242 protein-coding genes, 5 tRNA genes and 1 pseudogene (1 of these 248 cut by a window edge) are annotated in these 217,064 nt (G+C 55.0%); 142 read left to right on the top strand and 106 right to left on the bottom strand.

All coding sequences use genetic code 11. The annotated features are described in order from the left end of the window. The 3 genes in view from lpxA to msrA are tightly spaced (at most 4 nt apart) and all read left to right on the top strand, a layout consistent with a single transcriptional unit that may run on beyond the window. Positions 1 to 398: the 3' portion of an acyl-ACP--UDP-N-acetylglucosamine O-acyltransferase gene (lpxA, locus tag SynPROS91_RS09080; protein ID WP_186516136.1), read on the top strand. The gene continues 454 nt to the left of window position 1, outside the view; only the last 398 of its 852 coding nucleotides appear in the window; its start codon lies off the left edge, out of view; its stop codon occupies positions 396 to 398. Beyond that, on the top strand, positions 398 to 1,582 hold the full coding sequence (gene lpxB, locus SynPROS91_RS09075; RefSeq protein WP_186516135.1) for a lipid-A-disaccharide synthase: 1,185 nt from the start codon (positions 398 to 400) through the stop codon (positions 1,580 to 1,582). Before lpxA ends, lpxB begins: the two co-directional genes overlap by 1 nt. A gap of 4 nt (positions 1,583 to 1,586) precedes the next feature. Next, complete coding sequence (msrA, locus tag SynPROS91_RS09070; protein ID WP_186516134.1) at positions 1,587 to 2,219, top strand: peptide-methionine (S)-S-oxide reductase MsrA; 633 nt, start codon at positions 1,587 to 1,589, stop codon at positions 2,217 to 2,219. A 311-nt stretch (positions 2,220 to 2,530) separates the two neighbouring features. On the opposite strand, the gene SynPROS91_RS09065 is transcribed toward msrA, so the two are convergent. From SynPROS91_RS09065 to SynPROS91_RS09045, 5 genes are read right to left on the bottom strand one after another with little or no spacing between them, the layout of a single operon-like run. Next, positions 2,531 to 2,767 carry a hypothetical protein gene (locus SynPROS91_RS09065; RefSeq protein ID WP_006853577.1) on the bottom strand — a complete coding sequence of 79 codons (237 nt, stop codon included), beginning with the start codon at positions 2,765 to 2,767 and terminating at the stop codon, positions 2,531 to 2,533. Between the two features lie 31 nt (positions 2,768 to 2,798). After that, complete coding sequence (locus tag SynPROS91_RS09060; protein WP_186516133.1) at positions 2,799 to 4,289, bottom strand: leucyl aminopeptidase; 1,491 nt, start codon at positions 4,287 to 4,289, stop codon at positions 2,799 to 2,801. Positions 4,290 to 4,326: 37 nt separating this feature from the next. Continuing rightward, positions 4,327 to 4,941, bottom strand: coding sequence for a GIY-YIG nuclease family protein (locus SynPROS91_RS09055; protein WP_186516132.1), 615 nt, complete (start codon positions 4,939 to 4,941; stop codon positions 4,327 to 4,329). 4 nt (positions 4,942 to 4,945) lie between these two features. Continuing rightward, complete coding sequence (locus SynPROS91_RS09050) at positions 4,946 to 5,521, bottom strand: hypothetical protein (protein ID WP_186519669.1); 576 nt, start codon at positions 5,519 to 5,521, stop codon at positions 4,946 to 4,948. Between the two features lie 54 nt (positions 5,522 to 5,575). Beyond that, complete coding sequence (locus tag SynPROS91_RS09045) at positions 5,576 to 6,304, bottom strand: response regulator transcription factor (RefSeq protein WP_186516131.1); 729 nt, start codon at positions 6,302 to 6,304, stop codon at positions 5,576 to 5,578. Positions 6,305 to 6,410: 106 nt separating this feature from the next. Between SynPROS91_RS09045 and SynPROS91_RS09040 the strand changes: the two genes are divergently transcribed. The 5 genes from SynPROS91_RS09040 (at position 6,411) to pyrF (ending at position 10,132) form a co-directional block, all read left to right on the top strand. Next, positions 6,411 to 6,740: a DUF1825 family protein gene (locus SynPROS91_RS09040; RefSeq protein ID WP_186516130.1), complete on the top strand. Its 330-nt coding sequence runs from the start codon at positions 6,411 to 6,413 to the stop codon at positions 6,738 to 6,740. A gap of 36 nt (positions 6,741 to 6,776) precedes the next feature. After that, positions 6,777 to 8,024, top strand: a complete 1,248-nt coding sequence (gene tyrS / locus SynPROS91_RS09035; protein WP_186516129.1) for a tyrosine--tRNA ligase — start codon at positions 6,777 to 6,779, stop codon at positions 8,022 to 8,024. Positions 8,025 to 8,103: 79 nt separating this feature from the next. Beyond that, positions 8,104 to 8,460, top strand: coding sequence for a hypothetical protein (locus SynPROS91_RS09030; protein WP_255439711.1), 357 nt, complete (start codon positions 8,104 to 8,106; stop codon positions 8,458 to 8,460). Continuing rightward, positions 8,460 to 9,341, top strand: a complete 882-nt coding sequence (locus SynPROS91_RS09025) for an SMP-30/gluconolactonase/LRE family protein (protein ID WP_186516127.1) — start codon at positions 8,460 to 8,462, stop codon at positions 9,339 to 9,341. The genes SynPROS91_RS09030 and SynPROS91_RS09025 overlap by 1 nt, the downstream gene beginning before the upstream one ends. A 35-nt stretch (positions 9,342 to 9,376) precedes the next feature. Beyond that, complete coding sequence (gene pyrF, locus SynPROS91_RS09020; protein WP_370586757.1) at positions 9,377 to 10,132, top strand: orotidine-5'-phosphate decarboxylase; 756 nt, start codon at positions 9,377 to 9,379, stop codon at positions 10,130 to 10,132. 46 nt (positions 10,133 to 10,178) lie between these two features. On the opposite strand, the gene plsY is transcribed toward pyrF, so the two are convergent. The 5 genes from plsY to SynPROS91_RS08995 form a co-directional block, all read right to left on the bottom strand. Next, positions 10,179 to 10,766 carry a glycerol-3-phosphate 1-O-acyltransferase PlsY gene (plsY, locus tag SynPROS91_RS09015; protein WP_186516125.1) on the bottom strand — a complete coding sequence of 196 codons (588 nt, stop codon included), beginning with the start codon at positions 10,764 to 10,766 and terminating at the stop codon, positions 10,179 to 10,181. Then, entirely contained in the window at positions 10,766 to 11,758 is a 993-nt protein-coding gene (locus tag SynPROS91_RS09010; protein ID WP_186516124.1) for a DUF3086 domain-containing protein, read from the bottom strand. The genes plsY and SynPROS91_RS09010 overlap by 1 nt, the downstream gene beginning before the upstream one ends. Before the next feature lie 126 nt (positions 11,759 to 11,884). Beyond that, positions 11,885 to 12,283, bottom strand: coding sequence for a DUF3119 family protein (locus SynPROS91_RS09005; protein WP_186516123.1), 399 nt, complete (start codon positions 12,281 to 12,283; stop codon positions 11,885 to 11,887). 12 nt (positions 12,284 to 12,295) lie between these two features. Next, on the bottom strand, positions 12,296 to 13,057 hold the full coding sequence (locus SynPROS91_RS09000) for an ABC transporter permease (protein WP_255439994.1): 762 nt from the start codon (positions 13,055 to 13,057) through the stop codon (positions 12,296 to 12,298). Between the two features lie 9 nt (positions 13,058 to 13,066). Beyond that, the gene (locus SynPROS91_RS08995; protein ID WP_186519668.1) at positions 13,067 to 14,380 is read right to left on the bottom strand and encodes an MFS transporter; all 1,314 of its coding nucleotides are present in this window, start codon (positions 14,378 to 14,380) and stop codon (positions 13,067 to 13,069) included. Between the two features lie 135 nt (positions 14,381 to 14,515). On the opposite strand from SynPROS91_RS08995, the gene SynPROS91_RS08990 reads away from it, so the two are divergent. Continuing rightward, positions 14,516 to 14,586, top strand: a tRNA-Gly gene (locus SynPROS91_RS08990). A gap of 4 nt (positions 14,587 to 14,590) precedes the next feature. On the opposite strand, the gene SynPROS91_RS08985 is transcribed toward SynPROS91_RS08990, so the two are convergent. After that, positions 14,591 to 16,666 carry a glycogen-debranching protein gene (locus tag SynPROS91_RS08985; RefSeq protein ID WP_186516121.1) on the bottom strand — a complete coding sequence of 692 codons (2,076 nt, stop codon included), beginning with the start codon at positions 16,664 to 16,666 and terminating at the stop codon, positions 14,591 to 14,593. 66 nt (positions 16,667 to 16,732) lie between these two features. On the opposite strand from SynPROS91_RS08985, the gene SynPROS91_RS08980 reads away from it, so the two are divergent. The 5 genes from SynPROS91_RS08980 to SynPROS91_RS08960 all read left to right on the top strand — a co-directional run bounded on the left by SynPROS91_RS08980 (position 16,733) and on the right by SynPROS91_RS08960 (position 19,834). Next, a complete protein-coding gene (locus SynPROS91_RS08980; protein WP_186516120.1) occupies positions 16,733 to 17,404 on the top strand; it encodes an MBL fold metallo-hydrolase in 672 nt (223 codons plus the stop codon). Between the two features lie 142 nt (positions 17,405 to 17,546). After that, entirely contained in the window at positions 17,547 to 17,822 is a 276-nt protein-coding gene (locus tag SynPROS91_RS08975; protein WP_011620102.1) for an HU family DNA-binding protein, read from the top strand. An 82-nt stretch (positions 17,823 to 17,904) separates the two neighbouring features. Further along, a complete protein-coding gene (gene gluQRS / locus SynPROS91_RS08970) occupies positions 17,905 to 18,843 on the top strand; it encodes a tRNA glutamyl-Q(34) synthetase GluQRS (RefSeq protein WP_255439993.1) in 939 nt (312 codons plus the stop codon). A 161-nt stretch (positions 18,844 to 19,004) separates the two neighbouring features. After that, entirely contained in the window at positions 19,005 to 19,511 is a 507-nt protein-coding gene (locus SynPROS91_RS08965; protein ID WP_186516118.1) for a hypothetical protein, read from the top strand. A 41-nt stretch (positions 19,512 to 19,552) separates the two neighbouring features. Next, positions 19,553 to 19,834: a hypothetical protein gene (locus SynPROS91_RS08960; protein WP_186516117.1), complete on the top strand. Its 282-nt coding sequence runs from the start codon at positions 19,553 to 19,555 to the stop codon at positions 19,832 to 19,834. Between the two features lie 668 nt (positions 19,835 to 20,502). On the opposite strand, the gene SynPROS91_RS08955 is transcribed toward SynPROS91_RS08960, so the two are convergent. After that, a complete protein-coding gene (locus tag SynPROS91_RS08955; protein ID WP_186516116.1) occupies positions 20,503 to 20,952 on the bottom strand; it encodes a GNAT family N-acetyltransferase in 450 nt (149 codons plus the stop codon). A 58-nt stretch (positions 20,953 to 21,010) separates the two neighbouring features. Between SynPROS91_RS08955 and SynPROS91_RS08950 the strand changes: the two genes are divergently transcribed. Next, a complete protein-coding gene (locus SynPROS91_RS08950) occupies positions 21,011 to 21,211 on the top strand; it encodes a chlorophyll a/b-binding protein (protein ID WP_186516115.1) in 201 nt (66 codons plus the stop codon). A gap of 584 nt (positions 21,212 to 21,795) precedes the next feature. On the opposite strand, the gene SynPROS91_RS08945 is transcribed toward SynPROS91_RS08950, so the two are convergent. Both SynPROS91_RS08945 and SynPROS91_RS08940 read right to left on the bottom strand, forming a co-directional pair. Then, complete coding sequence (locus tag SynPROS91_RS08945; RefSeq protein ID WP_186516114.1) at positions 21,796 to 22,056, bottom strand: hypothetical protein; 261 nt, start codon at positions 22,054 to 22,056, stop codon at positions 21,796 to 21,798. Between the two features lie 471 nt (positions 22,057 to 22,527). Further along, positions 22,528 to 22,689, bottom strand: a complete 162-nt coding sequence (locus SynPROS91_RS08940) for a hypothetical protein (RefSeq protein ID WP_006853551.1) — start codon at positions 22,687 to 22,689, stop codon at positions 22,528 to 22,530. Positions 22,690 to 23,127: 438 nt separating this feature from the next. Between SynPROS91_RS08940 and SynPROS91_RS08935 the strand changes: the two genes are divergently transcribed. After that, positions 23,128 to 23,445: a DUF3288 family protein gene (locus SynPROS91_RS08935; RefSeq protein WP_186516113.1), complete on the top strand. Its 318-nt coding sequence runs from the start codon at positions 23,128 to 23,130 to the stop codon at positions 23,443 to 23,445. A 430-nt stretch (positions 23,446 to 23,875) separates the two neighbouring features. Continuing rightward, the gene (locus SynPROS91_RS08930) at positions 23,876 to 24,331 is read left to right on the top strand and encodes an MAPEG family protein (protein ID WP_186516112.1); all 456 of its coding nucleotides are present in this window, start codon (positions 23,876 to 23,878) and stop codon (positions 24,329 to 24,331) included. Positions 24,332 to 24,527: 196 nt separating this feature from the next. On the opposite strand, the gene SynPROS91_RS08925 is transcribed toward SynPROS91_RS08930, so the two are convergent. Both SynPROS91_RS08925 and SynPROS91_RS08920 read right to left on the bottom strand, forming a co-directional pair. Beyond that, a complete protein-coding gene (locus tag SynPROS91_RS08925) occupies positions 24,528 to 25,046 on the bottom strand; it encodes a DNA recombination-mediator protein A (protein WP_186516111.1) in 519 nt (172 codons plus the stop codon). Positions 25,047 to 25,117: 71 nt separating this feature from the next. After that, positions 25,118 to 26,200, bottom strand: a complete 1,083-nt coding sequence (locus SynPROS91_RS08920; RefSeq protein ID WP_186516110.1) for a phosphotransacetylase family protein — start codon at positions 26,198 to 26,200, stop codon at positions 25,118 to 25,120. Between the two features lie 121 nt (positions 26,201 to 26,321). Here SynPROS91_RS08920 and SynPROS91_RS08915 point away from each other — a divergent pair, with 121 nt between their 5' ends. After that, positions 26,322 to 27,089, top strand: coding sequence for an SDR family oxidoreductase (locus SynPROS91_RS08915; RefSeq protein ID WP_186516109.1), 768 nt, complete (start codon positions 26,322 to 26,324; stop codon positions 27,087 to 27,089). Here SynPROS91_RS08915 and map read toward each other — a convergent pair. Continuing rightward, positions 27,070 to 27,909, bottom strand: a complete 840-nt coding sequence (gene map / locus SynPROS91_RS08910; RefSeq protein WP_186516108.1) for a type I methionyl aminopeptidase — start codon at positions 27,907 to 27,909, stop codon at positions 27,070 to 27,072. The two genes, SynPROS91_RS08915 and map, sit on opposite strands and share 20 nt — an antisense overlap. Before the next feature lie 91 nt (positions 27,910 to 28,000). Between map and SynPROS91_RS08905 the strand changes: the two genes are divergently transcribed. The 6 genes from SynPROS91_RS08905 (at position 28,001) to gltX (ending at position 31,059) form a co-directional block, all read left to right on the top strand. Beyond that, the gene (locus SynPROS91_RS08905; protein WP_186519666.1) at positions 28,001 to 28,327 is read left to right on the top strand and encodes a PepSY domain-containing protein; all 327 of its coding nucleotides are present in this window, start codon (positions 28,001 to 28,003) and stop codon (positions 28,325 to 28,327) included. Positions 28,328 to 28,359: 32 nt separating this feature from the next. Next, the gene (gene rplS / locus SynPROS91_RS08900) at positions 28,360 to 28,818 is read left to right on the top strand and encodes a 50S ribosomal protein L19 (RefSeq protein ID WP_186516107.1); all 459 of its coding nucleotides are present in this window, start codon (positions 28,360 to 28,362) and stop codon (positions 28,816 to 28,818) included. Between the two features lie 60 nt (positions 28,819 to 28,878). Next, positions 28,879 to 28,951: transfer RNA gene (locus SynPROS91_RS08895), tRNA-Trp, on the top strand. A 39-nt stretch (positions 28,952 to 28,990) separates the two neighbouring features. Continuing rightward, positions 28,991 to 29,182, top strand: coding sequence for a hypothetical protein (locus tag SynPROS91_RS08890; RefSeq protein WP_186516106.1), 192 nt, complete (start codon positions 28,991 to 28,993; stop codon positions 29,180 to 29,182). A 353-nt stretch (positions 29,183 to 29,535) separates the two neighbouring features. After that, positions 29,536 to 29,609, top strand: a tRNA-Asp gene (locus SynPROS91_RS08885). A gap of 19 nt (positions 29,610 to 29,628) precedes the next feature. After that, positions 29,629 to 31,059, top strand: a complete 1,431-nt coding sequence (gltX, locus tag SynPROS91_RS08880) for a glutamate--tRNA ligase (RefSeq protein ID WP_186516105.1) — start codon at positions 29,629 to 29,631, stop codon at positions 31,057 to 31,059. Here gltX and SynPROS91_RS08875 read toward each other — a convergent pair. From SynPROS91_RS08875 to wecB, 4 genes are read right to left on the bottom strand one after another with little or no spacing between them, the layout of a single operon-like run. Then, positions 31,009 to 32,286: a sodium:proton antiporter gene (locus SynPROS91_RS08875; RefSeq protein ID WP_186516104.1), complete on the bottom strand. Its 1,278-nt coding sequence runs from the start codon at positions 32,284 to 32,286 to the stop codon at positions 31,009 to 31,011. The genes gltX and SynPROS91_RS08875 overlap by 51 nt on opposite strands. After that, positions 32,276 to 32,521 (bottom strand): hypothetical protein, encoded by a 246-nt coding sequence (locus tag SynPROS91_RS08870; protein ID WP_186516103.1) that lies wholly within the window; start codon positions 32,519 to 32,521, stop codon positions 32,276 to 32,278. The genes SynPROS91_RS08875 and SynPROS91_RS08870 overlap by 11 nt, the downstream gene beginning before the upstream one ends. Further along, positions 32,439 to 33,068 carry a DUF1643 domain-containing protein gene (locus SynPROS91_RS08865; RefSeq protein WP_255439709.1) on the bottom strand — a complete coding sequence of 210 codons (630 nt, stop codon included), beginning with the start codon at positions 33,066 to 33,068 and terminating at the stop codon, positions 32,439 to 32,441. The genes SynPROS91_RS08870 and SynPROS91_RS08865 overlap by 83 nt, the downstream gene beginning before the upstream one ends. Further along, positions 33,049 to 34,161, bottom strand: a complete 1,113-nt coding sequence (wecB, locus tag SynPROS91_RS08860; RefSeq protein WP_186516101.1) for a non-hydrolyzing UDP-N-acetylglucosamine 2-epimerase — start codon at positions 34,159 to 34,161, stop codon at positions 33,049 to 33,051. Before wecB ends, SynPROS91_RS08865 begins: the two co-directional genes overlap by 20 nt. A 110-nt stretch (positions 34,162 to 34,271) precedes the next feature. On the opposite strand from wecB, the gene SynPROS91_RS08855 reads away from it, so the two are divergent. After that, a complete protein-coding gene (locus tag SynPROS91_RS08855) occupies positions 34,272 to 35,414 on the top strand; it encodes a type IV pilus twitching motility protein PilT (protein WP_186516100.1) in 1,143 nt (380 codons plus the stop codon). A gap of 6 nt (positions 35,415 to 35,420) precedes the next feature. Here SynPROS91_RS08855 and SynPROS91_RS08850 read toward each other — a convergent pair whose 3' ends face one another. Both SynPROS91_RS08850 and tsaD read right to left on the bottom strand, forming a co-directional pair. After that, positions 35,421 to 35,606: a high light inducible protein gene (locus SynPROS91_RS08850; protein WP_186519664.1), complete on the bottom strand. Its 186-nt coding sequence runs from the start codon at positions 35,604 to 35,606 to the stop codon at positions 35,421 to 35,423. 39 nt (positions 35,607 to 35,645) lie between these two features. After that, positions 35,646 to 36,716, bottom strand: coding sequence for a tRNA (adenosine(37)-N6)-threonylcarbamoyltransferase complex transferase subunit TsaD (gene tsaD, locus SynPROS91_RS08845; protein WP_186516099.1), 1,071 nt, complete (start codon positions 36,714 to 36,716; stop codon positions 35,646 to 35,648). Between the two features lie 76 nt (positions 36,717 to 36,792). On the opposite strand from tsaD, the gene SynPROS91_RS08840 reads away from it, so the two are divergent. Both SynPROS91_RS08840 and psaJ read left to right on the top strand, forming a co-directional pair. Beyond that, entirely contained in the window at positions 36,793 to 37,272 is a 480-nt protein-coding gene (locus tag SynPROS91_RS08840) for a Photosystem I reaction center subunit III (RefSeq protein ID WP_186519662.1), read from the top strand. 32 nt (positions 37,273 to 37,304) lie between these two features. Further along, complete coding sequence (gene psaJ, locus SynPROS91_RS08835) at positions 37,305 to 37,424, top strand: photosystem I reaction center subunit IX (RefSeq protein WP_011620067.1); 120 nt, start codon at positions 37,305 to 37,307, stop codon at positions 37,422 to 37,424. A gap of 52 nt (positions 37,425 to 37,476) precedes the next feature. Here psaJ and gmk read toward each other — a convergent pair whose 3' ends face one another. Continuing rightward, the gene (gene gmk, locus SynPROS91_RS08830; protein WP_186516098.1) at positions 37,477 to 38,049 is read right to left on the bottom strand and encodes a guanylate kinase; all 573 of its coding nucleotides are present in this window, start codon (positions 38,047 to 38,049) and stop codon (positions 37,477 to 37,479) included. Positions 38,050 to 38,114: 65 nt separating this feature from the next. On the opposite strand from gmk, the gene SynPROS91_RS08825 reads away from it, so the two are divergent. Beyond that, positions 38,115 to 39,884 carry an NFACT family protein gene (locus tag SynPROS91_RS08825; RefSeq protein ID WP_186516097.1) on the top strand — a complete coding sequence of 590 codons (1,770 nt, stop codon included), beginning with the start codon at positions 38,115 to 38,117 and terminating at the stop codon, positions 39,882 to 39,884. Between the two features lie 120 nt (positions 39,885 to 40,004). Further along, positions 40,005 to 40,739 carry a twin-arginine translocase subunit TatC gene (gene tatC / locus SynPROS91_RS08820; protein ID WP_186519660.1) on the top strand — a complete coding sequence of 245 codons (735 nt, stop codon included), beginning with the start codon at positions 40,005 to 40,007 and terminating at the stop codon, positions 40,737 to 40,739. Here the strand turns inward: tatC and SynPROS91_RS08815 are convergent. Further along, complete coding sequence (locus SynPROS91_RS08815) at positions 40,690 to 41,058, bottom strand: DUF3067 family protein (RefSeq protein ID WP_186516096.1); 369 nt, start codon at positions 41,056 to 41,058, stop codon at positions 40,690 to 40,692. The genes tatC and SynPROS91_RS08815 overlap by 50 nt on opposite strands. 82 nt (positions 41,059 to 41,140) lie before the next feature. Here SynPROS91_RS08815 and petC point away from each other — a divergent pair, with 82 nt between their 5' ends. The 6 genes from petC (at position 41,141) to SynPROS91_RS08785 (ending at position 45,308) form a co-directional block, all read left to right on the top strand. Then, positions 41,141 to 41,677 (top strand): cytochrome b6-f complex iron-sulfur subunit, encoded by a 537-nt coding sequence (petC, locus tag SynPROS91_RS08810; RefSeq protein ID WP_186516095.1) that lies wholly within the window; start codon positions 41,141 to 41,143, stop codon positions 41,675 to 41,677. Between the two features lie 43 nt (positions 41,678 to 41,720). Beyond that, positions 41,721 to 42,653 (top strand): cytochrome f, encoded by a 933-nt coding sequence (gene petA, locus SynPROS91_RS08805; RefSeq protein ID WP_186516094.1) that lies wholly within the window; start codon positions 41,721 to 41,723, stop codon positions 42,651 to 42,653. 5 nt (positions 42,654 to 42,658) lie between these two features. Further along, the gene (gene lgt / locus SynPROS91_RS08800; RefSeq protein WP_186516093.1) at positions 42,659 to 43,525 is read left to right on the top strand and encodes a prolipoprotein diacylglyceryl transferase; all 867 of its coding nucleotides are present in this window, start codon (positions 42,659 to 42,661) and stop codon (positions 43,523 to 43,525) included. Next, positions 43,522 to 44,277 (top strand): precorrin-4 C(11)-methyltransferase, encoded by a 756-nt coding sequence (gene cobM / locus SynPROS91_RS08795; protein WP_186516092.1) that lies wholly within the window; start codon positions 43,522 to 43,524, stop codon positions 44,275 to 44,277. The genes lgt and cobM overlap by 4 nt, the downstream gene beginning before the upstream one ends. Before the next feature lie 39 nt (positions 44,278 to 44,316). Continuing rightward, a tRNA-Val gene (locus tag SynPROS91_RS08790) sits at positions 44,317 to 44,388 on the top strand. 110 nt (positions 44,389 to 44,498) lie between these two features. Next, a complete protein-coding gene (locus tag SynPROS91_RS08785) occupies positions 44,499 to 45,308 on the top strand; it encodes a helix-turn-helix domain-containing protein (RefSeq protein WP_186516091.1) in 810 nt (269 codons plus the stop codon). Here SynPROS91_RS08785 and SynPROS91_RS08780 read toward each other — a convergent pair. Continuing rightward, the gene (locus SynPROS91_RS08780) at positions 45,292 to 46,875 is read right to left on the bottom strand and encodes a Ppx/GppA phosphatase family protein (protein WP_255439708.1); all 1,584 of its coding nucleotides are present in this window, start codon (positions 46,873 to 46,875) and stop codon (positions 45,292 to 45,294) included. The two genes, SynPROS91_RS08785 and SynPROS91_RS08780, sit on opposite strands and share 17 nt — an antisense overlap. Positions 46,876 to 47,003: 128 nt before the next feature. Here SynPROS91_RS08780 and SynPROS91_RS08775 point away from each other — a divergent pair, with 128 nt between their 5' ends. Both SynPROS91_RS08775 and SynPROS91_RS08770 read left to right on the top strand, forming a co-directional pair. Further along, positions 47,004 to 47,891: a 4-hydroxybenzoate polyprenyltransferase gene (locus SynPROS91_RS08775; RefSeq protein ID WP_186519658.1), complete on the top strand. Its 888-nt coding sequence runs from the start codon at positions 47,004 to 47,006 to the stop codon at positions 47,889 to 47,891. Next, positions 47,891 to 48,823: an LD-carboxypeptidase gene (locus tag SynPROS91_RS08770; protein WP_186516089.1), complete on the top strand. Its 933-nt coding sequence runs from the start codon at positions 47,891 to 47,893 to the stop codon at positions 48,821 to 48,823. Before SynPROS91_RS08775 ends, SynPROS91_RS08770 begins: the two co-directional genes overlap by 1 nt. Here the strand turns inward: SynPROS91_RS08770 and ispD are convergent. Beyond that, a complete protein-coding gene (gene ispD, locus SynPROS91_RS08765; RefSeq protein ID WP_186516088.1) occupies positions 48,783 to 49,460 on the bottom strand; it encodes a 2-C-methyl-D-erythritol 4-phosphate cytidylyltransferase in 678 nt (225 codons plus the stop codon). The two genes, SynPROS91_RS08770 and ispD, sit on opposite strands and share 41 nt — an antisense overlap. Before the next feature lie 72 nt (positions 49,461 to 49,532). Between ispD and SynPROS91_RS08760 the strand changes: the two genes are divergently transcribed. From SynPROS91_RS08760 to fabG, 3 genes and pseudogenes are all read left to right on the top strand, one after another. Continuing rightward, positions 49,533 to 50,363: a glycosyltransferase family 9 protein gene (locus SynPROS91_RS08760; RefSeq protein ID WP_186516087.1), complete on the top strand. Its 831-nt coding sequence runs from the start codon at positions 49,533 to 49,535 to the stop codon at positions 50,361 to 50,363. Continuing rightward, a pseudogene (locus tag SynPROS91_RS08755) lies at positions 50,363 to 51,480 on the top strand (TrkA family potassium uptake protein). Before SynPROS91_RS08760 ends, SynPROS91_RS08755 begins: the two are co-directional and overlap by 1 nt. Positions 51,481 to 51,544: 64 nt before the next feature. Then, on the top strand, positions 51,545 to 52,297 hold the full coding sequence (gene fabG, locus SynPROS91_RS08750; RefSeq protein WP_186516086.1) for a 3-oxoacyl-[acyl-carrier-protein] reductase: 753 nt from the start codon (positions 51,545 to 51,547) through the stop codon (positions 52,295 to 52,297). Positions 52,298 to 52,300: 3 nt separating this feature from the next. On the opposite strand, the gene SynPROS91_RS08745 is transcribed toward fabG, so the two are convergent. Continuing rightward, complete coding sequence (locus SynPROS91_RS08745; RefSeq protein ID WP_186516085.1) at positions 52,301 to 52,477, bottom strand: hypothetical protein; 177 nt, start codon at positions 52,475 to 52,477, stop codon at positions 52,301 to 52,303. A gap of 118 nt (positions 52,478 to 52,595) precedes the next feature. Here SynPROS91_RS08745 and groL point away from each other — a divergent pair, with 118 nt between their 5' ends. Next, positions 52,596 to 54,257, top strand: a complete 1,662-nt coding sequence (groL, locus tag SynPROS91_RS08740) for a chaperonin GroEL (protein WP_186516084.1) — start codon at positions 52,596 to 52,598, stop codon at positions 54,255 to 54,257. A 220-nt stretch (positions 54,258 to 54,477) separates the two neighbouring features. Here groL and SynPROS91_RS08735 read toward each other — a convergent pair whose 3' ends face one another. Genes SynPROS91_RS08735 through SynPROS91_RS08710 form a run of 6 tightly spaced genes read right to left on the bottom strand, consistent with a single transcriptional unit; the run spans position 54,478 to position 59,511 of the window. Beyond that, complete coding sequence (locus SynPROS91_RS08735) at positions 54,478 to 55,179, bottom strand: N-acetylmannosamine-6-phosphate 2-epimerase (RefSeq protein ID WP_186516083.1); 702 nt, start codon at positions 55,177 to 55,179, stop codon at positions 54,478 to 54,480. A 5-nt stretch (positions 55,180 to 55,184) separates the two neighbouring features. After that, positions 55,185 to 55,631, bottom strand: a complete 447-nt coding sequence (locus tag SynPROS91_RS08730) for a hypothetical protein (RefSeq protein WP_186516082.1) — start codon at positions 55,629 to 55,631, stop codon at positions 55,185 to 55,187. Between the two features lie 4 nt (positions 55,632 to 55,635). Further along, positions 55,636 to 56,493, bottom strand: coding sequence for an ABC transporter permease (locus SynPROS91_RS08725; protein WP_186516081.1), 858 nt, complete (start codon positions 56,491 to 56,493; stop codon positions 55,636 to 55,638). Positions 56,494 to 56,532: 39 nt separating this feature from the next. Next, positions 56,533 to 57,546 (bottom strand): ATP-binding cassette domain-containing protein, encoded by a 1,014-nt coding sequence (locus SynPROS91_RS08720; RefSeq protein ID WP_186516080.1) that lies wholly within the window; start codon positions 57,544 to 57,546, stop codon positions 56,533 to 56,535. 29 nt (positions 57,547 to 57,575) lie between these two features. Continuing rightward, on the bottom strand, positions 57,576 to 58,559 hold the full coding sequence (locus tag SynPROS91_RS08715) for a heme o synthase (protein ID WP_370586802.1): 984 nt from the start codon (positions 58,557 to 58,559) through the stop codon (positions 57,576 to 57,578). A gap of 19 nt (positions 58,560 to 58,578) precedes the next feature. Continuing rightward, positions 58,579 to 59,511 (bottom strand): heme A synthase, encoded by a 933-nt coding sequence (locus SynPROS91_RS08710; RefSeq protein WP_186516078.1) that lies wholly within the window; start codon positions 59,509 to 59,511, stop codon positions 58,579 to 58,581. Positions 59,512 to 59,740: 229 nt separating this feature from the next. On the opposite strand from SynPROS91_RS08710, the gene SynPROS91_RS08705 reads away from it, so the two are divergent. The 4 genes from SynPROS91_RS08705 to SynPROS91_RS08690 all read left to right on the top strand — a co-directional run bounded on the left by SynPROS91_RS08705 (position 59,741) and on the right by SynPROS91_RS08690 (position 63,331). Then, a complete protein-coding gene (locus SynPROS91_RS08705) occupies positions 59,741 to 60,565 on the top strand; it encodes a cytochrome c oxidase subunit II (RefSeq protein ID WP_186516077.1) in 825 nt (274 codons plus the stop codon). Beyond that, positions 60,562 to 62,226, top strand: coding sequence for a cytochrome c oxidase subunit I (gene ctaD / locus SynPROS91_RS08700; RefSeq protein WP_186516076.1), 1,665 nt, complete (start codon positions 60,562 to 60,564; stop codon positions 62,224 to 62,226). Before SynPROS91_RS08705 ends, ctaD begins: the two co-directional genes overlap by 4 nt. Further along, the gene (locus SynPROS91_RS08695; protein WP_186516075.1) at positions 62,223 to 62,825 is read left to right on the top strand and encodes a cytochrome c oxidase subunit 3; all 603 of its coding nucleotides are present in this window, start codon (positions 62,223 to 62,225) and stop codon (positions 62,823 to 62,825) included. Before ctaD ends, SynPROS91_RS08695 begins: the two co-directional genes overlap by 4 nt. A 95-nt stretch (positions 62,826 to 62,920) precedes the next feature. Further along, complete coding sequence (locus SynPROS91_RS08690; RefSeq protein ID WP_186516074.1) at positions 62,921 to 63,331, top strand: AbrB family transcriptional regulator; 411 nt, start codon at positions 62,921 to 62,923, stop codon at positions 63,329 to 63,331. A gap of 48 nt (positions 63,332 to 63,379) precedes the next feature. Here the strand turns inward: SynPROS91_RS08690 and SynPROS91_RS08685 are convergent, their stop codons facing one another. Then, entirely contained in the window at positions 63,380 to 63,970 is a 591-nt protein-coding gene (locus tag SynPROS91_RS08685) for an HdeD family acid-resistance protein (RefSeq protein ID WP_186516073.1), read from the bottom strand. Between the two features lie 112 nt (positions 63,971 to 64,082). Next, positions 64,083 to 64,745: a riboflavin synthase gene (locus tag SynPROS91_RS08680; protein WP_186516072.1), complete on the bottom strand. Its 663-nt coding sequence runs from the start codon at positions 64,743 to 64,745 to the stop codon at positions 64,083 to 64,085. Positions 64,746 to 64,803: 58 nt separating this feature from the next. Here SynPROS91_RS08680 and SynPROS91_RS08675 point away from each other — a divergent pair, with 58 nt between their 5' ends. Together SynPROS91_RS08675 and SynPROS91_RS08670 are read left to right on the top strand one after the other, a co-directional pair. Next, on the top strand, positions 64,804 to 65,409 hold the full coding sequence (locus SynPROS91_RS08675; RefSeq protein ID WP_186516071.1) for a bifunctional nuclease family protein: 606 nt from the start codon (positions 64,804 to 64,806) through the stop codon (positions 65,407 to 65,409). Beyond that, complete coding sequence (locus SynPROS91_RS08670) at positions 65,406 to 66,563, top strand: aldo/keto reductase (protein WP_186516070.1); 1,158 nt, start codon at positions 65,406 to 65,408, stop codon at positions 66,561 to 66,563. Before SynPROS91_RS08675 ends, SynPROS91_RS08670 begins: the two co-directional genes overlap by 4 nt. Here SynPROS91_RS08670 and SynPROS91_RS08665 read toward each other — a convergent pair. Genes SynPROS91_RS08665 through topA form a run of 5 tightly spaced genes read right to left on the bottom strand, consistent with a single transcriptional unit; the run spans position 66,552 to position 72,648 of the window. Further along, positions 66,552 to 67,565, bottom strand: a complete 1,014-nt coding sequence (locus SynPROS91_RS08665; protein WP_186516069.1) for an ABC transporter substrate-binding protein — start codon at positions 67,563 to 67,565, stop codon at positions 66,552 to 66,554. The two genes, SynPROS91_RS08670 and SynPROS91_RS08665, sit on opposite strands and share 12 nt — an antisense overlap. 2 nt (positions 67,566 to 67,567) lie before the next feature. Beyond that, positions 67,568 to 68,803 (bottom strand): nicotinate-nucleotide--dimethylbenzimidazole phosphoribosyltransferase, encoded by a 1,236-nt coding sequence (locus SynPROS91_RS08660; RefSeq protein WP_186516068.1) that lies wholly within the window; start codon positions 68,801 to 68,803, stop codon positions 67,568 to 67,570. After that, complete coding sequence (locus SynPROS91_RS08655; RefSeq protein ID WP_186516067.1) at positions 68,775 to 69,419, bottom strand: DUF2232 domain-containing protein; 645 nt, start codon at positions 69,417 to 69,419, stop codon at positions 68,775 to 68,777. Before SynPROS91_RS08655 ends, SynPROS91_RS08660 begins: the two co-directional genes overlap by 29 nt. Before the next feature lie 5 nt (positions 69,420 to 69,424). Beyond that, positions 69,425 to 69,901, bottom strand: coding sequence for a hypothetical protein (locus SynPROS91_RS08650; protein WP_186516066.1), 477 nt, complete (start codon positions 69,899 to 69,901; stop codon positions 69,425 to 69,427). After that, entirely contained in the window at positions 69,901 to 72,648 is a 2,748-nt protein-coding gene (gene topA / locus SynPROS91_RS08645) for a type I DNA topoisomerase (RefSeq protein ID WP_186516065.1), read from the bottom strand. The genes SynPROS91_RS08650 and topA overlap by 1 nt, the downstream gene beginning before the upstream one ends. Positions 72,649 to 72,774: 126 nt before the next feature. Between topA and SynPROS91_RS08640 the strand changes: the two genes are divergently transcribed. From SynPROS91_RS08640 to SynPROS91_RS08630, 3 genes are read left to right on the top strand one after another with little or no spacing between them, the layout of a single operon-like run. Continuing rightward, the gene (locus SynPROS91_RS08640; protein WP_186516064.1) at positions 72,775 to 74,346 is read left to right on the top strand and encodes an NAD(P)H-quinone oxidoreductase subunit N; all 1,572 of its coding nucleotides are present in this window, start codon (positions 72,775 to 72,777) and stop codon (positions 74,344 to 74,346) included. Further along, on the top strand, positions 74,339 to 75,082 hold the full coding sequence (locus SynPROS91_RS08635) for an ABC transporter ATP-binding protein (protein WP_186516063.1): 744 nt from the start codon (positions 74,339 to 74,341) through the stop codon (positions 75,080 to 75,082). The genes SynPROS91_RS08640 and SynPROS91_RS08635 overlap by 8 nt, the downstream gene beginning before the upstream one ends. 20 nt (positions 75,083 to 75,102) lie before the next feature. Beyond that, on the top strand, positions 75,103 to 75,855 hold the full coding sequence (locus SynPROS91_RS08630) for a response regulator transcription factor (RefSeq protein WP_186516062.1): 753 nt from the start codon (positions 75,103 to 75,105) through the stop codon (positions 75,853 to 75,855). A gap of 5 nt (positions 75,856 to 75,860) precedes the next feature. Here SynPROS91_RS08630 and SynPROS91_RS08625 read toward each other — a convergent pair whose 3' ends face one another. Genes SynPROS91_RS08625 through SynPROS91_RS08605 form a run of 5 tightly spaced genes read right to left on the bottom strand, consistent with a single transcriptional unit; the run spans position 75,861 to position 79,934 of the window. Next, complete coding sequence (locus SynPROS91_RS08625) at positions 75,861 to 76,808, bottom strand: M23 family metallopeptidase (protein ID WP_186516061.1); 948 nt, start codon at positions 76,806 to 76,808, stop codon at positions 75,861 to 75,863. An 18-nt stretch (positions 76,809 to 76,826) separates the two neighbouring features. Beyond that, the gene (locus SynPROS91_RS08620; protein WP_186516060.1) at positions 76,827 to 77,624 is read right to left on the bottom strand and encodes a biotin--[acetyl-CoA-carboxylase] ligase; all 798 of its coding nucleotides are present in this window, start codon (positions 77,622 to 77,624) and stop codon (positions 76,827 to 76,829) included. Next, on the bottom strand, positions 77,603 to 78,796 hold the full coding sequence (locus SynPROS91_RS08615; RefSeq protein ID WP_186516059.1) for an aminotransferase class I/II-fold pyridoxal phosphate-dependent enzyme: 1,194 nt from the start codon (positions 78,794 to 78,796) through the stop codon (positions 77,603 to 77,605). Before SynPROS91_RS08615 ends, SynPROS91_RS08620 begins: the two co-directional genes overlap by 22 nt. After that, complete coding sequence (gene trxA, locus SynPROS91_RS08610) at positions 78,783 to 79,109, bottom strand: thioredoxin (RefSeq protein ID WP_186516058.1); 327 nt, start codon at positions 79,107 to 79,109, stop codon at positions 78,783 to 78,785. Before trxA ends, SynPROS91_RS08615 begins: the two co-directional genes overlap by 14 nt. 57 nt (positions 79,110 to 79,166) lie before the next feature. Further along, the gene (locus tag SynPROS91_RS08605) at positions 79,167 to 79,934 is read right to left on the bottom strand and encodes a PspA/IM30 family protein (protein ID WP_186516057.1); all 768 of its coding nucleotides are present in this window, start codon (positions 79,932 to 79,934) and stop codon (positions 79,167 to 79,169) included. Between the two features lie 79 nt (positions 79,935 to 80,013). On the opposite strand from SynPROS91_RS08605, the gene SynPROS91_RS08600 reads away from it, so the two are divergent. After that, entirely contained in the window at positions 80,014 to 80,547 is a 534-nt protein-coding gene (locus SynPROS91_RS08600; RefSeq protein ID WP_186516056.1) for a DUF721 domain-containing protein, read from the top strand. A gap of 19 nt (positions 80,548 to 80,566) precedes the next feature. Here the strand turns inward: SynPROS91_RS08600 and SynPROS91_RS08595 are convergent, their stop codons facing one another. The 3 genes from SynPROS91_RS08595 to SynPROS91_RS08585 are packed head-to-tail and all read right to left on the bottom strand — an operon-like array spanning position 80,567 to position 84,482. Continuing rightward, positions 80,567 to 82,420, bottom strand: coding sequence for a glycosyltransferase family 39 protein (locus tag SynPROS91_RS08595; protein WP_186516055.1), 1,854 nt, complete (start codon positions 82,418 to 82,420; stop codon positions 80,567 to 80,569). Beyond that, a complete protein-coding gene (locus tag SynPROS91_RS08590; protein WP_186516054.1) occupies positions 82,411 to 83,523 on the bottom strand; it encodes a glycosyltransferase in 1,113 nt (370 codons plus the stop codon). The genes SynPROS91_RS08595 and SynPROS91_RS08590 overlap by 10 nt, the downstream gene beginning before the upstream one ends. Next, on the bottom strand, positions 83,520 to 84,482 hold the full coding sequence (locus SynPROS91_RS08585) for a DMT family transporter (RefSeq protein ID WP_186516053.1): 963 nt from the start codon (positions 84,480 to 84,482) through the stop codon (positions 83,520 to 83,522). Before SynPROS91_RS08585 ends, SynPROS91_RS08590 begins: the two co-directional genes overlap by 4 nt. 54 nt (positions 84,483 to 84,536) lie before the next feature. Here SynPROS91_RS08585 and sppA point away from each other — a divergent pair, with 54 nt between their 5' ends. The 14 genes from sppA (at position 84,537) to SynPROS91_RS08515 (ending at position 96,117) form a co-directional block, all read left to right on the top strand. Beyond that, positions 84,537 to 85,349, top strand: coding sequence for a signal peptide peptidase SppA (sppA, locus tag SynPROS91_RS08580; RefSeq protein ID WP_186516052.1), 813 nt, complete (start codon positions 84,537 to 84,539; stop codon positions 85,347 to 85,349). A gap of 2 nt (positions 85,350 to 85,351) precedes the next feature. Further along, positions 85,352 to 85,732 (top strand): chorismate mutase, encoded by a 381-nt coding sequence (aroH, locus tag SynPROS91_RS08575; RefSeq protein ID WP_186519656.1) that lies wholly within the window; start codon positions 85,352 to 85,354, stop codon positions 85,730 to 85,732. Positions 85,733 to 85,924: 192 nt separating this feature from the next. Next, positions 85,925 to 86,422 carry a DUF2808 domain-containing protein gene (locus SynPROS91_RS08570; protein ID WP_186519655.1) on the top strand — a complete coding sequence of 166 codons (498 nt, stop codon included), beginning with the start codon at positions 85,925 to 85,927 and terminating at the stop codon, positions 86,420 to 86,422. A gap of 54 nt (positions 86,423 to 86,476) precedes the next feature. After that, a complete protein-coding gene (gene rpmH / locus SynPROS91_RS08565) occupies positions 86,477 to 86,614 on the top strand; it encodes a 50S ribosomal protein L34 (RefSeq protein WP_011620012.1) in 138 nt (45 codons plus the stop codon). Between the two features lie 52 nt (positions 86,615 to 86,666). Continuing rightward, the gene (locus tag SynPROS91_RS08560; RefSeq protein WP_186516051.1) at positions 86,667 to 87,056 is read left to right on the top strand and encodes a ribonuclease P protein component; all 390 of its coding nucleotides are present in this window, start codon (positions 86,667 to 86,669) and stop codon (positions 87,054 to 87,056) included. Positions 87,057 to 87,058: 2 nt separating this feature from the next. After that, positions 87,059 to 87,475 carry a PH domain-containing protein gene (locus SynPROS91_RS08555; protein ID WP_186516050.1) on the top strand — a complete coding sequence of 139 codons (417 nt, stop codon included), beginning with the start codon at positions 87,059 to 87,061 and terminating at the stop codon, positions 87,473 to 87,475. 90 nt (positions 87,476 to 87,565) lie between these two features. Beyond that, entirely contained in the window at positions 87,566 to 88,714 is a 1,149-nt protein-coding gene (gene yidC, locus SynPROS91_RS08550; protein WP_186516049.1) for a membrane protein insertase YidC, read from the top strand. Beyond that, positions 88,711 to 89,262: a DUF177 domain-containing protein gene (locus tag SynPROS91_RS08545; protein ID WP_186516048.1), complete on the top strand. Its 552-nt coding sequence runs from the start codon at positions 88,711 to 88,713 to the stop codon at positions 89,260 to 89,262. Before yidC ends, SynPROS91_RS08545 begins: the two co-directional genes overlap by 4 nt. Then, a complete protein-coding gene (locus tag SynPROS91_RS08540) occupies positions 89,255 to 90,754 on the top strand; it encodes an AAA family ATPase (RefSeq protein WP_186516047.1) in 1,500 nt (499 codons plus the stop codon). Before SynPROS91_RS08545 ends, SynPROS91_RS08540 begins: the two co-directional genes overlap by 8 nt. Before the next feature lie 50 nt (positions 90,755 to 90,804). Beyond that, on the top strand, positions 90,805 to 90,987 hold the full coding sequence (locus SynPROS91_RS08535) for a hypothetical protein (protein WP_186519829.1): 183 nt from the start codon (positions 90,805 to 90,807) through the stop codon (positions 90,985 to 90,987). 64 nt (positions 90,988 to 91,051) lie between these two features. Then, the gene (gene serS / locus SynPROS91_RS08530; protein WP_186516046.1) at positions 91,052 to 92,329 is read left to right on the top strand and encodes a serine--tRNA ligase; all 1,278 of its coding nucleotides are present in this window, start codon (positions 91,052 to 91,054) and stop codon (positions 92,327 to 92,329) included. 19 nt (positions 92,330 to 92,348) lie between these two features. Then, a complete protein-coding gene (rseP, locus tag SynPROS91_RS08525) occupies positions 92,349 to 93,431 on the top strand; it encodes an RIP metalloprotease RseP (RefSeq protein WP_186516045.1) in 1,083 nt (360 codons plus the stop codon). Between the two features lie 43 nt (positions 93,432 to 93,474). After that, entirely contained in the window at positions 93,475 to 93,777 is a 303-nt protein-coding gene (gene rpsN, locus SynPROS91_RS08520; RefSeq protein WP_186516044.1) for a 30S ribosomal protein S14, read from the top strand. Positions 93,778 to 93,951: 174 nt separating this feature from the next. After that, positions 93,952 to 96,117, top strand: coding sequence for a polyribonucleotide nucleotidyltransferase (locus SynPROS91_RS08515; protein ID WP_186516043.1), 2,166 nt, complete (start codon positions 93,952 to 93,954; stop codon positions 96,115 to 96,117). A 17-nt stretch (positions 96,118 to 96,134) separates the two neighbouring features. On the opposite strand, the gene SynPROS91_RS08510 is transcribed toward SynPROS91_RS08515, so the two are convergent. Further along, a complete protein-coding gene (locus SynPROS91_RS08510) occupies positions 96,135 to 97,052 on the bottom strand; it encodes a 3'(2'),5'-bisphosphate nucleotidase CysQ (protein WP_186516042.1) in 918 nt (305 codons plus the stop codon). A gap of 23 nt (positions 97,053 to 97,075) precedes the next feature. Between SynPROS91_RS08510 and rsmI the strand changes: the two genes are divergently transcribed. Together rsmI and SynPROS91_RS08500 are read left to right on the top strand one after the other, a co-directional pair. Then, positions 97,076 to 97,942 carry a 16S rRNA (cytidine(1402)-2'-O)-methyltransferase gene (gene rsmI, locus SynPROS91_RS08505; RefSeq protein ID WP_186516041.1) on the top strand — a complete coding sequence of 289 codons (867 nt, stop codon included), beginning with the start codon at positions 97,076 to 97,078 and terminating at the stop codon, positions 97,940 to 97,942. Positions 97,943 to 97,962: 20 nt separating this feature from the next. After that, positions 97,963 to 98,196 carry a hypothetical protein gene (locus SynPROS91_RS08500; protein WP_186519653.1) on the top strand — a complete coding sequence of 78 codons (234 nt, stop codon included), beginning with the start codon at positions 97,963 to 97,965 and terminating at the stop codon, positions 98,194 to 98,196. 1 nt (position 98,197) lies between these two features. On the opposite strand, the gene SynPROS91_RS08495 is transcribed toward SynPROS91_RS08500, so the two are convergent. Further along, on the bottom strand, positions 98,198 to 98,995 hold the full coding sequence (locus SynPROS91_RS08495) for a helix-turn-helix domain-containing protein (protein ID WP_186516040.1): 798 nt from the start codon (positions 98,993 to 98,995) through the stop codon (positions 98,198 to 98,200). A 66-nt stretch (positions 98,996 to 99,061) separates the two neighbouring features. Here SynPROS91_RS08495 and SynPROS91_RS08490 point away from each other — a divergent pair. After that, a tRNA-Arg gene (locus SynPROS91_RS08490) sits at positions 99,062 to 99,135 on the top strand. A gap of 218 nt (positions 99,136 to 99,353) precedes the next feature. Here the strand turns inward: SynPROS91_RS08490 and SynPROS91_RS08485 are convergent. Beyond that, complete coding sequence (locus tag SynPROS91_RS08485; RefSeq protein ID WP_186516039.1) at positions 99,354 to 99,497, bottom strand: hypothetical protein; 144 nt, start codon at positions 99,495 to 99,497, stop codon at positions 99,354 to 99,356. A 128-nt stretch (positions 99,498 to 99,625) separates the two neighbouring features. On the opposite strand from SynPROS91_RS08485, the gene SynPROS91_RS08480 reads away from it, so the two are divergent. Next, positions 99,626 to 99,952, top strand: a complete 327-nt coding sequence (locus SynPROS91_RS08480; protein WP_186516038.1) for a 4a-hydroxytetrahydrobiopterin dehydratase — start codon at positions 99,626 to 99,628, stop codon at positions 99,950 to 99,952. A gap of 116 nt (positions 99,953 to 100,068) precedes the next feature. On the opposite strand, the gene SynPROS91_RS08475 is transcribed toward SynPROS91_RS08480, so the two are convergent. Beyond that, on the bottom strand, positions 100,069 to 100,266 hold the full coding sequence (locus SynPROS91_RS08475) for a hypothetical protein (RefSeq protein ID WP_186516037.1): 198 nt from the start codon (positions 100,264 to 100,266) through the stop codon (positions 100,069 to 100,071). Between the two features lie 907 nt (positions 100,267 to 101,173). Here SynPROS91_RS08475 and SynPROS91_RS08470 point away from each other — a divergent pair. Together SynPROS91_RS08470 and SynPROS91_RS08465 are read left to right on the top strand one after the other, a co-directional pair. Further along, positions 101,174 to 101,770, top strand: coding sequence for a DUF2808 domain-containing protein (locus SynPROS91_RS08470; RefSeq protein ID WP_186516036.1), 597 nt, complete (start codon positions 101,174 to 101,176; stop codon positions 101,768 to 101,770). A 398-nt stretch (positions 101,771 to 102,168) separates the two neighbouring features. Continuing rightward, positions 102,169 to 102,468 carry a DUF3104 domain-containing protein gene (locus SynPROS91_RS08465; protein ID WP_186516035.1) on the top strand — a complete coding sequence of 100 codons (300 nt, stop codon included), beginning with the start codon at positions 102,169 to 102,171 and terminating at the stop codon, positions 102,466 to 102,468. A gap of 74 nt (positions 102,469 to 102,542) precedes the next feature. Here the strand turns inward: SynPROS91_RS08465 and SynPROS91_RS08460 are convergent, their stop codons facing one another. The 3 genes from SynPROS91_RS08460 to SynPROS91_RS08450 form a co-directional block, all read right to left on the bottom strand. Continuing rightward, positions 102,543 to 102,914 carry a hypothetical protein gene (locus tag SynPROS91_RS08460; RefSeq protein WP_255439706.1) on the bottom strand — a complete coding sequence of 124 codons (372 nt, stop codon included), beginning with the start codon at positions 102,912 to 102,914 and terminating at the stop codon, positions 102,543 to 102,545. A 20-nt stretch (positions 102,915 to 102,934) separates the two neighbouring features. Beyond that, entirely contained in the window at positions 102,935 to 103,096 is a 162-nt protein-coding gene (locus tag SynPROS91_RS08455; protein ID WP_255439705.1) for a hypothetical protein, read from the bottom strand. Positions 103,097 to 103,542: 446 nt separating this feature from the next. Continuing rightward, on the bottom strand, positions 103,543 to 103,767 hold the full coding sequence (locus tag SynPROS91_RS08450; RefSeq protein ID WP_255439704.1) for a hypothetical protein: 225 nt from the start codon (positions 103,765 to 103,767) through the stop codon (positions 103,543 to 103,545). A gap of 201 nt (positions 103,768 to 103,968) precedes the next feature. On the opposite strand from SynPROS91_RS08450, the gene SynPROS91_RS08445 reads away from it, so the two are divergent. From SynPROS91_RS08445 to SynPROS91_RS08425, 5 genes are all read left to right on the top strand, one after another. Then, positions 103,969 to 104,175 (top strand): hypothetical protein, encoded by a 207-nt coding sequence (locus SynPROS91_RS08445; protein ID WP_186516032.1) that lies wholly within the window; start codon positions 103,969 to 103,971, stop codon positions 104,173 to 104,175. Between the two features lie 322 nt (positions 104,176 to 104,497). After that, entirely contained in the window at positions 104,498 to 104,638 is a 141-nt protein-coding gene (locus SynPROS91_RS12080) for a hypothetical protein (RefSeq protein WP_222929389.1), read from the top strand. 705 nt (positions 104,639 to 105,343) lie between these two features. Continuing rightward, the gene (locus SynPROS91_RS08435) at positions 105,344 to 105,580 is read left to right on the top strand and encodes a hypothetical protein (protein WP_186516030.1); all 237 of its coding nucleotides are present in this window, start codon (positions 105,344 to 105,346) and stop codon (positions 105,578 to 105,580) included. Positions 105,581 to 106,131: 551 nt separating this feature from the next. Further along, positions 106,132 to 106,476: a hypothetical protein gene (locus tag SynPROS91_RS08430; protein WP_186516029.1), complete on the top strand. Its 345-nt coding sequence runs from the start codon at positions 106,132 to 106,134 to the stop codon at positions 106,474 to 106,476. Positions 106,477 to 106,889: 413 nt separating this feature from the next. After that, positions 106,890 to 107,075, top strand: coding sequence for a hypothetical protein (locus SynPROS91_RS08425; RefSeq protein WP_255439699.1), 186 nt, complete (start codon positions 106,890 to 106,892; stop codon positions 107,073 to 107,075). A gap of 41 nt (positions 107,076 to 107,116) precedes the next feature. Here the strand turns inward: SynPROS91_RS08425 and SynPROS91_RS08420 are convergent, their stop codons facing one another. Then, complete coding sequence (locus tag SynPROS91_RS08420) at positions 107,117 to 107,359, bottom strand: hypothetical protein (protein WP_186516027.1); 243 nt, start codon at positions 107,357 to 107,359, stop codon at positions 107,117 to 107,119. A gap of 317 nt (positions 107,360 to 107,676) precedes the next feature. Between SynPROS91_RS08420 and SynPROS91_RS08415 the strand changes: the two genes are divergently transcribed. Beyond that, positions 107,677 to 108,171, top strand: coding sequence for a YajQ family cyclic di-GMP-binding protein (locus SynPROS91_RS08415; protein WP_186516026.1), 495 nt, complete (start codon positions 107,677 to 107,679; stop codon positions 108,169 to 108,171). A 321-nt stretch (positions 108,172 to 108,492) separates the two neighbouring features. Then, a complete protein-coding gene (gene ggt / locus SynPROS91_RS08410) occupies positions 108,493 to 110,313 on the top strand; it encodes a gamma-glutamyltransferase (protein ID WP_186516025.1) in 1,821 nt (606 codons plus the stop codon). A gap of 366 nt (positions 110,314 to 110,679) precedes the next feature. On the opposite strand, the gene hemL is transcribed toward ggt, so the two are convergent. Next, a complete protein-coding gene (hemL, locus tag SynPROS91_RS08405; protein WP_186516024.1) occupies positions 110,680 to 111,981 on the bottom strand; it encodes a glutamate-1-semialdehyde 2,1-aminomutase in 1,302 nt (433 codons plus the stop codon). Between the two features lie 136 nt (positions 111,982 to 112,117). Here hemL and SynPROS91_RS08400 point away from each other — a divergent pair, with 136 nt between their 5' ends. Further along, the gene (locus SynPROS91_RS08400; RefSeq protein ID WP_186519649.1) at positions 112,118 to 113,590 is read left to right on the top strand and encodes an FAD-linked oxidase C-terminal domain-containing protein; all 1,473 of its coding nucleotides are present in this window, start codon (positions 112,118 to 112,120) and stop codon (positions 113,588 to 113,590) included. 2 nt (positions 113,591 to 113,592) lie between these two features. Here SynPROS91_RS08400 and xth read toward each other — a convergent pair whose 3' ends face one another. Continuing rightward, complete coding sequence (gene xth, locus SynPROS91_RS08395; protein WP_186516023.1) at positions 113,593 to 114,417, bottom strand: exodeoxyribonuclease III; 825 nt, start codon at positions 114,415 to 114,417, stop codon at positions 113,593 to 113,595. 60 nt (positions 114,418 to 114,477) lie between these two features. Here xth and SynPROS91_RS08390 point away from each other — a divergent pair, with 60 nt between their 5' ends. Next, a complete protein-coding gene (locus tag SynPROS91_RS08390) occupies positions 114,478 to 114,783 on the top strand; it encodes a hypothetical protein (protein ID WP_186516022.1) in 306 nt (101 codons plus the stop codon). Here the strand turns inward: SynPROS91_RS08390 and SynPROS91_RS08385 are convergent. Beyond that, positions 114,749 to 115,558 (bottom strand): lipopolysaccharide assembly protein LapB, encoded by an 810-nt coding sequence (locus SynPROS91_RS08385; protein ID WP_255439697.1) that lies wholly within the window; start codon positions 115,556 to 115,558, stop codon positions 114,749 to 114,751. The genes SynPROS91_RS08390 and SynPROS91_RS08385 overlap by 35 nt on opposite strands. A gap of 87 nt (positions 115,559 to 115,645) precedes the next feature. Here SynPROS91_RS08385 and SynPROS91_RS08380 point away from each other — a divergent pair, with 87 nt between their 5' ends. From SynPROS91_RS08380 to SynPROS91_RS08365, 4 genes are read left to right on the top strand one after another with little or no spacing between them, the layout of a single operon-like run. Continuing rightward, a complete protein-coding gene (locus SynPROS91_RS08380) occupies positions 115,646 to 116,317 on the top strand; it encodes a hypothetical protein (RefSeq protein WP_186516021.1) in 672 nt (223 codons plus the stop codon). Between the two features lie 4 nt (positions 116,318 to 116,321). Then, entirely contained in the window at positions 116,322 to 116,960 is a 639-nt protein-coding gene (locus tag SynPROS91_RS08375; protein ID WP_186516020.1) for a hypothetical protein, read from the top strand. Continuing rightward, a complete protein-coding gene (gene larC / locus SynPROS91_RS08370; RefSeq protein WP_186516019.1) occupies positions 116,957 to 118,168 on the top strand; it encodes a nickel pincer cofactor biosynthesis protein LarC in 1,212 nt (403 codons plus the stop codon). The genes SynPROS91_RS08375 and larC overlap by 4 nt, the downstream gene beginning before the upstream one ends. Next, on the top strand, positions 118,162 to 119,097 hold the full coding sequence (locus SynPROS91_RS08365; protein WP_186516018.1) for a lysylphosphatidylglycerol synthase domain-containing protein: 936 nt from the start codon (positions 118,162 to 118,164) through the stop codon (positions 119,095 to 119,097). The genes larC and SynPROS91_RS08365 overlap by 7 nt, the downstream gene beginning before the upstream one ends. A 249-nt stretch (positions 119,098 to 119,346) precedes the next feature. Here the strand turns inward: SynPROS91_RS08365 and SynPROS91_RS08360 are convergent, their stop codons facing one another. From SynPROS91_RS08360 to SynPROS91_RS08345, 4 genes are all read right to left on the bottom strand, one after another. Further along, positions 119,347 to 120,885 carry an iron ABC transporter permease gene (locus SynPROS91_RS08360; protein WP_186516017.1) on the bottom strand — a complete coding sequence of 513 codons (1,539 nt, stop codon included), beginning with the start codon at positions 120,883 to 120,885 and terminating at the stop codon, positions 119,347 to 119,349. A gap of 193 nt (positions 120,886 to 121,078) precedes the next feature. Further along, entirely contained in the window at positions 121,079 to 121,228 is a 150-nt protein-coding gene (locus SynPROS91_RS08355; protein ID WP_186516016.1) for a hypothetical protein, read from the bottom strand. 89 nt (positions 121,229 to 121,317) lie between these two features. Continuing rightward, a complete protein-coding gene (locus tag SynPROS91_RS08350) occupies positions 121,318 to 122,394 on the bottom strand; it encodes a GTP-binding protein (protein WP_186516015.1) in 1,077 nt (358 codons plus the stop codon). Between the two features lie 8 nt (positions 122,395 to 122,402). After that, positions 122,403 to 122,702 carry a 4a-hydroxytetrahydrobiopterin dehydratase gene (locus SynPROS91_RS08345; protein WP_186516014.1) on the bottom strand — a complete coding sequence of 100 codons (300 nt, stop codon included), beginning with the start codon at positions 122,700 to 122,702 and terminating at the stop codon, positions 122,403 to 122,405. Between the two features lie 93 nt (positions 122,703 to 122,795). Here SynPROS91_RS08345 and SynPROS91_RS08340 point away from each other — a divergent pair, with 93 nt between their 5' ends. The 7 genes from SynPROS91_RS08340 (at position 122,796) to SynPROS91_RS08315 (ending at position 127,480) form a co-directional block, all read left to right on the top strand. After that, complete coding sequence (locus SynPROS91_RS08340; protein WP_186516013.1) at positions 122,796 to 123,083, top strand: hypothetical protein; 288 nt, start codon at positions 122,796 to 122,798, stop codon at positions 123,081 to 123,083. Between the two features lie 61 nt (positions 123,084 to 123,144). Next, complete coding sequence (locus SynPROS91_RS12230; RefSeq protein WP_255439696.1) at positions 123,145 to 123,378, top strand: hypothetical protein; 234 nt, start codon at positions 123,145 to 123,147, stop codon at positions 123,376 to 123,378. An 8-nt stretch (positions 123,379 to 123,386) separates the two neighbouring features. Continuing rightward, positions 123,387 to 123,599: a DUF6737 family protein gene (locus SynPROS91_RS08335; RefSeq protein WP_186516012.1), complete on the top strand. Its 213-nt coding sequence runs from the start codon at positions 123,387 to 123,389 to the stop codon at positions 123,597 to 123,599. A gap of 77 nt (positions 123,600 to 123,676) precedes the next feature. After that, positions 123,677 to 125,212 (top strand): carboxypeptidase M32, encoded by a 1,536-nt coding sequence (locus SynPROS91_RS08330; RefSeq protein WP_186516011.1) that lies wholly within the window; start codon positions 123,677 to 123,679, stop codon positions 125,210 to 125,212. 82 nt (positions 125,213 to 125,294) lie between these two features. After that, positions 125,295 to 125,882: an inorganic diphosphatase gene (locus tag SynPROS91_RS08325; RefSeq protein WP_048346946.1), complete on the top strand. Its 588-nt coding sequence runs from the start codon at positions 125,295 to 125,297 to the stop codon at positions 125,880 to 125,882. 563 nt (positions 125,883 to 126,445) lie between these two features. Continuing rightward, entirely contained in the window at positions 126,446 to 126,625 is a 180-nt protein-coding gene (locus SynPROS91_RS12385) for a PT domain-containing protein (protein WP_186516010.1), read from the top strand. A gap of 327 nt (positions 126,626 to 126,952) precedes the next feature. Further along, the gene (locus tag SynPROS91_RS08315; protein WP_186519645.1) at positions 126,953 to 127,480 is read left to right on the top strand and encodes a L,D-transpeptidase; all 528 of its coding nucleotides are present in this window, start codon (positions 126,953 to 126,955) and stop codon (positions 127,478 to 127,480) included. A gap of 9 nt (positions 127,481 to 127,489) precedes the next feature. On the opposite strand, the gene hemC is transcribed toward SynPROS91_RS08315, so the two are convergent. Further along, entirely contained in the window at positions 127,490 to 128,440 is a 951-nt protein-coding gene (gene hemC, locus SynPROS91_RS08310) for a hydroxymethylbilane synthase (RefSeq protein ID WP_186516009.1), read from the bottom strand. A 164-nt stretch (positions 128,441 to 128,604) separates the two neighbouring features. Here hemC and SynPROS91_RS08305 point away from each other — a divergent pair, with 164 nt between their 5' ends. After that, positions 128,605 to 129,060, top strand: coding sequence for a DUF6561 domain-containing protein (locus SynPROS91_RS08305; protein WP_186516008.1), 456 nt, complete (start codon positions 128,605 to 128,607; stop codon positions 129,058 to 129,060). A gap of 66 nt (positions 129,061 to 129,126) precedes the next feature. Here the strand turns inward: SynPROS91_RS08305 and SynPROS91_RS08300 are convergent, their stop codons facing one another. Both SynPROS91_RS08300 and rpoD read right to left on the bottom strand, forming a co-directional pair. Beyond that, complete coding sequence (locus tag SynPROS91_RS08300; RefSeq protein WP_186516007.1) at positions 129,127 to 129,483, bottom strand: hypothetical protein; 357 nt, start codon at positions 129,481 to 129,483, stop codon at positions 129,127 to 129,129. Between the two features lie 559 nt (positions 129,484 to 130,042). After that, positions 130,043 to 131,335 carry an RNA polymerase sigma factor RpoD gene (gene rpoD, locus SynPROS91_RS08295; RefSeq protein WP_186516006.1) on the bottom strand — a complete coding sequence of 431 codons (1,293 nt, stop codon included), beginning with the start codon at positions 131,333 to 131,335 and terminating at the stop codon, positions 130,043 to 130,045. Positions 131,336 to 131,655: 320 nt separating this feature from the next. Between rpoD and priA the strand changes: the two genes are divergently transcribed. Next, positions 131,656 to 133,935, top strand: a complete 2,280-nt coding sequence (priA, locus tag SynPROS91_RS08290; RefSeq protein WP_186516005.1) for a primosomal protein N' — start codon at positions 131,656 to 131,658, stop codon at positions 133,933 to 133,935. A gap of 2 nt (positions 133,936 to 133,937) precedes the next feature. Here priA and SynPROS91_RS08285 read toward each other — a convergent pair whose 3' ends face one another. The 3 genes from SynPROS91_RS08285 to SynPROS91_RS08275 are packed head-to-tail and all read right to left on the bottom strand — an operon-like array spanning position 133,938 to position 136,471. Then, positions 133,938 to 135,032 (bottom strand): DUF3153 domain-containing protein, encoded by a 1,095-nt coding sequence (locus tag SynPROS91_RS08285; protein WP_186516004.1) that lies wholly within the window; start codon positions 135,030 to 135,032, stop codon positions 133,938 to 133,940. A 3-nt stretch (positions 135,033 to 135,035) separates the two neighbouring features. After that, the gene (gene argB, locus SynPROS91_RS08280; RefSeq protein WP_186516003.1) at positions 135,036 to 135,893 is read right to left on the bottom strand and encodes an acetylglutamate kinase; all 858 of its coding nucleotides are present in this window, start codon (positions 135,891 to 135,893) and stop codon (positions 135,036 to 135,038) included. An 11-nt stretch (positions 135,894 to 135,904) separates the two neighbouring features. Continuing rightward, entirely contained in the window at positions 135,905 to 136,471 is a 567-nt protein-coding gene (locus tag SynPROS91_RS08275) for a DUF2854 domain-containing protein (RefSeq protein ID WP_186516002.1), read from the bottom strand. A gap of 67 nt (positions 136,472 to 136,538) precedes the next feature. On the opposite strand from SynPROS91_RS08275, the gene SynPROS91_RS08270 reads away from it, so the two are divergent. Beyond that, positions 136,539 to 136,733, top strand: a complete 195-nt coding sequence (locus tag SynPROS91_RS08270; RefSeq protein WP_186516001.1) for a hypothetical protein — start codon at positions 136,539 to 136,541, stop codon at positions 136,731 to 136,733. A 21-nt stretch (positions 136,734 to 136,754) separates the two neighbouring features. Here the strand turns inward: SynPROS91_RS08270 and SynPROS91_RS08265 are convergent, their stop codons facing one another. Then, on the bottom strand, positions 136,755 to 137,237 hold the full coding sequence (locus SynPROS91_RS08265; RefSeq protein ID WP_186516000.1) for a single-stranded DNA-binding protein: 483 nt from the start codon (positions 137,235 to 137,237) through the stop codon (positions 136,755 to 136,757). Positions 137,238 to 137,266: 29 nt separating this feature from the next. On the opposite strand from SynPROS91_RS08265, the gene cobK reads away from it, so the two are divergent. Continuing rightward, positions 137,267 to 138,061, top strand: a complete 795-nt coding sequence (gene cobK, locus SynPROS91_RS08260; RefSeq protein ID WP_186519643.1) for a precorrin-6A reductase — start codon at positions 137,267 to 137,269, stop codon at positions 138,059 to 138,061. After that, positions 138,045 to 138,377 carry a divalent-cation tolerance protein CutA gene (gene cutA, locus SynPROS91_RS08255; RefSeq protein ID WP_186515999.1) on the top strand — a complete coding sequence of 111 codons (333 nt, stop codon included), beginning with the start codon at positions 138,045 to 138,047 and terminating at the stop codon, positions 138,375 to 138,377. The genes cobK and cutA overlap by 17 nt, the downstream gene beginning before the upstream one ends. On the opposite strand, the gene SynPROS91_RS08250 is transcribed toward cutA, so the two are convergent. From SynPROS91_RS08250 to SynPROS91_RS08235, 4 genes are all read right to left on the bottom strand, one after another. Continuing rightward, a complete protein-coding gene (locus SynPROS91_RS08250; protein ID WP_186515998.1) occupies positions 138,361 to 139,374 on the bottom strand; it encodes an adenosine kinase in 1,014 nt (337 codons plus the stop codon). The genes cutA and SynPROS91_RS08250 overlap by 17 nt on opposite strands. 74 nt (positions 139,375 to 139,448) lie before the next feature. After that, positions 139,449 to 140,786: an adenylosuccinate synthase gene (locus SynPROS91_RS08245; protein WP_186515997.1), complete on the bottom strand. Its 1,338-nt coding sequence runs from the start codon at positions 140,784 to 140,786 to the stop codon at positions 139,449 to 139,451. A gap of 66 nt (positions 140,787 to 140,852) precedes the next feature. After that, entirely contained in the window at positions 140,853 to 141,275 is a 423-nt protein-coding gene (psb27, locus tag SynPROS91_RS08240; RefSeq protein ID WP_186515996.1) for a photosystem II protein Psb27, read from the bottom strand. Between the two features lie 32 nt (positions 141,276 to 141,307). Next, positions 141,308 to 143,104 (bottom strand): proline--tRNA ligase, encoded by a 1,797-nt coding sequence (locus SynPROS91_RS08235; RefSeq protein ID WP_186515995.1) that lies wholly within the window; start codon positions 143,102 to 143,104, stop codon positions 141,308 to 141,310. 146 nt (positions 143,105 to 143,250) lie between these two features. Here SynPROS91_RS08235 and SynPROS91_RS08230 point away from each other — a divergent pair, with 146 nt between their 5' ends. The 4 genes from SynPROS91_RS08230 to SynPROS91_RS08215 all read left to right on the top strand — a co-directional run bounded on the left by SynPROS91_RS08230 (position 143,251) and on the right by SynPROS91_RS08215 (position 145,362). Further along, positions 143,251 to 143,715 (top strand): resolvase, encoded by a 465-nt coding sequence (locus tag SynPROS91_RS08230; protein WP_186515994.1) that lies wholly within the window; start codon positions 143,251 to 143,253, stop codon positions 143,713 to 143,715. Positions 143,716 to 144,018: 303 nt separating this feature from the next. Next, positions 144,019 to 144,531 carry an inorganic diphosphatase gene (locus SynPROS91_RS08225; RefSeq protein WP_186515993.1) on the top strand — a complete coding sequence of 171 codons (513 nt, stop codon included), beginning with the start codon at positions 144,019 to 144,021 and terminating at the stop codon, positions 144,529 to 144,531. A 106-nt stretch (positions 144,532 to 144,637) separates the two neighbouring features. After that, complete coding sequence (locus tag SynPROS91_RS08220; RefSeq protein WP_186515992.1) at positions 144,638 to 144,997, top strand: 2Fe-2S iron-sulfur cluster-binding protein; 360 nt, start codon at positions 144,638 to 144,640, stop codon at positions 144,995 to 144,997. 2 nt (positions 144,998 to 144,999) lie between these two features. After that, positions 145,000 to 145,362: a Spx/MgsR family RNA polymerase-binding regulatory protein gene (locus tag SynPROS91_RS08215; protein WP_186515991.1), complete on the top strand. Its 363-nt coding sequence runs from the start codon at positions 145,000 to 145,002 to the stop codon at positions 145,360 to 145,362. Here SynPROS91_RS08215 and SynPROS91_RS08210 read toward each other — a convergent pair. Further along, positions 145,325 to 146,830 (bottom strand): hypothetical protein, encoded by a 1,506-nt coding sequence (locus tag SynPROS91_RS08210; RefSeq protein WP_186515990.1) that lies wholly within the window; start codon positions 146,828 to 146,830, stop codon positions 145,325 to 145,327. The genes SynPROS91_RS08215 and SynPROS91_RS08210 overlap by 38 nt on opposite strands. A 51-nt stretch (positions 146,831 to 146,881) precedes the next feature. Here SynPROS91_RS08210 and lepB point away from each other — a divergent pair, with 51 nt between their 5' ends. After that, entirely contained in the window at positions 146,882 to 147,655 is a 774-nt protein-coding gene (lepB, locus tag SynPROS91_RS08205; protein WP_186515989.1) for a signal peptidase I, read from the top strand. Here the strand turns inward: lepB and SynPROS91_RS08200 are convergent. Beyond that, positions 147,627 to 148,904 (bottom strand): dihydroorotase, encoded by a 1,278-nt coding sequence (locus SynPROS91_RS08200; RefSeq protein WP_186515988.1) that lies wholly within the window; start codon positions 148,902 to 148,904, stop codon positions 147,627 to 147,629. The genes lepB and SynPROS91_RS08200 overlap by 29 nt on opposite strands. Positions 148,905 to 148,908: 4 nt before the next feature. After that, positions 148,909 to 150,237 (bottom strand): histidine phosphatase family protein, encoded by a 1,329-nt coding sequence (locus tag SynPROS91_RS08195; RefSeq protein ID WP_222929407.1) that lies wholly within the window; start codon positions 150,235 to 150,237, stop codon positions 148,909 to 148,911. A gap of 124 nt (positions 150,238 to 150,361) precedes the next feature. Between SynPROS91_RS08195 and SynPROS91_RS08190 the strand changes: the two genes are divergently transcribed. From SynPROS91_RS08190 to SynPROS91_RS08170, 5 genes are all read left to right on the top strand, one after another. Further along, on the top strand, positions 150,362 to 151,741 hold the full coding sequence (locus tag SynPROS91_RS08190) for a CPBP family intramembrane glutamic endopeptidase (protein WP_255439690.1): 1,380 nt from the start codon (positions 150,362 to 150,364) through the stop codon (positions 151,739 to 151,741). Between the two features lie 87 nt (positions 151,742 to 151,828). Beyond that, positions 151,829 to 152,284 (top strand): hypothetical protein, encoded by a 456-nt coding sequence (locus SynPROS91_RS08185; RefSeq protein WP_186515986.1) that lies wholly within the window; start codon positions 151,829 to 151,831, stop codon positions 152,282 to 152,284. A gap of 4 nt (positions 152,285 to 152,288) precedes the next feature. Further along, the gene (locus SynPROS91_RS08180; RefSeq protein WP_186515985.1) at positions 152,289 to 154,100 is read left to right on the top strand and encodes a penicillin-binding protein 2; all 1,812 of its coding nucleotides are present in this window, start codon (positions 152,289 to 152,291) and stop codon (positions 154,098 to 154,100) included. Between the two features lie 53 nt (positions 154,101 to 154,153). Then, a complete protein-coding gene (locus SynPROS91_RS08175) occupies positions 154,154 to 155,326 on the top strand; it encodes a transaldolase (protein WP_186515984.1) in 1,173 nt (390 codons plus the stop codon). 147 nt (positions 155,327 to 155,473) lie between these two features. Then, a complete protein-coding gene (locus SynPROS91_RS08170; protein ID WP_186515983.1) occupies positions 155,474 to 156,988 on the top strand; it encodes a deoxyribodipyrimidine photo-lyase in 1,515 nt (504 codons plus the stop codon). On the opposite strand, the gene SynPROS91_RS08165 is transcribed toward SynPROS91_RS08170, so the two are convergent. From SynPROS91_RS08165 to SynPROS91_RS08140, 6 genes are all read right to left on the bottom strand, one after another. Continuing rightward, positions 156,985 to 158,115, bottom strand: coding sequence for an NAD(P)/FAD-dependent oxidoreductase (locus SynPROS91_RS08165; RefSeq protein WP_186515982.1), 1,131 nt, complete (start codon positions 158,113 to 158,115; stop codon positions 156,985 to 156,987). The two genes, SynPROS91_RS08170 and SynPROS91_RS08165, sit on opposite strands and share 4 nt — an antisense overlap. Continuing rightward, entirely contained in the window at positions 158,112 to 158,660 is a 549-nt protein-coding gene (frr, locus tag SynPROS91_RS08160) for a ribosome recycling factor (protein WP_186515981.1), read from the bottom strand. The genes SynPROS91_RS08165 and frr overlap by 4 nt, the downstream gene beginning before the upstream one ends. Positions 158,661 to 158,668: 8 nt before the next feature. Beyond that, on the bottom strand, positions 158,669 to 159,376 hold the full coding sequence (pyrH, locus tag SynPROS91_RS08155; RefSeq protein ID WP_186515980.1) for a UMP kinase: 708 nt from the start codon (positions 159,374 to 159,376) through the stop codon (positions 158,669 to 158,671). 139 nt (positions 159,377 to 159,515) lie between these two features. Further along, positions 159,516 to 160,220: a cob(I)yrinic acid a,c-diamide adenosyltransferase gene (gene cobO, locus SynPROS91_RS08150; RefSeq protein ID WP_186515979.1), complete on the bottom strand. Its 705-nt coding sequence runs from the start codon at positions 160,218 to 160,220 to the stop codon at positions 159,516 to 159,518. Next, positions 160,217 to 160,882, bottom strand: coding sequence for a class I SAM-dependent methyltransferase (locus SynPROS91_RS08145; RefSeq protein ID WP_186515978.1), 666 nt, complete (start codon positions 160,880 to 160,882; stop codon positions 160,217 to 160,219). Before SynPROS91_RS08145 ends, cobO begins: the two co-directional genes overlap by 4 nt. Then, a complete protein-coding gene (locus tag SynPROS91_RS08140; RefSeq protein WP_186515977.1) occupies positions 160,882 to 162,063 on the bottom strand; it encodes a site-specific integrase in 1,182 nt (393 codons plus the stop codon). The genes SynPROS91_RS08145 and SynPROS91_RS08140 overlap by 1 nt, the downstream gene beginning before the upstream one ends. A gap of 72 nt (positions 162,064 to 162,135) precedes the next feature. Between SynPROS91_RS08140 and hemH the strand changes: the two genes are divergently transcribed. From hemH to SynPROS91_RS08115, 5 genes are all read left to right on the top strand, one after another. Beyond that, a complete protein-coding gene (gene hemH, locus SynPROS91_RS08135) occupies positions 162,136 to 163,311 on the top strand; it encodes a ferrochelatase (protein ID WP_186515976.1) in 1,176 nt (391 codons plus the stop codon). Positions 163,312 to 163,371: 60 nt separating this feature from the next. Next, positions 163,372 to 165,153, top strand: a complete 1,782-nt coding sequence (ilvB, locus tag SynPROS91_RS08130) for a biosynthetic-type acetolactate synthase large subunit (protein WP_186515975.1) — start codon at positions 163,372 to 163,374, stop codon at positions 165,151 to 165,153. Beyond that, complete coding sequence (locus SynPROS91_RS08125) at positions 165,150 to 165,578, top strand: thermonuclease (RefSeq protein WP_186515974.1); 429 nt, start codon at positions 165,150 to 165,152, stop codon at positions 165,576 to 165,578. The genes ilvB and SynPROS91_RS08125 overlap by 4 nt, the downstream gene beginning before the upstream one ends. Before the next feature lies 1 nt (position 165,579). Continuing rightward, on the top strand, positions 165,580 to 165,798 hold the full coding sequence (locus tag SynPROS91_RS08120) for a GIVxVP protein (protein WP_186515973.1): 219 nt from the start codon (positions 165,580 to 165,582) through the stop codon (positions 165,796 to 165,798). A gap of 74 nt (positions 165,799 to 165,872) precedes the next feature. Next, a complete protein-coding gene (locus SynPROS91_RS08115; RefSeq protein WP_186515972.1) occupies positions 165,873 to 167,540 on the top strand; it encodes an NAD(P)/FAD-dependent oxidoreductase in 1,668 nt (555 codons plus the stop codon). On the opposite strand, the gene pgeF is transcribed toward SynPROS91_RS08115, so the two are convergent. The 3 genes from pgeF to SynPROS91_RS08100 are packed head-to-tail and all read right to left on the bottom strand — an operon-like array spanning position 167,532 to position 170,547. Then, the gene (gene pgeF / locus SynPROS91_RS08110) at positions 167,532 to 168,350 is read right to left on the bottom strand and encodes a peptidoglycan editing factor PgeF (protein WP_186515971.1); all 819 of its coding nucleotides are present in this window, start codon (positions 168,348 to 168,350) and stop codon (positions 167,532 to 167,534) included. The two genes, SynPROS91_RS08115 and pgeF, sit on opposite strands and share 9 nt — an antisense overlap. Beyond that, complete coding sequence (locus SynPROS91_RS08105; RefSeq protein WP_186515970.1) at positions 168,347 to 169,261, bottom strand: Tab2 family RNA-binding protein; 915 nt, start codon at positions 169,259 to 169,261, stop codon at positions 168,347 to 168,349. Before SynPROS91_RS08105 ends, pgeF begins: the two co-directional genes overlap by 4 nt. Next, on the bottom strand, positions 169,258 to 170,547 hold the full coding sequence (locus SynPROS91_RS08100) for a S1 RNA-binding domain-containing protein (RefSeq protein WP_186515969.1): 1,290 nt from the start codon (positions 170,545 to 170,547) through the stop codon (positions 169,258 to 169,260). Before SynPROS91_RS08100 ends, SynPROS91_RS08105 begins: the two co-directional genes overlap by 4 nt. Positions 170,548 to 170,603: 56 nt before the next feature. Between SynPROS91_RS08100 and SynPROS91_RS08095 the strand changes: the two genes are divergently transcribed. The 6 genes from SynPROS91_RS08095 (at position 170,604) to folE (ending at position 175,948) form a co-directional block, all read left to right on the top strand. Next, positions 170,604 to 171,449, top strand: coding sequence for a creatininase family protein (locus tag SynPROS91_RS08095; RefSeq protein ID WP_186515968.1), 846 nt, complete (start codon positions 170,604 to 170,606; stop codon positions 171,447 to 171,449). A 71-nt stretch (positions 171,450 to 171,520) separates the two neighbouring features. Continuing rightward, complete coding sequence (locus SynPROS91_RS08090; RefSeq protein ID WP_186515967.1) at positions 171,521 to 172,249, top strand: aldehyde oxygenase (deformylating); 729 nt, start codon at positions 171,521 to 171,523, stop codon at positions 172,247 to 172,249. Positions 172,250 to 172,406: 157 nt separating this feature from the next. Next, positions 172,407 to 173,450, top strand: a complete 1,044-nt coding sequence (locus SynPROS91_RS08085) for a long-chain acyl-[acyl-carrier-protein] reductase (RefSeq protein WP_186515966.1) — start codon at positions 172,407 to 172,409, stop codon at positions 173,448 to 173,450. 20 nt (positions 173,451 to 173,470) lie between these two features. Beyond that, positions 173,471 to 174,460 carry an acetyl-CoA carboxylase carboxyltransferase subunit alpha gene (locus SynPROS91_RS08080; RefSeq protein ID WP_186515965.1) on the top strand — a complete coding sequence of 330 codons (990 nt, stop codon included), beginning with the start codon at positions 173,471 to 173,473 and terminating at the stop codon, positions 174,458 to 174,460. 24 nt (positions 174,461 to 174,484) lie between these two features. After that, complete coding sequence (locus SynPROS91_RS08075) at positions 174,485 to 175,192, top strand: SDR family oxidoreductase (protein ID WP_186515964.1); 708 nt, start codon at positions 174,485 to 174,487, stop codon at positions 175,190 to 175,192. A 12-nt stretch (positions 175,193 to 175,204) separates the two neighbouring features. Then, positions 175,205 to 175,948, top strand: coding sequence for a GTP cyclohydrolase I (gene folE, locus SynPROS91_RS08070; RefSeq protein WP_186515963.1), 744 nt, complete (start codon positions 175,205 to 175,207; stop codon positions 175,946 to 175,948). Between the two features lie 43 nt (positions 175,949 to 175,991). On the opposite strand, the gene SynPROS91_RS08065 is transcribed toward folE, so the two are convergent. Next, positions 175,992 to 176,540 carry a hypothetical protein gene (locus SynPROS91_RS08065; RefSeq protein WP_255439689.1) on the bottom strand — a complete coding sequence of 183 codons (549 nt, stop codon included), beginning with the start codon at positions 176,538 to 176,540 and terminating at the stop codon, positions 175,992 to 175,994. Further along, positions 176,515 to 177,198 (bottom strand): phosphoribosylanthranilate isomerase, encoded by a 684-nt coding sequence (locus SynPROS91_RS08060; protein ID WP_186519637.1) that lies wholly within the window; start codon positions 177,196 to 177,198, stop codon positions 176,515 to 176,517. The genes SynPROS91_RS08065 and SynPROS91_RS08060 overlap by 26 nt, the downstream gene beginning before the upstream one ends. Positions 177,199 to 177,272: 74 nt before the next feature. Here SynPROS91_RS08060 and SynPROS91_RS08055 point away from each other — a divergent pair, with 74 nt between their 5' ends. After that, positions 177,273 to 178,538, top strand: a complete 1,266-nt coding sequence (locus tag SynPROS91_RS08055) for a site-2 protease family protein (protein WP_186515962.1) — start codon at positions 177,273 to 177,275, stop codon at positions 178,536 to 178,538. Here the strand turns inward: SynPROS91_RS08055 and SynPROS91_RS08050 are convergent. Further along, positions 178,448 to 179,284 carry a lipoate--protein ligase family protein gene (locus SynPROS91_RS08050; protein ID WP_186515961.1) on the bottom strand — a complete coding sequence of 279 codons (837 nt, stop codon included), beginning with the start codon at positions 179,282 to 179,284 and terminating at the stop codon, positions 178,448 to 178,450. The two genes, SynPROS91_RS08055 and SynPROS91_RS08050, sit on opposite strands and share 91 nt — an antisense overlap. Positions 179,285 to 179,291: 7 nt before the next feature. On the opposite strand from SynPROS91_RS08050, the gene SynPROS91_RS08045 reads away from it, so the two are divergent. Continuing rightward, complete coding sequence (locus SynPROS91_RS08045) at positions 179,292 to 180,059, top strand: sulfite exporter TauE/SafE family protein (RefSeq protein WP_186515960.1); 768 nt, start codon at positions 179,292 to 179,294, stop codon at positions 180,057 to 180,059. 12 nt (positions 180,060 to 180,071) lie between these two features. On the opposite strand, the gene SynPROS91_RS08040 is transcribed toward SynPROS91_RS08045, so the two are convergent. Then, the gene (locus SynPROS91_RS08040) at positions 180,072 to 181,073 is read right to left on the bottom strand and encodes a hypothetical protein (RefSeq protein ID WP_255439688.1); all 1,002 of its coding nucleotides are present in this window, start codon (positions 181,071 to 181,073) and stop codon (positions 180,072 to 180,074) included. Next, complete coding sequence (locus tag SynPROS91_RS08035) at positions 181,073 to 181,564, bottom strand: CRR6 family NdhI maturation factor (RefSeq protein ID WP_186515959.1); 492 nt, start codon at positions 181,562 to 181,564, stop codon at positions 181,073 to 181,075. Before SynPROS91_RS08035 ends, SynPROS91_RS08040 begins: the two co-directional genes overlap by 1 nt. Positions 181,565 to 181,643: 79 nt before the next feature. Here SynPROS91_RS08035 and psaM point away from each other — a divergent pair, with 79 nt between their 5' ends. The 3 genes from psaM (at position 181,644) to SynPROS91_RS08020 (ending at position 183,224) form a co-directional block, all read left to right on the top strand. Next, positions 181,644 to 181,748 (top strand): photosystem I reaction center subunit XII, encoded by a 105-nt coding sequence (psaM, locus tag SynPROS91_RS08030; protein WP_041427056.1) that lies wholly within the window; start codon positions 181,644 to 181,646, stop codon positions 181,746 to 181,748. Between the two features lie 61 nt (positions 181,749 to 181,809). Beyond that, the gene (locus SynPROS91_RS08025) at positions 181,810 to 182,196 is read left to right on the top strand and encodes a hypothetical protein (protein ID WP_186519633.1); all 387 of its coding nucleotides are present in this window, start codon (positions 181,810 to 181,812) and stop codon (positions 182,194 to 182,196) included. Positions 182,197 to 182,273: 77 nt separating this feature from the next. Continuing rightward, positions 182,274 to 183,224: a protochlorophyllide reductase gene (locus tag SynPROS91_RS08020; protein ID WP_186515958.1), complete on the top strand. Its 951-nt coding sequence runs from the start codon at positions 182,274 to 182,276 to the stop codon at positions 183,222 to 183,224. Here the strand turns inward: SynPROS91_RS08020 and bchL are convergent, their stop codons facing one another. The 4 genes from bchL to SynPROS91_RS08000 form a co-directional block, all read right to left on the bottom strand. After that, a complete protein-coding gene (bchL, locus tag SynPROS91_RS08015; protein WP_186515957.1) occupies positions 183,225 to 184,115 on the bottom strand; it encodes a ferredoxin:protochlorophyllide reductase (ATP-dependent) iron-sulfur ATP-binding protein in 891 nt (296 codons plus the stop codon). A gap of 221 nt (positions 184,116 to 184,336) precedes the next feature. Continuing rightward, positions 184,337 to 185,905, bottom strand: a complete 1,569-nt coding sequence (locus tag SynPROS91_RS08010; RefSeq protein WP_186515956.1) for a ferredoxin:protochlorophyllide reductase (ATP-dependent) subunit B — start codon at positions 185,903 to 185,905, stop codon at positions 184,337 to 184,339. Between the two features lie 4 nt (positions 185,906 to 185,909). After that, positions 185,910 to 187,196 carry a ferredoxin:protochlorophyllide reductase (ATP-dependent) subunit N gene (locus tag SynPROS91_RS08005; RefSeq protein ID WP_186515955.1) on the bottom strand — a complete coding sequence of 429 codons (1,287 nt, stop codon included), beginning with the start codon at positions 187,194 to 187,196 and terminating at the stop codon, positions 185,910 to 185,912. Between the two features lie 359 nt (positions 187,197 to 187,555). Continuing rightward, positions 187,556 to 187,960 carry a hypothetical protein gene (locus SynPROS91_RS08000; protein WP_186515954.1) on the bottom strand — a complete coding sequence of 135 codons (405 nt, stop codon included), beginning with the start codon at positions 187,958 to 187,960 and terminating at the stop codon, positions 187,556 to 187,558. 96 nt (positions 187,961 to 188,056) lie between these two features. On the opposite strand from SynPROS91_RS08000, the gene SynPROS91_RS07995 reads away from it, so the two are divergent. Then, positions 188,057 to 188,842 (top strand): BMC domain-containing protein, encoded by a 786-nt coding sequence (locus SynPROS91_RS07995; RefSeq protein ID WP_186515953.1) that lies wholly within the window; start codon positions 188,057 to 188,059, stop codon positions 188,840 to 188,842. A gap of 42 nt (positions 188,843 to 188,884) precedes the next feature. Here SynPROS91_RS07995 and SynPROS91_RS07990 read toward each other — a convergent pair whose 3' ends face one another. Then, entirely contained in the window at positions 188,885 to 189,487 is a 603-nt protein-coding gene (locus SynPROS91_RS07990; RefSeq protein ID WP_186515952.1) for a non-canonical purine NTP pyrophosphatase, read from the bottom strand. A 318-nt stretch (positions 189,488 to 189,805) separates the two neighbouring features. Here SynPROS91_RS07990 and SynPROS91_RS07985 point away from each other — a divergent pair, with 318 nt between their 5' ends. The 13 genes from SynPROS91_RS07985 (at position 189,806) to cbbX (ending at position 203,397) form a co-directional block, all read left to right on the top strand. Then, positions 189,806 to 190,117 (top strand): BMC domain-containing protein, encoded by a 312-nt coding sequence (locus SynPROS91_RS07985; protein ID WP_006169870.1) that lies wholly within the window; start codon positions 189,806 to 189,808, stop codon positions 190,115 to 190,117. A gap of 67 nt (positions 190,118 to 190,184) precedes the next feature. Beyond that, positions 190,185 to 191,597: a form I ribulose bisphosphate carboxylase large subunit gene (locus tag SynPROS91_RS07980; protein WP_186515951.1), complete on the top strand. Its 1,413-nt coding sequence runs from the start codon at positions 190,185 to 190,187 to the stop codon at positions 191,595 to 191,597. A 101-nt stretch (positions 191,598 to 191,698) separates the two neighbouring features. After that, on the top strand, positions 191,699 to 192,040 hold the full coding sequence (locus SynPROS91_RS07975) for a ribulose bisphosphate carboxylase small subunit (RefSeq protein ID WP_006853347.1): 342 nt from the start codon (positions 191,699 to 191,701) through the stop codon (positions 192,038 to 192,040). A 99-nt stretch (positions 192,041 to 192,139) separates the two neighbouring features. Then, positions 192,140 to 194,488 carry a CsoS2 family carboxysome shell protein gene (locus SynPROS91_RS07970; RefSeq protein WP_186515950.1) on the top strand — a complete coding sequence of 783 codons (2,349 nt, stop codon included), beginning with the start codon at positions 192,140 to 192,142 and terminating at the stop codon, positions 194,486 to 194,488. A 7-nt stretch (positions 194,489 to 194,495) separates the two neighbouring features. Beyond that, positions 194,496 to 196,238 carry a carboxysome shell carbonic anhydrase gene (locus tag SynPROS91_RS07965; protein ID WP_186515949.1) on the top strand — a complete coding sequence of 581 codons (1,743 nt, stop codon included), beginning with the start codon at positions 194,496 to 194,498 and terminating at the stop codon, positions 196,236 to 196,238. 2 nt (positions 196,239 to 196,240) lie between these two features. Further along, positions 196,241 to 196,525: a carboxysome peptide A gene (locus SynPROS91_RS07960; RefSeq protein WP_186515948.1), complete on the top strand. Its 285-nt coding sequence runs from the start codon at positions 196,241 to 196,243 to the stop codon at positions 196,523 to 196,525. Next, positions 196,525 to 196,776: a carboxysome peptide B gene (locus SynPROS91_RS07955; protein ID WP_186515947.1), complete on the top strand. Its 252-nt coding sequence runs from the start codon at positions 196,525 to 196,527 to the stop codon at positions 196,774 to 196,776. The genes SynPROS91_RS07960 and SynPROS91_RS07955 overlap by 1 nt, the downstream gene beginning before the upstream one ends. Positions 196,777 to 196,822: 46 nt before the next feature. Further along, positions 196,823 to 197,368, top strand: a complete 546-nt coding sequence (locus tag SynPROS91_RS12320) for a BMC domain-containing protein (protein WP_304623023.1) — start codon at positions 196,823 to 196,825, stop codon at positions 197,366 to 197,368. 79 nt (positions 197,369 to 197,447) lie between these two features. Continuing rightward, complete coding sequence (locus SynPROS91_RS07945; protein WP_186515946.1) at positions 197,448 to 199,292, top strand: NAD(P)H-quinone oxidoreductase subunit F; 1,845 nt, start codon at positions 197,448 to 197,450, stop codon at positions 199,290 to 199,292. Between the two features lie 7 nt (positions 199,293 to 199,299). Beyond that, a complete protein-coding gene (locus tag SynPROS91_RS07940; protein WP_186519631.1) occupies positions 199,300 to 200,805 on the top strand; it encodes an NADH-quinone oxidoreductase subunit M in 1,506 nt (501 codons plus the stop codon). After that, positions 200,802 to 201,944 carry a CO2 hydration protein gene (locus SynPROS91_RS07935; protein ID WP_186515945.1) on the top strand — a complete coding sequence of 381 codons (1,143 nt, stop codon included), beginning with the start codon at positions 200,802 to 200,804 and terminating at the stop codon, positions 201,942 to 201,944. The genes SynPROS91_RS07940 and SynPROS91_RS07935 overlap by 4 nt, the downstream gene beginning before the upstream one ends. Positions 201,945 to 202,238: 294 nt before the next feature. Continuing rightward, on the top strand, positions 202,239 to 202,490 hold the full coding sequence (locus SynPROS91_RS07930) for a 4a-hydroxytetrahydrobiopterin dehydratase (RefSeq protein WP_186515944.1): 252 nt from the start codon (positions 202,239 to 202,241) through the stop codon (positions 202,488 to 202,490). Then, positions 202,474 to 203,397: a CbbX protein gene (gene cbbX, locus SynPROS91_RS07925; protein ID WP_186515943.1), complete on the top strand. Its 924-nt coding sequence runs from the start codon at positions 202,474 to 202,476 to the stop codon at positions 203,395 to 203,397. Before SynPROS91_RS07930 ends, cbbX begins: the two co-directional genes overlap by 17 nt. A gap of 1 nt (position 203,398) precedes the next feature. Here the strand turns inward: cbbX and SynPROS91_RS07920 are convergent, their stop codons facing one another. Then, the gene (locus tag SynPROS91_RS07920; protein WP_186519629.1) at positions 203,399 to 203,626 is read right to left on the bottom strand and encodes a DUF3136 domain-containing protein; all 228 of its coding nucleotides are present in this window, start codon (positions 203,624 to 203,626) and stop codon (positions 203,399 to 203,401) included. Between the two features lie 70 nt (positions 203,627 to 203,696). Beyond that, complete coding sequence (locus tag SynPROS91_RS07915) at positions 203,697 to 204,095, bottom strand: RidA family protein (RefSeq protein ID WP_186515942.1); 399 nt, start codon at positions 204,093 to 204,095, stop codon at positions 203,697 to 203,699. Between SynPROS91_RS07915 and SynPROS91_RS07910 the strand changes: the two genes are divergently transcribed. Further along, complete coding sequence (locus SynPROS91_RS07910) at positions 204,094 to 205,215, top strand: ABC transporter ATP-binding protein (protein ID WP_186515941.1); 1,122 nt, start codon at positions 204,094 to 204,096, stop codon at positions 205,213 to 205,215. The genes SynPROS91_RS07915 and SynPROS91_RS07910 overlap by 2 nt on opposite strands. Before the next feature lie 5 nt (positions 205,216 to 205,220). On the opposite strand, the gene gloB is transcribed toward SynPROS91_RS07910, so the two are convergent. Beyond that, the gene (gene gloB, locus SynPROS91_RS07905) at positions 205,221 to 205,985 is read right to left on the bottom strand and encodes a hydroxyacylglutathione hydrolase (RefSeq protein WP_186515940.1); all 765 of its coding nucleotides are present in this window, start codon (positions 205,983 to 205,985) and stop codon (positions 205,221 to 205,223) included. 29 nt (positions 205,986 to 206,014) lie between these two features. Between gloB and hisG the strand changes: the two genes are divergently transcribed. Together hisG and SynPROS91_RS07895 are read left to right on the top strand one after the other, a co-directional pair. Next, entirely contained in the window at positions 206,015 to 206,668 is a 654-nt protein-coding gene (gene hisG, locus SynPROS91_RS07900) for an ATP phosphoribosyltransferase (RefSeq protein WP_186515939.1), read from the top strand. Further along, positions 206,668 to 208,494 (top strand): ABC transporter ATP-binding protein, encoded by a 1,827-nt coding sequence (locus SynPROS91_RS07895; RefSeq protein WP_186515938.1) that lies wholly within the window; start codon positions 206,668 to 206,670, stop codon positions 208,492 to 208,494. The genes hisG and SynPROS91_RS07895 overlap by 1 nt, the downstream gene beginning before the upstream one ends. On the opposite strand, the gene SynPROS91_RS07890 is transcribed toward SynPROS91_RS07895, so the two are convergent. Next, a complete protein-coding gene (locus SynPROS91_RS07890) occupies positions 208,467 to 209,213 on the bottom strand; it encodes an alpha/beta fold hydrolase (protein ID WP_186515937.1) in 747 nt (248 codons plus the stop codon). The two genes, SynPROS91_RS07895 and SynPROS91_RS07890, sit on opposite strands and share 28 nt — an antisense overlap. A 36-nt stretch (positions 209,214 to 209,249) precedes the next feature. Between SynPROS91_RS07890 and SynPROS91_RS07885 the strand changes: the two genes are divergently transcribed. Then, a complete protein-coding gene (locus SynPROS91_RS07885; protein ID WP_186515936.1) occupies positions 209,250 to 209,753 on the top strand; it encodes a GNAT family N-acetyltransferase in 504 nt (167 codons plus the stop codon). On the opposite strand, the gene SynPROS91_RS07880 is transcribed toward SynPROS91_RS07885, so the two are convergent. Genes SynPROS91_RS07880 through SynPROS91_RS07870 form a run of 3 tightly spaced genes read right to left on the bottom strand, consistent with a single transcriptional unit; the run spans position 209,723 to position 212,267 of the window. Beyond that, the gene (locus SynPROS91_RS07880; protein ID WP_186515935.1) at positions 209,723 to 210,478 is read right to left on the bottom strand and encodes a TIGR04283 family arsenosugar biosynthesis glycosyltransferase; all 756 of its coding nucleotides are present in this window, start codon (positions 210,476 to 210,478) and stop codon (positions 209,723 to 209,725) included. The genes SynPROS91_RS07885 and SynPROS91_RS07880 overlap by 31 nt on opposite strands. Continuing rightward, a complete protein-coding gene (locus tag SynPROS91_RS07875) occupies positions 210,475 to 211,113 on the bottom strand; it encodes a TIGR04282 family arsenosugar biosynthesis glycosyltransferase (protein WP_186515934.1) in 639 nt (212 codons plus the stop codon). The genes SynPROS91_RS07880 and SynPROS91_RS07875 overlap by 4 nt, the downstream gene beginning before the upstream one ends. Next, the gene (locus SynPROS91_RS07870) at positions 211,110 to 212,267 is read right to left on the bottom strand and encodes a trypsin-like peptidase domain-containing protein (protein WP_186515933.1); all 1,158 of its coding nucleotides are present in this window, start codon (positions 212,265 to 212,267) and stop codon (positions 211,110 to 211,112) included. Before SynPROS91_RS07870 ends, SynPROS91_RS07875 begins: the two co-directional genes overlap by 4 nt. An 86-nt stretch (positions 212,268 to 212,353) precedes the next feature. On the opposite strand from SynPROS91_RS07870, the gene dnaA reads away from it, so the two are divergent. Continuing rightward, complete coding sequence (dnaA, locus tag SynPROS91_RS07865) at positions 212,354 to 213,751, top strand: chromosomal replication initiator protein DnaA (protein ID WP_186515932.1); 1,398 nt, start codon at positions 212,354 to 212,356, stop codon at positions 213,749 to 213,751. On the opposite strand, the gene SynPROS91_RS07860 is transcribed toward dnaA, so the two are convergent. Continuing rightward, complete coding sequence (locus tag SynPROS91_RS07860; RefSeq protein ID WP_370586801.1) at positions 213,748 to 214,416, bottom strand: ParB-like protein; 669 nt, start codon at positions 214,414 to 214,416, stop codon at positions 213,748 to 213,750. The two genes, dnaA and SynPROS91_RS07860, sit on opposite strands and share 4 nt — an antisense overlap. A gap of 134 nt (positions 214,417 to 214,550) precedes the next feature. Here SynPROS91_RS07860 and gorA point away from each other — a divergent pair, with 134 nt between their 5' ends. Then, entirely contained in the window at positions 214,551 to 215,912 is a 1,362-nt protein-coding gene (gene gorA / locus SynPROS91_RS07855; protein WP_186515931.1) for a glutathione-disulfide reductase, read from the top strand. 41 nt (positions 215,913 to 215,953) lie between these two features. On the opposite strand, the gene SynPROS91_RS07850 is transcribed toward gorA, so the two are convergent. Beyond that, positions 215,954 to 217,051: a calcium/sodium antiporter gene (locus SynPROS91_RS07850; RefSeq protein WP_186515930.1), complete on the bottom strand. Its 1,098-nt coding sequence runs from the start codon at positions 217,049 to 217,051 to the stop codon at positions 215,954 to 215,956. Positions 217,052 to 217,064: the final 13 nt, after the last annotated feature.

Here is a 217,064-nt window from a genome sequence, read left to right as displayed (position 1 = left end):
GCCACGTGTTGATTGAAGATCGGGCAGTGATCGGTGGTTGTTTAGGGATTCATCAATTCGTTCACATCGGCGGCATGGCCATGGTTGGCGGCATGACACGTGTGGATCGTGATGTTCCTCCGTACTGTCTTGTTGAAGGTCATCCAGGCAGGGTGCGGGGGCTTAATCGTGTTGGCTTGAAACGTCAGGGCCTGCATCGCCTTGAGGGGGGGAAGGAATTCAAACAGCTGCAGGAGATTTGGTCATTGCTTTATCGCTCTGATCACGTCATTTCTGATGGCTTAAACCTTGCGAGGCAGCAGGCGTTGCTGCCTGCCGCTAACCATCTCTGTACATTTTTGGAGGGTTCCTTGTCGACAGGTCGACGGGGCCCCATGCCTCCTCCATCGAGTCGCTGATGGTGCGTCTGCTCATCAGCACCGGCGAGGTGTCAGGAGATTTGCAGGGAAGCCTGTTGATTCAGGCTCTTTGGCGTGTCGCGAAGCGTCGGGGACTTGATTTAGAAGTCCTCGCTCTGGGGGGTGAGCGGATGCAGGCTGCTGGAGCTGAGTTGCTTGCTGATACCTCTCCGATGGGCGCGATTGGTCTGTGGGAAGCCCTCCCTTTGGTTGTGCCCACGATTCGATTGCAAGCCAGAGTCGACAGGGTGTTGAAGCAGCGCCCCCCCGATGGTGTGGTGTTGATCGATTACATGGGCGCCAACGTGCGTTTGGGCCACAGCCTCAGATCCCGTCTGCCGCATGTGCCAATTACTTATTACATCGCTCCCCAGGAATGGGCTTGGCGCATTGGCGAAGGAGGCACCAAAAGTTTGCTGCAGTTCACAGATCGCATCCTGGCGATTTTTCCTGAAGAAGCCGAGTTCTATTCCGGTCGAGGCGCTGATGTCACCTGGGTGGGACATCCCCTCCTCGATATGGTTCCGGTTTCTTCCGATCGCCAGGCTGCTCGATGTGCCTTGGGCTTGCCCGCAGAAGGAGCCCTGTTGTTGTTGATGCCTGCATCACGGCCTCAGGAAATGCGTTATCTCATGCCCGAATTGGTGCAGGCTGCAGCCACCCTTCAGGCTCGTGATCCATCACTCCATGTGATGGTGCCAGCCGGATTGGAGCGCTTTGAGGAGCCATTGCAGCAGGCCCTTGACCAAGCGGGGGTTAGCGGGACGGTCATTCCAGCTGATCAGGCGGATGCCATGAAGCCCCACCTGTTTGCAGCTGCCGACCTTGCATTGGGTAAATCGGGCACCGTGAATTTGGAATTAGCTCTTCAGGGTGTTCCGCAAGTGGTTGGCTATCGCGTCAGCCGTGTCACAGCGTGGGTGGCGCGGAGAATTCTCCGTTTCCAGGTGGATCACATCTCGCCGGTCAACCTTTTGCTGAAGGAGCGTCTGGTGCCGGAGCTGTTGCAGGAGGATTTCAACGCCGATCAGCTTGTGGCATTGGCCATTCCTCTATTGGATAACCAAGCGGATCGGCAAAGGGTTTTGGATGGCTATCAGCGCTTGCGTGACACCCTTGGTGAACCGGGTGTGACCGATCGTGCTGCCGAAGCCATTCTTGACCAGATCAAACAGCCCACTTGAGCTCATGCGTGCGTTGATCCCGCTGGTTTTGACCAGCATCATGTTGTTGAGCCCAATGGCAGCCCTGGCATCTGTCCAGGATGCGGTTCTTGCGGGTGGCTGTTTTTGGTGCCTTGAACATGATTTAGAGGATATTGAAGGTGTGATTTCGGCTGAAAGTGGTTATAGCGGTGGTCATGTGGAGAATCCCACGTATCAACAAGTTAGTGGTGAAAAAAGTGGGCATCAAGAAGTAGTAAGTGTGCGATTTGATTCCGATAAAATTAGTTATTCCAATCTTTTGCAGCATTATTGGCGGAATATTGACCCTCTCGATGGCCAAGGCCAGTTTTGTGACAGAGGCGACTCGTATCGGCCAGTGATTTTCACCGCTGGCGAGCAGCAAGCCACCGCCGCTCAATCAAGTGCTGCCTCTGCTGCAAGTGAATTAGGGGTCTCAAAATCTAAGATTAAAGTGCAGATTCGTGATGCAGTTCAGTTCTGGCCGGCAGAGGATTATCACCAAGATTATGCCAATAATAATGAGCTTCGTTATCGCTATTACCGCTTCAGTTGTGGACGAGATCGCCGCCTCGATGCCGTGTGGGGCGAGCGTGCACGATCGGGGACAGCCTGGGCCACTCCAGTGGCGCCATGACCCCTTTTCAAAAACCGATGATAATCTGTAATTTGAACTTTGATTTCATTCAGACGTCTCTCAGTGAAGATTCGGGTTTTCCCCTCTCGACGCTCTAGCGCTTTGTCCTTACCATTCACCCAATATTTGCGGAGGGACTGTATGTATCTGCTGACGATCAAGGATGGTCTGGTGACGCGTCACGTTGGTCCTTATCCGTCGACGAAGCAGGCCTCAGATGATTTGGATCGTGTGTTGTCGACTTGTTCTAAGCGGGCGCGCTGGCAAATACATTCCCTTGAGTGCCCACGTGCGGTGGCTGCGCTTGCGTCCTAATCCGCTCGTCGGCCTGGATAGCCGCTGAGAAGACCGCTTTCGATCATTAAGCCGATTCCTGCGTTGATGCAGATCAGGCTCAGAGTTCCATACCAGAACCAAGGACCGCGGTCCTGGCCGAGCAGCTGGATGATTCGTCGACTGATCGCTTCCCCAAAGAGGCAGAGTCCTGCAGGCAAAAGCAGGACTCCAAGTTGAGCTCTCACGTACCAGCGCAAGGGTCTGGAAGCCATCGGTTTGGGTTGGTTCACAGTTGTGAAAACCCTAGGTCTCGGCCTGCTGCGATTGCTTGCACACCCAATGCACCAAGGTGCGGACTCCGTAGCCCGTCGCTCCAGCCGGATCTAGTCCTCTCCCTTTATCGCTCCAAACTGTTCCGGCGATATCGATGTGGGCCCATGGGATGGAGCTTTTGACAAATTCCTTGAGGAATAAAGCGGCGGTAATAGAGCCACCTGGACGGGGACCTGTGTTTTTCAAGTCCGCAAGGAGTGACTTGAGGCCTTTGCGATAAGCCTGGTGCATTGGCATACGCCAGAGCCCCTCACCTGCATCCTTTGCTGCGCCCTCTAAGGCGCTGGCAAGCGAGTCGTCTCCAGTCCACAGCCCAGCAATTTCGTCGCCAAGGGCAACCACGCAGGCACCGGTCAATGTGGCCAGGTCGACGATGGCATCGGGTTCGAGCTCGGATGCGTAAACCAAGGCATCAGCGAGGGTGAGCCGGCCTTCTGCATCTGTGTTGTTGATTTCAATCGTGGTGCCATTGGACGCGGTGACAATGTCACCTGGGTGCACGGCAGAACCGTTGATCATGTTTTCGCATGACGCCACCAGCATGTGCACTTCCACCCCCTGGGGGCGCAGCTCAGCGATCGAGCGCATCGCGCCAAGCACCGCTGCACTGCCTCCCATATCGAATTTCATCATGTCGATCTGAGCAGCACCCACTTTCAGGTTGTAACCACCGGAATCAAAGGTGAGGCCCTTGCCAACCAAGACCACCCGTCTTGTGGCAGGACCGGAGGGGCGGTAGGTGAGATGGATGAACTTGGGATCCATATCCGAGCCTTGACAGACGGAAAGGAACGACCCCATCCCCCTGGCTTCACAGTCGCTGCGCTCGAGCACCTTCAAATCCAAGCCATGCTCATGCGCTATCTGAGCGGCGCTTTCGGCAAGGGCGGATGGGGTGACACTGTTAGGAGGTGCCGCAACGAGCTCTCTTGCGAGTTCAACCCCTGCGCAAATGGGATGGACCGCTTCGAGGGCGCTGCTGAGGGTATCGGGAAGGGGGCCGAGCAGTTCAAGCCGCTCGGGCTGGACGCTGGGGTCGGGTTTGCTGCGAAAACGTTGATCGCTGTAGAGAGCAAGCCTGACCGCTTGGGCTGCAACGGTCACCGCGTCTGCAGGATCAACGGCGTTCCATGGCAGTAACAATCCGAGGCTGCCTGTTTGGTCCTTGCTCGCTCTGGCCGCAGCAGCGCCCGCCTGCCGAAAGCTATTCACATCCAGTGCTTCAAGAGGCCCCATGCCTAGGAGCACGAGGCTTGCGCAGTCTGGGTTGAGGAGTTGAAGGCTCGCGCTCTCTCCGTTTTTCCCTTGGAACTTGCGTTGTTCCAACCAGTCGCTTAGGGAGATGGAAAAGCGTTCTTCCATCGCTGGTATCAAGCCATTGGGATCTCCCTCTGCAATGCCTAGGGCCAACACGGTTCCCGACCAGGCCTTTGGTTGGGCCGACGAGAGGGAGATCTGCATGGAGATTGGGCGCGTGAGCCGATGCTACGGGGCACCGTTAATCGGCATGGAACGGAGTAGCCCATCGCTCACGGGTTTCCTTATTGAACGGCGGTTGCCAGAGGCGAATCAAGGTTTGTTCCAGATGTCGACGAGGACGGGTTTCTTGCGGGACATCAGCCCAGAAACGGATGCTTGTGCTGCAGCACAAGCCCGTGCTCATACAGGCCTCTTGGTAACTCGCCAAGTAGGCCTTGCAATCGTGCTCGCCTTTCCAGCGCCGATCAGCCGCCTTTGTTTCTCCGATGTAGAGAAGGATGGGTTGTTCGAGCTCTTTTGGGCGATCCATCACGAGATAGATGGCCGCCCCTTGATGGGGACTTTTTGGCCAGCGCCAGAAGCTCAAAGGTAAGGGCCTGAGCTGCAGAGGCTGGAAGCTGCTCAGCGGATTGGTGTTATCGCTGGGAAACAGGTGCTGTTGTTCTGCTGGCTCATTGCGATGCCCGAGCTCATGAGCCATCTGAGGGGCGAATAGAGGTTCCTGGAACTGATGGATGCGCTCTTGCCAGCCCCGTAAAAGCTCTGCGCTCAGAGGCAGGGAACGTTCGATCAGCCCACTGGATTCTGCCAATGGTTGCTCGAAAAGGTTGCCCTGCCCTGGGGGAGTGGCCATGGATTTAGCTCCTTGGCGGCAGGCTTGGGCCTGATGGCCGTGCCCCAAAACTCACGCGGCCAATCAGCTGCTCCACAGCATCAGGGGGTAAGCACACGCGTTCTTGGAGATCGGCGAGATGTTCGAACGGCTTCAGCCGACGCTCCTGAATGAGACGTTGGAGTCGGGGTTTTGGCCAGTTGAGGGTCTGCTCTAACAAGGTGGGGGCTGCGGCATTGACATCCAGTGGAGCCTGCTTAGGCAGGACTGGAGCATCCCCATGCCAGCGAAACACCAGGTGGGGTGTCCAGAGCTTGACGAGATCAGCAGGAAGGTTCAGCAGCAGAGCGAGATCATCCAGCTGGCTGAATTGCACCCCACCGCGTTGGAGTCGCATCAGCACATCGACCATCGCTTCACTGCAACCAGGCAATTTTTGCCATTGCTCAGGGGTCGCCCTGTTGACATCCAGGCTCCAAGTTTCTGCTGGGGTAGGGGTAGCCCTCGGCTGTTGTTTTATTTGGACAGAGTCTGGTGGCAGATCGCCGGTGGCCTGCAAGAGCTTGCGAGCCAGGGGGTCAAGCCAGTGCTGGCGAGCCATTGCTTTAGGAACTTGCTTCTTGGCCAGGACCATACCGAGCCCAAGACTCAGGTGTTAGGGGTTCCAGCGCGGAGGCAGGGTTGGGAGCTCAATCAGTCCCTGTTGAAAGGCAACCACCACGGCGTGGGTGCGGTTGTTGGCTTGTAGTTTGCGCAGCAGGCTGCCGATGTGGGATTTGACCGTGTCGATCGAGACGACAAGGCTGTCTGCGATCTCCTGATTGCTCATTCCTTTGCAAAGTCCACGCAGCACGTCCTCTTCCTTGAGGCTCAGTTCTGGTGGAATGGAACCAGATGCTGTGCGTCCCAGTCGACCGTGCCGAAGGATGTTGGCAATCACTGAATCGTGATACATCCCATCGGATTCCATCGCGGTCAGCGCTGCAGAGACGCCCCCCATTCCGACATTTTGATGGGAGCACAATCCATCACAAGGCGCGTCGATCGCCTGGAGAATGGTGCGCAAAATTGGACGTTGCACGATCAGCAACGCTATCAAGCCAGGATTGTCTTTTTTTGCCTGCCGAACGAGGCTTGGGCCGTTGCCCCCCTCGAGTTGGTCTGTGCAGATCAAGAGGTTGACATCATCCTTTTGCAACCTCTGAAGACATTCTTCCTCTGTGGTGGCGGCAGCAACGAGTTGCCCAAGATTCTGAAACCAGCCCATCCAGCTGGCTAACAACATACGATCGCCAGTCGCAATCGCTGTGCGACTCCTGCGCAGAAGACTGTGACCCTGCTTGCTGCGGGTCTGAAGTCTGGGGATCTGGGAGGTGAGATCCACGCCATTTTGAAACTCTCCACATGTTGACTTTGGTGAGGGGGCGTGGATCCGCACTGTGAGGGATTCCGTGAATTGTTCAAAATGTGATCGACTCTTTTCCAAGACCATGGCCTTCTTCGATTCTGAAATCGTGCAGGAGGAGGCCAAGCATCTTTTTGGCGACTATCAACAGTTGATGCAACTGGGATCGGATTATGGAAAGTTCGACAGAGAAGGGAAGAAGAAGTTCATCGACACGATGGAAAATCTGATGGAGCGTTATCGCGTTTTTATGAAACGCTTTGAGCTCTCGGAAGACTTTCAAGCCAAGCTCACGGTGGAGCAGTTGCGGACGCAGCTTGGGCAGTTTGGGATCACCCCGGAGCAAATGTTCGAACAGATGAATCAAACCTTGGAGCGGATGAAGAGTCAGCTCGAGCAATCAGAACGTCAGTGAGCCGTACGATCCGTCGCACAGCACCGTCCTTTTCTAATGACAGTCCCCCCCCATTCACTGCCGAACTGGTTGGCGCGGGGGATGGCCGATTTATTTCCGGACGGCAATCCTGACGATGTGGATCAGGCGTTAGCTGCTCGCTTGGCCGCGGCTGAGTTGGAGGGCCGTCCTCTGCGGGTGAAGTTGGGCATTGACCCAACGGGAAGTGATATTCACCTGGGCCACAGCATTTTGTTTCGCAAGCTGCGCGCTTTTCAGGATGCGGGCCATACAGCCGTGCTGATCATTGGTGATTTCACGGCCCGGATCGGCGATCCAACGGGCAAGAGCGCCACGCGCGTGCAGCTCACAACTGAACAGGTGGAGGCCAATGCGACCACGTATTTGCGCCAGCTAGGCCAAGGACAGCCCAAGGAGAAGGCGCTTCTTGATTTTGAGACTCCCGGACGGCTGGAGGTGCGACGCAATAGTGAATGGCTTGAAGGCCTCGATCTGCCCCAGGTGATTGGCTTGCTGGGAACGGCCACGGTGGGTCAAATGCTCGCCAAGGATGACTTCGCTAAGCGTTATGGAGGCGGCACCCCCATCGCTTTGCATGAGTTCCTTTATCCCTTGCTTCAGGGCTACGACTCTGTGGCTGTGGATGCTGATGTGGAGTTGGGGGGGACGGATCAGAAATTCAATGTGGCGATGGGACGTGACTTGCAACGTCAGTTCAGCCAAAGAACGCAGTTCGGCCTTCTCTTGCCAATCCTCGTCGGTCTTGATGGGGTCCAGAAGATGAGCAAGAGCCTCGGCAATACGGTTGGTCTGGAGGAAGATCCGTTGTCGATGTACTCCAAACTCGAGAAAGTTGGTGATGCGGCCATCAACGACTACGTGATGTTGCTCACCGATTTAGCGAATGAAGCATTGCCGGCTAATCCCCGTGAAAAGCAAAAAGCTATGGCTCTGGCGGTGACGGCAAGCCGCTATGGAATGCACGTGGCCCAAAAAGCGCAAGCGGATGCTGCCACGTTGGTGGCTGGATCGGGTGCCGCCGCTGCAGATGTGCCAGAGGCATCCCTTTCTGCCGTGAATTTTCCAGCCAAGGCGTTTTACCTCCTCAGTGCGGTGGGGATTTGTGCCAGTAGTAGTGAGGCGCGCCGGCAGATCAAAGGGGGTGCAGCACGCCTTGAGGGAGAGAAAATCATGGATCCCAATCAGGAATTTGGTTCGGTATCCGAATTGGAAGGGAAGGTCCTTCAGCTCGGTAAAAAGACATTTAGGCGATTGGTTCCTTGATGTGCTGCTATGACTGCCACAGCTCGAAATTCGGAGAAATATGCTTGCTATGAAATCTTCGTGCTCAATCCTGGGAGCGGTGCTTAGCGTTTTAGTGGGTGTGGGAATGTCAGTACCGGCCAATGCTGGGATTAAGGAGGAATATGAGCGAGCGCAGGAGTGTGACTACAGCAAGGCTGAATATGGAAGTGATGTTGGTGTGTTCGATGAGGTAAAAGTGCGATTTTGCATTAGTGAAGATCGTCGCTTTCTTGTTTATGTGATGCGAAGTGGTAAGTCATGGGCCTTGCCTTTTGATCGTGAATATCGCCAAGCTGGAGTGATGAGTTTGAATACGATTGAAAACGATAAATTGATTCACTATGCAAAGAAAAAAGGGGTTGTAGAACGAGTGATTTTGGGAAGAAAACGCATCGAAAGGCCAGTTTTGTATTGATGGATTGTCGTTGTGTGTTGCCGGTTGCGGCAGGGTTGGCAGAGGGCCCTTGTTGGTGGGCTGAGAAGCAAGTTCTTCTTTGGGTGGATATTGAGGCATCAAGAATTGGACTGTTTGATCCTCAAACAGGGAGGAATGATTTTTTGCCTCTTCCTGCCCATGTGGGTGCGGTTGTTCCCACATCTGTAGGGGACTTGCTCCTGGCAACCGCGGCGGGGTTTCTGAGGATGGATCCGAGCACCCGGGCTGTGACCTTGTTGTCTGATCCGGAGCTCGATCGCCCTGGTAATCGCTTCAACGACGGTAAATGTGATCCTTGGGGGCGCTTTTGGGCCGGCACGATGGCCTATGACTTTGAGCCGCTGGCTGGAGCCCTATGGCGGCTGGATGGCGATGGAAGAATCACTCGCCAACGCAGCCAGCTCACGATTTCCAACGGACTGGCTTGGAGCCAAGACCGAGGGACGCTCTATGTGATTGATTCGCCAACGCTGAATGTGATGGCCTTCCCGCTCACCAGCGCCGGTGAGATCGCCGGAGAACCGAGAATCTGTGTGCAGATTCCAGAAGCTTGGGATGCCGTCCCGGATGGCATGTGCATCGATGGGGAGGGAATGCTTTGGATCGCCCTATTTGGTGGTGGGGCGGTCACGCGATGGGATCCCATCAGCGGCCAGCTGCTCGAACGGCTGGCCTTGCCTTGCCGTCAGGTCACTTCCTGTTGTTTTGGCGGCCCCCACTTGGATCAGTTGTTTATGACGACCGCCAGACAAGAGATGGATGCTGCTGCAATCAAGGCCGAGCCCTTGGCCGGTGGCCTGTTTCAGGCCGATGTGGGTGTGAAAGGGTTGCCGGCCGATTGCTTTGAAGTGGCCGCTTGATCTGTGATCTGTTGGGTTGCCCATGACCCATCACGATGAGGGTCGTGCGGAGACGGATTGTGGCTACTTCTTTCTCGGCTGAAGCAGCGGAACGGATCATCGTGGCTCTCGATGGGATGGCGCCTGATCAGGCTTTGGCCTTCAGCGCTCAAGTGGAAGGGTTGTGCTGGGTGAAGGTGGGATTGGAGCTGTTTGTGCAGGCCGGGCCGGAGGTGGTGGCTCAGCTGCGGGACCAGGGATTGCGGGTGTTTCTCGATCTCAAATTTCATGACATCCCGGCCACGATGGCCGGAGCCTGCAGGCGGGCAGCGGCGCTGGGGGCGGAGCTGATCACCGTGCATGCTTGCGCTGGAAGCGATGCTCTCAAGGCTGCGCAGGCTGGTGCGGTGGAAGGAGCGCAAAGCACCGGGCAGCGGGTTCCCACTTTGTTGGCAGTCACGGTGCTCACCAGTTGGGAGGAACAGCAGCTGCAAAGGGAACTTGACATCAGCCAGGGCATCGCTGAACGGGTGCCGAGGTTGGCCCAGCTGTCGGCGAGTGCTGGCATCGGCGGCTGCGTGTGTTCACCGTTGGAAGTCGCGGCGCTACGGGCTCAACATCCGGAGCCCTTTGCCTTGGTAACGCCTGGGATCCGCCCCAAAGGTGCTGCAGTGGGCGATCAAGCCCGGGTGATGGGGCCTGCTGAAGCGATGGCTGCTGGCGCCAGCAAGCTGGTGATCGGCCGGCCGATCACTCAGGCTGAGAATTCAAGTGGAGCGTTTGCGACGTGCTGTGCTGCGTTGATGGTGTGATCCGGGTATCCGTTCCGTGCACCCCTCTTATTCGCTCAGCTCCACTTCAGTCCTTCTGGCCCAGCTTCGGCTCGGTGCCATTGAGCAGTCTTTGGATGTTGCTGCGGTGACGCCAGAGCACCAGCAGCATCGCCACCAGGGCTACCACCAGATTGGCCTTGCTGCCAGAACCGGCGGCCATCAGCAGCGGCAGGGTGATCGCCGCTAATACGCTCGCCAGTGACACGAGTCGACTCAGGCTGAACACCGCCATGAACACGCCAAAACTGGCCAGACCCACGGGCCAGGCCAAGCCGAGAAACATCCCTAATCCAGTCGCGACGGCTTTGCCGCCCTTGAAGCCCAGCCAAACAGGCCAAATATGACCAGCTAGGGCGGTCAGACCTGCCAGCACCTGAATCCAATCACCGAGGCCAAGCGCGCGGGCGATTAAAACAGCGGCGGCTCCCTTCCCCACATCGATCAAAAAGACAACCAACGCGGGACCTTTGCCCACTTGCCTGAGCACATTGGTGGCTCCCGTGGAGCCCGAACCGAGTTCGCGTAAGTCAATGTCTTTGAGCCAGCGACCTGCAAGCCAGCCACTGGGGATGGATCCAAGTAGGTAGCCGAGGAGAAGAGAAAAGAAAGCCATCAGAGCAGTTCGTCCTCGTCGTCGTAGATCTCACCGGGGCCAGCCGCAAAGGCCATCCACAGCGGAAACTGAAGCACGGGGATGTCCACGACGCGTTCGGCGGCATCGATCACAATCAAAGGAACTTCACCGCGTTCTTCCAGGCGGTCGGCGCGCTCCACTAAGGCATCACCCCGTTCAAACAGCACGATGCCGCTGTTTGGACCAAAGTCTTCCCGGCCAAGGCCAAGGGCATCTTGCAATCCGCGCCGCCATTCGCCGAGTCGCTCTGGTTGCCCTGCCAAAACAAGGGTCTGGAATTGATCGCCATAAAGATCGCTAAGGATGGCGATCAGGGCACTGCCGACTAAAACGTTGCGCGGGCGATTACCACGACTGGACTGGGCTCCACGTCCGCCCTGATTGAAGAACCAGTCTTCCAGTAGGGCGATATCGCTGTGGTCAAGGCTGCGGCGCAGCTTCCAAGGATCGGCATAAAAGTCTGGCTGCTCGGCGAAACGCTCGAGGCTGGCGCGAATCAGCGCCTCATCGAGCCGGAAGGTGTCGGCAACCGCTGGTGTTGGATCTGCAGTGCTGGCCCCTTCCTGGGTGCTAGACGGCTGTTGATCAAGAGGGGAAGGCTGCACCACCACCGGCTGGGACACCAGCTCCAGCTGCTCGACTGACTGAGCCATGCCTTGAAGCGCACCGCTCAGATACTCCTGGAAGCCCTTCACTCGCCGAGCAATGGCATCGGATTGGCCGACGAAGCTTCCTGCAATCTCCTGTTCAAGCTGCAGTTTGCGTTGGTTGAGGCTGTCGATGTCTTGCTGCAAGGCATCACGGCGTTGCTGCAGCTCGGTCAGGGCGAGGCTGATCAAGGCATCTTTACTTGGGTCTGCAGGTGTTTCCGCTGCGGAATCGTCGCGCTGTGGTGCTTCGGGTTCCGGTGGCGACGATTCGGCTGTCTCGCCGGAATGTTCCTGGGGCGTCAGATCGGTGTCGTCAGGCATGGTCCGCTCGTCCTTGGGGTATTTCAGCTGATTGCGCGACGCAAGTCGAATCTTCTGTCCAAACGTGTGAAAAGCATTTCGTTTTCGTTACGCCAGATCGCAAAAAGAGAGGTCATCCAATCTTGCTCAGGGCTTGGCTTGTTGTAGGTGCCCCACGCGCTGTTCCAGTTGCTCTTGAAGTTCCTTTCGATTGAACAGGATGGGAAGGAAGTGAATGCTTTTGGTTTCACGGAAGTAAAACAGTCCGGGTAGCCAAGGAGCGAAGAGGCGCCAAGACATCCACTCACTAAATGGGAAGCGGCGTAACTCCTCCTGCCCGCGCCACACCACCAAATCGTCTTCGCTGAATTCAAGCTTCAGGATGTAGGTCTGCACCAGAAGAAAAACACTGAACAGCCCCAACACCAGGGTGGGCCAGGGGCTGAGGGGTAAGGGCCAAAGGCTTGCGCTCAGTAAAAGAATCACGAACGGCAGCCTCGGGCTTGGGCGAATGATCACGTTGTTGGTTTGTGGGGAGGATGTCATGGGATTGCGCAATCAGCCGAATAAAACCTGGGTGAGCAGTACATCCATCAGCGCCACGGTGACAAGGATCATGACTACAGCTCCGGTGGTACTGGTGCCAACCTCTTTGGCACCGCCTTTGGTGGTCATGCCCCATCCACAGGCAATGACGCCAATCTGAAGACCAAAGACCAGAGCTTTGATCAGCATGAAGGGCAGGTCATCAGGCTGTAGCCATGTCCTGACGGCTGTCCAAAACACGGCTGGAGGAATGCTGTAGATGTTGGTGCTGCTGATTTGAGCACTCCAGATCGCAACCCCAAAAAACAACAGGCATTGCACCGGCGCCATCACCACCATGGCGATAAGGCGTGGCACTACCAAATACTCCACAGGATCAGTGCGCAGCATCGTGATTGCATCGATCTGCTCGGTGACCTTCATCGTTCCCAATTGGGCGGCATAGGCAGTAGCAACCTTTCCAGTCAGCAGCGTGGCGGTGAGTAGGGGAGCAATCTCCCTGGCTAGGCCAATGGCGAGAACACCCCCCACGGTGGATCCGGCGCCCATGCTGTTGAGCTCCGCTGTGATTTGAATGTTGAACACGGTGCCTGCTGCCAAGGCCGTGATGATCACGATCAAAAAGCTTCCAGGCCCTGCTTCCTGGAGCTGATCAAACAAATCAATGGTGTTGATGCGGCCTTTGGTTGTGGCTGTGACAGCTTGTCCGCCGATCAGCAGGCTGCTGCCAAGTCGGTTCAGCCAGCGAGGGGACTTCATTAAGAGGAGATTCAGAGAAAAGACTTAAGCGCTGTGCAGATGAGCGCCGCGATCAGGCCAGCGTCGCATCAACAGAAGCCCGAGCACCACCAACACAGCTGGAATTAAACCCATGCAGAGACGAATGGCAATCAGTGCTGTTTCAGGCTGTTGGACAGAACTCAAGGCGCCATCGGATGTCTTCGTGGAGATGTATCCAGTGAGCGAGAGCAATGTTCCGAAAACGCTCATGCTCAGGCCAATGATGAGTTTTTGTCCGAACACCATCCAAGCGGTGTAGAGGCCCGCTGGGCGGGTGGGATCTGCGTCGATGGCATCAGGGAGCAGCGACCAGGGGATGAGGTAAGCCGTTGAGGCTCCCAATCCCACCAGCATGATCAGGCCGATCACCGGGATCAGGGCAACCGCGTTGCTCTCCGTTATTGGTGCAAGGGTCATTGAGAGGAGGCAGGCGGCAATCCAAATGCTCGATCCCCAGCCAAGTGCCTTGATTCGACCGTGACGGTTGGACAACACGCTCCAAAGCTGGAGACCTACTAATGCAGCGACATTGAAAGCAAGCAGCAGCAATGTGGCAATTCCAGCTGGAACGTGGATGACTTGAACGAGCCAAATCAGGGCAACCACTTGCATCAGTTGTAGGCCAAACCACAACAGCAAATACAGCCCTAGCACCATCAGAAATCGTGAATTCGAGCGAATGCGCCTCAGTTGTTGCAGCAAGGGTTCTTTGTTGCCACTCGGGCGTTGAGCCTTTTTGGCATAAGGAGCAAGGCCCCAGCAGCAGAGCAGTGTTGCGACCGCTGCGATGGTCCCCGTGATTTGTCCCATCAACAAGTACCCACCACTGCCCTCTCGCAAGACGAAAACCGCGACGAGCAACCCGATGGTTCCCGCCAAAATCGATCCGGTAAATCGAGCTGCATTCAGCCGCGTGCGAATCGCCGTCTCCGGTGTGAGTTCTGTGGAGAGCGCTGCATAGGGCAGATTCACGCTTGTATAGGCCGTCATCAGCAGGATGGCCATCAGCACGTAATACGCCGTGCGCTGCAGGGTGCTCCCCTCTGGAACCCACCACATCGCTGCCAGGCTGATCCCTAACGGCAGTGCGGCTGCAAACATCCAGGGAAGTCTTGGACCCCATCGACTACTGGTGTGATCGCTCATCCAGCCGATCAAGGGATCGTTGATGGCATCCCAAAGCTTGATCACGGTGAGGAGGGAGCCGGCAATGAAAGCTGGCAACCCTGCTGCAGAGGTGAAAAACGGAAATAGGTAAAACCCCAGCGTCGTAGCAGCTAGACCGGTACCAGCATCCCCCAGCCCGTAAGCGAGCATGAGACGGCGACGGGAGCCCTCGGGGCGAGCTGTTGAAGAGGTCAATCCGGAACATGGGGGCACGCGGACCGTCATAATGATTGGGCACGCGACTTAATAACTATCAATTCGGATAGGCAGTTCAGGCGTACTAGTGCGGGCGTAGTTTAGTGGTAAAACCTCAGCCTTCCAAGCTGATGATGCGGGTTCGATTCCCGCCGCCCGCTTGATTTAAAAACTCAGTCGGTCTGCGTACTCCTGAGCCACCATCACCACGAGGCTGCGCGCCTCTAATTGAACCCCGAATGAGGACCATTGATCGATGCGTGTGGGTAGATCTTCTCCAGCAGGTAATGCTGTGTCAATCAAGCGACACCATGGCGAGGCCGCTTCCGGTAGGTCGAAGTGCATAGATTTGAAATAGGCGTTGAAGCCCATCCACAACACGGCACCTTGATTTCCTTGTTGCAGGCTCATCGCCAAGCAGTGGGACCAATTAGCCCAGTCAGGTTTATTCAGCTCTAAGCCATGCCACTGCCGCCACAACTCGTCTGAGTCGCTTGATCGCAGCGGTTTCTTTTCGTTGTGAGGCCGGGTTGGGTTGAATAAAACCGCAAGTTGTTGGCGCACATCGAGCAGGCGCTGCACGAAGGTCTGTAACTCGTGATCGCAGTGATCATCTCCCCAAATCATCCAGCTGAGCGGGCTGTCCTGGCACCAGGTGTTGTTATTCCCTCCCTGACTCCGCCCCACTTCATCGCCCATCAGCAGCATCGGAACACCACGACTGAGCAGCAAGGTGCTGAGCAGATTGCGTTGTTGGCGGCGCCGCAGTGCATCGATGGCGCGATCGCTGCTCGGTCCTTCTACGCCGTGATTCCAGCTGTTGTTTTGGTTCTCACCATCTCTGTTGTTTTCACCATTGGCCAAGTTGTGTTTGTTGTTGAAGCTCACCAGGTCCAAGAGGCTGAAGCCGTCATGGGCCGTAATTAGGTTCACTGAGCTACCAAGGCTTGCCGCTTTCCCGTTGTACAAATCGGGGCTGCCACGGAAGCGTTGTCCGAGAGGCCAGGTGCTGCCCTCATCTCCTTTCCAGAAACTGCGCAATGCATCACGGAAGTGTCCGTTCCAGGTGCCAATCCGTTTGGCCGGAAAATCACTCAGCCGGTAGAGCCCACCACAATCCCAGGGCTCGCTAACCAGTTTGAGTTCACTCAGCTGCGGATCAGCTTCCATCGCCTCAAACAGGGGAGGGTGTTCCAGGGGTTTCAGCTTCTCCCCGCGGCTGAGAGCAATCCCTAAATCGAAACGGAACCCGTCGATGCCAAGTTCAGTGGCCCAGCAGCGGAGTGATTCAAGGATGAGTTGTCTGGAGAGTGGGTCGTTTGCAGCAATGCTGTTGCCACAACCGCTCACATCCATGTATTCGCCCGCATCGCTCTGGTGGTAGTAATTACGATCGGCAAACCCTCTCCAGCTCAAGGTGGGACCGTTGCTATTCCCTTCAGTGGTGTGGTTATAAACCACATCCAAAAGGACCTCAATGCCGGCGTCATGGCAGGCCGCCACGAGGTCACGGACCTGGTCTCGAGCTGAATGGGGATCCGAGCCCACTGCGTATTCGTGATGCGGTGCAAACCAACTGAGAGGGCTGTAGCCCCAAACGTTGTCCCTACCAGCGGGGGCATCGTTGGGATCGAAGGCTTGGATCGGCAGCAGTTCGATCGTGGTGACCCCGAGCTCCTTCAGGTAGGGAATCTTTTCGATCACTCCTAAGTAAGTTCCGCGTCGATCTGGGCTCACACCGCTGTCGGGGCGTTTGGTGAACCCGCCGATGTGGAGTTCGTAGATCACGGTCTCTTGCCAGCTATGGCGAGGCCGCGGGTGGGCTTGGAAATCGAACGGATCTCGCTCGCAAACCACCGATTTCAAACATCTATCGGAGTTGGGTGATGCACCGGTCGCCGCTGCGCGTTGATAAATGTCCCAGCCATCAATGGCGCGGGCGCAGGGGTCAACAAGCACTTTGGCGGGCTGAAAGCTATGGCCACCTGGCTCAATGGGGCCAAACACCCGATAGCAGTAGCAACAACCAGCACCAAGACCTTCGACCTCAACATGCCAATAATTTGCTGAGCGATGCTGCTCACACAGCTCAATCACCTGCTCGGGTGCTTTGGCTTCTGCATGAGAAAAGATCAGCAATTCGAGCCGATTGGCCGTTGGCGCCGCAACGGAAAAATTCACACCTCTGGATGTGATCGTGCTGCCTAGTGGCCATGGACTGCCGCGATGGATCGTGCTCAAAGATCCGCCCGCAGATCGCAGGACGTACTTCCCTCAAAGTAGAGGGTGTGATGGAACTCCACCGAAATGACGATGACCTCGGCTTTGGAGTCAGGCCGCCCCCCTCTGCAAATCTTGGGCAACCTTTGGTTGTTTCCACCCAATCGAGACTGTCGGGGTGGGTCGTCTTGGTGGCTCGATGTGGAGCCAGAACCCGTACTGATTGATTGCCCCCCGCTGACCGAGGCCACGCTTCAAGCCCTGCATGATCTGGCTTCTGATCGTCCAGCTCGGATTCTTCTGACGAGTCGAGAGGGGCATGGACGCATTCGTCGTTTGCAAGAAAGATTGCGATGGCCTGTGTTGGTTCAGGAGCAAGAGGCCTACCTATTGCCTGGAGTTCAACCCCTTGAAACTTTTGTTGATTCCCACATCACAGCCTCCGGTTTGAAGCTGCTTTGGACGCCAGGACCCACACCTGGAAGCTGTGTTGTGCATGCTCCAGCCCCTTTAGATGTGCTGTTTTGCGGACGATTGTTAATTCCGGTTCAAGAAGGTCAGCTGGCTCCTCTTCGTCATCGACGCACATTTCATTGGCCGAGGCAGCAGCTCAGTCTTCAGCGTGTTCGTGACTGGATTCCTCCAGAATCCAGTCCAGCACTGGCTTCTGGAGCAGGGCTTGGGGCGCTGCGAGGTGGGCGTCTGGCTCCTTTTGATAGCTGGAGTCCTGCGCAATCAGACCTGCTTCCTCAAGACTGATTCGGTGAATGCATTGCAGCACAGCGTTTTTCGGTTGCCTCTAGGCGCTGACCTCCATACGATTGGCACGCTCAAGGAAGCCGTGCGGATGTTGACCTCCGCAACGTCAACCAGCCCGCTCTCGCTCCACACCACTTCTTCCATGAACAAAGCTGACCTCGTCAACCTCGTTGCTGCTCGCACCGAACTCACCAAAACGGACGTCTCGCTCGTCGTTGACGCCGCTATCGACACCATCATTGATTCCGTTGTCGAAGGAAAAAAAGTTTCAATCCTTGGTTTCGGTTCCTTTGAACCACGCGAGCGTTCTGCTCGTCAGGGCTTGAACCCTAAAACCGGTGAAAAGATCAAAATTCCTGCAAAGCGTGTTCCCGCGTTTACCGCTGGCAAAATGTTTAAGGACCGTGTCCAGGGCTAGATCACAAAGCCTTCGATGATGATGGGGTGGTCTTCGGACCACCTTTTTTTGTTGATCTGAACGATTAGCACTGTCGATGGCTATCGAGCTTCCCGATCACCTGAGTCAAGTCCTGCAGAACGGCCAGCGACTAAGCCAACAGGGCTATAGGGGCCGCTTTGCGCCGACTCCATCTGGTCCGCTTCATCTGGGCAATGTGAGGACGGCCCTTCTGTCTTGGCTACGGGCCCGACTCAACAACGGCCAATGGCTGTTGCGGGTTGATGACCTCGATACCCCAAGGATTCGTTCTGGCGCCATTGAGTCGGTGCGACAAGACCTTCGCTGGCTAGGCCTTAATTGGGATGGACCTCTCCTGCTGCAGAGCAGACGACGCGGACTGTACGGCTCATTCCTTTCAACCTTGAGGAAGCAGGGTTATCTCTATCCCTGCCGCTGCAGTCGCCGTCAGCTTGACGGTGAAACGATTTATCCGGGGACGTGCAGGCGGCTTGATCAAGACTGGGGCTTGAGGGATGCGCGATTACCGGCCTGGAGACTGCGCGTTGCTGAGCCTTTTGCCAAAAAAGTAGGAGATGTCATTCTCCGTCGCACTGATGGAGTCATTGCGTATCACTTGGCGACGTCTATAGACGAGTTGGCTTTGGGCATCAACGAGGTCGTGCGAGGGCAAGATCTGGTGTCGGTCTGCGCTGCCCAGAGCGCTGTCATCACGTCCTTGGGGATGGCCTCACCGCGCTACGGGCATGTGCCGTTGCTCTGTGACTCATCCGGTCAAAAACTGTCAAAACGCGATCATGCGGCAGGCTTGAGCTCGCTGCGTGATCGTGGAGAAGCGGCTGCACAAGTGATTGGCCAATTGGCAGCATCTCTTGGTCTGGTGTCTCCCACGAATGCGATTTCGGCTGAAGAATTACTGGAGGAGCTGAGAAATCGTCAGGACAAGCTCACCTCATTGATTGTTGGGGCTGATTCTTCAGGAAAAGTTCGGGATCAAAGCAGGAAAAAGGCCTCAAACTGAAAGTCTTGAAATGGCAACAAGAACGATGACCTGCAGCAGCTGCGGTGGTAGTGGAATTCAGAGGATCAATGACAAGCGCTTTCGCACCTGTCTTGACTGTTTGGGTCAAGGCGAGCTCATCAACAGCCAAAATCAAGAGCTAGGCATGCCACTGCCAGCACTTGGACTTCAACTTCAGCACTGCACGGTCCGTTCTGAGCCCGTTAACGCAGTTTTTTCTTCCTCTGTTGCCAAATAAAGAAGGCGGCGGTCACCACGACAGCCAGCAAGGGCACAGTGGTGAACAGCAGAAGGGCGACAGCAGTCCAGTCGGTGTACATCCGATCCGAGAAATAGCTGCCGCATCCTCTCAGGAGATTGCGATTTCTGGGGCAATTCTGTTGGTCGTTGGTGGTGCCTTCATGGGTTCCGCCTCCGCTGCCTCGCTGACGAGCGTGAATCCTGTGGCGTTGGACTGTTTCCTACTCGAGCGAATCGCCAGCTGTCAGCAGGCCCTGCTTCGAGCTGAACAGTTGCAGCGCAGTGCATCAGCACGCGATCTGTATCCGTGTCAAACCATGCTTTTGGGCCTTCAATCCGATCTCCTCATGGTGCAGCTCCGTGCTGGACGTGGGAAAGACGCTGTCAATTTTTTGACGGCTGTCAATGTTCAGTGTCAGGGCTTTTGATGGTGGAGGCTGTCAAACTGGCTTCAGTTGTCCATCAGCTCATGCCGATCTATCGACATTTTGATGCGCGTTTCAAGGCAGTGATTCCTCTTGTTATCGGCTTCGTTTCACTTGTCGGAGTTTCAGTGAAGGGCCAGGTTCGTTTCAATAACTGCCAGCCTGTTGCTGGGGGAGGAGTGACCTGCAACACGGTTCCTTACGGGAACACAAGAACGCAGATGATTGACGGCCAATACGGACTTATGAATCAAGCCAGTCCTGGATGGGCTGAATACGACCCCTATGAAGGGTATGAAGACATGTTTGGTGGCAACCAGACCTGACTCGATCGATCGACGAGAAGATGTGGCCTGATAAGTGAAAATTCCTAGTTCTTTGTTGCTAACTGATAGGCAGTCTGTAGAAGGTCTAGAACGGCATGCTGTGGGCAAGGATCACCCTTGAAAAAGAGGTGGAAAGTCGGCGATCTCAACATTTTTCGTGATTTTCCACAACTTTTCCACAGACGCTGATGGCGGCTGGCCTGGAGTAAGAGTTCAGCTTTCAGGCCTTGTATCAAGAGGCCTTCTCATCTGTTCAACGTGAGTTATTTCGTTGTCCCTTTTGATTTAATCAAGCTTATTTGGTTTGCAATCCTGTCATAGAAAGGGTTTATTGCGACTATGAAGACGTCTCATGGTTGCAACGCCGAAGTTGCGACATTTCATGACTGATCTTTCTTCAATTGCCTGATGAGGCTTGGGAGGAGCAATCTCTCGAGAAAAGCTCTGTCTCCATTGAAAATCGTGTGGAAAAACAAATGTGAAGAGAGGTGCGTGGCGAATCAGGAAGCATCAACACGCAAATTGTTTTGTTTTGGCCAAGGCGGAAGGTTTGGATGATCTCGCCATTGCTTGGGGCGATTTTCAACGCCTGGGGTGAGGTCAACGACGATATTGGCTTGCCTGAGTGGCTTGATCCTCTCTTTTGCGGTTCGCGGGATGGGTATGACTCAGCTCAATGTTTTTTCCATCTTGAAGCGCACGAAAGGCACACCGGCGATCGTGAATGGCTCAGGAGCGATCACTTTCCAGCCCCTTTGTTCAAGCATGGGCCGACTGAGGAGGCTGGCCTCTGTGTGCAACCGTTGGATTCCCATTTGTTGGGCATCGCATTCAATGGCTTTAAGAAGGGCTGATCCATGCCCCTGCCTGGAAGATCGACCTCGGCAATACAGCATTGATAGTCGGTTGGCGGGATGGCGAATCGCGAACCCTTCGTCGACTCCACTGACCCAGCCTTGGCCTTCTTCAAAGGTGCGATCCAAAAGTCCTGGTAGCCAAGCGAGGTTTGTCCAAGCCCTTATTTGTTCAGGGCTGTAAGTCTGAGTGGCCTGCGTTTGAATGGCATCCACGTAAATTTCGCGCAGCAACGGGGAGTCAGCGGGTTGGATGGGCCGCATGGCATCGCTTCGCAAAACGTTGCAAAGCAGGTAAGATACTTAAACTTATCTGAAGCTGATGAATTCCTCCGCTCAGTCCCAGGGTGATTGGTTCAAGGATGATGCTTCGGCGCAAAGCAAGTCTGAGCGTCTTGTTGCTGCTGAGCTTCTCAACGGCCGCTTAGCCATGCTCGGCTTTGTGATTGGTTTGTTCACGGAAGCCTTGACAGGTCATGGCATTCTGAGTCAATTCACTTTTGGCGTTTTAGGAATTAATTGATGACTGATTATTCCGTTTGGATTTACGCAATGCTGGCTGTGGGTGCATTAATTACAGCAGCAGTTGCTTACACCCTCTCACAACCAAGTGACTTGCCCTATTTGAAGAAAAAATAGTTTTATCTATAGATATTTGTATAACCCTGGAGCTCGGGTTCGGCCTTTTGTCTGGATCGTTCGAGGATGTCCCCTTTGCTTATGGCTTATGAGTCTGATTGTTTTGGGATAGGACAGGCGTCATGCAATCTGTCATTGAAATAAGCCAAAACACAGTATCCGACTGCTTTCGAAGGATTTTAGTTGGAATTTTGCCATTGCAATGAACCATTGATAGATAGTCTATAAATAATGAGGCGGTATGTCTTTAATGGAATATGTATCCGGCAAAAAATTTCTGATGCTGCACCATAAGAGCTCCTGCTTGGCTGAAAATAAAAAGGCAAATCCGTGCAAAAATTCGCCATTAATTCAATTTGGTTTGATCACGATTTGGGCTTGATCAGCTTCTAATCAAAGGAATGATCGAAGTTTTTGTGAGTAAGTTTTAAGGAGCAAGGCTGAGAAAGAACCTCTTTTGCGTTCGTTTTAAGCGTTCTCGACCGCTCCGAGATGGATGCTGCTCATGGTGTCAGTGAGCTCACCAATATCAAGGAGCCCTTCGGCACTAAACCAAGGAGCGTTGGCCCAGCTAAATCCTTCACCGAAGGTGTTGTCAGGTGCAACGACATACCAATGACAAGCCGTATCGGGGACGTCTACGGAACATTTCGACCAATCGTTTGACCATTGTGGGACCTGAACCCACATCACTGCAGCGAACAACAGTGAAAAAATCGATCTGAACATCTCGTTCCTGCCTGGACTCATATCTTAATATAGTTTTGTGAATTCTGAACGTTTGGATGGTGCCCGCAGGAATCCAACCGCATTTAAAACCAGTCGCCGCAGTCGTTTTGGCCTGCAGATCTTCTATTGGAAAAGCCGATGGCCTAGGGAGTCCGCTCAGAGGGGTTGAGCTAAACCTGTGATCGGGGTGTGATCGATGAGGAAACTGGGTTGTGGTTTCGGGCGATCTTCAATTGATGGATCAGTAGCTTCAATCGGGCAATTGATCCGACAATTAAAAATCTTAAATCAAGTTTGCTGAGCTAATGATGATTTTTTGAAATTATTAATTCCTTTTGCTGTCTGGAGGATCTATTTTTGAAGAGTTGACTTAATGCTAATTGCTTCTAATTCACGGGAATAATCCTTGACGGATATCTCCTGCGTTAAGAAGGCTTTTCTCTTAGAAACACGGAGCTGTTGGGAGGCGTTTCAGCTTCCTTTCCTGGCATGCTTTTCGCGGGCCTGACGTCGCTTCATGGCGTGCAAAAACCCCTTTTCAAGGGAGGTGAGTTTTGGATTGGATTCACCAATTGCATCATGGGCGCGTTGCTTCGCGTCGTCGATGAATTTATCTCCTTTGTCGAAGCCCATCTAAATCTCGCTTTTCATGCAATTTAGACACACTGTTTCAGCTTGACATCATTGTCAGCTAATCCTGTGAATTGCTTGCCACAAGTGACGGGCGTTGTCAGTAAAGGGGTTGAGGGTCTTATTGAATGAATCGCCAGCTTCTACTTCCAAAGAATGAAAACAGATTTCGTTTGCTTGGAACCTCCCTTTTTGTTTGGGGCAGTATCGCTGCTCTGATTGGCTGGGGCGTCATGAGTGCATACCCAGCACTTTGAGATCGCTTTCGGGCACTGTTCTCGCGATGACGTGCCTTAGCCCACAATGGGTTCCCCTGAGTGGGGTTTCTTTCAGGTAGGGAGGCGTGGCGGTTGAGTGCTTTGCCGTGTTGATCTCAATGCGCTTGAGTGATTTCAGGAATGTCTGATCGTTCGTGCGTCGTCGCTTTTAGATCCAATTTTTATGGCAGAAGACATTCAGCAAACCCATCCTCTCTATGCGTCGGATCGGGATATTTTGGATTCCTTGCTTGGTTTTGAGGGTGCTCCGGGGCCCGACCAGCTCACCTCCGCAGCCAGACTTGTGACGCGTTATGGAGAGTTTCCTGGGGCTGATGACATCAAGACAGACTTAGAGAAAGTTGTTGCTGGCTGGGGCTTAACTCGGGACACTCTCAATACTCAATGCAGGGAGATCTGGGAAAGCGGTTGGCGCCCAGGTCAAAGTCTCAGTGATGAGGTTGGCTCTGGATCCGATGTTAGTGATTCGGAAGCTCTCTGATGATTGCAAGCATAACTTGATGACATTCTTTGTTTGTTCTTTTTAAAAGTAAAGAATGATTTGCAAAAGTGCTGCTGCTGATTGATGCGCATTCCTGATAATTATTGAATAGGCTAGTATTGATTGCCACTATTTTAGTTGGTTCGTTGATGTTTTGAAATTTGATAATTGATAGGCCTCGATGATTGATTTGGCTTGGCATCTTGTGTTGTAAGTTTCTCGAAACCTCACCTCCTGACGCATCTCGCGTGCAGATCTGTCTCGTTTTCGTGGTCTGGCCCGTGGCTCGAGCTGAGGCGTTGCGTCGAACCGTTGATGGCTGGCCAGTCTTTTAAGCCTCTCAATGAAAGGGATGAGAAGACTTGGGTGGTGGATCGACATCACAATCAAGAAGATTGGTGTTTAGAAAGGATTTGCTTTTGGCATTCCCATGGATTTAATCGCGTTGTTCACAGCTGCTCCAGCGGCCCCCTATGCCTGGTCGCTTGTGCTGGCTGGCGCGGTTGTGATTGTCAGCATTGTTCCTCTAGGTGCGGCGCGCTCCCAGGCTGATTTCACCATGGCTGACATGGATGCGCCAAGGGCGATGTTTGATCGTCTACCCGCCTGGGGCAAGCGGGCTAGCTGGGCCCATCAGAACAGTTTTGAATCGTTTGGCCTGCATGCTCCCGCAGCATTACTGGCTTTAATCGCTGCTCTTCAAACTGGTCCTTTGCCAGCCATCGCAGCGGCTGTTGCGCTCATTCAACCGGTCCTGCGTCTGATTTATATCGGTGCTTACGTGAGCAACATTGCACCCTTGAGGGGTTTGTGCTGGGCTTCGGCGCTTTTCTGTACGGGCATTTTGTATTTGGAAGGCCTGAAGGTTCTTCTTCAATCGGCTTAACCGGCCAAGTGATCAATCCTCGTTGGCACGGTGGGCAGTGTGAAGGTGATGCTGGGAGGTACCCCTCCACTCAAAGTGCCGTTTTTGTTTGAACATTGCCTGCTTCAAACTCAGCCTTGATCTTGAACAACGGCATCTGAATGATGAGACTGGAAGACACTCAGCTGGACGTGCTCCACTGAATGGATCACAATCATTAGTCGAAAAACAGAAGACTGACTACTTTCCCCATGTCTTCTGCGTTTCTACAACTGGCCAACAGCGTTTCGCTGTCATGAAACGCCAAACAGATCAATTGATCACAACGGTTAATGATTTCTTGGTTGCAAAGACTGCTGGCAATGGGCAATGGCAGATCATCATGCTCAGGCTTTTCGATTAGATGGAGAACCTGATCCAGCTGGTCACGAATTTCAGGGACTTGTCGATCGAGACTCTGTGGGAGCAGCACGGTGAGTCGCTCTCGATCAACGGCTAAGACACCCCGAATCACGGCTGCATTCACACCCTGAGAGCCAGAGGTCAGCAACGTATGTCCCTCTTGTGCCAAGGACCGAGCGATCAGTTCTACTAAGTGAATCGCGACGACCGGCACGTGGCGGCTGCCAAGAATGGCAATTCTCCGCTTCCCCTTGTCCTGAAGAAGGGCAAGTTCTTGGGCAAGCGTGTCGACCCTGTCGAGTGCAGGAAGATCAAGAGAGCGGCTCAATGACATCCCACTGGCGATTGCAAACGCTAGCAGCGCCCCTCGAGAGAAGCGTGCTCCGTGGAACGTCGCGGAAACGCTCAGCTAATGGCACGAAATAATTCACTTAGGTTGCAATGCTCTTCGACGAGTCGGAAGGCGTAGGTGGCCTTCACTGTTTCGTGGAGACGTACGTGTCCAAAGGCCTGTTCAATCACTTCAACGGTGGCCAGGGTGTCCTGCTCAACCTTCAGCAGTGGGACCTCTAATTCATCGGCACGATTGACCAGTTGGGGGAGAGGCTCTCCAGCGCCAGTGAGGATCAGGCACTGCGTTGAGGCCTCAAGTGCCGCGAGCTGAATATCGGTGCGATCGGCTCCTGTGACCACCGCCATGTTGCGCCGCCGCCTGAAGAATTCCATCGCTGAATTCACATTCATGGCTCCGATACTGAGGGTCTCAACCAGGAGTTCGAGGCGTTCTTTGCAACAAATCACTCGGGCATCAAGACGTCTCACCAGCTCTCCAACAGTGACGCTGCGCAGAAGTGGAGATCGGGGCATTACTCCGAAAACCTTCAATCCCAGTGCCTGTAGCGCCGGAACAACGTGTTGGTTCAACTCCTCGACTTCATCGGGTGTCACAGCATTCAAAACAACACCGGCTAGTCGCTCGCCGAGCTGATGCTGCGCTGCGAGTAGGGCATCAACACTGCGGCTGTCTTGCCAAAGATGCACAAGGATCACAGGAGCATCGAGTCCCTCAGCGAGTTGGACGAGGCTGAGGCCATAAATCAGACCTTCGTGCAGGCTGCCCGCCGCTTCGAGCATGGTGAAGCTGTCTTGATCGTTTTGAAGATCCTTCAGCAACATCTCGAGCCCCGTTCCCGCATCCAAATTCCCCTGCCGCAAGCGGGTATCGGCTGTCTCTGGAGAGAGCAGATGAAGAGAAGGAATTAAGCGGGTCTCGTCGAGCCCAAGGGTTGAGCCAACGAAACGCACGTCGTCATCAATCAGCGGGTCCGGCAGAGGAGAACCTTTGGCGGTCCACTCAAGACTCGTGGCCAGTGGTTTGCCAAAGCGAACAGTCCGGCCTTCAGACAAGAGATGGCGAGCTAATCCGAGTACGAGAGCGGATTTGCCGCTGAACGGCTCACAGGATCCGATCAGCAGTGTGTTGCCCATGCAGGAGGTCCCGGCGTGTTCAGCAATTTAGAGGCCAAGCCCCGTTGTGCTGTCATCGTTGAGGCGGTGAAGTGCTGAATGGTTGCGGCCAGGTTGCTTCCCCCGATCCAAAATCCCTTTCATGGCCAATCAGGCATCTCCCTCTTCCGCTCTACCCCTGTCTGGACGTTGGGCCGGCCGAACGGTGGGAATCACTGGAGCGAGCGGGGCGCTGGGACGGGCTTTGACTAAGGCTCTGATCGCAGAGGGTGCCTGGGTGATTGCTCTGAGCCACAGTCCTCCTCCAAAAGCCCAAGCGTCGATTGATGAGGCGCAAGAGTGGGTTCGTTGGTCTTGCGGAGACGAGCGTCAGCTGGAGCCCGTTCTTAAAAGCGTTGATGTGCTGGTTTTGAACCACGGCATCAACCCCGGTGGTGATCAGTGTCCTGAGACTCTCTCCAAAACCCTTGAGGTGAACGCATTCAGCCATTGGCGTTTGATGCAGCAATTCGAGACCATTGCTGATCAAGACCAAAACCGCGATCAGCCACGAGAGCTCTGGGTCAACACGTCAGAGGCTGAGATCCAACCGGCCTTGAGCCCTGGCTATGAGTTGAGCAAGCGATTGATCGGTGAGTTGGTCAGCTTGCGTTGGAACAACCGCAGCGCCAGGCAGCGTCAGGCATTGAGGTTACGCAAACTCATCCTTGGACCATTTCGCTCCAACCTCAACCCGATTGGATTGTTGACGTCTGGATTTGTCGCCAGACAGGTGATTCGGCAAGCAAACCTTGGGCTGAACTTGATCATCGTCACCCCCAATCCACTCACCTACCTTCTAATGCCCTTCGTCGAACTGGTTCGAAGGGTTTATTGCCGCGCCTTGAGGATCAATCCCCCCGATCGGTGAGGATTTCGCAACCATCTGACGTCACGACGATGGTGTGTTCCCACTGAGCGGAAAGACTGCCGTCCTTGGTGACGACGGTCCATCGGTCTTTAAGGGTGCGACAAGCATTGCTTCCTGCGTTGAGGATGGGCTCAACGGCAAGCGTCATGCCTGGACGCAATTTGACGTTAGGAAGATCGTTCGTGCGGAAATTAAACACCGATGGCTCTTCGTGGAGATTCCGTCCAACTCCATGGCCGGTGTAATCCTCCACCACACTGAATTGGTTGGCTTTGACGTGATCTTCGACTGCTCCAGCGATGTCGAGAAGCGTGTTCCCGGCACGGATCTGGGAGAGTCCAGCCATGAGTGACTCCTGGGCGACCCGACTGAGCTTGCGTGCTTCTTCAGAGACGTCACCGACGCAGACGGTGATGGAGCTGTCTCCGTGATAACCGTCGAAATAGGCCCCTGTATCCACTTTGAGTAGATCGCCAGCGTGGATAACCCGTTTGTTGCTGGGGATGCCGTGCACCACCTCGTTGTTGATGCTGGCGCAGATGCTCGCTGGGAAGCCGTGGTAACCCATGAAACTTGGGGTTGCGCCCATCTCTCGGATGCGTCGCTCAGCATGGGCATCAAGGTCACCTGTGGTTTGGCCAGGCTCCACCAGCTCCATGATTTCGCGCAGAACGGTGGCGACGATGGAACTGGCTTTCGCCATGATTTTCAGCTCGCGAGCTGATTTGATTTCTACGCCACGTCGCTGCTGGATGCGTGGGCCGGTGGCGGTGACAGTGGAGCCCTTTGTGGAGGCCAGGAGGTCAGCGAACAAATTCATCGTGTTTCGGCGATTCTTGTTTCAGGCCGTTAAAGCAGACCGCATCAGCGGAAGCTCTACAGACAGTCTTCCTGTCACGCTATCAATTGCAATGGAGGGATCGACGGTGGCCCGCTTATTGGTTCGCGTTCGCCAATGGCATCGCTGGATGGCGCCTCTTGTTGTGCTCCCTTTGCTGGTCACGGTTAGTACCGGCGTGACCTATCGGTTGGCTAAGGACTGGGGGGGATTAAGTCGTGAGCAGGTTCATTGGTTGATGACCATCCACGAGGGTGAGTGGCTTGGGCCTGCCCTCGAGCCCGTCGTGGTCCTTCTCAACGCGGTAGGCCTGTTGTGGATGCTTGCGACTGGTGCCTGGCTCCTCTTGCAAAGCTTTCGAAGGCAGTGGATTGCGTCTCGGAAGGAGGCTGGGGGTTAAGCTAGTTGTTTGGCGTGTTACCAGGAGCTGGGATGGCGGTGGACCCGATAGAGACGTCTGTGGACGAAGCCACTGAGGAGACCAGCGGTGCAACTGCTGTTGCTGAAAAATCAATCTCCAAAGATTCGAAGAAGATGAGTGCTTATGCACTGATTCGAGAATTCGAAGACGCTCAATTGAAGAGTGATCTTCCTGAGATTTACGTTGGCGACACCGTGCGTGTTGGTGTTCGCATCAGCGAGGGCAATAAAGAGCGTATCCAGCCCTACGAGGGCGTCGTAATCGCCAAGCGCCATGGAAGTCTCAACCAAACCATCACGGTGCGGCGCATCTTCCAAGGGATTGGAGTTGAGCGGGTTTTTATGCTCCACAGCCCCCAAGTGGCTTCGGTCAAAATTGAGCGTCGCGGTAAAGTTAGGCGTGCGAAGCTTTTTTATCTGCGGGACCGGGTGGGCAAGGCCACTCGCGTGAAGCAGCGCTTCGATCGCTGAGGCTTTCGCTTCAACGAATTAATGCCATCGTTTTTCGATGGCTAAGGGGTTCATCGCCTTGCGCCGTTAGTTCAGTTGGTAGAACGCAGGTCTCCAAAACCTGATGTCGGGGGTTCAAGTCCTCCACGGCGCGTCCGATGACCCCTTACTTGTAGTTTTCCTGATTTCGAGCATGGAGTTAGATCTTCAACCTGGTGATGTGGTCAAAGTGCTCGAATCAGCCGCTCTCGGCTGGGTTCGTGCACGAGTGATTCGCGTTAAGTCCGGTGGACGAGTCGTTGTCCAAAGCGACCAAGGCCGTGAATTCACGGCTCGAGGTAATCAAGTGCGTTTGATCGAACCAGCTGGATTTAGTAGTCCCTAAGCCCAATGTTGCGGGCCTACTTTGGTCCTTCAGCCTCCCCAGTCGGGGAGGCTTTTTTGTCAACTTGTGCGCGATGTCTGTGGATGAATTTGATCTCCCATCGTCCTAACCATCGCCTTTTCAGAGCTTCATGCCCCGATCGATTGAAATTGCCATTCGATGGCGTCAATGAAGCTCGCGCCGTTTTGATCAGACCCAGTGAGCCTCAAGATCACAGCTGAAAAGCTCAGGAAACATTGGTGTCTCTGCGGGAGTGTTGACGGAGGGCAGGGCGGCAGTTGATACTGACCAAGTCCGCGTGAGCGGCAAAGGTCACTCTTTGTGGGTAAAGCTCCCTCAATTGAGTTCAACCTGGGACCGTAGTTCAATCGGTTAGAGCACCGCCCTGTCACGGCGGAAGTTGCGGGTTCGAATCCCGTCGGTCCCGTTTTCATTTTTCCGGCTTAGTGACGGTTCGAGTTCGTCTGGCCCCAAGCCCCACCGGCACGCTTCATATCGGAACGGCTCGTACAGCTGTTTTTAATTGGTTGTTTGCCCGTCACCAAAACGGCAAATTTTTGCTGAGAATTGAAGACACGGATAAAGAGCGCTCCAAGCCAGAGTTCACTCAAAATATTCTTGATGGCTTGCGCTGGCTTGGCCTGGACTGGGATGAGGAACCGGTCATTCAAAGCGAGCGGATTGAAGCCCATCGCCAGGCCATCAGCCAATTGCTTGCTCAAGGTCTTGCCTATCGCTGTTATGCCAGCGAGCAGGAATTGGATGCCATGCGTGAAGCCCAGAGGGCTTCAGGTAAGCCTCCCCGTTATGACAACCGTCATCGCCAACTCAGTGGTGAACAGGAGGAGGCCTATCGGGCTGAAGGGCGAGAGGCGGTGATCCGTTTTCGGATTGATGACGAAGCCACTATCGCTTGGATCGATATGGTGCGCGGTTCGATGCAATGGCGCGGCGCCGATCTTGGTGGGGACATGGTGATCGCAAGACGTGCTCCTGCGAACACGGTTGGTGACCCCCTCTACAACCTCGTTGTGGTGGTTGATGACGCCGCTATGGCCATCAGCCACGTGATTCGAGGTGAGGATCACATCGCCAATACGGCCAAACAGCTGTTGCTTTATCAGGCTCTGGAGTTGAACTGCCCACGTTTTGCTCATACGCCTTTGATCCTCAATCCAGAGGGTCGCAAGCTCTCGAAGCGTGATGGCGTGACCTCCATTGGTGATTTTCAGGCGATGGGTTACACCGCAGAGGCCTTAGCCAATTACATGACCCTGCTCGGTTGGTCGGTCCCAGAGGGAATGGAGGAACGGTTCACGCTCCCAGACGCCGCAGAAGTTTTTAATTTTGATCGGGTGAATAAAGCAGGTGCCAAATTCGATTGGGACAAGCTCAACTGGCTTAATGCCCAGGTTTTGCATGGCTGGTCGCCTGCCGAACTTCTCGCAGCACTTGAACCGCGCTGGCAGCAACAAGGCTGGGTTGCCAACGACCCTCTTTGGGCCAACGACTTAGCCATTTTGCTTGGACCTTCGCTCACCTTGATCGAAGACGGAGTGACGCAAGCAAGGCCCTTTTTTGAAGAACCTCCCTTAGAAGAGGATGGACTGAAGCAACTAGAGCAAGCAGGGGCTCGTCCTGCGCTTCAGGCACTTCTTTCCGCTCTTGAGTTGAATGCATGGGATGGCCTTGATGTTGAGCGCGCCCAAACCTTGCTCAAAGAGGCCGCCGCCGCCGCTGATGTGAAGAAGGGGGTCTTGATGAAGAGTCTGAGGGCCGCCTTGCTTGGTCGACTTCAGGGGCCAGACCTCATCACCACATGGGCGTTACTGGCCAGACTCGGGAACGATCGGAAGCGCTTGCGTCGCTGCTTCTGATGAGGCAGCAGCCGTGGATTCAGAGTCTTCTGGACTCTCAGCAATCAGGCCAAGAACGCGCGCCAAGGGTTGTGCCGTTAAGCCTTGGATTCCAACTGTCATCAAAATTGTGAGGAAGACCAACCCTTGCAGCCGCCCCGCACCCAAAATTCCGGCTTGCTCAAGGCGGATGGCGAACAATGAGGCCACGGCTGCTGTCACGATTCCCCGTGGGGCCAGCCAGGCAATAAACAACTTTTGACGCCAAACCAAGGGCAACCCGACTGTGGCCACACTCACGGCGACTGGACGCACCACAAACATGAGCAGCAAAATACAGCTCACACCACCCCATCCGAGAGGGCTGAGCTCAGCCCATGACACGTCTGCTGCCAAAAGAGGAAACAGCATGGTGATGGCGAGTGAAGCCAATTCTCGGATCAGCTCATCGAGCTGACCGGCTTCTTCGGTTGAGCGCCTACCGACCACGACTCCCGCTGCAACGGATGCCGGTAGCCCTGATTCAGGGAGGAGCCATTCGGCTATCCCAAACATCAGGAACAGCGCCCCAAGCGTGAGCTGTAAGCGCAATCCGACGGATTGCGAAGACTTCAGGCGTTGTAAGCCCTCTGACAACAGCCAGCCAACCGTGACACCAATGAGCACTCCCCCTCCGAGGCGTGCAAGAAGGCCCTGCGCTAATTCACGCCAGCCGTGTAGGTCGCCCAGCGCTAGTTCCAGAAGCAGCAATGCCAAAACAGCACCGATGGGCTCAAGCACCAGTCCTTCCGCTTCGAGCACATCTCCAAGGGGATGCGCTAGGCGGATTTGTTTCACGATCGGGGTAACCACGGTGGGGCCAGTAGCCAGCACGATGGCGCTAAAGACTGCAGCTAAGGACCATCCAAGGCCTGCAAGCCAGTGCGCCGCGAGGATTCCCGCACCGAAAGAAATGAAGATTCTCAGGACTGAGATGCGCAGCACGGTGGCTTTGATCGTGTCTCCTGGTAGACGAAGGTTGAGACCTCCGTCAAACAACACCAAGCTCACCAACAGACCAACGATGGTTTGCAGCCCTTGTCCAAGATCGAGAGGTTCCACGAGCCCTAGGCCAGAGCGCCCGATCAGCAACCCTGAAAGCAGCAGCAAAACCACGCCAGGAAGATTGGATAAAGCTGCAAGCAGTCGCGCCCCTGCACCCGCAAAGACAGTGATGCCCCAAAGCAGCCCTAAACGCTCAGGCGTCATCGATCAAGGCGTATTGCGGTTCAACTCGCATTCCGATGACGGCATCCGGACGCACGACAAGAAACTCACCGTCTAGGTCACTGAGGGGGACATTGACAAAAGCCCCTTCAGCACTGGCATTGACCAGGCCTTGGTACCAATCCTGGAATTGCTCAAGTGACGTGAAATGCACCACTTCGCTCTGCCCGCCAGACAGGTGAAGGGAGATCCGATACCGGCGCGGAGTGCGGTTCATCTAGGAACCGTACTGCCCAGGCAACTCTCGTGACATCACTTGGAAGGTAGAGGGGGTGGCGGGGATAGCCCGCTTTGGTCAAGCCAGTCACAAAGGGAGGTGGAAGGCCTCCTCGTTGATCGCTGACGTTGTTCAACATGTTTAAGACCGCCTCATCCCGTTGCCTGAATCCTCCGCCGACCCCCCATCCCAGCCAGAGATCCCATGTGGGCTGTTGAGCCCACTGTTGGAACCAGCTGCGCAAGATCAGATCATTTTCAGTGCCGATTGGCTCTGCGCATCGGCACAGCAGGGAGGGAGACGGGGAGATTCGGGCGAACAGATTGAGGACTACAAGATGGTGATATCCCCATTGGTGAGAAAACCCTTGAAGCCGTCTCAGGGTGGGGTCGTCTCGAAGTCCATCGGCTCGTGAGGGATTCAGTCCAACAAACAGCAGCACCCGTCTCCGTTCCGAGCTGTGAGCACTGGATGGAATGGGCCGATGTAACAACCAGCGGTAAGCCCCGCAAGAGCTGAGTGCTGCTTCAGCTTGCCAAGAGTTCAAGGGACGCCTCGAGAATCCTTCCACTTGCTTGGCCATCGCCAAAAGGATTCACGGCTTTTGCCATGGCGTTGTAGGCCTCGCTGTCTTCTAACAACAGGGATGCTTCACGGTGAATCGCTGTTGGATCAGTCCCCACCAATTGGGCTGTGCCGGCTTCAACGGCTTCGGGTCGTTCAGTCGTTTCACGCAGCACAAGAACCGGTTTCCCTAGAGCTGGTGCTTCTTCCTGCAACCCACCGGAGTCTGTGAGTAAAAGAGTGCAGCCCTTCATGGCTGCTACCAAGCGGTCGTAATCCAGTGGCTCGGTCAGCACCACGCGTGGATGCTCCCCTAGTTGTGCCTGGAGGGGTTCGCGCACAGTTGGGTTGCGATGCAAGGGCAACAGCAACACGGTGTCAGGATGGCTGTCGAGTACTCGCAGCATTCCGTCCGCAATGTTCTTGAGGCGGTCACCCCAATTTTCACGACGGTGAACGGTTGCCAAAATCACTCTTTGCGCGTCCCAATCGATGCCTAGATCGCTCAAAGCAGGAGCGCGTTCTGACATCCGTAGCAGGGCATCGATCACGGTGTTTCCGGTCAGCAGCACGCGCCCAACAACCCCAGAGGCCTGGAGGTTGGCTTCTGATTGCTTGGTAGGAGCAAAGTGAAGATGTGCAATTTGCGAGATCAAGCGACGGTTGGCCTCTTCTGGAAAAGGATCGAGAAGATTGTCCGTACGCAGTCCGGCCTCGACGTGACCAACAGGAATTTGTTCGTAGAAGGCGGCGAGAGCTGCAGCGAAGGCCGTGGTTGTGTCTCCTTGAACCAGCACGAGCTTTGGAGGAAAAGCTTGAAAGTCATCACGCAAGCCCTGCAGCGCCGCACAGGTCACGTGCGTGAGGGTTTGCCGAGGTGTCATCAGATTGAGATCCAGATCGGCGCTAAGGCCAAACAATTCCATGACTTGAGACACCATCTCCCTGTGCTGACCTGTCAGCACGACTCGGGTTTCCAGGGTTTTGCAGGCCCGGAATTCTTGGATCACAGGCGCCAATTTGATGGCTTCAGGCCTCGTGCCCAAGACGATTGTCACGCGTGGCAGGCGAGCCATAACCATCAGGATTGTGGGCCAATCCTACGGGCGCTCCCTCCGGGAAGTCTTGGCATCAACTTGCCAGATCACGCAGCACCGCGAAGCTGCATGTAGCGGACAACATCAGCATGAGTCAGCCCGTTTTCCCTCCTGGTATCCCAGCGCGGCCAACGTTCACAGCATCTCCAGTCCCAGATTCATCGGCTTCGTCACCCCCGTCCTTAGAGCAGATCGTTCGTTTCGCTCATGAACAGGGGCATTCCGACGTCCATCTTGGGATCGGGGAGAGTCCACGATTTCGTGCCCGTGGCGAGATTATTCGCTCCGATTGGCCTCCCACTGAACCCAGGGAGTTTCAGGACTGGCTTGGAGAATTACTCACTCCCCAGCAGATCGACCAGTTCAGACAGTGCAAAGAGTTCGACGGGGCTCATGCCTTCTCGTTCGTGAGGGTACGCATCAATTTGTTTGATGCTCTTCAGGGTGCGGCGATGGTGTTGAGGCTCATTCCTCAAAAGATCCTGTCACTGGATGATCTAAAGCTGCCGCCTGTTCTTCAAGACCTTTGTGCTTATCCCAAAGGATTGCTGCTGATAACTGGCCCTACCGGCTCAGGTAAAAGCACCACGCTGGCAGCCATGATTGATTGGATTAATAATAACCAGAGCAGGCATATCCTCACGATTGAGGATCCCATTGAATTCGTGCATCAAAGCCGGAAGTCTTTAATCCGACAACGTGAGGTGGGACGTCATACGCTCCAGTTCCACCAGGCTTTGAGAGCGGCACTCCGTGAAGACCCTGATGTGATTTTGGTTGGTGAAATTCGGGATAAAGAAACGCTCAGTACCGCGATGGAAGCGGCTCAGACTGGGCATCTTGTTTTTGGAACTTTGCATACCAACTCTGCGGTTAAAACCGTTGAGCGTGTCCTTGGCATGTACAAACCTGAAGAGCAAGAAAGTGTCAGACAATCTCTAGCTGAATCGCTAATGGGGATTGTTTCTCAAGGATTAATCCAAAGCAATGGTGGAAAGCGTGCTGCTTATCATGACCTAATGATTAATACTGATGCGTGTAAGGATTATATTAAAAAGGGCGCGCTAGATGATGTCGAAGACATCATGCAGAGAAGTGAATTTGATGGAATGATGACTGCTAATCAGTCTTTGCAGCGACTGGTTGAATCTGGGCAAGTCGAAGGCGAGAAGGCGATAGCCGTAAGTCCTCGTCCAAATGAACTGGCTCAGGCGTTAAGGGGTAGGAGTTGAGGGTATTCAGGCCGCGTTGTTAAACATTCTGACGATTAAGAGTGTTGCCATGCCGATGGAAAGTCCGAGCATGGCAAGACGTCCATTCCAGATTTCAGCTTGAGGGGTAATTCCTCGCTTCCAAGCGTTCAACTCGATGGGATCGATTGGCTCTGCCAAAGCTTTTGGTTGGAGATCGTTGTTAGGAGCCATCAGGAGGATCTCGGGGGACGCCACCTTAAGAGAATAATTTTAAAAGGGGGGTGTTGGGCCATAAAGGCTTAATGCTTTCTCTAATGGCCATCGCGCTGCGACTCCTAGCTCCAGAGAGCTGGGTTGCACGCTTTTAGAGAGTCGACGCAATGCCGCTACAGCAACCATTGCTGCGTTGTCCGTGCAATAGGCCAAAGGGGCGATGTGTACGGACACCCCCTGTGAAAGACCGTCAGCTTGCATTTGAGAACGCAGACGATGGTTGGCGGCAACGCCGCCGACCATCACTAAATGATCAATCCCCTGCTCTAGGCAGCAGCGCAGGCTTCGCTCCACCAACACATCGGCCACGATCTGTTCAAAGCTGGCAGCGAGGTCAGCAAGAGGAAGATCCTCGGACTCACGCTTTAAAGCTTCCACATGCCGAAGCACCGCAGTTTTCAGCCCGCTGAATGAAAAGTCATAGGGGTAGAAGCCTCCTCCTGGCTTGGAAACGCGCCCTTTTGGCAACCGAAACCGTTTGGCATCACCCTCTACGGCGATAGCCTGAATCGCTGGACCGCCGGGGTAGCCCAAGCCCATCAGTCGAGCCACTTTGTCGAAGGCTTCGCCGGCCGCATCGTCATGGCTGCGTCCCAGGCGTTCCATCTCTCCTAGCTGATTCACCCGAATCAGTTCGGTGTGCCCGCCACTCACGAGAAGTACGAGATAAGGCGCATGTGGTGGGTGATCTGCCAAGAACACGGAAGCCAGGTGTGCCTCGAGATGGTGAACGGCGAGAAAAGGTTTCTGATGCAGGGCGGCCAGTGTTCGCCCTGTGATGGAGCCCACCATGAGGGCACCCACCAGGCCAGGTGTCACCGTCGCCGCGATGGCATCGAGGTCGGCAGCAACGAGACCAGCTTCTTGTAAGGCGTGTTCCACGAGGTTTGGGAGCGCCTCCACATGCCGGCGCGAGGCAATCTCAGGAACAACCCCGCCCCATTTCGCGTGCTCCTCAACCTGGGAGGCGATGCCGTGGGACAACACCGTGAGCTTTTCGCCCTCCTGGCGGAGCACCGCCGCGGCTGACTCGTCACAACTTGTTTCGAGGGCAAGCACTGTGGGCATGAAGATGGAAGGGCTCCCCTACTGTCCGTACGTGACATCCTGCCGCTTTGGGGCAGGCTCAACAGGAACCATTCCGATGCGTCGTCTCTTCGCTCTTGCGCTCTCGGCCCTGCTGGTGTTCGGCTTTGCCCCCGTCGCCAAGGCTGACGTGGCTGGTCTGACACCCTGCGCCGAAAGTGCCCGTTTTCAGCAGCGTGCAAGCGCTGCAGCCACGCCTCAAGCTAAGGCTCGTTTCGAGATGTATAGCGAAGCCGTTTGTGGTGAAGATGGTTTGCCTCATTTGATCGTGGATGGCCGTTGGAGCCATGCCGGTGACTTCGTCTTCCCAGGTCTGATGTTCCTCTACATCAATGGATGCATTGGCTGGGCGGGTCGTGAGTACCTCAAAGGCACTCGCGGTACCAAGGAGCAGTACATGAAAGAGATTCAAATTGATGTCTCTCTTGCCTTGAAGTCCCTGCTGGCATCAGCCACTTGGCCTATCGCTGCTTTTGGTGAATTCACGAGTGGCAAATTGCTTGAAAGCGATGACAAGGTGACCATCTCCCCTCGCTGAACTCGCACCACGAAGTCCTTCCCTTTCTCACGATGAAGAAATTTCTTACTACTGCACCAGTCGTTGCCGCGATTTGGTTCACTCTCACCGCCGGAATCTTGATCGAGTGGAATCGTTTTTTCCCTGATCTCCTCTTCCACCCCATGGGCTGATCGTTCAGTTCATGAAATCATTAAAAAGGGGCCCTAGGGCCCCTTTTTTTAGTTAGAGGACCGTCAAGTTCATCTGTTTTTCTAGCGCCGCTAAAGCTGTTTCAAGATCGTCGTTGACGATCACAGCATCGAATTCTGTTTGAGCTGCTAATTCTTCTTGTGCTCGCTTGAGACGACGCTGGATCGCCTCTTCTGCTTCAGTTCCGCGGCCGCGAATCCGTTTCTCAAGCTCTTCAACGCTTGGTGGTGCAAGAAAAATTTGGATTGCATCCGGCAAACTGTTCCTCACCTGCCTGGCTCCCTCCAATTCAATTTCAAGCAGCACGGGAATTCCCTTCGCTACGCGTTCGCTGACGGGTTGTCGTGGTGTGCCATAGCAGTTTCCAGCGAATTCAGCCCACTCCAGCAAGCCACCGCTTTGCACGAGTTCGTTGAACCGTTCTTTGGAGTGAAAAAAATAGTGAATTCCATCGATTTCTCCACTGCGTGGAGCACGCGTGGTGGCCGACACGGAGAGCCATATCTCTGGATGACGCTCTCTCAGGCGGGCGACCAAGGTGCCCTTACCGACGCCGCTTGGGCCGGTGAGCACCGTGGGCCTGGCGATTGTTCCATCAGGAGCCATGCGTTGCTTGAGACTGCATCGCAGGGTAGGAAGGCTTCCTGTTCAGCCTGCTTCTCAGGCAATCCATGGCCAGCCAAAGTCCGCAAGTGATGGATCTCACCAGCCTGAGGGCTGTGCTGGCGGATTTACGTGACCGGTTGCTACCTAGTCGGTTTGAGAAAGCTCAACAGCCCGATCCACAGACGCTACAGCTCGGATTTCGCACTCTGCGAGGAATGATTTGGTTGGAACTCAGCTGGAAAGCAGAAGTTCCCAGACTGGTTGAAATCTCCGCGCCACCGAAGCAGGGTGCAGGAAGCACGCTGGCGCAACAGATTCAGCATGGACTTCGCCAACTCGCGCTGACGGAGCTCAGTCAGGAAGGCTTTGAACGGGTCGTGCAGTTTCAGTTGGCGCCTCGACCTGGACAGCCTCCCCAGCGCACCTTGGTGCTCGAACTCATGGGGCGTCACAGCAATTTGTTATTGCTCGATGACCGGCAACGCATCACTGCGATCGCACGCCAGGTCCGCACGCACCAGTCGAGAGTTAGGCCGATTGGCACGGGAGATGTCTACAGCTCCCCTCCGGCCCTTCAAGGCATCGCTCCCCGGATGGATGAGCCTGAGCAGCGCTGGAGAGAGCGCTTGGAACTGTTGCCGCTAAGCCTGGAAAAGGCGATGCGCAGTGCTTATCAGGGCATCAGCCCAGTGCTGGCGAGACATCTGGCTGACGAGCATGACCATGCTGCCAGGGCGCGATTGGCAACAAGCGTTCATGAGCTGAGCGAGCAGGAGTGGAAGATGTTGCACCAGCGTTGGCAGTGCTGGTTGCTGGCTCTTAAGACCGACGGGTTTGAGCTGCACTTTGATGGGCCCAATTCCTATCGCGTTTGGAAGCCTGCATCTGCAGGGACGTCTGCAGGGGCGTCTGCAGCGACGTCTGAAGGGGAGTTGTTCGCGGACCTCTCCAAACGTGGGCAGCCCCTCAGCCTGCGTTTGGGTGAGTACTACGCCACCGTTCTTCAACGCCAGGAGTTGAATCGTGCCACTCAGGATTTGCAAAAGCAGCTCAAGCAGTTAAGGACCCGTGAAGAGGCCCTCTTGGCTGACCAGAGAGCTGGCTTGGAGGAGACGGGCGGTGCCGATGACTTGCAACAGCAGGGTGATGCGTTGTTGTGTCAGGTGAGTCCGAATCGGGAGACCCTTGATCGCGCGCAGAAGTTGTACGGCAGAGCTCGAAAACTGAGACGGGCTGTCCCGGCGTTGGAAGAACGGCTGCAGCATCACCAAAGCCGTCTGCTGTTACTCGAGGGCAGTGAAAGCTTTCTTGAAGAGCTGATTGGTGCTGATTGGGATGGGATGGAGGCGCGCACGAAAAGTCTTTTGGACCTGCGCGAAGAGTTGGATGATCTGTTGGCTCCAAAACGGCTTCGCCGCCGCCGCCGTCAGGGATCGCGACACGTGGACCCCCAGCCCCTCGAGATCCGCAGCCCGGCGGGCTTGTTGATTCAAGTGGGCCGAAATCATCGTCAAAACGACTGGATCAGTCTTCGGCGGGCACGTCCTGGTGACCTTTGGTTTCATGCCCAGGAATGTCCGGGTAGTCACGTTGTCTTGAAGGCATCGGCTGGTTTTGCGGACGAAGAGGACCTCACCCTTGCGGCTGACCTGGCTGCATGGTTTAGCCGCGCGCATGGAAATCGCCGGGTTGCGGTGGTCAGAGCGCCTGTGGAGCATCTCCAACGCATTGCTGGTGCAGCGCTTGGAACGGTTCAACACAAAGAGGGCGAGGTTGTCTGGGCCGAGCCAGATCGAGCAAGACAGCGACTGATCGCCGGCCAGCTCTTAGCCTGAGTTGACCCACTAGCAGTCGGACTGATCCTTCCCGAGCCGAACGAGAAAACCGTGCTTCCTGCTCCAGAACCGATTCGGGTGAACCCTCAACCTGAGCAGCTTCCACCCAACGATGTGGAAATGTCCTTGGTGGATCACCTGGAGGAGCTTCGTCAGCGTGTTTTTCGCAGCCTGATTGCGATTGTGCTTGGAGCTTTGGCCTGCCTTCTCGCCGTGAAACCGTTGGTGAGACTTTTGGAGGAACCAGCGGGATCGATCCGGTTCCTTCAGTTGGCTCCTGGAGAATTTTTGTTCGTTTCGTTCAAGGTTGCCGGTTACGCAGGACTCACCTTGGCGATCCCTTACGTTTTGTATCAAGGCTTAGCTTTCGTTTTGCCCGGTCTCACGCAGAACGAGCGGCGTCTGATCGCTCCCGCTGTGGCGGGTTCAGCGGTGCTGTTTTTCGCAGGAATTGCTTTTTCCTGGTGGGCACTCATCCCTGCGGCCCTTGGTTTCTTGGTGAGCTATGGGGCTGATGTGGTGGAACCGATTTGGTCGATTGAGCGCTATCTCGATTTTGTGCTTCTGCTGATGCTCTCCACTGGACTGGCATTCCAGTTGCCCGTTCTGCAGTTGTTGCTTGGATTGTTTGGGTTGGTCCGTTGGAAGCGGATGCTCTCGGCCTGGCGTTGGGTCGTGTTGATTGCCGCGCTGGCAGGAGCCGTGCTGACCCCATCCACAGATCCGATCACGATGTCGTTGCTAGCTGGTGCGATTTCAGGCCTGTTTTTCGTTGGCGTTGCTCTGGTTGCGGCCGTTGAACGGTTCAAACCAGAAACTCCTCCAAACGCCCCTCCCCCTGCAGCTGCAGGCTGAGGGCTTTCCCGAGTCGGGGACGGTCTCGCGTGTCGGTTAACCACGAACGCACGGCGCCTGCTTGGCCTAAGCGATTCACCACGTCCACCACTTGGGCTAGATGGGTGCGGTACTCCTCCTCGTTTAAAGGGAAGGATTGCTGCTCCAGATAGGCCCACATCACTTGGAGATACATCCGTTTGCGCCTTACGACGAGTTGCATGTCGTAGCTGGCTTGCCAGCGCTCCCGCAGCAGATCGATCACCTCGTCGACCGTCAATGGAGGGATGGATTGTTCAATTGGTGGGTCTACAAGCACGGAAACGGCTGAGTGGATCATCTAAAAGCCCAGTCGTTGCAAAGCGTGACGGGACCTTTACCCTCCATAATGGACCTCATTAAGTGTCGATTGAGCGTCAGCCATGACTCAGATCCCAGCCAGTGATGTGCCCGGTATGGGCCGTCGGCAGTTCATGAATCTGCTGACCTTCGGATCCGTCACAGGCGTGGCCCTGGGTGCGCTTTATCCAGTGGCGAATTACTTCATCCCGCCCAGGGCTGCCGGGGGCGGTGGTGGAACCAGTGCCAAAGACGAGCTCGGTAACGCCGTTACCGCTAGCGGTTGGTTGAGTAGCCACGCCGAGGGTGATCGCAGTCTTGTCCAAGGCTTGAAAGGTGATCCCACCTATTTGATTGTGGAAGGCCCTGATGCCATCGGGAGCTACGGCATTAACGCCATTTGCACTCACCTGGGATGTGTCGTGCCCTGGAACAGTGGTGCGAACAAATTTATGTGCCCTTGCCACGGCAGTCAGTACGACGCCACAGGCAAGGTTGTTCGCGGCCCCGCGCCTCTGTCTTTGGCGTTGGCCAATGTCAGCGTCGACAACGACAACGTGTTTGTAAGCCAGTGGACTGAAACCGATTTCCGGACGGGCGAAAAGCCCTGGTGGTCCTGATCAGCCCCTCCTTTTTGCTGTCTCTCTCCTACCTCGCTTTCCCATGCGTCGCCTGCTCTCCTCCACTTTTGCCGCACTGATCGTCGGTCTCGCTGTCTTCAGCGCACCTGCTGCAAGTTGGGCCTATCCCTTCTGGGCACAACAAAATTACGAGTCTCCCCGGGAGGCCACTGGCAAGATCGTTTGTGCGAATTGCCACTTGGCCCAAAAGCTCACTCAGGCAGAAGTGCCTCAGTCCGTACTGCCTGACAGCGTCTTCAAGGCAGTGGTCAAGATCCCTTACGACACCGGCGTTCAAGAGCTTGGTGCTGATGGCAGTCAAGTTCCCCTCCAGGTGGGAGCGGTTGTGATGCTTCCTGATGGCTTCACGCTTGCTCCTCAGGATCGCTGGACTGATGAGATCAAGGAAGAAACAGAGGGCGTTTATTTCACCGAGTACAGCGACGACCAACCCAACATCATTTTGGTGGGACCGATCCCTGGTGATGAGCATCAGGAGATTGTCTTCCCAGTGCTGGCCCCTGATCCCGCAACGGATAGCAGCATCAGTTTTGGTAAGTACTCCATTCACGTTGGTGGCAACCGCGGCCGCGGCCAGGTGTACCCAACAGGTGAAAAGAGCAATAACACCGTCTATACGGCGCCGGCTTCTGGCTCTGTCAGTGCCATTGAGCCTGGTGACAATGGGGCAAGCGTGGTCACCGTGAAGTCTGCTGATGGCTCTGAAATCACAGAGACCATTCCAGTGGGCCCCGCCCTGCTGGTCTCTGTTGGCGATGTCGTTGAAGCTGGTGCTCCCATCACTGACGATCCCAATGTTGGTGGATTTGGTCAGCTCGACACCGAAGTCGTTCTTCAGAATCCTGTTCGCATCTACGGCATGCTCGCGTTCTTCGCAGCAGTTGCTTTGGCGCAGATCATGCTGGTTCTGAAGAAGAGGCAGATTGAGAAGGTTCAAGCTGCAGAAGGCGTCTGATCAAGGTGATCATTCCTGCTGTCTTTACATCACCTGGGCCCGTGCTTTTTCAGCTCGGGCCTATTACTTTGCGCTGGTACGGGCTGCTCATTGCACTCGCCGTTCTCATTGGCCTCAATTTATCGAGTTGGTTGGCTAAACAGAGAAATCTCGAATCGGGATTGATTAGCGATCTGCTGCCCATTCTTGTGTTGGCTGCCATCATCGGCGCGCGTCTTTATTACGTGGCCTTTGAATGGCGCTCTTATCAACATTCCTGGTGGGATGTGTTTGCGATTTGGCAAGGAGGAATTGCGATCCATGGTGCCTTGATCGGAGGCACGATCTCCGTGGTTTTGTTCTGTCGTTGGCGGAGAGTTTCCTTTTGGGATTTGCTCGATGTTTTGGTTCCATCCGTGATTCTTGGCCAAACAATTGGTCGCTGGGGGAACTTTTTCAATTCAGAAGCCTTTGGCATTCCTACCCAATTGCCTTGGAAATTATTCATTCCTGATTCAAGCCGCCCTTCGATATTTGCCGAGTCAGAGTTCTTTCATCCCACATTCCTTTACGAATCTATTTGGAATTTGGCGGTCTTTATCTTGTTGATGACGCTGTTTCAATGGGGGCGTAGCGGGCGCATTTCACTCCCCTCAGGAGCTCTGAGTTGTTTATATCTTCTCTGCTACAGCCTTGGTCGTGTGTGGATTGAGGGTTTGCGAATTGATCCGCTCTGCCTAGGAGGAGTTCCCCCATTTTGCGATGGTGGCTTGAGGATTGCTCAGTTGATGAGCCTCTCATTGCTGTTGCTTGCGGGCTTTGGTTTGTTTTGGCTATACGGGAAACGAAAGTCTTTGCCTGATCCAGGCTTACGCACCCCAGGTACTTCATGACCACAGTGTCGATCGTCGGTGCAGGGCCTGGAGCCCCTGATCTCTTAACGCGACGTGCAGAGAACCGGTTGCAGTCTGCTCAGGTTTTGATTTGGACAGACTCATTGGTGTCTCCTCAGATCGCTGCTCTAGCCCCTGAACACTGCGAAAAGATTCGCAGTAGCACGCTCACGCTTGAGGATGTGCTTCCACTGATGATTGATCGTGCCAAGAAAGGCCTCCAGGTTGTTCGTCTGCACGACGGTGATCCCTGCCTGTACGGAGCTCTTTCAGAGCAAATTTGTGGTTTGAATGACGCTGGTATTTCTGTCGACGTGGTTCCAGGAATCAGCGCCTATCAGGCGACCGCTTCAGCGTTAGGGGCTGAACTCACGATCCCTGGCCTAGTTCAGACGATTGTTCTAGGCAGGGCTGGTGGACGGACTGGTGTGCCGGAAACGGAGAGCTTGGAGAACCTTGCCCGTCTCAAAGCATCGCTCTGCCTCTATCTCAGTGCTCGCCATGTTGAGGAGGTGCAAGCAACATTGTTGAAGCATTATTCGCCTGATACACCGGTTGCGATCGGTCACCGTGTGAGTTGGCCCGATGAATGGCTGCAAGTTGTCCCACTGGACCGCATGGCAGCGATCTCTCAAGAGCAAAATCTGATCCGGACCACTCTTTATGTCGTGAGTCCAGCGTTGAAGGCAGGTCGCCAGCGTTCAAAGCTTTACTCGCCAGACCACGATCACCTGTTCCGCCCTGTTCATTAAGTATCAGGCTTCCCCATTGTGGTTTAAGATTTGCCTTCGGGGCGATTAGCACAGTGGTAGCGCACTTCCTTCACACGGAAGGGGTCACTGGTTCGAATCCAGTATCGCCCATTTTAATCTTTTAATTTCAAATTTACTTGGTTTATTGCCTAGGTCAGGTTTGGATTTGGCTGACAGTTTGGCGAAACGCAACTAAGATTTTTTCATGGTGAATGTATGAAATGTCTGAAGTTAGGGACGCTATCGATCAATCAGATTTCCGTCAGAACGAATTCGCTTCACTCGGCCGTGTCTTAAGGGAAGAGCGGGAAAGGCAAGGGATGACTTGCCAAGCTTTTGCTGATTCGCTCCATATGGGTAAAGAGCAGCTTGCAGCTTTAGAAAATGGAGATCGGGACAGTCTTCCAGAATCCGTTTTTATTTGCGGGATGCTGCGACGAGTCGCGCAGAAATTGGGATTGGATCCCGTTCCATTGGTTCAACAATTCCAATCTCAGCTTCGTGAGACGAAGGGGGTGCCTGCCAAGGGTGTGAGTCGCGAGCGCTCTGGCTCTGCTGATGCACCGCAAGCCAAGCAGGACTCCGCAGCGATGGGTCGCTGGATCAGTAGTGCTGCCGTTCTTTTGCTTCTGGTTGGAGTGACAGCGGTCAGCGCTATTGCCTTTCGTGGCAACCGTCGGCAACCAGCAGCAGTAAGCACTGTGGCTTCGCAGGATCGACCTGTGCCTCAGCCCACTCAAGCTAAAGACAACAATTCAGCCATCAACGTTGGTGTTGATGGTGACAACACGATTCCAGGTCCAATAGCGCTTGTCAGTTCACAACCGAGCTGGGTGTCCGTTCGCAATCGGAGCGGGGAGGTGATCTTTGAGGGCACTCTGAACGAACCGAAACGCTTTGAGGCCGATCAGGGGCTTGAAGTCTTCGCTGGACGACCTGATTTGGTTCGATTTAGTTATGGGGATGCCTCGCCTCATGTCTTGGGCAGCATCGATCAGTTGCGCTGGTACCCCCTCACTCCTGAACCTTGAGCTTGAGATTCAAACCGGTGACCTCTCTAAGAATTGGGGCACAGCTTCCCAAGCTCCACTGCTCAAGACTCAAATCCTGATCAGCCTGTTCTCCGACTAACTCCAGGACAAGATTTTCGTTTTTGACGTTGACCAGCAAGCTTTTGACCACCGGCTCTGGACGTCGATCGAGGGCAACCGCCAGTCTGAGCAGTAAGGCCATCTCCGAGACCGTGCGTCGATTGTCACGACTTTGAAGCGCCTGCCAAGATTCATGCCGTTTTTTGGGAAGGCTGCGGCGGTGATAGCGCGCGATGGCAGCCACCATCAAATGCTCCGCTTCTGAATAGCCCAGAAGTTCGCCATGGCGGATGAGATACCAGGAGTGCTTGTGATAAGCGCTGAGATTGATGTGTTGGCCGCAGGCATGAAGCATCGCTGCAGCCCACAGCAAGTCGCGGCCTGAGTCATCGTCATGATGCAGATGGCCTTTGGTGTTGTCATAGAGAGTGAGTGCATGGCAGGCCACACGCTCGGCTCGTTGTTGATTGACGGCAAAACGCTGCGCCTGATGGATCACGGTGCGCTGTCGAATGCTGCTTTGAAAACTGAAACGGTCTTCTAGGAGTCCGTTACGCAACATCCAATCCACGATGAGGCCTTCGCGGAGAGCTCGTTCACTCAGAACAAGTTCATTGGCTCCCAACATCTGCATGCTGGTTTGCAGAATTAAGGCACCTGGGACAATGATCTCCGCACGTCGATCGTTGATCGGTGCCAACCCTTTGCGTTGCTCTGGTGTCATCACCACCAAACGATCAACGACCCTGTCGAGACGTTGTTTGCTGACCCGATAGCCGTGAAGCTTCAGCGGTGGCCGATCCTCCTCGCTGGCGGCTAGGGCCCCTATGGCCATCGCGGTGCCACTGGTGGCCACCATCACTGGTGTTTCCTCAGGTTTGATCCGCCGAAGCACTTTGTTAACTGCAGGCTCTAAGGACCCTTGGATGAAGGCTTGAAGAAAGGTCCGACGCTGCTGGGGAATCGGGTCATCTTTGACAAAATCCCGCTGGAGTCGCACCGCGCCAACCCTTGTGCTTGTGAGTGCTCGAGCATCACGACCATCCGCAAGAATCAACTCTGTAGATCCGCCTCCGATGTCCAGCACGAGATGCGGACAGTCTCCAAAAGGCATGCCTGAGAGGACTCCTAGGTAGATCAAGCGGGCTTCTTCTGGGCCACTTATGAGATCCACTTCAAGTTCGAGCTGATCCTGAATCGCTTGTAAAAAATCCCGTCCATTCGGGGCTTCACGCACCGCGCTGGTGGCAGCGGTCACGATCTGTTCAACCTGGTGACTCAGAGCGAGCTCGCGAAAACGACGCAGCGCTTCGAGCCCGCGTTCTATTGCGGCCTCTGAGAGGTTGCCTGTCTCGGGATCTCTTTCGCCTAGCCGAGTGGTGGACTTCTCAGCCAACTCGATGCTGAAGGTTCGTAGCTCAGGATCAACAGAGGCCACCAAGAGGTGGGTGGAATTGGTGCCGATATCAATCGCGGCAATCTTCCTCAAGGCTCGACCGTTCTGCATGCTCGGCCCTGCTGTCACTTGAAGCACTGCGCTGAAAGCCCATCCACTTTGCCCTAAGCAGACATCAAGAACCTCTGCTTAGGGTTGCCCCACTGGAGTTCTTTTTGTCAGTCAGCTCCGCCAAGCGCATGTTGTTTCGTCAAATCTTGGCTCCATGGGTTGCCCTTTTGCGTTGGAACAAGCCCAGCGGAAGACTGATCTTGCTGATTCCAGCTGGTTGGAGTCTCTGGCTCACTCCGAATGCACCGCCCTCAGGGGCCCTCGTGGTGATGATCATGCTCGGCGGCCTGGCGGTCAGTGGGGCTGGCTGTATTGCCAATGACTTATGGGATCGCCGCATCGATCTCCATGTGGAACGCACCAAACAGCGTCCACTCGCACAGGGAAGTTTGAGCGTTGCCCAGGCCGTCGTTGCGTTGATCGTGCTGCTGGTCATCAGTTTGATCGTGGTGCTGAGCTTGCCGGCTTCCGTGCGCAACCTCTGCCTTTTGCTGGCTTGTTTCGCCCTGCCGCCAATCTTGATCTATCCGTCCGCTAAGCGTTGGTTCGCCTACCCCCAAGCGGTCCTGGCTTTGTGCTGGGGTTTCGCGGTGTTGATTCCTTGGGCGGCTCAAACCGGAGTTTTTAACGGCGGTTGGCCCCTGGCAGGTTGTTGGGTTGCCACCCTGCTTTGGACGTTTTCTTTTGACACGGTGTACGCGATGGCGGATCGTCCGGATGACGCCCGGATGGATTTAAACAGCAGCGCACTGACCCTTGGTTCGTCTGTCTTGCGCGTCGTGGGTGTCACCTATGGGCTCTCGATGCTGGCCCTGGCTGTTGCCGCTGCTTTCGCAGGAATCGGAGTTATTTTCTGGCCGTTCTGGTTGGTGGTGGCCTTCGGGATGCAGCGTGCAACTCGAGCGCTTAAAAGTGTGAAGCAGCAGCCCATGTCGGCGTATGGCGTTCATTTCAGTCACCAGGTTCGTTTGGGCGCACTGTTGTTGTTGGGTCTTGTTCTCGGGCGGCTGGGCTGATGCACAACACCGATCGGTCTGAGTTGTTGCTACGCCCTCTTCAGACTGGTGATGAGGTGGCCGTCGTGGCTGCTAGCTCTGCGCTTGACAACACTGAAAACCTTTTGCGAGGGATCTCGATCCTGGACAGCTGGGGATTGCGAATCCGTCCGGATGTGATCAGTCAACGGCGCTGGGGCTATCTGGCCGGACGGGATGACGAACGTCTTAGTGATTTTCAATCGGTTCCCAATGCATCCCTCTTGGCCTGTGCCCGCGGTGGCTGGGGCGCTGCCAGGCTTTTGGAACATCCTTTCTTTTGGCAGCCAGGATGGTTGCTGGGCTTTTCGGACGTAACGGCACTGCTCTGCGCTCGTATGGCAGCAGGTGTAAGCGGTGGAGTTCATGGGCCCTTAATCACGACCCTCGCCGATGAACCCGAGTGGAGCCAGCGGAGATTGCATGATGTGCTCTTTGGCCACCCTCTGCTGGATCTTCAAGGGCTGCCCTGGCGGGGAGGCGTGGCTGTAGGCCCGTTGTTAACGCTGAATTTAACGGTGGCTTCCCACTTGATCGGGACTCCTTTCCTTCCTGATCTGAGTGGAGTTGTGTTGGTTATAGAAGACATCGGCGAAGCTCCTTATCGCATTGATCGCATGCTCACGCAGTGGCGATTAGCCGGACTGCTGCAATCGCTTGCCGGTCTTGGCTTCGGTCGATTCCTGGGCTGCGATCACGATTCGGACTCTGGTGGTTTCAGCTTGGAAGAGGTGTTGCTAGAGCGCACCGCTGACTTAGGGATCCCTGTGGTGGCCAACCTGCTTGTGGGGCACGGTCCGGGGGGGAATGCAGCGTTGCCAGTTGGTGCGATCGCGACCCTCGATGGCGATCAGGGTGTCTTGAGCGTGGGGGCTAACCCTGGAGTTCAGCCAGCACCGCTGCAGCCACAGTGAGATCGAAAGGGGTCGTGACTTTGATATTGGAGGGACCAGCATCAAGAACGTTGACCGGCCATCCCAAGCGCTCGTAAAGGGAGGCATCATCGGTGACAGTCCAGCCGTTCGCACGGGCCTCACGATGCCCCTGGCGGAGTTCATCCACTGAAAAGGCTTGCGGAGTCTGGGCCGCCCACAGCTCTGAGCGATTTGGGGTCGCTGTGATCACGCCTGATTCATCCACTTGTTTAATCGTGTCGGTGACAGGGGTCGCAGCAATCACGGCCTTGCCGCCGCGAACGGCTGCTGCACAGCGGTTAAACAAGTCGGGTGAGGCGAGACAGCGGGCCCCGTCATGGATCAGTACATGTCGAGCTTCGTCTGGTAATCCGGCCAGTCCCCGCTCTACTGACTCCTGACGACTGTCTCCGCCGGCAATCCAAGCGACGGGTTTGGGAGCGCCTTCCACGAGAGCAAGAATCTCGGAACGGTCAATCTCCTGACCAATGATTCCGATCCAATGGATCGTCTCAGCTGCAAGAGCTGCTTGCAGTGTCCATGCCAGAACGGGTTGTCCAGACAGGGGCAGCAGCAGCTTGTTGCGGGTCGCCCCCATCCGCCGCCCACTACCAGCGGCTGCGATCAACAGATGCATAAGCGACTCCTGTTTTCAACAACCTGAAACGGCCTCCATACAATCAGCTCGCACCACTTGTGCTGTTGTTTCATGCGCCTTCTCGTTTTAAGCCCAGGAACAGCTCAACAGCAGCTTGAGCGTATGCCTGCAATAGCAGCCTGTGCCAACGAGCTTGGGGCTTCGATCCAAGTGGCCTGCTCCCCTGCCTACGGATCACTGTGGACGTTGCTGTCTTCGGTTGAAAAAATCATTCCCTTTGACTTTGCTGCAAGTTTGACCATGGCCGATTGGGCGAATCTTCTCGGCTCAGTCCGAGAACCTGATTTCCAGGTTTGCCTCAATTTTGCTGAGGGACGTCAGGTGAATCTGATGCTGTCGATGAGCCATATCCCAACGCGGGTTTCAGAAGCTGGATTTGCCTCCACTGCTGTGGCCAGCAAGGCTGAAGGCTGGAGTGCGCAACGCCTTTCTGGATTTCTGGCTCCGATCGGTCTCAGCTTGGATGCCGCGGCATTTCGGATCAGCTTGCCTGCAGCGCTGATGAACAGCGCGCGCGAACGGCAGCCACAGGGAGATGGACCTTTGTTGTTGCTCCAACCCGCTGAAACCCCAGGAGATTGGCCAGCAGAACGCTGGAAGCAACTACCTCTCACAATTAAAGACAAGCTTCCTGGTTTGCGAACCATTCATCTCGGAGACAACAGTTCGCTTTCAGAGAGAGCAGCTCAGATTGCCTGTGCCGACGTGGTGTTGACCAGTTGTCCTGTGACCAGTTTGTTGACCGCATTTTGCGGAGTGCCATTGGTTGCACTCGGACTGTCTGACGATCAACTTCCGGAGCGGGATGTGATTCGGCATCTCGGTCATGACGAGCTCCGATCTCTCTCTGAAGCTGATGTGCTTCAGGCGATGGGCTTCTGATGAAGAGGCCACGACGGAAGTCGCAACAACGCCGTCGGCTGCAGCGCTACCCCACTCAGTTTTATCGCCCTCAGCTACGCCAGCTGGCCAGGCCATGGCTGTTACCCGTCGTAGCCCTATCCATTGTGATTTTGGGCGGAGCTATCGGGTATCGGATCACGGAGGGTTGGGACTGGGGTGATTGCTTGTGGATGGTGCTGATCACGATCAGCACCATTGGTTATGGCGAAGTGGAGCCCCTCTCCCAGGCCGGACGGCTGGTGACGGTTTTGATCGTGGCAGGGGGCATCGTGGTGGTGCAGCTCTCGATTCAAAAGATTCTTGGCCTGACAGAATCTGGATACTTCCGCCAATTGCGGGAGTTGAGGTTTCGCCGAAACCTGCGGCGTATGAACAACCATGTGATTCTTTGCGGGTATGGCCGCATTGGCCGGGAGATTGCCGAACAGCTTCTCCTGGAGGCCGTTCCTGTGCTGGTAGTCGAGATGGATTCGGCTCGACGGCAGGCGGCCGAGGAGCGCGGTTTGCCTGTGCTCCAGGCTGATGCCACTCTCGATGAGACCCTCATTGAGGCTGGACTCCATCGCTGCCGCAGCCTGGTGGCGGCTCTGCCTAGCGATGCCGCCAATCTGTATGTCACGCTCAGCGCCCGAGGCTTGGAGCCTGGATGCCGGCTCATTGCCCGAGCTGATGGCGAAGAAGCGGCAGCAAAGCTTGAACTCGCTGGAGCCACGGTTGTGGTGAGTCCCTACGTTGCTGGGGGCAGGGTGATGGCAGCCACAGCGCTTCGGCCTTTGGCGGTGGATTTCATGGATCTGTTATGGATCTGTTGTCTGGGTCGGAATTTGAAATTGAAGAATTTCGGTTAAGTCGTGATCCATTCCTTGTGGGTCACCTGGCCAGCAAGAGCTTGTCGGAGCTTCAGCTGGGCCGCCGCAGTGGGGCCATGGTGCTGGCCATCCGTGATGGCAGCTCATTGAAGGGAAATCCCAGTGGGGAAGAACGGCTTGGCCCTGGTCAACTTCTTGTGGTGATGGGGAGCCAGAAGCAGCTGGAGTTATTCCGCAATTTGCTGGGTGATGCCATCGACACGATTGAAACCATGCGGGGCACTTAGCTGGCCTTGATGACTGAAAGGGCCAACGATCCCTACGATCACACGATCGTAAAAAAAAGCGTTCATGAGTTCATCCGCTTCTCTTGACGGTCAAATCGCTCTTGTCACCGGTGCAAGTCGTGGCATCGGTCGTGCAGTGGCCTTGGCTTTGGCCGGTGAGGGCGCAGAAGTCGTGGTGAATTACGCCAGTTCTCCCGACGCGGCTGAGGCAGTGGTTGCCGAGATTCAGGCCAACGGAGGCTCCGCTTATGCGCTCCAGGCCGACGTAGCCGATGAGGCCTCAGTCGAAGACTTGATCAAAACGGTGTTGAAGCGCAGTGGACGCATTGACGTGCTGGTGAATAACGCGGGGATTACGCGGGATGGCTTGTTGATGAGGATGAAAACCGAGGATTGGCAGGCGGTGATCAATCTCAATCTCACCGGAGTCTTCCTCTGTACGAGGGCAGTGACTCGCCCAATGTTGAAGCAGAGGAGTGGTCGCATCATCAACATCACCTCGGTGGTTGGGCTGATGGGCAACGCTGGACAAGCCAATTACGCAGCAGCCAAAGCCGGTGTTGTGGGACTCACGCGAAGTAGCGCCAAAGAGATGGCAAGCCGTGGAATCACGGTGAATGCCGTTGCACCTGGTTTCATTGCCACCGATATGACGAAAGATCTTGAGGCAGACGCCATCCTTGCTGCCATTCCTTTGGGACGGTTTGGGACTCCAGATCAAGTGGCTGGAACCGTGAGGTTTTTGGCTGCGGACCCCGCAGCCGCTTACATCACGGGACAAGTCCTACAGGTGGATGGTGGGATGGTGATGAGTTGAGTTTCAGCTCTGGAGAGGCTGACCGAGCTCTTCTCTTAAGCGGCGAATGCGCTGCAGCAACTTCAATCTCCGACTGCGATCCGTCGCCGTGAGATAAATGCGAAGTGGCACATAGACCAAAGTCATGGTTGCAGCCATTGCAGCCATGAGTACGAAGAACAGCGCTCCGGAATCCTTCATGATCAAACCTTAACCAGACGTTTTGCGCCGTTGGTCGATGGATTCGGCTTTCCCCACTTCCGAGAGGAGCGGTTGGTCATAGACCCTGGAAGGGATTGACCCTCGGGTTCCTGACACTATGGCCAAACTTCTCAGCTTCTCGAACGAATCACGTGAGTCCCTCGAGCGAGGCATGAACGCCCTTGCTGACGCCGTTCGGGTCACGATCGGACCTAGAGGCCGCAATGTAGTGCTCGAGAAGTCCTACGGCTCGCCCGATATCGTTAATGACGGTGACACGATCGCCAAAGAAATCGAACTTGCAGATCCGTTCGAAAATATTGGAGCGAAGCTGATCCAGCAGGTGGCATCCAAGACCAAGGACAAAGCTGGAGATGGCACCACAACGGCCACCGTGCTCGCTCAAGCGATGGTGGAGGAGGGGCTTCGTAATACAGCTGCTGGTGCTAGCCCGATCGAACTTCGCCGGGGCATGGAAAAAGCTGTGGCTGCTGTGGTCGCGAGCCTGAATCGGCGCAGTCAGTCCGTGAGCGGCGATGCGATTCGCCAGGTTGCCACGGTCAGTTCAGGCGGGGATGAGGAGGTGGGTCGCATGGTTGCCGAGGCCATGGACAGGGTGAGCTTTGACGGTGTGATCACCGTTGAGGAATCCAAGTCTCTAGCCACTGAGCTTGAAGTCACAGAAGGAATGGCCTTTGATCGCGGCTACAGCTCCCCCTACTTCGTCACAGATGGTGACCGCCAGATTTGTGAATTCGAGAATGCGTTACTGCTTCTCACCGATCGCAAGATCAGCTCGGTGACTGATTTGGTTCCGGTGTTGGAAACGGTTCAGAAATCAGGCTCTCCTTTGGTCATTTTGGCTGAAGAAGTTGATGGTGAAGCCCTAGCAACCCTGGTGGTGAATAAGAACCGAGGGGTGTTGCAGGTGGCTGCCGTGCGTGCTCCGTCGTTTGGCGAGCGTCGCAAAGCGGCTCTCGCTGACATCGCTGTGCTCACAGGCGGTCAAGTCATTAGCGAAGACAGGGCGATGACCCTCGACAAGGTGACGATGGACGACCTAGGACGGGCACGCAGGATCACGATCAGCAAGGACAGCACCACAATCGTGGCCAGCGATGACAGCAAAGATGCCGTCAGCGCCCGCGTTGCCTCGATTAGACGCGAGCTCGAGAATACGGATTCGGAGTACGACCAAGAGAAACTCAACGAGCGCATCGCCAAGCTCGCTGGAGGAGTGGCCGTCATCAAGGTTGGCGCCCCAACAGAGACGGAGCTCAAAAACCGCAAACTACGCATTGAGGATGCTCTCAATGCCACCCGTGCAGCTGTGGAGGAAGGCATTGTTGCTGGAGGCGGATCCACCCTTCTGCACATCGCGTCAGAACTCGATGCTCTGTCCTCTGGGTTGGAAGGTGATCAAAAGACAGGTGTCGAAATCGTTCAGCGTGCCCTGAGCGCTCCCCTGCGTCAGATCGCTGAAAATGCAGGCTCTAACGGTGACGTGGTAGTGGATCGCGTCCGCAATAGCGGACAGGGATTCAACGCTCTCACCGGAACCTATGAAGACCTCATGAATGCAGGAATTCTGGATGCATCCAAGGTGGTTCGTCTTGCGCTTCAGGATGCGGTCTCGATTGCATCTCTGGTGGTAACCACTGAAGTTGTGGTGGCAGATAAGCCTGAGCCCCCTGCTCCTGCAGGTGGCGGTGGTGACCCCATGGGCGGTATGGGTGGTATGGATCCCATGGGCGGCATGGGCGGCATGGGAATGATGTAATTCCGCGATTGGGATCCCCTTAAAGGGATCCCACCAGTCGAGAGTGGATTCGACACACCGATAAGGCTTCACGGGGTGGGTGGCTGCACAGTCTCCCCAATTCTCGATTTAGGGCCTGGAGTTCTGTGATCTGCAAGCCTCCTATTGGCAGACCGAAGAAGGCTCCGCTGAGGACGACAGGAAAAGCAAATTTGAGCAACATGCCCGAGTCTTGCGAGACTCAATCACTCTGCCTGTTCAAGGTCCTGAGGTAATCGGCCACTTGGAGGTCGACGCCAGTAATCGCCGTGCCAACGACAACAAGATCAGCTCCATGTTCAAGGGCCTTGAGAGCTGAATCAGGCGACTTAAGGCCCCCCTCACAAATCAATGTCACCCGGTCGGGCAGTTGATCTCTCAAGGGAGAGATCAAGTTGTAGCCGGGAGGATTTTGTTGTGCTGTTTGCTCGGTGTATCCATAGAGGGTGGTTCCCACCCATTCGCATCCCAGGGATGCCGCGATTAATCCGTTTTCGATGGAGTCCACATCTGCCATGAGTGGTGCTCCTAGGTCTTCTTTCGACCTTTGAATGAGTGCAGCAAGCTCTTCCTTTTCTGGCCTTTGGCGCGCCGTGGCATCGAGGGCGATGACGTCAGCACCGGCTGCCCAGACCGCTTGAATGTCCTCCCAGCGAGGTGTGATGTAGACCGAGCTGTCTGGAAAGGTGCGCTTCCATAGGCCAATGATCAGCGCGTTAGGACAGCGGTTGCGTACAGCCCCGATGTGCTCTGGGCTCTCCAGGCGCACACCAGTTGCCCCGTTGCGAAGACTGGCTTCAGCCATGGCCGCAATCACGTCGGGATGCCGCATGGGTGATCCTTCCGGAGCCTGAACGGACACGATCAGGCCACCCTCAAGCTGGGCGCGGGATGGAATGGGCATGGTGCTCAGGATGCCTGCAGATCTTGGACTGCTGAGGACGCAACCATCCAGCGACGAAAGCGCTGAGCCCCGAGTGCAATCGGAGGGGGTGCGATGGCGAGTGGCGGATTTGAACAACGATCAGCCAGCTCTTCAATCACCCCAGCCTCATCATTGGAGTGACTCGGAAGGGGTGCCACGTGTAACGCCGGTGTCTCTGTTTCGACCGTTGGATCGCTGACGAGAGAGAGGTCTTGGATCTTTGGACTCACCTCTGAACTCAGGGGAGAGGGGAGAGCGTCTGGGGAGGATTCAGCCGTTCGTTTGGGAAGAGAGCTCACCCCATAGCGATGCACCCACTGCACTTCTAATTGCTCGATAAGGGGGGTTTCTCTTAATTCATTGGCGACCAGCAAGCGACGCTGCAGGTCTAGTTGGCGGGGGTTCAGGGGCTGAAACGAAGAGACAGACACGGAATCAAGAGAGTTTGCGGTTGAGCAGTGGTCGGATGAGGAGAAACAGCCCCACGGTGAGCCCGGTCAAGACCAATAAGCAGGTCTGTCCTGTGACTGACCCATAGGGTGCGTCCAAGAGAACCACTGAAAGATCGAGAGGGCCTGCATAGGCCGCTCGAATTGGTTCTATCGCGAAGGTAAGGGGATTTAGGGCTGCTAGCCAGCCCATCCACACAGGCATAAAGCTGAGAGGTGCCAATGCGGTGCTTGCAAAGAGCAGAGGAAGATTGGCGACAAAAATCACCGCAATCAACTCAATGTGACCCGGCAAGGCAAAGGCCAAGCCCAGACTTAAGGCCGTTACGGCAAACACCAACAGCAGCAGGGTGAACAGAACGAGCAGGAGACCACCAGCTCCAGGCCATCCATATCCGAGCAATGCCGCTGTCACCATGATCGCCAAACTCTGCACAAGGCTCAACGTGGTGATGAAAATCACCGAAGCGAAGACAATGGAACTTCGACTTCTTAAGGGCGCAACAAGAAGTCGGTTGAGAAAGCCAAATTCGCGGTCAAACATGACCGGAAGTCCTGCATTGAGTGCACCGCTGAACGCTGTGAACACAATCACTCCAGCCCCCAGAAAGCGCCCGTAGCTCATGCCGCCGGGCAATAGGCCCTCAGGAGCCTTAGAGAACAGAGCTCCAAATAAAATCAACCAGATCAGTGGCTGCAGAACTCCGGCAATCAGTGTGGAGGGACGCCGTTTGAGCTGCACGAAGAGGCGACGCGTTAGAGCTGTCGTTTCCTGGATGAGCTCCGTCAAAGCTCCTCGTGAGGACACTTGGCTGGCATCGATCTGAAGAAGGGGTGTGGTCATGGGGCGCACTGATGGAAATCGGAGGGTGAAAGAAGGTCGTTACCGCATGGCTTGCTTGCGCTCTTGCTTCGGATCACGCTGACCGGCAATGGCAAGCTCAGCATCCATCAGGGTGCGACCTGTGGCCTGAAGGTAAACATCGTCAAGACTGGGCCTGCTTTGGGCAAGGGCAAACACGGGAAGTCCTGCGTCTTCCAAGCAAAGGCGAAGCCGAGGAAGGACCTGCTCTCCATCGACCACAAGGTTCAGGGAGTGGCCTTGCGAGCGATTAATCACAATGTTTTGGACGCCATCAAGGGGTTGAAGCAAGTCGCGAATGGTCTCTGCTTCCTGCTCATTACTGAACTCACGCACACGCAAGGTGACCCGATCCCCTCCAAGACGTTTCTTGAGTTCGTTTGGTGTGCCCTCAGCAATCACCGTCCCGGCATCAATGATGGCCATTCGATCTGCGAGTGCTTCCACTTCCTCGAGATAATGGGTGCTGAGCAAGACCGTTGTGCCCTGGTCTCTTAAGTCACGGAGCACGTTCCAGATCACGGCCCGACTTTCGATGTCAAGTCCGACCGTGGGTTCGTCGAGGATGAGCAGTTGGGGGCGATGTAAGAGACCAGCCGCTAGATCAAGTCGACGACGCATGCCTCCGGAATAAGTACCGCATCGACGGTCGATCCAGGCATTCATGCCCAAAATCTCGTTCAGCTCGTCGATCCGTTGGTTCCTCTGCTTTGGTCGTAAGTGATAGAGGTCGCCTTGAAGTTCAAGGAGCTCACGCCCGGTGAGGATTTTGTCAATCGCTACCTCTTGAGCGACATAACCAATAAGGCGTCGAACGTCCCGTTGGTCTTTCAAGGCATCCAGGCCAGCAATGCGGACATTGCCAAGATCTGGAGCCAGAAGAGTGGCAAGAATTCTCAGTGTTGTGGTTTTGCCAGCACCATTCGGCCCCAGCAGGCCATACAGACATCCTTCAGGGACTTGCAAGCTCAAGTCCCTGAGCGCTGAAACCGTCCCGTAAGACTTTTCCAGGTGATCGAGCACGATCAGGGACATGAAACCGTCCAAAAGCGAGGTTAAATAATCTAGGAAGCGACAGGAAGAAATCCGCCCGCGAGGATGTCAAAGACGGCCCTCACTTGCAGGTCAAACTGAGCGGATCCAGACATTCGGCTCATGACAAGCAAGAGACAGATTCCAAAGAGATAAAGGATCGACCAACGAAACAATCCCTTAGCGCGAACCCGGTTGGTGGGCTCAGCAGCCAGACGCTCCACCATCTGCAGAAGGCGGCCGTTGAAGGGAATGACTAACAGCCCATACAAGGCACCACCCTCAGGTAGGGCCCAAATGCCCAAAAAGCTCAGCAAGATCGTGGCCCATCCATAGCGTCGAATCGCCCTAGTCGTGACCAAAGGTCCTTTAACAACAGGGAGCATTGGAATCCCAACGGCCCGATAGTCGTCATGCAACAGCAGGGCTAGTGCCCAGAAATGGGCTGGAGTCCAGACCATTACAAGAGCGAACAGCCACCATCCACCTAGGCCGATATGGCCTGTTGCTGCAGCGGCTCCGACCAATGGTGGGATGGCGCCAGCAACACCGCCAACCACAATGTTTTGCGTGGTGCGGGGCTTAAGAAGCGCGGTGTAAAGCAGGACGTAACTGCAGAGCCCTAAGAGAGAGAGTCCAGCCGCAAGGCAATTCACCCCGCTGACGAGAAGAGCAGCAGCAGCAAGAGTGCAGGACACTGCGCCAATAAAGGCTGCGGATGGTGACAACCGTCCAGATGGAAGGGCTCGACCACTCGTGCGCAGCATGCGTCCATCGAGCTCCTGCTCCCACAAACAGTTGAGAACTCCTGCGGCGGCTGCCGCTAACGCACCACCACCAAGGGTGCATGCCAGCCTTGGTGAGGAGAGGGGCCAGCCTTCGGTGAGTGCCATTCCTCCCAACGTGGTGGCCAGGAGAAGAGGGATCAACCTTGGTTTGGCGACCTCAAGCCAAGGGGGAAGTTTGATTCTCTTGCGAGATGGCACGACCTCCTCCCTCGTGAGGGATGGTGGCATTGGAGCAACGGAAGCTGAACTAGCCATGACAGGGCTCCAGGGTTGAAGAATCGCGAGCGATGGTGAGAGGGGAGTCGGGTGTTGACGGACGTCTCCAGGTGAGAGCAGCGAGGACGGCCACGAGAAGACAGGCAACGAGTTGATGACACACCGTCACAGCGGGCTGACTTAGACCAAGCCGCAAGGTGAAAACACCCAAAGCGATCTGCGTTGAGACCAGGAGAGTGGCTGTGATGAGGAGGGGCCATTGCTGACGAGCCCAGCCGCCGGCGATCAGAGCTGTTGCAACGAACAGCAAGACACAGACGGCTGCTGGAGTTGCTGCACTGCGATGCCAATGGAGCCATTGGCAGGACTGACCCTCTTGTAAACAGCGTTGGGCTGCCCATGAGGTCGCCATCCGCCCTCCAAGAAGGCATTGTGCTGAAACGGCTGCAAGGCTGATTCCTCCAAGCAAGGGCCACCAGCGAGGGGCTGCAGATCCTTTGGCACCTGCAGTGAGCAGCCTTTGTGTGAGTCCGCTCATCACAATGACCAGGGTCAGAGCCAGCACAAGATGGGCTGTGACCACTGCGGAGGGGAGCAGTTGAAGCACGGTCAAAGCACCGAGGCCGCCCTGAAGAATCACCAACAGAACCAAAAGGGACGACAGCGGCAGCAACCAACGGGGCAGTTCCTTCCTCCAGAACCAGGCGGCACCGAGTTGGACCAGCAGGGCGATGCCCACAACGAAGGCATCCAGGCGGTGGAACCATTCCAAAAACACCTTGAGGTTCATCTGGCGACCAGGCAGCAGGCTTCCGTAGCAAAGAGGCCAATCAGGACAGGCCAGCCCTGCCTCCATGACCCGGGTTGCGCCTCCAATTACCACGAGTGCAATTAGAGCCACGACCAGGTGAGCAGCGAGCTGCGCCAGACGCAAACGAACCGGAACTGTTGCCGATGAATTCAACGACTGTTACTCCTAATCGCATGGTTTATTTTTGTAAACTAGCGATTTGATCTCGAACGGCACGCTAATTACAGGTCTCCGACATTTTTAAGAGCGCCAACATCTCCCTTTGCTGACAACAGCGCCCTAAAACAGCTTTGTTAGCAGGAACTACAGGCTGCTTTAACAATCACAGCATCAAGAAGGGCTGTGATCTCCATAGTCTGAAGAGACATGTACCAGGAGTTTCGTGCCTATCCCCTCGGCAATTCTCACTCTTGTGCTGGGAATGATCCTTGTGCTGGGTGGATTGTGGATTGGCCAAAACGTCAACCTCCTTCCTGTTGATGCCAGCGTCAATGCACCCATCTACGACGAGCTGTTTCGTGTTCTGTTCAGCATCGGAACGATTCTGTTTGTAGGAATCGTTGGGGTGGTCGTGTTCAGCCTCGTTCGTTTCCGCCGCAAACCCGGACAGATTGGTGACGGGATTGCACTAGAAGGCAATTTGCCTCTGGAGATCTTTTGGACTGCTGTCCCAGCCATTGTTGTGCTGTTTGTAGGCTTATTCAGCTACGACATCTACGAACGAATGGGGGGAATGGTTCCCCTTAGTCATGGGGGGCACGGTGATTCTCAAGCCAGTGAAGAGAGGGTTTGGGGAGGAATTGGTACTGCAGGGGCGATGCAAGCCAGTTCAGATATGGCGATATCTCCTCTTCCGGTTGAGGTCACGGCGATGCAATTTGCCTTCCTATTCCATTATCCCGATGGAGACATTATTTCTGGAGAACTGCATGTTCCATCAGGACGCCCTATTTCATTGAAAATGGAGGCCAAAGATGTGATCCATGCGTTCTGGGTTCCAGAATTCAGGCTCAAGCAAGACATCATTCCAGGCCAGCCAACATTGCTTAATTTCACTCCCACTCGTCCAGGCCGTTATCCAGTGGTTTGCGCTGAACTTTGCGGCCCATATCACGGTGGTATGCGCTCCACAGTGGTGGTTGAGTCGGCCGACGACTACGACGCCTGGTTCCAGGCCAATCGCAAGCTCCCTGTATCTGAGGCATGACACTCACTCTTCCGCAGCAAAGCAAACCCCCCTCGTTGCAACCAACTGGGTGGCTTCGCTATCTCAGTTTTAGCGTCGATCACAAAGTGATCGGACTTCAATATCTTGTTTGTGGCTTTGCTTTCTACCTGATTGGTGGTGCCCTTGCTGGCGCTATCCGTACAGAGCTGACCAGTCCAGTGTCAGATTTTATGCCACGGGAGGTTTACAACCAGGTGCTTACCTTGCACGGCACTGTGATGATCTTTCTCTGGATCGTTCCTGTCGTGAATGGTGCCTTTGGTAATTATCTGATTCCGTTTTATGTTGGGGCCAGGGACATGGCCTTCCCAAGGCTGAATGCTGTTGCTTTTTGGTTGATTCCCCCTGCTGGTTTACTCCTGATCACCAGTTACTTTATTACTGGTGCAGCGCAGTCTGGTTGGACAGCATATCCACCTCTCAGTCTTACAACTCCTGCGAGTGGTCAGATTATTTGGATCCTGAGCGTTTTATTGCTTGGGGGAAGTTCAATTTTTGGCGGCATTAACTTCATTGCCACGATTCTGAAATTGCGTCGTCCTGGCTTGAAGCTGATGCAATTGCCGATGTATTGCTGGGCGATGCTTGGAACGAGTATTCTTGTTGTTCTTTCGACACCTGTTCTTGCTGGTACTTTGATCCTTCTAAGCTTCGATATCGTTGCGCATACGGGATTCTTTAATCCGGGAATGGGTGGAAATGTTGTTGTCTATCAGCACCTCTTCTGGTTTTACTCTCATCCAGCGGTCTATATCATGGTGCTGCCAGCATTTGGCTTGGTGAGTGAAATCCTTCCAATTCATTGTCGGAAACCACTTTTTGGATATACCACGATGGTGTATTCGATCATGGCGATCGTTGTTCTTGGGCTTGTTGTTTGGGCTCATCACATGTTTACCAGTGGTACTCCTCCATGGATGCGTCTGTTTTTCACAATTGCAACGGCCTTTATTGCTGTTCCGACTGGTATCAAATTCTTTAATTGGATAGCCACTTTGTGGGGAGGGAAAATCAGCCTCAATAGTGCAATCCTCTTCTCTTGCGGTTTTATCGTCAACTTTGTTTTAGGCGGTATTACTGGCGTAGCCCTTGCTCAAGTTCCTTTCGATGTTCATGTGCACGACACCTACTTCGTCGTTGCTCACTTCCATTACATTGTTTATGGAGGATCGGTTTTTGTGATCTTCGCGTCTGTTTATCACTGGTTCCCAAAAGTGACTGGCAGGATGCTGGATGAAAATATCGGACGTTTTCATTTCTTGTTGACGTTCATTGGATTCAACCTTTGCTTTGCCCCCCAGCATTGGCTTGGCCTCAATGGCATGCCCAGGCGTGTTGCTGAATACGATCCGCAATTTGCGTTTGTGAATCAGATCAGCAGTGTTGGCGCCCTGTTGATGGCCCTCAGCACCTTGCCCTTCCTTTGGAACGTGTTCGCGAGTGCACGCTCTGGTGAGATTGCTGGAGACAATCCTTGGCGTGCCTTGACCCCTGAATGGTTGACCACCTCTCCACCTCCTGTAGAGAACTGGAAAGGTGAACCTCCTTTGGTCACTCACCCCTATGGGTATGGAATCCCTGCAGACAAGATCGACTTGAAAGATGCCAGTGGCAGTGATTTATGGAGCAACGGCCGATGACTTCCCTATCCCCTCAAGACCAAGCGGTTGAAATTCAGGAGCATCACGAAGAAAGCCACCCCGACCACCGCATGTTTGGCTTAGCCACCTTCTTGGTGGCTGACGCGATGACCTTCGCAGGGTTTTTCGCTGCTTATCTCACGTTTAAGGCTGTTAATCCTCTCCTGCCTGGTGCTGTGTATGAGCTGGAGCTTCCGCTTCCAACGCTGAACACCATTCTCTTGCTTGTCAGTAGTGCCACCTTTCATCGCGCTGGTGTCAATCTGCGCCGAAGTGACATGCAACGCTGCAGGCGCTGGTTACTCCTGACAGCCATTCTCGGTTTGGCCTTTTTGGTGAGTCAGATGGTGGAGTATTTCACCTTGCCATTTGGGTTGACTGACAATCTTTATGCCAGCACTTTCTACGCTCTCACTGGCTTCCACGGTCTGCATGTGACCCTGGGTGCCCTAATGATTCTGATTGTGTGGTGGCAATGTCGCACCCCTGAGGGGCGCGTTACAGCAGACAATCACTTTCCCCTCGAAGCGGCAGAGCTCTATTGGCACTTCGTTGACGGCATTTGGGTTGTCTTATTTGTGATTCTGTATCTCATCTGAGCGAGCTTGGTCTCTAAAGCCTCCAATGTTCTTTAGATCCCTTTGTTGCTTCATGTGAGAGTTATGGCCAGAATCAAATAAATTTCTTGAGTTAGATGCTCACTGGCCAGGAATTGCTGAACAGGGCCCGGTCACTCAGCAATCGCTCTGAACACGAAATTGCGCGGGGATGCGGGTATGTCGGTCCCAGTGGTCGCGTTCTGCTTAAGGGCTTTTACAAAGCTTTGGTGGAAGCGAAGGGTTACAAGTTGCCCTCTGCCAGTTCTGGTGGTGGTGGAACCAGAGGTCGCCAAGCCGAATTCAAGACCCGGGTTCATGGGAATGGAAATCTGCTGATCGGTCATGCCTATACCCGTCGCCTTGGCCTAGAACCTGGCCAAGAGTTTCGGATTGAACTGCGTCAAGACTCCCGTTCCATTTGGCTTCTTCCAATGAACAACAAGGAGCTCAAGGTTGCAGAGGTGAGCCCTGAGCAGGATCAAGACACAAAGAAGGACCCAGGATGAGACCCGGGCCCTTCGCTGACTGGTCTTAAGACGCTGACTGCGAGCTGATCATGCAGCAGCTGGTGGATCTTGATCGTTGTGAATGGTTGAGCTCAAGGCGATTAGATCAATGCCGCTGAATAGGAAGCTGATGCCTACAAGTGCGCCCAGCACCCAAAGCAAGCCCCAGAACTTCAGAGTCACGATCAGCAGCCCAAGGATGAAGGTGACGACTCCATTAGCAATCGCCCAGCCCGCTCCAGGACGGTTGCTGTGAGATAGGCCGTTGAAAAAGGCCACAACACCCTCCACAAGAAAGACGATTCCGATCGCTAGTGACAGCGTTGCGACCTGTTCCGCCGCGTCTGCAGGACTGCGGAAATTGCTGATCATTGAAGCCCCCGCAACGATGAATAGGGTTGAAACCACTAATCGCCAGAAGCAAATCCAGCGCCCCATGCGTTTGGAGCGGGCCAGATTGCTGATCCAACCCACCACGCCTCCAACAAGAAAGACAACGGCGATCACTCCAGTGGCCCATACGGATGCAATCACAGGAAAGACCAGGGCGAGGACGCCCAAAATGATCAGCAGAATGCCTTCAGCGATGGCGAAAGCTTTAAACGTTCCAACGGAATCGGAACGATCGTCAGCGGTCATGAATTTTGTATCAGAGACAACCCCCGAACGGTATTGATTCCCAGAAGCGCTGACCCGTTTTTGTGATGTTCCCTCAGCTCCAACCTTCAGCTCCAACCTTCAGCTCCAACCTTCAGCTCCAACCGTTGGAGGCGAGCCATTCAGAGCTCAGAGAGCTGTGGTTTCCAGGGGTGGTTGGCGCTCCCTCCCGCGCGTGGTCGAGCAAGCGTTCCGTATAGCGAGCGAGAAGATCGATTTCTAAATTCACTTGATCCCCTGGTGCGAGATCGCGCAATGCCGTGGCCATCCAGGTGTGAGGAATCACGGCGATCCAAAATCGCGCGCCAGCATCGGCACACCCTGCCACCGTGAGGCTGATGCCATTGACAGCAACACTGGCTTTTTCACAGATGTACCGGCCATAGGCGGCATCTCGCCAGCGCAGCTCGAGATTCCAGGATTGGCTAAGGGCTTCGATGCCCACCACCTCGCCGATGCTGTCGACATGACCACTCACGAGATGTCCGCCAAGGCGATCCGACAAGCGGAGGGCTGGCTCCAAATTGACCGAACCGCCAGAAGATGCTTTGCGTCCGAGTGTGCTGCGTTGCAGCGTTTCCTCGCTGACATTGGCGAGAAATCCATCACCGACCAATGCCGCCACCGTGAGACAGACGCCATCGACGGCAACGCTGTCCCCCAGCTGAAGGGGAGCGAACGGAGCGCAGCCACTCACGACGAGGCCACTGCCGCGGCGTTCAATCCGACCAACAGCTTGCACTAGACCCGTGAACATGCTGTGCATTCAGCGTGAGTTCAATGGTCATAATCGAGGAAGGGGGTGAGAGCTGTCGATGGTGGAAATGAGTGTGTGCGGGATTGCGTTGGATGCCGCCAGTAGAAGTCCAATCGTCCTGCTTCGAGATCCATCTCGACGGCGACAAGTGCCGATCTGGATCGACCAGGCCCAGGCCCACAACATCATGGCCGGATTGAATGGAGAGCCATCTCCTCGCCCCTTAAGCCATGACTTGATGGTGCGCTTGTTGGCTGCTGGTGAACTTCATCTCGACCGGGTCATCATCCATGCGATTGAAGACAGCACCTTTCGCGCTGTGTTGAAACTCAGCCATGACGCGCCAATCGACGCGATCGAAGATTCCCCAGAAGGTGAGCCGATCGAGGAGAGCGAGGCAAAGGAAGAGCTCTTAGACATTGATGCCAGGCCCAGTGATGCCATTGCGCTTGCCATCCGCACTGGTAGCAGCATTTGGATGTTGGAAGAAGTTGTCGCTGAAGCCTCGATTGCTGTGGATGTCGAAGCGGATGCAGAGGATCGAAATGAGTTTCGTCGATTTTTAGATCAGGTCAGTCCTGCCGCCATGGTCAGGCACCTTCAGTCAAGACAGCACAAGGACGAGGAAACGGACCAGGTAACGGACGACGACAATCTGGGATGACAACAAAGCCTTGCTCTGGTGCTGGGGTTCGACGTGCCTTTGGCACTGGTCCTGCGGTGAGTTTGTTCACCCTGGGGACAATGCGTGCTTTGAAAGACCGCGAGCAAATGGTTGCCATTGTGCGGGCAGCCCATGCCGCTGGGATCAATCATTTAGAGACGGCACCCGCCTACGGCCCTGCTGAAACCTTTTTGGGGCAGGCCTTGGATCAGTTGGCTCAAGAAGGGATTGCCCCTGAGGGGGGGTGGTTAATCACCAGCAAACTCCTTCCAGGCCTGTCTTTGGAGCAAGGACAACGCGCCTTGTCTTCATGCCTTGACCGCTTGGGACGCCCTTTTCTGCACGGCTTGGCGGTCCATGGTCTGAATCGAGAGGAACACCTGCATTGGGCGCTCGAAGGGGATGGAGCCAGGCTCCTGGACTGGGCCCTGAAATCTGGGCTTGTGGGTCAGGTGGGTTTCAGCAGCCATGGCTCCAATCCACTTATCGCTCGTGCGATAGCAAGTGGTCGCTTTCGGTTTTGCAGCCTGCATCTCCATTTGTTGGATCCAGCAAGGCTCCCCTTGGCGTTGGAAGCGTTGGATGCAGGAATGGGAGTGATGGCGATCTCTCCCGCGGATAAGGGTGGTCGCTTGCAAGCTCCAAGCCCATTGCTAAAGGCAGATTGCCAGCCGTGGGAACCCTTAGCTCTTGCTTACCGCTACCTGTTGGCCGCTGGGGTTAGCACCCTCACGGTTGGGGCCAGCAGCCCGAGCGATCTCAACCTTGCCGCCTCCATGGCCAGCAGCGATGGGGCGCTTACCCATGCAGAACAGACCGCTATGACCCGACTGGAATTGTTGCGTCAACAGCGGCTCGGTGAAACGCTTTGCCATCAATGCAAAGCCTGTCTCCCCTGTCCGAAAGAGGTGCCCATTCCTGAGTTGCTGCGACTGCGCAACCTGCGACTCGCCCACGACCTCCAGGAGTTCACAGAGGAGCGTTACAACTTGATTGGGCGCGCTGGCCACTGGTGGGAGGAGGTGAATGCCGAAGGGTGTGAGAGCTGTGGGGATTGCCTTCCCCGTTGCCCGCATCAACTGGCGATCCCTGATCTGTTGGCGGAGACCCATCAGCTATTGGCCGCGTCCCCTCGACGACGTCTATGGGGTTGATGCCTTCCACTTGGCTTTCATCGCGTCCTGCTCCGACGGATCCAGAAGGGCAAGATTCCAGCAGCGTTGCCAGACCTCGTTGGAGGGAAGGACAAGGGCGCGAAGCCGTTTTGGCACTCGCGACATGGCGATGCTGAGTTGTGAACGAGCCAGGGGCGGAACCCATCCTGCAGAGAGCAGCCGACTAAGCAGCGGTTCTTCCCAGGCTTTTTTGACCCAGTCTTGAGGTAAGGGCTCTTTGCTTGAACTCGGGCGCAGCATCAGGGTCCAGTTCAGAGGCGCACCCTGCAAAGGCAGCACTGCATGCAGCCTTTGGTCTCGAAGGAGCGCTCCCATACACCGTTGCAGAGGCAGCACTGCAACTTGTGCATCGCCTTGCAGCAACCAGTTGAGGGCGTGTCGATCATCAAAACTGATGGCTGCCTGTCTGAGCTGTCGCAGCGCATCAGGGGTCTGCATGTGAGCTGTCAGCGACATCACCAGTCGCGGGCTCGACGGGAAAAGGACTTTTCCCTTGAGTTCTGGATCCAGAAGCACCTCCCAGCTGTTGGCCGCTTGGTTTCTGAGGGTTGGTTCTCCTCGAAACAGCATGACCCAGGGGCTAACGCCCACAGGGAAAATTTTGCCTTTCCAGGCGGTGGGTAATTCAGACAGAAACCGCTCTGATGCCGCTCCTAGTTGCGCTTGAAGAGGAGCGGCATCAATGGCTTGAAACGATCCCGGGTTAAGACTCGATAACCAACCATCCCCAATCGTGAGTAGATCGGTGGACGAGAGCCACGAGGCGGCGGCGGAGCTGTTGATGGCTTTCAGCTCTTTAGTACGCCAGGGAGCCTTGAGCTGCTTTTGCCACAGTGCAGGAAGGCTCTTCTCTGGGGCCCGCAAAAGGGGCGAACCATTGGATCGCGCACAGCCTGCCAGCGATGAGAGTCCGGCAATGAAGCCGGCCTGAAGCAGCTGTCGCCGGCGAAACGAAACGGGCTGAGCAGATGGGCCGATCATCCTCAAACCTTACGGGGCTGGATCACTTGGGAATTCGTTGGGAATTCAGGGGGGTTGAGCCTGGATTCGAGCAATTGATCCATGGCGTTGTCGCATGCCTGGCTGATGCGGTTTAGGGACAGTCCCCGCAGTTGTGCAAGCAACGTAAGACCACCGGCACCTACGCCCTCTTTGACGTGGCCAAGCTCGTAGTCACGCAGCGAGCGGTGTCGACTGTTGCGAAAGCGAAGACCACTCGCCAGGGCAGAGATGGAAACATCGAAATGATCTTCCAGTAGTGCCAGCAGCTCTACCAAAGATGCGCGCTTGCTCCCGGTTGGTGTCAGCACTTCCCCAGCCAACCAGGCCGTTGTGCCAATCAGCACTTGATTGGAAAGCAAGCGCCGCTCTCTGGACGACACCATGCTGAGGGCGAGTGCCAGCACGGCAGCCATCTGACTGCCCCCAGCCAACAGGAGGGGTTGACTGCTAACCAGGGATCCGATCAGTAACCCGGTTGCAAAGGCCTGAAAAGGATCTCCCACGGCAGCTAAAAGCTCCTGAGCAGAAGGCGTTGCGCCGAGCTCTGCCGATTGCAGCCCCTGATGCACAAGTTCTCGTTTTAACGCCATCGGTGGATGGATGGCACTACCACTGATCAGGTCATTGGCGGGAAGTCCAAGACCACAAAGAACGGCTAACGCTGTGGTGGTTCCTCCGGGGACACATTCAGCAAGAACCAGTGGTTGCCGCAAACGCTCACCGAAACGTTGGCCTTTGCTGAGCAGCTGCTGGACTCGCTGAGGCGTCATGGAGTGCCCGGTGCTGATGCATGCGGCTGGACCGAGCTGCGGATCCTCAAAGCGCAGATGAGCGAAGGGAGGCAACTTGGACAGCCCAATCGATCCCACCCAGGGCTGAATCTGGATGGCCTGCGCAGCAACCCAACTGATCAACGCAGGCGAGACGCCGGCGGGCAGAGGCGGCAATGGCCAGCGGGGCCGATGTGAGGGCCCATAAAGAAGCAGCTCAGCGTCAGCAATGGCGGTGTAGCGGCGTGATTCAGACGTTGCACCGGCAGCAGAGATGCCTTTCACCTCTGCGGTCAACGTGGAGGACAGCAGCAGTAAAAGATCAGGAGCTGGTCCCGGGTCGGACCAAAAGCGGTGAGTGGCTCCTGACCAAAACTCGGATGCTGGGCCCGAAAGGCGCGTGCATCCCGCTGGGAGCTTAAAGAGGGTCGAGGGCGACCAGGCCATGGAGCAGGGGAGGAGGTTCAGGAATCGGAGCTTGGAGACGGGGAAAGATCCAGTAGGCCAAGGCGTGGAGAGCTAGTACGTAAACGAGCTGCTGCACCACAACGAGCGTGATAGCCATGGCTTGCACCAAAAGCAGATCAGGGGCGAGGGGCAACTGCATCAGCTCAAGGACACGATCGAGGAGTCCGGCGCCGGCTCTTGTAATCACCACCCAAAGGTTCTCGCCCACCATCAAGGACAGCGCGACCACCCTCACCAGGAATCCTGCCGCTCCAATGACGACACCTAGCCCCCAGCTGATCCACCAGCTCACCTTTTTGTGCCAGCACCATCCGAGCCAAATGGACAGCAATCCGTAGGGAAACAGCATCAGGGGCCCACGCAGAGGACCCATGAGCACCACCAGCAGCAGAATTGCTACAACGACGCCCTCTAGTCCGGCCCGCCGGCCCCGTCGAACAAGAAGCAGCGCTAAAGGAAGCGGCAGGGCAAGACGGAACAGGGCTCCACCGATGGGTAAGTAATAGAGAGCCAGCCAAATTAAGGCTGCCGCCGCCGCCAGGTATGAGGCCTCCATCATGCGCAGAGCTTGTCGACGGCTGAGGCGTGGTTCCATCACGCTTAGGGCTGCCTTTCGCTGTCATTGGTGGCTTCTTTGGAGGCCTGACGCGAAGGGATTTTCTCGATCGTTTCAACTTCGAAACCAATTCCAGCGCGACGTAAGGCATCCGTGACACTTTCCGCAGGTGCGGCAGGATCAGCGGCCGCCAAGCGAATCGTGATGCGATAAGGCCGAGGGTCAGCGGGCATCCGACGGACGGGGGCTGATTCTGTTGTGGCGGGTTGGACTTTGGTCAACTCTTTTTTTGTCGTCTTCGGTTCTGACGAGTCTGTGGGCTCCACTTCCGCCTCCGAATCCGAGGTCGTCTGGTCCTTCAAGCTCTGGTCTTCAGCCTTCGCCGGTTCCTTCAATGTCGGCTGGGCCGCGGCGGGTGTGGGTGGTGAATCGAAGCTATCGGCCAGCTTTTGTCCAAACGTTGTCCCTGAGCAGGCCTGTAAGGCGAGCAGCAGCGGTATCAGCAACCACCGCGCGAGCATTAAGCGTCACCAGGACGGATGACGCGCACGGCACTCGCGCGAAGGCGCCCGGTCTTCGTCATTGCCGGTGCTTTACGGGCAGCAGGTTTGGCGGTTGTGCCCTTGGCGGTTGTGCCCTTGGCGGTTTCACCCTTGGTGGTGCTTTTGGCTTTGCTGGTGCTTTTGGTTGTTGAGGTTTTGCGTTTCGTGGTTTTTTTTGTGGCGGCTTTTGCGTCGAGGAGTTCGATCGCTTCCTTCAGGGTGATGTCGTCGGCCCCTTTGCCCTCAGGCAATGAAGCATTCACTTTTCCCTGTTTGACATAGAGGCCGTAGGGGCCATCGAAGACCTGCACGGTCTCTTCGCTTCCCTCCGGTTTGCCAAGGTCCTTTAGCGCCGTCCTTCCCCCTCGGCCCCGCTTTGGCATGGCGAGTAGTTCCAGGGCTCGACTGAGACCAACGGCAAGGACTTCGTCTTCGCCTTTGAGGGAGCGATAGTCCTTTTCGCCTTTTCCTTTGTCCCAAACCACGTAGGGGCCAAAGCGACCCAAGCCAGCCTGAACCTTTCCGCTCTCTGGATGTTCGCCTAGGAGCCTGGGCAAGCGCAGTAGCCCGAGCGCATCATCAAGTTTCAGCTCTTCGGGCTTCACTCCTTTCGGCAAGGAGGCCCGTTTCGGCTTGGGGTTTTCGTCGCTGACCTGACCCTTTTGCACATAGGGGCCGTACTGACCGAAGAGCAAATAAACAAGATCACCCGTTTCTGGATCCTCACCGAGCGCTTCTGGACCATCCGCCTTTTGCTTGAGGATGAGTTCTGCTTGTTCCTGATCCAGTTCACCAGGGGTGATCTCTTTTGGAAGGGTTGCTTTGATCAGCTCCTCTTCTCCGTCGTCACCAACGCGCTTGGATTCGAGATAGGCCCCAAAGCGACCGATCCTGACCACGCACGGCAAGCCCTCGAGGTCAATCGTGCGTGACGCTCCAGGGTCGATGTCTCCCTCACGTTTGTGGACCAGGGACTCCAGTCCTTCATCGCCTTTGAAAAATCCATCCAAATAAGGCAGCCATTGCACTTTCCCGGTGGAGATTTCATCCAAGGTGGTTTCCATGCGGGCAGTGAATCCGGTATCCACCAAATCGGGGAAGTGCTCCTCAAGCAGAGCGGTCACAGCAAAGGCTGTGAAACTTGGGGTGAGCGAATTGTTGTTGAGCGAGGAATAGCCACGATCCACGATCGTGCCGATGATGCTGGCGTAGGTGGAAGGACGACCGATCCCTTCTTTCTCCAGCATTTTCACCAGGGAGGCTTCGCTGAAGCGAGCGGGCGGCTGGGTTTGGTGTCCGAGAGCTTCAACCTCATGAACCTTGGGTGAATCGCCAACGTTCAGGGCGGGCAACAACACTTCCTGACCTTCCAAAGCCGCATCAGGGTCATCGCTGCCCTCGACGTAGGCGCGGAAAAAGCCGGGGAAATCAATGCGCTTTCCACTGGAACGGAACAGGGCTTCTCCAACCGTGAGGTCCACCGCGAGCATGGTGAGTCGGGCTTCTGCCATTTGGCTAGCGACTGTGCGTTTCCAAATCAGCTCGTACAAAGACAAATCACGCCCTTCCAAGCCAGTTTCGGAGGGGGCTCGGAAGCTCTCCCCAGAAGGTCGGATCGCCTCATGGGCTTCCTGAGCATTGCGTGACTTGGTGCTGAACTGCCTGGGCCCGTTGCTCAGATACTCCTTGCCGTAGCGCGATTCCACACAGCTGCGTGCAGCCGTAATGGCTTGATCGGAGAGATGCACCGAATCGGTGCGCATGTAGGTGATGTAACCGCGTTCATACAGGCCCTGAGCGCAGCGCATCGTCTCCCGCGCTGACAGACGCAATTTGCGATTTGATTCTTGCTGCAGCGTGCTGGTGGTGAACGGCGGAACGGGCCTGCGCACCGTGGGCTTTTCCTCAACGGAGGAGACGTTCCAATCCGACGATTGAAGAGCAAGCGATAGGGAGCGAGCATCGTCTTCGCTCAGGAGGCGCACCTTGCTGCCTTGCTTGAGGCCTCCGGTGCTTTCATCAAAATCATTGCCGGTGGCGACTTTCGTCCCGCCGAGGTGCGTGAGCTTGGCATCAAAGCGGATGCTCTGCTGTTCGAGTGCAGCTTTCAGATCCCAATAGCTTCCACTGCGAAAGGCTCGTCTAGCCCGCTCTCGCTGCACGAGCAGACGGACAGCTACGGATTGAACACGTCCGGCCGAAAGCCCCCAGGCAACTTTCTTCCACAACAGGGGCGAGAGGGTGTAGCCCACCAATCGGTCGAGGATTCTTCGGGTTTCCTGGGCATGCACCAGCTCCATATCGAGCTCACGCGTGTCATCGAGTGCCCGGGAGATCGCCTCTTTCGTGATCTCGTGAAACACCATCCGTTTCACGGGGACCTTGGGTGACAACAGCTGGAGCAAATGCCAACTGATGCTTTCCCCTTCTCGATCTTCGTCAGTCGCTAGCAGGAGTTCATCAACGCCCTTCAGGGCGTCTTTGAGCTCGCGCACAATTTTTTTCTTGTCCTTCGGAACCACATAAAGGGGTTCGAAGTCCGCCTCAGTGTTGACTCCGAGGTTGGCCCACTTCTGACCTTTTTGAGCTGCAGGGATCTCACTTGCGTTGTTCGGCAGATCCCGCACATGGCCCATCGAAGCTTCCACCCGATAGCCCTTCGGAAGGAATCCACGGATGGTGCGGGCCTTTGTGGGGCTCTCAACGATGACCAGGGTGTTCGCCACGTGGGGTCGGTAACCGTCTCCTTCTTTATCGCACCGCCGAGCTTTCTGCAGCGAAATCAGGGAATTCACTCAGGGAAGAGCAGGAGCGCAGCTACAGTCCCTCCAATTGGTTTGACCACACTCTCCATGCCCGAATTGGGTGCTCTGCTTCTGTCCACCCAGGCCGTGGCAGCTCCTGGGGAGCTGCTCAACCTTGCTTTGCATGCCGGCACGGTTGGGCCTGAGGCAGCTGTTTTAGTGGCGATGATCGCGACCTTGTTGGTTGATTTAGCCGGAGAAAAAGTTTCAGTTCGCTGGGTTCCACCCATTTGTTATGCGGGCTTAGGTACGGCCCTGGTTCTGCTGGCTCTGCAGTGGAATGCACCCCTCGAGCCTTCGTTTTTAGGGGCTTTCCTTTCCGATCACCTTGCGATTGCTTTCAGAGCGATTGTTGCTCTTTCAACGCTCTTATCTCTTCTGATTAGTTGGAGATATGCCGAGCAAAGCGGCACTCCTGTTGGGGAATACGCGGCCATCCTGCTCGCTGCCACCCTTGGCGGAATGATGCTTTGTGGTGCAACAGACCTGGTGAGCGTTTTCGTGTCGCTAGAGACGCTTTCCGTGGCCAGTTATTTGCTGTCGGGATACATGAAACGTGATGCACGTAGTTCTGAGGCAGCGCTCAAATATTTGTTGGTGGGTTCGGCTGCTGCGGCCGTATTCCTTTACGGAGCTTCGCTTCTGTATGGCCTGAGTGGCTCAACCAGTTTGGAAGTGATTGGTGAGGCTTTGGTGACTAGCCCCACACCATTAGCCGCTCTAGCGCTGGTCTTCGTTCTTGCAACGGTGGCTTTCAAGATCGCTGCCGTTCCTTTTCACCAGTGGACTCCTGATGTTTATGAGGGTTCACCGACTCCGGTTGTGGCCTTCTTGTCGGTGGGTTCCAAAGCTGCAGGTTTTGCCCTGGCTCTGAGATTGCTCGTTGGCTGTTTTGGAAGTTTCGATACGCAATGGAAACTTCTATTCACGGTCTTGGCGATTCTCAGCATGACGCTGGGCAACGTGGTGGCGTTAGCCCAGACCTCGATGAAGAGGATGCTGGCCTACAGCTCGATTGGACAGGCCGGATTCGTGATGATCGGCCTTGTGTGCGGCACTGAAGACGGCTTTGCCGCAATGGTGCTCTACATGGCCACCTATCTCTTCATGAATCTTGGTGCATTCGCTTGCATCATCCTGTTTTCGATCAGAACGGGAAGCGACCGGATTTCTGATTATGCGGGCTTGTATCAGAAAGATCCCTTGATCACGCTTGGCCTGAGTCTCTGCTTGCTTTCCCTTGGTGGAATTCCACCGATGCTTGGTTTCTTCGGGAAGATTTATTTGTTTTTTGCTGGTTGGGCAGACCACCAATACGTCTTGGTCGTGGTTGGCCTCGTGACCTCGGTCATTTCGATTTACTACTACATCGGCGTCATCAAGATGATGGTGGTGAAGGAGCCTCAAGAGGCTTCAGATGTTGTGAAGGCCTATCCACCGATCAACTGGAGCACGATTGGACTTCCTCCCTTGAGAGTGGCTCTCGTGCTGTGCGTCGTGGTCACTGCCGTGGGCGGAATCCTTTCCAACCCGCTGTTTGAATGGGCCAGCAGCACGGTGGCTGGCACACCTTTGCTGCAGCAGGCGATTGCTACTTCCTCAGGCGCCTCCCTTGGCTGATCTCTTTGATGAAGGCCGCCCAGCGGTGGCTCAGCTCCGAGATGTCAGCAAGGTCTATGGCTCTGGAGAAACGGAGGTCAAAGCTCTCAATGGGCTTGATCTTGATGTGCGTCGTGGTGACTACCTGGCTGTGATGGGTGCGAGTGGATCGGGCAAGAGCACAGCGATGAATGTTTTGGGATGCCTGGATCGACCCACCAGCGGCTCCTATTGGCTGAATGGGAGTGCTGTTGAGCGGCTTGATGACGATGCGTTAGCAGATCTGCGCAACAAGGAACTGGGTTTTGTGTTTCAGCAGTTCCATCTCTTACCCCATGCGACGGCACTGGAGAATGTGATGCTGCCAATGATTTATGCAGGCCTTCCTTCCTTGGAGCGCGAGCAAAGGGCTGTTGCAGCTCTTAAGCAGGTTGGCCTTGGGAAAAGAATGGAAAATCGCCCCAACCAACTGTCGGGTGGTCAGCAGCAGCGGGTGGCCATCGCGAGAGCGATGATTAACAAGCCCGCTCTTCTGCTCGCTGATGAGCCCACCGGTGCTTTGGATTCACGCACGACGCATGACGTTCTGAATTTGTTTGATGAGTTGCATGCTCAAGGCATCACGATCGTTCTCGTCACCCATGAAGACGATGTGGCAGCTCGTGCCCAGACTGTGATTCACTTTCACGACGGGAAGGTCGAGCGAGTGGCACAAAACCGCATTAACCCAGGCCTTAAAACGCCTTCACCTCATTAAAAAGGGGAGTTGCTGAGAAAATGGCTCAGTTGCCAGAACCCTCTGATCAAAAGATTCGAATTCTGCTTGTGGATGACGAAGTCCGCTTGACTGAGTTGTTGCGATTGGAGTTAGACGTTGAGGGGTATGACGTTGAGGTCGCGTCTGATGGCGCCACTGGATTAATCAAAGCCAGAAGCCACCCAGAGCCTGATCTCATTGTTCTGGATTGGAACCTTCCGGATTTCTCCGGTGTGGACATATGTCAGCGAATTCGCAGTAGCGGAGTGACAACTCCGATCCTAATGTTGACCGGTCACGATGATATTGCCGATCGCGTTAAAGCTCTTGATGCCGGTGTAGATGACTATTTGGTGAAACCTTTTTCAATCGAAGAATTGATGGCTCGGTTGAGAGCGATGCAGCGAAGAGCGCAAGGCTTTTCGGTATCAGGGCAAGGGAAAGATGCCGAGCGAACATATTTGGAGGTTGGAGATTTAACAATCAATATGCAAACCAGGGATGTGCATCGTTCTGGGCAAAGAATCCAGCTTTCGGTTAAGGAGTATGAGTTGCTTTGTTTCCTGATGCGTGGAAGCGGAAAAGTGTTGGAAAGGCCTGAAATCATGAAGGGTGTTTGGGGGGAAGATTTCTATGGAGACGACAACTTGCTTGATGTTTATATACGCTACTTAAGGCAAAAAATAGAAAGCAAGGATCTCCCGACTTTGATCCATACCGTTCGTGGTGTTGGTTTTATTTTAAGAGATGAAAGTGTCTCCTCAAGCTCTTAAATAGCTCAGGCTTTGTCTCTCTCGAGACTGTTCATGAGTTGTCCAATAAGCAGCGAGACGGCATCAGTGCCAGACGTTGTTATGGGGTTGAGATCCAGCTCGCCGGGATCTTTTGCTACCCATCCCTTTCCCTGCTTCGTTCGCAGTTCAAAATGAAGATGAGGCCCAGTGCTCAGGCCGGTGCTTCCGACCCTTCCAATGACCTCACCCTGTTGGACCTTCTGCCCAGATTTGACGTAGATCTCTGAGAGATGCCCGTAGAGCGTGCGTCGCCTGGGCAACTTGTGCTCCACTTCCACAGCGATGCCATAGCCCCCGGCGAGTCCACTGCTCATGACCGTGCCTGAGAGTGCCGCGATAACTGGAGTTCCTTCTGGGGCGGCCAGGTCTTTTCCTGCATGCATCAACCAACGGCCGATCACGGGATGCTGACGCATTCCGAATTCACTTGTGGTGATTGCAGAGCCGATGATGGGAAAGAGCAAGCGCTGATCACCATTGCCTGCGATCGCAAGAGGTCTGGGCGATACAGAGAAGACGGACTCCAATCGAAATCCATGTCCGGCTCCTGCAAGAAGCGCAGAAACGGGGACCGAGATCGGAGCGAGACGCCAATTCGTTTGGCGAAAGCTTGCGCGATTGGAACGCCCGCGAAAGGCAACACCAGTCGCACATTCACGCCTGGACAGAGCGCCCCTTCGACAGGCTTGTTGAAAGCGCTGCATATCAATGGGCTTGGCCACCGCTCCTCTTACCAGCGTTCGACGCTCTTGCGGGGTGATGATTTGATTGCGTTCGAGGGCCTCCAACGAGCGATCGAAACGTTGGGGCGGCTTGACGCGAAGTTCAGCAGGAGGAAGCAGGGGCGCCAGTGGTGCTGGAAGGCCTTGAGGGCTCTGCGGAGCAGAGGGCAGGGTCAGCACCAAGGGAGCAGCAAGCCAGCGCAGGACCACTTCGTTTCAAAAGTCTTCTCAGACGAGATTGTAGAGATTGTCATGGTTGGTATGAGGCCAGCGGGTCCAGCTGGCGGCCCGGGCTCCTTGGCAAAGTTGAAGGGCTCCATTCGGGGCCAATCCTTGGATCTCCCAGATCTCTCCGCTCTGAGGATCCTTCACCTGATTGGCCCAAAGGCGGTTCTCTATCTCACGACGCACAAGCTCTGGACGGTTTGCCAGGGTCTGGATTCTCTCCAAGGCCCTTAAGACCTCCACTGTCCAAACCTCTCGTCTGGCGCATCCAGGTGGCAGGAGGTCGCGAAGGGCAATGGCCCCAGCGGGAACGGGGTTGGCCACATTCATTCCAACTCCAATGCGCACCATGCGCAAACGGCCGCCACGAAAAACCAGTCGAGGAAGCAATCCAGCCAGTTTGCGGGAATCGATGAGGAGATCGTTGGGCCATTTGATTTGGACGGGTAGCCCCGCCTGTTCCAGGCGGTCACATAAGGCGTACGCCACCATCAGCCCGAGCATGTCGGCATGACCGCTGCGCGAATCCCAGGGAAGAGCAGCGCTGATCCAGACCCCTCCACGGGCTGCTACCCAGCGGCGGCCACGCTGGCCCTGTCCTCTGGTTTGATGATCGGCCAGAACAGCTCGAGGACGTTCTCCGCGCCAGGGCACCGACTGAAGCCAATGGCTCAGTTCAATTTCCGTGCTTGCACAAACTGGTTTGCATTTCAGCCTCCAACCATCACATTGCTGTCTGCGAAGGCGATGGAGCAGCGCTCCTGCGCGTTGGTGATGGTTCAGCACTGCTGTTGCCACCAAGGCGTGAGTCGTTCGACGGCAGCCTCAAGTTCGTCGACTGGACGGACTAAGGCAAGGCGTAACCAATCACGTCCAGCCTTTCCAAACCCGGAGCCAGGTGTGAGCACAACCCCGCAATGTTCCAGAAGCTGAGCAGCCATCTGCTCGTCGCCCCATCCTTTGGCGCGGGCCCATGCAGGAAGGGGCATCCAGAGATAAAGGGCCATGGATGGCGATGGGACCGACCATCCAAGACCAGACAGTGCAGCGCGCGTTCGATCACGCCGTTCGCGGTAGATCGGCAGGAGATTGGCTGGCCAATCGGCGTGCGCCGATAGGGCCACAACAGCACCCTGCTGCAGCGCCTGGCATTGATTGAAGTCGATCACGCTTTTGATCTGCCTCAAGGCCGTAATCAGGGGTTCGGCTCCGATTGCGAATGCCAGGCGAAAGCCACCAAGACACCATCCCTTGGAAAGAGAAAAGAACTCGATCCCACGTTCCCGCCAGTGGGGACAACGCAGTAGGGAAGGGGCTTCTCCTTCAAGCGCTAGATCTAGATAAGGATTGTCGTGGGCGACCACCAGATCATGATGTTGGGCCTGACTCATTGCTTCATCAAGCCAGGATTGTTGGCCAACACAAGCTGTGGGGTTATGGGGAAAACCCAGCATTAACAGACGCAGTTGATCCCACTCACTGGCTGTGATCGCCTTGAAATTTGGTGCCCAACCTCGCTCCGGTGTGAGAGGCAGGGTCTGAATGGAGGCATCTGCTAATTCAAGGCCCCCGCGATGGGAGGGGTAAGACGGATCAAGAATTAGGGCTTGATCTCCTGGATCCAAGACCGTCAGCGGGAAATGGGCGGTCCCCTCTTGAGATCCAACCAGGAGCAGGACTTCTCGCTCAGGATCCACCGTCACCCCCAGACGCTGCTCACACCAGGCTGCGGCGGCCTCTCGAAACGAAGCCGTGGCCGCGTGCAGACAGTACGCCGCGCTCCTTGGCTCCTGGAGGTGGTCCCCCATGGCCTGCACTGCAGCGGGCGGGGGGAGCAGATCAGTGCATCCCAAGGAGAGGTCGATCAGCGGTTGCTGCTGTTGTGTTGCTCCGAGCTTGTACAGGCGCTTGCGCTGATCATTGCGATCAAATACTCCGCTCCCGAGGCGAGCCAGACGCTTAGAGGTGAGCATCCAGAAAGGCTTGCAGCTGAGGGCGGGCAATGGCCCCTTCGTGTCGAGCGATTTCCTGGCCGTTACGGAACAGAATCAGGGTTGGAATGCCTTGAACTTTGAAACCATCGCGGGTGATCGGATTGCCATCCACTTCAAGCTTTCCCACCAAAAGGCGATCGGTGTAGGTCTCAGAGGCCCAGTCCATCAAAGGTGCCATTAACCGGCATGGGCCACACCATGGGGCCCAGAAGTCAACCAAAACGGTCGTAGACGCATTCAACACCTCCTGCTCGAACGCTGCATCTGTGAAGTCGGAAACAGCTGAAGACACGGGTGATCGTTGAACTGAATGAATCCTATGAACTCGGCTGCTGAAGGCGTTGATTCATCACAGTTTGTCGATAGATCGACGCAGCTCCTCCAGATCAGCATCCACCTCTTCCACTTTGACGGGTTTCACCTCGGAGTCGGCTGCTGGGAGAGCCGCAGTCTCGGCGCCTCCCTCGACCTGCTTTCTCAGAGCTGCCAATTCATCGTCCACATCGTCGCCACCTTCCAGCGCAGCGAACTGGCTATCGAGGTCAGCACCAGCGAGCTCAGCTGCTGCCTGGCTACTGGCTTCGAGAGATTGAACCTTGTCTTCCATGCGCTCGAAGGCAGCCATGGCTGAATTGGTTCCCATGCTGCCAACAGCGCTCTGGAGCTGCTGTTGGGCCTGGGCGGCTTGAGCCCTGGCTTTGAGCATGTCTTTCTTGGTTCGTGCCTCGGCAATCTTTCCCTCCAGAGCGACCAGGCTTTTTTTGAGCGTTTCAACTTGAGCGCTCTGAGTTTGAACCTGGGTGCCAAGAGAAGTAGCCGTTTCCTGAAAGGTTTTGCGACGGGTGAGGGCCTCGCGCGCTAAGTCATCCTCGTTTTTCTTGAGTGCAAGTTCGGCGCGCTCATACCAGGTACGGGCTTGAGACTCGGCCTGCTCTGCTTGATTTTTGAGCCTTTTTTGACTGGCTATCGCCATCGCAACAGCCTGTCGGAGCTTGACCAGGTCGTCTTGCATGTCCGAGACGGCTTGATCGAGGATCTTGACGGGATCCTCAGCTTTGCTGACGAGATCATTGAGGTTGGCGCGCAGCAGACGGCTGAGCCGGTCGAAGAAACCCATGGATCGGTGCGAGCAGTGCAAGAGATTAGCGAGCTGGACCACCTTTCCCCACTAAGGTCGAATTTCATTGGATGACGATATGGGGCGAGCACCTCGATCCCAACGGCGCCGTTTTGGTCTGGGAGAGGTGTTGGTGCCGCCGCAGGCACAGCCGGTTCAGCCCCTTGTGGAGTGCCTGGAGTCTCTGCGAAGCACCTGGAGACGAGAAGGCTCCCTTGCTGCGCTTTGGCAGGACTGGCCCCAATTGGCGGGGCGTCCCTTGGCTGATCACTGCAAGCCCTTGAATTTGAGCCATGGGATCCTCACGGTGGGAGCCCGCCACCCTCAATGGCGGCAGGCTCTGCAGTACAGCAAGCCTCAACTCTTGGCGGCAGTGCGAAGCGCAGGCCATGCCGTGCGTGATCTGAGGATCCAACAACACCATCCTTCACCCACTGCTGATTTAGACACGGAAGAAAGTGTTTGGGCTCGCCATCCGAGCCGGATCGATGTGCATGGAATGGCCTCATGCCCTTGCTGCAAAAGCCCTGCTCCTGCTGGAGAGATGGCACTCTGGGGCCACTGCGGGTTTTGTCGAAGACTGAAGCTCTCAGAGCTGAATGGTTCGTCCTAGGTCGAGACCGCTCCGTTGCTCAAAAACGCTCGGGACGAGGAGTCTTCCACGTCAGTGTGACCCCTTCGGTTTGAAGCTTGGCAGCCCGTCGCTCCAGCTTGGCCCTGTCGAGGCGTACAACCTGGTAGACCCCGAATTGCCCAAGCACTTGGAGATCGAGTCCTTTCCAGTGAGAACGCTCCAATGTTCCGGAATCAATCACGATCAGAACGGTTGGCGACCCTTCATTGGCGTGGATGGGATGTCCCACCCATCCACGGCGCCGTTCATGGCTTAACCGATCTGAAAGATTGACGAGGGCAGAATCTGAGCGTCCCTCATACACCACCACCTGCTCTGTGTAGAAGTGCATAGAGGGCTTCATCGCTCCCACCATCGCCAGGGGTTCGGACGGCGTCTGGACGCGAAGCATCGTGGCTGCTGCCTTTCGCACTGGAAGCTGACGCACGCGATCGCCTAGGCCAATCATCGGGATGAGGGCAATCAGCTGGAACACGACCAGCGGTCCCTGAACGGCTAGCAAGCGACCGGAGGCCTTCCTGCTGATCATCCAGAGGCCCAAAACGATAGCGGTCGAAAAGCACACCGCTGCCCTTAGAACCAAGCGGCTTGCAAGCAATTCGGCTGGCAGCGTGGGCATCTCGGGGTCATCGATGAGAGGAATCCAGATCGAGGAACTCCAGAACCCCACCGCCAAAACAAACGTGAGCAAGATTGTTGTGCCCCAGGCCCAATCCAAAGGGAGGCGGTTCTGTCGTTCAGGGGGCCTTGCTGCAAGGGCGATGAGAATGGCAGCAGCAGGCGTTGCCGGAATCCAGTAGCTCGGAAGCTTGGTTGCCGCGGTGGTGAACAGCAGCAATACAGAAATAAGCCAGCAACTGGCAAAACTCTGAAGAGACAGCGTTGCGCGCGGTTGGATGGATGAAATGGCACGTTTCAGGTTTGAAGGGTGCAGGGTTTGCCCCAGCCCAAGCAGCAACAGGGGGGTGAAGGGCAGGGATGCCACAACCAAAATCACCCCGAAAAACCACCAGGGTTGGAGGTGGCTATTCACGACCGATGTGAAGCGTTGCAGGTTGTGATAGCCAAAAAAGCTGTCCCAAAAAGGCTGGCCTTCGACCAGTAGCTCTGCGAAATACCAGGGGAGGCTGATCAAGGCAGTGAGAGCAAGGCCGCGAAGCGGTTTGATGCAGTGCGAGATGCCCTTGAGATCCCTGCGCAACAGAGCAAACAGTGCAAGGGTCATGCCACTGAGGACTACGGCCACAGGCCCTTTGGTGAGAACGGCTGAGGCGAGCAGAATCCAGGCGAGCCACCAGCGCCGAGACGTTCCGCTGGCATAACAACGCCACTGGCAGAGCAGGCTCAGAGCGAGAGTGCCGCTGAGTAAGGGATCACTGACGGCCGTCCGACTCCAGAGCTGTACTAAGGGGGAAAGAGCGAAGGCCAGTGCTGCTGCGACTGCGGTGCGGCGAGGGTGATGGTCATTTTCGGCCGGATGCACCATCAAGGTGTCCCCAATCATCAGCATGGTGGCCACACTCGCAAGGGCTGAGGGAAGCCTGCCGGCCCAGGTGCCCAGTGGATCCCAGAGCTCGTTGGCAGGAATCGAGTACACCAACCCCATCAGCCAGTACACCAGGGGCGGTTTGTCGAATCTGGGCAATCCATTGACCCGAGGTGTTAACCAGTCACCGGTGCGTGCCATGGCACGACCCGCGGCTGCAAAGAGCGGTGGGGTTTCATCGACAAGACCAGTGCAACCCAGCTGCCAGCAGAACAGGGCAAGGCCAAGCGCCAAAATCAGCCACATCCCTCGGCTGCGCTGTCGTGGCGAGATCCGTGGGTCGGCGGGAGCGTTGATCATCGACATGGGGCGATCGTGCCATTCCTTGCAGAGAGGCCCTGCCTGATCCAAGCCTCAACGCGTTGCGCAAACACCGTATGGCTGGCGTTCTGCTCCACCCAAAGGCGACAAGCGTGTCGATCGATTTGATCAAGTTTGCTGCTGGCCATTTTTAGGGCCTCGAGATCATCGGGAGGCACAAGCCATCCTGTTATTCCGTCTTGAATCAGTTCGCCCGGACCGCCGCGGTCATAGGCCACAACAGGGACACCACAGGCCATGGCTTCTACCACCACATTGCCGTAGGCCTCATTCCATTTGGGCGTATTCAGAAGGGCGCGGCAGCATCCCAACTCCTTCTGAAGTTGGTGGGTTGGCTGAAAACCACGCCAATTAATGGTTCCGGGAGGCACGGCGGCTTCGACCGATTGCGCATATCCAGCATCTTCGACGTAGCCCCAAACCAGAAGCGTTTCTCCCAGAGCAGCGGCAACAGCTGCAGCATCTTCGAGGCCTTTTTCAGGTGCGATTCGACCGGCCCAACCCAGTGGGCCATGGAGGGTCAACTGCAACTGGTAACGCGTGAGGTCAAAGCCATTCCCCACAATTGAGGGTGGACTGGTCAACGAAAAATCCCCAGCCTGTCGTTCGGTATGGAATGACATTCGCCTCTGGTCCCAGCGGGCGAGTTGAGAGATGGCCTCATCCATCGCCTGCGACACAGACCCCATGCTCACCAGATGAAATAACGAGCACTTGGAATGGGGGGTGAGCCAGAGCGGTAACCAGTCGTAGCTGAAGTTGATCACCGCATCGGCGTTCTCGCCTAAGGACAAAGCAAGGTCCCACAGATGGGGCAGCACACCATCAAAGGGAATTTGAACAGAAGCGTCTCTTTCGGCATGTTGCCAGCTGGGTTGATCTGCCCCCCCTGCGGTGTGTATTGCGAGTCCAGGGCAGTCGTCAGGCGCAACCGATCCGTTAGGGGCGACCAAGGTGATCCGATGCCCTCTCGCTGCGAGACCTCGCAACAACGAGGTCAGCGTCAGTTCCACACCACCACCTCGACCACTGCCCAAGTGTCCGATGGGTGTGCTCACCAGAATTAAATCAAGAGGTGGGGTGCTCATGCTCCGAGATCGTTTTGCTGGGGTTCGTTTACGAGAACAACCGGCTCCCAGAGACGTTTGCGTTGGCTCACCAATACCACCGAAATCAGAACCAAAAGCACCGCCAACCATTGAAGGCTGTTGAGTCGTTCTTGCAACAACAGACCCCCGGAAACAAGTGCAAAAACGGGTGTGAGAAATCCGAGTGTGGTGAACCCTGTGAGGTCTTCACGACTGGCAAACCAGAAAAATAGGGCGTAGGCCACGGCCCCTCCCATCAGTGATGCGTAGGCCATTTGCGTCCAAGCAAAGGCGGACCAAGGAGGAATCAACGGGAAGGCTCCGTCGAGGCCATGCCAAATCAGCAAGGGGAGTCCCCCCAGCAGCATGTGCCACCCCGTGACGGCCACAGGATCACTGTTTCGGCAGGCAAATCGACTTAGAACGGTGCCCACAGCCATCGCAATGGCAGCAGCCAACATCCAGCCCGTTCCAGCCTGCCAACCCGATTGAAATGACACCCCCTCACCCAACAGCCACCAGTGCTGAAGAAGCGGTTGGGGAACGCCCAGACAGACAATTCCCACCAGACCAAGAACCAATCCCATCCAACCGATGGGATTGATCGTTTCTGCAAAAAGCCAGCGGGCGAGCAGTGCAACCATCAAGGGCTGAGAATCAATCAACACTGAACCGAGGCCGGCGCCAGTGCCTTCGAGTCCGCGGGCGAGGCAGATCTGAAACAGCAGGGCATCAATCAGGGTGAACAGGAGAAACCAACCCCGATCTCCAGGATCAATCGCTAATGAACGCCCGAGGAGTGGAACAACGGCGATCACTACGATTCCAGCCGGGAGCAGCCTCAGGCAGGACACCAGAATCGGACCTCCTGTGCTGACCAGAGGAGCCATTGCTGTCATCGCCGTTCCCCAGAGGACGAACGGAAGGACCATCAGCAGCCCTCGGCGGAGAGATCCCATGGGCTGCTGCGAACAGGCTCCTTTTTAAGATCTAGACGTGTTCGATTGACCGTCATGATCTGGCCCTGGCGCCGCAAGTCCCGGCGAACGATGGCGAGGATCGCCATTGAGGGGGCGATCACTGGCTCCACGCGCCGTCGCGTCCTTAAAGCGCTAAAAGAGGTTCAGGAACGGGAATTCCCTGCACTGTTGCTGCGAATTGATAGCCCTGGAGGGACTGTTGGCGACAGCCAGGAGATTCACGCAGCCTTGCTCAGGCTGCGCGAAAAAGGCTGTCATGTTGTCGCCAGCTTCGGAAATATCTCTGCATCTGGTGGGGTTTATGTGGGTGTTGCTGCAGACACGATCGTGTCCAATCCAGGCACGATCACCGGGTCCATCGGTGTGATTCTTCGCGGCAACAACCTGTCCAAATTGCTGGATCGCGTTGGTGTCAAATTTGAAACGGTAAAAAGCGGTGCTTTCAAAGACATCCTTTCTCCGGATCGCGCTCTTGGCGTAGAAGAGCGTGAGCTGCTTCAAGCTCTGATTGATAGCAGCTATGAGCAATTTGTGGCGGCCGTTGCAGAAGGACGAAAGCTTGATCCAAGCCGCGTTCGCGAGTTTGCTGACGGTCGGGTATTCAGTGGTGCTCAGGCCAAAGATCTTGGTCTCGTGGATGAGCTGGGTGACGAAGAGCGCGCAAGGGTGCTTGCGGCACAGTTGGCTGATCTGGATGAGGAGCGCTGCCGCGTAGTGACACTTGGAAAACCCCGTAAGCCATTGCTGCAAGGGTTGTCAGGGTCCAATCTGCTCGTACGACTTCAGGAGCTTGTCACGGTTGAAATGGAGCTGAGTGGTCAACCTTTGTGGTTGTTTCGGCCATGACCATGGAGAGCGGATTGGCCTTGCGCGGCTTACGTGGTGCGACCACCTGCAGCGCCAACACAGTTGTTGCGATTGAGCAGGCGGTCTCTGAACTGATGGACGCTCTGGTGAAACACAACGCTCTGAATCCGGACTGCATCGTTTCGATCACGTTTTCTGTGACGACCGATCTGGATGCGTGTTTTCCAGCTGCCGTTGCAAGGCGCCGCGAAGGTTGGGATGGGGTGGCCCTCCTCGATTGTCAGCAGATGGCTGTTGAGGGTGACTTGGCCAGGTGCATTCGTCTTCTGGCCCACGCCTGGATGCCAGAAGATCAGGAGCTTCGCCACGCCTACCTTGGGGAAGCCAGCCGCCTCAGGCCAGACCGATCCAGTAACAACTGACAGATGCCACGCCGGCCCTTCTAACCCCATGCCGCTGCCTGTCCTTAGGACAATCATGGGAACTAACCATTGCGGTGATTATTTTCACCAGCTGAATTAATGGACCTTTCGCCTAAGACCCCGATCCGCCGCCTTGCCGTTGTTGCGGGGGTGATCGGTTGCGGAGTTGTTGCTTCTGCTTCGGTGGTTGAGATGCTCCAACCGGTTGCTGTTCAAGCTCAGAACACCCCCTCTTTGATGGAGTTTCGCTGGGAAAGCGATAGAAACTATCGCAAGTTGTACTACGTCCAAACGAGCGACCGTAAACGCGAGCGATCGGAATACTTCCTGATGCTTCGGCCGAAAGATCGCAAAACCGCGATCCTGAAATTGACCATCACCATTCCTGATTACTTCAACGCAAAGATCCGTCCAAACAAATTGGAGCTCTGCAAGATGAAGAAGGGCGGCATGCTCAGCAGAAGCCGTTGCGAAGAGGTCATCCCTGCTGTTTTCGAAGTCAGTGAGAACCAAACGGCGATTGAGGTTTTCCCTGAAACTCCGATTCCCACTGAAGACACCTACGCCGTGTCGATGACGATCTTCAATCCCAATCAATCTGGGATGTTTCAGTTAAATGCTCTGGCACAGGCTCCTGGAGACGTCCCAGTGGCCGGCTACTTAGGAAGCTGGAACTTCAGTATCGACTAAGCATTGGCTGATAAGCTCTTCTACTGATGAAAGGCTGGGCGCCGGAGTGAATCCATGACCAAACGAACTTTTGGTGGCACCAGCCGTAAGCGCAAACGCGTCTCTGGTTTCCGTGTTCGCATGCGATCTCACACCGGCCGCCGGGTGATTCGAACGCGTCGTAAGCGTGGACGTTCACGCTTAGCTGCTTGAGCCTGATCAGCAACGCCTAGCCCCTTGAAGGGTGACGTTTGAACGAATTTCGATGGTGCTTCCGACGTCAATGCGATTGCGCGGTCACCGCTGTTTCGATTATTTGCATCGCAGCGGTCAGCGCTTCCAGGGATCGTTGATGACTCTGCGTAAAGCCTCGGCGATGCCGAGGCTTCTGCGTTGGGAGTGTCGCCCTGTCGAGCAGAAGGGCGAGACGGCTGTTTGCCGATGTGCTGTGGTGATTAGTAGCAAGGTCAGTAAACGGGCTGTCATCCGTAATCGGCTGAGACGCCTGTTGCACGACCATTTACGTGAGCATTTTGAGCAGTCGTTTCAGCACTCCAATACCTGGGTTTTGATCAGCCTTAAACCCGGCGCAGAGGTCAAAGATGCCCCCGTCCTGGAAGAATGCGACAGATTGCTCCAACAAGCGGGGTATTAGCAATGCCAACTTCCATCCAAGAAGAGACCTTCTACGAAGGGGGTCCAGCTCGCGGTGACTTGATCTTCAATCTTTTGCTTGGACTGACCTTGATCGGTCTGCCCTTTGCGGTTGGAGCGATTGTTCGTGCGGTCTGGTTGCGTTTCAACATCACCAGTCGTCGGATTTCTGTGACTGGCGGCTGGATGGGACGGGATCGCAGCCAGGTGGTCTTTAGTCAGGTGCGTGAAGTTCGCAGCGTGTCGCGTGGCTTTGGGGCCTGGGGTGACATGGTTCTTGTCTTGACAGACGGATCACGCCTGGAATTGCGCTCGGTCCCACGGTTCCGGGAGCTGGAGGCTTTCATCGAAGAGCGCATCCGTGCCCGACGTGAAAACGCGAGTGAGAAGGACGAAGACAGCAAGGGCTTTGCTGCCTGAGTTAGGTGTTCGCCTCAAGCGAATTGCCACAGAAGCCCCTGTGCTGTTGCACACTGGCATCAACATTCACCAACCACTCGGAACGCCATCGTGATCGGGTACATCTCCGACAATCTGCTGCTGCCAATCCTGGATTTTTTCTACGGATTGGTCCCGAGCTATGGCCTGGCGATCGTGGCCCTCACGGTGGTAATTCGCCTTGCATTGTTCCCTCTCAGCGCAGGGTCAATTCGCAGCGCTAGACGCATGCGCATCGCCCAGCCTGTGATGCAGAAGCGCCAGGCTGAGATCAAGGCCCGCTACGCAAGTGATCCCAAAAAGCAGCAAGCCGAACTCGGAAAGTTGATGAAGGAGTTTGGCAGCCCGCTGGCGGGCTGCTTGCCGCTGCTCGTTCAGATGCCCATTTTGTTTGCGCTGTTCGCGACTTTGCGGGGATCACCTTTCGCGGATGTGCCCTACACCCTCAATCTCAAGGTGCTTCCCGCTGATCAGATTGCCGCTGTTGAGCCCAAGCCTTTCACCAGCGCCAGTCATTCGATCTTCATTACAGAAACGAATCACGTCCCCATCATCGCGAGCCTTCCTGGCGGTACCAAGATCGGCGCTGGAGAGACCGTTCCGATTCAGCTCGAGACCCGCAGTGGAGAGAGTTTCCGGAATGTGATTTCAGGTGTTGATAACGGCCAAAGATTCCTTCCAACTTGGACGGTTACCAAGGGAGAGGGCATTGTCAGCGTGAGTGAGACGGGAACGATTACGGCCCTCACAACCGGCGATGCAACCGTTGAAGGAAAAATCACAGGATTGGCAGCCCGCAGCGGCTTCTTGTTCATCAAAGCCCTCGGTCAGGTTGGCTTCTACACCGAGGGTGCGATCAATTGGGACATCGCAATTCTCATTGGAGCATTCGGTCTGAGCTTGTTTGCTTCCCAGCTTCTCTCCGGAATGGGAATGCCTGCCAATCCGCAGCAGTCCACCGCTAACAAGATCACTCCTGTGATGATCACAGGGATGTTCTTGTTCTTCCCCCTCCCTGCCGGTGTTTTGCTCTACATGGTGATCGCCAATATTTTTCAGGCGCTACAAACGTTTCTGCTTACTCGCGAGGCTCTGCCGGAAAATCTTCAGTCGATTCTTGATGACCAAAGACTGCAGAATTCCCAGCCTGCAGCGGCCTCCGCAGGTGGTGGATCTACGTCAGGACGCATGCCTTTTGAGCCCAAAGGCGGAAACAAATGATCCCTGGGCTTGAGCCCGTTCCCCTTCGCGAGCTGCAAGCTCTTGGTTCCGTTCGTAATTGGGAATTCGAAGGCCAACTGGATGAGATGCCCTCCCTCACCCCAGTTCGCGGAACCATTCGGGCCGAGCATCGCGGCAATATTCTTGAGGTCTCCGGTTCAGCACAGACCATCGTGTGCCTCTGCTGCGATCGCTGCCTGAATCAGTTCAATCGCAAGTTGTCTATGGGGACCACCGAGCTGATCTGGCTTGGTGATAGTGAAGCTGCAGCGGAGATGACGGAAGAGGGCCTGGATGTCTCTTCCGTGGATGGACTTGTTGAGTGCCTGGATCCAAGGGGCAGCTTTCAACCAGAACGATGGGTGTTTGAGCAATTGAGTCTTCAACTGCCAGCTGTAAATTTCTGCGGTGATGGTTGCCCAGGAATGCCTCAATTGGTCAACCAAGAGCTTTCTGCTTCGGTGACGCCGTCTGCCGATCCGCGTTGGCAGGCTCTCTTGAGCTTGCGCTCTGACCCAGGCGAGGAGTCGGAGGTGACACATGACTGAACAGTGGGCACAACAACTCGATCTGCTCATTCGCGCGGGGACCCCTCTGATTTGGATTCGCAGCCACGAGGAGGAGCGCGTTGAATCTCTGCTGAGCCAGGCGGCAGAACGCTTGCCAGGGCGTCGGCTGGCGTCTTGGGACTTTGTGAGCGGCCTGTCAGGCGTGCTTGGCAGCGAGGGACTCGGTGCTCGCCAGCCGATGCTTGTTTTGCAGTGGTTGCAGGATCTAGATGGCAACAGCCCCACGCTGCTTTTGCTCAAAGATGTGCATCGCTTCTGCGATGACCCGGGTATCGCCCGCATGCTGCGCAATCTCACAAGTTTGTTGCGTGGACGCCCTCACACCCTCGTGCTCGGTTGTGGCAGCTGGACGCCGCCACCCGATTTGGAAGAAGCCCTCACCCTGCTCGACTTACCCCTTCCGCAAGAGCAGGAACTGATGACCCTGCTTGGGAATATTTCCAAGGCAACAGGATCGCCTCTCAATAGCGAGGTGCTTGAGGAGCTCACCCATGCCTGCTGCGGATTGAGTGAATCACGGGTTCGGCACGTGGCGGCGAAGGCGTTGGCTCAGCGCGGTGAGCTCGGACGCCAGGACCTTGCTGACGTGTTGGAGGAGAAGCGCCTCGCTTTGGCTCGCAGTGAAGTGCTGGAGTTCTGCCGTACAGATGCCACCCCCGCAGATATTGGCGGGCTGGAGGCTCTCAAGCAGTGGTTAGAGCAACGTCATCGTGCCTTCAGTGATGAGGCCAGGCGCTTTGGTTTACCCCTCCCTCGTGGTGTTCTCTTGGTCGGACCGCAGGGAACGGGTAAATCGCTGACGGCGCGAGTGATTGCCCACAGCTGGTCGATGCCACTCCTGCGTTTGGATGTGGGGCGTCTTTTTGCAGGACTCGTTGGAGCGAGCGAAGCACGCACGCGCGAAATGATTCAAAGGGCTGAAGCGATGGCTCCTTGCGTGCTTTGGATTGATGAGATCGACAAAGGATTTGGCAGCGACGGCCGAAGTGATGGCGGAACCAGCCAACGGGTGTTGGCCACCGTTCTGACCTGGATGGCGGAGAAAACGTCTCCTGTGTTTGTTGTGGCCACAGCCAATGGAGTGGAGAGGCTCCCCGCTGAACTCCTAAGGAAGGGCCGCTTCGACGAGATTTTTCTCCTTGATATGCCAGCTCGCTCTGAACGTCAGAGCATCATGGAATTGCATATCAGTCGCAGACGGCCAGGTCTCCTCCTTCCTGTTGAAACCGTCGTGGACCGGACGGATGGTTACTCCGGTGCAGAGCTAGAGCAAACGGTGATCGAAGCAATGCACCTCGCCTTTGCGGAGGGCCGTGAATTGGCTGAGTCCGATTTAATTCAAGCTGCGGCTCAATTGGTTCCTCTTTCGCGCACCGCTAAAGAACAATTGGAAGGCCTCAAGCAATGGGCTAGTAGCGGCCGGGCACGGCCAGCTTCATTGCGACTGGTAACGAACCCTGACAGGGGGTAACGAAGCAGGGGCATGCGTCCAGACAACGTTTGGGGACCTCCGTATGTTTTGTGAATAGCGCCTCTTTGTACGTGAATCGTTTTTCGGATCTCACCACCCAACTTGCTGTGGCCTGTCTTGGTGCTGGTGTGATCACAACCGTTGCTGTCGCTCAGGGGCAGAACCCAATGACAGCTCTCGGCATCACCTTGTTCTCGGCTGTTGCCGCGGTGATGGTTGGACAAGTTCTCTAAGAACTCTGATCGTTCGTACTGAACCGAGACGTAGGCTATTTAGCCTGCCCTCTTCAGAATTTCCGTGCTTGACCAGCGCCTGGTGCGTGACAACCCCGAACTGATTTCCCGGGAGTTGGGACGTAGGGGGATGGACGTTGATCTCACAGGTCTTCAGCTGATTGCACAGCAGCAACGCGACCTCGAGGAGCGTCGCAGCGGCCTTCAAGCCGATGGCAACCGCATTGGCAAAGAGGTCGGTCAGCGCATTCAAGCCGGCGCCGATCCCAAGGGGGCTGAAGTTGCAGAACTTCGCCTGCAAGGCAATCAAATCAAGCAGACGGTTGCGGTTCTTGAGGATGAGGAGAAGCAACTCACCGCGCGGCTGCGCGAAGAGCTTCTTAGCTACCCCAATCTGCCGTCAGAGGCGTGTCCAGACGGTCGCAACGAAAACGACAACAAGGAAGTGCGTCGCTGGGGTGATCCCAGGGTGGAAGACGGGCTCATCGAGCATTGGCAAATCGCAGAGCAGCTGTCTTTGCTCGATACGGAGCGTTCCGTGAGAATTGCCCAGAGTCGCTTTGTGACCTTGTTTGGGCAGGGCGCTCGGCTAGAGCGAGCGCTCATCAATTTCATGCTGGACCTGCACACGGGGAAGGGGTATCGCGAGGTGCTCCCTCCGGTTTTGGTGAACAGCGCAAGCCTGAAGGGATCAGGACAACTGCCCAAATTTGCTGAAGAAAGCTTCCGTTGTGCAGACGATGACCTCTGGTTGACCCCAACCGCTGAGGTTCCGCTGACCTCGCTGCATCGCGACGAAATTATTCCTTCGGAACAATTGCCACTGCGTTATGTGGCTTACAGCCCCTGTTTTCGCAGGGAGGCCGGTAGCTACGGACGTGACACACGGGGCCTGATTCGCCTGCATCAGTTCAACAAAGTTGAGCTGTATTGGTTTGTTCATCCCGAGCACTCTGAGAAGGCACATGCACAGATCACCGCCGACGCCGAAGCCGTGCTTCAGGCTCTGGAGCTGCCCTATCGCGTGCTTGAGCTCTGCACGGGTGATCTGGGCTTCTCCGCGGCCCGCACCTATGACCTCGAAGTTTGGTTGGCAGGTGCAGGTTCTTTTAGGGAGATCTCGAGCTGCAGTGTCTGTTCTGATTTCCAGGCTCGTCGTTCCTCTATCCGCACGAAAGACGGCAAGACCACACGGTTGGTTCACACGCTCAACGGCAGTGGCCTTGCGATTGGCCGCACCATGGCTGCTCTGCTTGAGAACGGGCAACAGCCTGACGGGAGCGTGAAGCTTCCCCAGTCTTTGGTTCCTTACTTCGGTTGCGATCGTCTCCAGCCAGAATGAACCGATTAATGGATCCGATATGAACGTTCTGGCAGCACTGTTGGTTCTGGGGCTGCTGATCGTGATCCATGAGGCTGGTCACTTTCTTGCAGCCAGACTTCAAGGCATCCGTGTAAACGGGTTTTCCATTGGATTTGGCCCTGCCATTTGGAAAATTGAGCGTGGAGGTGTGACCTATGCCCTGCGCGTTCTTCCGCTTGGCGGATTTGTGTCCTTCCCTGACGACGAAGACGACAGTCCTATTCCTGCGGATGACCCTGATCTTCTGCGCAACCGCCCGATTCCCCAGAGAGCCCTGGTCATTAGCGCAGGGGTCCTCGCCAATTTGCTGCTCGCCTGGGTGGTTCTCGTAGGACATACCGCTTTGGCAGGAGTGCCAGGCGACCCTGATCCGGGGGTGATGGTGATGGCAGTTCAGCAGGGAGAGCCCGCTGAGATAGCGGGCTTGCAAGCCGGTGATCAAATTTTGAGCATTGAAGGATTGTCACTGGGTCGTGGCGAGAAGGCCGTGAAAGAGGCTGTTACGCCAGTGCGAGACAACCCTTCCAAAGTCCTGTCACTTGAAGTGCAGAGGAATGGATTGGTTCGCGTAATCCAGCTCACTCCGGAAGACCATCAAGGGCAGGGACGCATCGGTGCTCAGCTTCAGGCAAATTTCGGCGGAACGACGCGCGCTGTCCATGGCTTGGGTGAAGCAATCGCGAGTGGATCGGAGCAATTCGGTGGACTCTTGCAACGCACCGTGGCCGGATATGGAGCCTTGTTCACTGATTTTGGAACGACGGCTCAGCAGGTGAGTGGTCCAGTCAAGATCGTGGAGATGGGCGCCCAGCTCTCCAGTCAGGGAGGGAGTGGTCTTGCTCTGTTCATGGCTTTGATTTCGATCAATCTCGCAGTGCTTAATGCGCTCCCATTGCCGCTTCTTGATGGAGGTCAGTTGGTGTTCATTCTTTTGGAGGGGCTCCGCGGACGGCCTATGCCAGAGCGCCTTCAGCTGATCGTGATGCAATCCAGCTTTTTGCTCGTCGTTGGCCTAAGTGTTCTTCTGATCGTGCGCGATACAAGTCAACTCTCGGTTGTTCAGCGCTTGCTTGGACAGTGAACCGATAGAGTGCCATCACAAGACGTCTGATCTCACTCGCTGCATGGCCAAGAAGTCGATGATTGCCCGCGATGTGAAGCGGAAAAAAATAGTCGCTCGGTTTTCGGACAGGCGCGCAGCTCTTATGGCTGCGTTCCATGCCGCTAAAGATCCGATGGAGCGTTTAGAGATTCATCGCAAGATCCAGGGTTTGCCCCGCAATAGCGCTCCAAACCGTGTGCGCAATCGCTGCTGGGCGACTGGAAAGCCCCGTGGTGTGTATCGCGATTTTGGACTCTGCCGCAATCAGCTTCGTCAGCGTGCTCACAACGGTGAACTCCCCGGTGTTGTGAAATCCAGCTGGTGATTTGAGTTCACTCTCTCCCAACCCATCGAATGAAGAGGTGAGTGATCACCTCTTTTTTTATGACGCTTTTTATGACGATGGATCTGTTGGATTTTGTGGATCTAACCCGATAACCCCAACAATGGGTTCCGCCCAAATGTAAGAATCAGAATTGACAGAAAGACATAAACCAACGTGCAAGGTCAGACGCAGTCGATCTCCTTTGACGGTCGGGAGATACGGCTGACCACAGGGCGGTATGCCCCCCAAGCCGGCGGCTCGGTGATGATTGAGTGCGGAGACACCTCCGTATTGGTCACGGCTACACGCTCCACAGGTCGAGATGGAATTGATTTTCTCCCGCTGATCTGTGATTACGAAGAGCGCCTCTATGCAGCAGGCAGGATTCCTGGAAGTTTTATGCGGCGTGAGAGTCGCCCTCCTGAGCGCGCCACGCTGATTTGCCGACTCATCGATCGGCCGATGCGCCCGTTGTTTCCAAGCTGGCTTCGCGACGATTTGCAGATTGTTGCGACTTGCATGTCGCTAGATGAGCGGGTTCCCGCTGATGTGCTCGCCGTCACAGGGGCCTCCATGGCCACCCTCCTGGCAAAGATTCCCTTCTATGGGCCGATGGCCGCTGTTCGCGTCGGTTTGCTGGGTGACGATTTTGTGCTGAATCCCAGCTATCGGGAGATTGAGCGAGGCGATCTTGACCTCATTGTTGCCGGCACCCCACAAGGTGTGGTGATGGTGGAAGCCGGTGCGAATCAGCTCCCAGAAGGAGATGTGATTGAAGCGATCGACTTTGGCTACGAAGCTGTTTCTGAGTTGATCAAAGCTCAGCAATCCATCCTCAAAGAGGCTGGGATCGAGCAAGTGATTCCAGAGACTCCTGAGCAAGACAAAACGCTGCCTGTCTATCTGGAGAAAGCCTGCAGCAAATCAATTGGTGAGGTGCTCGGCCAGTTCGAGCAGACCAAGGCTGAGCGTGACGAAAAGCTGGATGCCATTCGCAGCACAACCGCGGAAAAGATTCAGGGTCTCAAGGACTCCGATCCTGTTCGAGTTGCTGTTAGTGCCAACGGCAAGGCTCTCCCGAACAATTTCAAAGCGCTCACCAAAACCTTGATGCGCCAGCAGATCCTTAAGGACGGCAAAAGGGTGGATGGTCGCAACCTTGATCAGGTGCGTCCGATCAGTGCCGCTGCGGGAGTGCTTCCCAAGCGTGTGCACGGCTCAGGTTTATTCCAACGCGGTCTCACCCAGGTGTTGTCGACCGCCACTCTTGGCACCCCAAGTGATGCCCAGGAGATGGATGATCTCAACCCAAGCAATGAAAAAACCTACCTTCACCACTACAACTTCCCGGCTTATTCCGTCGGTGAGACCCGTCCGATGCGCTCTCCGGGTCGCCGTGAAATTGGTCACGGTGCTCTAGCTGAACGCGCCATCGTGCCCGTGCTCCCCGCGAAAGACACCTTCCCCTACGTGGTGCGTGTTGTCAGTGAAGTGTTGAGCTCTAACGGCTCTACTTCAATGGGTTCCGTGTGTGGAAGCACGTTGGCTCTGATGGATGCAGGTGTTCCTCTGAAGGCGCCTGTGAGTGGTGCGGCGATGGGCCTGATCAAGGAGGGAGATGAGGTCAAAATCCTCACCGATATCCAAGGCATTGAAGACTTCCTCGGCGACATGGACTTCAAAGTGGCGGGTACCGATAAGGGGATTACCGCGCTGCAGATGGACATGAAGATCACGGGTCTCCCCGTGAGCATCATTGCTGAGGCGGTGAATCAGGCTCGTCCTGCGCGTCTACACATCCTTGAAAAGATGATGGAAGCGATCGAGAGTCCGCGTGAAGGGCTGTCTCCTCATGCACCTCGCCTGCTGAGTTTCCGCATTGATCCTGAGCTGATTGGCACGGTGATCGGACCTGGTGGACGCACCATCAAGAACATCACGGAGCGCACCAACACCAAGATCGATATTGAGGACAGTGGCATTGTCACCATTGCTTCCCATGACGGTGCAGCGGCTGAGGAAGCTCAGAAGATCATCGAAGGCCTCACCCGCAAGGTGAATGAGGGCGAGGTGTTTACGGGCTCCATTACTCGCATCATTCCGATCGGAGCCTTTGTTGAAATTCTTCCCGGTAAAGAGGGAATGATTCATATCTCACAGCTTTCTGAGGCAAGGGTCGAGAAAGTTGAAGATGTGGTGAAGGTGGGAGATGAGGTCACAGTGCGCGTCCGTGAAATTGACAATCGCGGCCGTATCAACCTCACCCTGCGTGGCGTTCCCCAGAACGGCGAGTCTCCTGACTCCCAACCGGCTCCCACGCCAGTAGCGCCGCTTTCCTGATAGGAGCCCACCCAGGCTCAGACCAGAAAACCGGGATCAATGAGTCCCATGGCCCGTGTCGCTTTTTCACATAAAGCGGCATGGGTTTTTCCATGGCTAGCGATCAAACAGCCTGCTTGGCGAACATCGCCCGTGTTGTAAGTGAGCTCTGCTCCGTTGGCATGGGTAAAGGCACCACCAGCAGCGAGAAGGACGGCTTCTGGTGCGGCCATATCCCAATCTTTCGGAGCACTTTTTCCAGACAGGGAAATGTACAGATCGGTTTCGCCGCGAAGGATCGTGGCCACTTTGCAGCCGACACTGCCCACTGCCTTTGAATCGCCGAGTTCTAGGGCGGTGATCAACTGTTCAAGCCTTTGATCCCTGTGACTGCGGCTTGCCACCAAAATGAGCTCATTTGTGACGTCTCGATCACTGAAACGAACCGGTGTTCGCTCAGCGGAGCGGTTTTCGCACCAGGTGCCGTCACCCACCACACCAATCCAAAGCTCTTCTCGTTCTGGAACCAGCACGACCCCAAGCACTGGGCGTTGTTGATGCACCAAGGCCAGATGGACGGCATATTCCCCTGTGCCTTGCAAGAAATCTTTGGTTCCATCGAGTGGATCCAAAATCCACAGCCACTCTGCAGCCAAGGGTTGCCCTTCTGTCAGTTGCTCCTTGGCGGTTTCTTCACTGAGAAGGGTCCAATCGGCGGTAGGAAATGATTGTTTTAAGCCATCCAGGAGCCATTGATTGACCGCTAGATCAGCGGCGGACACTGGGCCTTCGCCGCCGTTATCAACGCTGAGGGCTTTCGAAAACCCGTGGGGTGGCTGTTCTCCACGGGCATAGGCGCGCAGGATATCTGCAGCCCCCCAGCTGAGAGGGCGAAGAACCTTTAAAACATCTTCCAGGTTGATACCAGCAAGAAGGGTCGGCGAGCTCGGCATCATGGTTTGATCTGGGCGGAGCCATTGTGAAGCAACGCGCTGAACCTGCGGCTGGAGTGCTTTATGTCGTAGGCACTCCGATTGGCCATCTCGGTGACCTGTCGCCTCGAGCGCGTGATCTGTTGATCGCTGTGGACACGATCGCTTGTGAGGACACGCGTCATAGCGGACAGCTGCTGAGCCGTATCGGTTCAACAGCTCGACGTTGCTCGTTTCATCAGCACAACACCCGCACGCGGATTCCCCAGCTGTTGTTGGAACTGGAAGAGGGCCGCAGCGTTGCGGTGATCAGTGATGCAGGGTTGCCTGGGATTAGTGACCCTGGGCAGGATTTGGTCGCTGCCGCGCGGCTGTCGGGCTGTGAGGTGATTTCTATTCCTGGTCCCTGCGCGGCGACGACGGCGTTGGTGAGCAGCGGGCTTCCCACCGACCGGTTTTGTTTCGAGGGTTTTCTCCCTGCAAAAGGCCGTGAACGCCGAGATCGGCTGGCCTTCCTTGCCAGCGAGCAGCGCACCAGTGTGATTTACGAAGCTCCTCATCGGTTGTGCCAACTTCTGGAGGAGTTGTTGGAACTCTGTGGTGAGGAGCGACCGTTACAAGTGGCTCGAGAACTAACGAAGCGGCATGAGCAACAGGTGGGCCCAACCGTTGGTGCTGCGCGAAATCATTTTCAAGAACACAGCCCCCAGGGGGAATGCACTGTGGTGTTGGGTGGAGCCGTACCGGTAGAGATCGAACCCTTAAGTGACACACAGTGTTGTGAGCAGTTACTTGCACTCACTGCAGAGGGGATGAGTGCCAAGGATGCGGCCAAGCTGTTGTCCAGCAGGGTTGGACGTTCCAAACGCGAGCTTTATGCGTTGCTTCATGCGGAGACCGAACATGCAGACTGATGGAGTCAAAAGCGATTGTGATGCTCATCCGCCTGAGACTGATCTTGTTGAGTTTGGGGAGTGGGCTAACGCTGCTGTTAGTTCTCTGCCTTGGTGCTCAGAACCTGAATGATCGCCATCGCCTCAATCTTGGCGTTGGTCAGTCTGCACCTCTTCCCTCAGGCTTCATTGTTGGCGTCAGTTTGGTGTTGGGGATTATTAGCGGCGGCAGTGTGGCCGCGGTGCTGGCACCAGCTCCTGATCAAGATCGCTAGATCAGGACTTGATTGCGAATAGGGAGCCTTCAACGACCAAGTGCGTAATTCCTCTAGCGAGCAAGTAAGAGGATGTTTGTTCAAAGACCTGGGTGTCTGGCACTTTGATCACGCGCTGACTGCGGCCGCACTGGCGTTTAGCAGCGCGCGGACTTGCATAGAGGCATAAAGCCTGGCGTTGTTGCTCTGAAGGATCACTGAGGCCCAATTCAGGGAACTCACTGAGCGGCCGTGGATCGAGCTCCACCGTTTTGTCGACCAGCATGTAAACGCTATCTGGCAAAAGTTCAGATGCGAAGGGTCGGCAAATGACTTGTTGGGTGGTGACCTGTGGCAGGTCGACCGGCAGCACCGCTATTTCATGAAAGACATTTTCATCGTCCATGTTGAAGATCTCGTTGTCGTCGAGATCGGCGCCACCGAAATCCCCGGCATCCTCGAGAGCGAGGCTTCTTTGGCCTTCGCCATTCCCTTCAATATCACCGGTCTTCTCCCCTCCATCTCCCTTGGCGCTTGATGCTTCAGTTCTGGAGTCTTCGAGGCTGGTTTGTACGCTCTCGGGATAGCTGACCTCAGCGGTTTCGATATCAGGCACGCTGCCCTCAACGCCAGAACTTTTGGTAGAACGCTGGGCTTTGAGCTCGGCGTACTCCTCAGCGCTGAGCAGGGACCTTACGGTTCGACTCACCGTGTTGGTACTGCAGCCATAGGCCGCGGCGATCTGGGCGCTTGTGTCTCCAGCGCGGTACCGCTCCACAATTTCCTGTTTGTGGCTGTTGTTAAGCCGGCTGGGGGCCATCGTCTGTACCGCACAGCTCAGAAGCTTAAGGGGGGTGGCGTACGTCGACTGTCAAAATGAGTAGATGCTCCCTTAGCTCAGCTGGATAGAGCAACTGCCTTCTAAGCAGTCGGTCGTGTGTTCGAATCACACAGGGGGCGTTAATCACAGCAAGGGGTTTCAGCGAAAGTCGAGCTCTTTTTTTATGTCGCGGCGCACCCGAGAAGACATCAAAGCTGAGCGTGCAGAAAATGCCGTCATCCTGACGATGAATGGTTCCTCTTATCAAGGCTCACCACAAGCAATCGCGGCTGTGCTTCGAGCAACGGCTGTCTAATTCGTTCGTCTAGGCGATTCCGGCCAAACTCTTCTTACGGAGTCAGCCGTAATTGGCCTGGCGAATCATGTCGAAATCGATCCCCACGACCTTTGTTAGGACGAGGTAGAGGCCCCATGCGGCGATGTTGGCGCCGATAACCCAGGCAAAAGTAGTTCGTCTGGCCTTTCTGCTGTCTTCGTCCATGCGTCACCGGCACTTGATCTTGAGGCTACGGAAGGAGTGGCCCATGTAGAGGCTGGATTTTTAGCCTCAGCTCCCGCGTCATTGTCTTAAGTGCTACGGCCATACTTCAAAGGCTGCCGGAGATCTCAATGGATTTAGCAAAACAGACCTGTATCCCCTGCCAGGAAGGTGCTCCCAAGCTCACAGAAGTGGAACTTGCTGATCTGCTGCCTCAACTGCCTGGATGGCAGGTGGTCGATAACCATCATCTCTCTCGATCGCTGCGATTTATCGACTTCCAGACGGCCCTCGATTGGGTGAATGCAGCAGGAGCAATCTGTGAGGTCGAGGGACACCATGCTGAGTTTTCCCTGGGCTGGGCACATGCGGAAGCGGTGATTTACACCCATAAGGTTGATGGCCTAACGCAAGCCGATGCTGTCTTGGCAGCAAAGCTGAATGCAATTGACGTTTAGAAGTTTTTTTCTTGAGGAAGGTGATCTGAAACGAAGGAGAAGGCTTCTGCTCATAAAGCTTTCCCTTTCGGGTGTTGTAACGCCCTTAGCCAGCAGACTTCCCTGCATTGAATGAATCAACTAATTGAAGCCGAAGCCGCTCCTATCCCGTTGAGATCCGCTCTCGGTGCAGCCTGGGTTCCACGGAAACCTGGCATGCGGAGACGCTCCTCCTGCTGAAGACGGGCTGCATCTGCAGGGGACTTGGCCGCGACAGCTCTTAAATTGCGATCGACTGACAAAAGGACAATCGGATAGGTGGCCCAGTTTGCCAAGCGAAAACCAGAAAGCAAGGCATGCACAGGCACAAAAAGCTTCTCTCTATCGCGGCAACCACCAAAATTTCAGTGAAGCCAGTGACTTGGGGAAGATCAGGCTGATGCTTTGCGCAATTGCTGGCCAAAATCTCTGGCTAAAACAAGATTGTGGGCCACAAGGACTGTGCTCGTTAGAAGGGGGTTGTCACTGGAGCTGATGGATTTTTATCTTGCTAGATATAAATAGAAAGATTGCGTGGTGGCTCAAAAGCGTGCCTTGTTACGCTTTTTTCATGAAATTGCGTAAAGAGGCCGCTCATAATGCCCAAATTGATAGTTTTCTAAATATTGGAACTTCAGATTCCCTTTAGATTCTTTGGAGCGTTGCTGGTGGGTTCGTCCCTTCTTCCTATGGCAAGTTCTAAAAAAGAGTTGGCACTGCTTGGAAGCACGTTCCTTTTTGGTTATGGGGCCCTGGAGCTCGCTTTGCGTTTTGGTGGTTTTTAAAAGCTCGCTGCAGCCCATTCGGGTTCACAGTTTCTCAATCACTCGTTGAATCCTGGCCACTGGCAGGGCTATCTTCTGCCATGGCGTAAAAAAGAGTGGTTTGTCGATTTGCCCCCCATCTTTGTTGGCCTCTAATCCCTTGCTGCTCCGCCTGCATCAAGGGATTGTGAGCCCCACGTTTGTTCGATAAGCATCAGCGGGAAACAGCCAAAAGGCATGATCCAAAGGCTCGCGATCTAGTTTTTACCAATGGCCCAGGCCAGGGATCAGCAATGAGGGAGTCCGAAAGATCACCGGAAATTTCATGATGTGAGGGGGTTGTGTTTTGCTGAGATGCAGACTCCTTTGACAAGGAGATGACTTCACTCCAGTGCGACGGCTCTGTTCTTCTGCCCTATGGATGCATCAGCCCTGTTGCATGCGTCTGCTCTTTGCATCTTTCCTTCAATTGTCTCCTAGAATCAAAAGAAAAGGATCTGTGAATAAGGCTGCGACTCTCTCTCTTCTTTTTCTTTTTGCTCAGCCATTGAGCGCGCAATCGACAGAGCTATACGGTCTGGAGTTTTTCGAAAGTCCTCCTAAAAATATTTCAATTCATAATTCATATTCCAATGCGTATCAGAGGTCTTATCCGGTTATTTCATTGGAGCTTCCAGTAAATGCTGGGGCGAATCTAAAAAGAATTTCTTTGTCGCAAATTAATGGTACTGAGAGATGGAAATGGCGAGGTAAGGATCTCTCGGTTTATTCTGGCTTTTATAATATGCGTAAGCGTGGAGAAAAAGGTCTTGCAAGTATACAGTTCAATAATGAGAGTGGAATTACTGAGATTGTCTTCACACCTTCCATTAAGCCTGGTCAGATCGTTAGCGTGGTTATCCCAAGTATTAATCCAAAGCAGGGGGTTTACGAATGGTCGGCAAGTTTTTACCCTGAATCTCCTTCCCTGCTTCCCTCTCAAACGCTTGGCCCAGTCCTGCGTTTAGATGTCTACAGATCAAATATTCGCTTCTAATTGTCATTTGATTTGGGCCCTTTGATTTAGCTCGCTGCGCCCTTTGCTGATGGGAGTCAGTGGTGATGTGATTCCAATGGTTTCTGGTTTGGAAGAGGTGCTACCCGCATTGGAGGTTCGGTTTCAGGATCTTTTTAGATCGTTTTCGCGGGGGATAGAGAGCTGTTGATTGGTATCCAACTGCTCACCAGTGCTCCTCACTGGACATTTTCACCACTTCACTCTGTCTGCTATGACCTGCAGAGCTGGCATTGTCTTCAAGAAGCTAATGACCAAGATCTTCTCCCCCCTTTGCTTACGCGATTGGGAGCGCAAGCTTTTCTCGGTACAGCCTTGGCCAGGGACTTGACCAACCGAAGCAGACGCCCTAGAACGCGAGAAGTAGTTCAGGCGTATTGGTGAGTATCGACCACTCTCTCCAGAGCAGGAGTCCGTTTGCGGGCAAGGATGCTCCTGTATTCCTGAGCGTTAGTTCTGGCGACTTTGTGATTGTGCAGGCGGAGCAGCAGGTTGCGCGAAAGGTTGATGGCAACTGGTGGATGGGACAGGTGGTGTTCTGTGAAGGGGGAGCAAGGGATCCGATGGTGAACACAATGTTTCAAGTCTCCGATGTAGATGATGGCGTTATCCACTGGGTCAATGGTGATGAAGTCACGCACATTGTCCGCTCCCTGGATGGTCTGCAGCTGATGGCTTGATATATGAGTTTTCTATGGTGATTGTTTACTCCTGAGATCTGATTCGCCAATCCTTTTGATGCAGTGCGTGATGCTCAACGTAGGTTTGCCATCCGGTCAACACTCGAGCCGATGACCTCAACGACGAATGCTTCCATTCCATCGTGATCGATGCCTGGCTTGAGTCGAAACAGGAATGCATTCACCCAGGCCGTTTCCTTGTTATTGATTTCATGCCCTCGGTCAACAAATCCGGGTTTTTGCCGAAACAGGTGCAGAAGCACCTCCAACACGTCTTGGGATGAGAGATTCTCAGGATCAACGAAAGGCAGATTTTCTCTGACGTCCATCATGGAAATGGAGGCCGAATAGTCGAAGTCCTCTGGAATCACTGCAGAGTCGATGCGTTGCTTGTTATGGGAGCGTAGCGATATCCCCCTCTCTCTGTTGCAACGCTGCAGCCCCATGGACTGATCAGCAATCAGCTCTATTTTTTATTGAGGACTTTCCAACCCATATAGCCTGCACCGCCAAGGAAAATGATTGGAAGGATTGCCTTGATGAACCCCAAGGCAACCCAAACCACCAAGATGCCAGCACCTATTCCAATACCGGTCTTCTTAACCATCGCTTGACTTTCGTCCGTCATCGTTTCCCATTTGGGTAGTGGCATGTGTGGATCTACTGTGTCTCCTCTTTATGCCCCAACCTTTGGTTGGTGTCATGTTTTTCTATTGGTGAGTGTGCAGATGCCCTTGAAATTGATGCATGATCTCGGCGATGAGCCCAGCCATGAGCGCCGTACGCTGGAAGTAAAAGTGCTAAATCCAAACACATTTGTGAGCTATTGAGTTTTATCGTGGGAACAACGAAACTCCAGGCGATCAAGCTATTTGAACAAGGATCCTTAGGATTGGAAACAGGAAATATTTGCATCAATGAAAGTAAATAAGAAAATGCTAGGACCTAGTTTTAGAGATAATCGTTTTAAGTTTTCCGAATTAACGAAAATTATGGATAATTTGTGTCCGATGTTAACGATAATTGCGTTGTAACTTGCAAGCTAAATATTGCGATTAACTGGTCATGCTCTTTTCAGCCAGCAGCACGATTGAATCCAAAGCTAGAAATCATTTGTACATCTATCTCTTGACGCATTCGTGAAATAGCTTCTCTTGCAAAAGCTTTCTCATTTTCTTGTGCTGTGATGATTGCTTTAGTGATCTCGCGAAGTTTGCCAATGTCATCGCAAGCATCAATGTCTCTAAAAGCGGCTTCTAGTTGAAATTTTTGTTCGATTGATAAGCGATGGTTGGTCATTTGCTGGGTCAATACTTCATGAAATCTATTGAGTTTTATCCCTGACTGCTGTTCGGTTGAAGGTACGGTCTTAAAAAAAGAGGTGCTTCGCCTTCTTTCTTGCTAGGGGTAGGTCGTCGGTGGACTCGAGGATGAGAGAGTGGATTAAGGTTGTTAGCAGCAACGTAGAGATCCCCACTTTGCGAAGAGACTCGAACTGAAATGGATATTGAGCTAAACGGGACAACGATCTATCTCGATCGCCCTAGTGATAAAGCTGTAGCTCAACGCGTGGCGGCTCATATTCAGCGTCGCATTGTTGAAGACGATTGGAGACCTTATGCCTCCAAAGCTGATGCCTTAGCGGCTTGGGCAAAACTTGGAGGCATTCGCTTGAAAGTACTGCAAGCCTTCGACTTGCTCGAGTAGGTGATTCGCCCACGTGCTTTATTCGATGTCTTCTGGTGGTTATCTCATTCTTTGCTGAGTTGGCATCGTGAAAGAGATGGAGGATAAAGGAAACGGAGAGAGGCCTGGATTTCTCCTCGCTATTGATCTTCTGGATGTGCTCCCAAATGTTCCTTCGCAACAGACGACGTCTTTGCTACGAACATGCACAGTGAACCTGGCTTTATGAGCTTTTGTTCTGTTGCTCCTCGCTTCACTGTGCGTCTTGGTTGCTCTTCCTCCTGAAGTGCTAAAGGTCGCGATGCCTTTCCAGTTCAGAAGGATCACAATCACGCCATTCCTAATGTCGTCGGTTTTGCTTCTGATAGCAATGCGCCATTGCACCGATGTGCTTTTCGCTCGCCTGCGCCACAGTTTGTGTATCGAAATCGGAGGAGCCATGACGGCCGATACTCCACCTCAGCAGATCAAAGAAGCAGCCTGACCACTTGGCCCCTGCTCCAACAGTTTTTCACCCAACGGCGAGTTCCGTCCTTCGGTAGGCAATCTCTTGAACGCCACGTCGATCGACACTCCATCTGCACCGAAACAGGTGCCCTAAGGAGTTCAACCACTCACCACTTAGGAACCAGGCCCCAGGCGCCAAACGCCAAACGCTTCGCACTCCTCTTTCCGTTCACTGTTGTCGTTTCGAGGTTCACGCTTCTCCGATACAGATTCACTGGATCTTGGTTAGCGATATGCATAAACGAGCGAGCTAGGCCGTCTCTTCCATCCGGGAGGGGCGGCCTCTCTTCTTCTGGTCGCTTTTTCGTTTCCGTTTCACGACAGACCTTGATATCAGAGCTTGGATTGAGCCAGACCATGGGCATTGAGGACTTCTGATGAGCCCAAACTTGATTCAAGCTGCCGGTATCGGCAGTTTTCTAGCCGCTATTTCTGCTGTTTTTGTCACGGCCGTGTTTGTCGTTGGCTGAGGGCAGATGCCTGATCCGGATCACTCACCACTGGTTTGCGCAGCCTTGAGGCATCCGTGCGTTGCGATGTTGAACCATGCATCAGCCCTCGCTTTATCACGGTTGCTCATGCTTCAGGTGCAGTGGCGACCTTTTAGTGCATGGAGATTGTGTTTTCGAGGGTTAGTCAGCTCATCTTTGCTTTACAGTCAATAAGATGATGGCTGACCTCAATGACGTGGGAATACACGCAATTGCGTTTTGTTCCGAAAGGAAAGTCTTGGACTGGAGAAATCGAAGAGCTTTGGCTTGATGAAAAGCAGTTAATTTCTCGAAGGAATCCACAGCATGAGGTCACTTTGGTGGGATTGATGAATGAGCTTGGGCAACAAGGCTGGGAACTGATTACCTATGCGCAGCCCTTTACTGGGTACCACGGTGGATGTTATACATTTAAGCGTCAAACGTAAGAGTTGATCGCTAAATAATTTGGGTTGAATGTGATTTCTGTGATCACAGATGTGTCGCAATCTGCTTGTATTGGTGCGTCATAGAATGTTCATTGATATTGATTTGCTCGTTGGTTTCAAGCGGCTTTCTGAGTTGTGGATTGTGCCCCTAGCATTTGCTCTTTTTCCCCTGGGCGTGCCATGGCATTAGAGCAGGTGAGGTATCTCTGTGGATCACTTTGTGAAGTGAGTGTTGATCGTTCCAGTGAAAATCCAACAAAATCGGTCGTTGTTCATGGCGATCAACGTTGGCCGAAACGGCGTTTGGCTTTATCCCAATGACGTCGGAACTGCTGGCTGGAGTGAGTTTTGGGCAGAGGATGCCACCACCAACTGAAGTAATCATCCTGACTTCCTTGAATCAAGCTGCGTGATGCTGACTCCTTAAGCCTTGATCAGAGCGGTTCGTCAACGTGTAATCGATGGAAAAGCTTTCGCTTGATGTCAATGCGCTGGTCTTGTTCTCCAACCGTTTCTAATTTCAGGACAGTGCGCGTCTGGATTGGAGTTTGATGCCCTCTCCCAAGCCGATACGCATCGTGCCGAGTCGTTCCTTAGAACGATTTGTCGGTAGATGGTTGGTTGCTATCCCAGTGGCTTTAGCTCCGGCTTGGCTCTCTGCAGAATTGTTCCGCCTTCCAGCCGGGAGGGTGTGTGCAGTGATGAATCGCTCGTTGCAAGAGCAAGTTTCAGGTTCTGTGGCGAAACGGTTGCAACAGGACTGCCGTCAGGCCACTGATGAGAGCGTGAATTTTTGGCTTCTCTGGCTCATTTGGGCCCTCTTGATTCGATCGAGCTATCGCTACTGGCCTTTATTGGTTGCGATGGTGGTTGAGGGCGAAAAACATGACTTCTAGCCTCTTGTTTGGGGTTGTTTGTTGACTCACTCAACCCAGTTGAGTGAGAATTGTTTTAGAAGGAATGCCTGAAAGCCGTTTCATGCTTTTGATTCGTTCATACGATGGATCAGATTCTTCTGACGTCTTGGATATTCTTTCAACGTGTTGCACGCTTGGGTTCAGAATTGTGTCCTTGAAAACACTTTGATGGTCGGACTCCATTGGCTGTAGGAACGCTATTTCAGCTGAAAACCTGCACCAGCACTCTTGGATGTCAGTATTGACTAGCTAGTTGATACGTGAGGTCTCGAGCAACCAGGCCTTACCAGCGTATAAATCGATTAGCTTTGGTTTTGACTTGATCCCCAATGGCATTTCACTAACATCCTCTGCCTATGGGATGTTTCGAAATGTCGCGTCACACTAGAAGCATGACGAACAGCACCCCAACGATCCTGATCTGGGTCAACCAATACAAGAAATATCAGCAGCTGATCGAGCAGGGGCTGAGTGATGAGGCCTCAGGCTTGAAAAGAGAAATTGATGAAGCGCTCCCCCTGATTGACTTAACCTGGAAAGACTTAGAGCAAGCTGCATCCGATGGGTTTAACCCATAACGGGGGTTTGGATTTGACCTGAGGATGGATGTTTTAGGGCCTCACTGCTTTCCATGCAGTTCCCTGAACTCCTCAAGTTTGTCGAGGTCTTTTTGTTCATCCACGCTGTAGTCAGTAAGGATGAGTGCCTTCCCAATCGTTCCAAGGGCATATTCAAGACGATCGAGATTCTTGCGGCCTTCTGCATCAGATCGAGCCGCTCGAATCACCTCAGGCTTCAGCTGATCAGCAAGGTTTTCCATTTCATCGGCAATGAAGCGAGCCTGATCGAGTGGTGTTGTCATGAAGAGCCTGGATTCTTGAGTTGGTAAGTCTTTCGAAATCATAAATTAGATTTGAGATGGGCTCAATATCAATTGTCCGCCAATTTTTTGCTTTAAATAATATTTATTAGACATTTCAGATCATCGTTGGATCGCCCTGTGACATGGCGTGTGATGTTATGGCATGGATGTTGCAACTGCTTTTGGGCTTGGGGCTTGGAACTTTGCTTTTATCGCCAAAAGCAACGGTGATGCTGTGAGTTTGTTTGTTAACCTGCCATGATCGCTCAACGTGAGTAAGTTGAGCGAAGACCTGTTCGGAACAGCAGCACAGCACTATGGCGTCATATTCATTTGATGTGGTTTCTGATTTTGACCGCCAGGAGCTGGTCAATACTCTGGATCAAGTCCGCCGGGATGTTGGAAATCGCTATGACCTTAAGGACTCCGGCACAGAGATTGATCTAGCGGAAACGGAAGTGGTTATCACCACAGCTAGTGATATGACATTGCAAGCTGTTGAAGATATCTTGAGGACTAAAGCGACTAAACGAGATCTTTCTTTAAAGATTTTTGACTTCCAAACTTCTGAGGCTGTTGGCGGAAATCGCGTGAAGCAGGTCATTCAATTACGAAAGGGCCTTAGTCAAGAGCTTGCGAAAAAGCTGAGCAAAATGGTTCGCGATGAATTGAAGAAGGTAACGGTTGCCATTCAAGGGGAAAGTCTTCGCATTACTGGCAAGAGTAAGGATGACCTTCAGGCTGCGATTCAACTCGTGAAAAGTAAGGAGGAAGAATTAGACGTTCCACTTCAATTCGAGAATTATCGCTAAATTTAAAGTTACTGGTCTTGATATTGCTGCTTAAATCCTGACATCAAATAGTTATTCGATTCAAAAAGTGTGATTATTTCTGCCCGTGATAGTGCTATTCAATCGAACGCCCCTTCTCCCTGAAATAATCGCATGAGTTGGATGTTTTTTCTAGGTTTTGCTTCATGCCTCAGGGAGGCTGGACTGGGTTGCCTGCTCTTATGAGAATCAGTTTCTCATGAATTAATCCTCTCTGGATGATGTCGATAGGACTTAGGATGTTTAATAGAACCATTGCTGCATTTTTATGTTGGTTATTGTTGATACTGAACCAAGTTCGTGATGTCTATTCTTGATTCCTTAGTGACTCACAAGTACGCGACTTTTTTGGCCGTCAATCTATGTACAGGCATTGCTGTGCTCTTAGGTTCCCCTCTGGTTCGTGCCAATCAAGTTCATTTGGCCAGGCCCACCTCCAAAAATCTCCTGCAGGAGTCTGGACAGAGGTTTCACCCTGTGCATTCATCACTCGGAATCGTCAGTAGCCAGGAGCGATTGGCGAGTGAGGTGGGTGCCTTAATGCTTAGAAAGGGGGGGAATGCCATGGATGCTGCTGTCGCCACGGCCTTTGCCCTATCAGTGACCTTGCCTCAGGCAGGAAATCTCGGTGGAGGTGGATTCCTTGTGTTCTGGCATGCACCTGAGCGCAAATCCTATGCGCTTAATTTTCGTGAGATTGCTCCTCATCTAGCGCATCGAGACCTCTTTCTTGATCCTGATGGGGAAGTGAGTAAGAGCAAGGAATTTTTTAGTTTATTGAGCACCGGGGTTCCCGGAAGTGTGGCTGGCCTTCTGAAGGCTCAGGAGCGTTTTGGCCGTTTGGATCGGGCAGAGGTGATGGCTCCTTCAATCCAACTTGCGGACGACGGTTTTGTGATCTATCCGCAATTGGCCGATTCTCTGAAAAGAGCCTTTTCACGTCTGAGCCAAGATCCCACAGCACGGTCACTTTTTTATCGACAAGTCGAGCTCCCTGATGGTGGAGCTCAGTGGATTCCTTATCAATCTGGTGAAAAGCTGCGTCAGTCTGAGCTGGCTCAGTCCCTAAAACTCATTTCACTGAAGGGTATCTCGGGTTTTTATGAAGGAACGATTGCTCACAATATTGTTGCTTTAATGAAGGATCAGGGTGGGCTTATTGATTATCGGGATTTAGCAGACTTCACTGCTCCTTGGGTAGAACCTGTGAAGGGAGTTTTTCGTGGCCATGCGGTGATCTCCATGCCACCTCCAAGTAGTGGCGGAATTACCCTCCTTCAGATCTTGAAGCTAATTGCGCCTTTTGATCTTGAGGCCTTAGGCGTGAACAGTGCTGATTCTATCCATTTGCTCACAGAGAGCATGAATCTCGCTTATCGGGATCGTAATCAGTTCCTAGGAGATCCAGATCAGATTGATATTCCGATTCGGAGGCTTCTTTCTCAATCAAATATTGATAATCTGCGTAATCAATTAAATCTTAACTCCCATACTCCAGCGGCTGATTTGGCTGGAGAATCCCCTATGCCGTCTGGTTTCAATACAACCCATCTTTCTGTTGCTGACCGTGATGGTTCATTGGTGGCGTTAACGACAACCTTGAATTTTGCCTATGGCAATGGAATCGCCGTTCCAGGGTCTGGTTTTCTCTTGAACAATGAGTTGGCAGATTTCACGGCCAAGCCTGGTGTCCCTAATGCCTATGGCTTGGTGCAAGGGGAGCAAAATGCAGTGGCTCCACGTCGAAGACCCCTTAGCTCAATGACTCCCACCATTGTGTTGAATCAAGCGGGTGATGCTTGGTTGGCAACGGGTAGCCCTGGTGGCAGCCGGATTATTACAACTGTTCTTCAAGTCCTTTTAAACCGAATTGTTCATGGTCTCAATCTTGCGACCAGTGTTGCTACACCAAGAATCCACAGTCAGCTATGGCCTGACTCCTTGCAGCTTGAGCAGGGTTTCAGTCCAGACACCGTTCAGCTGTTGAGACAGCGAGGTCATGCATTGCGGTTTACACGCTCGATGGGCTCCGCTAACAGCGTGGAGTTGAAACGCAATGGCGGAAGTTATGGAGCGGCTGATCCTCGTAGGGGAGAAGGAGCTGCTGTGGCAGAACAGTTTTAAAAGAGTTGTGTGCCAAGTTGCAATGAAAAGCTGTTGTCGACTTGGGGAGCTGTAAATGAATTATAGATGAATTGACCATTCAGAGATGTAAACAGTTTCTTGTCTCCAAAAGGATAGATTTTGACACTCCCTAAAAATGCATTGCTTGGAGATATGCCATTTATATAGGCGCCTGTGAATTAATTGCTTAGTGAGAGATTGAAGTAATTATTTGGGTTCCAGCCGAAGCTGATTCGTGCGCTACTTGTTGCAAATATATTTCCGCAGTAGTTGTCATCTGTACAGAAGTTTCCGCCCCAAATGCTCTGTACTTAAGGCCCTGCATCGCATTTGCGACTCAATGAGCCATCAACTTGATTTATTTATTCAGGCGATAGAAGCGAAGCTTTCTCGGAAGGCCTTGATGGTTGCGTCGATGTCCTCATCGGAATGGGCGAGTGATGTGAAGCCTGCTTCAAATGCTGATGGTGCAAGGTAAACACCGCGTTCAAGCATCGCTCTGTGCAGTTGTCCAAACCGCACTGCATCGGTTGTTTTCGCTTCTTCGAAATTTCGGACTGGACCTTCACAGAGGAAGAAGCCAAACATGGCACCAACGCTTCCGCCGGTGATCGGAAGACCAGCCTCGCGGCCCGCTTCCAGGATTCCTTGAATTAAGCGTTCGGTTGTGGCGGTGAGCTTTTCGTAACTGCCTGGCTGCTTGAGCAATTCGAGTGTTTTGATCCCAGCTGTCATCGCCAAAGGATTGCCACTCAAGGTTCCTGCTTGATACATAGGGCCAGCTGGGGAAACCATTTCCATAATCTCCCTGCGACCGCCATAGGCACCAACGGGTAAACCTCCTCCAATCACCTTGCCCATCGTGGTGAGATCTGGAGTCACTCCAAAGTGTGCTTGGGCTCCGCCATAGCTGATACGGAATCCAGTCATCACTTCATCAAAGACCAGAAGTGCTCCGTTCTCTTTGGTGAGTTCTCGCAAACCCTCCAAAAATCCTGGTTCTGGTTGGATGAACCCTGCATTGCCAACAATCGGTTCGAGAATGACCCCGGCGATCGCGTCGGGGTTTTCAGCAAAAAGCTGCTTGACCGATTCCAGATCGTTGTAAGGAGCGGTCAGCGTGTTCGCGGTCGTGCTCCGTGGCACTCCGGGTGAATCGGGTAGGCCGAGTGTTGCCACCCCTGAGCCAGCTTTGACGAGGAACATGTCCGCGTGGCCGTGGTAGCAGCCTTCGAACTTGATGATCTTGTCGCGCCCCGTGAACGCTCGAATCAAGCGCAGCATCGACATGCAGGCTTCCGTGCCGCTATTCACAAAGCGGACCATCTCCACGCTGGGGACGGCTTCAATCACCATCTCAGCCAGGGTGTTTTCTAAAGCGCAGGGAGCACCAAAGCTTGTGCCTTTCTCAATGGCTTCTTGGAGAGCGCTAATGACCTCAGGATGGGCATGACCGCAGATGGCTGGTCCCCAACTGCCGATGTAATCAACATATTTATTGCCATCAACATCCCAGGCATAAGGCCCTTTGACCCGATCGAACACGATGGGTTGTCCGCCGACCGACTTGAAAGCGCGCACTGGAGAGCTCACGCCGCCGGGCATCAGAGCCTTGGCCGCATTGAAGATGGCCTCGGAGTGGCTGGTGTTCAGAGTGGAAGCAGTCACGGGGACGGGAGCCAAAGGGCAGTTGCAAACCGTGCAACATCTTGACCCAAGATCGGCCCGATGTGTTTTTTCTGTAGTTGAAGCCTAAGAATTGATCACAAAGCTGCCTAGGTTGCTTCAGTTCGGCACGTCATTAGTGAACTACGACTGGCCAGCGCTTGAGCGGGAGTTGAGGGGGTTCCTCCCCTCGAAGTCAGTCGTCGCGAAGCGGCAGGAATTGTTGTCTTACGACTGTGATGGTCTCACCATGGATCGCCACATGCCGAAGCTTGCGGTCTTGCCAGAAACGGCCGATCAGGTGGCCAAAATCTTGGCGTGTTGCCACCGCCAGGGCATTCCTTTTGTGGCTCGAGGGAGTGGCACTGGGCTTTCAGGCGGTGCATTGGTGGAGCAAGAAGCGCTTCTGGTCGTGACCAGTCGCATGCGCCGAATTCTCAAGATTGATCTCGAGAATCAGACGATCACGGTGGAGCCCGGTGTGATCAACAGTTGGGTGAGTCGTGCCGTCGTTGGTGATGGCTTTTATTACGCCCCAGATCCTTCGAGTCAGGTGGTCTGCAGCATCGGCGGCAATATCGCTGAAAATTCAGGCGGTGTGCATTGCTTGAAGTACGGCGTCACCAGCAACCATGTGCTCGCCTTGGATGTTGTGCTGCCGGATGGCACACCCACGCGCCTTGGAACCTCGTTATGCGATGCGGCTGAGCTCGATCTGCGGGGCGTGTTTATTGGGAGTGAGGGAACGCTCGGAATTGCCACGGCGATCACGCTTCGCTTGTTGCATGCTCCGGATGCCGTGGGCGTGTTGCTGGCAGATTTTCCTTCCATGCAGGCCGCTGGAGAGGCTGTGCGCTTGATCACTCGCGCTGGGGTGTTACCGGCTGGGCTGGAAATCATGGATCAAACCTGCATCAAAGCGGTGAATGAAGCGTTTGGAGAAGAGGAATATCCGCCGGAGGCTGGAGCTGTTTTATTGATTGAGCTGGATGGCCAGGAACCGGAGGTCAAGCAAGCAGTCACAGTCACCTCGGCTCTCTGTCGAGAGGCTGGGGCGGGCGATATCCGTGAAGCCTGGAGTGAAGAAGATCGCGCCCGTCTCTGGAAAGGACGTAAAAGTGCCATTTCTGCGCTTGGCAGGCAATATCCCAGCTATTACCTCCAAGACGGCGTGGTGCCGCGTACGGCTCTCCCGAGGGTTCTCAAGGCCATCGATCAGCTCAGTGCGGAACATGGTCTGGTGGTGGCGAATGTGTTTCATGCCGGTGATGGCAACCTGCATCCGTTGATCCTGTATCGCGCATCAGAACAGGGTGTGAATGAAAGGGTGAAGGCACTCGGAGGCGCGATCATGCATCTTTGCCTTGAGGTGGGTGGCAGCATCAGCGGTGAACACGGCGTTGGCAGCGATAAGCGCTGTTATCTCGACCAAATGTTCAGCGCTGACGATCTGGTCAGCATGCAATGGGTTCGGCTTGCTTTTGATCCGCTTGGTCGTGCCAATCCCGGAAAAATTTTCCCCACACCACAGAGCTGCGGCGAGTCGATGCGACGTTCCGTGCAGTTGCAGGCAGAAGGACAATCGCTTCCCGAAGAAGCAATTGTGTATTGAAATCAGTCCTCAGCCTCTTCGTCGTCCTCTAACTCCCAGGCCAGGTCAACCACCACAGGTGCGTGGTCGCTGGGTTGGATCCGTCCCCGTTCCTGTTTGTCGATCGAACAGCTTCGCGCGAGCTCCCGAAGCGTTTCATCGAGATACACGTGATCGATTCTCCAGCCACGATCTCGGTCCCAAGCGCCACTGCGGTAATCCCACCAGCTCCAATGGCCGCTGTTCGGTTCAAACAGACGAAAGGCGTCCTGAAGATCAGGACCTAAGGCCGCTCTTAACGCGTCCCGTTCGCGATCTGAAGCCATGATCCCCCCGGACAAACGATCCGGATCAGGGAGGTCTCTCGCTTCAAGACCGATATTGAAATCTCCCACCACGCACAGCGGTTCATCTCTGGTTTCAATGGCCCTGAGGTAGCGCTCCAGACAGGACAGCCAGGTGAGTTTGTAACTGTATTTATCCGAGCTGAGACTCGATCCATTGGGGACGTACAAATTCACCACTCGAACGCCATCGATGAGTGCGCTGATGACGCGCTTTTGAGCACTAAGCTCTTCGGCTTGTACATCGTCAATGAGCTCTGCACTGAAACCCATGCGCACGTCTTCAACGGGTGTGCGACTGATCAGTGCAACGCCGTTGTAGGCCTTCTGTCCGTAAAACTGAACTTGATATCCCCTCTGGCGAAAAGGCTCTAGCGGAAATTGAGGATCATCCACCTTGGTTTCCTGCAATGCCAGCAGGTCTACCTCCGAGTGTTCAAGCCAATTCAGGACATGATCCAGTCGGGTTCGCACGGAATTGACATTCCAGCTGGCGATTTGCACGGATGATGCGGCTTCTGAAGGTGACCCTTAGCATCAGGCCGTTGTTTGGGAGCTGAGAACGTGCCAACGCTTACCGCGTTAAGACCTCATCTTCTTGGGCTCATCAGTGCGATGTCGCTGCTCACCTCCGTAGAGGTTTTGGCTCAGGAAAGCCCGATGGGAAGCGGCTATCAGTCTCCCCAGCAGCGTGATGTGTTCCAGACCGTGCCAGGCCAGAACGACCAGGAGTCGGTGCTTGATGCCACCAATCCTATGGACTTGATGAATCGTTTGCGCAGGGCCAATGCGATGAATGACGCCACACCTCCCGCCGACGCCATCGATGCGGCGCTTAAGGCTTTGGAATCGTCTCAACCCGCGCCTTAGGAGGCGGGGGCAGCACGGTTGCGCGACGTGTTGGCGTTCTGTCCTCTCCCTTTCGGAAGGAATCAAGTTGCCAGCGCACCGCTAGCTGATCGAGGGCTTGCTTGTCCTGTTTATTGACTGAAAGACGGTTTCGGACACTGAGCAATACCTTTTGCGATAGCTGTCTCTGTCCCTTGTCTCGATGGAGAAGGGCAAGGGCCAAAAGAGGTTGCACCCTCTCTGGAGATTCTGTGGCAATGAGGCGGTAGGTGGCGATGGCTGCGATGTCTTGTCCGGAGAGACGTTGCAGATCAGCAAGGCGCAATCCAAGAGAGAGTCGTTGACCTTTGGGGGCTTGCTTGAAACGATCGCTTGTCTGTTCCAAAGCGGAGGCCTGCCGCTTTGTTCCCATATCCAAGATCAGTTGGAGGTTCTTTACTTCTGAGCGATTGGGCCATAGGGCTTGAAGGGTGATGAGCTCACGCCCTGCTCCATTGCGATCACCTCGTTGGAGCTTCATTTGGGCCAGGAGCAAGCGCCAACGCCACTCGCGTGGATGGGAGAGGGCGAGTTGCTCAAGCTTTTGCTCTGGCTCAATGGTTTGAGGAGCCTTTGTCTTGGCTGGATGTTCGACAGGCTTGACGCGGGACTGCAGCTGGTGATTGATCTGTTGATTTGCCTTTGGAGCTTGATTGAGTGATTGGGCTACTAACCAGCCTGTGATCAGGGCCAAAGGAAGTCCCAATCCGATCATCCATCGATCTCGAACCGCCTGTAGTCGGTTAGCGCCGGGCAATCTGGTTGGGGAGTGCTTAGACCACTGTGAATCGAATCCCCCGAGCTGGCTAGAGTCCTTACAGGCAAATGGAAGCCACTCACAGCAATGCGCGACCATCCGATTTCCCCGGTTACAGAACCCCTCCAGTACCGGGCGATCGGTGTTGTTAGGGGCATCTATCGACCGGAATCTGACGATCAGCTGACCCGGGGAGTCTTGATCGATTCCGATGGCAATGAATTAGAGGCTGTTGTTCTTGGCAGGATGCTTACCCTCATGCGTCGTCATCTCGATATGACAACGCCTCACCTGTGGGTGGTGTACCCCCGCTGCCGTGAGTCTGAGCAGCTGCATCTCCAAATTGCAGGAATTTGGGAGCCAAGCACGTTGGCGACAGCGGAGGCCTCGGAGATCGAGGCCGTGGATGCCGAAGGCTCAGAAGCCCAGGGTTCCGCGGATCAACTTCCAGAAGGCGACGACTTTTTCTCGATTCGCGGCGAATTGATTTTCACAAAGCCAGAAGCCAATGAGCTCGTCGTGAAGGTGCGGCAGCTGCCTCGAGCAGATGGATTCCGTCCTTTGCCGTTCAAAGTGCAGCTCACAGGAGAGCTCCCCCTCGAGCATCTAAGGCATTTCGTGAGCTTGGATGTGCGCCGTCAAGGACAGCTCCTCGCCGTTGAGGGGGTTGAAGTGATTGCACCGATGCCAACGCGAGGCGGAAAAGGCCGGGAGGGAGCCCGTAAGGGAGGTGCTCGCCCCCGACCTGCCAAGACCTGAGCTGATGCCCTCTTCCCCCACCTTCAACACCACTGCCGGTGTCGCGGTGGCCAGTGCCACCGGTTTGGCTGTGTTTGGACCACTGATCGGACTGTCGACGGCATGGATTGCTCTCGGGTTGGGAGGTGCACTCTTGGGCCTCACCGTTGATGCAGCTCAGTTCAACGGGATGGGAGGCCACCTTTTGGCGGAATCACTGCCCGGTGGACGCAACAGATTGCGCAGAGTTGCGTTTCACGAGGCTGGTCACTGGTTGGTTGCTCAAGAGGAAAATCTTGAGGTCAAACGGGTTCTTGTTGGAACCCGTGGTTGTCTTCAGGCGGGGTTGCGCTGCAATGGTGTCACCGAATTTGCTCTACCGGATCGGGCCCGTTTGTCTCTAGAAGACTTGCGTCGCTGGAGCCGGGTTCTTCAGGCCGGAATGGCTGCGGAAACGCTGCTCGAGGGACCCCCTCAAGGAGGGGAAGATGACAGGGCTCTGTTGGGACGCATCTGGGGTGTGTCTGGACAAGATGTTGATACGGCTCAGCGAGAGCAACGCCGGGCCCGACGTGAGGTGGAGCAGCTTTTGCGTTCGCGACGCACTGAGATCGAATCGATTGCCAACAGGCTGTTGGACGGCATGCCTCTAGACCCAGCATGAGTGCACTGGTGATTGATTGCCCAACGGGTCTTGCCGGGGACATGTTGTTGTCGGCAGTCCTGGATTTAGGAGTGCCGGAGTCGGTTTTGCATGAGCCCTTGCAAGCTCTTGGTCTCGCCAAGGCCTATGGACTCAACGTTGAGGAAGCTCAGAGTGGTGGATTGCGTGGGCTTCGGCTCACGGTGAGCAGCGAGGAACCCAACCCTCCCCATCGTCGCTGGTTAGATCTGCGCTCTTTGATCTCGGAGGCGTTGCTGTCACCTTCCCTAAAGACAAAGGTGTTGCAGGTGTTTCAGGCCCTGGCTGATGCGGAAGCCACGGTGCACGGTTGTGCCCCTGATCAAGTTCACTTCCATGAGATTGGCGCGATCGACAGCTTGGTTGATGTGATCGGCGTCTGCGCTGGCATCGAGAACCTTTCCCCTGATTCGATTTATTGCACAGCCCCTCCCACCGGCCATGGTCGAGTGACGACGGCCCATGGGGTGCTTCCTGTTCCGGTGCCGGCGGTACTCGAATTGGCAAAGCGTCATCAGCTGCCGCTCCTCACCGGGGAGGATCTTCCTGCTGCTGAGCTCACCACCCCTACCGGGTTGGCCTTGGTGGCTGTGTTGGCGGATCACTTCCAACGCCCCTCAAGAATGGAGGTTGAAGCTGTAGGCATTGGCCTCGGCCATCGCTGTTTGGATCGTCCCAACCTGCTGCGCTTGATCCGTATTCGTGAGGCGAGCAGAACAGAGCCTTGTTGGCAGGAACTTGTGGTGCAGGAGGCCTGGATTGACGACGCCACTGCCGAAGAGCTGGCAAGCCTGGCTCAGCACCTTCGTTTAGCTGGCGCGTTGGATGTGGTTCAGGGAGCCGTGTTGATGAAAAAGCAAAGGCCTGGTACTTCGGTGATCGCCCTTACAACGCCAGATCAGGCTGCTGCCTTGCGGGAGGTGTGGTGGCGCCATAGTCCAACCATCGGCTTAAGGGAGCGCGAACAGGGGCGCTGGGTGCTGCCCCGTCGTTGTGGGGCAAGTGCAACCCCTTGGGGCATGATTCGCGCCAAGCAGACTCGCCGTCCAGATGGGACCTTCACTCTCAAGTGGGAGCAAGATGAGCTCCAGCGTGTGTCTGCTGAGGCTGGTCTCAGCGTGATGGAACTTCGTAACCGCCTCTCTCTCGAGGCTGATGCTTTTGTGCCCGAGGAGGACTGGCAGTGCTGAAACGGCTTTCTTTGCCTGGTGGTTTACGCCTTTGGATCACCCTGCTGACCCTCGCCTTTGTGGGTGTGGCGCTGGCAAGCCATGCCACAGGATTGCGCGCCCTCACGATCAGCCCACAGGGATGGTGTTGGTTGTTGTTGGGGCTTGGTTTGAGTTGGCTCAGCTTGGTGGTCAATGCTCTGGCTTGGAAGGTTTTGGTGGTTTGGCTCGGACATCGGCCGGGCCGCTTGGCTTTGGTGCCGCTTTATCTGCGAAGCAACTTGCTCAAATATTTGCCGGGTGGCATCTGGCATTTCCTCGATCGTTTTCGTGCTCTGCAGCCTGATCTTGGTGGTGGCAAGGCTTTGGTATCGGTGCTGATGGAGCCGATGGTGATGGCCGTTGCCGCCCTGCTTTGGGTGCCGTTCGGTGGGTTTCAAAACGGTTTGGCGTTGCTCTGTGTTCTCCCTTCCGCGCTGCTGTTGCCGCGTTGGCGTGAGCCTTTGTTGCGTCGGTTGGAGACCAGCAAGTTGCGCCAGCTCAATCGCGTGGATCCGGGGGGTACGACCTCCATTGAGGATGAGGAATTGGGCAGCGGCAGAACGTCATACCCCTGGTGGCCCTTGGTCTCTGAACTGCTGTTTGTGCTCTGTCGATTTGCCGGTTTTTGGTGTTGCTTGCAAACGTTCGGACTCTTGGCTGGGCAGCCTCTGGGTCTTTGGCTTGCGGCCTTTGCCCTTGCCTGGACGGCTGGTCTTGTTGTTCCTGCTGCTCCAGGTGGTTTGGGGGTGTTTGAGGCGGTTCTGCTGTTTCGTATGGGAACGATTGTGCCGGAGGCGCCATTGCTTGCGGTGGCACTCAGCTACCGATTGCTCGCGACCATGGCGGATCTGATCGCTGCCGCTGCTGTGAAGGGTGATGCCTGGATGACGGCAAAGGTTCGCGTTTAACCGGCTGTTCTGATGGTTTGGCAGCTCCCTGAACTCCCAATGCGCTGGGAGGTTTTCAAAAGCTGCTTCCTAGGCATCGGATGATCGTCTTGGGTTGGTGCTTACGAGCGATCACGGGGTTTGGATTGTTAGCGAGGGCCGCTGCACTCTCGTGAGTGTGAGTGACGATAATTTCAGTTTGATCCTGGGAAATTTGCTGGATTTGTTGGCTCCGCGCCGTAGCCCTGGTTGCCGGTCTTTGCCGGAGAATTAAGTCTCAGTTGTGTGGTCGAGGCCTGGTACGAGGGCAGCTGCGGCAATCAGTCCGAGTCCCAGGATCATCAATGCAGGCCAGAGCGCTGCGGCAAGCCGCTCGTCGCTCGCGTATTGAAAAACTCGCACCGACAGGGTGTCGAAATCAAAGGGTCGAAGCGCGAAGGTCAGAGGTAGCTCCTTCACGGTGTCCACGAAGACCAGGAGTGCACCGACCGCAAGCGGTCCTTGCAGCAGGGGAATGTGAATGCGACGGAGCACATCAGGCCAGCGGCAGCCCAGGCCAGTGGCTGCTTCATCAAGGCTTGGTGACATTCGTTCTAAGCCTGCATCAAGGCCCCCTTTGGCAACAGCAAGGAAACGATCGCTATAGCCCCAGAGCAAAAGCAGGATGGGTGAGAGCTGCCAGGGGCCACCAATGATGAGCAAGGCCAGGGCGAGCACGGCACCTGGAATCGCGTACCCGAGCCCGGCGAGAAAGGTGAGGCTGTGCAGCCAAGGGGCCGTGGTCCAGCGCTTTGTGATGGCAAGGAGCAAGGCAGCTGCAACGGCTAAGCCTGCTGCTGCAAGGGCGAGACCAAGACTGCGCAAGGTCAGCAGAAACAGCTCTGGCTGTAAACCGGTTTGAAGTTGATCAAGGTTCAAGCAGGCCCAGATCAAGGGTGTGCCAAGGCTCAGAAACGGTGGAATGAACCCCAAGGCCTGAGCGGCCAAGGCTCTCGTTCCAGTGAGAGTCCAGTTTGGGGATTCTCCACCCGTTAGGCCTTCCGACCATCGACGACTACGACGACGCAGTTTGCGTTCGCCGATCAACAGTCCCGTCACGATGATCAGTGTGACTAGGGCAAGTCCGACCGCTCCTGCTGGATTTCCTTCGAGTTGCCAGGCCTGGAGAATTCCAGCGGAGAGACTTGGGATGCCTAGGAGTTGAACGGCCCCAAGTTCGTTGACCACCTCCATTCCCATCAGTGCGATTCCGGCTCCGATGGCAGGGAGAGCCATCGGCAGGGCAATGCGTCGAAAGCTTTCCCATGGACCAACTCCGAGGCATCGGCAGGCTTCAAGCTGGCGACGACCGCAGATGCTGAAGCTTTCAGTGCTGAGCAGGAAAACGTAGGGATAGGTGCTTAAAGCCATGACCAGCACCCCCCAACCCAGTCCATGAATTCGGATCCCATGGATGCTGCCCAGGTCCACGAGCGTTGCAGCCAGAAGGTACGAAGGGCTGGCGAGAGGGAGCAGTTGGGCAACCCGAAGAAGGCGTCGGCCTGGAAAGCGGCAATTGGCGAGCAGCCAGCCGTTCGCTGAACCAAGAACGGCTCCGAGGCTCGCGGTGCCAAGCAGCAGGAGGGTTGTTCCGCGGATTTGGATCAGACCATCGGCACCCAGGCTGGCCGTACCAAGAAGGAGGCCTCTGACTCCCTCTCCAATTAATCCGCCCAAGGGAAAGAGTGCGAGTGCGGCGAGGAGGCAGGCCACAACTGCCAATAGGGTCCTCCCCTGATGCCACTGGCCTTGCAAGCTCTTGCTTGTCATGAGTGGTAGCGCTCATCCACAGAGATCACCCAACCGAGCGATTGATCTCGAATCGCCTAGGGATCGAACGTTCACAGGAAGGAAGCAGTCAGGTCCACGTCGTCGCCATGGATTGGCACTGACTTGCATTCGCACCAAGAGACTGTTGAGAACAGTACTCAAGAGTGACTCACTTCGCTTGGTCTCTGCCCTTTCAGCGTCGGACTTGTCTTACGGGAATTGGAACGAGTGCGGGTTCCATTAATCCGCCACCACTGTTGTCGTCATCGTCAGAGTTGGCGTTAAACCAGAGAAGGATGCCAATCAGAATGAAACATGTCCCCAGAAGGGTGAGCTCAAACATCGCCAACCCAAAGCTGGCGTAACTCTAATCAGAATGTTTCGGTATCGACATCTCAACCTGAACGCAAACGTTGGAATGGGGTGGTTGATTTACGAAAAGCCTTTGCCGGCATCCTTGGCGACACACGCTTTGAGTTGTCCCCTCAGGGTGCTGTGGTCCATCTCCTGACCGATCAACACCAGTTGATTCTTGCGTTCGCCATCCCAGTCGCTGTCATCAATGGAGAAGCGTTTGCCAGCCAGATGAAAAACATGGCGCTTTTCGCTTTCGTTAAACCAAAGGATGCCTTTGGCGCGAAAAACGCTCTCGGGCAATTGATTGTCGAGGAAGTTTTGAAATTTGCGGAGGGAGAAGGGTCCGTCACTGCTGAATGACAGGGAGGTATAGCCCTCGATGTCGAGATGGTCAGCATGGTCATGGCCGTGATGCGCGTGACCATGGTCATGATCGTGATGGTCGTGGTGCCCATGGTCATGGTCATGGTCGTGCCCGTGATCGTGATGGTCGTGATCGGCTTTGGTCGCAACGCGATCGCTCTCAAACAATCCAACACTCATCAAGAGAGGCAGGGGAACATCTCCTTTCACGGAATGAAGGATACGGGCATCTTTTTTGATACTGCGTAGGCTTTCTTCTAATTCTTTGACACGCTCTGTTGATACCAAATCTGTTTTGTTTAGAAGAAGAATGTCTCCATAAATAATTTGGGAGCGCCCAACTTCACTTTCAAAAACGCGAGCATTGCAATTTTCAGCATCAACGAGGGTGATGATTGAATCCAACCTGGTCTGATCCCGCAATTCACTGCCTAGAAATGTCATGGCTACGGGAAGTGGATCGGCAAGACCTGTGGTCTCCACAACCAAATAGTCCAAGGGTTCAGGACGCTTCAGGATGCGATCGACAGCTTCCAGCAATTCCCCATTAATCGTGCAGCAGATGCAGCCATTGCTGAGCTCCACCATGTCTGCGCTGGTGCTCACCACAAGATCGTTGTCGATGCCAATCTCTCCGAACTCGTTCACCAGAACAGCAGTTTTGAGACCGTCTTGATTGCTGAGAATGTGGTTGAGGAGAGTGGTCTTTCCGGCGCCTAGAAATCCGGTGAGAATGGTGACAGGTGTTCCGTTGGTTTCAATCCTTTGGTTGGAAGCAGTCGCTGACATGGCCGGAGTTAAAAGGTTGGAGAGAGGGCGTCGATCGCTAGGGCTAATTCGGCATCACGGCTTGAGAGTCCACCAAGATCATGGGTCGTGAGACGAATGGTGACACGGTTATAAACATTGCTCCACTCGGGATGGTGATTGGCGCATTCGGCTAGGAGTGCGACCTGAGTCATGAAGCCAAAGGCTTCAACGAAGGAGTGGAAGCTCCACTCTTTTTCCAGTCCATCAGATGCAATCGTCCAGGAAGGACAAGAAGAGCAGAGGCTTTGAAGTGCCGCGTCATCGAGCAAAACAGCTTGCTTTGACATAGATGAATCTGGATCTTGAGATATCTGGAGTTTGGTTCAGAACCCAAACATGGGTAAAACCACCACTAATGTTTTAGGGCGTTTTGAGTGCCGATGGCGATGACGCCCTTGCTTGGTCGTTCGTCCTCTTTGCGGACCTGGAGTGTGAGCGCTGTCGTTGCCACAACATCGATTGTGTTGTGGGCCTGTCAGGCACCATCCGCTTCGGCGCAGAGGATTGTTGAAAAGATCGAGAGCCGTTGTCCCTTGGGCTATGTCGACATGCTCAATGGAAAATGCAGCACCCTCGGGATGATGACTCATACAGTTCAAGTCATCGATGGCCGATCCTGCCCATCCGGATGGCTGGATGTGGGGGGAGGGTATTGCCGCAAACAATGAGTCGTTGTTTTCTGACGCCCGGCAATGTGATCACTAAGGTGCCTTAGTTATTGCAATTTGAATGGTCCGTTTATTTGCTCTCGGGATGTTGTTGTCGTTGATCTCACCAACCGAGGCGTTGGCTCAAAAAAGGATCCCAAAAGCACAGGGTCATAATCAGTGCCCATTGGGTTATGTGAATACTCTTGGCACCACCTGCGTATCGCCCATTAATTATCAAATGAGGCCAACAAATGGTGAGGCTTGCGACTCCGGCTGGATGAATGTGGGTGCTGGTTATTGCAGGAAGAAGTAGGTCGGAACGTGAATCAGCAGCCGGTTGCCTTTTGGTCCCTTAAACCGTGGTGGTGTCAGCCCTGGAGCATTGTCCTCACAGGCGTTGTTATTTCGCTTGGCAGCTGGCTATTCCTTCATCGACTTTGGATCACGCTTCCCATCACCTTGGCAATTTTGGCTTGGTGGATGTTGTTTCTGGTGCTTGTGCCTGCTGCTTACAGCAGACAAGAGGACTCTTGAAACTCTGTCTGAAATGTGTTGGTGTCTTTACCTTCAAGCACCGAGCTGTATAGGGTTCAATCAGAGATGGAGCCCAGATGGGATCCAGGACAACGGCCTGGGATCGGTTAGGCGATTACCTGCATCAGACCAAAATCACTGGCTCCATTGCGAGCACGTTGTATTGGGACCAAAACACCCGCATGCCCTCCGGTGGGGCATCTTGGCGAGGAGAGCAGTTGGCGCTTCTGGCGATTCAACTGCATTCACGGCAGAGCTCCCGCGATTACGCCGATCTGATCCAGGAGGCCCGTGTTGAGTGGAGCCAGTCAGGGCTTTCAACGACAGAGAAGGCCGCTTGCGGCCGGAATCTTGACTTGCTCGAGCAGGATCTAGGCCGGCAACAGGCGTTAGACCCTGCTTTGGTGGCAGCGTTGGCAACGGCTAAAGCCGACGGCTACAACACTTGGCAACAAGCACGAGCCAACTCCGATTTCGGCGTGTTTGCTCCCTCCTTGCGCACCATGATTGGATTGCGTCAAGAACAGGCTCGACAGCTTGCAGAGCCGCGCAGTTGTTGGGAAACACTGGCTCAGCCATTTGAGCCCGATCTCACCTTGAAGCGTTTGCTGGAGTTGTTTGCACCGCTTCGGCAGCGCTTGCCAGAGTTGTTGCAACAAGCTGGTCGGCAGCCACGTCAGCGAGAGCTCAGTTGGGATCTCCCTGAACCAGCACAGCAACAGCTCTGCGACACCTTGTTGACCTCCTGGGGACGCGATGCGTCGATGACCTGTGTTGCGCGATCCCCCCATCCCTTCTCGATCACGCTTGGTCCGAACGACTACAGGATCACGACCAGAGTTGTTCCAGGGCAACCGCTGTCCTGTTTCCTGGCCACAGCCCATGAATGGGGACACTCCCTTTATGAGCAGGGTCTTCCTGATCAGAAACATCAATGGTTTGCCTGGCCTCTGGGGCAGGCGACATCCATGGCCGTGCATGAAAGTCAATCGCTGTTTTGGGAAAATCGGGTCGCAAGAAGTCAGCCGTTTGCGCAGCAGTGGTGGCCGGATTTTGAGGCTGCCGGCGCTCCGCTCTCATCAGCAGATGATCTTTGGAGGGCGATGAATCCTTTGGCTCCTGGTTTGAACCGGGTGGAGGCCGATGAGCTCAGCTATGGATTGCACATCATGATTCGAACGGATCTAGAAATTGCTTTGCTCGAGCAAGGCCTGTCGGTGGAGGAGCTTCCTGCTGAATGGAATCGGCGTTATGGAGAGCTTCTTGGCGTGACACCATCCAATGACGCAGAGGGCTGCCTTCAGGATGTGCACTGGAGCGAAGGACTGTTCGGATACTTCCCTTCGTATCTGCTTGGACATCTGATCAGTGCTCAGCTGAGCGAGGCGATGGCTGCTGCTATTGGATGCCCTGAGGAGCATGTACGTCGTGGTGATGTCGCACCCTTGTTGGACTGGCTCCGGGAGCATGTGCATCCTGTCGGACGGGCGATGAATGCGGAACAACTGGTACAGGCCGTGAGTGGCCGAGCCCTGACGTCTGAACCATTCCTGCGCTATTTGGAAGACAAACTCGATCGGGTTTTAGCCGCGAGCCAAGTTGGCGGCACCTAGTCGTTACGCCATTGTTACGGATGCGTGCTTTATCGCTGGGATCTGGCTCCCCGTAGGATTCCGGCGCTGATCGTCCTCTTTCATGGCCAATCTCGACCAGGCTCCAAGCCGCAGCATGCCCAACTTGCTTCATGTGCTGCCGGCCTTTGCTGATGAGGCTGAGCTACGCCTCAACACCATCGTGGAGCTCAACTCCAACACGATCAACAAGTACGAGCTCATTACGGAAACAGGCCATCTCAAGTTGGATCGGGTTGGCTACTCCTCTCTGGCTTACCCCTTCGCCTATGGCTGTATTCCTCGCACCTGGGATGAGGACGGAGATCCTCTCGATATTGAGATCGTGAATGTGACCGAACCCTTAATTCCGGGTTCGATCGTGGAAGCAAGGATCATCGGGATCATGACCTTTGATGATGGTGGTGAGGTTGATGACAAGGTGATCGCCGTTTTGGCCGATGACAAGCGTGTTGATCACATCAAGAGCTTTGAAGATCTTGGTGAGCAATGGAAAAAGGAAACCACTTACTACTGGGAGCACTACAAGGATTTGAAAAAGCCAGGAACCTGCACGGTGAATGGATTTTTCGGCACCGAAAAAGCTGTGGAGATTATCAAGAGCTGCGAAGCTCGCTACATGACTGACATCGATCCAAAGTTGGTTGACTGATGTCCTTATGTTCTCCTTGAATAATTAGGCAAAAGCGGGGTGATACCCCGCTTTTTATTGCTTAGAAGTTGATTTAGGGCTTAATTAAAAGAGGATCAAGGAGGGTAGAATGATATCTCCAACAGTACTGAAAGCTCTCCCTAAGTGAAAGTCGCGGACAACTCCGAGAAGAGATTCAAAGCCAAAACTATCATCAAAAAGCCCGGCCTTAAATGCCGCTACATTGATTTCGCCTTGGTCGTCTGTAATAAATCCACCGAGGATGTGGAAGCAATCGTGATTTAAGAGCAATTCAGACGTGCTTTTTTTATCTCCAGGTAGTGCCCAATTCCTATCCCGGTACCAATGAACAGTGTGCCCCAGGCTGCCTTCTGGATAGGCCTCTCATTGCTGGTAGCGCTCGTAAACAGCCCAATCTCCGATGGATTGATGGAACATTGTGATCACACCTTTAATCACTTTCGGCGCTGAGTCGAGGCCTAGAAACTCGCCTAGACTCCTGCGTCCATAATCGATTAGAAGTCACTTTATGTGATTGTCTCGAACTCGATGCAGGCCTTTGATTGTATTGGGATGAATCTCTAGCTGCTCTGCAAAGTTATCGACAACAGCTACCCTCCTCGGGTCAACCTTCATCTCAACCTTCATCTCAACCTTCATCTCAACCTTCATCTCAACCTTCATCTCAACCTTCATCTCAACCTTCATCTCAACCTTCATGTCAACATAAGAAAGAAGAATGAGGATTTGAAGGAGTTGCTCGCGTTTCTTTTTATCGGATGTTTTTTCTGATAAATCTGCAGGCTCGATGCCCTTTAGATGGCTCCATCATTTCCAAAGTGATGGGCTCAATCTCTGCAATGCCTCCCATGGAGCCCACTTTGTGCATGGCTTGTAAGAACAGCTTTGCGTCCTCTTCAGGCCAGGATGGTTGGTTCTTCATTCCAGTCTTGATGGGTTGGAGCTTGGGCGCACATTTCTTGAATCCTTAAGGTTTCACTCATCGCAGTGTGCGGTTTTTTTGTCGCGCAGTGCATACGTTGAGACCAGTGAGTCTTGGTTGTCCACCAATGGGTCTCAAATGCACTGCTTGCGTTCCTGCTCTTCCAGTTGCGTTGCTCGCCTCCTCTCTTCTCGTGGCGGCTCCCGCGCTGTCTCGATCAGAGTCCATCCAAGTGACGATGGCTGTTCGTCCGCCAGAACAGGGGCGTGTTGTGTTGAATCTGGGCCGCAGGCAAATCAGTGTTGTGCGACAGGGCCAGACCCTTGGCCCATGGCCTGTAGCGATTGGTGATCCCGCGACCCCTTCACCTTCTGGGGTGTTCAAGGTCGAGAACATGATGATGAACCCTCAGTACCAGAGCACTAAGTCAGGGAAGCTGCATCCCAAACGTGGTCCTCAAAGCCCGTTGGGGCATCGCTGGATTGGGTTCTTGCGAAGTGGACCCAATCAATTCGGCATTCATGGCACTCCCTGGCCTCATTGGGTGAAAACCAGAGCGGCCGTCTCCAACGGCTGTGTGCGCATGTTGAATGCGCATGTTCAGCAGCTGTATGACCACGTGGAAGTGGGGATGGCAGTGGAAATTATGCGTTGAACCCAGCGATTACTGGCCTCGCTCCTGTTCAAAGATCTCCTGAAGGATTTCACCGGCTCCTTGATCCTTGAGCTTGTGGGCGAGGTCTCGTCCCACCGCTTCAGGGTCGGCTAGGGGGCCAGCCTGCTCGTCACGGATGAGCCGTTTGCCATCAAGGCTGGCCACCATTCCCGTGAGCTGGATGGTGTCGCCCTGAATTTGGCTGTTGACGCCGATGGGCACTTGGCAACCGCCCTCCAGCACTCTCAGGAATGCTCGTTCTGCTAGGCAGCGGGCTGAGGTTGGTGCGTGGTTTAGCACTTGAATCAGCTCCATCACTTCGGGGCGATCGCATACGCATTCAATCCCTAGAGCTCCTTGTCCCACCGCATGAAGAGAGATGTTCCCGGGGATGCTCTGGTGAATTCGATCGCCGAAGCCGAGTCGACTGAGCCCAGCTGCGGCCAGGATTAAACAGTCGTAATTGCCTGAGTCCAGCTTCTCAAGCCGTGTGATGACGTTTCCGCGGACGTCTTTGAACTGAAGATGGGGGTAGTGATAGCGCAGTTGGGCGAGGCGGCGTAGAGAGCTGGTTCCAACAATGGAACCCTCCGGCAGGGTCTCAAGTGTGTACTCAGCATTTTTGCTGTTCACCACCAGGGCATCCGCGGGGTCTTCCCGTTCGCTGATGCAACCCAGCATCAGCCCCTCGGGAAGATTCGTGGGGAGGTCTTTCAGGGAGTGAACGGCGATCTCGGCACGGCCCACAAGCATTTGAGCTTCCAGCTCTTTGGTGAATAAGCCTTTGTCTCCGATCTTCGCTAGGGCAACGTCAAGGATTTTGTCGCCTTGGGTTGCCATTGCCTCAACAGAGATGGCAAGGCCGGGGTGGGCTTTTTCTAATTCTGCTTTGACCCAATTGGTCTGAACCATGGCCAGCTGGCTGCGGCGTGAGGCGATGCGCAGATGCTCGAGGGCCATGTTTGAGAGACTTCAGTCCGCAAGATTACGCAGACGTGCCCCCCGCTGTCACGTGTATGCCTATGAAAATTGGCATGGGTTGCTTCCTTGTGACTTGGAGGCCTGGCTTTAAGTCGCCTTGACCGGCGCTCAGCTTTACGATTCAACACAGTTGAGTCAATGTCATGCCAGGGCCTGTCGTTAACGGAGTTCGTAAAGACGGTCTGCCTGCTCTGGATCAGGCAACGTCCTCCAAGGAGGTCCTCCCTTTTTTGCCACTCTTAAATGAGGGCACGATCAAATTGATCCTGTTAAGCAGTGGCGGTGTCTTGATGGCGCGGCTTAGGAACACAACCGATCCAGATGGCGAACGGGCATACCAATTGATTCGTCCGCTCAGTGTGATCCAAGCCAGCTCGGATCAGCCTTGGCAATTGCAGCCTTATTTAGAGGGCTTGACGTCTCAAAAAAATATTGTGGTTTACAAAGCTGCCGTGGCATCCATTCTTGATCCTGATCCTCGGCTTCTTCAGGTCTATACACGCAATACTTCCCAGGAGTGTCCGCCTTCAGAGACACCAGTTGAACGTCTGAAGCGAGCTTTTCAGGAATTTACTGAATGCATTGAGGATGAAGTGTAGGTTGACACTTTTTAAATATTAGGATGAGTATTGAATTTTAAATCTTGAATCGAGGCTTTCTTTCTCTTATCCTTGGCTGATTGATCCAGTGTCTTCTTTGAAGAGTTGTTCTAAGTCTATTTTTCCTTTCTCAGAAAGTAGTGTTTCGTAATCATGCTCTTTTCCGATCGATTCAATTAAGTCATCGTCATCTGAGAGGTCTGGATGAAATTCGCGATACCAGGATAAGACTCTGTCTTCGATCTCGAAAATTGTATTAAAAAAGGGTGTGATGCTATTTTGCAAGCTATTTTGCTCAGATTCAGTTAGCCCCTTAAATTGATTGTCATGCATCATGAATGTATGGGTGACAAGTCTTGCTTGTTTGAGAGATTCCAGGGCCTCCAGGAAATCTCTAGATGTGTTTGTATTCTTGTTGACCATTTTCTTGTTGATAGATAGTGTTTTATTCGCTATTCGCTCAGTGGGAGGAATTGATGTAAGTGTGAGTACCTAATTGAGTTCATGTTGTGCTGACAAAGCATTCTGTCTGTCTTGCCATGCTTGGGGGAATGTTTGTTGGGGATGGGTTTGAGTGAGCTGTTGAGAACTTCACTGTAGTGTCGAAGCGTAAATTTGCTGGTTCTTTCTGCTTTGTATTGTTGTGGTCAAATCACTCAGGCATTTTTAGCAACGTACACAACGCCTTTTTGTTATGCCTTTTATTGCTGCGACTGCTAGGTATGCCTGCTCGGGCTCAGGATTAGACACTCGATGTGTGCCCCAGCCGCTTTGTTAGGGAATGGACTGATGCTCTCTATGAATCGGAGGGATTAAAGGCGGGGCAGGAGTGGAATATAAAAATAGTTTTTACTTGCAAGGTTCTACTCAAGCGTATTGATGATCATTCGCTTTGTAGGCGATAGGTCTATCATTAATGGGTCATTAAAAACCCCCTATTTTGAAAGGGGGTGGGAGAACCAAGTATCTCAAGCTTGGCTTGTTATTTGATGTATTCCTTGAGTACGCCATTCCTGTTGGGATGGCGTAATTTTCGCAGAGCTTTGGCTTCGATTTGACGAATCCGCTCACGGGTGACATCAAAGATTTGTCCAATCTCCTCCAATGTCTTCATGCGTCCATCGTCAAGGCCGTAGCGAAGGCGCAGGACATCCCTCTCGCGAGGGCTAAGAGTGGCAAGAACTCCCTCAAGGTCTTCGCGAAGAAGATTTTTGGCAACATCTTGCTCTGGATTTTCGATATCGGCTTCGATGAAGTCGCCTAGTCGTGAATCCTCTTCCTTGCCGATGGGGGTTTCGAGGGAAATTGGAAGTTGAGCACTCTTGGCGATAAATCGCAATTTCTCGATGGTCATTTCCATCGATTCAGCGATTTCTTCCTCTGTTGGTTTGCGTCCAAATTCCTGGCTGAGGACTTTGGTGGTTTTCTTGATCCTGGAAATGGTCTCGTAGAGGTGCACTGGTAGTCGGATGGTTCGCGACTGATCGGCGATGGCGCGGGTGATGGCCTGACGGATCCACCAAGTGGCATAGGTCGAGAACTTATAGCCTTTTTCGTGATCGAATTTCTCTGCTGCACGAATGAGGCCGAGGCTGCCTTCCTGAATGAGGTCCTGAAAGCTCAGGCCTCGGTTCATGTATTTCTTGGCAATCGAGACCACCAGGCGCAAGTTCGATTGCACCATTTTTTCTTTGGCTCGTCGGCCGAGCATCAGTCGTCTGCGGAAGCGGATGACTGGCATCTCAACCAGTGCTGCCCATTCCTTTGTATCAGGAAGTTTTCCGTTATCGCTTTCAAACTGCGCAGCGAGTTCCTCGAGATGCAGGAGGTCCGCAATTTTGCGAGCCAATTCAATCTCTTCGTCCGGCCGCAGGAGGCGAATGCGTCCGATCTCCTGAAGGTAAACCCGAATGGAGTCTTCGGTGTAAACGCCTTTAGGCCCTACTTTGATGCTCGCCAAAACTTTGGCTTTCGCGTCCGCTTTGGCCTTTGCTGCGCTTGCATTTGTCTCAGCAGAAGCAAGTAGTTGATCTGCTGATGCGTCCAGGTTGGCTGCAGTGGCAGTAGCAGTGGTTTTTGCCTTGCTGCTGGCTTTGCTGGTTTTGGCTTTGGGGGTGGTTTTAGTCGCTTTTGTTTTGGTGCTGGCCTTGGCTTTCGAGGCAGGCTTTGCTTTGGCCTTCGCCAGCTTTGGCAGACCTTTTTCGTCGGCCAGCATCATGATCGAAGGAGCTTGTGTTGCTTTGGCCTGTGCCAATTTGGTCGCGGCAGGACTCATGGCGGTCAGTAACGAAGGAGAGAGCGGGACAGGAAGCGAATGTCATCAACAGTTAAGTGCAACCGGCCGGATGAGGTCGGATGCTCTTGTGGCGTCACCTTCCCGTCATAGAAACGGTGCGCAACGAAAAACGCGGAGCGTTAGGCAAAATTGAGAGAGCTGGAGTGGTCCGATGCAGAAGTGTCAAGGGCATTCTCAGACCGGTCGGCTTCATGGAATTCCATGGCTCGAACTTCGGATCTTCCCTTTGGAAGGAACTCTGCTTGTTCCAACAACAGCCTTTCAGCTGTCCAACCCTTTTATCTTAAAAAAAAGGTGTCATGAGCGCAACCCCTATAACCGATTTTTCAAAAAATCCCGTCCGGCCGCCGCCAGTTCTAGTGGTGGTCGATGTTTGGCTTGAGGCTGGTCGGGATGGGCGCACCTTCACCTACTGCGATCGCAACCAGCTGAATGTCCGTTTAGGAGACCTTGTTCAGGTGTCTCTTCGCGGTCGTCGCATTCAAGGGTTGGTCACGGCCTGCCGCACACAACCTGCGGATGAAAATCGCCCGCTTCAGCCAGTTGAAGCTCTCCTGCAACCGGCTGCTGTCGGACATGAATGGAGATTGTGGCTTGAGGAGATGGCGCAGCGTTGCCACACCAGCCCGTTTCGAATGTTGAAAGCAGCTCTCCCCCCCGGTTGGCTGGGACAGCGCGTGGTTCCAACCGTGAAGGAACGAAGGCTCTGGTGGGTGTCTTTGCCTGACAGCATCGCCAGTTTGGATGCTGACTTGCCGGCACGGCAGGCTTGCTTAGTGGCCAAGTTGCAGGAGTTAGGGGGAGGAGCGTGGCAACGAGACCTCGTCGCTGCAGGTTTTCAATCAGGAATCCTGCAAGCTCTGGTGCGCCGAGAGCGTCTTGTTCGTGAGTTGCGTCTCGCCACTGATCCGGAACCAAGCCCCCTGTCGCTGGACTTGGTTCCGGCGACCGAAGCTCCGAGAACCCTCACCGATGAGCAGCAGGTTGCGATCAATACCTTTAACGAGCAGCCCGATGGTGGGGGTGTGCTGCTTTGGGGGATCACCGGTTCTGGCAAGACCGAGGTCTACCTCCAGCTTGCTGCTGAAGAGTTGGCAGCAGGCCGGCATGTTTTGTTGCTGACTCCTGAAATTGGTCTCATTCCCCAGCTGGTGGATCGCTGTCGGCGTCGATTTGGTGCTCGAGTGCTCGAGTATCACAGTGGTTGCACAGAACGGGAACGGGTCCGCACCTGGCGCAACAGCCTGGAGGCAGAGGGGCCTCTCGTGATCGTTGGCACCCGTTCTTCCATTTTTCTGCCGCTCAGCCCCTTGGGTTTGATCGTGTTGGACGAGGAGCACGACAGCTCCTACAAGCAGGAGTCACCAATGCCCTGCTATCACGCCCGTGACCTTGCGATGGCAAGAGTGCAACGGGAGGGAGGTCGTGTGTTGCTCGGAAGTGCAACACCCTCCCTCGAAACCTGGATTCAGCTAGCCCCAGAAGGGCCTTTGGCCTTAGCTCGGCTTCAAACGCGCATCTCTGCTCAACCTTTGCCGCCGGTTCAGATCATCGACATGCGCCATGAACTCGCCGATGGCCATCGGCGCTTGATCAGCAGGGCGCTCATGGATCGGTTGTCGAAACTTCCTGAACAAGGCGAACAGGCGGTTGTGTTGGTGCCTCGCCGCGGATACAGCACGTTTTTGAGCTGCCGAAGCTGTGGCGAGGTCATGCAGTGTCCGCACTGCGATGTGGCCCTCACCGTCCATGGGAAAAGCACCGGTCAACAATGGCTGCGTTGCCACTGGTGTGATTATCGGGACCCAGTTGCGACGAACTGCGGGCACTGTGGTTCGTCGGCTTTTAAGCCCTTCGGTGCTGGTACTCAAAGGGTTTTGGAACAGCTGGAGTCTGAGTTGGAGGGACTGCGATTGTTGCGCTTTGATCGCGACACCACCGGTGGACGCGACGGACATCGGCGTTTGTTGGATCAATTTGCAGCTGGTGAAGCGGATGTCTTGGTTGGAACCCAAATGCTGGCAAAGGGGATGGACCTGCCGCGCGTCACGCTTGCCGCCGTGTTGGCCGCTGATGGCCTATTGCATCGTCCCGATCTCCGTGCTGGGGAGCAGGCACTTCAGTTGTTGTTGCAACTCGCAGGCAGGGCTGGTCGTGGGGAGCGTCCCGGGCAAGTTCTTGTTCAGACCTATAGCCCTGATCATCCGGTGATCTTGCACTTAGTGGATGGTCGTTATGAGCGTTTTCTGGAGGAGGAAGCTCGGGAGCGCCGCGAAGCTGGATTGGTGCCCTATGCCAGGGCTTGTGTGTTGCGGCTGTCTGGGACGTCCGCATCCACAACGGCAACAGCTGCTGCTGTGTTGGCCGAACAACTTCGCCCCGGTTGCATCGACGCCGGTTGGCAGCTCATTGGCCCAGCTCCAGCTCCGGTGGCACGGGTTGCTGGTCGCAGTCGCTGGCAGCTATTGATGCATGGTCCACAAGCTTCGGCTTTGCCTTTGCCACCAGGCAGCACGCTGTGGGATGGCTTGCCCAGTGGTGTGGCACTGGCTGTTGATCCAGACCCCCTGCAGCTCTGAACTCAGGACGGTAATTCCGGGTAGCCGAAACCCATGAGCAGCCGAAGCCGTTGCAGGCTGGCGGTCAACACAAGCAGCGCCAAGATCACGAGACTGCCCAGCCCGAGGCGGCTCCAGCGCCATTGGCTCCATTGCAAACGATTCTGAACGCCAATCGTGAGCGGCCAGATGAGCTCGCCCTTTGCGTTTTTACTCGCCACGGCAGGGCTGCTTTGCAAGCTGCGCAAGCTTGCTTGGTTCCCAAGCCGTACAGCGATTTCCAGCTCATTCAGGCGCTGAAGAGCGCTGAGATCCAGCTCCAAGAGCAGCTCCTGCTTAAGACCCACGATCCAATTTCGCTCTTCCAGTTTGAGGGTGGGTGTTGGCAATACCAGGCCGGCGGTTCGTCCTGCTGCCGCCACCGTTTGGCTGAGGAGTGCAGCGGCGTCTTCACTGTTTTGGGTTGGTGCTTTCACCTCAAGGTGACCGTTGCCTGAGTTGCGAATCTTCCAAGGCAGATTCATCGCCCTCAACTCTCGGCTGAACGCGTCCTGCCAAGGAAGTCTTAAGCCACTGCGGCTGTCGATCGTCCAAGCTATCTCAACCCTGTCTGGTCCTGGGAGGCTGAGGTCTGCTGTGATGCGTACGCAGCCGCTCAACAAGAGCGTTAGCCCCACCAGCACGGTGATGACCAGCACCGCGAAGCCTGATGCTGGGGCTCGGGTTGGACCGGTAGGAGGTGATGGCGGTGGCGGTGGCAGTTTGCGGCGATTCAACAGCTTTGGACGTTGGCCGACACTGGGATCCATCTCCAAAGTAGGGATTTGAATCGACCAGCTCTCAGGTCGTGCCAGGCTTGGCGCCTCAAGAACCTCCAGCAATTGCCGCGCCCTGTTGCGCAGCTCTGGATCCTTGCAACGGGTGAGCAGTCGGCAGATGCTCAGCGCCTTGCTCTCATCTCCTTTTCCCATCCAAGCTGTGACCAACAGCAAGCGGATCTCAGCCCCTTGACTGTCTCTGATCGGGTTGGCTTCTGCGAGCGGCTCCAACAGTGCGATGCACTGGCCGTAATCGCCACGCTCGAGAGCGGCTTCAGCAGCTGCCAGTGCATGGGTCATCGATTAACCGCGGCCCAGAACCATCGTTCCGATGCCTGCATCGGTGAACACTTCAAGGAGCAGGGCGTGGGGGATACGACCATCCACGATGTGCGCTGCAGCAACTCCTTGAGCTAGGGCACGAATGCAACATTCGGTTTTGGGCGTCATCCCACCGGCAACAACACCGTCGTGGATCAATTGCCGTGCCTCAGAGAGCCTGAGTTGTCGGATCAGGGAGTCGGGGTTGTCGCGATCGCGAAGGATTCCTGGGGTGTCAGTCAGCAAAACCAATTTTTCTGCTTCGAGTGCAGCGGCAAGCTCTCCAGCAACCGTGTCGGCATTGATGTTGTGAGATTCCCCTTCCGGGTTGGCAGCCACGCTTGAAATCACCGGAACGTATCCCCGTGCCAGGAGTGGTTCCAACACATCTGGATTTACCCGAGCCACATCGCCGACCAAGCCATGGTTGCCATCACCCCAGGGACGTGCCTCGACCAGTCGGCCATCACTCCCGCTGAGACCTACTGCATTTGCTCCCAGTCGGTTGAGTCCATTGACGATCTGTTTGTTCACTCGCCCGACAAGAACCATCTCCACCACGTCCATCGTGTCGGCATCGGTGACTCGCAAACCGTCACGAAATTCAGAGGGAATATTGAGCCGCTTCAGCCAGGTGTTGATCTCTGGGCCTCCGCCATGAACCACCACCGGTTGCACTCCCACACTGGCCAGCAGGGCGATGTCGCGAAAGACGGCGTCACGCAGCTCTGCGTGGACCATGGCCGCACCGCCGTACTTGACCACGATTCGCCGACCAGCGAATCGTTGGATGTAAGGAAGGGCCTCGCTCAGGACGGAGACCCGTTGGGAATCATCCATGCTGCAGCTGCTCAGGGCTCTCCATGCTCGCCTGTCGTGGAGTCACTCTTTGGAAGCAGGGTCAAATCGAGCTGATCGTTCTCCAACGGCAGGATTTGCGCTTCTAACCCTTTGGCAAAAAAACGACCTAAGCGTTCGCGGCGTTCTTGCCAACGCTCGAGACCTACGGCTTCACAGGCAAAGCGCATCCTTAGACCATATCCATCTTCATTGCTGAGCTCTTCAATCTCCAGCAGCTGAGAAGGCTTGTCCTCATCCCAGAGTTTCAAGGCTTCGAGAGAGCTCTCGAGGTGAGCTTTCTGCCCATAGCGCCAGCGAGTGACGTCGTTCAGCAGCTTGACCAGTTCTGGAGACGCCGCCTCGCGTTCTTCGCGCAATTTTGCTTTGGGTGTTACCCGGCGTGCTGGGGGAAGTTCTGAGGATTTGAGCGCAAGACCTCCCAGAAGAATGGGAATTCCGTAAAAAATGGTGGGCAGGCTGAGATTGGCATTGCCAGCTCCGTAGGCCAAAGCACCAACCACGGTGAGGACACCGCCAGCGATGGTGATCAGACTTCCGGGCGAAATGAGCTCGTTCATGGGGGCCCGTGCATTGAAGCCATTGTGACCAAAAGGGCTGCAGGATGGGTGGAGGAGTCCAACAATCATGAACACCCCGACCGAGCAGCCCGTAGAAACCCGAGAGCTGATTGCCCAGCTGGAGACGGACCGCGCTTGGTTGCTCGAACAAATTGATCGCGGCCGCTGGCCAGAATTAAGACTGGATTTAGCGGCCCTCGAACGAGAACTGGGTCAGCTGCTGTTGCGCGCTTCAGAGCAATTCTCTGACAAAAGTCAGTGAAAACTCTGGAGCCTCCTGGCCTTAAAAGGGAATGTCGTCGGTCTCGGGAACCAGGGGGGAGGTGTTCCACTGAGCCGCTGATTCCTGCTCCAGCGCCGCTGGCTTGCTTGGTGATTCGGAGGACTGGGGCGTTTGAGCTGGTACGGGTCGAGCTGGCGCTGTGCGCGCAGCGGTAGGGGGCTGGCCTTGGCTGGATCCCGCCGCGCCCACGGAATGCAGCCGCGAGAGGGTGAACTCAGCTTTTTTCTCTTTGGTGCCGTCTTGACGAGGAACCGTGTTCATACGCAGTCGGCCCTCAATGACGAGACGCTGCCCGACCTGCACGCGGTTTTGAAGGTCTTGGGCGAGGTTGCCCCATCCGACCACCTTCAACTGCCCCTTGGGGTCATCGGGTCGGAGCGCATCGAAGGACACGTCCATCTCTGCAATGGGCGTTTGATTGTCTTGGGTGTATCGCAGGGTGGGAGCTTGAAGGACATCCACCTCGAGCACGCAGTGGTTCATTCTCAGCTGTGATAGTGAGCGCCATCCTGATGCACCGACAGGAGAATCGCCAGGGGACTGTCTGGTTGCTGGCAGGGACGGGTGATGGGCCGCATTTGGCTGCGGTTCTGATCTCGAAGGGCTGGCATGTCCACGTCAGCGTGGTGGGCGCCACTGCTGCCCATCCCTATCGGGGGATGGACTTGGAAGGGATTCACGTGGGTGCTTTGGGTGGTTCACAGGGAATTTCTCAATGGCTGCATGCGATTCCTGTGGATTGGGTGGTGGATGCCACTCACCCGTTTGCACTAAGGATCAGTAACCAGTTGAACCAGGCTTGCAAGGGCTCAGGTCAGCGGTTGGTGCGATTCGAACGGCGGATGGAGGACTCGGGTAAGGCGGTTGTGCTCGGCTCTATGGCTGACCTTGCTGCTCAACCCCTATCGGGACGACGACTTCTCCTGGCCCTTGGTGCCCGCCAGTTGGTTGAAGCAGCGAAGGTTGCTCGTGAATCAGGGGCCACAGTGTTTGCCCGAGTTCTTCCTTCGCCAATGTCTGTGATTCAGGCAGCGTCAGCGGGCATTCCACCAGAACACTTAGCGGTGGTGCGACCACTCCAGGGTCCCCAGCCAGGTGCACTGGAAGCTGCGGTTTGCAGGCGCTGGGCGATCACAGACGTGGTCTGCAGGCAGTCAGGGGGAGCGACTGAGGCGCTTTGGGCGAGCCTTTCGATGCAGATGGGGTTTGAGTTATGGCTCCTGCGCCGACCTTCACCCATTGCTGAAGTTCCTGTCGTGCATAGCGTGAGCCAGCTTCTGGCGCATCTGAATGGCACAACAACCTGATGCTTTGTGGTTGGTTTTAACCACCGAGGCTGATCAACAGAGAGCCTCTGCACTCGCTGAGCAACTGATCAGTCGTGAGCTGGCAGCTTGCGTGAGCTTTCAGGTCATTCAATCGTGCTACCGCTGGGAAGGACGGGTTGAACATGCCGATGAAGTGCAGCTTCTGATCAAGACCACCGCTCCCGGGTTGAGCGCGGTGCTTGGGGCCATTCAGGCACTCCACAGCTACGACAACCCCGAGATCCTTCACTGGCAGGCTCAGCCATCGCACGCCTATGGCGCTTGGGCCGCGGCGTCGATCAATTCAGATGCTTAGCGATCAAATCAGGCAGTGAAACCTTCGAGCGTGGCCCTAATTGAGTCACGACTTGTCCGGCACAGATGGACCCCATTTTTCCGCAGACGTCTAAAGGGAAGTCATGGGTGTAGCCATGCAGGAAGCCACCCGCATAGAGATCCCCTGCTCCCGTGGTGTCGACGAGATCTCCAAGCTTGTAGGAGGGGATTTCCCAGCGCTGATCACCGCTGAGCACGATAGATCCTTGAGCGCTGCGGGTGAGTACGGCCACGCTGCAACGACCTTTGACTTGTTCGAGCGAGCTCTCGAAGTCAGCTGCTCCGTACAGCGATTTGATCTCATCCTCATTGGCAAAGAGCACATCCACATGTCCGTCAACAAGCTCAAGAAAGCTTTCACGGTGACGGTCGACGCAGAAGCCATCGGATAGCGACAGGGCGACTTGACCGCCGCTTTCTCGGCAGGCTTCAGCGGCTGTGATGAAGGCCTTTTTGGCTGCAGGACTATCCCAGAGGTAGCCCTCGAGATAAAGAACCTTGGTGTCGCGAACCATGGAGAGGTCGAGATCATCAGGGTCCAGTTGGGTTGAAGCACCGAGGTAGGTGCACATGGTGCGTTCAGCATCCGAGGTCACGAGAATGAGGCAACGGGCCGTGCTCGCACCGCTCACGGCAGCCGGTGTCTCGAAACGGGTCCCGACAGACTGGATGTCGTGGATGAAGATGCTCCCAAGTTGGTCGTCACGAACACGACCAATGAACCCAGCCTTGCTCCCGAGTTGAGCGAGACCAGCCAGTGTGTTGGCGGCTGAACCTCCGGAGGTTTCGAGACCTGGACCGCTGGCTTCGTAAAGGCTTTTGGCTTGATCTTCATCCACAAGGGCCATGCTGCCCTTGCTGAGGTTGTGATCGCTCAGAAACTGGTCCTCGGTTTGAACCAACACGTCGACGATGGCGTTACCGATGCCCACAACGTCGAGAGAACTGGCAGTGCTGAACCGTGGAGTGGAGGACATCTCTGCAGTCGTTAATACAGCGAAAGTATGGCGGTTCGCTGGATCGCTGCTCTGAGGGGGCGATGCGAGCGCGCTCAGGCGCTGAGGAGAGCGCGCTTAGGGCCATGGATCGGATCTTCCACCACGATCGTTTGGTCTCGGCTGGCACCAAGGGAAACGATCGCAATCGGCACGTCCATCAAGTCGGCTAGGAAGCGTAAGTAGTTCATTGCCGGAGCAGGAAGGTCTTCGAGTCGACGGCATTCAGCCGTGGAACATTGCCAGCCTGGGAGAGTCTCAAAGATTGGCTTGCAGCGAGCGAAATCTTCGGAGCTGCTGGGGAAGTAATCGATGCGTTCGCCATCGAGCTCGTAGGCGACTGAAACTTGGATTTCATCCATTTCGTCAAGCACATCGAGCTTGGTGATCGCAAGGCAATCCAGTCCGTTGACTTGAACGGCATAGCGTCCAATCACGCCATCAAACCAGCCACAGCGGCGACGGCGGCCAGTGGTCGTTCCAAATTCCCCGCCTCGATCACACAGCTGGTCGTTCAAACTTCCAGACAGCTCTGTGGGAAAGGGACCTTCCCCAACCCGAGTGGTGTAAGCCTTGGCGACTCCAATCACTCTGTCAATCAGGGTCGGACCCACGCCAGCACCGATGCAGGCACCTCCTGACACCGGGTTGGAGGAAGTCACATAGGGATAAGTGCCGTGATCGAGGTCGAGCAGAGTCCCTTGCGCGCCCTCAAAAAGAATGTTTTTGCGGTCGCTTGCGGCTTCATGGATGGCTCGGGTGCAATCCACCACATGAGGGGCGAGGCGTTTTCCGTAAGCCAGATATTCACGGATGATCTCCTCAGCATCCAATGGCTTTTCGCCATAGATGGTTTCGAGCAGTTGATTCTTCTCGCTCAGAGGCCCTTCAAGCCGATCTCGCAGTCGATCTTCGTCGAGCAGGTCGAGAACACGGATGCCACTTCGCTGAGACTTGTCTGCGTAGGTGGGGCCGATGCCGCGGCCGGTTGTGCCGATTTTGCGTTCACCTCGTTGCTTTTCCATCGCCAGATCCAAGAGGCGGTGGTAAGGCATCGTGACGTGCGCCGTTGATGCCAACTGCAGGCCTGAAATGTCGATCCCGTTGGAGATCAGCATGTCGAGTTCTCCAAGCATCACCTTGGGATCAACCACGGTTCCGGAGCCGATCAGGCACGTGGTGTCTGGGTAGAGGATTCCGGAAGGGATCAGGTGAAGTTTGAGCACTCGACCGTCCACCACGATGGTGTGGCCAGCATTAACGCCTCCCTGATAACGCACCACAACATCAGCGGAGCGGCTCAGAAGATCGGTGATCTTTCCTTTTCCCTCGTCACCCCATTGAGCACCGATGACGACAACATTGGCCAAAGAATCGGCGGCCCGAAGCCGCATTTCTGCACAATCCAGCACTTTCGCAGACAGTCATGCCTGCGGTCAAAGTGCTGATCGATTTTGTGATCAAGTTCCGCGAACGACTGCTTTTTCTGCCTTACCCAATTCCTTGTCGATCCTGGCTCTCAGAGCATCGGGAACGGGACGGTTGGTGTAGTTGTTGTAGTGACCAGCCAAGGAGTTGAGTGCGGTCTGCATGGTCGTGAATGAACTCAAGCCGTTCACCTTGGGACGTGCTCTGTAACGAGACACGTAGTCGGTGATTAAGTCGCGGGCCTCTCCCTCAGCCTCTTGACGATTCGCCGCGTCCTGGGGCAACGCCAAGGTGTCGTGAATGGTGTGGGCAACAGCAATTGTGTCTTGGACGTAGTCCCCGGTAAGCGTGGACGACTCGTTTCCGCAGGCCGTAACGAGTAAAGAAAGCCCAAGGCAAAGGGCCAGGCTCAGATTGATTAGACGGCTAGTGAGGCGTTTCAGTACGGCGATCATGACCGGAGGAAATTTGGTGGACTTTACGCGGGTCAGAGCTGGACCCGAAGCTCGGTTGGAATCGCTTCGAGAAGGGACGAGATGGCTTCGGCTCGGCTTAAAACGTTTGCGTCCCGTTCTGACCGTTGCACCAGCTCCACATTCCCTTCGGCGGCTGCACGACCAACGACAACTCTCCAAGGGATGCCGATGAGATCGGCATCCTTGAATTTCACCCCGGCCCGCTCACCACGATCGTCCAGTAGGACATCGATCCCCGAGGCACGGAGTTCGTTGTAAATCTCCTCACCGAGGGCCATTTGGACTTCGTCTTGAACATTGGCCACCACCACGATCACCTGAAACGGAGCAATGCTGAGTGGCCAGATCATTCCGGCGTCATCGTGATGCTGCTCAACGGCGGCCTGGGCCAGTCGTGAGATTCCGATGCCGTAACACCCCATCCAGAGGTGCTCCTGTTTGCCCTCTTTTGTGGTGATTTGAGCCCCCATGGATTGGGAGTACTTGCGACCGAGTTGAAAAATATGTCCCACCTCGATCCCGCGTCGTTCTTCGAGGCGCTGGTCTGGCCTGTGGACACAGTGATCGCCTGCTCTGGCATTGCGGAGATCCATCGCTGGAATGGCGCCCAGATCAGACCAGTTGCACCCCCAACGGTGCTCGTCGCGGGTGTTTGCTCCGCAGACAAAACGGTCCAGCTCGGCAGCTGTTGTGTCAGCGAGTTTGTAGAACGTGTTCCGCCAGCTGCGCGCACCAGTGAGGTGGTCATCTGAGAGATCAGGGCCGATAGAACCAAACGGCAAGGGTTGCAGTCCTTGAGATTTCAGTTGTTCGGCATTGATCGGGTTGAGATCGAGAACGGGGCTGTCGAGTTGTTGTGTGAGTGCATTAACGAGCTTCACCTCGTTGAGTTCTTGGTCTCCGCGCAGACAGACAAGAACTGGCTGTTCATCGCCAGATTCAAGCTTGGCGAGTAGCAACAGCACTTTGGTGACCTGGCTGGGATCAAGTGACTGGGCCGAACAGAGCGCATCAATCGTGATCTGCCCTGGAGTGGAAATGACCTGTGATTCTCCGCCTGGTAATGGCAGAGCAGGGGGTGCGATCGAGACGGCTTTCTCTTGATTTGCGGCGTAATCACCATCAGGACTGATGAGGATCAAATCTTCTCCAGCATCTGCCGTCACCATGAATTCCTGGGATGCGGCGCCACCGATGGCTCCACTGTCGGCATCAACTCCGACAGCCGTCAGGCCGCAACGTTGGAACACTCGGGTATAAGCCCTCTTCATCTCTGCATACATGCTGGCCAGATCTGCTTCATCTCCATGGAAGGAATAGGCATCCTTCATGATGAATTCGCGGCCCCGCATCAAGCCAAAGCGAGGGCGAATCTCGTCCCTGAATTTGCTTTGAATTTGATAAAGGGTGACGGGGAGCTGGCGATACGACTTCAGTAGATCACTGGCCAATTCCGTGATCACTTCCTCGTGGGTGGGGCCTAACCCAAGGGAACGTTCCTGGCGATCTTCCAGGTGGAACATGATCCCCTCGCCTGCGGTGTATCCCTGCCAACGGCCACTTTTTTCCCATAATTCGGCAGGTTGAAGTTGAGGTAACAACGTTTCAAGTGCCCCGATTTGATTCATCTCCTCCCTGACGACTCTCATCACCCTTTGAAGGACCCTCCACATCAGTGGGAGATAGGCATAGATTCCTGAGCCAACGCGTCGGATATATCCGCCACGAATCAGCAATTGTTGCGAGGCGATTTCGGCGTCAGCGGGAACATCCCGCAGCGTCACCAGCATCAGGCGGGAGACGCGCATAGCGATCGGTGTTGAATGAGACTGGAAGTTACCACCGCTGCAAAAAAGGTCGCTTCAGGAAGTGTCCCGATCGCCTGGAACGTTGCTGGCATCGTGAGTCTCAGCTGCTACTGTCTGCTCAATCCAGTGCGTCCTAAATCAGTCTCATGTTTCCTAGGTCGATCGAAAGTCCTGTTTCTGCTGCGGAAGATTCCTCTAGATCCGCAACAGATGTTGACGCGGTGATGGCCCAATCAGATGCGTTAGTTGCCATTGATGATGTTCAAAAGTCCTTGAACCGATCAAGAGCCTCTGTTTATCGTTATACGAATACTGACGCTCGCAATTTAAATCCTGCTTTTAACCCCAAGAAGTTAAATCCTGAATATCGAAGCGATCAAAAAGATCCTCTTCTGTTTCATCCGAACGAAGTTGCGCGTTTTGCCAAGGATGTGTTGAGAATTAAGGAGGTCACCGTTGAAGTTCTCAACTCTCCATCGACTGCCACTCAGCAAGTTCTTGGCGCCATCCTCGAGGAGTTGCGCCAGATCAGAACTCACCTTGAAGACCTTCCCGCAGCACCGTCTGACCTTGCCGCCCGTCGTGATCGGCAAGAGCGTCCAGCCGCTTAGAGCGGTGATGGTGCGACAATTATCTTTAGCCTTTTAATAACGCCTTTCCGGAGCTTTTCATGCCAGCAGGTATGGCTTGCATAGGGTCACCCCCCCCCCCACCGGATGTCCTTAATCCTGTCTGAATGGACCCCGAGCCTGCCCGCGAACTTTCTAAGCAACCCTCGTTTCAAGTTGCTGCGCCAACACTTGCCTTTTTGGGGTTCATCCTTGCTTGCACCAGCCTTGGAATTCCGTTGGCTGCTGTGCTGACTGATCGCCCTCCTCTGGGTTCTTTGACACCACTCACTGCGCAAGATCGCCATGGATCTGAGGTCCCTGCCTCCTTCGCCCTCTCCGGGGCTACTCAATCTGATCGTTGAGATTCCAGCGGGTAGTTGCAACAAATATGAGTTTTCAGAAGACGTTGGAGTGATGGCACTGGACCGTGTGCTCCACCCTTCAATTCGATATCCCTTTGACTACGGATTTGTTCCCAATACCCTTGCCGAGGACGGGTCTCCTCTCGATGCCATGGTGATCATGGCGGAACCCACCTTTGCAGGGTGTTTGATCAAAGCAAGGCCGATCGGGGTGCTCGATATGAATGACACGGGGCATTACGACGGCAAGATTCTCTGTGTCCCGGTCGCGGACCCTCGGCAATCAAGGATTCAGAGCATCCAACAAATTGCACCCAGCCAGCTTGAGGATGTGGCCGAGTTTTTCCGTACTTACAAAAATATGGATGGTCGCGTCATTTCGATCGGCGGTTGGCGTGATTCGGATGCCGTCGCTCCCCTGTTGGAGGCATGCGTTCGAGCGGCCGGTGGTTAAGGATTCAGGGGGCTGAATCCAGCTTTTCTGGGCAAGATCTGTGATTGAGGCTCTATTGAGGCCTTACTTCTTGTAAGTTGGTTCGCGCCTAGATTGTGAACGACCCGTGCCCACCATCCGTTTTGAGCAGGAAGGCCAACAGGTCGGTTGCATCGAAGGAGCGAATTTACGCAAAGCAGCCCTTTCCTCCGGGATCAATCCTTACAAAGGCCTGAACAACCTCAACAATTGTGGCGGGGTTGGCCAGTGCGGAACCTGCGTGATTGAGGTGCTCGAAGGAGCCCAAAACCTCTCACCCCGTAGCGATGTTGAAGAGGTGTACCTCTCTGACCGCCCTGCGAACTATCGCTTGAGCTGCCGCACCAGTGTGAATGGCGATGTGACCATTAAGACTCGCCCTGACGAAGGCGTTGGCAAGGGTTCAAACAGCCTGCTTGGTGCTGTGAAGAACTTGTTTGGACGTTGAGCTTGGCTCCAACCATCAAGGTTTTCAGCTACTCCCGATGTTCAACTTGCCGTAAGGCCCTGGCTTGGTTGGATGCCAACAACTTCAACTATGAGGTCGTTGACATCACAGCTTCTCCGCCGTCAAAAGAGGTTCTTGCGCTTGCATTCGAGCGTTTGGGTCTTCGTCAACGTCTCTTCAACACCAGTGGCCAGAGCTATCGCGCTCTAGGTGCAGCGGTTGTGAAATCAATGAATGACGAAGAAGCCCTGGCTGCGTTGGCTGCAGATGGGCGTTTGATCAAACGCCCTTTTGTTGCATTGCCCAGTGGCGATTTTTTGGTGGGATTCAAGCCCGTGGATTGGAATCAGGCTCTTTTGGGTTGAAATTCAGCCCATCGAGCTCGGTAATCAGTTCGTCCACTCCACCTTGCGTATGCAGTTGGAACATGCTGGTGCGTTTGAATTCTTCGAGAAACGCCACCAAGAGTTCCTGGCTCCGTTCCAGCACAACGCCTTGTTCGAGCGTGCGAGCAAGCTCCTCCCAGAAACGATCGAGCGCTTGAATCCCAAGATCTTCGAGAACTTGATCTTTCTGGCCAAGTTGGTCGCCTGCACTCTTGGACAGCCCCAACAGCGAATCCACCATCCCCGCAGCGAGCTGACGGCTCAGTTCGGATTCCGCCTTTTGCACTCCAGGCAGCTCCCTCAGCGGAGCAGGTAAGACCAGACCATCCAGATTTCGCTGAAGAGCGTGGCCAAATAGCGCCACGAGTTGCGGCCGCATCCCTGGACCCACTTGCGTGAGGATGAGAGGCAGCCAGAGCCGCAGCAGCTCCGCGAGTTCTCGTTCTTCGCTGCTGTCAACAGATTGATGACTACAAAGCCGGAGAATCCGGTCGGGAAGATTCGGCGAGCGCACGATGCCTTGCATGGCATCGAGAACACGCAGCGTGATCACTTCAAATAATTCGAGCGCCAGGACCGCGACAACGCCGCGACTGACGGCTGCTCGAAGGGGCTCAAGATTGAGAAGCTGAGCGCGGGATAGCCGCTCTGTGACTGGAACGACTCGCAGTAGACGCCAAAATGGAATTAACAGCGGCAGGTCAATCCAACGTCTGAGTAAGGCGTCTCTCCAGGCAATCGCCGGAAAACGACGTTTCAGTCGAAGCGTACGAACCAGGATGTCCAGTAGGAACAGGATTTGAAAAGGAATGTCGATCCGCCAGGAGAGGTCGATGGGCATTCCGTTTTCATCAATTCCGCGCGAGTAATTGGTCTCTGCTAGCGGAAGAATTTTGATGTTCCAAAACTGACGCTCTTGCCCCCAGTCGTGTTTGCTCAGGTAGCGGTCGCTGAGGAGATAGGCCGCCGCTTGTTTGGCTGAATCCATCTCAGCTCTTGCTCTGAGACGGTTCTTGAGCTTTTCGAATGCTCCTACATTCCCAGAGCTGATGAACGGGTTTTCATCAACCAACTGGCTATTCCTAACCACCATTTCAAGCCGCAATTGTCGTGCGGCTTGACTGTTGATGCCCAACGTTGAGGAGGTGGTCTCGAGTCTGCGGAAGTGCTCGACATAGGACATCGTGTCCCGGTGAACTTCGATGCCCTTCAGCGGGTCGTAGAGGGGTGTGATGTCTGGCAGCCACGGCAGTGGCAAGGCCAAGTTGATCGATGGAAGGGGATAGAGCGTTCTCTGCAGCCAGAAATTTCGCAGCGGAATGTAGGTGACATCGAAAATCACCCAGATCAGATTGAGCGCTGCAATCAGGGCTAAGACCTGATCCCAGCGATTCCAGAACAATTGGATGGTGCGGGGTTTCACGCCCTGCCAGCGGGGTCGGACCATGGATCACCGTGCCTGGTTTCAGGCTAGAAGCTCAGGCTGATCGCGCCTATCGTGACTTTCAGGATTGAAGCAAGGTGCCTGTTGGTAGACAAGCAACACAACAGTCGTTCTGACGATGACCGGCCCAACAGCAGCGAGACTCTTCAAGAGGGCGATAAGGGTCTGAAAAAGGAACGAGCTGCTGGACACCCGCTCTGGGACTTTTGGGCCCCGTTGCTTTTCACCATGGGTCTCTATTTCGGGATTCGCCACTATTTGGCAGAGGCACGCTTCATCCCTTCAGGCTCGATGCTGCCTGGTTTGCAGATCCAAGATCGTCTGCTTGTCGAGAAGCTCAGCTATCGCGGCCGCAAACCGCGGCGGGGAGAAATCGTTGTGTTCAATTCCCCCTATGCCTTTGATCCTGCACTGCGCTCAACAACGTCACCCCCGCCTTTTCAATGCGTTCTCGCCAATATCCCTTTGGTTGGGTTGATTCCCGGCGTCAGTCATTCGGCTTGTGATGCCTACATCAAACGCGTTGTGGCTGTAGCGGGTGATCAGGTGGTGGTGAACCCTCGAGGAGAGGTGCGTGTGAACGGTGTTGATCTCAACGAACCGTATGTGACCAATTACTGCGCTCTCGATAAGCGGGGCATGAGCCTTTGTCGCACCCTTAATGCCACGGTCCCGCAGGGACGTGTCCTGGTTCTTGGTGACAACCGCAGTAACAGCTGGGATGGGCGCTACTGGCCAGGGGGGGCCTTCCTTCCTGAAGATCAGATTATTGGTCGAGCGGTCTGGCGCTTCTGGCCATTCAATCGGCTTGGTGAGTTGGGATCCTGAGTCCACAACTCACCACTTGCCCTCGCATGCGGACGCCGATCCAAGGCTGATTGGCAGCTTTGGGGGCGTGGGGAGCGTCACGGGTTTGATCCCATGTTTGGTCAGGATCAAAAAGCAACCAGCGGTTGCTTCCGATGCTCAGTCGTTCTTCGTCCTGTCCAAGCAACCGTGCCGGACCGAAACTGAGTGCTTGCCAGAGTTGGTTCACACTCCATCCCAAATTGACCACGAGATGTTGCCAGAGAGTTGGCAGCACTAAGTGGTGACCAGATAAGCCTTTTGGACGTTGATCGGGAGGCAAAAGACACTCCTCATCGTCGAGAGGAATGCCATGGACAGCAACGGCGTTGATCTTTCCTTCTCCTAAGGCCTGAATTAAGGCCAGGCGATCACGTTGTCCACCAATGGAAGGGGTGACAAACCAATAGGACTTTTCAGCTGTTTGGCTGGAACGATCCTGCAGGAGATGCCACCAGCTCACAGTGGCCAGAGGGGATGACGTTGTCTGGCTGAGCATCTTCACTCCATCTGCAGTGGAGAGATTCATGAGCACAAGCTTGCGATTGCTGTGGCGTCGTTGCAGTTCCAGGAGTTGCCCCAAGGGCAGCGTTTCGCTGATGGTTGGATCGGCAGGCCATCCGGCTCGTAGTGTTTCCACACCTTCCCGGATCATTCCGTCTCCGCGCAGATTGGAGTCGTGGGGTGCAATCAACACAGGGGCTCCAGCCATTTCGCCGAGCAGTAGAGCGCGGTCGATGAGGTTGGTAGGCGGCATTTGCTCCCCAGCACTGAGACCGATCGCACCTGCGTCGAGCAGATCGGCGTGGCGGCTGAGGCGTTCTCCTTCGCCGCGATGGGTGAAGCTTCCCCATAAATGAATTTTGAGATCGCAATCGCTCGGCTGGAATCCCTTTAAGCGTTCTGGGCTGTCCCGTTCCGATTCACCGTTGGGAAGCAGTGCTAGTTGCCCGTAACCGGCTCGCCCTGCGGCGTTGATGAGGGTTTTGAGCGTCTCTCCGCTTCCTGTGAATGGACTGGGAAGGCTTGAATGTGGATCGACAAGACATGGGGCGAGGAGTTGCTGGGCCCGGTTATGGGCCGAAACACCTCGCTCAGCGGCTCGCTGCCTTGCCTCTTCGCCAAGGGCGATGAGACGATCATCTTCAAAGAGAGCAGCACTTCCTACTTGGAGCGGCTGATTGCTGGCGACTAGAACCTGCACGGGGTCGAGCAGCATCGTCTCAGTCATGGGTTCACAATGCTCCCGCTGCTGTTCGATCGAGAACCCCACCGAGGTGGGACGTGAGATTCAGGCAACTCACCACTGCAGGTTGGCTGGGATCTTCTGGCATGTCGATCACCGTGACGCCACCGTTGCCTTGTTTCACGGACCAAATGTCTTTGGGCGCCAGGCCTAAGAGGTGACACAGGATTGTTTTGTTCACTGCATCATGCGCCACAACTAAGGCTGTCTCTGACGGGTCGAGGCCATTCGCGATGCTGTTCCAACAGTCCACAGAGCGTTTCCATACGTCTTGAATCGTTTCGCCCTCGGGCATTTGCACGGTTTCGGGAGCGTCCTTCCAGGCCTGGAGTAACTCGTCCCAGCCCTGTCTGATTTCTGATTCCAGTTTCCCCTCCCAAAGCCCGTGACCGATTTCCATTAGGCCATCAGTCACGGTGAGAGGGACGCCTGAGTGCGATTTCAAAATCCCCTCAGCGGTTTCTCTTGGGCGAGACATCGAGCTGCTGTAAGCCCGATCCAGAGTCACATCTTCGAGGAAGGAGCGAGCAGCCTCTGCTTGGGCATGGCCGTTGCTGTTGAGAGGGATATCAATCTGTCCCTGGAAACGCCCCTGCCGGTTCCAATCTGTTTCACCGTGGCGGACGAGCACCAGGCGAGCCTTGGTGCCTTTGGCTGGCAGCGCTGGTTCTAAGTGGGCAATACTGTTTAAGCATTCGATCTGTACTTTGTAGCCCTTAGGCCCAGAGGAGAGGTTGAACACCGACAGCGATGCGTTGTCCAGGCGCAGCCGCCTGAAGCCTCCTTGGGGCTCGCCCAGTAACACCAGAATTAAGCAGCGAAGAATGGCGTTGTGCCCCACAACCAGCACGGTGTCGTCACCAGTCACTGGATGCCGATCCATGAGGCCTTTCAAGAACGCCCGCGCCTGAACCATCAACTCGGTAACCGGTTGGTATCGCGTGCCATCAGCGCGGGTGAGCTCTAGCGCTTCTGGTCGTTGCCGCCAGGTGGCGTAGCCCTCTGGATCCTTGATCGCCCGTTCAGAGGCGGTCAGTCCGCTCCAGGGCTCAAGATCAATCTCCAGCAGTCCGTCATCTAGGACGGGGGTCAGCCCGTCTTCACGCACGCTCAGCACTCCGGCTGTGGTGCTGGCAGCACGTTGAAGAGGTGAGCTGTAGGCAGCATCAATCGGCACGTCGGCCAAGGCCACGCCCATGCGTCGCGCTTGGTCTTCGCCGGTCGCTGTGAGTGTTGATAGGTCATTACGCCCCTGGATGCGGCGCTCAACGTTGAAGCTGCTCAGGCCGTGGCGGATCAGGAGGAGACGCAGTGACACCGCAACAAAGGGGAAAGGCGCGGCCATCGTATGGGCGCACGGTCCAATCTCACGCCGAAATGGTCAAAATCGGTCGTTGGTAGCCCTTCGCCGGAGAGAATCGTTTGTAGTTGCTCATCGTCTGTTGACCAGCCCGCCGAACGGACGTTCAAACGCAGTGCCCAAGTGGAAAGTCCTTTTGGCTGTCGTTTCGATGGTGCTGGCTTGCAGCGTTTGGTTCCTCGGCTTGATGGACAGCCTCGGGCGCCCATCTGTGGCTCCCGCTTTGTCTTTGGAGCAGCAAGAGCTGGCGTTGTTGGCGGAGCCCGCGTTGACGCCATCGCTCAAACCTCTGCTGATTGGCCAAGATCCCGCCCAGAGCTTGCTTGAAACGCTGAGAGAGACCCCTCTCGACAGCCTCAATGATCGCCAAACCCTGTTGTTTGCATCGTTAGAAAACGATCCAGGGCGTCGCAAGACCTTGCTGGAGACTCCACTTCAGACCCCAAATCTTCGGACGCTTCAGGAAACTCTGGCCACCGAGCCACGTTCCCTTGACCTCTCCTCTCAGGAGCAAGCGCTGTTGTCTGACAACAGTCCTGATCCCTTAACCCGGCGTCTGGTGTGTCAAGCACTGGGAGGGGCACAGTCCGATTGCGTTGACAGCTCTGCAGCCAAGGCCGCGGCTCGACGTCTTGTTCTGAGCGAGCTGATGCCGCTCGGAGCGTTGTTGTTGGGTTCTCTTCTGCTGGTTCGTCAGCTTTGGTTGCTTCTGCGCCGCAAGCAATCCTCCTGGCCTGAACTGCAAGCTCCTCCCCTTGGTTTGGTTGACATGGTGCTGCTGATCGCTGGCGGTTTTGTGGTGCTGGGCGAGGTGCTGGTCCCACTTCTTGTGACTCCTCTTTCAGCCTTGGTGGCTCGGAGCATTGCGGCGCCACTCAACCAGTCGGTGGCTGTGCTGATTGGCTATTGCGCTCTAGCGACACCACCGTTGCTCATCCTCAAAAGTCAGCTGGATGGACTAGATCAACGCTTGCTCCCTGCAGGTGGTTGGCTGCAGTGGCGCGTGAGACCGTGGTGGACGGCACTGTTTCAGGGCGGTCGCGCCTGGTTGATGGTGATGCCGCCTGTGGTGTTGACCGGTTGGCTGATGAGTCGCGTCATCGGCGATCAGGGAGGCAGTAATCCATTGCTGGAAATGGTGCTGAACGGCAGAGATCCGTTGGCCTTGTTACTGCTAGCCATCACCGCGGTTGTGCTAGCCCCGCTGTTTGAAGAAACAGTGTTCCGTGGGGTGTTGTTGCCCGTTTTAGGACGCTCATTCGGGCGGGGTTGGAGCGTCTTCGGCAGCGCCCTTGTGTTTGCGGTTGCTCACCTCAGCATTGGTGAATTACTTCCTTTGTTGGTTCTTGGTTTGGGGATGGCATTGCTGCGTTTGAGCAGTGGTCGGCTCCTTCCTTGTGTGGTGATGCATGCTCTCTGGAACGGTGTCACCTTCCTGAATCTTGTCTTGCTCGGAAGTTGAGTTGATTTCCCTGATGCTGTAAGACATTTCAGCCTTGCGGGCGGGGCATACGGGTGGTTCACTGGCGCATTGCCCTATTCGTTCAACGTGGTCGCGGTTCCCCAAACTCAACCTGCCCCACAGGAACATTCATCGGCCACTGGTGCCTTCGAGCTCATTCAGGGTTCACTGTCCGCCAAGCGTGTTGCCCGCCGCTCTCCCCTGCTTGCTGGTCTTCATCGTGCGGCTGATGGCAGTTTGATTGGCGTGTTCACAGCTGTTCTGGCTCTCAGTGGACTCACGCTTCACTGGCAATACCGATGGACGGTCGCGTTTGAACGCTTGGAGGACACCCGAGCCGTGGGCCACCGACTGACGGAGTCCACAGCCATGCTTGAGCGGTATCTCCTGGATCAAACTCAGACTCCAAATTCGATGGTTCCGACGACCGCTGAAAAATTGGTGTACCTCGAACGTCCCATTGAAGAGGCGTCCGGCGGATCCCACGATCATCTGGCTTTCATTGGCTCCTTGATGGATCGTTCAATTCATCACGGGTATTGAACAGATGCCAGCCAACCGGCAAGGCTCGACCTCTAAGCCGCGTCGTGAACGACGAAGGGTGATTCGTCTTGAGCCGGTGCCCGCCGGTCGCATGAAAGTGGTCTTTGTCCTGCTGTGTGCAGGTTTATTGGGATTGGTCGGGCGTATGGCCTGGCTACAGATTGTTCAAGCCTCTGAATTGGAGGCGCGGGCCCGTGTGGTGCAAACGCAACGCACCAAGCCCCTGGGCAGCCGCCGGCCGATTGTGGATCGCAACGGGAGGCTTGTGGCCTTAGACGAGGAGCGTTATCGACTCTGGGCTCATCCTCGTTACTTCAACTTTCCTGGCGACGAGCCGACGCTCATTCGTGACCGTAAGGAGGTTGCTGCACGTCTATCTCCCTTGTTGGCCCTGTCCTCTGGTGAGCTCAACAAAAGGATGGGAGATAGCGCCTCTGGCATCAAGTTGGCTGAGGGCGTTGACCCTGAAACGGCAACAACAGTTCGTTCCCTAGGAATCAGCGGCATTGATCTCGAGCCCTATCCCTATCGCGTGTATCCGCAAGGCGCTCTCTTTGCCAATGTCGTTGGTTTCCTCAATCAAGAGCGTCAGCCCCAGGCGGGGCTGGAACAGAGTCGTGATGATGACCTGCAGCGTCACGAACAGGCCCGTAGTCTTCGTCGCGGAGCAGACGGAACCCCGTTGCCAGACAACCTGGCGCCGGGCGTGTTTTTCGGGGATGACCTGAGATTGCAGCTCACCTTGGATGCCCGCCTGCAGGAGCTGGCTGCCAAGGCCCTGACGGCACAGGTCAAGACCTGGAAAGCCAAGAAGGGAGTGGCGATCGTGATGGATGTCACCAATGGTGAATTAATGGCGCTGGCCTCAACGCCGACGTATGACGCGAACCGTTACTGGGATTTCAATCCAGAGCGTTTTCGGGAATGGTCTGTTCAAGACCTCTATGAACCTGGATCGACCTTTAAGCCGATCAATTTGGCTTTAGCGCTTCAAGAAGGTGTGATCCAACCCAATGAGACGGTTTACGACAGTGGGACCCTCACGATTGGTGGCTGGCCGATTCGCAACCACGACCGCAAGGGCAATGGCGTCGTGGATTTTGCCACCGTGCTTCAGGTGTCAAGCAATGTCGGCATGGTGCAGGCGATGCGCAAAATGCGTCCCGCTAATTATTGGGACTGGTTAAGTCGACTTGGGCTCGATGCAAAGCCGGACACAGACCTTCCAGGCGCAGTGGCGGGCCAGTTGAAGACCAAGGAACAATTCACCACGCAGCCCATCGAGCCAGCTGCCGCAGCATTCGGTCAAGGCTTCTCGCTGACACCTCTCAAGCTTGTTCAACTGCATGCACTGATCGCGAATGGCGGAAGGCTTGTGAGCCCTCACATCACCCGTGGTTTACGGGCTGGCCATGCATTGGCTCCGAGTGGAGAGCGCATGGGGCAGCCCTTGCTCCGCCCAGAGGTCACGCGCACGGTTCTGAACTGGATGGAATCTGTGGTGGAAAAAGGCAGTGGTAAGGGGGTGCGCACCCCTGGATATCGCATTGGCGGCAAAACAGGCACGGCTCAAAAGGCAGTGAATGGTGTGTATGTCCCTGGGGCTCTGATTTGCAGTTTTGTTGCAACGCTTCCGATCGAGGACCCTCGTTATGTCGTGCTGGTGGTGGTTGATGAACCACAAGGGGAGCACGCCTATGGCTCAACTGTGGCTTTGCCTGTGGCTAAATCCATCATTGATGGTCTCCTGGTGATTGAAAAAATCCCACCAAGTGGTCGGGTTAAATCTGCACAAACGGACAAATCTCCCCCTTGAGCTGTCAGTTTGAAAATCGTCGCTACGTTGAATTCATAGAGTTTTAGTGCGCCATGGCCACCCTCCTTGAGCAGCTTTCCGCCATGACCGTGGTGGTGGCCGATACGGGTGATCTTGAAGCGATCAGGCGTTTCACTCCTCGTGATGCGACTACCAATCCCTCCCTGATCCTTGCTGCAGCTCAGATTCCAGCTTACGAGAATCTCATTGATGAAGCCTTGCGTTCGTCCCGCAAGCTTTTAGGAGAGAGCGCTCCGGTGGAGCAAGTGGTGCATGAAGCACTCGATGAAATCAGCGTGATATTCGGAAAGGAAATTCTGAAGATTGTTCCTGGCAGAGTTTCAACGGAGGTTGATGCCCGCTTGAGTTACGACACTGAGGCCACCATTGAAAAAGGTCGGAAACTTATTCGTCTCTACAACGATTCGGGAATCAGTAATGACCGCGTCTTGATCAAAATTGCCTCCACTTGGGAGGGAATCAAAGCGGCTGAAGTTCTTGAGAAGGATGGAATTCATTGCAACCTCACCCTGTTGTTTGGCTTCTCTCAGGCTGTGGCCTGCGCCGAAGCAAGCGTCACGTTGATCTCGCCCTTTGTTGGTCGCATTCTTGATTGGTTCAAGGCAGACACAGGGCGCGATTCTTATCCAGGTCCTGAAGATCCTGGTGTGATTTCAGTGACCAGTATCTTCAACTACTTCAAGACATACGGCTACAAAACTGAAATCATGGGAGCCAGCTTCCGCAATCTCGATGAGATCACTGAGCTTGCAGGTTGTGATCTTCTTACCATTTCACCGAAATTGCTGGATCAATTGCGCAGTAGCGATGCTTCGCTGATTCGCAAGTTAGATCCTGCGAACCTCGCTCCTGTTGCAGAGCAAATGCACGTGGATCAGGAGCACTTCATCTCAATGATGGCTGAGGATCGAATGGCCACTGACAAGCTCAGTGAAGGCATCAAAGGTTTCAGCAAAGCGATCGAAACTCTCGAGCAGCAACTTGCTCACCGTTTGGCTCAGATCGAGGGTGGCTCTGCGTTCAGCCATGCCGTTCAAGAGATTTTTCTGTTGAACGATTTCAACGGCGATGGCTGCATCACCCGCGATGAATGGTTGGGAAGTGATGCGGTTTTTGATGCCTTAGATCAGGATCATGACGGTCGTTTGACACCAGACGATGTGCGCTTAGGTTTCGGTGGCGCTTTGTCCCTGACCGCCGTTTGATCGAGCTGGGTTAAGGCTTTAAACAGCAAGCACGCCCTCGCTCTTTGGAGTGAAGGCGTTCTATTGCAGTGGCTTGCAACAGCGGCTCGCTGAGTCCGTATTCAATCGTTAGGGTCAATCTCCGGGCATCTAGGGGGGTCTTCTGCGTTGGCGCTCCAGCTTGTCTGGTTCAAGCGAGACCTCCGGGTGAGAGATCACCAACCCTTGCAGCAGGCCTTGCTCAGGGGTCCAGTGCTGCCTCTATATGTCGTTGAGCCCGAGTTGTGGCAGCAGCAAGATGTCTCTGAGCGGCAGTGGTTGTTTTGCCGAGAGTCGTTGCTGGATTTGCGCTTCGCTCTGGCTGAGCTAGGCCAACCGCTGCTGGTGCGCAGTGGTGATGTGTTGGACGTGTTTGAGCGTGCCCATCGTCAATTTGGTTTTGATGGGCTTTGGAGCCATGAAGAAACTGGAAATGGTTGGACGTATCAGCGTGACCAACGCGTGGCTCTCTGGTGCCGGCAGCACGGCATCGCTTGGAAGGAGATTCCCCAATTTGGCGTGATCCGCCGGCTGCGGTCGCGCAATCGTTGGGCTAAACGCTGGGAAGCGCAGATGGCTGAGCTGATCACCCCTTCCCCGATGGGACTGCCATCGATCGAGGGGATCGATGCCGGCACTATCCCTGCCCGCCCCCATCAGGAGCTGGCACCCGATCCATGTCCGCATCGTCAAAGCGGTGGTCGTTCGATGGCATTGCTGGAGCTGGACGATTTTCTTGAACATCGCGCGCCCGGCTACGCACGCTCCATCTCCAGCCCCAACACCGCGTTCACCGGTTGTTCTCGCCTCTCCGCTTATCTCACCTGGGGGTGTCTCTCGATGCGAGAGGTGATCCAAACAAGCCGTGGCTTCAGCGGCCGTGGAATTAGCAGTTTTGAGTCACGCCTGCATTGGCATTGCCACTTCATCCAAAAGCTTGAAACCCAGCCAGCGATTGAATTCGAAGATTTTCATCCGTTCATGCGCGGGGTGCGCTGCGCGGATGATGAGCGACTCGCCGCCTGGGCGGAGGGACGCACTGGAGTTCCTTTCGTCGATGCCTGCATGCGCGCATTGCGGGCCCACGGTTGGATCAACTTCAGGATGCGAGCGATGTTGATGTCATTTGCCAGCTACCACCTCTGGTTGCCGTGGCGGGATAGCGGACTTCATTTAGCGCGACAGTTTGTGGACTATGAGCCCGGAATCCATTGGAGCCAGTGCCAGATGCAGTCAGGCAGCACAGCCATCAATGCTGTGCGGGTTTACAACCCGATCAAGCAGGGGCAAGACCATGACTTGAAGGGCGAATTCATTCGCACTTGGCTGCCTGAACTCCAGCTGGTTCCAGATGTCTACGTGCATGAGCCCTGGAAGTTGTCGATGGCAGCGCAACGACAAGCAGGACTCATGCTTGGAGTGGACTATCCCCTGCCCGTGGTGGAACCTGCGCTTGCGGCCAGGGAGGCGAAGCAGAGGATTTGGGCGATCAGGGAGCGCTCTGGGTTTTCTGCCATTGCCGATGGAATTCATCAGCGCCATGGGTCGAGACGTTCAGGCTTAGCGCCCACGGGCCAGGGTCGCCGTCGACGACGGCGTAACCCTGCGCCTGATGATTCCCAACAGCTCACCCTTGATCTCTAACCCCTTTGCAGCATCAAGCGGCGGATGACCCTCTGGGCGATGTCCCCGTATCCCATCTCACCAGAGAGAATTTGGGCAATGCGCTGCGGCGCAGTGGGGCGCTTGATTCCGAGTTGATAGCCCACTTTCGGAAAGCGATAAAACACTTGGGCAATGCGACGACCCCAAGCCATCGAATCACCCCAGCGTTCGCGCATGCGTTTTGTGTAGTTGGAAAGGTCAGGCTGAGTCCCGTTGAGCCATGAATCGAGACTTGCTGCTGCTTCGCAGCCGCTCATCAGCGATGGCCTGAGGCCTTCGGCAAGAAAGGGGTCGCAGAGCGATGCGGCATCACCTACCGCCACGATCCCTTTGCTGTGGAGGGGTGTGTGCCCATTCCAAACTCTTAAATCCGCGTTTTGTCGCAGCCCGTCTGTGGAGGAAAACCCCAGATCCGGTAGGAGTTGTTTGAGCACGGCGTCCGCATCACTGACCCGACGTCCAATAAACGTGCCCACTCCCACATTGATGCCGTTTGCCAGTGGAAACGCCCAGGCGAAACCATGGTGGACGAGCCCAAATTCAAACCTGGCTGTACCAGGTTGCAAGGTTCCCATTCCTTCGAGGCGAACAGAAAGCGTCTTGGCCATGTGCAGAGATCGAGGGCCGATCCCCAAGCGTGTTGGCCAGGGAGAACCTGAGCCATCAGCCAGAACTACGGCTCTGGCCTCGATCACCTCCCCGTCCTTGCTGCGTACAAGCCAATGGCTTTCATCCTGTTGAAGGTCCTCGACCTCGAAGGGCCGCCGCAGCTCTGCCCCTAAAGCAATCGCTTGCTCCAACAAGAGTGCATCGAGCCGCTCACGCTTGACGATCCAGAAGGGTGCAGAGCCTGGAAGCTCAGCGACCACAGGATCAGTGAGACACCAGCTGAAATCCACCTGTTGGATGACGTCATCAACGGCTGGTTGCAAGTTGAAGGGGAACCACTGCTGAACGGAGGCCGCCATCCCACCACCGCATGGTTTGACCCTCTCTGATCGCTCGCGTTCAAGGACGGTGACGCGATGTCCTAATCGGGCGAGATGAAAGGCTGCGCTGGAGCCGGCTGCACCGGCCCCGATGACAGCAACGTCAGTGCTGCTCAAACCTTGAGGATTTCAACCTCTTTATTTGCTAAATGTTTTTCAAGTTCTGCGATGAAACGATCGGTTGTTTTCTGAATTTGATCTTGCTCATCTCGGCTTTGATCCTCTGAAAGATCTCCCTCCTTCTCTTGTTTCTTGATTTTGTCGATGGCGTCACGTCGCACGCTGCGCAATGCCACCTTGCCCTCCTCTGAATACTTTGCGGCAAGTTTGCAGAACTCTTTTCGGCGCTCTTCTGTGAGCGGTGGCACATTGATGCGAATGACCTTGCCATCGTTGTTGGGCGTGAATCCCAAGTCACTGGTGGCAATTGCTTTTTCGATCAGCGTCAGGGATCCCATATCGAAGGGTTGAACGGCAATCGTTTGCGAATCGGGAGTGGAGAGACTGGCGAGTGATTTCAGGGGTGTGTCAGCGCCGTAGTACTCGACATTGATTCGATCCAATAACGAGGGATTGGCGCGTCCCGTGCGGATGGTGTTGAAGTTGCGCTGGGTGGCTTCCACCGACTTGCGCATGTTGGCTTCGAGATCGGAGTTCGACATGACGATGACTAGTTGCTGATACGAGAACCGATGGGCTCACCGGCCACGGCTCTGCCGATGTTGCCAGGTTCAAACAAATTGAAGACAACAATCGGGATGTTGTTGTCTTTGCAAAGAGCGATGGCAGTGCTATCCATCACGGCAAGTTCTCCGCTGAGCACCTGTTGGAAGGTCAAAGAGTCGTAGCGGACGGCATCCGGGAATTGATGCGGATCTTTGTCATACACACCGTCAACCTTGGTGGCTTTGAACACCACATCAGCGCTGATTTCGGCTGCGCGTAAAGCAGCCGTGGTGTCGGTGGTGAAGAACGGATTGCCACAACCTGCTCCAAACACGACCACCCTGCCCTTCTCTAGATGTCGCATCGCGCGCCTGCGGATGTAAGGCTCAGCCACTTCTTGCATTTCAATAGCGGTCTGGACTCGGGTGGCAATGCCGGCTCGCTCAAGTCCGTCCTGCAGGGTGATGGCATTCATCACCGTGGCGAGCATGCCGACGTAGTCGGCGGTGGCGCGATCCATTCCTGCGGCTGAACCTTTCAGCCCTCTGAAAATGTTCCCGCCGCCGACGACAATCGCCAATTGCGTGCCAGTGGCTACAACTTTGGCAACATCTGCAGCGATGGCCGAAACAATTTCTGGATCAATTCCGTAGCCCTGATTGCCCATCAGCGCTTCACCGCTGAGCTTCAGGAGGGCACGCGCGTAGGCCATTCAATATCCTTATCTTTAGGACAGTAGCAAGGCTGTTCTTGGGAGTTCGCGAAAGCTGATACCTCTCTGATGTTGCCCTGTCGCATCGGTGCGCAAGGCAGCCTGATCGCTGGGATGCAGCGATCAGAACACGGTCTCTTCAGAACTCAATGCCTTGCTGTGCTTTGACCCCTTGTTCCCGGAAGGGGTGCTTGATGAGGGACATTTCCGTGACCAAATCGGCTCTTTGGATCAGCCCTTCCGGAGCTCCCCTGCCAGTGAGGGCGACGTGCGTAAGTTCAGGCCGCTCATCAAGGCCTTGCAGGACTTGATCCAGTTCGAGATAGCCAAGTTTTAACGCCACATTCACTTCGTCCAGCACGACAAGTTTTTGTTTGGGGTCTCTGAGGTAAGCGAGCGAGGTATCCCAAGCTGCTTGCACCAGCTGACGATCACGCTCACGATCTTGGGTTTCCCAGGTGAAACCCTCTCCGAGTGCATGCCAACTCAAGGCGTCTCCAAAGGCTTTGAGTGCTTTGGCTTCTCCAGGCTCCCAACCTCCTTTGATGAATTGGACAACGGCAACCTGGTGTCCGTGACCCAGGGTCCGCAAGGCCAAGCCAAGAGACGCAGTGGTCTTTCCCTTGCCGTGGCCGGTGAAGACCAAGACCAATCCCTTTTCAATACGTCTCTCTGAGACCCGTTGTCGCTGCACGTCCTGACGGCGTGCCATGCGCTTTCGGTATGCATCGGCGTCTTTCTCTGGGGCTAAATCGCCTCCCATGCCAAGAGATTCGGCCGATCGGTCCAACGATGATGGGTCCGCAGGCGATGGCTTTCCGGCTGACGTTTGATCCGAGCTCATGACATCTCCCCAGTTGCCTCCAGCATGCCGCTGGAGGGGCAGCGCGCTGTGATGCGCTGGAGAGCAGACCCGGCCAGAACAGCCTGCTCAACAGTGGTGAAGCCGATCTCCTGCAATTGCTTGGGGATGTTGTCCTCAAGCAAAGCAATCGCAGTTTCTGTCTCAAACAATGCGCAGAACAGTTGTTGGGGGAGTTGCAGGAGAGGACCAGCAGGGTGGAGATCAACAACAACGAGCCAGCCACCTGGTTTCAGCAATCTCAAACAGGACAACAACACTTGATGCCGCTCGGCTCGAGGAAATTCATGCAGCGCAAGGCTGATTTGAATGGCATCAAAGCTGGCTGGCGCACAGGGCGGATCTTCTGCCAGCCCCTCAATGCAAGTGAGGAGTGGATGACGGGTTGCGGCGAGTTCCAGAACCTTGGGTGAGACATCAAGACCGGTGACCTGAAACCCTGCTTCGATCCATGGCGCTGCCGCTTCTCCCGAACCGCAGCAAAAGTCGAGCACCTTGGCCCCCCTTGGCAGAACAGGATCGAGCGCTAAAAGCCCAAGGCTGCGCAGTTGATCGACACCTCCAACACTCAGTGCAGAGATCCCTGTGACGGTGTCATAGATCCAACGATGGCGGTAGGCCAGTTGGCGAAGAGGTGATGTCATCAGGCTTCTCTCCTGGCTAATGCTGCATCGACGGCCTGTTGCTGATCTCGCCTGGTGATCCAGTGGTGATAGGTGCGGGTATGAATCGCCACGGAATGTCCCATCATCCTGGCGGCCACGGTATCGGGAAGTCCGATGTGGATGGTGCGAACGGCCCAGGCATGGCGAAGGTCGTAGGGCGTGAGGGGAACGTCGTACCTCCTGAACTGCTCTGCAACCCGCCGTCCGACTTGTTGGAGTGTGGTGTGGCGGAGATCGGTGCAAACCGGAGGGAGGGCCGCGGCGTTCGAGGCGAGATGCGTCAAGTTGAAGCGATCCACCCATTCCGGATGGAAGGGCCAAACCTGATGCTCACCGGTTTTGGTGGTGGGAAGAACGCGGATGACCCTGTCTCCTCCATCCGCTAACGCCGAAACATCCGTGAAAAACACTTCATGGTTGCGCAGCCCATAGGTGGCCATCAGTCCGTAAACAAGTCGCCAACCCGGATTAGGAATGCGCAGCATGGCCTCCAAAATTTGCGGATCGCTGGGTAACTGCCTAAAACGAGCGCGGTGCAGGCCGTATCCCCCCGCCTCTGCACGCCATGCATCCGGAAGGGGCAGGTTTTGATGACGGGCGAGTGCCCCTAGGGCAGTGGAACACTGTTGGCGGCTTCGGCTTCCATCGGGATAGCTGTTCAGCGTCAGCAGTAATAAGTCAGGAGTGAGCAACGAGTGTTGTTCAAGAGCCAAGGCCTTAAGGCGGCGCAGGTAGGGCTGGTACGCCCCGCTCCAAGTGGTGCGGCTACCAGCTGGGGAGCGACGACGACGGGGGTCGGCAAAGAATGCTGTCTTGAACGTCTCCAGATCGCGATCCAGGGGGTGGGTCACTGAGGTTGATTCGCCTTGTGGAGTGTTGTATTGCTGAATTTTTTGCTTCGGTAACCACTGGTCCCATGCAAAAAGTTGTCGCTGTAATTGCAGCTCCACAAGCTGCACGATGCGCTGAGCCTCTTTCAACCCATTCAGGTCGGCCAGGAGTCCAAGACTCAGGCGCTGGGTTTTCCATTGGTTGGGTTGCTGACGGCATGGCAGCCGTCCACGCAGATTGAGTTTTTGCCCTCGTCGCTCCACACGAAGACCACAGCCCTGCTCGGCCAAGGCCGTATTGGCGGCCACGATCGCGGTGTTGAAGTTCATGACCCTGTAAAGACAGCGTCACCATGACGTTGATGGGAGTTACGCTCAACCCCTTAGGACAAAGAAACTTCCATGGCTCGGGTTGGCATTCTTCTGCTCAATCTGGGTGGTCCAGAACGGATTCAGGATGTTGGCCCCTTTCTGTACAACCTGTTTGCAGATCCAGAAATTATTCGGCTGCCCAATCCGATCCTGCAAAAACCCCTGGCTTGGTTGATCAGCACGTTGCGTAGTAGTAAGTCGCAGGAGGCGTATCGCTCAATTGGAGGAGGCTCGCCTCTTCGCCGAATCACTGAGCAGCAAGCAAGAGAGCTCCAGAGTCTTCTGCGCCAGCGTGGGGTGGACGCCACCAGCTATGTGGCGATGCGCTATTGGCACCCGTTTACTGAGTCGGCCGTGGCTGACATCAAGGCTGACGGCATTGATGAAGTTGTCGTTCTTCCCCTCTATCCCCATTTTTCGATTAGTACCAGCGGCTCGAGCTTCCGCGAGCTCCAACGCCTTCGGCAAATGGACGAACGCTTTGAGGCGTTGCCTTTGCGCTGTATTCGCAGTTGGTACGACCATCCAGGCTATGTGCGCTCGATGGCAGAACTCATCGCCGAACAAGTTCGCGCCAGTGACGACGTCGAAAAAGCCCATATCTTTTTCAGTGCCCATGGCGTGCCGAAGAGCTATGTGGAAGAGGCCGGCGATCCCTATCAGCAGGAGATTCAAGCTTGCGCGGCTCTGATTATGGCTGAATTGGAGACCATTGTTGGCCACTCCAATCCCCATACCCTGGCCTATCAGAGCCGAGTTGGGCCGGTGGAATGGCTGAAGCCCTATACCGAGGAGGCCCTCGAAGAACTCGGCCGGGCGAAGACGCAAGATCTAGTGGTGGTCCCCATCAGCTTTGTGAGTGAGCACATTGAAACGCTCGAGGAAATTGACATCGAATACCGCGAACTCGCCACTGAATCAGGTGTCGTGAATTTCCGACGCGTTAGGGCTCTGGACACCTACCCGCCCTTTATTGCTGGATTGGCTGATTTAGTCGTGGCCAGCCTTGAGGGCCCTGAAGTGAATCTCGACCAGGCGGCCGAACTTCCCACCACCGTGAAGCTCTATCCCCAGGAGAAGTGGGAGTGGGGTTGGAATAACAGCTCTGAAGTGTGGAATGGACGCTTGGCCATGATTGGTTTTTCCGCCTTCCTTCTCGAGCTGATCAGCGGCCATGGCCCACTGCATGCTGTTGGTTTGCTTTAAACAGTGCCAATCGGCGAGATGGCCACTTAATCTTTAGGGTCAGATCCTTATGAGGCAGCCGTGACCCTGACATCCGTTCCCACGGCCGCGGATGCGTTGGATTGGAACGGTCAACGCCGTATCACCGGCGCCCACGCCTTGATGAATGCCCTCAGGCTCCATGGCGTTGACACCATTTTTGGCTATCCGGGCGGTGCGATCCTGCCGATCTACGACGCTCTGCACATCGCCGAAAGCGAAGGCTGGCTAAAGCACATTTTGGTGCGTCATGAGCAGGGTGGCACTCATGCTGCGGATGCCTATGCTCGTGCCACTGGTCGGGTTGGCGTCTGTTTTGGAACGTCTGGCCCTGGTGCCACCAACCTGGTCACGGGCATTGCCACGGCCCAAATGGATTCTGTCCCAATGGTGGTCATCACAGGGCAAGTCCCTAGACCTGCGATCGGGACTGATGCTTTTCAGGAAACAGATATTTTTGGCATTACGTTGCCAATCGTGAAACACTCCTGGGTGGTTCGTGACCCAGCCGATCTCGCTTCCGTGGTGGCTCAAGCGTTCCTGATCGCCTCATCAGGACGCCCTGGGCCAGTGTTGATAGATATCCCTAAAGATGTAGGTCAAGAAGAATTCGATTACATCCCAGTTCAACCAGGATCGATCCAACCGCCTGGGTTCAGGCAGCCTGCTAAGCCTGCGGTTCACGCGGTTACTGATGCTCTTGCCTTGATTCGTGAGTCGAGCCGTCCTCTCTTTTACGTCGGAGGTGGTGCAGTAAGCGCAGGTGCCCATGACAGCCTCCAAGTCTTGGCTGAGCGCTTCCAGATCCCTGTGACCACCACGTTGATGGGGAAGGGAGCTTTTGATGAGAATCATCCACTCGCCTTAGGCATGCTTGGGATGCATGGAACGGCGTATGCCAACTTCGCAGTCACAGACTGCGATCTGTTGATCGCTGTTGGTGCTCGTTTTGATGACCGTGTGACGGGCAAGCTCGACACGTTTGCTCCCAAGGCCAAGGTCATTCATTTTGAGATTGACCCTGCGGAGGTTGGTAAAAACCGACGCCCAGATGTGGTCGTGCTGGGTGATTTGGGTTTAAGTCTTGCTCAACTTGTTGATCAGAGTCTCCAGCATTCCGCCGAGTTGACGACCTCGTCTTGGCTGGAACAAATCAAGACTTGGAAGACGCTTTACCCGCTCACCATCCCTGCCAAGGAAGGAGCGATCTTTCCGCAAGAAGTGCTGTTGGCTGTCCGTGATCTGGCCAGTGACGCCATCATCACGACCGATGTAGGCCAACATCAGATGTGGGCTGCGCAGTACTTGCGAAACGGGCCGCGTTGTTGGATCAGCAGCGCGGGATTGGGAACCATGGGATTTGGAATGCCAGCGGCTCTCGGGGCTCAGGTGGCGTTCCCGGATCAGAAAGTGGTTTGCATTGCTGGTGATGCAAGCATCCTGATGAACATTCAGGAACTCGGAACCCTTGCTCAGTATTCACTTCCTGTGAAAGTTGTGATTGTGAATAACCACTGGCAGGGAATGGTTCGGCAGTGGCAGGAAAGCTTTTATGACGAGCGATATTCAGCATCCGACATGCTCAAAGGCATGCCTGATTTCAGTGCATTAGCCAGGGCTTTTGGTGTTGATGGAGTCAAGATCACCGAACGAGATGATCTGCACAGCAAGCTCAGTGAAGCGTTTGAGTCACCTCGTCCGACCCTGATTGATGTTCACGTTAGACGCGGTGAGAATTGTTATCCAATGGTTCCACCAGGAGCCAGTAATGCGCAGATGGTTGGTCTTCCCTCCCATCCTGAGTTGGCCCAGGATTCAAGATGAACTTGTCCGGACTGTTTCAGAATCACAGCCAGCGATCATCATTTTTGCCCCGTTTGCGCAGCGGAGCTCTCATCCGTTTTTGTTCCAGTCTGCTGATTCTGTTGGTCGTGATGTTGGCTTCACCATTGCCATCCATGGCAGCAGAAGTGTTGCAAGTGCGTTCGTCCACTCTTCTTCAGATTGGAGATCGCAACCGCAATTACAGCGTTCGTTTGGCTTGTGTCGCAGTCGATCCTGCCAATGAACAAGCTGCTGTTGATCTTTTAAAAAAAGCAGTGCCTCGACGCAAACGGGTGAACCTTCGTCCAGAGGGAAATGAAGATGGTGTTCTGATTGCCCGCGTTACCCCTCTAGATACCGATCAGGATCTTGGACTTTCATTGGTGACCACTGGTTTAGCCACGCAAAGTTGTAGCGAAGGCTGAAATGGAAAAAAATCGCTTCGCAGCCGGCATCGTGATGGTGCCCTGTTTGCTTCTATCAGCTGCTTTTTTTAGTACAGCGGTCTGGGGTGATGTGCCAGGAGAGAATCAATCTCTCGCCCTAGGACTTGGCGGGTTGCTGTTGGCTGCAGGTTTGCTTGCCCTGTTGATCCCATCAACAAATCCTGAGACAAAAGAGGACGAAACGGATCCATCTTCCTAAGTTTTGAAAAAGAGCCGTTCTCTCATGCCCCCTACGCAGTCGGGGCCTAACCATGACAGGAGCCTTTAAAGCCGGTGTTGCGTCTTAGTGAACTCCGTCTTCCTTTGGATCACGGCCCTGATGATCTGGAGCAAGCGGTTCTGCGTTGCCTGAAGATTCCACCGGCTCGGCTGCTGCATTCTCAGTTGGTGAAGCGGAGTGTTGATGCCCGTCGCCGCGATCGCATTCAGCTGATTTATTCCGTGGATGTAGCAGTGGATGGAGAAGCAGAGCTGTTGCGGCGCAGGCACGGCGATCGAAGAATTCGTCTAACCCCAAACACCCACTATCGATATGTCGCTCAGGCTCCTGAGGGGATCGGCGGGGACTCCGAGCAGCGGCCTGTGGTGGTCGGAGCTGGTCCCTGTGGTTATTTTGCCGCTCTCCTTCTGGCTCAGATGGGGTTTCGTCCGTTGTTGCTGGAACGGGGACAGCCCGTGAAACAAAGAACGGCCGATACGTTTGGATTTTGGCGCCGAACGGCTGAGTTCAATCCGGAATCCAATGCCCAGTTTGGCGAGGGCGGTGCCGGAACATTCTCGGATGGGAAGCTCTACAGCCAGGTCAGTGATCCTGATCATTACGGCTGCAAAGTCCTGGAAGAACTGGTGGCCTGTGGTGCGAATCGTGAGATTCTCACGCAGCACCGACCCCATATCGGCACCTTCAAACTGGCCACGGTGGTGAGGGGGCTGCGGGCCAAAATCGAGGCGCTCGGTGGGGAGGTTCGTTTCAGCAGTCGAGTGGATCAGCTCTTGCTGGAACCCTGCGCTGGATCTCATCCTTCAGGTAAGTCCCAGCAAGTGGTTGGCCTGTGCTTGTCGGATGGGACTTCATTGCCCTGCCGTCAAGTGGTGTTCGCTCCAGGGCATTCAGCACGAGACAGCTTCCAGATGCTTCAGGAGGCTGGAGTCGCTCTTGAAGCTAAGCCGTTTGCGGTCGGATTTCGTATTGAACATCCTCAGGCCTTGGTCGATGAAGCTCGCTGGGGGCAGAACGCAGGACATCCACTCCTCGGGGCGGCGGAATACAAGCTCGTTCACCATGCTGAAAATGGCCGTTGTGTTTACAGCTTTTGTATGTGCCCTGGCGGATTGGTGGTTGGAGCAACCTCTGAGAAGGGCCGGGTTGTCACCAATGGCATGAGCCAGCATTCACGCAATGAGCGCAATGCCAACGCAGCATTGGTTGTTCCTGTGGATGAGCAGGACCTGGCGGCCTATGCCGCCTGGCCAGGGGATCCTTTGGCTGGACTTGCGTTCCAGCGTGCGCTGGAACATAAAGCGTTTGTTCTCGGGGGGGCTGATTACAGCGCTCCAGTGCAGCGGCTCCAGGACTTTTTGGCTGGACGGTCCACAACGGAACTTGGTGCAATCGGCGCTTCTTATCAACCTGGTGTGTCACCAAGTGATTTACGTAGCCTTCTCCCGACGCCAATGGTGGCGGCATTGCAAGAGGCTTTGCCTTATTTTGCTCGTCGCATTAAGGGGTATGACCATCCCGATGCGTTGTTAACAGCAGTAGAAACGCGCACATCGTCACCCCTTCGCATTCCTCGAGACGAACAGTTCGAGTCGATCAATACGTTGGGTCTCACGCCTGCTGGCGAAGGGGCTGGCTACGCGGGGGGGATCCTGTCCGCAGCGATTGATGGGATACGAGTAGCAGAGGCCGTGGGCTTGCGGCTGGGTGCCTCACTGTGAGGAGTCCGCAGCTTGACCAACGATTCCGCTCCACTGCACCGCCTTCACCTGATCGCGACGCGAGGAGTGGAACAGGCTCGGCTCTGAAATGGTGCAGAGAGGGCAGAGATTGATCTGTTGCTCTGGTATTCCGCAGCCTTGCAGCTGCTCTCGGGCGGCCAGACGAATATCGAGGCGATACTTGTTGGGGGCTGGATCGGGCAGAAGGATGCCAAGGGCTTCCAATTCGGTGAGCCCTAGAGATCGATCGGAATGGAGAGCTTGTCCTACCTGCTCTGCTACATCGGTCTCGACCTGATAGGACCTCCCACTGACCGCTGGGCCTAGGGCGACAATCAGCTGTTCTGGCTTTGCTCCTCGTGTGGCTAAACGCCTTACTGCAGCAGGAAGAATGCCACTGGCGACCCCTCGCCAGCCTGCATGACAAGCAGCAACGTGGCCGCTGGTGGGGTCTGCAAGAAGAACGGGGGTGCAATCGGCACCGCAAACCCACAGACTTTGGCCACCACGGTCGCTGACTAAACCGTCGGCATCAGGCCAGGGAGAACCGATCGCTTCTTCAGCATTCAGAACTTGGTTTCCGTGAACTTGTTGGGGGCGATGGACACTCACTCCCGCAGATAGATAGGCCGCTAAGACATCCGGCCCGCGGTTGTCCCAAAGACGGGTGAAAAATCCATGCTCGAAGCCTGCGGACTGCATCGCGTCCGAGGTGAGGTAATAACCGCCGTAGCAGCCCACCCATGTCCAATGTTCAAGAGTGTTGAACAGATTGTCGGGCTGGCGGAACGGATCGGCAGTAGCAGTCATGGTTCTGCTTGATTCCGCAGCATCCAAAACCCTTCAAAACGCTCAGCATCTGGTGAGGTTTGAACAGCGATGAACTGCAACCCGTCAGCGTGCTCAGAAGCCTGTGTCAACAGTGCTGAAACGTGCGTGGCTTCCTCGGCGCTGAGATCGCTCACGAGCCAGCAGTCATCCTGACCAGCCTCCAGGAGAAGTTGGGTGCCGCTCACCCTGAGGCGAACAGGTTCAATCCCACCAAGGAGACCAGCCAGGGCTAATCCCCTGGTTTTGCTGAACAGGCGTAATCCTGGGATGACTTGGTCATCGTGAATCGTGGTGGGAACGGGGAGCAGGCCTCGGAATCCGATGGGCCATCCGGCGGCTTCTCGCAAGGCTGAAGCGGGAAGTTCGGCCCAATTCCAGCTATCACCCCGAACCGACTCTGGTAGGGGACGAGGAGGCGTGCTGACCGGTACTGGCGGGGGAGCAAGAGGTCCTGCCATATACCCCTCTTCATTGGGGTAGAGATCTTCTTCGCGCTCAGCGATCCAATCGAGCAAGGCGTAGGTGCGACGGCTTGGAACCATCTCGAGACCCAGTTCAGACGCAGCCCTCTGAATCATGGTGCGCATTGAGCTTCTCCACGAACGCAGCTTGCGAGGCACTGACCAGCCTTGCTGTTGGGCAGCCGCAATGGCTTCCGAGAGAGCGTCGGTTAACCAGGTGGAATTCACGCTGCCAGCTGGGCAACGTTTTTCGAAGCGAAAACTTGCAGTCGTTCCTTCGCAGGGGGAGCTGATGATCAGCAGCTCCCAACGTTTTTTGCCATCAGGTTCAAGGATGGGTCTGGAATAGAAATCGAGTTCCCAGTCGCTTAAAAGGATCCCGCTTGAACGTTCACTCGCATCGTTCTGAATCTGTTCGGCGGAGATCATCCAGCTGATTGTTCCTGTTGCTTCAAGACGTTACGAGCCCTATTGGCTCGATCGGTTGCTTCTGCCATCACTTTGTCTTTATCGACAAGTAATTCACCAGGCTGTCCTTCCAGCATTGCGGTATTTAGGGCGATTCGACCGCGACCAGGATCTAAATCCGTAATTAACGCTTTTACAGCGTCGCCTTGATCAAAAATTTCACGCATCGACCGCATGCTGCCTCCGGTAATCGCTGATTGATGCAGAAGTCCGCTGATCCCTCCGAGATCCACGAACAGTCCATAGGGCTTGATGGCCGCCACATGACCTTCCACCAATTGTCCAATCTCTAGTTCTGTGAACCGAGCGGCAGTGGCTGCTCTCTTCTCAGAAAGGACCAATTTTCGCGTTTCAGAATTGACCTCGAGGAAGGCCACACCCAAGGTTTTGCCCACCAAAGCTTCATGGTTTTCACCGTCCTGCAATTGCGAACGGGGGATAAAGCCTCGTAATCCTTCTAAATCGCAGGTCACACCACCACGGTTGAAACCGGTGACTTTGACTTGAGAGACCCTGCCCTCTTTCTCAAGCTGTTTCACCTTGTCCCAGCTCTGACGTAAGGCGAGCGCGCGGCAGCTGATGGTGACCATCCCATCAGCATTTTGTTCGCGCGTCACCAAGACTTCAATTTCGAGCCCCTTGGGGAATCTTTCCTTCAGGTTGGTGATCACTCCGAGACCACATTCGCTCTTGGGCATAAACCCAGGAGCTTTGCCGCCGATGTCGACATAAACACCATCGCTTTCCATCCCGATCACTGTTCCCGTCACCACTTCCCCTGTGGTGCCCACAGGTTCGTTGGCGTCGAGGGCGGCTAAGAAAGCACCTTCATCAAAGTCAAAGTCGTCCACGCTTCGAGTTGAGGTTTGGGCAGGACCTGAACTGGACGTCGAAGACTTTCTCTTCGAATCGGATGGGCCGAGTAGATCGGCCATGCTCATGCCACTGAGCTCGTCGGTCCCAAAGCGAGCATCGTCGTCGTCAACTGCCGATGGCTTAGCCGTCGTGGCTGGGGCTGTTGGAGGTCTAGCCGTTGTGTTCTGAGCTCTTTGCGCAGCCTGCTCTAATTCAACTGCCCGTGCCATCGCCGCGTCTGCGGCCGCCCGTGCTTCTTCCGCCTCACGATGGAGGCGGTCCTGTTCGTCTTTGCGGCTGATATGCATGACCTGCAACGGTTTGCGCGGCGGCTGCGCTGCCGGGATTTGTCCCTTGCTGTCTAGGGAATGTTGGCTTTCTGATCCCGCCATGGGTCTCAATATCCTCGATAAGCCAGTCTGGCAGGAAATGGGAGGCCTGTCGGCTCATGACTGCACAAGCTCACTTGGGTCTTTCAACGACACGGCGCTTGGACAGGCTGAGTTGGCCAGAGGCGGAGAAGGCCTTGCAGCAATCCCGTTCCACCGTGGTTTGGCCGATGGGAGCTTTTGAACAACATGGCCCCCATCTCCCACTTGCCACAGACACCTTGTTTTCTGAGCGGATTCTGTCCTCTGTGCTGTCAGAGCTCGCGCCAAACGCCCCGATTTGGAGTCTTCCCTCACAATCCATCGGGTTCTCTCCAGAGCATTCAGGCTTTCCTGGAACTTTGAGCTTGTCCTCGGGATTGTTGACTCAGCTGATCATCGAGGTGGGCACCCAGTTATCTGCTCAAGGGGTGAAGCGCTTGGTGCTGTTCAACGCCCATGGGGGACAGATTGGATTGCTGCAGGCTGCGGCTAGGGAACTGCGTGCTCAAGCGCCATCGATGGCGATTCTTCCCTGCTTCTTGTGGAGTGGTGTTCCCGGTTTGGATGCGTTGATCCCTGGGGATGAGCTACGGGGCGGATTGCATGCTGCTCAGGCTGAGACAAGTTTGATGCTTGCTCTTGAGCCGCAGTTGGTGGGGGAGGCACGGCCTGTCGATGGTGATCATCGCCAGCCCTCCTCTCTCGCTACTCCTCCGCCTGGCTGGAGTCTTGAAGGAGCGGCTCCTACGGCTTGGTTAACGAGTGACCTAAGTAGCAGTGGAGTGATCGGTGATTCACGTGCCTCCAGCGCCGAATGTGGTGAAGCATTGGAATCTTGCCTTGTGAGCCATTGGGTGAACCTCTTCGGCAGTTTGTTGGCCAGTGATTGGCCCCCTTCTCAGCCTGTTGCGGTTGTCAACTGACCCTTTGAGCACGTCTGTTGAGGAAAACACTGGTTACAGTCGTGAACATTGCTGATAACCGGAAGAGAATCATGCCAACCCTTGACTCCACAGCAGTCGCTGTGCTCGACGAACAGCAGGGTTTGGCAGAGCTACCTGATTTCACGACGGATGCTTACAAAGACGCATACAGCCGGATCAACGCCATCGTGATCGAAGGTGAGCAGGAAGCTCATGACAATTACCTCTCACTTGGAACGCTGATCCCTGATCAGGCTGAGGAACTCGCCAAGTTGGCGAAGATGGAAATGAAGCACATGAAGGGCTTCACCGCCTGCGCAAAAAATCTGGACGTCGTGGCTGATATGCCCTTTGCCCATGAGTTTTTTGCTCCTTTGCATGGCAATTTCCAATCGGCTCTGAAAGAGGGGAAGGTGGTCACCTGTCTGCTCATTCAGGCCCTATTGATTGAGGCCTTCGCCATCTCTGCCTATCACATCTATATCCCTGTTGCTGACCCCTTTGCCCGCAAAATCACTGAGGGAGTCGTCAAGGATGAGTACACCCACCTCAACTACGGCCAAGAGTGGCTGAAGGCCAACTTCGAGGCAAGCCGCGATGAGTTGATGGAAGCCAACAAAGTGAATCTTCCGCTCATTCGCTCAATGCTGGAGCAAGTTGCTGCTGATGCTTCTGTTTTGCATATGGAAAAAGAAGATCTGATCGAAGATTTTTTGATTGCTTACCAGGAAGCTTTGAATGAGATCGGATTTAGCTCCCGCGATATTGCTCGCATGGCGGCAGCAGCACTGGCTATCTAACTGCGTTACGGCTAATGGTGTCGGGGATGGTGGGCGTCAATTTCGCCCCATTACGTTCACCATGAACCCGACCCGTGCTTAGGTGGGTGCTGACTCCATCGACTGATCGGTTGATGTGGTTTAGATCCCTACGTTTAAGTACGACCGTCGGCAGCGCATGTTTGGTCTGATCGGACATTCCACCAGTTTTGAAGCGGCAAGGCGTAAAGCTTTAGAGCTGGGTTTCGATCACATTGCTGAGGGTGATCTTGATGTTTGGTGCAGTGCTCCGCCTCAGTTGGTGGAGCATGTGGAAGTCACGAGCCTGACAGGCAAAACAATTGAAGGGGCTTATATCGACTCGTGCTTTGTGCCAGAGATGCTGAGCCGCTTTAAAACGGCTAGGCGCAAGGTATTGAACGCCATGGAGCTTGCTCAGAAGAAAGGGATCAACATCACCGCTCTGGGCGGTTTTACTTCGATTATTTTTGAGAATTTCAACCTTCTGAAGCATCAAACCATTCGCAGCACCACGCTGGAGTGGGAGCGATTTACGACTGGAAACACCCATACGGCTTGGGTCATCAGTCGACAGGTTGAAATCAATGCTCCTTTGCTTGGTATTGACCTCAGTAAGGCTCGAGTTGCTGTGGTGGGAGCGACGGGAGACATTGGTAGTGCTGTTTGTCGCTGGTTAACCCAGAGGACCGGAATTAAAGAGCTGCTCATGGTCGCTCGTCAGCAGCAACCACTGACCGACCTACGAGAGGAACTGGGGGGCGGACGCATCCTCAGCTTGGATGAAGCGCTCCCAGAGGCTGATGTTGTGGTTTGGGTCGCAAGCATGCCCCGCACGTTGGAAATTGATGCGGATCGCTTGCAAAAACCATGCTTGATGATCGATGGCGGCTACCCCAAAAATCTTGATTCGCGGGTTGCAGGCGAAGGTGGCGTTCACGTCTTGAAGGGAGGCATTGTCGAATTTGCATCAGATATCGGCTGGACGATGATGGAAATTGCTGAGATGGAGAAGCCCCAGCGCCAGATGTTTGCTTGCTTTGCTGAGGCGATTCTTCTGGAGTTTGAGGCTTGTCATACCAACTTCAGCTGGGGTAGGAACAACATCACCCTTGAAAAAATGGATTTCATTGGTGCTGCCTCGATGCGGCATGGTTTCACCACTCTCAACCTTCAGGGGCAGCTTCAGGCTGCCGCTGCCTGACGTTCACAGATCCGGATTTCATGGCACGTCGCCCCCTGCTCGAGTTTGAAAAGCCCCTGATTGAGCTTGAACAGCAGATTGAGCAGATCCGCCAGTTGGCTAGGGACTCAGAAGTTGATGTAAGCCAGCAGTTGCTTCAGCTAGAAACCCTTGCGGCTCGCAGACGCGAGGAGATTTTTCAAAACCTGACTCCAGCGCAGAAAATTCAGGTTGCTCGCCATCCTCATCGTCCGAGCACTCTGGATTTTATTCAGATGTTCTGCGATGACTGGGTTGAGCTCCATGGTGATCGTCGTGGGAGCGACGATCAGGCTTTGGTGGGTGGCCTCGGTCGCATCGGTGATCGCTCAGTGGTGCTTTTGGGCCATCAAAAGGGGCGTGACACCAAGGAAAACGTGGCTCGTAACTTTGGGATGGCAACCCCAGGTGGATATCGCAAGGCGTTGCGATTAATGGAGCATGCCGATCGTTTTGGTCTGCCGATTCTTGCTTTTATCGATACTCCTGGTGCTTATGCGGGCTTGCTGGCTGAAGAACAAGGCCAGGGTGAAGCGATCGCCGTCAACCTCCGTGAGATGTTCCGCTTGAGAGTGCCAATTATTGCCACGGTGATTGGCGAAGGCGGATCTGGTGGTGCACTTGGAATTGGTGTTGCTGACCGGCTGCTGATGTTTGAACACAGCGTTTATACGGTGGCGAGTCCAGAGGCCTGTGCCTCGATCCTTTGGCGTGATGCAGCCAAAGCACCGGAAGCGGCCGCGGCATTGCGAATCACTGGCAAAGACTTACTCAGTCTTGGTGTGGTTGATGAGGTGCTTTCGGAACCGTCGGGTGGAAACAATTGGGCTCCCCTTGAGGCGGGAGCAACGCTGCGGGAAGCCCTCGAACGCAATCTGTCTGAGCTTTTGGCTCTTCCGCCGCAAGAACTACGGGATCAGCGTTACCGAAAGTTTCGGGCGATGGGCCGCTTCATCGAGCCAACTTCGACAAATGCTGATTCAGCTTCTTAGGATTGCTGAGATCGCTGAGGCTCATTGCCCTCTGTATTAATTACCGGAGCATCTCGCGGCATTGGTCGTAGTGCTGCTTTTGCTTTTGCTGAAGCTGGCTGGGATCTCATTCTTTTGTCGCGCAGCGAAGCCTCTCTTCAATCTCTTGCCACTGAATTGGCATCCACAGGTCAACGCATCGTCTACGGAGCTGTTGATCTCACCAAGCCTGAGGAGATTGCTCCAGGGGTGGCAACATTGCTCAGTCAGGGGCTTACACCATCTGTATTGATCAATAACGCTGGTGCTGCTTGGACAGGAGGGCTACTTGAGATGCCCTTGGATCGCTGGAATTGGTTGATGCAGCTCAACCTCACCAGTGTGTTTCAAATGTGCGCTGCTGTGGTTCCTGCCATGCGCCCTGTAGGTGGACTGGTGATCAACATCAGCAGTCATGCTGCTCGAAATGCTTTCCCGAATTGGGGTGCTTATTGCACAGTGAAGGCAGCCTTAGCCAGTTTCACTCGCTGTCTCGCTGAAGAGGAAAGGGCTCACGGGATCCGCGCCTGCACGCTCACCCTCGGTGCTGTGGATACCTCACTTTGGGATTCGCCAACAGTCCAGAGCACGTTCAACCGGCGTGCCATGCTTCCTGCCGAACACGTTGCTGTTACGCTTCTTCATCTTGCGCAACAGCCGTCCACGCAAATCGTTGAAGACCTAACCCTGATGCCAGCTACTGGTGCCTTCTGAAACACCCCTGACATGACTTCTACTATTCCTGCCATCTCCAACGAGACTTTGACTTCACTCAACGCTGGAGTCCAACCCGTTTCTCAGAGAATCCGTCAGCGCCTCGTTGATCAGGGTATTTCTTTCCTTGCGAATGACAACGTTGCGGCCTTCATCGAAACCGGTGAGCTTGATGAGCTCGAGCTCGAGGTTGCTGATCGTGTCAGGGAGCTTCTGCGCAGCCTGGTTATTGACATCGACAATGATCACAACACTGCTGAGACGGCAGAGCGTGTGGCTCGGATGTATCTCCGTGAGGTGTTCAAGGGGCGCTACAACCATCAACCCAAGGTTGCGAGTTTTCCAAACGTCAAGCAACTCGACGAGATTTATACCGTTGGCCCCATAAGCGTTCGCTCTGCTTGCTCCCACCACCTTGTTCCAATCATGGGGAACTGCTGGATCGGAATCAAGCCTGGTGAGCGTGTGATTGGTCTCTCCAAGTTCACCCGTGTGGCTGATTGGGTGTTCTCAAGGCCACATATCCAAGAGGAAGCGGTGATGATTCTCGCCGACGAAATTGAGAGGCTGTGTGCTCCTCAGGGTTTGGGCATCATCATTAAGGCTCAGCACTACTGCATGAAGTGGAGAGGTGTAAAGGAACCGCAAACCAGCATGGTGAATTCAGTGGTTCGTGGTGATTTCCGTCATGACCCCAGCCTTAAGCAAGAATTCTTTGAGCTGGTGCGGCATCAGGAAGCGATGCTCAGCACCTGATTCTCAGACTGAGCTGACGGTGGTCAGTGCAATGGAATCGGCGTTATTGAATCGGACCAATCACGTTGCTGCTCACCCGCTTCACATCTCCATTACTGGTTGCAACAACCATCACGGCCATGACTGATCCACCTCGATCAGCTTGGCTAATTCGATAGGTTTCTTCGCTGAGATCAGACACTAATTTCCAATGCCCATCCCCTTGGCGTTGATACCAGTGAATATGAATGCTGTTGATCTCATCTGCCTGGAGATCAAATTTGGCTTTAAGGAGTTGCCCTTCTCTTGCATCTCCGATCAGGACAAATTTCTTCAGTCCTTCGATGGTTTGTGTGATCCGCCCTTCCATCTGGACGTCTGTTGAGATCTTTTTGTTGAGAACGTTGATTTGTTGTTCAGGATCTGCCGTTAACCCAGGCACGCATTGCAAGCTTCCGTCGTCGAGGCGACACCCTGGAAGCATTCCTTGCGCTTGCGTTGCTGCAGGTAAAAGACTGATCCATGAGAGAAGCAATACAGATGCTGCAGCCCGATAGGCCATGGAAATCGCTTGAATTGATCGCAACTTATTGCCGAAGTGGTCCGTTGTCATGAACGGTTTGAACAAGGGCGCGAACTTTGTTGAGGTCTTTCACTCCTGGTTTCGCTTCAAGACGGCTTGAGGCGTCGAGTCCGTAGGGCGACACAATCCTGAGAAGTTCAGGGACCCATTCGGAGCTGATCCCTCCAGCCAACCACCAGACGGTGTTTGGTTTGAGCTGGTCATGCAAGTGGGTGAACCAGTTTGGGTCCAGACGATGGCCTGTTCCACCAAGTTGATCAGGGCTCCAGGCATCGAGTAATAGGGCGTCGATATGGGGTTCAAAAGAGCTGAGATCACTGAGATCTTGTTCCGTTCGTAGTCTCAGGGCTTTCCACCAGCGCACCGTTGGATGCTGCTGCTTCAGCTGAAGGCAGCGCTCTGGCGTTTCCGATCCATGGAGTTGAACGATGGTTGGTGTCCCCTCTGCTTGAAGCGCGCTTTTTATGGCGTAGTCGCAGGGATCCGCGACAACCCAGACACGCTCGACGTGCGGATACAACTTTTCCAATTCCGTGAAGATGGCACGTCGTAGCGGCTCCTCGACGAAACGGGGGGTTTTGTCCACGCCGATCACGCCGATCGCCTGCACTCCCATGGCAGCGATGGAACAGGCTTGAGAGCGATCGGTGAGCCCACAGATTTTCAGAGCGACAGCCGCGTTGGACATTCGATCGATGAGCTCGAGTGGTTCCTTTCTAGGATTGGACGATCGGGCCACGGCAGTGCCCAACGGAGGAGCCCATGGGCGATGGCTGGCAGCTGATGCGGATTCGCGGCATTCCGCTTCGGGTCCACCCCAGCTGGTTCATCATTTTGGTGTTGTTCACACTTGCTTTTCAGCAACAGGCTGCGGCTCTTCCAGAAGCGTCTAGCTCCCCTGTTCTGAGCTGGTTGTTGGGCTTGTCCACAGCACTCTTGCTGTTTGTTTCGGTGCTGATGCACGAACTGGGCCATTCGCTTGTCGCCCTAAGGGAGGGGGTCAAGGTGAGCAGCATCACGCTTTTCTTGCTTGGTGGCGTTGCTCGCGTGGAACGGGAATGTTCCACGGCGATGGGATCCTTCCGGGTCGCCGCGGCTGGTCCAGCGGTCAGCTTTGTCTTGGCTGGTTTGCTTTTGGCCAGCCAGCAGGCTGCAAACCATGCCAATCCCTTGCTGGGCAATCTTGTTGGTCAGCTTGGTGCTCTTAATTTGGTCTTGGCTTTGTTCAACCTTTTGCCCGGACTGCCTCTCGACGGAGGCTTGATCCTTAAAGCGCTTGTGTGGCAATTCACCGGGAGCCAGCGCCGCGGGGTTCAGGTCGCTACGGCCACGGGGCGGCTTCTCTCGCTGACCGCGATCATGCTCGGGGTGTATATCTTCCTTCGAGGTGGTGGATTTACAGGCCTATGGCTTGTGATGTTGGGTTGGTTCGGCATGGGAGCCTCGCGGTCCCAATCTCAGACCCTGGCTCTCCAGCAGCTCTTGATCAACTTGCACGTAGGCCCTGCTTCCTCCAAGCGTTATCGGGTGCTGGAAGCTGATCAGACTTTGCGCAGCCTTAGCCAAATGCGTTTGAGGGGAGCTGAGTCTGAGACTGATCCACTGCCCGACTGGGTGCTTGTTTGCCGGTCTGGGCGCTGGATTGGATACGTCACCGATCAGCCACTCAAGGATCTCTCCGTTCAGTACTGGGATCGACAGACCGTTGGGGAGCACATGCGACCGCTAGCTGAACTCCCTTCTCTTCAAGAGTCAGCTCCACTTTGGAAAGCCGTTCTTGCACTTGAGCAAAGTGAACATGGCCGATTGCTTGTGACCGGTGCTGCGGGTCTTCCCTCCGGAACTCTGGATCGCAGTGATGTGGGCGAAGCGGTTTTGAAGGGGTTGTCCCTCAAATTGCCGGCTCCCCTTCTCGAAGCCGCTAGGCGCCGAAATGACTATCCCTTTGGCCTACCGCTGCTCCAGGCGGTGACGTCCATGCGTGCCTCCGGATTGTTGGATGAGACCGCTGAATCGTTGAGCTCATAATCAGCAGCTCGTTCCGCTACGAGCTGCTGTTCCCGACCGCTGATTGGCGTCACGCCCCAGGGGAGTCCGGGCCAGAGCTCCGCAATCGCCTCGGTAAGAGCTGCTTCAACACTGGCAGCAGATGGAGCGGTGGACTGCCAGCAAGGAGGAGCTGTTCCAAAGACCTCTTCCCAAAGCTGTTGGGACGGAGCCAAGGGGATTTCACCGTGCTGCAGAAGGTGCCCCCTCTGCCAAAACTGGGCGCTGCCGATGCGTTTATGCCCCGAGCGATCCACGAGATCCGCCGTGGTGGCGCTGGCGAAGCAATCTTGGCTTCCAGCGAGGGCAGGATCATCCCCTGAATGAAGCTCAAGGCCGAGTCGCGCTAATCCAGAGGAGATCCAGGCGTTCACGCGGCGATACGCTTCGCGTCGCTGTCGAGGTGGATCCGGCCAGATCAGGGCGTAGGTGAGGCCACCGCCATGCAGAACTGCCCCACCACCGCTAGGGCGTCGGACCATGTTTAAGCGTCCGTTTCGGACCAGATCGAGCCAATGATTGGACTGCGGTGTCTGGTGGCGCCCGAGTGACAACCAGGACCCTTCCCAGAGATAAAAGCGGAGCACGGGGCCAGGGTTGGTTGTGCTTTGGCAATGTTCCAACAACAGGGCGTCAAAGGCCATATGTTCTGGACCTTGGCCGGCAACAGCTGGGATCAGTCGGCCGAGGGTTCCGAACTCAGACCGGCAGGATGCAGGAATCGACATGGCCGGAATGGAGATTTTGGATTGGCTGCTGGTGGTGCCTCTGGGGCTGCTTGCCGGTGGATTGGCCGGACTGCTGGGAATTGGAGGTGGTTTGATTTTTGCCCCTTTGTTGCTCTGGATGGGATTAACACCGCATCAGGCTTTGGCGACAAGCACCTTTGCCATTCTGCCGACGGCCCTCAGCGGCACGGCCACGCACCTTCGCGCGCGAACTGTGCCTGCTCAGGCTGGATTGGCGATTGGTATCGCCGCTTTTGTGACGGCATTGATCTTTAGTCGTTTGGGGCGCTTGGCCGCTGGCTGGCATTTGTTAGCGCTGCAAGCTCTTCTTTATTTGTTTTTGGCTTGCACGATTCAGTCGCGTTCCAACGATTCGGGGTCTGATCAGGATCAGACGTTTTCGCTGCCAGGACTCACAGGCGTGGGAGGTTTGGCAGGATTTGCCGGCGGAATGCTGGGCTTAGGTGGCGGGCTCGTGATGGTGCCCGTGATGGTGCGTGGGTTGGCAGTGCCGATTCGACTTGCGATCCGATTCAGCACGGTGGCAGTGGCTTGTTCCACCGCGGCGGCGTCGCTTCAGTTCCTATCTGAAGGGAGAGGGCAACCCACGCTGGGCCTGATTCTGGGTGGAGTGGCTGCAGTGGGCGCTCAGTGGAGCGCATCGCGTTTGGATGACGTGAGGGCTGATCGGCTGGCCTGGATGCTGCGTGGGCTAGCGATCCTGTTGGCTTTGGATAGTGCCCGAAGAGCATTCCAGCTTGCGCTGATCGGTTGATTCAGTGGGTGCTCAGCTGGTTGTGAGGGCGATCAGTGGCTGAATGCCCACAGCGATCATCAGGCTCACGATCAGGCCAACTCCCGCTTTCCAGATGTCTTGGCTCAGATTTTTGCTGAGCTGAGCAATAGCTTGTGTTGAACCGTCGTGTTCGGCTGATCGTTGTCTCAACGCCAGGGCAATCTCTCGGCCGCCTAGCAATCCGAGAAAAACCCAAGTTGTACTCAGGGGAAAGTTGCTGAGCTGAGTTTGAGTCAGCAGACAGATCGCAAACATGAGATCGATCATGGTGGCTGAGCGCAGGTCCGCTGTGTTGGTTTTGGATCGCAGTACGCCCTGAATTGGTCCCCCTCCAAAGGCGACCAATGCGCACAGTCCTAAACAGAGTGCGGCGGTGCAAAGCAGCATCGGAATCAATCCAAGACTTCGCGGTAAAAAAATAAAGATGTTCGCTAAATCCTGCACCAGCCATAGGCTCCATAACCACCCCGTTGAGCACCACTGAAGGCCGTACCAGAGTCTGTTGAAATCGGAGGTGATGTTGGTGCTGGGCTGATGGTTTGGCTTGAACAAGCGCTCGAGCAGCGTTAAGCCGAGCCCCCATACGGCGAGCCCCAGGCTGAGGGCGAGGAGATACCCCGAGACAGATCGCTCAACAAGCGTGCCGATGTTCCCCGGTTCAAATGCTGAGAGCACAAGAAAGGAGGTGCTCACAGGAGCCCCCCAGGCCGTAAGGGCCAGCACTGCGATAGGTGGAATGAGGTAGGCCCAGGTGAAACAAGCAGGCTGTGGAAATGATGTGAGACGCCCCCATGCCGGCTCCCCGTTGTTGATGAACCAGCCCCCCATCAACACGATGGCTGTCATCGTGCAGACGAACATCATTTGCACCCCTTTTGGAGTGCGATGTTCGTTGGACGATAGGTAGCTCCCTAGGGTCTGTAGCGAATCATTGGCAGTCACCGAATAGGCGGCCAGCAGGAAGCCGATCACCATCCACGGTGTGATCTCCATCAGCGTTGATCAAGGAGGGTCCAGAACGCTGCATCCACCTCATAGCCAATGGTGGCCGCCATCTGGAGCAAGTTCCCCCGCTGAGATTGAGGAAGGTGTTGTCCCAGGTGATCGAGCAGCATGAACCGGTGGGTGATCCAGATCTCCAGGGCCTGAGGGTCGAAGCGAATCCCTTCACTTGGACTGAAGTCGTGGGGAACCACCATCGCGACATGTTGGATCAGGCTTCCGCCAGAGCGTTCCAGCACTAGGGGAAGCCAGGGGTAAATGGCATCTGCCCTGAGCGCCCAAAGACGGGGCTCTGGGCATTCACTCAGCTCTCTGGGATCATCGGAATCCCGTGGCCAGTTGTACTGGAGCTCTAACCCTGCACCATCGCCGAGAAGGTTGATGAGCGGCCGTTCCATCCATGGGTTCAGCGCCCTGAGATCAAGCGTTTGAATGGCAGCGGCATCGATAACAACCGGTTGCTTACGACTTGGGGCATCCATGATGGTGTGACAGGCCTTTGCGAATGATGGCTTGTAGAGGGGGTGAGGAGAAAGAATGGTGGAGCGTTATCAATCCATCATGGTCACTTCTATTACTCAAGCTGAAGTTTTGATCGCCCTAGTGGTGGCTGCCCATGCCGGCGTGTTGGCCGTGCGCCTTTGTGTGAGCTTGTATCGGGCGTGAACTCAGGTATTGGTTGAGCGATGGGCTCTTGCAGTCTTTGTACGCTGCGTTACAAGCGGACATGGCTAAGGCAGCTTCATCGCCAATACGACAACGATCAAGGTCATCTGATCGCTCCGCGAGGGCACAGGTCGATGCTGGGACCCGGGCTGCCCTGATTCAAAACCAGGGCGATCGCAGAGACATGCTCTGCAGCGGACTTGCACTGGCTGTGAAAATTGGTCTGATCAGCCTTGGCGCGGTCAGTCTTGTCAGGCTTTCGATGGCTTACCAGGAGCGCTTAGACCGCCATGGTGAGCTTGCCGCTGTTGTGGATGTTGAGACCAACAAGCTTCATGGCCTGCAGCAACGTTTTGACCGTTTGTTCACCCTCGGTGGAAGAGATCGCCTGATGGGTGAACAGGATCAGTGGATTGCTCCAAACCGTCTTCGCGTGATCTGGCGCTAGAGAATTCCTGGCTTTATGCGATGCATTCGCATCAACGCTTGAAAGGTCAGACTGGAATCAGATAAGGGCTGATCAAGATGGGAACACCCGGCACCGTTCTCATTACGGGAACAACCTCTGGTGTGGGCTTGAACGCCACAAATGCCCTGATTCGACAGGGTTGGTCTGTAATTACGGCCAATCGCAACCCTCAGCGAGCTGCTGGTGCTGCTGATGAGCTTGGTATCCCTCGCGATCGACTTCAGCACATCCTGATGGATTTAGGGGATTTAGAGAGTGTCCGTCATGCGGTTGAGAACCTCTCGAATGGGGTTGATGCGCTGGTTTGTAATGCGGCGGTCTATGACCCCAAGTTGAAACAGCCCAAGCGTTCGCCGCAGGGTTACGAATTGTCGATGGCCACGAACCATTTGGGTCATTTCTTGTTGATTCAGCTGCTGCTCGATCGCATCAAAGCCTCACAGCATCCCTCGAAAAGGATTGTGATTCTTGGCACTGTGACTGCTAATTCGAAGGAACTTGGCGGCAAAATCCCAATACCAGCGCCGGCTGATCTTGGTGATCTCTCAGGTTTCGAAGCTGGCTTTCAAGATCCGGTTTCGATGGCGAGTGGACAGGTGTTTAAGCCAGGCAAGGCTTACAAAGACAGCAAGCTGTGCAACATGATCACCACCCAGGAACTGCATCGACGGATCCACGAGGACACCGGGATTAGCTGCACGTCTCTTTATCCCGGTTGTGTCGCTGATACTCCCTTATTTCGAAACACCCCAAAAGCATTTCAAGTGATCTTCCCTTGGTTCCAGAAAAAGATTACGGGCGGTTATGTCTCTCAGGCTCTAGCTGGTGAACGGGTCGCAATGGTGGTGGCGAATCCCGAGTTCAACCAATCTGGTGTGCATTGGAGTTGGGGAAACCGTCAAAAGAAAGATGGCAAACAGTTCAGTCAAGAACTGTCTGACAAGGCGACAAACCCAGATGTCGCCCGTCGGGTTTGGGAGCTTTCGATGAAACTCGTGGGTCTCTGATCAGTCGAAACCGAGAAGGTCAAAGATCTCCCTGTCTTTCAGGGATACGGCTTCTAGGGGCTCAACATTGTCCAGCATATTGCTGGCCAATCGAATGTATTCCTCTTGAACGGCTTTCACCCCTTCCTCGTTTTCGTCCATCTCGAAAATGGTGCATTTCTTCAGGCGTGAACGTCGAATAGCGTCCACATCCTGGAAATGAGCCATCGTACGTAGGCCCGTACGTGCATTGAATTTGTCGATTTGGTCCGTACCAACGGAGCGATTGGCTACCACTCCTCCGAGGCGAACCTTGTAGTTTTTTGCCTTGGCTTGGATCGCCTGCACGATTCTGTTCATCGCGAAGATGGAATCAAAATCGTTAGCAGTCACGATCAGGCAATAGTTCGCGTGTTGAAGCGGAGCAGCGAAGCCACCGCAAACAACATCGCCCAGCACGTCAAAGATCACCACATCGGTGTCTTCGAGAAGATGGTGCTCCTTCAGCAGCTTCACGGTTTGGCCGGTGACATAGCCGCCGCACCCGGTTCCGGCAGGTGGTCCTCCGCTTTCCACGCACTTCACACCGTTGTATCCGGTGAACATGAAGTCCTCGGGGCGGAGCTCTTCGCTGTGAAAGTCCACCTCCTCGAGAATGTCAATTACCGTTGGCACCATTTTGTGGGTGAGGGTGAATGTGCTGTCGTGCTTAGGGTCACAGCCAATCTGGAGCACGCGTTTGCCTAGTTTTGAAAACGCGGCAGACAGGTTGGAAGAGGTAGTGGATTTGCCGATGCCGCCTTTGCCATAGACGGCAATGACAAGAGCTCCCTCCTCAATTTTTGTCCCTGGGTCCTGATGGACCTGAACACTGCCGTCACCGTCCGCCGGACGGGTGAGAGTTGTGGTCATGCAGAGACCTGCTTCGTGGGTGTTGTTTTCATTTTTACTTCAGCAAGGTTGAACAGTCAGCTTTCAATTCGTGATCGAAACATCAGGACTGATGGTGTTGAAATACTGACAAGGATTGAGTGAATTGGCGTGAAAATAGCTCGATCATTGAGTAAAAAGACTCAGCCGATCATGCCTTGTTGTGGGTAAGAAATTGAAGCCAAGAATGGTTTGTTTGGTAGCTAGGCGCTGAAGTGGGCTTTCGCGTCGTAAAGCGTTTCGCTGTCGATTTGGTTTCGGCCTTTGGATTTGGCGAATGTTTCGGTGTTTCGGCGTACTCTTCCCCGAACGAAGAAGGGGATCTTTTTCAGCTCAGCTTCTCCATCCGCAGTCCAGACCAGCTCCTCCTTGAGGGTGCTGACAGCGGCCTCCGTTTCTGCAACAGCTCCAGACCCTCCCGAATGGCCAAGGTGGCTTTGATGGCCATCCACGAACTCAAAATCGTGCCGGAACATGCCGATGAGGTGTTCCTCTAAGCCCATCATCAGCGGGTGCACCCAGCTGTCGAAGATCACGTTCGCGCCTTCCCAGCCCATTTGAGGACTGTTGCGGGCCGGCACGTCTTGGACATGCATCGGTGTGCTGATCACTGCACACGGCAGGCCCAGTCGTTTAGCGCTGTGCCGCTCCATTTGGGTGCCGAGTACCAGTTCTGGTGCTGCTGCGGCCATCGCTGCCTCGACCTCGAGGTAGTCATCACTGATGAGGGCCTCAAGTCCCATCGCTTTCGCTGCCGCTCGCACGGGTCGAGCCATTTCTCTGCTGTAAGTGCCGAGGCCAACCACTTCAAAGCCGAGCTCGTCTTTGCAGATCCTTGCTGCTGCCAAGGCATGGGTTCCATCTCCAAAGATGAACACCCTTTTCCCTGTGAGGTAGGTGGAATCGACGGATTCGGAGTACCAGGGCAGCCTGGACTGACGAATTCCCGCTTGAGGGGAAGGTGGTGTCATCCCCAGAAGATTGTGAATTTCAACAAGGAAGTCTTGGGTTGCGCCGATGCCAATCGGCACGGTGCTGGTGAATGGGATTCCAAAACTGCGCTCGAGCCAAGCGCAGCTGGATTCCGCGATCTCTGGGTAGAGGCACACATTGAGGTCGGCTTCTGGGAGTCGATGCACATCTGCCACCGTGGCTCCCAACGGAGCGACCACCCCCACGTCGATGCCATGCATGCTTAGCAGCCGTTGAATTTCGAGGACATCGTCACGACAGCGAAAGCCGAGCAGCGAAGGACCCATCAGATTCACGCGGGGACGACGTCCCTGCTGCTGCCATGCCTTGGGGTCATGCGTGAGCTCAGCAGGAGCCTGATCTTTCAGCAGAGTACGAATCAGTTGATAGAAGGTTTCTGCTGCACCCCAATTCTCTTTCTTGCTGTAGGCCGGCAGCTCTAAATTCACGACCGGCATGCTCAATCCCATGCTGTTCGCTAAAGCGCCGGCTTGGTCCTGGATTAATTCCGCGGTGCAGCTTTCGCCAACCAGGAGGGCATCGGGTTGGAAGCGATCAACCGCTTCTCTGACGTGGCGCTTCACCAGTTCCGCGGTGTCACCGCCAAGATCTCTGGCTTGAAAGGTGGTGTAGGTGACGGGAGGTCGTTGATCTCGCCGCTCGATCATCGTGAACAGGAGATCGGCATAGGTGTCGCCCTGGGGGGAGTGCAGCACGTAATGGACACCTTCCATTGATGCCGCAATGCGCATGGCACCGACGTGAGGTGGTCCTTCGTATGTCCAGAGGGTGAGTTGCATGGCTTTAGGCGTGAACAGGGTCAGAGTCGATGGGGGCGCTACTGGGCGGGTTCAGCGCTTGGCGAATGAGTTCGCGTCGTCTGAGCGGGCGGGAGAACAACTCGGCCAGCTCTCCGGCCTGATCGATGCCATGAATGGGACTAAAGACCAATTCAATCGACCACTTGGTGGCGATTCCTTCCGCTTCGAGCGGATTGGCAAGCCCCATGCCGCAGACCACGAGATCGGGTTGAGCGGCACGGACACGATCCAGTTGCTTCTCTACATGCTGCCCCTCCATGACAGTGGTGCCCTCAGGGAGAAGAGCTAGCTCCTCAGCCATCTGCTCGCGGTTCAAGTAGGGCGTCCCTACTTCCACCAGTTCCATGCCGCATTCTCTCTGCAAGAAACGAGCTAGCGGAAGTTCGAGTTGAGACTCAGGCAGCAGAAAAATTCGTTTGCCATTCAGGATTTCTCGATGTGGAGCTAGAGCGCTTTGGGCGCGAGCTACCAGAGGATCGAGCACGGAGGCGACTTGATCTGCGTTGATTTGAAAGTCTTTCGCTGCGGCTTCCATCCAGCTGCGGCTTCCTTCAGCACCCAAAGGGAAGGGAGCGGTCAGGACGCGAGCACCACGATCGCGAAGCAAGCGTGCTGTTGTCGTGAGGTACGGCTGGGTCAACAAGACCGTTGTCCCTGGCCCAACAGCGGGCAGTTCGGTGGACTTGCGAGGGGGCAAGCTGCAAACCGAGTCGATGCCAATCCGACCGAAGAGGTGAATGAGGCGATCCTCGACGGCATCGGCGAGCGTTCCCACCATCAACAGCTGGCGTTGATCTGTTGAGGGCAGGAGGGGAATTAGAGCTGAAAGTGCTCCGTCTTCTCCTTGGGTAAACGTGGTTTCAATTCCGCTCCCCGAATAATTCACGACTTGCACTCGGCCTCTCAACTCATCGTTGAGCCGTTCTGCTGCCCGCGCCAAATCCAGCTTGATCACTTCGCTGGGGCATGACCCCACCAAAAACAAGGTGCGGATCTCTGGCCTTCGTTCCAGAAGCTCACGAGCGACGCGATCCAGTTCGTCTTGAGCATCGGCGAGGCCTGCTAAGTCGCGTTCGCTCAGGATTGCTGTTCCAAAGCGAGGCTCAGCAAAAATCATCACCCCAGCAGCGCTTTGAATCAAATGGGCGCAGGTGCGTGAGCCCACCACCAAGAAAAATGCATCAGGCATCCTGCGGTGCAGCCAGACGATCGATGTCAGACCACAGAACACCTCCCGTGGTCCTGTTTCCTTGAGCAGATTCACGCTCATCCCTTTTAAGCCAGGTTCTATACGTCACGATGACGCCAGAATCACGTAGTGGTCAGACCTAACAAAAATCTTCGGGATCGGTGTTGATTTCCAGTTGGACAGACTCCGCTCTCGTCTCTAAAGCATTTGCTGAGGCTGGTAAGTCGCTAAAGGAAGCTCTCGCCACGCTTGATCAGGCTGAAACTAAACTCCAAAGCTCTCAACTGAGCCTGTGTTTGCTTCTCACGAGCAGCATGCCAAAACCAAGGCCTCGAATTTAAAGAGCTAACGGATGCAAACGACGATGGCTCTTTTGATAATTAGAAGAACGAAGGCCCCCGAAAACGCTGATTCCGAATGATGTCAATCAACGGAGCGGTTCAAAGGCGACGACGGAAACGATCGTCTCCGAATCCACTTGTTGACTGAGATGAATCCATGCCGATTTGGGTTAGACGCCACACGTTTCTGCTCAAACGTGTGGCGCGAACGCCTCCTCTTTCAACTTGTTCCGAACCTGGTCGGATCCCAATCAATTGGGTAACTTCCGCCGTACTCAACGGAGCCCCTGTCTTAATCGCAAGAGATGTCAGTTCGAGTCTCTGGCGCAGCTCAACAAGATTGGCAGCACCACCATCCTCAGCATCGCTCCAAATCCAACGACCGGGGCCTTCCTGATTGAGCTTTTGCATTAAGCCCATTCCGATCATTCCCAGAGCTTGCTCGGCGCTGAGCTCAGAACTCAAGGAGGTTGTTTCTGGGCTATGGGTTTGATTGGCTGCCATGCTGCACTCCCGATTTGCGCGGACGGTATCGGTTCCGTTGGTTGATGCAAGTCGTGAGACGCATTTTGTGAGCTTCCTTCCGGTAACATCGCCGCAATGAATCGCTTCGCCAGCTTCGATGCCCGGGAGCGGCGAGTAGGCGGAAGCGCTCTCGTCACCGGAACTGAGGTGCATACCTCGGCGAGTGGAGCTAGCTGTGTTGTCACCACCGACAGCGAATCCCCACGGCTGTTGAGACAAAACAGCCATGTGCAGTCCATTGAGCTGCGCACTTATGTCTTTCTCGACTCTCTTCAACCCCAACTCGCTGCCTATATGGGCACGGTGAGTCAGGGTTTTTTGCCGATCCCAGGTGATGCCTGTCTCTGGATGGAAGTCTCCCCAGGGATGGCGGTGCATCGAGTCACAGATATTGCTCTCAAGGCCAGCAATGTGCGTCTTGGCCAAATGGTGGTTGAGCGTGCCTTTGGCTCCATGGCTCTCTATCACCGAGACCAGAGCACGGTGATCCACTCTGGTGATGTGGTCCTTGAAGCGATTGGCAGTGCGATTGAACGACGAACACCTGCCGATGTCAGTTGGACAGAAGTGATTCGTGCCATCACCCCTGATCATGCCGTCCTCATCAATCGTTTGAACCGCAGGGGATCGATGATCGAAGCAGGAATGAGCATGTTCATTCTCGAAACAGAGCCTGCTGGCTACGTTTTGATTGCTGCGAATGAAGCTGAAAAGTCCTCGAACATCACGTTGGTGGATGTGAAAGCGGTTGGGGCGTTTGGACGTCTCACCCTTGCGGGGAGAGAAGGTGATGTTGAAGAGGCTGCGGCTGCGGCGATGCGCGCGATTGAAACGATCAATCGCAATTGTTCGGCAAGGTGAAGGGGTTAGCCGGCTGATCCACTTTCACGATCGAAGTGGTGCTCAACGAACACCTAATTGCTGACGTAAGCGAGGAGCCATTTCTCTGGCTGCTTTTCCGCGGCTGCCAAGCCGACTGAGTTGAGCCGCTGTCATTTCGCCGTAGCTGCATCGTGTTTCGCGAAGCCAGAAGAGTGACTCCAGGCCACCACCTGGGTAGGCAGCAGATTTGAGTAGTTCACCCCAACAAATCCCTTCCGAGCTTTCAATCGAGGTTCCATCTGGGGAACAAAGCACCATGGCGCTGCGGAAACGAGCGCTGCGATAAGGCTGATCAGCCATGGACCGCAGCAACTTGGAGATCTTTTCGTCGTCCGTGGGCGCGAGGCGTGCTGTGTAGAGGCCAGGAGCCCCATTAAGGGCATCAACCTCTAGCCCGGAATCATCTGCCAGAGACCAGGTCCCTGTGAGTTGTGCGGCGGCAGAAGCCTTGAGCAGAGCGTTTTCGAGATAGGACGTACCAGTCTCTTCAACATCGAGCTCTGAAGGTTGGCGCACCACCATGAGTGGGAGAGGCCCGAGCATCGCCTCAATTTCAGCAACTTTGCTTGGATTGCCGCTAGCAATCGTCAGTGTGAGCACTGAAGGGGGTCGAGTGAGTCCCATTGTGTGGGGTAAGGGTAAAAATATCGATCAGATTCGAAAATGAAGCTCAGCTGGGTTGAACATTCCACTCCGCTTGCGCGAAAAACTTTGCTTCGAGGGAAAAGATATGGGGTTTGACCTCCCTTGCCCACCGCTTGTGTTGGTGTGCTCACCCGAACCCGCACAGGGCTTCAGATCAGTGCGGGCAAGGGTGATCAGTAATGCTTATGAGGTTCAGTATGGACAATGATCTTGAAAAGAGCCCAAACCGCTTGACGAGTTGCCCTCTGGCAGACCAATGTCCTGGGCGAACATTCCACCCCCCTTACTCGGTAGGCAATGGCTAACGAAACCATGGGTATCGCTCTCGGCATGATCGAGACACGCGGCCTGGTCCCAGCGATCGAAGCAGCTGATGCAATGACCAAGGCTGCTGAAGTGCGCCTGATTGGTCGTGAATTTGTCGGCGGTGGCTACGTCACCGTTTTGGTGCGTGGCGAAACTGGTGCAGTGAACGCGGCAGTGCGTGCAGGTGCAGACGCTTGCGAACGTGTCGGCGACGGCCTCGTAGCGGCGCACATCATTGCTCGCCCTCATCGCGAAGTTGAGCCAGCACTTGGCAACGGCAACTTCCTCGGACAGAAGGACTGAGATCAGCTGTTAACCCCCTGATGGGGTTGAGCCTCTCATTTCCCTACCCGACTTAACGGATTAATCCATGAGCAAGAAGTACGACGCTGGCGTCAAGGAGTACAGAGACACTTACTGGACTCCTGATTACGTTCCCCTAGACACCGACCTGCTGGCATGCTTTAAATGCACCGGCCAAGAAGGTGTTCCTAAAGAAGAAGTTGCAGCTGCTGTTGCCGCTGAATCTTCAACTGGTACCTGGTCCACTGTGTGGTCCGAGCTCCTCACCGACCTCGACTTCTACAAAGGGCGTTGCTACCGCATCGAAGACGTTCCTGGTGACAAGGAGGCGTTCTATGCCTTCATCGCTTATCCCCTCGACCTGTTCGAAGAGGGTTCAATCACCAACGTTCTGACCTCTCTGGTCGGCAACGTGTTCGGATTCAAAGCTCTGCGCCACCTGCGTCTGGAAGATATTCGCTTCCCGATTGCGTTCATCAAGTGCTGCGCAGGCCCGCCAAACGGTATTGCCGTTGAGCGTGACCGGATGAACAAGTACGGCCGCCCTCTTCTGGGTTGCACCATCAAGCCAAAGCTTGGCTTGAGCGGTAAGAACTATGGCCGTGTTGTCTATGAGTGCCTTCGCGGCGGTCTGGACTTCACCAAAGACGACGAGAACATCAACTCTCAGCCTTTCCAGCGCTGGCAGAACCGCTTCGAGTTCGTTGCGGAAGCTATCAAGATTGCTGAACAGGAAACGGGCGAGCGCAAGGGTCACTACCTCAACGTGACTGCTAACACCCCCGAAGAGATGTACGAGCGCGCTGAGTTCGCTAAAGAACTCAACCAGCCGATCATCATGCACGACTTCATCACTGGTGGCTTCACAGCCAACACCGGTTTGTCGAAGTGGTGTCGTAAGAACGGCATGCTGCTCCACATTCACCGTGCGATGCACGCTGTGATTGACCGTCATCCCAAGCACGGCATTCACTTCCGCGTACTCGCCAAGTGTTTGCGTTTGTCAGGTGGTGACCAACTCCACACCGGCACCGTGGTCGGCAAGTTGGAAGGTGATCGTCAGACCACCCTCGGCTATATCGACCAACTGCGCGAATCCTTCGTTCCTGAAGATCGCAGCCGCGGCAACTTCTTCGATCAGGACTGGGGTTCCATGCCTGGTGTGTTCGCCGTTGCTTCCGGCGGTATCCACGTATGGCACATGCCAGCACTGGTTGCCATCTTCGGAGACGACTCCGTCCTTCAGTTCGGTGGTGGTACCCACGGTCACCCCTGGGGCTCCGCAGCTGGTGCTGCTGCCAACCGTGTGGCCCTCGAGGCCTGCGTTAAGGCACGCAACGCTGGTCGTGAGATCGAGAAAGAAAGCCGCGACATCCTTATGGAAGCCGGTAAGCACAGCCCTGAGCTGGCCATCGCTCTCGAGACCTGGAAGGAGATCAAGTTTGAGTTCGACACCGTCGACAAGCTCGACGTTCAGTGATCGGTGCAAGGGGTGACTTGTTCACCCTTTAACCGAACCTCGATATGACTCCGGCCGGAAAAATTTGATCCGGCCAAACCATTTTTTTAAGCGTGATCCCCATGCCTTTTCAGAGCACCGTGGGTGACTACCAAACAGTCGCCACCCTGGAGACATTCGGCTTCCTTCCGCCGATGACTCAGGACGAGATCTATGACCAGATCGCCTACATCATTGCCCAAGGTTGGAGCCCGCTCGTTGAGCACGTCCACCCTTCCAATTCCATGGCCACTTACTGGTCCTATTGGAAGCTCCCCTTCTTCGGTGAGAAGGACCTCAACGTTGTTGTGAGTGAACTCGAGGCTTGCCATCGTGCATACCCCGACCATCACGTTCGCATCGTTGGCTACGACGCCTACACCCAGGGCCAAGGTTCCTGCTTCGTGGTTTTCGAAGGACGTTGATCCTTCGGCTTCACGATTTCGAGCCCTGACTAGATCAGGGCTCAACAATTCCTGTAGGGACTTGTTCCCTTCAACTCACGACGACATTCTCGGGCGGACATGGCAAGACTCTCTAGTCGCGAACTAGCACTCGAGCGCCGTAAGGCTCTCACCACTGCTGGCAAAAAGGCATCCGTTGCTGTTTCAGCAGGTGCGAATCGCGTTCGGTCGGCCGACGATGCCCGTAAGACGCGCACCAACGCAGATCCAATTGCGGCAGCCCCTTCACAAGCCGCAACCCCCGTCGCTTCAGAGCGACCAAGACATCAAACACTGAGCTCTTCTTCAGGGTCCCATCGTTCTCGGGTGAAACCCGTTAGCCAACCAAGCCGCGAGCTCGTTCTGGCTCGCCGAGAGGCCCTTTCACGCCGTGGGAAATCAGCAGATACAACCAAAGATAGAAATCGAGCTGAGGTCGCTCGTAATACATCGACAACGACATCCACACCAGTCCCTGCAGCTGAACCGCCAACGCGCTTGAGTCGTCAGGCGGTATCTGTCGATCTTTCAACCAAAAATCCCTCCCGCCGCAGCAAAGCTCCAAAGCGTCGTGCCATTGATAATCCGAGCCGTGCACTCGTTTTAGCTCGTCGTGATGCGATGTCTAAACACGGGAAAACAGCTGGTAAACAACCTACAAGCGCTGCTGCAGTGGCCCGTCAGGCGAATCCTGACCTCACCAGTCGAGAGCTGGCTCAGCAAGTGCGTGAGCTTCGTGCGAAGTCCGGAGCTCGTAGCAAGCAAAGCGCTGGAGTCACACGTCCAACTGGCCCGAATCGGAACGGATCCAAGCAAGCCGCTTCCGCTGATGCTCACTGGAAGGTGGGTGAGTCAGAGACCACTGGAGGCCAGACTGTGACTGGCACTCAGGCGAATCGCTCCGTCAAGACGACGGGCAACGAAGCCAGCACTTGTCGATCGATTACGGGTACTGAATATCTCGGTGCAGAGGTCTTTCAGACTTTCTGTCAGAGCGCTCCAACGCCAACAACACCCGCCAAGGTTCGTGTGTCTGCCACCAGCCATGGCAATCGGGTCACAGGCAACGAGGTTGGTCGTTCGGAGAAAGTGACTGGGGATGAGCCCGGCACCTGCAAAAGCGTTACAGGTACTGAATACATTTCGGCGAACCAAAGCGCTGCTTATTGCGGAGGCATGAATCCCTCGCCTCGCAAAGTTGGCCACAGCCAAAGCCAACAGGGCAGGCCCATTAGTGGTGTCATGGTTGGCCAGGCCTCCAATGTCACTGGTAACGAGGCCGGCGCAAACCGCAGCCTGACGGGTGATCAATATCTTGGATCTGAGCCTCTGCCCGAAGGACGCCCAGCCACCAAGGTTGGTCTGTCTGAAACCCTTTCTGGAACAGGCGTGACCGGCACGATGGTTGGCCGTTCCTCAAATGTCACTGGAGATGAATTCGGATCCTGTCATCGAGTGACTGGTGATCAATACATCAGTTCAGAACAGGTCAATTCATTTTGCGGAGCGAAGCCCGATCCAGAAGCTGCCAAGGTTGGATTCAGCGTCACCAATCGGAATCAAGTTGTTAGCGGCACGCGTACAGGGCGTTCCGAAAAGGTCACGGGTGATGAGCCCGGAAGCTGCAAAGCAGTAACAGGAACGCCCTACGCAGGTCTCGAGCAAGCCGGCAATTACTGCGGTAACTCAGCCGTTCAGGCGATTCGCGAACGGACTCCCGTCCGCCCCGGTACACCTTCCTCCCCGATGACAGGCCTGCAACCAGGTATTGGAGGAGTGATGACAGGCGGCGAACGCGGCGCTTGTGAAACTGTGACCGGTACGCCTTATATCGGTTCCGATCAGCTCTCAGCAGCTTGTGGTGCTGAGGCACCCCAAGGAACAGATACGCATGGGCAATCACCAGAAGGGTCGAGTTGGACTCGATTCAGCGTGGTTTCTCCTGCCCGTGCTGCACAGCAACAGCGTGAGACCAGCAAAGGCGTTACTGGTACCGCTTACGAAGACAGCAGCCGTATTACAGGCCCTTTTGATTTGGCCGGTGGCAAAATCACCGGCACGGAACAATTCCGATTCGATAATCGCGAATTTCAGGAGCTTCACAGCCAACGACAAGGCCAACGTCAATTTCAACCCACCACCCCTGAGGTTGAAGTCGCGGCTCAAGAACCTGCTTCTCGGGTCACCGGTGAAGGTTCGTCCACCAAAGTCACTGGTGATGACTGGGATCGTGGTGAACACGTAACAGGGACCGAAGGAGTCTCGGCTCGTCGTCGGAATCCAAGTCGCTCTGGCGCGATGGCAGCCATGCCCCCCTTCGAACGAAAGCGCAACGAGCAGTCTGAATGGCCTGAAAGTCGCGTAACGGGTTCCAGTGGAAATACCTCTAAGGGTTCACTGATTACCGTCTCAGGCGGAGCACGGGGCTGATCAACTGATGGTCCGCTCTGTGCCTTCCCGCGGCGGGCGACCTCTGTCCCCCTCCGCTCCGACGCGACGTCAGCTGCAAGAAGAGAGAGCGGAGTCTTCGGCTTTCTCTGAACTCACGCAAGCTGATCCCAATCCGCTTTCGGCCCGCGCAGCCTCTCTTGAAAGACGAAGAGCGCTCACGACATCGGGTAAGGGAGCTGTCTTGGCTCAAGGCACGCTCGGCGCCGGTCGTGTCAGAACAAGCCAAGACAGCAGGCGTTCAGTACCTCAACAACCTGGCTGGGTTCGTCGCGATCAAAAGTCGTCAAGGACTGTTTCTTCAGCCAACCGTCTGGTCTCTAATCGCCGGCATCCCTTAACGGATCCGGTTGCTAATGAGCATTTGCAGGCCTACGAACTGGAAGTTAAAGGGCGCTTTGAAAGGATCGTTCCTCTCCTTCAAAAGATTTCAGCGCTGCAACATCACGCTGACTTTATTGATCAGGCACAGCTTTTAGCGCGTCGGGAACTTGGCTTTGACCTTCCTAAGCACATTCTTGAGCGTGCCTGGGTTCGTCCTTTGGACATGAGAGCGCTCTATGCGTGGTGTGTTTTTGAGTCGCACCGTGTCTTTAGTGATTCCTTTTTTCAGAACGATCCTCTCGCTGCCTCTTCAGGCAGTGAAGCGGCAAACATTTTTGAGCACTTTCTGCTTGATTGCGGTTTCCATCTCCTTGATGTAACCCCTTGTGCGGATGGTCGGCTAGCTCATTCCATTGCTTATGCCCTACGCATTCCGTTCAGCTCAGTGCGTCGCCGCTCCCATGCTGGAGCCATGTTTGACGTTGAAAATACGGTTAACCGATGGGTCAAGACTGAACACCGGCGTTATCTCGAGTCCATCCCTAACGCTGCCAGCCAAGACACCCGTTATCTCAAGGTTGTGACCTATCACTTCAGCTCCTTGGATCCCAGTCATCAAGGCTGCGCTGCCCACGGAAGTGACGACAAATTGGCGGCCTCTGCCGGATATCAGCGGCTTCTTGACTTCCGTCAAGCTGTTGAAAACAGCTTTTGTTGTGGTGCATCCGTTGACTTGCTGTTGATTGGACTCGATACCGATACCGATGCGATCAGGGTTCATCCACCCGCAAGCGACAGTTCAACTCAGTTAGATCGATGGGTGTCTGCTCAAGATCTTTACGCGGTAACTTCAACGATGTCTCCTGATCAGGCATTGATCCAGATCGCTGAAGCTATTGAATCTGGTGCGCCAGGAGCGATGGACTCGGGAATGGTGTCCTTGCTTACTCGTTTAATCGCTAACAATATTTCTCAGATTGATTACGTGACTGAGCTTCATGGTGGTTCGTATCCAGATGCGGGCCATGCAGAACGTTTTATTGGTGTCGGCATTGGTTTCAAAGAAGTCCATTTACGCAACCTCACATATTTTGCTCACTTGGACACCGTCGAAGAGGGTGCACCAGATTTAGATGTTGGTGTAAAAATTTTCAAAGGCTTAAATGTTTCTCGTGATCTGCCTATTCCCGTTGTGATCCGTTTTGATTATTCCAGTTCCGTTCCTGGTGCGCGTGAACGAGCTATTTCAGATTGTCAGAGAGTTGATTCGGCAATTTCAAATCGATACTCAGAACTGGTTCGTGATGGTTTACTCCATACCTGTTTAACTATCCGAGATCGAAGTCAAACCTCTCCTGCAGAAATTGTAGGGTCCACACTCGATCCTGAAGTTCAGGAGGCTCACTGATCATGCTTATCGTCAAGGTCATCAAGCCACTGGTTTCTACCAATCGCATTCCTGATTTCGAACACAAGCACCTTCAGGTTGTTCTAGACGGCAGCACCCAAAAGGTTGCAGTCGATGCTGTTGGCGCGAAGCCAGGTGATTGGGTGATTTGTGTTAGTAGCTCTGCAGCTAGGGAAGCTGCAGGCAGTAAGTCTTATCCCAGCGATCTCACAATTGTTGGGATCATTGACCATTGGGATCCAGACCCACCGAATCCATCGTCTACAGCGAACGAGGCGAAGAGCTAATGGAAATTATGCAGGTGATGGGGACTCTGATCTGTACTTACCGCGTCGGCGGTTTGGACCATATGCACCTGCGAATTCTTGAAAACAACAAGGGTAAAAAACTCGTTGCCGTGGATCCCGTTGGCGCTCGAGAAGGCAACTGGGTGTTTACCGCTAGTGGTTCTGCCGCACGCCATGCCTGTCCCGACAACACTGTGCTCACAGACCTCACCATCGGTGGAATCATCGACCACTGGATGCCAGATGGATAACTAATTCACGTTTCGCTCTCCGTCCCACCTCAACCCAATCCATCCAATGGCCACTCCTTCTCCTTCACCCCGTCGTCGTTCCAGCGCAGACTCCGCTGCATCAACACCTGCTACCAAAGCGGCTACCTCTACCTCAGCGGCAGCAAAGGCAACTGTTGATGTGAAGCCTGTCGCGAGCGCATCTGCTCCTGCGACGAGATCCCCTTCTCGCAGCGCTTCGCGAGGAACACCTACGAGCGGAGGCAGTGGAAAAGGATCCTCCCTTCAGGCTTCTGCGAGCCCTACTCCGAAGCGTGCGTTTGGTATTGCCCTTGGCATGATTGAGACCCGAGGCATGGTGCCTGCAATTGAGGCCGCCGATGCAATGACGAAAGCTGCCGAAGTGCAGCTGATCAGTCGTGAATACGTTGGCGGTGGATACGTCACGGTGATGGTCCGTGGCGAGACCGGAGCGGTGAATGCTGCCGTGCGCGCAGGCGCTGATGCCTGTGAACGGGTTGGAGATGGACTTGTGGCTGCTCACATCATTGCTCGTCCTCACGATGAAGTGGAGCCAGCCCTCTCCTGCACGAATGTGACGCGGAGGATGTGAGTCAACCGTCACCGCTGTCTAACTCGGTTTAGATTTCCGGCCCAACATTCCTCTCAACGGCGCAAACGCCCCGTTTCTCTTGATCTCAGCTGCAACGCTGCCTCTGCAAACCGCCTGGTTGATCCCGCTCTACGGGTTCTCCGGGATGTTGATTTCATTGCCTTGGGCACTGGGTGTCTTCCGGCGAGATTCTCATCGTCCTGCGGCCTATCTCAACATCCTGCTCACATTGCTTGCTTTCATCCATGGAAGCCTTGTGCTCCGCGATGTCATGGCAGGTGGACCAACCCTTCTGACGTTCCCTTGGCTGAATGTGGCTGATCTCAATCTTGAGATCAGCTTCAGCCTCTCTCTCACCAATGTGTCTGCTCTTGAGCTGATCACGGGTTTGAGTTTTTTCTCTCAGTTGTATTCCCTTGGTTATCTCGATAAGGAGTGGGCCTTAGCCAGGTTCTTCGCATTGCTTGGCTTCTTCGAGGGGGCGATGTCGGGGGTTGTTTTGAGCGACTCCTTGTTTCAGAGCTATTTCCTGCTGGAAATGCTCACGCTTTCGACCTATCTCTTGGTGGGTTTTTGGTACGCCCAACCTCTCGTGGTAACTGCGGCAAGGGATGCATTCCTCACCAAGCGCGTTGGTGATGTGATGCTCTTGATGGGAATGGTTGCCCTAGCAACGTGGTCGGGTGTGACCAGCTTTGACGACCTTTATGCCTGGTCTGCCACAGAAACAATCAGTCCACTGGCGGCGACATTGCTCGGTTTAGGACTGATTGCTGGACCTACAGGTAAGTGCGCCCAATTCCCGATGCATCTCTGGCTTGATGAAGCCATGGAAGGTCCTAATCCAGCCTCGATTCTTCGTAACTCTGTGGTTGTGACCTGTGGTGCCCTTGTTTTGCTCAAGGTGATGCCTCTGCTGCAGAACGCGCCCGTCACGCTCGTTGTTCTCCAGGTGATTGGAACGATTAGTGCGATTGGCGGGTCACTGGTTTCGATCGCGCAGGTGGATATCAAACGCACGCTGTCGTATTCGACAACGGCCTATCTAGGGCTTGTTTTTATCGCTATTTCTTTGCAGGTGCCCGTACTGGCCCTGCTACTCCTGTTCGCCCACGCGGTCTCGAAGGCACTGCTTTCGATGAGTGTGGGTGGCGTGATCGCTTCCACTAATTGTCAGGACATCACTGAGCTTGGTGGCCTTGGTGGGAGAATGCCTGCCACCACTGGTTCTTATTTGGTGGGGAGTGCTGGGCTTGTGGGCCTTCTCCCCCTAGGGGGATTCCTTTGCCTGGCGCAGGCCGTTGAGCTGGTGGGAGCTCGGTCAGTGATTTTTGTACCAGTTTTCCTTCTCACCAATGCGCTAACGGCCCTAAACCTCACCAGGATTTACCGCCAGGTTTTTCTTGGTCGCTCTTTGACAAAGACGCGTCGAGCTGCAGAGGTGAACTGGCAGATGGCCTTCCCGATGGTGTCTCTTGCCGTCATCGTTGTCTTAACTCCGCTCTTGTTGATTCGTCTGGAGTCTCTGGATGGTTTGCTTGCGTTCCCTCTGTGGGCTGCTGGTGTCGTAGTGGGGAGCGGACTGATCGGTTTGTTGGTAGGAGCTTTGATCCCCCTCAATAAAGCCTGGTCTCGATCTCTCAATCCCGTGCTGCGCTGGTTCCAGGACCTTCTTGAAAATGATTTCTATACAGAAAGGTTTTATCGCTTGACGATCGTTAATGTAGTGGCCTTATTCTCGAAGCTTGCTTATAGCTTTGATCGAAATGTTGTGGATGGATTACTCCATGGACTTGCTCGATTCTCACTTCAGAGTGCTGAAGGCCTGAAGTTGAGCATTAGTGGTCGAAGTCAAAGCTATTTGTTAACCGTTATCGCGGCCATCGTGTTGCTTTTGTCATCCCTGAGCTGGTGGCTGAACTGAATTAATGATGATTCTCACTCTGCTACTGATCATTCCTTTCTTAGGGGCTCTTTTATTGTCCCTTTGGCCTGAGGGATCGACTCCAGCTCAACTCAGACGCCTCACCCTGGTGATTCTTTCGGTTCAATGCATTGCAAGTTTCGCGGTGCTCTTTTGGTTTGATCCGAGCAACCCTGCCTTGCAGCTTCAGGAACATTTGCCTTGGCTTCCCAGTGTTGGACTTGACTATTCCCTAGCGGTCGATGGCATCTCTCTTCCGCTTGTTTTGATGAATGCTGTGCTCTGTCTCGTTGCAGCAGTGGCATCGCGAAAGATCGAGAATCGACCAAGAATTTATTTCGCGCTTTTGTTAATCATCAGCGGAGCGGTGAATGGAGCCTTTTTGGCTCAAAATCTTTTGCTCTTTTTCCTGTTCTATGAGCTTGAACTCATCCCGCTTTGGCTCTTGATTGCGATCTGGGGTGGTGCCAATAGAGCCTATGCCTCCACCAAATTCCTGATTGTTACCGCAGTGTCTGGAGTTTTGATTCTGGGTGCATTCCTCGGGATTGCGCTTGTCACAGGAAGCGTTGATTTTGGTATTCGCCCGATCTTGTCGGGAGAGATGGGTCTCACCTCACAGCTGTTGCTGATGGGGGCACTATTGATCGGCTTTGGGATCAAGATCCCTCTCTTTCCGTTTCACACCTGGCTTCCTGATGCTCATACGGAAGCCTCGACTCCAGTGTCGGTTCTTTTGGCAGGGGTTCTCCTCAAGCTTGGGACCTATGGGTTATTGCGATTTTGTCTTGGTCTCTTTCCTGAGGCATGGGAGGTTGCGGCCCCATGGTTGGCTCTCTGGGCAGCGATTTCTGTCCTGTATGGCTCCTTAGCTGCAATTGCTCAATCGGACATGAAGCGGATGGTGGCTTACAGCTCTGTTGGGCATATGGGATATGTCTTGCTCGCTGCTGCCGCTGCAACGCCACTTGGTTTGATCGGTGCACTATTCCAAATGGTGAGTCACGGTTTGATTTCAGCGATCCTTTTCCTCGCTGTAGGTGTTGTCTATGAACGAACAGGCACAAGAGATCTGAATGTTTTACGCGGACTCCTTAATCCTCAGCGCGGCTTACCCCTCACCGGAACCCTGATGATTGTGGGTGTGATGGCAAGTGCCGGAATCCCGGGTATGGCAGGTTTTATCTCTGAATTTCTCGTCTTCAGGGGAAGCCTTCAGCCCTTTCCCATTGCCACTTTGCTTTGCATGGTGGGGTCAGGTTTGACCGCTGTGTATTTCTTGTTGCTGGTGAACCGAGCCTTCTTTGGACGCTTGGCCATTGCTGCAGGCCAAGTCTCTAATCCCATCATTCTTTCCGTAGTGCCGCTCCATGAGCAGCTTCCGGCGATTGCACTTTCCTTCATTGTGCTGCTCCTGGGTCTTGCTCCGGATCTTTTGGTCGGGATGAGTCAGGCGGCCACAACCGGTCTCAGCGAATTAGCGCTCTTACCCATCACAGGAGGACTTTCATGACTGCTACCGAGATCACTGATGTCCCAACGATTCCAACCCTCCCTGATCGTGAAGAGCTGATTCGTCGTTTGCTTTCTGATCAACCTTTATTGGCCGATACGCCTGATCATCTTCTGCAGATTGTCAATGTTCTCGATAGCTACGGGATCGTTCTTGATGCTTATAGCCGCAACTTGGTGAATCAGGGTGAAACCCAACTACTGAATCCATTTCCAGTGATGCGATTCTTTCACGAGGGGTTCAGTTTTGAGCGCTTATGGCAGCACCTTCGTGGCGATCGTATCAACTTTGAGTATGCCGAATATTGCCAAAAGGCAATGTTTTGGCATGGCACTGGCGGAATGGATGCTTATTTCGATTCAGAGCCTTTTCTGGAGACCTGTCAGAAGATCATTGCGTTGCGTAGTCGCAGGGATCCCTTGTTGGCATTGGTGCATCGGCTTTATCCAGGTTTTGCTCCTGAGGCGATCCGATCGATGGCCACCATTTATGCCCTTGGTCTGTTTTGGCGGGTGATGAGCGACCTGTTCCTTGACCTTTCTCGCCGATATCGCAACGGTGAAATTGAGTCTGTTAATGATGCTGTTCATCACATCAGAGATGGTTTAGTTGCTGCTGCTGGAAATCCGATGACTTACAAAGTCACGGTTGGAAACGAAGACGTATGGGTTTTACCACCAGAGGCTGGACTGACATTTCTGGTTGATGTGGCTGTGCCCTACGTGGAGGCTGTCTTTTTTAGGGGAATGCCCTTCCTGGGAACCGTGTCTTACAACGCTCAGGCGCGACAAATTTCAGCTGATATCGGCGATTTTAAGTATGGAGCTCTGTATGCAGATCCAATCCCGAGTATGGGAGCGGGAATTCCTCCAAGTTTGTGCATGCAAGATATGTACCGAAATCTTCCAGAAGAGCTCAGTGATTGGTACATGTCGCATGGCAGGGGCATGCATGATGTTCATGTTCAGATCTGCATCAGTTTTCAAAAATCGATGTTTTGTGTCACGAATGGTGCGATCTCAGGCACCATGCCTCATCCCCTTGATACGACAGATGCTGATCAGCAACAAGCCAATCGTGCTTATGCTGAATCATGGTCTGAGCGGTTGATGGGATGTCAGCGAGGAGCTCTTCTCTAATCCTTGCTGTAGAAAATAGCCTGTTTTGAACATCTTCTGAATGAAGGAGATTCTTTTTTTAAGTCTTTGAGTCTCCTTTTGCTTTTTACTGAAAAATTTAGCCTCGCTGGAACATACGCATCTGTTTTGCTGTTATCAAGCCGATGATGATCTGGGTTTTTGACTTCAATCCTCTTTTGGTTGAGATGATTGATTTTTAATTTTCCTGTCAGATGTAAGTTGAGCTTTAAGATTTATTTGTTAGGTTATCGGACCGCTCTCTACTAGGTTTGTAGGTGATGAGAGGATGGTTTTATGGACCAATGGCATGAGCGCAAAAGGCCAGTTTGTCTTGAGCGACGATTTGAGTTTGAAAGCTACAGCGCTACGCGTGACTTCCTTGATCGGCTTGGGGATTTCAGCGAAGCGAAACAGAGATTTCCTGATATTAGTTTTGGTAAAACCTATGTGAATATCACTCTTCGTCCAGAAGCTGAAGGCAATGACAGTCAGCTCAGCGATGATGATCGTTGCTTCGCTTCAGAGATTGATGCCCTCTTCTGTTGACCTGGCGGCTGCTTATGCCGATTCAGGGGTTGGGGAGGTTCTTGAGCAGCTTGACCAGGAGTTAATTGGCTTGCTGCCAGTGAAGACGCGCATTCGTGAAATTGCGGCTTTGCTGTTGGTGGATCGAGCTCGCCAACAGTTGGATTTGCAAAGCACTGCTCCCGGTTTGCATATGTCGTTTACCGGCAGGCCAGGCACGGGGAAGACCACAGTTGCCAAACGAATTTCGCAAATTCTTCATCGGCTTGGCTATTTGCGAAAGGGGCATGTTGTCACCGTGACTCGTGATGATCTAGTGGGTCAATATGTTGGGCATACTGCGCCCAAAACGCGTGAGATGATTAAGCGTGCTTTGGGTGGCGTTCTATTCATTGATGAAGCCTATTATCTCTATAAATCTGATAATGAACGTGATTATGGTGCCGAAGCGATTGAAATACTCTTGCAAGATATGGAGCATCAACGATCAGATTTTGTGGTGATATTTGCTGGCTATAAGGATCGAATGGCCAGTTTCTATCAATCCAATCCCGGCCTTTCCTCACGTGTTGCTCATCATATTGATTTTCCTGATTACAGCGAAGAGGAACTCTTGGCGATTGCTCTTCTCCTGCTGAATCAGCAGGACTACCACTTCAGTGACTCAGCGCATGACGCCTTCTGTCGTTACATCAAGAGGAGGCGAAAGCTACCATTTTTTGCGAATGCTCGTTCGATTCGAAATGCTCTTGATCGTCTGAGACTCCGTCAAGCGAATCGATTATTTTCGCGCCTCGATCAATCTCTCAGTCGTGATGATCTGACCACCATCGAAGCTGAAGATGTCTTGGCGAGTCGTGTGTTTCAGGGTGAGATTGAAGGTCGCGATCCTTCTCAGCCTTTGACAAAGAATTTGCATTCTCCTTAAGTCATAAGTGCTTGGGTTGATCCAGATCTCTCTTAATTAATGCAAGCAAATAGGACGGTGCTTTGTAGCGACCTGGAAGGCAGCGATTCAATGTTTCCAGGTGTCCCCAGCACACGGTTCGTTCAATGTCCTTGATGCTTCGACCTTCTTTGAGAAGTCTGCGTAACGCTTTGCAGTACAGGGGGTAGCCCGCTTCGAGTTCGCCAATGGTCAGCTTGGCTTGGGCCATAGGTTCTCTCAGCATCGTCTCAACCTAAGAAACCGCGGGCCCCCCCTCTGGAGGGGGACCCATTCCATCCTTAGTTGAGCCAGGCAATGCAATCAATTTCTACCTTTGAACCTTTGGGCAAGGCTGCAACCTGAACGCAAGCTCTGGCAGGGCTAACTCCCTCACCAAACATCTCGGCATAGATGGCATTCACGGCTTGAAAGTCACCGAGATCCACGAGGAACACGGTGGTGCGCACGACTTTTGAGGGGTCGGTGCCAGCCTCTTGGAGAACAGCCTTTAAGTTGCGCAGCACTTGTCGGGTCTCAGCCTCCACATTTCCTTCCCCCACCATCGTTCCAGTCGCAGGATCAAGCGGAATTTGTCCGGAGCAATACAGCCAACCACCGGCGATCACAGCCTGGTTGTATGGCCCCACCGGAGCTGGTGCCTCTTGGGTGATCACAGCCTTAAGTGGGGTGGATGACATGGTCACGGCTCAGAATGAAACATCATTTTCGCGTTCCGTGTTGATGGAGTCGTGGCCGGTTGAGCTTGATGGTCTCTGGCACCGCTACGGCGGCCCAGATGAAGCTTGGACTTTGAAAGACATCAATCTTCAGCTGAAGACGGGCGAGCTTGTGGGTTTGCTTGGGCCATCCGGCTGCGGAAAAACCACGCTTTTGCGCTTAATTGCTGGTTTTGAACATCCCAGCCAGGGCGTTGTTCGACTGCATGGCAATGACGTCGCGTCGTCGAGCTTGCGCCTTGCTCCTGAGCGCCGCGGCGTGGGCATGGTCTTTCAGGACTATGCCCTCTTTCCCCATCTCAACGCTTGGGAGAACACATGCTTTGGACTTCGTCGCGGACAGGACACCAGCCGCGCGTCTTGGCTGCTCGAACTTTTGGGACTGACAGAACTGAAGGGACGCTACCCGCATGAATTGTCGGGGGGGCAACGACAGCGTTTGGCTCTCGCAAGGGCTCTCGCGCCGGCACCTTCTGTTTTGTTGTTGGACGAACCCTTCTCCAATCTTGATGTTGAAGTGCGTTTGCGGTTGCGCAGTGAGCTACCCGGAGTGCTTAGTGCTTGTGGGGCCAGCGGTTTGCTGGTGACCCACGACCCGGAGGAGGCTCTTGCCATCTGCGGGCGGGTTGCAATCCTGCGCGACGGTCAGCTTCATCAATGCGCTACGCCCCGTGAGCTCGTGGAGGTCCCGGCAACGCCCTTTGTGGGGCGGTTTGTGCTTCAACGCAATGTGCTCCCTATTTGGAGGGACGGATCGACGTCGTTGTTGCGATGTTTGCTTGGTGATCTGGAGATTCCAGAAGGGCAGCGGTCGATGGTGCTTCCAGATGACGCCACAGTGTTAGTTGATCCAGCATTGATCGATTTGGAACCCGATCCTGCAGGTGATGCCTATGTGATGGGGCGGGAATTTTTGGGTCGCTCCTGGCTCTATCGCATTCAGATCGGAGATCAGCAGTTGCGTCTGATCAGGCCTCTTGCTGAAGACCATGAGAGGGGATTGCGCTGCAGGCTTTCTTTGCAGCAAAACAGTGAGGTTCTGCTCCATCCTCAATGCCTATCGCTTCAAGTCTTGAATTGATGTGATCAGCCTTTCCAGTGATCTTTGTGTTGACGCAGACGGCCCAATTGTTCGGAGCTGGTAGCCCGTAAAAACAAATTGGAGCGCCACTCCTCGGCAATGCTGCTGGGAAGGGTCAGGGAACCTGACCGCCGTTTTGCCTGAACCTCCTGCAGTCGGTTTGTGATGAGGGCGTCGTCAGGCACCTGTTGCGCGGCCCAGCGAAGATTTCCCTCGGTGTATTCGTGAGCGCAGCAAACCAGGGTCTCTGGCGGCAGTGATCCCAGCCTTTGCAGGGCGCGGTGCATGTCTGCAGGTGTTCCCTCAAAAAGTCGTCCACATCCGCCGCTGAACATGGTGTCGCCGCAGAACAACACACTGGTGAGAGAGCTTGAGGCCGCTCCCTGTGGCAACCAGTAAGCAATGTGAGCTCGTGTATGGGCACGCACATCCAGAACCCTCACGGGTCTGCCGAGAAGCTCAATTTCGTCGCCGTCGCGGACGGACAGCGTTTGAAATGGGATGCGCTCTTGGTCGTCTGCAGCGGCCACGACTTCAGCGGATGACCAACGTTGAAGAAGTCCAGGGGTGCCGCCGATATGGTCGGAATGGTGATGGGTCTGAAGCACTGCAACGAGCTGCAGTCCACGCCTCTCCAGCCAGTCGATGATGGGTTCAGCGACGGCAGGATCGATGACGATGGCCTGATCGCCATGCACCCAAACCCAGATGATGTTGTCGTTGAGGACAGCAACTGGGTGGATGCCATCAATCGTGGAGGCCATCGCCATCGTTAAAGTTCTGCTCAACGCTTGATTCCATGATCACTGTTGCCCTAGCCAAGGGAGCGCTTCTGAAAGATTCAGTAGCCCGCTTTGCGGCGGCCGGGCTTGACTTTTCTGCAGTTCTCGACCCCGATAACAGGCAACTGATGGTTCCATCAGCGTGTGGACGAGCCAGAGCTTTGCTCGTGAGGAACGGCGATGTTCCCGTCTACGTGGCGTATGGGCAAGCGCAGCTTGGAGTGGTTGGTTACGACGTTTTGCGGGAGCACCGGATGCCTGTCGCGCAGTTGGTGGACCTGGGCTTTGGTGGGTGCCGTATGGCAGTGGCTGTGAAGGCCAGCAGCGGATATCAACGGGCGACGGATCTTCCTCCCCATTGCCGAGTGGCAAGCAAGTTCACCCGGTGTGCGCGCGACCACTTCGATGCCATCGATTTGCCTGTGGAACTTGTCCACCTCACTGGTTCGGTGGAGCTTGGTCCGATCACCGGGATCGCTGAGGCGATTGTTGATTTGGTGGCTACGGGCAGGACGCTCCGCGATAACGGTTTAGTTGCGATCGAAGATCTGTTCCACACCACGGCTCGTCTGGTGGGTCACCCGCTGTCACTGCGCCTTGATCAAGGCGATCTGCGCCAGATCGTTGAAGCGATGCGGTCCACAACACCAGCGTCCAAGGTGGCCAGCTGATGGCTGGTTCGGATTTTCAGCGGGTCAAGCGGCTTGGCCGTTACTTGGGTCGAGATCGACGACGACTCACGCTCACGTTGGTGCTGCTCATTCCTGTTGCTCTTGCCGGCGCGATTCAACCGCTGCTGGTCGGGCAGGCGATTGCTGTTCTGCGGCGTGTCGGCGGGGCCGCCAACGAATCGGTGATTCCTCTCTTTCAGGGTCTCGACAGCACGGTTGCGATCCGACTGATCATCCTGATGTTGTTGGGATCGGTTCTGGTGCGCTTGGCTCTTCAGGGGGTCCAGTCGTTCAATATTCAAGCCGTCGGCCAGCGGCTCACCGCTCGAATCCGCAAGGATTTGTTTGCCCACGCGATCAATTTGTCTCTGCGGTTTCATGACCGCATGCCCGTGGGCAAGCTCCTGACTCGCCTCACTAGCGATGTGGATGCACTGGCTGAGGTGTTTGGAAGCGGTGCCGTTGGTGTGCTCGGTGATCTCGTCAGCCTGCTGGTCATTGCAGTTTCGATGCTGTTGATCGAGTGGCGTTTGGGTTTGTTGTTGCTGGTGACTCAAGTGCCGGTAACCCTTGTGATTATTTGGCTTCAGAGGCGCTATCGCAAAGCCAACTATCGAGTGAGAGAGGAGCTTTCTCAACTCAATGCTGATTTTCAGGAGAACCTCCAGGGCCTTGAGGTTGTTCAGATGTTTCGCCGTGAAACCGTCAATGGAGATCGGTTTCAGAGAACCGGTTTGGCGTATCGAAGTGCAGTGAACGGCACGATCTTTTTTGACAGCAGTATCTCTGCCTTTTTGGAGTGGGTGTCTTTAGGCGCCGTTGCCCTGGTTCTTGCTCTCGGTGGCTGGATGGTGATGGCAGGAGCGATGGGACTTGGAACGCTCACAACCTTCATCCTCTACTCACAGCGCCTGTTTGACCCTCTGCGCCAAATGGCTGAGCGGTTTACGCAGATCCAGGGAGGACTCACCGCCGTGGAACGGATCGGAGAGCTTCTGGAGGAACCTCTCGAGATTGTTGACCATGGAGCCACGCTTGGTTCCACGGTTGGTTCGACGGTTCTCCAGAACGCTTCATCTTCACAACCCCGAGGTGAAGTGATCTTTGACGAGGTGGACTTTGCCTACCGAAAAGATGAACCGATTCTTCGCGATCTCAGTTTTCGGATCGCACCTGGTGAGCATGTTGCACTTGTGGGACCCACCGGATCTGGCAAGACCACGGTGATTCGGCTGCTTTGTCGGTTGTATGAGCCCCAGCGGGGACGAATCCTCCTTGATGGCCAAGACATCCGCAGCTTGCCTTTGCAAGAGCTGCGACGACAGCTGGGCGTGGTGCTTCAAGACACCTTTCTCTTCAGTGGAACAGTGGCTGACAACTTGCGTTTGGATCGGCCCCTCGATGACCAGAAACTGCAGGAGGTTTGCCGTGATCTCGGCCTTGATCCCCTGTTAGGTCGACTGCCCGAAGGCTTGGACACGGAATTGAGAGAGCGGGGAGGGAATCTCAGCTCTGGGGAAAGGCAGCTGCTTGCCGTGGCCAGGGTGGCGATTCGAAATCCAACGGTCCTGGTGATGGATGAAGCCACTGCATTTATGGACCCTTCCACGGAAGCCACATTGCAGCGGGACTTAGATCGTCTCCTCAACCGCCGCACCGCAGTGGTGATTGCCCACCGTCTAGCCACTGTTGAGGCTGCTGATCGGATTTTGGTGCTTCGCCGAGGGAGACTGATCGAGGAGGGCACCCATCTTCAGTTGCGTGCCAGTGGCGGCTTGTACGCCGAACTTGCCGATCTTCAGGAACGAGGACTCGCCAGGCTTTGATCGATGAGCCAATTCTGGATGGTTTGTGCCAATAGGTCGGGATGGCTCTGCATGGCCAGATGTCCGCACTGTGGGAGTTCTTTCAGGCAGTGTTTGTCGCTGTATTCGGCAAGGTGTTGCACATAGCCGGGTTCCATCACGCGGTCCTGTTCACCGCTAATCCATAGGTTTTCTGCCTTCAAACCTGCCACCAGGTTTGGTATCTGTTTGACAGCCCCTCGGGTCGTGCTGTTCACCAGAAGCCCAAGTGCTGCACGCTGTTCAGCTTGAAATGGCCCCAACTTTCCGATGGGCCCTGGAAGTGGTGTAGGACGCAGTTTCAGAATCAATTGCCCCCCAAACCTGAGTCGTCGAAACGGTCTGGGTTGGTAGATCCCACCTCCGGCCGCCAACATCACAAGGCCCGAGAGCGGCTGATCCCACTGTCGACGCAGACAATCTTCTGCATGTAGGGCGATGCTTCCTCCCAGGGAGTGCCCCATCAACACCACTTGGCGACCCTTGGCTTGAGCGTGAATGTGCTCGGCAAGCCACTTCCCGTAGGACGCCAAGGTTGGTCGAAGCTGGGTGGGGCGAGACTCCAGTCCAAATCCTGGTAAATCAGGACACCACAAAGGAATGGAGGGGGCTAAGCGGGTCCAGCTTTGTTCAAACGGTGCCCAGACCTTTCGGCTGAGCATCCAACCGTGTACGGCGATCAGCAGCAGATCAGAGGTCATCGGTGCGTCAGGATTAAGGCATCGTCGCAGGACAGGGTGACTAGCACTTCCTCTCTCACCCCACAGATTTTGGTTCATTCCTATGGGAAAGAGGCTCGGATCTGTGAAACATCTAATACCCAGCTCATCCTGGTGATTAGCCAGTCTCGTCCGATGGATTTAGTTGAGCTGGAACAGCTTTTAGAGGCTGTGGGCTGGAGTCGCAGGCCGGTTCGGCGCGTTCGTAAGGCCCTCGACAACAGCTTGCTCAGAGTGGGGTTATGGCGCCATGACCCACGCATTCCACGCTTGGTGGGTTTTGCACGCTGCACTGGAGATGGAGTTCTTGAAGCCACGATTTGGGATGTGGCCGTTCACCCCCTGTATCAAGGCGCTGGGCTTGGGCGTCAGTTGATGGATTACATCCTCGATGCTCTGAAAGAGATGGGAACAGAGCGCGCCACGCTCTTCGCCGATCCCGGGGTGCTGCCCTTTTATGACCGTCTTGGCTGGGACTTAGAGCCCAATGGTCATCGTTGTGGCTTTTGGTATTCCAATTGAATTGTTGAAAAGGGCTTTCCGTAGTAGTCCGCTGCCAAGCGTGCTGGAGATTCCCCACATCGCCAGCGATGTCGCAATCTGGCGTTCTCAAGGCTGCGGCGCAGCACGCCCCCCCGCTGCCAGCGACGGCCATCGGTGGTGATCGCCAGGCCAAGGGCATGAAGGCGTGTGAGTTGCCCGAGTCGTTGCACGAGGTCGAGATCCTCCATTAATGGCAAGGGTGCATAGCCACCACTGCGCTCATAGAGGGACCGATGGAGCAGGAGTCCCTGATCTCCGTAGGGTTGTTGGCACCAGCGGCTACGAAGAGCGATCACCCCTTCCAACAGACGTCGGGCTGGAGTGCTGGGCTGAATGCGCAAGTCAAAAAACCATGCGAATCGTTGCGCATCAGGATGCTGAATCCGACGCAGCACGCTGCTTCCCCAGTGGCTTTGCAGACGGCTATCGGCATGGAGAAAAAGAAGCCATTCGCCTTGGGTTTGCTGGATGGAGTGCTGGGCACCTGCAGCAAGTTGCCTACCCCGCCCAGGTGGTTGCTTCGTGATGAAGCGACCACCAGCGAGAGCGCTGATGCGATGGCTGTGATCGTTGCTGCCACCATCCACAACCGTGATCTCGATCGGGAGAGGCCAGCGCTGCAGGTCGGCGAGGAGAAGCGGAAGACGCTCCGCCTCATTCAGGCAGGGAATCACCACGCTGAGCATGGGGGTGTCAGCGCTCATCGCTGCCATGAACGGAGATCAGCAAGACAATCAATGTCGTTTTTCCTGCTGAGCTGATGGGGGGTGAGCCCCAGCACGCGAGCGCGAGCGCAAGTGATGTCAAAGACCTTGTTGCTTCCCCATGGCACGGCATCAAACAGTGCATCGAGCTGATTCTGCGTTAAGGAAGGACCCAGCCCCAATAACCAATACCCACCGTCTGAGGAGGGGCCAAGCACCAAGGGTTGGTGTTGCAGGCTTTGGATCGCGTGGCGCAGATCGTTTTGGCAAAGATCGGCAAGATCGGTTCCGATCACGATCACAGGCATGTTGCGCTGCCTCAAGCGCGCACGATGAATCTGGCGGAGCATGCGAGCCCCAAGCGATCCCCGCCCCTGATCCACGAGGGTGCAGGGCGGTAAGGCGATCAGCGAACGTTGGGCTGAGCGCAGAGTCACTCCGCTTATCGCCACCTGTACTTCCACGTCACCCTGCTCGTTGAGTGCTTCAGCAACAGCAAAGGTATGGGCGGTGAGGCGTTGCTGAATGATGGCCGCCTGCTCGCTTCCGATGTCGACGGCCAGGCGACTCTTGCAGCGACCGCTAGCTGGCCAGCGAGCCATCACAACGAGTGTTGGGATGGGTGATTCACTCATCTTTGGCGTGGTAGCTCCTCTGGTATGACATCCAGGGTTTGCTGTTCTCCAGCTCGTTCCACAATCAGCGGCATCACCTGACCCACCTGTCCTCGGTCAACGGTCAGCTGCACTTCAGAGGGGTCGTTGACGGCGGAGCCATTCACGTTGCGGATCAAGTCACAAGGCTGAATACCAGCCTTGTCTGCGGGGCTGTCCTCCACCACTTCAATCACGAGCACGCCGTTGAGCTCGGGCACGGTGCAAAGCTTGCTCGTAGCGTTGATTTCCTTGGCCAACTGGGGCGTCAGGCTCTGCAGTCGTACGCCAATAAAGGGGTGGGAGGCCTGACCAGTGCTGATGATTTGTTGGGCAATGCGCTTGGCCAAGTTGATCGGGATGGCAAAACTCAGTCCTGCGCCAGGTGCCTGGCGAATCGCTGTGTTGATGCCGATCACTTGACCGGCGGCGTTAATGAGGGGACCACCGCTGTTTCCTGGATTCACAGCAGCGTCGGTTTGGATGTAGGGGACACGCTGACCTTCACCTACGGCATTGGTTCGATCCACAGCGCTGATGATGCCGGCGGTGACCGTGTTATTGAGCCCAAGCGGATTGCCGATCGCAATGGCCCATTCACCGGGTTTCAAGTCGTTTGAGTTTCCAAGGGGTGCGACGGGTAACTTTTCAGCGACCACTCGCACCACGGCTACATCCGTCAAAGGGTCGCCGCCAAGAACGCGTCCACTGAAGCTGCGACCGTCGGGCAAGGTAATGGCCACTTTGTCTGCGCCTTCCACCACGTGCGCGTTCGTGAAGATCAGGCCGTCAGAGCGTGTAATGAATCCTGAACCTTGACCGGCTTGTTTTTGGGTGGTTGGCCCACTTCCAAACAGGTTGCCCAGTGGATTTGATACTCGTTTCACGGTGTCGATGCGTACGACCGACGGACCAACCCTTTCAACGGCTTGAACGATGACGTTGCGGCCGGGTTGCAGAGGGGCCGAACGAGGCCCATCACTCACTTCGGGCAGGGTTGCGGGTGCCTTTGCTTCTGGCTCTAAACCAAGACGTTGCCTCAAAGACGCTCCACACCCTCCCATGGTCAAGCTGACTAATCCGATCCCGATCCAGGGCAGGGATCGTGCCAGGTTGCGTGAAACGGCAGCTGCCATGCACGGAAACGTGTTGAAACTGGTCTCATTAAAGACGGGTTACTTGGCATAAGGCGCGTAGATTCGGCATTCGCAGAAGGTGAGATGTGGTGCTGACGGGCAGTGAGCTCTGGAACAAGGTGCAGCACGCTCTTCAGAGCAACCTCAGCAAGCCCACCTTTGAAACGTGGATTCGTCCTGCGCGGTGTAGCTCCTTCCAGGATCGAAGGCTCACCCTGCAGGCTCCCAATCGATTCGCCAGCAATTGGCTGCGCAAGAACTACGTCAGCACCATTGCTGAAGTGGCGCAGGAGATCACTGGTCATCCGATCGAGGTGATCGTGCTCGCTCAAGACGATGAAGAGCCGGCGGCTGGGTCGGCTCCCGAGGTGCGGGTGTCGCCTTCCAGCCAGCAGGCGTTGGCCTCAACGGGGGCTGCATTGGCTGCCCCGTCGAGCAGTGCTCCTCGGCGGCTCCCCGGCTTGAACATGCGCTATGTGTTCAATCGTTTTGTGGTGGGACCTAATAGCCGGATGGCGCATGCGGCTGCTTTGGCAGTAGCCGAGGCCCCAGGTCGTGAATTCAATCCGCTTTTCATCTGTGGAGGAGTGGGCCTAGGGAAAACCCATCTCATGCAGGCGATCGGGCACTACCGCCTGGAGATTGATCCTGAAGCGCGCGTGTTTTATGTGTCGACTGAAACGTTTACCAATGATCTGATCACTGCCATTCGTAAGGACGGCATGCAGGCTTTTAGAGACCGTTATCGGGCTGCGGATCTCATCTTGATTGATGACATTCAATTCATCGAAGGGAAGGAATACACCCAGGAAGAGTTTTTTCATACCTTCAACGCTTTGCACGATGCAGGGCGACAGATCGTGATAGCGAGTGATAGGCCACCCAGCCAAATCCCTCGGCTTCAGGAGCGCTTAATCTCTCGCTTCTCGATGGGATTAATCGCGGATATCCAGGCCCCTGATCTGGAAACTCGAATGGCGATTCTTCAGAAAAAAGCTGAGCAAGAACGCGTTGCTCTCCCTCGGGATCTAATCCAATACATTTCTGGCCGCTTCACCTCCAACATTCGCGAGCTAGAGGGAGCGCTTACTCGGGCTGTTGCGTTTTCCTCGATCACAGGAATCCCAATGACCGTTGAATCGGTGGCGCCGATGCTCGATCCCAGCGGCCAGGGTGTTGACGTCACACCGCAGCAAGTGATTGAAAAGGTCTCTGAGGTGTTCGACGTCACGGCGGATGATATGCGAAGCAGCAGCCGGCGTCGGGCGGTGAGTCAGGCGCGTCAGGTGGGGATGTTCTTGATGCGGAAAGGCACAGATTTGAGCTTGCCGAGAATCGGCGACACCTTTGGAGGTAAGGATCACACCACTGTGATTTATGCCATTGAACAAGTGGAAAAGAAGTTGGCGACAGACCCTCAACTCGCTAGTCAGGTTCAAAGGGTGAAGGATCTGTTGCAAATTGACTCTCGCCGTCGGCGTTAGGCATCAACGCCTTTCCATCCGGCTAGGTGGGATGCAGCTGATGAGCGAGCCAGTCTGCGCGCTGCAGGCAGAGCTGGATCCAAATGTTTTGAGCTGAACGGAGGCATGGGCCGAGTTCGCAACCAGAGCCCCCAACGGAACTCGTGATAAGGAATTAAGGGCTGTGGCTTGATCACTCCCTCCTGCTTCAGTTTCCAAACCAGGCTGCGGTAAGGATCATCCTGGAGGCCAAGCAATGTGGCGGGAAGGTCTTTCGCTGGCCATGGGCCATTGCCTCTGCCGTCGTGAAGGTAGAGCCACCCCTTGTTGTGTAGGGCTTGGAGCGCCTCCTCCCTGGTGTTACTCGTTAGCTCGTCGATCACATAGCCATACGTCGTGATCGTTGGAACCATTTCGAACAAGGCTCGGAGGCGGTGATGACGATCCACCATCCAAAGCTGTCCAAGCTGATTACGTACCAAAGGAACTGGCTTGCGATTGAGATACCGACGTCGTTCTTCGGGACTTTCCTCACGGAAATCGCGTTGCCGGTTCCATACCTCAGCCATCCCCACACACATCTGTGTGGGTTGCAGTTCAGCAACGGCCACCTCAAAAAGCTTGAACCCTTTGGTGTGATCTGGTATTCGGGCGTATTCAGGAAGATGCAGAGGGCAGATCTCAATGCTGCATTCATCCACTATGCCGAGATTGTGTTGTGAATTGACTTGCTGATCACTCCTGAGCTGACTTGGCTCTGCTTGTTGGTGTGTTCGTGTACCGAAGGCTGCGGGCAAGATGTGAGAAAACAGTGAACTCCATGGAACAAAGCTTTGATCTTGTGGTCCTGGGTGCTGGGTCTGGAGGTTTGGCTGCAGCCAAACGTGCTGTCCGTTATGGAGCCAAGGTGGCGATTGTGGAGGGAGATCGCGTGGGCGGTACCTGCGTGATTCGTGGTTGCGTGCCGAAAAAGCTGCTTGTGTACGGCTCTCTTCTTTCAGAACAACTCGAGGGTGCGTCCAGTTATGGCGTGAGTGTTGAGGGGGCAACGTTTGATACGTCTGTGCTTTTGCGCAATGTTCGGCATGAGGTGGATCGCTTAAATGCACTTCACATCGAGTTTTTAGCCAAAGCTGGTGTGGAGCTGATCACAGGTTGGGGGCGTTTTCTTGACCCTCATCGCATTGGTGTGTCCAGGGCGCGCGAGGGCGAGATCGATCAGGTGCTGCAGGCCAAGCGGGTGATGATTTCAGTGGGTGGGCGCCCTTTTCGGCCGAATGTTCCAGGGGCTGAGCTTGCTTGGGTCAGCGATGACATGTTTTTGCAGGAGCGTTTTCCGGACCAAGTTGTGGTTGTGGGAGCTGGATTCATTGCTTGTGAATTTGCTGGCATCCTGCGAGGCCTTGGTGTTGGGGTGACCCAATTGGTGCGTGGCGAACAGCTTTTGCGAGGGTTTGATCGCGAACTTTCAGGAGTGGTGCAGGAGGGTATGCAGGACAAGGGCATCGACCTGCGCTTTGGACAAGGCCTTGCTGCGATTGAGGGTCAATCAAACGATTTAACTGTCGTGACCAAGAGCGGGGATCGTCTGCCCTGTGGCGGGGTCCTGTTGGCGACGGGGCGTCAACCATTTCTTTCAGGCCTGGGTCTCGAAGCTGCTGGCGTGGCGGTCGAGGGGCATCGGATCCCAGTTGATGCCGATCAAGTCACCAATCTTCCCCATGTTTTTGCGGTCGGAGACGTGACGGATCGCATTTGCTTGACCCCCGTCGCCGTGGATGAGGGGCGTGCCTTTGCAGATAGTGTTTTTGGAAGGACTCCTCGGCAGGTGAATCACAACTTGGTGGCAAGTGCTGTGTTCAGTCAGCCGGAGCTAGCCACAGTTGGCTTATCGGAGGAGGAGGCGATCGCCAAGCTCGGTGCGGATCAGGTTGTGGTTCATCGCGCGCGTTTTCGCTCCATGGCTCAGGCTTTGCCTAAACACGGTCCCCGTTGCTTGTTGAAGCTGGTCTTGGAGGTGAGCAGCGGGAAGGTGCTCGGATGTCACATGGTTGGCGAGCATGCGGCAGAAATTATCCAGATGGCTGCTATCGCCGTGGGGATGGGGGCGACCAAGGCCGATTTCGATCGCACGATGGCCTTGCACCCCACGGTTTCAGAGGAGTTTGTGACGATGGCCTGATCCCTCCATTAAGCAAGAGAACTAGAAGTCCTTGTTGTGCTTTATGCGCCCTTTCGTTTGAGCTGTCTCCAGTAGCGAGCTGCTTGCACCGTGATGAGCACAACAACGGCTGGCAGCACAACGCAAACCATGATGAGACGGAATTCGTCTGACCAAGACGACAGCCCAGTGCGGGGAAGAACGTTGTCAGTGATGTACAGAACGTATAAAGCCACCAGCAAGCCACCCTCAAGTCTGCTGATTCGACCTTTGGTCCAGAAGATTGGCAGGCAAGCCAGGCTGGTCAGAATCATCACAGGCATGTCGTCATGGATTAAATCCGGCGTGACATTCAGACCTCTTGCTCCTGCCGCCAAGGCACCCCCAGCAAGGACGAGAAGAAGATTTAAGAGACAGCTACCCACAACGTTGCCGATGGCGAGATCGGTTCTCCCTCGCAATGCGGCGACCAGCGAGGTAATTAACTCAGGCATGGAGGTGCCAGCCGAAACAATCGTGAGTCCGATCACTGCCTCACTCACACCGAGGTTTAAGGCAACGGCGCTGGCTCCTTTAACAAGAAGTTGGGCGCCGAAGCCAAGAACAACGATGCCAACCAACAGTCGAATCGTTGCTTTGATCCAGCCCTGTTTGGCGGTTCCCAAGTCGATCTCTGGTTCGGCAGGCTCCATCTCCTCTGGTTCCTCCCGTGCGGTTCGGATTTCCCAGACGGTGTTGATGACAAGAGCCAGCAACAGAGCAACACCTGATTGCCAGGTCACGCGTCCCGCAGATGCCATCCCCCAAGCAGCAGCCGACACGGCGAGCAGAAGGGGGACATCCCTTCTCACTAAGCGGCTTTCCACTCTCAGGGGAAGAACGAGGGCGCTGCAGCCGAGCACGACCAACACATTGAAAATGTTGCTTCCCACCACGTTGCTGACGGCGAGCGCATCAGCCCCTTTCAACACCGAACTGATGCTTACAAAAAATTCTGGCGCGCTGGTGCCAAGCGAAACCACTGTCAGGCCAATCACCAGCTGAGGGACGCCGAGGATGACGGCGAGAATTACCGCACCTTCTACGAATAACTCTCCACCTCCAAAGAGGAGTCCGATTCCCACCAAGAGTTCGAGGGTAGAGATCAGAAAGTCAGGCATCGACTCCGTGCTG

Source organism: Synechococcus sp. PROS-9-1 (assembly GCF_014279775.1).
Taxonomy (GTDB): Bacteria; Cyanobacteriota; Cyanobacteriia; order PCC-6307; family Cyanobiaceae; genus Synechococcus_C.
This window is presented reverse-complemented; position numbering and strand designations above follow the sequence as displayed.

What these genes read in the sequence shown, in the direction of transcription:
- SynPROS91_RS08285 (WP_186516004.1), bottom strand. Translation starts at nt 135,032, where the DNA reads ATGACCCATGCACTGGCAGCTGCTGAAGCCGCTCTCGAGCGTGGCGAT.
- SynPROS91_RS08640 (WP_186516064.1), top strand. Translation starts at nt 72,775, where the DNA reads ATGCCCGAATTGGGTGCTCTGCTTCTGTCCACCCAGGCCGTGGCAGCT.
- SynPROS91_RS07980 (WP_186515951.1), top strand. Translation starts at nt 190,185, where the DNA reads ATGAGCAAGAAGTACGACGCTGGCGTCAAGGAGTACAGAGACACTTAC.
- hemH (WP_186515976.1), top strand. Translation starts at nt 162,136, where the DNA reads ATGGCTCGGGTTGGCATTCTTCTGCTCAATCTGGGTGGTCCAGAACGG.
- SynPROS91_RS08005 (WP_186515955.1), bottom strand. Translation starts at nt 187,196, where the DNA reads ATGAGCGTGAATCTGCTCAAGGAAACAGGACCACGGGAGGTGTTCTGT.
- SynPROS91_RS08675 (WP_186516071.1), top strand. Translation starts at nt 64,804, where the DNA reads ATGGTGGAAATGAGTGTGTGCGGGATTGCGTTGGATGCCGCCAGTAGA.
- SynPROS91_RS08510 (WP_186516042.1), bottom strand. Translation starts at nt 97,052, where the DNA reads ATGATGCCGAGCTCGCCGACCCTTCTTGCTGGTATCAACCTGGAAGAT.
- psaM (WP_041427056.1), top strand. Translation starts at nt 181,644, where the DNA reads ATGGTCACTTCTATTACTCAAGCTGAAGTTTTGATCGCCCTAGTGGTG.
- map (WP_186516108.1), bottom strand. Translation starts at nt 27,909, where the DNA reads ATGAATTTGTTCGCTGACCTCCTGGCCTCCACAAAGGGCTCCACTGTC.
- SynPROS91_RS08010 (WP_186515956.1), bottom strand. Translation starts at nt 185,905, where the DNA reads ATGCAACTCACCCTCTGGACATACGAAGGACCACCTCACGTCGGTGCC.
- SynPROS91_RS08715 (WP_370586802.1), bottom strand. Translation starts at nt 58,559, where the DNA reads ATGCCACCATCCCTCACGAGGGAGGAGGTCGTGCCATCTCGCAAGAGA.
- SynPROS91_RS08775 (WP_186519658.1), top strand. Translation starts at nt 47,004, where the DNA reads ATGTTGTTTCGTCAAATCTTGGCTCCATGGGTTGCCCTTTTGCGTTGG.
- SynPROS91_RS08250 (WP_186515998.1), bottom strand. Translation starts at nt 139,374, where the DNA reads ATGTCCTCCACTCCACGGTTCAGCACTGCCAGTTCTCTCGACGTTGTG.
- priA (WP_186516005.1), top strand. Translation starts at nt 131,656, where the DNA reads ATGAGCGCAACCCCTATAACCGATTTTTCAAAAAATCCCGTCCGGCCG.
- SynPROS91_RS08265 (WP_186516000.1), bottom strand. Translation starts at nt 137,237, where the DNA reads ATGAACCACTGCGTGCTCGAGGTGGATGTCCTTCAAGCTCCCACCCTG.
- SynPROS91_RS08435 (WP_186516030.1), top strand. Translation starts at nt 105,344, where the DNA reads ATGACGTGGGAATACACGCAATTGCGTTTTGTTCCGAAAGGAAAGTCT.
- SynPROS91_RS07880 (WP_186515935.1), bottom strand. Translation starts at nt 210,478, where the DNA reads ATGAGCGCTGACACCCCCATGCTCAGCGTGGTGATTCCCTGCCTGAAT.
- SynPROS91_RS08660 (WP_186516068.1), bottom strand. Translation starts at nt 68,803, where the DNA reads ATGGCCTGGTCGCCCTCGACCCTCTTTAAGCTCCCAGCGGGATGCACG.
- SynPROS91_RS08770 (WP_186516089.1), top strand. Translation starts at nt 47,891, where the DNA reads ATGCACAACACCGATCGGTCTGAGTTGTTGCTACGCCCTCTTCAGACT.
- SynPROS91_RS08940 (WP_006853551.1), bottom strand. Translation starts at nt 22,689, where the DNA reads ATGGGCTTCGACAAAGGAGATAAATTCATCGACGACGCGAAGCAACGC.
- SynPROS91_RS07920 (WP_186519629.1), bottom strand. Translation starts at nt 203,626, where the DNA reads ATGGCCCAAGCCAAGCTGACCATTGGCGAACTCGAAGCGGGCTACCCC.
- SynPROS91_RS07985 (WP_006169870.1), top strand. Translation starts at nt 189,806, where the DNA reads ATGGCTAACGAAACCATGGGTATCGCTCTCGGCATGATCGAGACACGC.
- tyrS (WP_186516129.1), top strand. Translation starts at nt 6,777, where the DNA reads ATGACAGTCCCCCCCCATTCACTGCCGAACTGGTTGGCGCGGGGGATG.
- SynPROS91_RS08065 (WP_255439689.1), bottom strand. Translation starts at nt 176,540, where the DNA reads ATGACAACGGACCACTTCGGCAATAAGTTGCGATCAATTCAAGCGATT.
- SynPROS91_RS09010 (WP_186516124.1), bottom strand. Translation starts at nt 11,758, where the DNA reads ATGCCTGACGACACCGATCTGACGCCCCAGGAACATTCCGGCGAGACA.
- SynPROS91_RS08345 (WP_186516014.1), bottom strand. Translation starts at nt 122,702, where the DNA reads ATGTCAAAGCAAGCTGTTTTGCTCGATGACGCGGCACTTCAAAGCCTC.
- ggt (WP_186516025.1), top strand. Translation starts at nt 108,493, where the DNA reads ATGTCTATTCTTGATTCCTTAGTGACTCACAAGTACGCGACTTTTTTG.
- SynPROS91_RS09060 (WP_186516133.1), bottom strand. Translation starts at nt 4,289, where the DNA reads ATGCAGATCTCCCTCTCGTCGGCCCAACCAAAGGCCTGGTCGGGAACC.
- SynPROS91_RS08415 (WP_186516026.1), top strand. Translation starts at nt 107,677, where the DNA reads ATGGCGTCATATTCATTTGATGTGGTTTCTGATTTTGACCGCCAGGAG.
- SynPROS91_RS08590 (WP_186516054.1), bottom strand. Translation starts at nt 83,523, where the DNA reads ATGAGCACCCCACCTCTTGATTTAATTCTGGTGAGCACACCCATCGGA.
- SynPROS91_RS08825 (WP_186516097.1), top strand. Translation starts at nt 38,115, where the DNA reads ATGGCCAGCCAAAGTCCGCAAGTGATGGATCTCACCAGCCTGAGGGCT.
- tatC (WP_186519660.1), top strand. Translation starts at nt 40,005, where the DNA reads ATGTCCTTGGTGGATCACCTGGAGGAGCTTCGTCAGCGTGTTTTTCGC.
- SynPROS91_RS08245 (WP_186515997.1), bottom strand. Translation starts at nt 140,786, where the DNA reads ATGCGGCTTCGGGCCGCCGATTCTTTGGCCAATGTTGTCGTCATCGGT.
- SynPROS91_RS08480 (WP_186516038.1), top strand. Translation starts at nt 99,626, where the DNA reads ATGGATTTAGCAAAACAGACCTGTATCCCCTGCCAGGAAGGTGCTCCC.
- psaJ (WP_011620067.1), top strand. Translation starts at nt 37,305, where the DNA reads ATGAAGAAATTTCTTACTACTGCACCAGTCGTTGCCGCGATTTGGTTC.
- lpxB (WP_186516135.1), top strand. Translation starts at nt 398, where the DNA reads ATGGTGCGTCTGCTCATCAGCACCGGCGAGGTGTCAGGAGATTTGCAG.
- rpoD (WP_186516006.1), bottom strand. Translation starts at nt 131,335, where the DNA reads ATGAGTCCTGCCGCGACCAAATTGGCACAGGCCAAAGCAACACAAGCT.
- SynPROS91_RS08420 (WP_186516027.1), bottom strand. Translation starts at nt 107,359, where the DNA reads ATGACAACACCACTCGATCAGGCTCGCTTCATTGCCGATGAAATGGAA.
- SynPROS91_RS07935 (WP_186515945.1), top strand. Translation starts at nt 200,802, where the DNA reads ATGACTGCTACCGAGATCACTGATGTCCCAACGATTCCAACCCTCCCT.
- SynPROS91_RS08020 (WP_186515958.1), top strand. Translation starts at nt 182,274, where the DNA reads ATGGGAACACCCGGCACCGTTCTCATTACGGGAACAACCTCTGGTGTG.
- folE (WP_186515963.1), top strand. Translation starts at nt 175,205, where the DNA reads ATGACTTCTACTATTCCTGCCATCTCCAACGAGACTTTGACTTCACTC.
- rplS (WP_186516107.1), top strand. Translation starts at nt 28,360, where the DNA reads ATGGCGGTGGACCCGATAGAGACGTCTGTGGACGAAGCCACTGAGGAG.
- SynPROS91_RS08855 (WP_186516100.1), top strand. Translation starts at nt 34,272, where the DNA reads ATGAGTCAGCCCGTTTTCCCTCCTGGTATCCCAGCGCGGCCAACGTTC.
- SynPROS91_RS08915 (WP_186516109.1), top strand. Translation starts at nt 26,322, where the DNA reads ATGGCCAATCAGGCATCTCCCTCTTCCGCTCTACCCCTGTCTGGACGT.
- SynPROS91_RS08815 (WP_186516096.1), bottom strand. Translation starts at nt 41,058, where the DNA reads ATGATCCACTCAGCCGTTTCCGTGCTTGTAGACCCACCAATTGAACAA.
- SynPROS91_RS08230 (WP_186515994.1), top strand. Translation starts at nt 143,251, where the DNA reads ATGTTTCCTAGGTCGATCGAAAGTCCTGTTTCTGCTGCGGAAGATTCC.
- sppA (WP_186516052.1), top strand. Translation starts at nt 84,537, where the DNA reads ATGATCTGGCCCTGGCGCCGCAAGTCCCGGCGAACGATGGCGAGGATC.
- SynPROS91_RS08455 (WP_255439705.1), bottom strand. Translation starts at nt 103,096, where the DNA reads ATGACGGACGAAAGTCAAGCGATGGTTAAGAAGACCGGTATTGGAATA.
- SynPROS91_RS08470 (WP_186516036.1), top strand. Translation starts at nt 101,174, where the DNA reads ATGCGTCTGCTCTTTGCATCTTTCCTTCAATTGTCTCCTAGAATCAAA.
- SynPROS91_RS08995 (WP_186519668.1), bottom strand. Translation starts at nt 14,380, where the DNA reads ATGCTCGCTTACGGGCTGGGGGATGCTGGTACCGGTCTAGCTGCTACG.
- SynPROS91_RS07960 (WP_186515948.1), top strand. Translation starts at nt 196,241, where the DNA reads ATGCTTATCGTCAAGGTCATCAAGCCACTGGTTTCTACCAATCGCATT.
- pgeF (WP_186515971.1), bottom strand. Translation starts at nt 168,350, where the DNA reads ATGACTGCTACTGCCGATCCGTTCCGCCAGCCCGACAATCTGTTCAAC.
- plsY (WP_186516125.1), bottom strand. Translation starts at nt 10,766, where the DNA reads ATGGCTTTCTTTTCTCTTCTCCTCGGCTACCTACTTGGATCCATCCCC.
- SynPROS91_RS07975 (WP_006853347.1), top strand. Translation starts at nt 191,699, where the DNA reads ATGCCTTTTCAGAGCACCGTGGGTGACTACCAAACAGTCGCCACCCTG.
- SynPROS91_RS08600 (WP_186516056.1), top strand. Translation starts at nt 80,014, where the DNA reads ATGGGGCGAGCACCTCGATCCCAACGGCGCCGTTTTGGTCTGGGAGAG.
- SynPROS91_RS08040 (WP_255439688.1), bottom strand. Translation starts at nt 181,073, where the DNA reads ATGGAGATCACACCGTGGATGGTGATCGGCTTCCTGCTGGCCGCCTAT.
- SynPROS91_RS08055 (WP_186515962.1), top strand. Translation starts at nt 177,273, where the DNA reads ATGGGCGATGGCTGGCAGCTGATGCGGATTCGCGGCATTCCGCTTCGG.
- SynPROS91_RS08560 (WP_186516051.1), top strand. Translation starts at nt 86,667, where the DNA reads ATGGTGCTTCCGACGTCAATGCGATTGCGCGGTCACCGCTGTTTCGAT.
- SynPROS91_RS08300 (WP_186516007.1), bottom strand. Translation starts at nt 129,483, where the DNA reads ATGGTCAACAAGAATACAAACACATCTAGAGATTTCCTGGAGGCCCTG.
- SynPROS91_RS08460 (WP_255439706.1), bottom strand. Translation starts at nt 102,914, where the DNA reads ATGGGGCTGCAGCGTTGCAACAGAGAGAGGGGGATATCGCTACGCTCC.
- SynPROS91_RS12230 (WP_255439696.1), top strand. Translation starts at nt 123,145, where the DNA reads ATGGTCCGTTTATTTGCTCTCGGGATGTTGTTGTCGTTGATCTCACCA.
- pyrF (WP_370586757.1), top strand. Translation starts at nt 9,377, where the DNA reads ATGAGGGTCGTGCGGAGACGGATTGTGGCTACTTCTTTCTCGGCTGAA.
- SynPROS91_RS08650 (WP_186516066.1), bottom strand. Translation starts at nt 69,901, where the DNA reads ATGCTCGCGCGGTGGTTGCTGATACCGCTGCTGCTCGCCTTACAGGCC.
- SynPROS91_RS12320 (WP_304623023.1), top strand. Translation starts at nt 196,823, where the DNA reads ATGGCCACTCCTTCTCCTTCACCCCGTCGTCGTTCCAGCGCAGACTCC.
- tsaD (WP_186516099.1), bottom strand. Translation starts at nt 36,716, where the DNA reads ATGCCCACAGTGCTTGCCCTCGAAACAAGTTGTGACGAGTCAGCCGCG.
- SynPROS91_RS12080 (WP_222929389.1), top strand. Translation starts at nt 104,498, where the DNA reads ATGTCGTCGGTTTTGCTTCTGATAGCAATGCGCCATTGCACCGATGTG.
- bchL (WP_186515957.1), bottom strand. Translation starts at nt 184,115, where the DNA reads ATGACCACAACTCTCACCCGTCCGGCGGACGGTGACGGCAGTGTTCAG.
- SynPROS91_RS08760 (WP_186516087.1), top strand. Translation starts at nt 49,533, where the DNA reads ATGCGCCTTCTCGTTTTAAGCCCAGGAACAGCTCAACAGCAGCTTGAG.
- SynPROS91_RS08080 (WP_186515965.1), top strand. Translation starts at nt 173,471, where the DNA reads ATGGCACGTCGCCCCCTGCTCGAGTTTGAAAAGCCCCTGATTGAGCTT.
- ispD (WP_186516088.1), bottom strand. Translation starts at nt 49,460, where the DNA reads ATGCATCTGTTGATCGCAGCCGCTGGTAGTGGGCGGCGGATGGGGGCG.
- SynPROS91_RS08305 (WP_186516008.1), top strand. Translation starts at nt 128,605, where the DNA reads ATGCCAGGGCCTGTCGTTAACGGAGTTCGTAAAGACGGTCTGCCTGCT.
- SynPROS91_RS07850 (WP_186515930.1), bottom strand. Translation starts at nt 217,051, where the DNA reads ATGCCTGACTTTCTGATCTCTACCCTCGAACTCTTGGTGGGAATCGGA.
- SynPROS91_RS08955 (WP_186516116.1), bottom strand. Translation starts at nt 20,952, where the DNA reads ATGCGGCCCATCCAACCCGCTGACTCCCCGTTGCTGCGCGAAATTTAC.
- SynPROS91_RS08735 (WP_186516083.1), bottom strand. Translation starts at nt 55,179, where the DNA reads ATGCCCATTCCATCCCGCGCCCAGCTTGAGGGTGGCCTGATCGTGTCC.
- SynPROS91_RS08630 (WP_186516062.1), top strand. Translation starts at nt 75,103, where the DNA reads ATGGCTCAGTTGCCAGAACCCTCTGATCAAAAGATTCGAATTCTGCTT.
- hisG (WP_186515939.1), top strand. Translation starts at nt 206,015, where the DNA reads ATGATCACTGTTGCCCTAGCCAAGGGAGCGCTTCTGAAAGATTCAGTA.
- SynPROS91_RS08945 (WP_186516114.1), bottom strand. Translation starts at nt 22,056, where the DNA reads ATGTTCAGATCGATTTTTTCACTGTTGTTCGCTGCAGTGATGTGGGTT.
- SynPROS91_RS08925 (WP_186516111.1), bottom strand. Translation starts at nt 25,046, where the DNA reads ATGTCATTGAGCCGCTCTCTTGATCTTCCTGCACTCGACAGGGTCGAC.
- SynPROS91_RS08570 (WP_186519655.1), top strand. Translation starts at nt 85,925, where the DNA reads ATGCTCCAACCGGTTGCTGTTCAAGCTCAGAACACCCCCTCTTTGATG.
- SynPROS91_RS08485 (WP_186516039.1), bottom strand. Translation starts at nt 99,497, where the DNA reads ATGGACGAAGACAGCAGAAAGGCCAGACGAACTACTTTTGCCTGGGTT.
- rseP (WP_186516045.1), top strand. Translation starts at nt 92,349, where the DNA reads ATGAACGTTCTGGCAGCACTGTTGGTTCTGGGGCTGCTGATCGTGATC.
- SynPROS91_RS08175 (WP_186515984.1), top strand. Translation starts at nt 154,154, where the DNA reads ATGGCCACCCTCCTTGAGCAGCTTTCCGCCATGACCGTGGTGGTGGCC.
- SynPROS91_RS07995 (WP_186515953.1), top strand. Translation starts at nt 188,057, where the DNA reads ATGAATCGCTTCGCCAGCTTCGATGCCCGGGAGCGGCGAGTAGGCGGA.
- SynPROS91_RS07990 (WP_186515952.1), bottom strand. Translation starts at nt 189,487, where the DNA reads ATGGGACTCACTCGACCCCCTTCAGTGCTCACACTGACGATTGCTAGC.
- argB (WP_186516003.1), bottom strand. Translation starts at nt 135,893, where the DNA reads ATGGATGATTCCCAACGGGTCTCCGTCCTGAGCGAGGCCCTTCCTTAC.
- SynPROS91_RS08745 (WP_186516085.1), bottom strand. Translation starts at nt 52,477, where the DNA reads ATGAAGGATTCCGGAGCGCTGTTCTTCGTACTCATGGCTGCAATGGCT.
- rpmH (WP_011620012.1), top strand. Translation starts at nt 86,477, where the DNA reads ATGACCAAACGAACTTTTGGTGGCACCAGCCGTAAGCGCAAACGCGTC.
- SynPROS91_RS08375 (WP_186516020.1), top strand. Translation starts at nt 116,322, where the DNA reads ATGCCCTCTTCCCCCACCTTCAACACCACTGCCGGTGTCGCGGTGGCC.
- SynPROS91_RS08355 (WP_186516016.1), bottom strand. Translation starts at nt 121,228, where the DNA reads ATGTTTGAGCTCACCCTTCTGGGGACATGTTTCATTCTGATTGGCATC.
- SynPROS91_RS08670 (WP_186516070.1), top strand. Translation starts at nt 65,406, where the DNA reads ATGACAACAAAGCCTTGCTCTGGTGCTGGGGTTCGACGTGCCTTTGGC.
- SynPROS91_RS09055 (WP_186516132.1), bottom strand. Translation starts at nt 4,941, where the DNA reads ATGGCCACTCCCCCAGGGCAGGGCAACCTTTTCGAGCAACCATTGGCA.
- SynPROS91_RS07875 (WP_186515934.1), bottom strand. Translation starts at nt 211,113, where the DNA reads ATGAGTGAATCACCCATCCCAACACTCGTTGTGATGGCTCGCTGGCCA.
- SynPROS91_RS09025 (WP_186516127.1), top strand. Translation starts at nt 8,460, where the DNA reads ATGGATTGTCGTTGTGTGTTGCCGGTTGCGGCAGGGTTGGCAGAGGGC.
- gmk (WP_186516098.1), bottom strand. Translation starts at nt 38,049, where the DNA reads ATGGCTCCTGATGGAACAATCGCCAGGCCCACGGTGCTCACCGGCCCA.
- aroH (WP_186519656.1), top strand. Translation starts at nt 85,352, where the DNA reads ATGGAGAGCGGATTGGCCTTGCGCGGCTTACGTGGTGCGACCACCTGC.
- SynPROS91_RS07970 (WP_186515950.1), top strand. Translation starts at nt 192,140, where the DNA reads ATGGCAAGACTCTCTAGTCGCGAACTAGCACTCGAGCGCCGTAAGGCT.
- cutA (WP_186515999.1), top strand. Translation starts at nt 138,045, where the DNA reads ATGGCACAACAACCTGATGCTTTGTGGTTGGTTTTAACCACCGAGGCT.
- ctaD (WP_186516076.1), top strand. Translation starts at nt 60,562, where the DNA reads ATGACACTCACTCTTCCGCAGCAAAGCAAACCCCCCTCGTTGCAACCA.
- SynPROS91_RS07955 (WP_186515947.1), top strand. Translation starts at nt 196,525, where the DNA reads ATGGAAATTATGCAGGTGATGGGGACTCTGATCTGTACTTACCGCGTC.
- SynPROS91_RS07965 (WP_186515949.1), top strand. Translation starts at nt 194,496, where the DNA reads ATGGTCCGCTCTGTGCCTTCCCGCGGCGGGCGACCTCTGTCCCCCTCC.
- SynPROS91_RS08605 (WP_186516057.1), bottom strand. Translation starts at nt 79,934, where the DNA reads ATGGGTTTCTTCGACCGGCTCAGCCGTCTGCTGCGCGCCAACCTCAAT.
- SynPROS91_RS08545 (WP_186516048.1), top strand. Translation starts at nt 88,711, where the DNA reads ATGATCCCTGGGCTTGAGCCCGTTCCCCTTCGCGAGCTGCAAGCTCTT.
- SynPROS91_RS08120 (WP_186515973.1), top strand. Translation starts at nt 165,580, where the DNA reads ATGGAAAAAAATCGCTTCGCAGCCGGCATCGTGATGGTGCCCTGTTTG.
- SynPROS91_RS08685 (WP_186516073.1), bottom strand. Translation starts at nt 63,970, where the DNA reads ATGACCGCTGACGATCGTTCCGATTCCGTTGGAACGTTTAAAGCTTTC.
- SynPROS91_RS07910 (WP_186515941.1), top strand. Translation starts at nt 204,094, where the DNA reads ATGGTCACGGCTCAGAATGAAACATCATTTTCGCGTTCCGTGTTGATG.
- SynPROS91_RS07895 (WP_186515938.1), top strand. Translation starts at nt 206,668, where the DNA reads ATGGCTGGTTCGGATTTTCAGCGGGTCAAGCGGCTTGGCCGTTACTTG.
- SynPROS91_RS08000 (WP_186515954.1), bottom strand. Translation starts at nt 187,960, where the DNA reads ATGGCAGCCAATCAAACCCATAGCCCAGAAACAACCTCCTTGAGTTCT.
- SynPROS91_RS08780 (WP_255439708.1), bottom strand. Translation starts at nt 46,875, where the DNA reads ATGCAGAACGGTCGAGCCTTGAGGAAGATTGCCGCGATTGATATCGGC.
- SynPROS91_RS08595 (WP_186516055.1), bottom strand. Translation starts at nt 82,420, where the DNA reads ATGTCGATGATCAACGCTCCCGCCGACCCACGGATCTCGCCACGACAG.
- SynPROS91_RS08500 (WP_186519653.1), top strand. Translation starts at nt 97,963, where the DNA reads ATGCTCATCCGCCTGAGACTGATCTTGTTGAGTTTGGGGAGTGGGCTA.
- SynPROS91_RS08035 (WP_186515959.1), bottom strand. Translation starts at nt 181,564, where the DNA reads ATGGATGCCCCAAGTCGTAAGCAACCGGTTGTTATCGATGCCGCTGCC.
- psb27 (WP_186515996.1), bottom strand. Translation starts at nt 141,275, where the DNA reads ATGATCGCCGTACTGAAACGCCTCACTAGCCGTCTAATCAATCTGAGC.
- SynPROS91_RS08665 (WP_186516069.1), bottom strand. Translation starts at nt 67,565, where the DNA reads ATGATCGGCCCATCTGCTCAGCCCGTTTCGTTTCGCCGGCGACAGCTG.
- petA (WP_186516094.1), top strand. Translation starts at nt 41,721, where the DNA reads ATGCGTCGCCTGCTCTCCTCCACTTTTGCCGCACTGATCGTCGGTCTC.
- SynPROS91_RS09065 (WP_006853577.1), bottom strand. Translation starts at nt 2,767, where the DNA reads ATGGCTTCCAGACCCTTGCGCTGGTACGTGAGAGCTCAACTTGGAGTC.
- SynPROS91_RS08905 (WP_186519666.1), top strand. Translation starts at nt 28,001, where the DNA reads ATGGAGGGATCGACGGTGGCCCGCTTATTGGTTCGCGTTCGCCAATGG.
- SynPROS91_RS08960 (WP_186516117.1), top strand. Translation starts at nt 19,553, where the DNA reads ATGCCGATCTATCGACATTTTGATGCGCGTTTCAAGGCAGTGATTCCT.
- SynPROS91_RS08920 (WP_186516110.1), bottom strand. Translation starts at nt 26,200, where the DNA reads ATGGGCAACACACTGCTGATCGGATCCTGTGAGCCGTTCAGCGGCAAA.
- SynPROS91_RS08690 (WP_186516074.1), top strand. Translation starts at nt 62,921, where the DNA reads ATGCTCACTGGCCAGGAATTGCTGAACAGGGCCCGGTCACTCAGCAAT.
- SynPROS91_RS09050 (WP_186519669.1), bottom strand. Translation starts at nt 5,521, where the DNA reads ATGGCTCGCCAGCACTGGCTTGACCCCCTGGCTCGCAAGCTCTTGCAG.
- petC (WP_186516095.1), top strand. Translation starts at nt 41,141, where the DNA reads ATGACTCAGATCCCAGCCAGTGATGTGCCCGGTATGGGCCGTCGGCAG.
- SynPROS91_RS08200 (WP_186515988.1), bottom strand. Translation starts at nt 148,904, where the DNA reads ATGACTGAGACGATGCTGCTCGACCCCGTGCAGGTTCTAGTCGCCAGC.
- SynPROS91_RS08585 (WP_186516053.1), bottom strand. Translation starts at nt 84,482, where the DNA reads ATGGGATCTCTCCGCCGAGGGCTGCTGATGGTCCTTCCGTTCGTCCTC.
- SynPROS91_RS08725 (WP_186516081.1), bottom strand. Translation starts at nt 56,493, where the DNA reads ATGACCACACCCCTTCTTCAGATCGATGCCAGCCAAGTGTCCTCACGA.
- groL (WP_186516084.1), top strand. Translation starts at nt 52,596, where the DNA reads ATGGCCAAACTTCTCAGCTTCTCGAACGAATCACGTGAGTCCCTCGAG.
- SynPROS91_RS08980 (WP_186516120.1), top strand. Translation starts at nt 16,733, where the DNA reads ATGACGATGACCTCGGCTTTGGAGTCAGGCCGCCCCCCTCTGCAAATC.
- larC (WP_186516019.1), top strand. Translation starts at nt 116,957, where the DNA reads ATGAGTGCACTGGTGATTGATTGCCCAACGGGTCTTGCCGGGGACATG.
- SynPROS91_RS08450 (WP_255439704.1), bottom strand. Translation starts at nt 103,767, where the DNA reads ATGACCAACCATCGCTTATCAATCGAACAAAAATTTCAACTAGAAGCC.
- SynPROS91_RS08330 (WP_186516011.1), top strand. Translation starts at nt 123,677, where the DNA reads ATGGGATCCAGGACAACGGCCTGGGATCGGTTAGGCGATTACCTGCAT.
- SynPROS91_RS08340 (WP_186516013.1), top strand. Translation starts at nt 122,796, where the DNA reads ATGGCGATGACGCCCTTGCTTGGTCGTTCGTCCTCTTTGCGGACCTGG.
- gloB (WP_186515940.1), bottom strand. Translation starts at nt 205,985, where the DNA reads ATGGCGATGGCCTCCACGATTGATGGCATCCACCCAGTTGCTGTCCTC.
- SynPROS91_RS09040 (WP_186516130.1), top strand. Translation starts at nt 6,411, where the DNA reads ATGGCCTTCTTCGATTCTGAAATCGTGCAGGAGGAGGCCAAGCATCTT.
- SynPROS91_RS08495 (WP_186516040.1), bottom strand. Translation starts at nt 98,995, where the DNA reads ATGGCCCCCAGCCGGCTTAACAACAGCCACAAACAGGAAATTGTGGAG.
- SynPROS91_RS08425 (WP_255439699.1), top strand. Translation starts at nt 106,890, where the DNA reads ATGACGAACAGCACCCCAACGATCCTGATCTGGGTCAACCAATACAAG.
- gorA (WP_186515931.1), top strand. Translation starts at nt 214,551, where the DNA reads ATGGAACAAAGCTTTGATCTTGTGGTCCTGGGTGCTGGGTCTGGAGGT.
- SynPROS91_RS08360 (WP_186516017.1), bottom strand. Translation starts at nt 120,885, where the DNA reads ATGACAAGCAAGAGCTTGCAAGGCCAGTGGCATCAGGGGAGGACCCTA.
- SynPROS91_RS08235 (WP_186515995.1), bottom strand. Translation starts at nt 143,104, where the DNA reads ATGCGCGTCTCCCGCCTGATGCTGGTGACGCTGCGGGATGTTCCCGCT.
- SynPROS91_RS08540 (WP_186516047.1), top strand. Translation starts at nt 89,255, where the DNA reads ATGACTGAACAGTGGGCACAACAACTCGATCTGCTCATTCGCGCGGGG.
- hemC (WP_186516009.1), bottom strand. Translation starts at nt 128,440, where the DNA reads ATGGCCCTCGAGCATCTGCGCATCGCCTCACGCCGCAGCCAGCTGGCC.
- SynPROS91_RS08695 (WP_186516075.1), top strand. Translation starts at nt 62,223, where the DNA reads ATGACTTCCCTATCCCCTCAAGACCAAGCGGTTGAAATTCAGGAGCAT.
- SynPROS91_RS08145 (WP_186515978.1), bottom strand. Translation starts at nt 160,882, where the DNA reads ATGACATCACCTCTTCGCCAACTGGCCTACCGCCATCGTTGGATCTAT.
- fabG (WP_186516086.1), top strand. Translation starts at nt 51,545, where the DNA reads ATGAGTTCATCCGCTTCTCTTGACGGTCAAATCGCTCTTGTCACCGGT.
- SynPROS91_RS08270 (WP_186516001.1), top strand. Translation starts at nt 136,539, where the DNA reads ATGAACACCCCGACCGAGCAGCCCGTAGAAACCCGAGAGCTGATTGCC.
- SynPROS91_RS08095 (WP_186515968.1), top strand. Translation starts at nt 170,604, where the DNA reads ATGACTGCACAAGCTCACTTGGGTCTTTCAACGACACGGCGCTTGGAC.
- SynPROS91_RS08025 (WP_186519633.1), top strand. Translation starts at nt 181,810, where the DNA reads ATGGCTAAGGCAGCTTCATCGCCAATACGACAACGATCAAGGTCATCT.
- SynPROS91_RS08950 (WP_186516115.1), top strand. Translation starts at nt 21,011, where the DNA reads ATGAATTCCTCCGCTCAGTCCCAGGGTGATTGGTTCAAGGATGATGCT.
- msrA (WP_186516134.1), top strand. Translation starts at nt 1,587, where the DNA reads ATGCGTGCGTTGATCCCGCTGGTTTTGACCAGCATCATGTTGTTGAGC.
- cbbX (WP_186515943.1), top strand. Translation starts at nt 202,474, where the DNA reads ATGCCCTCTTCTGTTGACCTGGCGGCTGCTTATGCCGATTCAGGGGTT.
- wecB (WP_186516101.1), bottom strand. Translation starts at nt 34,161, where the DNA reads ATGGCTCGCCTGCCACGCGTGACAATCGTCTTGGGCACGAGGCCTGAA.
- SynPROS91_RS07930 (WP_186515944.1), top strand. Translation starts at nt 202,239, where the DNA reads ATGGACCAATGGCATGAGCGCAAAAGGCCAGTTTGTCTTGAGCGACGA.
- SynPROS91_RS08060 (WP_186519637.1), bottom strand. Translation starts at nt 177,198, where the DNA reads ATGTCCAACGCGGCTGTCGCTCTGAAAATCTGTGGGCTCACCGATCGC.
- SynPROS91_RS08125 (WP_186515974.1), top strand. Translation starts at nt 165,150, where the DNA reads ATGAACTTGTCCGGACTGTTTCAGAATCACAGCCAGCGATCATCATTT.
- SynPROS91_RS08430 (WP_186516029.1), top strand. Translation starts at nt 106,132, where the DNA reads ATGCCCTCTCCCAAGCCGATACGCATCGTGCCGAGTCGTTCCTTAGAA.
- SynPROS91_RS08555 (WP_186516050.1), top strand. Translation starts at nt 87,059, where the DNA reads ATGCCAACTTCCATCCAAGAAGAGACCTTCTACGAAGGGGGTCCAGCT.
- frr (WP_186515981.1), bottom strand. Translation starts at nt 158,660, where the DNA reads ATGTCGAACTCCGATCTCGAAGCCAACATGCGCAAGTCGGTGGAAGCC.
- SynPROS91_RS08275 (WP_186516002.1), bottom strand. Translation starts at nt 136,471, where the DNA reads ATGAACGAGCTCATTTCGCCCGGAAGTCTGATCACCATCGCTGGCGGT.
- SynPROS91_RS09005 (WP_186516123.1), bottom strand. Translation starts at nt 12,283, where the DNA reads ATGACATCCTCCCCACAAACCAACAACGTGATCATTCGCCCAAGCCCG.
- SynPROS91_RS08875 (WP_186516104.1), bottom strand. Translation starts at nt 32,286, where the DNA reads ATGACGCCTGAGCGTTTAGGGCTGCTTTGGGGCATCACTGTCTTTGCG.
- SynPROS91_RS08680 (WP_186516072.1), bottom strand. Translation starts at nt 64,745, where the DNA reads ATGTTCACGGGTCTAGTGCAAGCTGTTGGTCGGATTGAACGCCGCGGC.
- cobO (WP_186515979.1), bottom strand. Translation starts at nt 160,220, where the DNA reads ATGAGCTCGGATCAAACGTCAGCCGGAAAGCCATCGCCTGCGGACCCA.
- SynPROS91_RS07940 (WP_186519631.1), top strand. Translation starts at nt 199,300, where the DNA reads ATGATTCTCACTCTGCTACTGATCATTCCTTTCTTAGGGGCTCTTTTA.
- SynPROS91_RS07890 (WP_186515937.1), bottom strand. Translation starts at nt 209,213, where the DNA reads ATGACCTCTGATCTGCTGCTGATCGCCGTACACGGTTGGATGCTCAGC.
- SynPROS91_RS08180 (WP_186515985.1), top strand. Translation starts at nt 152,289, where the DNA reads ATGCCAGCCAACCGGCAAGGCTCGACCTCTAAGCCGCGTCGTGAACGA.
- SynPROS91_RS08720 (WP_186516080.1), bottom strand. Translation starts at nt 57,546, where the DNA reads ATGTCCCTGATCGTGCTCGATCACCTGGAAAAGTCTTACGGGACGGTT.
- SynPROS91_RS08840 (WP_186519662.1), top strand. Translation starts at nt 36,793, where the DNA reads ATGCGTCGTCTCTTCGCTCTTGCGCTCTCGGCCCTGCTGGTGTTCGGC.
- SynPROS91_RS08225 (WP_186515993.1), top strand. Translation starts at nt 144,019, where the DNA reads ATGGATCTGAGGTCCCTGCCTCCTTCGCCCTCTCCGGGGCTACTCAAT.
- SynPROS91_RS08975 (WP_011620102.1), top strand. Translation starts at nt 17,547, where the DNA reads ATGAACAAAGCTGACCTCGTCAACCTCGTTGCTGCTCGCACCGAACTC.
- SynPROS91_RS08090 (WP_186515967.1), top strand. Translation starts at nt 171,521, where the DNA reads ATGCCAACCCTTGACTCCACAGCAGTCGCTGTGCTCGACGAACAGCAG.
- SynPROS91_RS08935 (WP_186516113.1), top strand. Translation starts at nt 23,128, where the DNA reads ATGGCAGAAGACATTCAGCAAACCCATCCTCTCTATGCGTCGGATCGG.
- SynPROS91_RS08350 (WP_186516015.1), bottom strand. Translation starts at nt 122,394, where the DNA reads ATGTCAGCGACTGCTTCCAACCAAAGGATTGAAACCAACGGAACACCT.
- SynPROS91_RS08105 (WP_186515970.1), bottom strand. Translation starts at nt 169,261, where the DNA reads ATGATCTCCGCCGAACAGATTCAGAACGATGCGAGTGAACGTTCAAGC.
- SynPROS91_RS08785 (WP_186516091.1), top strand. Translation starts at nt 44,499, where the DNA reads ATGTCTGAAGTTAGGGACGCTATCGATCAATCAGATTTCCGTCAGAAC.
- SynPROS91_RS07870 (WP_186515933.1), bottom strand. Translation starts at nt 212,267, where the DNA reads ATGGCAGCTGCCGTTTCACGCAACCTGGCACGATCCCTGCCCTGGATC.
- SynPROS91_RS08045 (WP_186515960.1), top strand. Translation starts at nt 179,292, where the DNA reads ATGGAGATTTTGGATTGGCTGCTGGTGGTGCCTCTGGGGCTGCTTGCC.
- SynPROS91_RS08085 (WP_186515966.1), top strand. Translation starts at nt 172,407, where the DNA reads ATGTTTGGTCTGATCGGACATTCCACCAGTTTTGAAGCGGCAAGGCGT.
- SynPROS91_RS08890 (WP_186516106.1), top strand. Translation starts at nt 28,991, where the DNA reads ATGGAGTTAGATCTTCAACCTGGTGATGTGGTCAAAGTGCTCGAATCA.
- SynPROS91_RS08210 (WP_186515990.1), bottom strand. Translation starts at nt 146,830, where the DNA reads ATGGTCCGACCCCGCTGGCAGGGCGTGAAACCCCGCACCATCCAATTG.
- SynPROS91_RS07915 (WP_186515942.1), bottom strand. Translation starts at nt 204,095, where the DNA reads ATGTCATCCACCCCACTTAAGGCTGTGATCACCCAAGAGGCACCAGCT.
- SynPROS91_RS08850 (WP_186519664.1), bottom strand. Translation starts at nt 35,606, where the DNA reads ATGGCTCCTAACAACGATCTCCAACCAAAAGCTTTGGCAGAGCCAATC.
- cobM (WP_186516092.1), top strand. Translation starts at nt 43,522, where the DNA reads ATGACCACAGTGTCGATCGTCGGTGCAGGGCCTGGAGCCCCTGATCTC.
- SynPROS91_RS08930 (WP_186516112.1), top strand. Translation starts at nt 23,876, where the DNA reads ATGGATTTAATCGCGTTGTTCACAGCTGCTCCAGCGGCCCCCTATGCC.
- SynPROS91_RS08655 (WP_186516067.1), bottom strand. Translation starts at nt 69,419, where the DNA reads ATGGAACCACGCCTCAGCCGTCGACAAGCTCTGCGCATGATGGAGGCC.
- SynPROS91_RS08870 (WP_186516103.1), bottom strand. Translation starts at nt 32,521, where the DNA reads ATGAACCGCACTCCGCGCCGGTATCGGATCTCCCTTCACCTGTCTGGC.
- SynPROS91_RS08315 (WP_186519645.1), top strand. Translation starts at nt 126,953, where the DNA reads ATGGGTCTCAAATGCACTGCTTGCGTTCCTGCTCTTCCAGTTGCGTTG.
- SynPROS91_RS08050 (WP_186515961.1), bottom strand. Translation starts at nt 179,284, where the DNA reads ATGTCGATTCCTGCATCCTGCCGGTCTGAGTTCGGAACCCTCGGCCGA.
- SynPROS91_RS08140 (WP_186515977.1), bottom strand. Translation starts at nt 162,063, where the DNA reads ATGAACTTCAACACCGCGATCGTGGCCGCCAATACGGCCTTGGCCGAG.
- SynPROS91_RS08445 (WP_186516032.1), top strand. Translation starts at nt 103,969, where the DNA reads ATGGATATTGAGCTAAACGGGACAACGATCTATCTCGATCGCCCTAGT.
- SynPROS91_RS08100 (WP_186515969.1), bottom strand. Translation starts at nt 170,547, where the DNA reads ATGGCGGGATCAGAAAGCCAACATTCCCTAGACAGCAAGGGACAAATC.
- SynPROS91_RS08615 (WP_186516059.1), bottom strand. Translation starts at nt 78,796, where the DNA reads ATGCTCACCTCTAAGCGTCTGGCTCGCCTCGGGAGCGGAGTATTTGAT.
- SynPROS91_RS08325 (WP_048346946.1), top strand. Translation starts at nt 125,295, where the DNA reads ATGGCCAATCTCGACCAGGCTCCAAGCCGCAGCATGCCCAACTTGCTT.
- SynPROS91_RS08380 (WP_186516021.1), top strand. Translation starts at nt 115,646, where the DNA reads ATGCGCGACCATCCGATTTCCCCGGTTACAGAACCCCTCCAGTACCGG.
- rpsN (WP_186516044.1), top strand. Translation starts at nt 93,475, where the DNA reads ATGGCCAAGAAGTCGATGATTGCCCGCGATGTGAAGCGGAAAAAAATA.
- pyrH (WP_186515980.1), bottom strand. Translation starts at nt 159,376, where the DNA reads ATGGCCTACGCGCGTGCCCTCCTGAAGCTCAGCGGTGAAGCGCTGATG.
- cobK (WP_186519643.1), top strand. Translation starts at nt 137,267, where the DNA reads ATGCACCGACAGGAGAATCGCCAGGGGACTGTCTGGTTGCTGGCAGGG.